At 38.9% G+C, this 230,686-nt stretch carries 217 protein-coding genes, 1 other RNA gene, 4 pseudogenes and 2 riboswitches (2 of these 224 only partly in view); of the genes and pseudogenes, 60 read left to right on the top strand and 162 right to left on the bottom strand.

Translation table 11 applies throughout. From position 1 onward, the window contains the following. The 3 genes from NV349_RS07905 to NV349_RS07895 form a co-directional block, all read right to left on the bottom strand. Nucleotides 1–903, bottom strand: partial view of an acyl-CoA dehydrogenase family protein gene (locus tag NV349_RS07905; protein WP_271912876.1) — the 5' portion only. The gene continues 672 nt to the left of window position 1, outside the view; 903 of the gene's 1,575 nt are visible here — the first part of the coding sequence; it begins with the start codon at nucleotides 901–903; the stop codon falls past the left edge of the window. 271 nt (nucleotides 904–1,174) lie between these two features. Next, entirely contained in the window at nucleotides 1,175–1,984 is an 810-nt protein-coding gene (locus NV349_RS07900; protein WP_036118276.1) for a sulfurtransferase, read from the bottom strand. Nucleotides 1,985–1,994: 10 nt separating this feature from the next. Then, the gene (locus tag NV349_RS07895; protein ID WP_271912875.1) at nucleotides 1,995–5,606 is read right to left on the bottom strand and encodes a dynamin family protein; all 3,612 of its coding nucleotides are present in this window, start codon (nucleotides 5,604–5,606) and stop codon (nucleotides 1,995–1,997) included. A 401-nt stretch (nucleotides 5,607–6,007) separates the two neighbouring features. Here NV349_RS07895 and NV349_RS07890 point away from each other — a divergent pair, with 401 nt between their 5' ends. The 6 genes from NV349_RS07890 (at nucleotide 6,008) to NV349_RS07865 (ending at nucleotide 10,181) form a co-directional block, all read left to right on the top strand. Further along, nucleotides 6,008–6,292, top strand: coding sequence for a DUF4183 domain-containing protein (locus NV349_RS07890; protein ID WP_230593753.1), 285 nt, complete (start codon nucleotides 6,008–6,010; stop codon nucleotides 6,290–6,292). Between the two features lie 24 nt (nucleotides 6,293–6,316). Then, the gene (locus NV349_RS07885) at nucleotides 6,317–6,637 is read left to right on the top strand and encodes a DUF4183 domain-containing protein (protein WP_036118284.1); all 321 of its coding nucleotides are present in this window, start codon (nucleotides 6,317–6,319) and stop codon (nucleotides 6,635–6,637) included. 635 nt (nucleotides 6,638–7,272) lie between these two features. Next, on the top strand, nucleotides 7,273–7,893 hold the full coding sequence (gene ytaF / locus NV349_RS07880) for a sporulation membrane protein YtaF (RefSeq protein ID WP_036118287.1): 621 nt from the start codon (nucleotides 7,273–7,275) through the stop codon (nucleotides 7,891–7,893). Nucleotides 7,894–7,992: 99 nt separating this feature from the next. Next, nucleotides 7,993–8,640 (top strand): helix-turn-helix domain-containing protein, encoded by a 648-nt coding sequence (locus NV349_RS07875; protein WP_036118291.1) that lies wholly within the window; start codon nucleotides 7,993–7,995, stop codon nucleotides 8,638–8,640. Nucleotides 8,641–8,659: 19 nt separating this feature from the next. After that, nucleotides 8,660–9,619 carry an LCP family protein gene (locus NV349_RS07870; protein WP_036118294.1) on the top strand — a complete coding sequence of 320 codons (960 nt, stop codon included), beginning with the start codon at nucleotides 8,660–8,662 and terminating at the stop codon, nucleotides 9,617–9,619. 7 nt (nucleotides 9,620–9,626) lie between these two features. Continuing rightward, nucleotides 9,627–10,181 (top strand): phosphatase PAP2 family protein, encoded by a 555-nt coding sequence (locus NV349_RS07865; protein WP_141902978.1) that lies wholly within the window; start codon nucleotides 9,627–9,629, stop codon nucleotides 10,179–10,181. Between the two features lie 148 nt (nucleotides 10,182–10,329). Here the strand turns inward: NV349_RS07865 and NV349_RS07860 are convergent, their stop codons facing one another. Genes NV349_RS07860 through pcp form a run of 4 tightly spaced genes read right to left on the bottom strand, consistent with a single transcriptional unit; the run spans nucleotide 10,330 to nucleotide 13,221 of the window. Then, complete coding sequence (locus tag NV349_RS07860; protein WP_036118299.1) at nucleotides 10,330–11,061, bottom strand: 5-oxoprolinase subunit PxpA; 732 nt, start codon at nucleotides 11,059–11,061, stop codon at nucleotides 10,330–10,332. Continuing rightward, entirely contained in the window at nucleotides 11,052–11,924 is an 873-nt protein-coding gene (locus NV349_RS07855; RefSeq protein WP_141902976.1) for a 5-oxoprolinase subunit C family protein, read from the bottom strand. The genes NV349_RS07860 and NV349_RS07855 overlap by 10 nt, the downstream gene beginning before the upstream one ends. Before the next feature lie 3 nt (nucleotides 11,925–11,927). Continuing rightward, entirely contained in the window at nucleotides 11,928–12,623 is a 696-nt protein-coding gene (pxpB, locus tag NV349_RS07850) for a 5-oxoprolinase subunit PxpB (protein WP_036118314.1), read from the bottom strand. Then, a complete protein-coding gene (gene pcp / locus NV349_RS07845) occupies nucleotides 12,607–13,221 on the bottom strand; it encodes a pyroglutamyl-peptidase I (protein ID WP_271912870.1) in 615 nt (204 codons plus the stop codon). The genes pxpB and pcp overlap by 17 nt, the downstream gene beginning before the upstream one ends. A 418-nt stretch (nucleotides 13,222–13,639) precedes the next feature. On the opposite strand from pcp, the gene NV349_RS07840 reads away from it, so the two are divergent. The 4 genes from NV349_RS07840 to NV349_RS07825 all read left to right on the top strand — a co-directional run bounded on the left by NV349_RS07840 (nucleotide 13,640) and on the right by NV349_RS07825 (nucleotide 16,688). Continuing rightward, a complete protein-coding gene (locus NV349_RS07840) occupies nucleotides 13,640–14,098 on the top strand; it encodes a chemotaxis protein CheX (protein ID WP_036118321.1) in 459 nt (152 codons plus the stop codon). A gap of 300 nt (nucleotides 14,099–14,398) precedes the next feature. Next, nucleotides 14,399–14,524: a hypothetical protein gene (locus NV349_RS07835; protein WP_255358839.1), complete on the top strand. Its 126-nt coding sequence runs from the start codon at nucleotides 14,399–14,401 to the stop codon at nucleotides 14,522–14,524. Between the two features lie 24 nt (nucleotides 14,525–14,548). After that, a complete protein-coding gene (locus NV349_RS07830; protein ID WP_036118325.1) occupies nucleotides 14,549–15,040 on the top strand; it encodes a cupredoxin domain-containing protein in 492 nt (163 codons plus the stop codon). Continuing rightward, entirely contained in the window at nucleotides 15,027–16,688 is a 1,662-nt protein-coding gene (locus NV349_RS07825) for a b(o/a)3-type cytochrome-c oxidase subunit 1 (RefSeq protein WP_058845107.1), read from the top strand. Before NV349_RS07830 ends, NV349_RS07825 begins: the two co-directional genes overlap by 14 nt. Nucleotides 16,689–16,741: 53 nt before the next feature. On the opposite strand, the gene NV349_RS07820 is transcribed toward NV349_RS07825, so the two are convergent. From NV349_RS07820 to NV349_RS07675, 30 genes are all read right to left on the bottom strand, one after another. Continuing rightward, nucleotides 16,742–18,238, bottom strand: a complete 1,497-nt coding sequence (locus NV349_RS07820; protein ID WP_271912865.1) for a carboxypeptidase M32 — start codon at nucleotides 18,236–18,238, stop codon at nucleotides 16,742–16,744. Nucleotides 18,239–18,313: 75 nt separating this feature from the next. Further along, nucleotides 18,314–19,408, bottom strand: a complete 1,095-nt coding sequence (locus NV349_RS07815) for a helix-turn-helix transcriptional regulator (protein ID WP_271912863.1) — start codon at nucleotides 19,406–19,408, stop codon at nucleotides 18,314–18,316. A 260-nt stretch (nucleotides 19,409–19,668) separates the two neighbouring features. Next, a complete protein-coding gene (mdh, locus tag NV349_RS07810; protein ID WP_058845099.1) occupies nucleotides 19,669–20,616 on the bottom strand; it encodes a malate dehydrogenase in 948 nt (315 codons plus the stop codon). Then, nucleotides 20,616–20,984, bottom strand: coding sequence for a BMC domain-containing protein (locus NV349_RS07805; protein WP_058845098.1), 369 nt, complete (start codon nucleotides 20,982–20,984; stop codon nucleotides 20,616–20,618). The genes mdh and NV349_RS07805 overlap by 1 nt, the downstream gene beginning before the upstream one ends. Further along, nucleotides 20,977–21,261, bottom strand: coding sequence for a EutN/CcmL family microcompartment protein (locus NV349_RS07800; protein ID WP_036118365.1), 285 nt, complete (start codon nucleotides 21,259–21,261; stop codon nucleotides 20,977–20,979). Before NV349_RS07800 ends, NV349_RS07805 begins: the two co-directional genes overlap by 8 nt. A gap of 36 nt (nucleotides 21,262–21,297) precedes the next feature. After that, nucleotides 21,298–22,167, bottom strand: coding sequence for a phosphate propanoyltransferase (locus NV349_RS07795; RefSeq protein WP_058845097.1), 870 nt, complete (start codon nucleotides 22,165–22,167; stop codon nucleotides 21,298–21,300). A gap of 12 nt (nucleotides 22,168–22,179) precedes the next feature. Beyond that, a complete protein-coding gene (locus tag NV349_RS07790; RefSeq protein ID WP_051891578.1) occupies nucleotides 22,180–22,770 on the bottom strand; it encodes a phosphate propanoyltransferase in 591 nt (196 codons plus the stop codon). 202 nt (nucleotides 22,771–22,972) lie between these two features. Beyond that, nucleotides 22,973–23,251, bottom strand: coding sequence for a BMC domain-containing protein (locus NV349_RS07785; RefSeq protein WP_004269321.1), 279 nt, complete (start codon nucleotides 23,249–23,251; stop codon nucleotides 22,973–22,975). A 16-nt stretch (nucleotides 23,252–23,267) separates the two neighbouring features. Further along, complete coding sequence (locus NV349_RS07780) at nucleotides 23,268–24,758, bottom strand: aldehyde dehydrogenase family protein (RefSeq protein ID WP_271912860.1); 1,491 nt, start codon at nucleotides 24,756–24,758, stop codon at nucleotides 23,268–23,270. Between the two features lie 15 nt (nucleotides 24,759–24,773). Then, nucleotides 24,774–25,424 carry an ethanolamine utilization microcompartment protein EutL gene (gene eutL, locus NV349_RS07775; protein WP_036118375.1) on the bottom strand — a complete coding sequence of 217 codons (651 nt, stop codon included), beginning with the start codon at nucleotides 25,422–25,424 and terminating at the stop codon, nucleotides 24,774–24,776. Between the two features lie 11 nt (nucleotides 25,425–25,435). Then, a complete protein-coding gene (gene eutC, locus NV349_RS07770; RefSeq protein WP_271912857.1) occupies nucleotides 25,436–26,446 on the bottom strand; it encodes an ethanolamine ammonia-lyase subunit EutC in 1,011 nt (336 codons plus the stop codon). A 9-nt stretch (nucleotides 26,447–26,455) separates the two neighbouring features. Next, complete coding sequence (locus NV349_RS07765; protein WP_051891580.1) at nucleotides 26,456–27,826, bottom strand: ethanolamine ammonia-lyase subunit EutB; 1,371 nt, start codon at nucleotides 27,824–27,826, stop codon at nucleotides 26,456–26,458. Nucleotides 27,827–27,831: 5 nt separating this feature from the next. Further along, nucleotides 27,832–29,253 (bottom strand): ethanolamine ammonia-lyase reactivating factor EutA, encoded by a 1,422-nt coding sequence (locus tag NV349_RS07760; protein WP_036118394.1) that lies wholly within the window; start codon nucleotides 29,251–29,253, stop codon nucleotides 27,832–27,834. A 17-nt stretch (nucleotides 29,254–29,270) separates the two neighbouring features. Continuing rightward, nucleotides 29,271–29,771, bottom strand: coding sequence for a EutP/PduV family microcompartment system protein (locus NV349_RS07755; protein WP_036118397.1), 501 nt, complete (start codon nucleotides 29,769–29,771; stop codon nucleotides 29,271–29,273). Between the two features lie 10 nt (nucleotides 29,772–29,781). Further along, nucleotides 29,782–30,123: an ethanolamine utilization microcompartment protein EutS gene (gene eutS / locus NV349_RS07750; RefSeq protein ID WP_036118401.1), complete on the bottom strand. Its 342-nt coding sequence runs from the start codon at nucleotides 30,121–30,123 to the stop codon at nucleotides 29,782–29,784. Nucleotides 30,124–30,149: 26 nt separating this feature from the next. Continuing rightward, nucleotides 30,150–31,394 (bottom strand): ethanolamine utilization protein EutH, encoded by a 1,245-nt coding sequence (gene eutH, locus NV349_RS07745; protein ID WP_036118404.1) that lies wholly within the window; start codon nucleotides 31,392–31,394, stop codon nucleotides 30,150–30,152. A gap of 83 nt (nucleotides 31,395–31,477) precedes the next feature. After that, a complete protein-coding gene (locus NV349_RS07740) occupies nucleotides 31,478–32,056 on the bottom strand; it encodes an ANTAR domain-containing response regulator (protein ID WP_036118407.1) in 579 nt (192 codons plus the stop codon). Then, nucleotides 32,049–33,509: a sensor histidine kinase gene (locus NV349_RS07735; protein ID WP_051891581.1), complete on the bottom strand. Its 1,461-nt coding sequence runs from the start codon at nucleotides 33,507–33,509 to the stop codon at nucleotides 32,049–32,051. Before NV349_RS07735 ends, NV349_RS07740 begins: the two co-directional genes overlap by 8 nt. 227 nt (nucleotides 33,510–33,736) lie before the next feature. Then, on the bottom strand, nucleotides 33,737–35,644 hold the full coding sequence (locus NV349_RS07730) for an ATP-dependent DNA helicase (protein WP_089933170.1): 1,908 nt from the start codon (nucleotides 35,642–35,644) through the stop codon (nucleotides 33,737–33,739). A gap of 85 nt (nucleotides 35,645–35,729) precedes the next feature. Next, entirely contained in the window at nucleotides 35,730–36,866 is a 1,137-nt protein-coding gene (locus NV349_RS07725; protein ID WP_036118413.1) for a THUMP domain-containing class I SAM-dependent RNA methyltransferase, read from the bottom strand. Between the two features lie 3 nt (nucleotides 36,867–36,869). After that, nucleotides 36,870–38,615 carry a putative bifunctional diguanylate cyclase/phosphodiesterase gene (locus NV349_RS07720; protein ID WP_036118414.1) on the bottom strand — a complete coding sequence of 582 codons (1,746 nt, stop codon included), beginning with the start codon at nucleotides 38,613–38,615 and terminating at the stop codon, nucleotides 36,870–36,872. 404 nt (nucleotides 38,616–39,019) lie between these two features. Further along, nucleotides 39,020–39,399, bottom strand: an RNA gene (gene rnpB, locus NV349_RS07715) — RNase P RNA component class B. 61 nt (nucleotides 39,400–39,460) lie between these two features. Continuing rightward, a complete protein-coding gene (gene gpsB / locus NV349_RS07710; protein ID WP_036118417.1) occupies nucleotides 39,461–39,757 on the bottom strand; it encodes a cell division regulator GpsB in 297 nt (98 codons plus the stop codon). A 121-nt stretch (nucleotides 39,758–39,878) separates the two neighbouring features. Beyond that, a complete protein-coding gene (locus NV349_RS07705) occupies nucleotides 39,879–41,129 on the bottom strand; it encodes a ribonuclease H-like domain-containing protein (RefSeq protein WP_271912852.1) in 1,251 nt (416 codons plus the stop codon). Between the two features lie 209 nt (nucleotides 41,130–41,338). Then, a complete protein-coding gene (locus NV349_RS07700) occupies nucleotides 41,339–42,397 on the bottom strand; it encodes a serine hydrolase domain-containing protein (protein ID WP_271912851.1) in 1,059 nt (352 codons plus the stop codon). A gap of 29 nt (nucleotides 42,398–42,426) precedes the next feature. Beyond that, nucleotides 42,427–43,395 carry an ABC transporter substrate-binding protein gene (locus NV349_RS07695; protein WP_271912849.1) on the bottom strand — a complete coding sequence of 323 codons (969 nt, stop codon included), beginning with the start codon at nucleotides 43,393–43,395 and terminating at the stop codon, nucleotides 42,427–42,429. Between the two features lie 98 nt (nucleotides 43,396–43,493). Beyond that, nucleotides 43,494–44,933, bottom strand: a complete 1,440-nt coding sequence (locus NV349_RS07690; RefSeq protein ID WP_271912847.1) for a helix-turn-helix domain-containing protein — start codon at nucleotides 44,931–44,933, stop codon at nucleotides 43,494–43,496. A gap of 258 nt (nucleotides 44,934–45,191) precedes the next feature. Continuing rightward, the gene (locus tag NV349_RS07685) at nucleotides 45,192–47,456 is read right to left on the bottom strand and encodes a DEAD/DEAH box helicase (RefSeq protein ID WP_271912845.1); all 2,265 of its coding nucleotides are present in this window, start codon (nucleotides 47,454–47,456) and stop codon (nucleotides 45,192–45,194) included. Then, the gene (locus NV349_RS07680; protein ID WP_230593757.1) at nucleotides 47,431–47,808 is read right to left on the bottom strand and encodes a YppE family protein; all 378 of its coding nucleotides are present in this window, start codon (nucleotides 47,806–47,808) and stop codon (nucleotides 47,431–47,433) included. The genes NV349_RS07685 and NV349_RS07680 overlap by 26 nt, the downstream gene beginning before the upstream one ends. 216 nt (nucleotides 47,809–48,024) lie before the next feature. After that, nucleotides 48,025–48,219: a hypothetical protein gene (locus tag NV349_RS07675; RefSeq protein ID WP_036118439.1), complete on the bottom strand. Its 195-nt coding sequence runs from the start codon at nucleotides 48,217–48,219 to the stop codon at nucleotides 48,025–48,027. A 378-nt stretch (nucleotides 48,220–48,597) separates the two neighbouring features. Here NV349_RS07675 and recU point away from each other — a divergent pair, with 378 nt between their 5' ends. Together recU and NV349_RS07665 are read left to right on the top strand one after the other, a co-directional pair. Beyond that, nucleotides 48,598–49,242 (top strand): Holliday junction resolvase RecU, encoded by a 645-nt coding sequence (recU, locus tag NV349_RS07670; protein ID WP_058845086.1) that lies wholly within the window; start codon nucleotides 48,598–48,600, stop codon nucleotides 49,240–49,242. A gap of 2 nt (nucleotides 49,243–49,244) precedes the next feature. Continuing rightward, the gene (locus NV349_RS07665; RefSeq protein ID WP_089933188.1) at nucleotides 49,245–51,893 is read left to right on the top strand and encodes a penicillin-binding protein 1A; all 2,649 of its coding nucleotides are present in this window, start codon (nucleotides 49,245–49,247) and stop codon (nucleotides 51,891–51,893) included. 285 nt (nucleotides 51,894–52,178) lie between these two features. Here the strand turns inward: NV349_RS07665 and NV349_RS07660 are convergent, their stop codons facing one another. The 7 genes from NV349_RS07660 to NV349_RS07630 all read right to left on the bottom strand — a co-directional run bounded on the left by NV349_RS07660 (nucleotide 52,179) and on the right by NV349_RS07630 (nucleotide 58,689). Continuing rightward, complete coding sequence (locus NV349_RS07660) at nucleotides 52,179–52,493, bottom strand: YpoC family protein (protein WP_036118455.1); 315 nt, start codon at nucleotides 52,491–52,493, stop codon at nucleotides 52,179–52,181. Beyond that, the gene (nth, locus tag NV349_RS07655) at nucleotides 52,490–53,152 is read right to left on the bottom strand and encodes an endonuclease III (RefSeq protein ID WP_036118459.1); all 663 of its coding nucleotides are present in this window, start codon (nucleotides 53,150–53,152) and stop codon (nucleotides 52,490–52,492) included. The genes NV349_RS07660 and nth overlap by 4 nt, the downstream gene beginning before the upstream one ends. A gap of 13 nt (nucleotides 53,153–53,165) precedes the next feature. Beyond that, nucleotides 53,166–53,897: a DnaD domain-containing protein gene (locus NV349_RS07650; RefSeq protein WP_058845084.1), complete on the bottom strand. Its 732-nt coding sequence runs from the start codon at nucleotides 53,895–53,897 to the stop codon at nucleotides 53,166–53,168. Between the two features lie 76 nt (nucleotides 53,898–53,973). Then, nucleotides 53,974–55,269 (bottom strand): asparagine--tRNA ligase, encoded by a 1,296-nt coding sequence (gene asnS / locus NV349_RS07645; protein ID WP_249646049.1) that lies wholly within the window; start codon nucleotides 55,267–55,269, stop codon nucleotides 53,974–53,976. Nucleotides 55,270–55,297: 28 nt separating this feature from the next. Then, nucleotides 55,298–56,491 (bottom strand): pyridoxal phosphate-dependent aminotransferase, encoded by a 1,194-nt coding sequence (locus NV349_RS07640; RefSeq protein ID WP_036118468.1) that lies wholly within the window; start codon nucleotides 56,489–56,491, stop codon nucleotides 55,298–55,300. Nucleotides 56,492–56,507: 16 nt separating this feature from the next. Further along, nucleotides 56,508–56,990: a cell wall elongation regulator TseB-like domain-containing protein gene (locus NV349_RS07635; RefSeq protein WP_036118471.1), complete on the bottom strand. Its 483-nt coding sequence runs from the start codon at nucleotides 56,988–56,990 to the stop codon at nucleotides 56,508–56,510. Nucleotides 56,991–57,264: 274 nt separating this feature from the next. Then, a complete protein-coding gene (locus NV349_RS07630; RefSeq protein ID WP_271912839.1) occupies nucleotides 57,265–58,689 on the bottom strand; it encodes a tetratricopeptide repeat-containing diguanylate cyclase in 1,425 nt (474 codons plus the stop codon). A gap of 312 nt (nucleotides 58,690–59,001) precedes the next feature. Between NV349_RS07630 and NV349_RS07625 the strand changes: the two genes are divergently transcribed. Further along, a complete protein-coding gene (locus tag NV349_RS07625) occupies nucleotides 59,002–60,837 on the top strand; it encodes a multicopper oxidase family protein (protein ID WP_271913558.1) in 1,836 nt (611 codons plus the stop codon). A 52-nt stretch (nucleotides 60,838–60,889) separates the two neighbouring features. On the opposite strand, the gene NV349_RS07620 is transcribed toward NV349_RS07625, so the two are convergent. Continuing rightward, nucleotides 60,890–62,140, bottom strand: coding sequence for an MFS transporter (locus tag NV349_RS07620; protein ID WP_101966311.1), 1,251 nt, complete (start codon nucleotides 62,138–62,140; stop codon nucleotides 60,890–60,892). Nucleotides 62,141–62,338: 198 nt separating this feature from the next. Continuing rightward, a complete protein-coding gene (locus NV349_RS07615) occupies nucleotides 62,339–63,217 on the bottom strand; it encodes a LysR family transcriptional regulator (RefSeq protein ID WP_271912838.1) in 879 nt (292 codons plus the stop codon). Between the two features lie 125 nt (nucleotides 63,218–63,342). Between NV349_RS07615 and NV349_RS07610 the strand changes: the two genes are divergently transcribed. From NV349_RS07610 to NV349_RS07595, 4 genes are all read left to right on the top strand, one after another. Further along, entirely contained in the window at nucleotides 63,343–64,527 is a 1,185-nt protein-coding gene (locus NV349_RS07610) for an MFS transporter (RefSeq protein ID WP_271912837.1), read from the top strand. Between the two features lie 389 nt (nucleotides 64,528–64,916). Continuing rightward, complete coding sequence (locus tag NV349_RS07605) at nucleotides 64,917–66,674, top strand: ABC transporter ATP-binding protein (protein ID WP_058845078.1); 1,758 nt, start codon at nucleotides 64,917–64,919, stop codon at nucleotides 66,672–66,674. Between the two features lie 14 nt (nucleotides 66,675–66,688). Beyond that, nucleotides 66,689–67,366: a response regulator transcription factor gene (locus tag NV349_RS07600; RefSeq protein WP_036118499.1), complete on the top strand. Its 678-nt coding sequence runs from the start codon at nucleotides 66,689–66,691 to the stop codon at nucleotides 67,364–67,366. Further along, nucleotides 67,363–68,436, top strand: coding sequence for a sensor histidine kinase (locus NV349_RS07595; protein ID WP_271912836.1), 1,074 nt, complete (start codon nucleotides 67,363–67,365; stop codon nucleotides 68,434–68,436). Before NV349_RS07600 ends, NV349_RS07595 begins: the two co-directional genes overlap by 4 nt. 26 nt (nucleotides 68,437–68,462) lie before the next feature. Here the strand turns inward: NV349_RS07595 and NV349_RS07590 are convergent, their stop codons facing one another. Beyond that, nucleotides 68,463–69,050, bottom strand: coding sequence for an NAD(P)H-dependent oxidoreductase (locus NV349_RS07590; protein ID WP_036118504.1), 588 nt, complete (start codon nucleotides 69,048–69,050; stop codon nucleotides 68,463–68,465). 120 nt (nucleotides 69,051–69,170) lie between these two features. On the opposite strand from NV349_RS07590, the gene NV349_RS07585 reads away from it, so the two are divergent. After that, nucleotides 69,171–69,608, top strand: coding sequence for a MarR family winged helix-turn-helix transcriptional regulator (locus tag NV349_RS07585; protein WP_036118507.1), 438 nt, complete (start codon nucleotides 69,171–69,173; stop codon nucleotides 69,606–69,608). A 446-nt stretch (nucleotides 69,609–70,054) separates the two neighbouring features. Next, complete coding sequence (locus NV349_RS07580; RefSeq protein WP_089933212.1) at nucleotides 70,055–70,861, top strand: YqcI/YcgG family protein; 807 nt, start codon at nucleotides 70,055–70,057, stop codon at nucleotides 70,859–70,861. Here the strand turns inward: NV349_RS07580 and NV349_RS07575 are convergent. The 4 genes from NV349_RS07575 to NV349_RS07560 all read right to left on the bottom strand — a co-directional run bounded on the left by NV349_RS07575 (nucleotide 70,808) and on the right by NV349_RS07560 (nucleotide 74,834). After that, nucleotides 70,808–72,121 (bottom strand): amino acid permease, encoded by a 1,314-nt coding sequence (locus NV349_RS07575; protein ID WP_036118515.1) that lies wholly within the window; start codon nucleotides 72,119–72,121, stop codon nucleotides 70,808–70,810. The two genes, NV349_RS07580 and NV349_RS07575, sit on opposite strands and share 54 nt — an antisense overlap. Before the next feature lie 16 nt (nucleotides 72,122–72,137). Further along, nucleotides 72,138–73,073, bottom strand: coding sequence for an arginine deiminase family protein (locus NV349_RS07570; protein WP_036118518.1), 936 nt, complete (start codon nucleotides 73,071–73,073; stop codon nucleotides 72,138–72,140). A 495-nt stretch (nucleotides 73,074–73,568) separates the two neighbouring features. After that, nucleotides 73,569–74,597, bottom strand: a complete 1,029-nt coding sequence (splB, locus tag NV349_RS07565; protein ID WP_271912833.1) for a spore photoproduct lyase — start codon at nucleotides 74,595–74,597, stop codon at nucleotides 73,569–73,571. Nucleotides 74,598–74,609: 12 nt separating this feature from the next. Then, on the bottom strand, nucleotides 74,610–74,834 hold the full coding sequence (locus NV349_RS07560) for a transcriptional regulator SplA domain-containing protein (RefSeq protein WP_036118524.1): 225 nt from the start codon (nucleotides 74,832–74,834) through the stop codon (nucleotides 74,610–74,612). A 177-nt stretch (nucleotides 74,835–75,011) separates the two neighbouring features. On the opposite strand from NV349_RS07560, the gene NV349_RS07555 reads away from it, so the two are divergent. From NV349_RS07555 to NV349_RS07545, 3 genes are all read left to right on the top strand, one after another. Further along, nucleotides 75,012–76,400 (top strand): TldD/PmbA family protein, encoded by a 1,389-nt coding sequence (locus NV349_RS07555; RefSeq protein ID WP_249646046.1) that lies wholly within the window; start codon nucleotides 75,012–75,014, stop codon nucleotides 76,398–76,400. Between the two features lie 3 nt (nucleotides 76,401–76,403). Then, nucleotides 76,404–77,747 carry a TldD/PmbA family protein gene (locus tag NV349_RS07550; RefSeq protein WP_271912832.1) on the top strand — a complete coding sequence of 448 codons (1,344 nt, stop codon included), beginning with the start codon at nucleotides 76,404–76,406 and terminating at the stop codon, nucleotides 77,745–77,747. A 415-nt stretch (nucleotides 77,748–78,162) separates the two neighbouring features. Further along, entirely contained in the window at nucleotides 78,163–81,273 is a 3,111-nt protein-coding gene (locus NV349_RS07545; RefSeq protein WP_442916425.1) for a copper amine oxidase N-terminal domain-containing protein, read from the top strand. Between the two features lie 543 nt (nucleotides 81,274–81,816). Here the strand turns inward: NV349_RS07545 and NV349_RS07540 are convergent. The 10 genes and pseudogenes from NV349_RS07540 to ribE all read right to left on the bottom strand — a co-directional run bounded on the left by NV349_RS07540 (nucleotide 81,817) and on the right by ribE (nucleotide 90,067). Beyond that, nucleotides 81,817–82,326, bottom strand: coding sequence for a QueT transporter family protein (locus NV349_RS07540; protein ID WP_058845069.1), 510 nt, complete (start codon nucleotides 82,324–82,326; stop codon nucleotides 81,817–81,819). Between the two features lie 150 nt (nucleotides 82,327–82,476). Further along, entirely contained in the window at nucleotides 82,477–83,232 is a 756-nt protein-coding gene (locus tag NV349_RS07535; RefSeq protein WP_271912830.1) for a 3-oxoacyl-ACP reductase, read from the bottom strand. A gap of 54 nt (nucleotides 83,233–83,286) precedes the next feature. Next, the gene (locus NV349_RS07530; RefSeq protein ID WP_036118538.1) at nucleotides 83,287–83,511 is read right to left on the bottom strand and encodes a DUF2829 domain-containing protein; all 225 of its coding nucleotides are present in this window, start codon (nucleotides 83,509–83,511) and stop codon (nucleotides 83,287–83,289) included. 70 nt (nucleotides 83,512–83,581) lie between these two features. Beyond that, on the bottom strand, nucleotides 83,582–84,427 hold the full coding sequence (locus NV349_RS07525) for a GNAT family N-acetyltransferase (RefSeq protein ID WP_036118541.1): 846 nt from the start codon (nucleotides 84,425–84,427) through the stop codon (nucleotides 83,582–83,584). Nucleotides 84,428–84,440: 13 nt separating this feature from the next. Beyond that, nucleotides 84,441–84,989 (bottom strand): histidine phosphatase family protein, encoded by a 549-nt coding sequence (locus NV349_RS07520; protein WP_058845066.1) that lies wholly within the window; start codon nucleotides 84,987–84,989, stop codon nucleotides 84,441–84,443. Nucleotides 84,990–85,085: 96 nt separating this feature from the next. Further along, a complete protein-coding gene (locus NV349_RS07515; RefSeq protein WP_036118547.1) occupies nucleotides 85,086–86,393 on the bottom strand; it encodes an ATP-binding protein in 1,308 nt (435 codons plus the stop codon). Nucleotides 86,394–86,714: 321 nt separating this feature from the next. Next, entirely contained in the window at nucleotides 86,715–88,157 is a 1,443-nt protein-coding gene (locus NV349_RS07510; RefSeq protein ID WP_080717029.1) for a spore germination protein, read from the bottom strand. Between the two features lie 134 nt (nucleotides 88,158–88,291). After that, complete coding sequence (gene ribH, locus NV349_RS07505) at nucleotides 88,292–88,759, bottom strand: 6,7-dimethyl-8-ribityllumazine synthase (RefSeq protein WP_036118550.1); 468 nt, start codon at nucleotides 88,757–88,759, stop codon at nucleotides 88,292–88,294. Between the two features lie 18 nt (nucleotides 88,760–88,777). Beyond that, a pseudogene (gene ribB / locus NV349_RS07500) lies at nucleotides 88,778–89,404 on the bottom strand (3,4-dihydroxy-2-butanone-4-phosphate synthase); the annotation flags it as partial. A 24-nt stretch (nucleotides 89,405–89,428) separates the two neighbouring features. Further along, nucleotides 89,429–90,067 (bottom strand): riboflavin synthase, encoded by a 639-nt coding sequence (gene ribE, locus NV349_RS07495; RefSeq protein ID WP_271912826.1) that lies wholly within the window; start codon nucleotides 90,065–90,067, stop codon nucleotides 89,429–89,431. A gap of 229 nt (nucleotides 90,068–90,296) precedes the next feature. Beyond that, nucleotides 90,297–90,422: riboswitch (FMN riboswitch) on the bottom strand. 115 nt (nucleotides 90,423–90,537) lie between these two features. Further along, nucleotides 90,538–90,663: riboswitch (FMN riboswitch) on the bottom strand. 415 nt (nucleotides 90,664–91,078) lie between these two features. On the opposite strand from ribE, the gene NV349_RS07490 reads away from it, so the two are divergent. The 4 genes from NV349_RS07490 to NV349_RS07475 all read left to right on the top strand — a co-directional run bounded on the left by NV349_RS07490 (nucleotide 91,079) and on the right by NV349_RS07475 (nucleotide 95,867). Next, nucleotides 91,079–92,149, top strand: a complete 1,071-nt coding sequence (locus NV349_RS07490; RefSeq protein WP_180957774.1) for a YibE/F family protein — start codon at nucleotides 91,079–91,081, stop codon at nucleotides 92,147–92,149. Beyond that, entirely contained in the window at nucleotides 92,146–92,922 is a 777-nt protein-coding gene (locus NV349_RS07485; protein WP_271912825.1) for a YibE/F family protein, read from the top strand. The genes NV349_RS07490 and NV349_RS07485 overlap by 4 nt, the downstream gene beginning before the upstream one ends. Nucleotides 92,923–93,284: 362 nt before the next feature. Beyond that, nucleotides 93,285–94,676 carry a DHA2 family efflux MFS transporter permease subunit gene (locus tag NV349_RS07480; RefSeq protein ID WP_271912823.1) on the top strand — a complete coding sequence of 464 codons (1,392 nt, stop codon included), beginning with the start codon at nucleotides 93,285–93,287 and terminating at the stop codon, nucleotides 94,674–94,676. Between the two features lie 573 nt (nucleotides 94,677–95,249). Beyond that, the gene (locus NV349_RS07475) at nucleotides 95,250–95,867 is read left to right on the top strand and encodes an HAD-IA family hydrolase (RefSeq protein WP_058844609.1); all 618 of its coding nucleotides are present in this window, start codon (nucleotides 95,250–95,252) and stop codon (nucleotides 95,865–95,867) included. 53 nt (nucleotides 95,868–95,920) lie between these two features. Here NV349_RS07475 and NV349_RS07470 read toward each other — a convergent pair whose 3' ends face one another. Continuing rightward, nucleotides 95,921–96,745 carry a methyl-accepting chemotaxis protein gene (locus NV349_RS07470; RefSeq protein ID WP_058844608.1) on the bottom strand — a complete coding sequence of 275 codons (825 nt, stop codon included), beginning with the start codon at nucleotides 96,743–96,745 and terminating at the stop codon, nucleotides 95,921–95,923. Nucleotides 96,746–96,847: 102 nt separating this feature from the next. Next, on the bottom strand, nucleotides 96,848–97,831 hold the full coding sequence (locus NV349_RS07465) for a VanW family protein (protein WP_271912821.1): 984 nt from the start codon (nucleotides 97,829–97,831) through the stop codon (nucleotides 96,848–96,850). Nucleotides 97,832–98,252: 421 nt separating this feature from the next. Here NV349_RS07465 and NV349_RS07460 point away from each other — a divergent pair, with 421 nt between their 5' ends. Continuing rightward, nucleotides 98,253–99,209 carry a TRM11 family SAM-dependent methyltransferase gene (locus NV349_RS07460; protein ID WP_442916423.1) on the top strand — a complete coding sequence of 319 codons (957 nt, stop codon included), beginning with the start codon at nucleotides 98,253–98,255 and terminating at the stop codon, nucleotides 99,207–99,209. Nucleotides 99,210–99,592: 383 nt separating this feature from the next. Here NV349_RS07460 and safA read toward each other — a convergent pair. Together safA and NV349_RS07450 are read right to left on the bottom strand one after the other, a co-directional pair. Next, nucleotides 99,593–100,201 (bottom strand): annotated as a pseudogene (safA, locus tag NV349_RS07455) (SafA/ExsA family spore coat assembly protein). Nucleotides 100,202–100,432: 231 nt separating this feature from the next. Further along, on the bottom strand, nucleotides 100,433–101,059 hold the full coding sequence (locus NV349_RS07450) for a transmembrane-type terpene cyclase (RefSeq protein ID WP_271912819.1): 627 nt from the start codon (nucleotides 101,057–101,059) through the stop codon (nucleotides 100,433–100,435). A 162-nt stretch (nucleotides 101,060–101,221) separates the two neighbouring features. Here NV349_RS07450 and pgeF point away from each other — a divergent pair, with 162 nt between their 5' ends. Continuing rightward, entirely contained in the window at nucleotides 101,222–101,986 is a 765-nt protein-coding gene (gene pgeF / locus NV349_RS07445) for a peptidoglycan editing factor PgeF (RefSeq protein ID WP_271912818.1), read from the top strand. 35 nt (nucleotides 101,987–102,021) lie between these two features. Here the strand turns inward: pgeF and NV349_RS07440 are convergent, their stop codons facing one another. The 4 genes from NV349_RS07440 to NV349_RS07425 form a co-directional block, all read right to left on the bottom strand. Next, a complete protein-coding gene (locus NV349_RS07440; protein ID WP_036118653.1) occupies nucleotides 102,022–103,131 on the bottom strand; it encodes a Ger(x)C family spore germination protein in 1,110 nt (369 codons plus the stop codon). Beyond that, complete coding sequence (locus NV349_RS07435; protein ID WP_271912817.1) at nucleotides 103,128–104,216, bottom strand: GerAB/ArcD/ProY family transporter; 1,089 nt, start codon at nucleotides 104,214–104,216, stop codon at nucleotides 103,128–103,130. The genes NV349_RS07440 and NV349_RS07435 overlap by 4 nt, the downstream gene beginning before the upstream one ends. A 25-nt stretch (nucleotides 104,217–104,241) precedes the next feature. Beyond that, nucleotides 104,242–105,636, bottom strand: coding sequence for a spore germination protein (locus tag NV349_RS07430; RefSeq protein ID WP_051891586.1), 1,395 nt, complete (start codon nucleotides 105,634–105,636; stop codon nucleotides 104,242–104,244). A 151-nt stretch (nucleotides 105,637–105,787) separates the two neighbouring features. After that, nucleotides 105,788–107,161 carry an amino acid permease gene (locus NV349_RS07425; RefSeq protein WP_036118664.1) on the bottom strand — a complete coding sequence of 458 codons (1,374 nt, stop codon included), beginning with the start codon at nucleotides 107,159–107,161 and terminating at the stop codon, nucleotides 105,788–105,790. 1,082 nt (nucleotides 107,162–108,243) lie between these two features. Here NV349_RS07425 and NV349_RS07420 point away from each other — a divergent pair. Next, nucleotides 108,244–109,413, top strand: coding sequence for an FtsW/RodA/SpoVE family cell cycle protein (locus tag NV349_RS07420; protein ID WP_271912815.1), 1,170 nt, complete (start codon nucleotides 108,244–108,246; stop codon nucleotides 109,411–109,413). Between the two features lie 30 nt (nucleotides 109,414–109,443). Here the strand turns inward: NV349_RS07420 and NV349_RS07415 are convergent. The 7 genes and pseudogenes from NV349_RS07415 to NV349_RS07385 all read right to left on the bottom strand — a co-directional run. Continuing rightward, a pseudogene (locus NV349_RS07415) lies at nucleotides 109,444–109,557 on the bottom strand (IS200/IS605 family transposase); the annotation flags it as partial. Nucleotides 109,558–109,761: 204 nt separating this feature from the next. Beyond that, a complete protein-coding gene (locus NV349_RS07410) occupies nucleotides 109,762–109,971 on the bottom strand; it encodes a hypothetical protein (protein WP_016995612.1) in 210 nt (69 codons plus the stop codon). Between the two features lie 45 nt (nucleotides 109,972–110,016). Further along, complete coding sequence (locus NV349_RS07405; RefSeq protein ID WP_036118680.1) at nucleotides 110,017–111,534, bottom strand: NCS1 family transporter; 1,518 nt, start codon at nucleotides 111,532–111,534, stop codon at nucleotides 110,017–110,019. Between the two features lie 138 nt (nucleotides 111,535–111,672). After that, nucleotides 111,673–112,935, bottom strand: a complete 1,263-nt coding sequence (gene preA, locus NV349_RS07400) for an NAD-dependent dihydropyrimidine dehydrogenase subunit PreA (protein WP_036118683.1) — start codon at nucleotides 112,933–112,935, stop codon at nucleotides 111,673–111,675. A 352-nt stretch (nucleotides 112,936–113,287) separates the two neighbouring features. Next, the gene (locus NV349_RS07395; RefSeq protein WP_089933262.1) at nucleotides 113,288–114,655 is read right to left on the bottom strand and encodes an NAD(P)-dependent oxidoreductase; all 1,368 of its coding nucleotides are present in this window, start codon (nucleotides 114,653–114,655) and stop codon (nucleotides 113,288–113,290) included. A 99-nt stretch (nucleotides 114,656–114,754) separates the two neighbouring features. Beyond that, entirely contained in the window at nucleotides 114,755–116,158 is a 1,404-nt protein-coding gene (hydA, locus tag NV349_RS07390; protein ID WP_271912813.1) for a dihydropyrimidinase, read from the bottom strand. Nucleotides 116,159–116,202: 44 nt separating this feature from the next. After that, a complete protein-coding gene (locus tag NV349_RS07385) occupies nucleotides 116,203–117,447 on the bottom strand; it encodes a Zn-dependent hydrolase (RefSeq protein ID WP_271912812.1) in 1,245 nt (414 codons plus the stop codon). A 140-nt stretch (nucleotides 117,448–117,587) separates the two neighbouring features. Between NV349_RS07385 and NV349_RS07380 the strand changes: the two genes are divergently transcribed. Then, nucleotides 117,588–118,757, top strand: coding sequence for a PucR family transcriptional regulator (locus NV349_RS07380; RefSeq protein ID WP_036118693.1), 1,170 nt, complete (start codon nucleotides 117,588–117,590; stop codon nucleotides 118,755–118,757). Nucleotides 118,758–118,876: 119 nt separating this feature from the next. On the opposite strand, the gene NV349_RS07375 is transcribed toward NV349_RS07380, so the two are convergent. Further along, complete coding sequence (locus tag NV349_RS07375) at nucleotides 118,877–119,092, bottom strand: hypothetical protein (protein WP_036118696.1); 216 nt, start codon at nucleotides 119,090–119,092, stop codon at nucleotides 118,877–118,879. A 36-nt stretch (nucleotides 119,093–119,128) separates the two neighbouring features. Between NV349_RS07375 and NV349_RS07370 the strand changes: the two genes are divergently transcribed. Together NV349_RS07370 and NV349_RS07365 are read left to right on the top strand one after the other, a co-directional pair. Then, complete coding sequence (locus tag NV349_RS07370) at nucleotides 119,129–120,490, top strand: aspartate aminotransferase family protein (protein WP_271912810.1); 1,362 nt, start codon at nucleotides 119,129–119,131, stop codon at nucleotides 120,488–120,490. 13 nt (nucleotides 120,491–120,503) lie between these two features. Next, on the top strand, nucleotides 120,504–122,024 hold the full coding sequence (locus tag NV349_RS07365) for a CoA-acylating methylmalonate-semialdehyde dehydrogenase (protein WP_271912808.1): 1,521 nt from the start codon (nucleotides 120,504–120,506) through the stop codon (nucleotides 122,022–122,024). Between the two features lie 107 nt (nucleotides 122,025–122,131). Here the strand turns inward: NV349_RS07365 and NV349_RS07360 are convergent, their stop codons facing one another. The 11 genes from NV349_RS07360 to panB form a co-directional block, all read right to left on the bottom strand. Continuing rightward, a complete protein-coding gene (locus NV349_RS07360; protein ID WP_036125191.1) occupies nucleotides 122,132–122,461 on the bottom strand; it encodes a DUF378 domain-containing protein in 330 nt (109 codons plus the stop codon). 198 nt (nucleotides 122,462–122,659) lie between these two features. Then, complete coding sequence (locus NV349_RS07355) at nucleotides 122,660–123,145, bottom strand: methylated-DNA--[protein]-cysteine S-methyltransferase (RefSeq protein ID WP_271912806.1); 486 nt, start codon at nucleotides 123,143–123,145, stop codon at nucleotides 122,660–122,662. Continuing rightward, nucleotides 123,132–124,046: a DNA-3-methyladenine glycosylase family protein gene (locus tag NV349_RS07350; RefSeq protein WP_271912803.1), complete on the bottom strand. Its 915-nt coding sequence runs from the start codon at nucleotides 124,044–124,046 to the stop codon at nucleotides 123,132–123,134. Before NV349_RS07350 ends, NV349_RS07355 begins: the two co-directional genes overlap by 14 nt. 14 nt (nucleotides 124,047–124,060) lie before the next feature. Next, entirely contained in the window at nucleotides 124,061–124,618 is a 558-nt protein-coding gene (locus NV349_RS07345) for a bifunctional transcriptional activator/DNA repair enzyme AdaA (protein ID WP_036125187.1), read from the bottom strand. A gap of 25 nt (nucleotides 124,619–124,643) precedes the next feature. Then, the gene (locus NV349_RS07340; protein WP_036125184.1) at nucleotides 124,644–125,411 is read right to left on the bottom strand and encodes an isocitrate lyase/PEP mutase family protein; all 768 of its coding nucleotides are present in this window, start codon (nucleotides 125,409–125,411) and stop codon (nucleotides 124,644–124,646) included. Between the two features lie 174 nt (nucleotides 125,412–125,585). Next, entirely contained in the window at nucleotides 125,586–125,708 is a 123-nt protein-coding gene (locus NV349_RS07335) for a hypothetical protein (RefSeq protein ID WP_271912799.1), read from the bottom strand. A gap of 168 nt (nucleotides 125,709–125,876) precedes the next feature. Further along, entirely contained in the window at nucleotides 125,877–128,648 is a 2,772-nt protein-coding gene (gene dinG / locus NV349_RS07330; RefSeq protein WP_271912797.1) for an ATP-dependent DNA helicase DinG, read from the bottom strand. A gap of 180 nt (nucleotides 128,649–128,828) precedes the next feature. Then, on the bottom strand, nucleotides 128,829–130,934 hold the full coding sequence (locus NV349_RS07325; protein ID WP_271912795.1) for a 5'-nucleotidase C-terminal domain-containing protein: 2,106 nt from the start codon (nucleotides 130,932–130,934) through the stop codon (nucleotides 128,829–128,831). A 264-nt stretch (nucleotides 130,935–131,198) separates the two neighbouring features. Continuing rightward, complete coding sequence (gene panD / locus NV349_RS07320) at nucleotides 131,199–131,582, bottom strand: aspartate 1-decarboxylase (protein WP_036124512.1); 384 nt, start codon at nucleotides 131,580–131,582, stop codon at nucleotides 131,199–131,201. Between the two features lie 2 nt (nucleotides 131,583–131,584). Continuing rightward, nucleotides 131,585–132,439 carry a pantoate--beta-alanine ligase gene (gene panC / locus NV349_RS07315; protein ID WP_036124514.1) on the bottom strand — a complete coding sequence of 285 codons (855 nt, stop codon included), beginning with the start codon at nucleotides 132,437–132,439 and terminating at the stop codon, nucleotides 131,585–131,587. Then, nucleotides 132,436–133,275: a 3-methyl-2-oxobutanoate hydroxymethyltransferase gene (panB, locus tag NV349_RS07310; RefSeq protein ID WP_271912793.1), complete on the bottom strand. Its 840-nt coding sequence runs from the start codon at nucleotides 133,273–133,275 to the stop codon at nucleotides 132,436–132,438. Before panB ends, panC begins: the two co-directional genes overlap by 4 nt. Before the next feature lie 428 nt (nucleotides 133,276–133,703). Between panB and NV349_RS07305 the strand changes: the two genes are divergently transcribed. From NV349_RS07305 to NV349_RS07295, 3 genes are read left to right on the top strand one after another with little or no spacing between them, the layout of a single operon-like run. Beyond that, entirely contained in the window at nucleotides 133,704–134,024 is a 321-nt protein-coding gene (locus NV349_RS07305; RefSeq protein WP_036124518.1) for a PadR family transcriptional regulator, read from the top strand. Continuing rightward, a complete protein-coding gene (locus tag NV349_RS07300; protein ID WP_036124520.1) occupies nucleotides 134,017–134,619 on the top strand; it encodes a DUF1700 domain-containing protein in 603 nt (200 codons plus the stop codon). The genes NV349_RS07305 and NV349_RS07300 overlap by 8 nt, the downstream gene beginning before the upstream one ends. Then, on the top strand, nucleotides 134,620–135,456 hold the full coding sequence (locus NV349_RS07295) for a DUF4097 family beta strand repeat-containing protein (RefSeq protein WP_271912790.1): 837 nt from the start codon (nucleotides 134,620–134,622) through the stop codon (nucleotides 135,454–135,456). It begins immediately after the preceding gene. A gap of 46 nt (nucleotides 135,457–135,502) precedes the next feature. Here NV349_RS07295 and NV349_RS07290 read toward each other — a convergent pair whose 3' ends face one another. From NV349_RS07290 to NV349_RS07265, 6 genes are all read right to left on the bottom strand, one after another. Beyond that, a complete protein-coding gene (locus NV349_RS07290) occupies nucleotides 135,503–136,486 on the bottom strand; it encodes a biotin--[acetyl-CoA-carboxylase] ligase (protein ID WP_036124524.1) in 984 nt (327 codons plus the stop codon). 165 nt (nucleotides 136,487–136,651) lie between these two features. Further along, a complete protein-coding gene (locus NV349_RS07285) occupies nucleotides 136,652–137,821 on the bottom strand; it encodes a CCA tRNA nucleotidyltransferase (RefSeq protein ID WP_036124526.1) in 1,170 nt (389 codons plus the stop codon). Beyond that, complete coding sequence (bshA, locus tag NV349_RS07280) at nucleotides 137,808–138,953, bottom strand: N-acetyl-alpha-D-glucosaminyl L-malate synthase BshA (RefSeq protein ID WP_101966333.1); 1,146 nt, start codon at nucleotides 138,951–138,953, stop codon at nucleotides 137,808–137,810. The genes NV349_RS07285 and bshA overlap by 14 nt, the downstream gene beginning before the upstream one ends. A 33-nt stretch (nucleotides 138,954–138,986) precedes the next feature. Further along, a complete protein-coding gene (gene mgsA, locus NV349_RS07275) occupies nucleotides 138,987–139,391 on the bottom strand; it encodes a methylglyoxal synthase (protein WP_036124530.1) in 405 nt (134 codons plus the stop codon). Nucleotides 139,392–139,410: 19 nt separating this feature from the next. Continuing rightward, a complete protein-coding gene (dapB, locus tag NV349_RS07270) occupies nucleotides 139,411–140,208 on the bottom strand; it encodes a 4-hydroxy-tetrahydrodipicolinate reductase (protein ID WP_058844256.1) in 798 nt (265 codons plus the stop codon). Next, nucleotides 140,208–140,543, bottom strand: a complete 336-nt coding sequence (locus tag NV349_RS07265; protein WP_036124534.1) for a nucleotide pyrophosphohydrolase — start codon at nucleotides 140,541–140,543, stop codon at nucleotides 140,208–140,210. Before NV349_RS07265 ends, dapB begins: the two co-directional genes overlap by 1 nt. Before the next feature lie 115 nt (nucleotides 140,544–140,658). Here NV349_RS07265 and NV349_RS07260 point away from each other — a divergent pair, with 115 nt between their 5' ends. Continuing rightward, nucleotides 140,659–141,528 (top strand): YitT family protein, encoded by an 870-nt coding sequence (locus tag NV349_RS07260; protein WP_004232676.1) that lies wholly within the window; start codon nucleotides 140,659–140,661, stop codon nucleotides 141,526–141,528. Between the two features lie 55 nt (nucleotides 141,529–141,583). Here the strand turns inward: NV349_RS07260 and NV349_RS07255 are convergent, their stop codons facing one another. The 40 genes and pseudogenes from NV349_RS07255 to prsW form a co-directional block, all read right to left on the bottom strand. Continuing rightward, nucleotides 141,584–142,258 (bottom strand): zinc metallopeptidase, encoded by a 675-nt coding sequence (locus NV349_RS07255; RefSeq protein ID WP_058844265.1) that lies wholly within the window; start codon nucleotides 142,256–142,258, stop codon nucleotides 141,584–141,586. 60 nt (nucleotides 142,259–142,318) lie between these two features. Next, nucleotides 142,319–142,915: a lipoprotein heptaprenylglyceryl N-acetyltransferase LhaT gene (locus NV349_RS07250; RefSeq protein WP_249646082.1), complete on the bottom strand. Its 597-nt coding sequence runs from the start codon at nucleotides 142,913–142,915 to the stop codon at nucleotides 142,319–142,321. Between the two features lie 317 nt (nucleotides 142,916–143,232). Then, complete coding sequence (locus NV349_RS07245; RefSeq protein ID WP_036123182.1) at nucleotides 143,233–144,006, bottom strand: menaquinol-cytochrome c reductase cytochrome b/c subunit; 774 nt, start codon at nucleotides 144,004–144,006, stop codon at nucleotides 143,233–143,235. A 41-nt stretch (nucleotides 144,007–144,047) separates the two neighbouring features. Beyond that, complete coding sequence (gene qcrB / locus NV349_RS07240; protein ID WP_036123184.1) at nucleotides 144,048–144,722, bottom strand: menaquinol-cytochrome c reductase cytochrome b subunit; 675 nt, start codon at nucleotides 144,720–144,722, stop codon at nucleotides 144,048–144,050. Between the two features lie 19 nt (nucleotides 144,723–144,741). Next, nucleotides 144,742–145,248 carry a QcrA and Rieske domain-containing protein gene (locus NV349_RS07235; RefSeq protein ID WP_036123187.1) on the bottom strand — a complete coding sequence of 169 codons (507 nt, stop codon included), beginning with the start codon at nucleotides 145,246–145,248 and terminating at the stop codon, nucleotides 144,742–144,744. 154 nt (nucleotides 145,249–145,402) lie between these two features. Further along, on the bottom strand, nucleotides 145,403–145,852 hold the full coding sequence (locus NV349_RS07230) for a YpiF family protein (protein ID WP_036123190.1): 450 nt from the start codon (nucleotides 145,850–145,852) through the stop codon (nucleotides 145,403–145,405). 145 nt (nucleotides 145,853–145,997) lie between these two features. Further along, nucleotides 145,998–146,555: a ReoY family proteolytic degradation factor gene (locus tag NV349_RS07225; RefSeq protein WP_271912781.1), complete on the bottom strand. Its 558-nt coding sequence runs from the start codon at nucleotides 146,553–146,555 to the stop codon at nucleotides 145,998–146,000. Between the two features lie 14 nt (nucleotides 146,556–146,569). Further along, nucleotides 146,570–147,838, bottom strand: coding sequence for a tetratricopeptide repeat protein (locus tag NV349_RS07220; RefSeq protein ID WP_080717083.1), 1,269 nt, complete (start codon nucleotides 147,836–147,838; stop codon nucleotides 146,570–146,572). A gap of 95 nt (nucleotides 147,839–147,933) precedes the next feature. Then, nucleotides 147,934–149,220, bottom strand: a complete 1,287-nt coding sequence (gene aroA, locus NV349_RS07215; protein ID WP_249646081.1) for a 3-phosphoshikimate 1-carboxyvinyltransferase — start codon at nucleotides 149,218–149,220, stop codon at nucleotides 147,934–147,936. Between the two features lie 59 nt (nucleotides 149,221–149,279). Beyond that, a complete protein-coding gene (locus NV349_RS07210) occupies nucleotides 149,280–150,377 on the bottom strand; it encodes a prephenate dehydrogenase (RefSeq protein ID WP_249646080.1) in 1,098 nt (365 codons plus the stop codon). Further along, complete coding sequence (hisC, locus tag NV349_RS07205; RefSeq protein ID WP_058844252.1) at nucleotides 150,374–151,474, bottom strand: histidinol-phosphate transaminase; 1,101 nt, start codon at nucleotides 151,472–151,474, stop codon at nucleotides 150,374–150,376. Before hisC ends, NV349_RS07210 begins: the two co-directional genes overlap by 4 nt. Before the next feature lie 18 nt (nucleotides 151,475–151,492). Next, nucleotides 151,493–151,861 carry a chorismate mutase gene (aroH, locus tag NV349_RS07200; protein ID WP_036123206.1) on the bottom strand — a complete coding sequence of 123 codons (369 nt, stop codon included), beginning with the start codon at nucleotides 151,859–151,861 and terminating at the stop codon, nucleotides 151,493–151,495. After that, on the bottom strand, nucleotides 151,858–152,949 hold the full coding sequence (gene aroB, locus NV349_RS07195; RefSeq protein ID WP_249646078.1) for a 3-dehydroquinate synthase: 1,092 nt from the start codon (nucleotides 152,947–152,949) through the stop codon (nucleotides 151,858–151,860). Before aroB ends, aroH begins: the two co-directional genes overlap by 4 nt. 3 nt (nucleotides 152,950–152,952) lie before the next feature. Then, complete coding sequence (gene aroC, locus NV349_RS07190) at nucleotides 152,953–154,134, bottom strand: chorismate synthase (RefSeq protein ID WP_036123213.1); 1,182 nt, start codon at nucleotides 154,132–154,134, stop codon at nucleotides 152,953–152,955. Nucleotides 154,135–154,541: 407 nt separating this feature from the next. Further along, nucleotides 154,542–155,315: a CheR family methyltransferase gene (locus tag NV349_RS07185; protein ID WP_036123217.1), complete on the bottom strand. Its 774-nt coding sequence runs from the start codon at nucleotides 155,313–155,315 to the stop codon at nucleotides 154,542–154,544. An 84-nt stretch (nucleotides 155,316–155,399) separates the two neighbouring features. Then, nucleotides 155,400–155,630: a hypothetical protein gene (locus tag NV349_RS07180; RefSeq protein ID WP_016994411.1), complete on the bottom strand. Its 231-nt coding sequence runs from the start codon at nucleotides 155,628–155,630 to the stop codon at nucleotides 155,400–155,402. Between the two features lie 191 nt (nucleotides 155,631–155,821). Further along, nucleotides 155,822–157,447 carry a long-chain fatty acid--CoA ligase gene (locus NV349_RS07175; RefSeq protein WP_271912778.1) on the bottom strand — a complete coding sequence of 542 codons (1,626 nt, stop codon included), beginning with the start codon at nucleotides 157,445–157,447 and terminating at the stop codon, nucleotides 155,822–155,824. A gap of 88 nt (nucleotides 157,448–157,535) precedes the next feature. Beyond that, nucleotides 157,536–158,303, bottom strand: coding sequence for a 3-hydroxyacyl-CoA dehydrogenase (locus tag NV349_RS07170; RefSeq protein WP_036123227.1), 768 nt, complete (start codon nucleotides 158,301–158,303; stop codon nucleotides 157,536–157,538). A 14-nt stretch (nucleotides 158,304–158,317) separates the two neighbouring features. Beyond that, nucleotides 158,318–159,466, bottom strand: coding sequence for a thiolase family protein (locus tag NV349_RS07165; protein ID WP_036123230.1), 1,149 nt, complete (start codon nucleotides 159,464–159,466; stop codon nucleotides 158,318–158,320). 242 nt (nucleotides 159,467–159,708) lie between these two features. Then, a pseudogene (locus NV349_RS07160) lies at nucleotides 159,709–159,834 on the bottom strand (nucleoside-diphosphate kinase); the annotation flags it as partial. A 150-nt stretch (nucleotides 159,835–159,984) separates the two neighbouring features. Continuing rightward, complete coding sequence (locus NV349_RS07155; protein ID WP_058844247.1) at nucleotides 159,985–160,731, bottom strand: hypothetical protein; 747 nt, start codon at nucleotides 160,729–160,731, stop codon at nucleotides 159,985–159,987. Further along, nucleotides 160,724–161,134, bottom strand: a complete 411-nt coding sequence (locus NV349_RS07150; RefSeq protein ID WP_271912774.1) for a hypothetical protein — start codon at nucleotides 161,132–161,134, stop codon at nucleotides 160,724–160,726. The genes NV349_RS07155 and NV349_RS07150 overlap by 8 nt, the downstream gene beginning before the upstream one ends. Nucleotides 161,135–161,250: 116 nt before the next feature. Further along, complete coding sequence (gene ndk, locus NV349_RS07145; protein WP_141904065.1) at nucleotides 161,251–161,667, bottom strand: nucleoside-diphosphate kinase; 417 nt, start codon at nucleotides 161,665–161,667, stop codon at nucleotides 161,251–161,253. A gap of 86 nt (nucleotides 161,668–161,753) precedes the next feature. Next, nucleotides 161,754–162,728, bottom strand: a complete 975-nt coding sequence (gene hepT, locus NV349_RS07140) for a heptaprenyl diphosphate synthase component II (protein ID WP_036126761.1) — start codon at nucleotides 162,726–162,728, stop codon at nucleotides 161,754–161,756. Nucleotides 162,729–162,747: 19 nt separating this feature from the next. Continuing rightward, entirely contained in the window at nucleotides 162,748–163,452 is a 705-nt protein-coding gene (locus tag NV349_RS07135) for a demethylmenaquinone methyltransferase (protein WP_036126763.1), read from the bottom strand. 15 nt (nucleotides 163,453–163,467) lie between these two features. Further along, nucleotides 163,468–164,235, bottom strand: a complete 768-nt coding sequence (locus NV349_RS07130) for a heptaprenyl diphosphate synthase component 1 (RefSeq protein WP_036126766.1) — start codon at nucleotides 164,233–164,235, stop codon at nucleotides 163,468–163,470. Nucleotides 164,236–164,495: 260 nt separating this feature from the next. Next, entirely contained in the window at nucleotides 164,496–164,714 is a 219-nt protein-coding gene (gene mtrB / locus NV349_RS07125) for a trp RNA-binding attenuation protein MtrB (protein WP_004232621.1), read from the bottom strand. Nucleotides 164,715–164,776: 62 nt separating this feature from the next. Next, nucleotides 164,777–165,346, bottom strand: a complete 570-nt coding sequence (gene folE, locus NV349_RS07120; RefSeq protein ID WP_036126769.1) for a GTP cyclohydrolase I FolE — start codon at nucleotides 165,344–165,346, stop codon at nucleotides 164,777–164,779. A gap of 220 nt (nucleotides 165,347–165,566) precedes the next feature. Then, a complete protein-coding gene (locus NV349_RS07115) occupies nucleotides 165,567–165,839 on the bottom strand; it encodes an HU family DNA-binding protein (protein WP_004232618.1) in 273 nt (90 codons plus the stop codon). Between the two features lie 199 nt (nucleotides 165,840–166,038). Then, the gene (gene spoIVA, locus NV349_RS07110) at nucleotides 166,039–167,517 is read right to left on the bottom strand and encodes a stage IV sporulation protein A (RefSeq protein ID WP_036126772.1); all 1,479 of its coding nucleotides are present in this window, start codon (nucleotides 167,515–167,517) and stop codon (nucleotides 166,039–166,041) included. A 93-nt stretch (nucleotides 167,518–167,610) separates the two neighbouring features. Further along, on the bottom strand, nucleotides 167,611–168,393 hold the full coding sequence (locus tag NV349_RS07105; protein WP_058844244.1) for a YphF family lipoprotein: 783 nt from the start codon (nucleotides 168,391–168,393) through the stop codon (nucleotides 167,611–167,613). 24 nt (nucleotides 168,394–168,417) lie between these two features. Continuing rightward, the gene (locus tag NV349_RS07100) at nucleotides 168,418–168,630 is read right to left on the bottom strand and encodes a DUF2768 domain-containing protein (protein ID WP_008180416.1); all 213 of its coding nucleotides are present in this window, start codon (nucleotides 168,628–168,630) and stop codon (nucleotides 168,418–168,420) included. 224 nt (nucleotides 168,631–168,854) lie between these two features. Beyond that, nucleotides 168,855–169,871 carry an NAD(P)H-dependent glycerol-3-phosphate dehydrogenase gene (locus tag NV349_RS07095; protein WP_058844243.1) on the bottom strand — a complete coding sequence of 339 codons (1,017 nt, stop codon included), beginning with the start codon at nucleotides 169,869–169,871 and terminating at the stop codon, nucleotides 168,855–168,857. A 108-nt stretch (nucleotides 169,872–169,979) separates the two neighbouring features. Continuing rightward, on the bottom strand, nucleotides 169,980–171,290 hold the full coding sequence (der, locus tag NV349_RS07090) for a ribosome biogenesis GTPase Der (protein ID WP_036126778.1): 1,311 nt from the start codon (nucleotides 171,288–171,290) through the stop codon (nucleotides 169,980–169,982). Between the two features lie 890 nt (nucleotides 171,291–172,180). Continuing rightward, the gene (rpsA, locus tag NV349_RS07085; RefSeq protein WP_141904063.1) at nucleotides 172,181–173,317 is read right to left on the bottom strand and encodes a 30S ribosomal protein S1; all 1,137 of its coding nucleotides are present in this window, start codon (nucleotides 173,315–173,317) and stop codon (nucleotides 172,181–172,183) included. A 102-nt stretch (nucleotides 173,318–173,419) separates the two neighbouring features. After that, nucleotides 173,420–174,094, bottom strand: a complete 675-nt coding sequence (gene cmk, locus NV349_RS07080) for a (d)CMP kinase (RefSeq protein WP_036126782.1) — start codon at nucleotides 174,092–174,094, stop codon at nucleotides 173,420–173,422. A gap of 96 nt (nucleotides 174,095–174,190) precedes the next feature. Next, complete coding sequence (locus tag NV349_RS07075; protein ID WP_271912757.1) at nucleotides 174,191–174,850, bottom strand: flagellar brake protein; 660 nt, start codon at nucleotides 174,848–174,850, stop codon at nucleotides 174,191–174,193. Nucleotides 174,851–174,936: 86 nt separating this feature from the next. Next, the gene (locus NV349_RS07070) at nucleotides 174,937–176,220 is read right to left on the bottom strand and encodes a PepSY1/2 domain-containing protein (protein ID WP_036126787.1); all 1,284 of its coding nucleotides are present in this window, start codon (nucleotides 176,218–176,220) and stop codon (nucleotides 174,937–174,939) included. A 15-nt stretch (nucleotides 176,221–176,235) separates the two neighbouring features. Then, the gene (sleB, locus tag NV349_RS07065) at nucleotides 176,236–177,045 is read right to left on the bottom strand and encodes a spore cortex-lytic enzyme (protein ID WP_036126789.1); all 810 of its coding nucleotides are present in this window, start codon (nucleotides 177,043–177,045) and stop codon (nucleotides 176,236–176,238) included. Between the two features lie 98 nt (nucleotides 177,046–177,143). Further along, complete coding sequence (gene prsW, locus NV349_RS07060) at nucleotides 177,144–177,818, bottom strand: glutamic-type intramembrane protease PrsW (RefSeq protein WP_036126792.1); 675 nt, start codon at nucleotides 177,816–177,818, stop codon at nucleotides 177,144–177,146. 85 nt (nucleotides 177,819–177,903) lie between these two features. Here prsW and NV349_RS07055 point away from each other — a divergent pair, with 85 nt between their 5' ends. Next, nucleotides 177,904–178,872, top strand: a complete 969-nt coding sequence (locus NV349_RS07055; RefSeq protein WP_036126794.1) for an asparaginase — start codon at nucleotides 177,904–177,906, stop codon at nucleotides 178,870–178,872. Nucleotides 178,873–178,885: 13 nt separating this feature from the next. Here NV349_RS07055 and NV349_RS07050 read toward each other — a convergent pair whose 3' ends face one another. The 7 genes from NV349_RS07050 to NV349_RS07020 all read right to left on the bottom strand — a co-directional run bounded on the left by NV349_RS07050 (nucleotide 178,886) and on the right by NV349_RS07020 (nucleotide 186,322). Continuing rightward, nucleotides 178,886–180,442 (bottom strand): aminotransferase class V-fold PLP-dependent enzyme, encoded by a 1,557-nt coding sequence (locus tag NV349_RS07050; RefSeq protein WP_271912754.1) that lies wholly within the window; start codon nucleotides 180,440–180,442, stop codon nucleotides 178,886–178,888. 4 nt (nucleotides 180,443–180,446) lie between these two features. Continuing rightward, nucleotides 180,447–181,007 carry a glycerol-3-phosphate acyltransferase gene (locus tag NV349_RS07045; RefSeq protein WP_058844237.1) on the bottom strand — a complete coding sequence of 187 codons (561 nt, stop codon included), beginning with the start codon at nucleotides 181,005–181,007 and terminating at the stop codon, nucleotides 180,447–180,449. Nucleotides 181,008–181,065: 58 nt separating this feature from the next. Then, on the bottom strand, nucleotides 181,066–182,031 hold the full coding sequence (locus tag NV349_RS07040) for a YpdA family putative bacillithiol disulfide reductase (protein ID WP_036126799.1): 966 nt from the start codon (nucleotides 182,029–182,031) through the stop codon (nucleotides 181,066–181,068). A gap of 113 nt (nucleotides 182,032–182,144) precedes the next feature. Further along, on the bottom strand, nucleotides 182,145–182,900 hold the full coding sequence (locus NV349_RS07035; RefSeq protein ID WP_036126801.1) for a metallophosphoesterase: 756 nt from the start codon (nucleotides 182,898–182,900) through the stop codon (nucleotides 182,145–182,147). A gap of 144 nt (nucleotides 182,901–183,044) precedes the next feature. Further along, a complete protein-coding gene (locus NV349_RS07030) occupies nucleotides 183,045–183,761 on the bottom strand; it encodes a LysM peptidoglycan-binding domain-containing protein (protein WP_036126804.1) in 717 nt (238 codons plus the stop codon). A gap of 86 nt (nucleotides 183,762–183,847) precedes the next feature. Next, the gene (locus tag NV349_RS07025; protein WP_058844236.1) at nucleotides 183,848–185,290 is read right to left on the bottom strand and encodes a RecQ family ATP-dependent DNA helicase; all 1,443 of its coding nucleotides are present in this window, start codon (nucleotides 185,288–185,290) and stop codon (nucleotides 183,848–183,850) included. Next, nucleotides 185,291–186,322 (bottom strand): YpbB family protein, encoded by a 1,032-nt coding sequence (locus NV349_RS07020; RefSeq protein WP_271912749.1) that lies wholly within the window; start codon nucleotides 186,320–186,322, stop codon nucleotides 185,291–185,293. A 106-nt stretch (nucleotides 186,323–186,428) separates the two neighbouring features. Between NV349_RS07020 and NV349_RS07015 the strand changes: the two genes are divergently transcribed. The 3 genes from NV349_RS07015 (at nucleotide 186,429) to NV349_RS07005 (ending at nucleotide 188,347) form a co-directional block, all read left to right on the top strand. Further along, complete coding sequence (locus NV349_RS07015; protein ID WP_004232564.1) at nucleotides 186,429–186,677, top strand: ferredoxin; 249 nt, start codon at nucleotides 186,429–186,431, stop codon at nucleotides 186,675–186,677. Between the two features lie 128 nt (nucleotides 186,678–186,805). After that, nucleotides 186,806–187,399 (top strand): hypothetical protein, encoded by a 594-nt coding sequence (locus NV349_RS07010; protein ID WP_271912737.1) that lies wholly within the window; start codon nucleotides 186,806–186,808, stop codon nucleotides 187,397–187,399. 165 nt (nucleotides 187,400–187,564) lie between these two features. Beyond that, nucleotides 187,565–188,347 (top strand): enoyl-ACP reductase FabI, encoded by a 783-nt coding sequence (locus tag NV349_RS07005; protein WP_080717138.1) that lies wholly within the window; start codon nucleotides 187,565–187,567, stop codon nucleotides 188,345–188,347. Nucleotides 188,348–188,526: 179 nt separating this feature from the next. On the opposite strand, the gene NV349_RS07000 is transcribed toward NV349_RS07005, so the two are convergent. Continuing rightward, nucleotides 188,527–189,255, bottom strand: a complete 729-nt coding sequence (locus tag NV349_RS07000; RefSeq protein ID WP_271912735.1) for a sulfite exporter TauE/SafE family protein — start codon at nucleotides 189,253–189,255, stop codon at nucleotides 188,527–188,529. A gap of 24 nt (nucleotides 189,256–189,279) precedes the next feature. Continuing rightward, complete coding sequence (locus NV349_RS06995) at nucleotides 189,280–190,485, bottom strand: MFS transporter (protein ID WP_058844232.1); 1,206 nt, start codon at nucleotides 190,483–190,485, stop codon at nucleotides 189,280–189,282. 300 nt (nucleotides 190,486–190,785) lie between these two features. Here NV349_RS06995 and NV349_RS06990 point away from each other — a divergent pair, with 300 nt between their 5' ends. Together NV349_RS06990 and NV349_RS06985 are read left to right on the top strand one after the other, a co-directional pair. After that, the gene (locus NV349_RS06990) at nucleotides 190,786–191,610 is read left to right on the top strand and encodes a methyl-accepting chemotaxis protein (protein ID WP_036126881.1); all 825 of its coding nucleotides are present in this window, start codon (nucleotides 190,786–190,788) and stop codon (nucleotides 191,608–191,610) included. 16 nt (nucleotides 191,611–191,626) lie between these two features. Next, nucleotides 191,627–192,172, top strand: a complete 546-nt coding sequence (locus tag NV349_RS06985) for a GNAT family N-acetyltransferase (RefSeq protein WP_271912732.1) — start codon at nucleotides 191,627–191,629, stop codon at nucleotides 192,170–192,172. A 610-nt stretch (nucleotides 192,173–192,782) separates the two neighbouring features. On the opposite strand, the gene NV349_RS06980 is transcribed toward NV349_RS06985, so the two are convergent. Then, the gene (locus tag NV349_RS06980) at nucleotides 192,783–195,554 is read right to left on the bottom strand and encodes an S-layer homology domain-containing protein (protein WP_271912730.1); all 2,772 of its coding nucleotides are present in this window, start codon (nucleotides 195,552–195,554) and stop codon (nucleotides 192,783–192,785) included. Nucleotides 195,555–195,965: 411 nt separating this feature from the next. Between NV349_RS06980 and NV349_RS06975 the strand changes: the two genes are divergently transcribed. Next, nucleotides 195,966–196,847, top strand: coding sequence for a tyrosine-type recombinase/integrase (locus NV349_RS06975; RefSeq protein WP_271912728.1), 882 nt, complete (start codon nucleotides 195,966–195,968; stop codon nucleotides 196,845–196,847). 501 nt (nucleotides 196,848–197,348) lie between these two features. On the opposite strand, the gene NV349_RS06970 is transcribed toward NV349_RS06975, so the two are convergent. Next, nucleotides 197,349–198,902, bottom strand: coding sequence for a flotillin lipid rafts scaffold protein FloT (locus NV349_RS06970; protein ID WP_058844285.1), 1,554 nt, complete (start codon nucleotides 198,900–198,902; stop codon nucleotides 197,349–197,351). A gap of 15 nt (nucleotides 198,903–198,917) precedes the next feature. Continuing rightward, nucleotides 198,918–199,448 carry an NfeD family membrane protein gene (locus tag NV349_RS06965; RefSeq protein WP_082673732.1) on the bottom strand — a complete coding sequence of 177 codons (531 nt, stop codon included), beginning with the start codon at nucleotides 199,446–199,448 and terminating at the stop codon, nucleotides 198,918–198,920. Nucleotides 199,449–199,659: 211 nt separating this feature from the next. On the opposite strand from NV349_RS06965, the gene NV349_RS06960 reads away from it, so the two are divergent. Beyond that, nucleotides 199,660–199,887, top strand: coding sequence for a hypothetical protein (locus NV349_RS06960; protein ID WP_058844283.1), 228 nt, complete (start codon nucleotides 199,660–199,662; stop codon nucleotides 199,885–199,887). Between the two features lie 109 nt (nucleotides 199,888–199,996). Further along, complete coding sequence (locus tag NV349_RS06955) at nucleotides 199,997–200,368, top strand: hypothetical protein (RefSeq protein WP_036126979.1); 372 nt, start codon at nucleotides 199,997–199,999, stop codon at nucleotides 200,366–200,368. 162 nt (nucleotides 200,369–200,530) lie between these two features. Here the strand turns inward: NV349_RS06955 and NV349_RS06950 are convergent, their stop codons facing one another. From NV349_RS06950 to NV349_RS06930, 5 genes are all read right to left on the bottom strand, one after another. Next, nucleotides 200,531–201,265 (bottom strand): hypothetical protein, encoded by a 735-nt coding sequence (locus NV349_RS06950; protein ID WP_036126981.1) that lies wholly within the window; start codon nucleotides 201,263–201,265, stop codon nucleotides 200,531–200,533. Between the two features lie 172 nt (nucleotides 201,266–201,437). Next, nucleotides 201,438–202,244, bottom strand: coding sequence for a phosphonate ABC transporter, permease protein PhnE (gene phnE / locus NV349_RS06945; RefSeq protein ID WP_036126983.1), 807 nt, complete (start codon nucleotides 202,242–202,244; stop codon nucleotides 201,438–201,440). A gap of 10 nt (nucleotides 202,245–202,254) precedes the next feature. Continuing rightward, nucleotides 202,255–203,070, bottom strand: coding sequence for a phosphonate ABC transporter, permease protein PhnE (phnE, locus tag NV349_RS06940; RefSeq protein WP_271912723.1), 816 nt, complete (start codon nucleotides 203,068–203,070; stop codon nucleotides 202,255–202,257). Next, entirely contained in the window at nucleotides 203,027–203,830 is an 804-nt protein-coding gene (phnC, locus tag NV349_RS06935; protein WP_036126991.1) for a phosphonate ABC transporter ATP-binding protein, read from the bottom strand. Before phnC ends, phnE (NV349_RS06940) begins: the two co-directional genes overlap by 44 nt. 106 nt (nucleotides 203,831–203,936) lie before the next feature. Further along, on the bottom strand, nucleotides 203,937–205,010 hold the full coding sequence (locus tag NV349_RS06930; RefSeq protein WP_271912722.1) for a phosphate/phosphite/phosphonate ABC transporter substrate-binding protein: 1,074 nt from the start codon (nucleotides 205,008–205,010) through the stop codon (nucleotides 203,937–203,939). 182 nt (nucleotides 205,011–205,192) lie between these two features. On the opposite strand from NV349_RS06930, the gene NV349_RS06925 reads away from it, so the two are divergent. Further along, entirely contained in the window at nucleotides 205,193–206,755 is a 1,563-nt protein-coding gene (locus NV349_RS06925; RefSeq protein WP_271912720.1) for a bifunctional metallophosphatase/5'-nucleotidase, read from the top strand. A gap of 61 nt (nucleotides 206,756–206,816) precedes the next feature. Here NV349_RS06925 and NV349_RS06920 read toward each other — a convergent pair whose 3' ends face one another. The 3 genes from NV349_RS06920 to NV349_RS06910 all read right to left on the bottom strand — a co-directional run bounded on the left by NV349_RS06920 (nucleotide 206,817) and on the right by NV349_RS06910 (nucleotide 209,645). Then, entirely contained in the window at nucleotides 206,817–207,608 is a 792-nt protein-coding gene (locus tag NV349_RS06920) for a GNAT family N-acetyltransferase (protein ID WP_271912718.1), read from the bottom strand. Beyond that, on the bottom strand, nucleotides 207,601–209,400 hold the full coding sequence (gene abc-f, locus NV349_RS06915) for a ribosomal protection-like ABC-F family protein (protein WP_271912717.1): 1,800 nt from the start codon (nucleotides 209,398–209,400) through the stop codon (nucleotides 207,601–207,603). The genes NV349_RS06920 and abc-f overlap by 8 nt, the downstream gene beginning before the upstream one ends. 104 nt (nucleotides 209,401–209,504) lie before the next feature. Beyond that, entirely contained in the window at nucleotides 209,505–209,645 is a 141-nt protein-coding gene (locus NV349_RS06910) for an RAxF-45 family protein (RefSeq protein WP_004232534.1), read from the bottom strand. Nucleotides 209,646–209,875: 230 nt separating this feature from the next. Here NV349_RS06910 and NV349_RS06905 point away from each other — a divergent pair, with 230 nt between their 5' ends. Beyond that, the gene (locus NV349_RS06905; RefSeq protein ID WP_271912715.1) at nucleotides 209,876–211,570 is read left to right on the top strand and encodes a methyl-accepting chemotaxis protein; all 1,695 of its coding nucleotides are present in this window, start codon (nucleotides 209,876–209,878) and stop codon (nucleotides 211,568–211,570) included. Between the two features lie 40 nt (nucleotides 211,571–211,610). Here NV349_RS06905 and NV349_RS06900 read toward each other — a convergent pair whose 3' ends face one another. Next, on the bottom strand, nucleotides 211,611–212,639 hold the full coding sequence (locus tag NV349_RS06900; RefSeq protein ID WP_271912713.1) for an AbrB family transcriptional regulator: 1,029 nt from the start codon (nucleotides 212,637–212,639) through the stop codon (nucleotides 211,611–211,613). A gap of 200 nt (nucleotides 212,640–212,839) precedes the next feature. Here NV349_RS06900 and NV349_RS06895 point away from each other — a divergent pair, with 200 nt between their 5' ends. The 6 genes from NV349_RS06895 to NV349_RS06870 all read left to right on the top strand — a co-directional run bounded on the left by NV349_RS06895 (nucleotide 212,840) and on the right by NV349_RS06870 (nucleotide 216,748). Beyond that, the gene (locus tag NV349_RS06895) at nucleotides 212,840–213,289 is read left to right on the top strand and encodes a LytTR family DNA-binding domain-containing protein (RefSeq protein WP_058844274.1); all 450 of its coding nucleotides are present in this window, start codon (nucleotides 212,840–212,842) and stop codon (nucleotides 213,287–213,289) included. 1 nt (nucleotide 213,290) lies between these two features. Next, complete coding sequence (locus NV349_RS06890; protein WP_271912711.1) at nucleotides 213,291–213,695, top strand: DUF3021 domain-containing protein; 405 nt, start codon at nucleotides 213,291–213,293, stop codon at nucleotides 213,693–213,695. Nucleotides 213,696–213,700: 5 nt separating this feature from the next. After that, nucleotides 213,701–214,621: an ABC transporter ATP-binding protein gene (locus NV349_RS06885; RefSeq protein WP_271912709.1), complete on the top strand. Its 921-nt coding sequence runs from the start codon at nucleotides 213,701–213,703 to the stop codon at nucleotides 214,619–214,621. Further along, nucleotides 214,621–215,496 (top strand): ABC transporter permease, encoded by an 876-nt coding sequence (locus NV349_RS06880; protein WP_271912707.1) that lies wholly within the window; start codon nucleotides 214,621–214,623, stop codon nucleotides 215,494–215,496. The genes NV349_RS06885 and NV349_RS06880 overlap by 1 nt, the downstream gene beginning before the upstream one ends. Before the next feature lie 134 nt (nucleotides 215,497–215,630). Continuing rightward, nucleotides 215,631–216,386 (top strand): DUF2087 domain-containing protein, encoded by a 756-nt coding sequence (locus NV349_RS06875; protein ID WP_036127011.1) that lies wholly within the window; start codon nucleotides 215,631–215,633, stop codon nucleotides 216,384–216,386. A gap of 17 nt (nucleotides 216,387–216,403) precedes the next feature. Continuing rightward, nucleotides 216,404–216,748 (top strand): GIY-YIG nuclease family protein, encoded by a 345-nt coding sequence (locus tag NV349_RS06870; RefSeq protein WP_058844272.1) that lies wholly within the window; start codon nucleotides 216,404–216,406, stop codon nucleotides 216,746–216,748. A 65-nt stretch (nucleotides 216,749–216,813) separates the two neighbouring features. Here NV349_RS06870 and NV349_RS06865 read toward each other — a convergent pair whose 3' ends face one another. The 6 genes from NV349_RS06865 to NV349_RS06840 all read right to left on the bottom strand — a co-directional run bounded on the left by NV349_RS06865 (nucleotide 216,814) and on the right by NV349_RS06840 (nucleotide 221,861). Next, entirely contained in the window at nucleotides 216,814–217,359 is a 546-nt protein-coding gene (locus tag NV349_RS06865; RefSeq protein WP_271912705.1) for a hypothetical protein, read from the bottom strand. Nucleotides 217,360–217,417: 58 nt separating this feature from the next. Continuing rightward, complete coding sequence (locus NV349_RS06860) at nucleotides 217,418–217,792, bottom strand: MmcQ/YjbR family DNA-binding protein (RefSeq protein ID WP_036127016.1); 375 nt, start codon at nucleotides 217,790–217,792, stop codon at nucleotides 217,418–217,420. Between the two features lie 86 nt (nucleotides 217,793–217,878). Further along, nucleotides 217,879–218,694 carry a YitT family protein gene (locus NV349_RS06855; protein WP_036127018.1) on the bottom strand — a complete coding sequence of 272 codons (816 nt, stop codon included), beginning with the start codon at nucleotides 218,692–218,694 and terminating at the stop codon, nucleotides 217,879–217,881. Between the two features lie 87 nt (nucleotides 218,695–218,781). Further along, nucleotides 218,782–220,080 (bottom strand): M48 family metallopeptidase, encoded by a 1,299-nt coding sequence (locus tag NV349_RS06850; protein WP_308302772.1) that lies wholly within the window; start codon nucleotides 220,078–220,080, stop codon nucleotides 218,782–218,784. Between the two features lie 191 nt (nucleotides 220,081–220,271). Beyond that, entirely contained in the window at nucleotides 220,272–220,409 is a 138-nt protein-coding gene (locus tag NV349_RS06845) for a hypothetical protein (protein ID WP_271912702.1), read from the bottom strand. Between the two features lie 255 nt (nucleotides 220,410–220,664). Next, the gene (locus tag NV349_RS06840; RefSeq protein ID WP_271912700.1) at nucleotides 220,665–221,861 is read right to left on the bottom strand and encodes a hypothetical protein; all 1,197 of its coding nucleotides are present in this window, start codon (nucleotides 221,859–221,861) and stop codon (nucleotides 220,665–220,667) included. Nucleotides 221,862–222,422: 561 nt separating this feature from the next. Here NV349_RS06840 and NV349_RS06835 point away from each other — a divergent pair. From NV349_RS06835 to NV349_RS06810, 6 genes are all read left to right on the top strand, one after another. Next, on the top strand, nucleotides 222,423–222,647 hold the full coding sequence (locus NV349_RS06835) for a hypothetical protein (RefSeq protein WP_271912699.1): 225 nt from the start codon (nucleotides 222,423–222,425) through the stop codon (nucleotides 222,645–222,647). 61 nt (nucleotides 222,648–222,708) lie between these two features. After that, nucleotides 222,709–223,167 (top strand): PTS sugar transporter subunit IIA, encoded by a 459-nt coding sequence (locus tag NV349_RS06830; protein ID WP_271912697.1) that lies wholly within the window; start codon nucleotides 222,709–222,711, stop codon nucleotides 223,165–223,167. Further along, nucleotides 223,164–223,427 (top strand): PTS sugar transporter subunit IIB, encoded by a 264-nt coding sequence (locus NV349_RS06825; RefSeq protein WP_271912696.1) that lies wholly within the window; start codon nucleotides 223,164–223,166, stop codon nucleotides 223,425–223,427. Before NV349_RS06830 ends, NV349_RS06825 begins: the two co-directional genes overlap by 4 nt. Nucleotides 223,428–223,460: 33 nt before the next feature. Continuing rightward, on the top strand, nucleotides 223,461–224,729 hold the full coding sequence (locus NV349_RS06820; protein WP_036127027.1) for a PTS ascorbate transporter subunit IIC: 1,269 nt from the start codon (nucleotides 223,461–223,463) through the stop codon (nucleotides 224,727–224,729). An 800-nt stretch (nucleotides 224,730–225,529) separates the two neighbouring features. Further along, a complete protein-coding gene (locus NV349_RS06815; protein ID WP_141903991.1) occupies nucleotides 225,530–226,516 on the top strand; it encodes a BMP family lipoprotein in 987 nt (328 codons plus the stop codon). After that, entirely contained in the window at nucleotides 226,513–228,174 is a 1,662-nt protein-coding gene (locus NV349_RS06810; RefSeq protein WP_036117349.1) for a methyl-accepting chemotaxis protein, read from the top strand. The genes NV349_RS06815 and NV349_RS06810 overlap by 4 nt, the downstream gene beginning before the upstream one ends. A gap of 589 nt (nucleotides 228,175–228,763) precedes the next feature. Here NV349_RS06810 and NV349_RS06805 read toward each other — a convergent pair. Next, nucleotides 228,764–229,522 (bottom strand): SDR family NAD(P)-dependent oxidoreductase, encoded by a 759-nt coding sequence (locus NV349_RS06805; protein WP_036127043.1) that lies wholly within the window; start codon nucleotides 229,520–229,522, stop codon nucleotides 228,764–228,766. A 165-nt stretch (nucleotides 229,523–229,687) separates the two neighbouring features. Between NV349_RS06805 and NV349_RS06800 the strand changes: the two genes are divergently transcribed. Continuing rightward, nucleotides 229,688–230,686, top strand: the 5' portion of a protein-coding gene (locus NV349_RS06800) for a helix-turn-helix domain-containing protein (RefSeq protein WP_036127045.1). Its footprint extends 201 nt past the window's final position; the window shows 999 of its 1,200 coding nt (coding positions 1–999); it begins with the start codon at nucleotides 229,688–229,690; its stop codon lies off the right edge, out of view.

Raw genomic sequence — 230,686 nt, 5'->3', positions numbered from 1 at the left:
AATATCCAACCTTGAGCGGGTTAAAACAATACTAACAGCAAGAGCAACACCTCTATTTTGTGGGCCTACGCGATAAGCAATAGCTCCTTGATAATCGATTTCTGCTGATGGTAACTCTGCAGTACCAATTTTCCATTTCAAACGATTGATCACGTGATGATTTCTTTTCTCTTTTTCCTTATCCCCTTGAAGCCAAGTAGGTACAATAAACACCGCAATATCATCAGTGTGCTCGATGCGCGCAGTCACTACAGCATAATCGGCATGCACCGCTGAGCAGAAAAATTTATTGCCAAATAACCGATAATGATCGCCCTCAGGCTTAGCCATTAGTACATTCGCTGGAATGTTTGATCCCCCTTGAATCTCTGACATATACTGTGCACCGATGCCAAAATGTCCCTCATAGCCTTCTGTCACGTGCTCATATATACGCTTTACTTCATCAGGAACCTCCTCCTTGAAATGATCGATTAAAGCAACCAGTCCGTCTGTACATGCTAGTGGACAAGTAATACCAGCTTCTCCATTACCATGTAAAAAAAAGCGCTTAATGATCCCTTCATTTTTCAACTGTTCCTTAGAAAATAGACCCTGTCCAAATATGTCTTTCTCCATTTGTTGCATCTGGTTTGAACGAATAATGCGATCAATGCGCTCATTATATGCATTGTAATGTCTTATTTTAGGCTGATTTTCCGGACGTGCACTTTCAGCAGCTATTGCACGCCAGTCCGATGATAGTTTTTTCACAAAAGGCTCCAGTCTCGGCAGCATCTCATCCCATGTTTCATGACAAAACTGTTGCAAAACTTGTAATAAAAAAGGATTATCTAAATCATTCATAGCATCTCTTTTGTCAATAAATTCTCGAAAACTATATGTTTTTTCTCCAACATGCATCAATACACACTCCTTTTCTAAATTTTAAGAATATTTTAGCATCTTAAATTTAAAAAGTAAACAGTGTTTATTTTTAATTCTCTAGGTACGTTTTTCTATTTTAATCGTGCTATCTGATACTTCGAGCAGTCTATCCACTACTTTTTTTGTTCTATCCATCACTTTGCACGTTCTATCCACTACTTTTTCTGTTCTATCCATCAATTTATGCTTTCTATCCACTTCTCTAAGCGCTAAAAAAACGCCCACCGAAGTGAGCGTTTCAATTTATTTATTCATTTGTGCCTTTTTCCACATCATACGCGGTAATCCAATCACTGAAGCTGCCTACATATAATTGGATGTTTTCATAGCCTTCATCTGCTAGCACTGCATATAACGGTGAGGCTGTCACGCCGCTACCACAGTAGACGACAATCTGCTCATCAGGCGTAACTTTTTGGCGTAATGCGTCGTTCGCTTTTAATTGGCCGTCTGTCTTTAATTGCTCCCAGTCAAAGTTTTTTGCGGTTGGAATATGGCCTGCTACCTTATCCAGTGGTTCCATTTCGCCACGATAACGTTCAGCTGCACGTGCATCGAGCAAGGTTGCTTGTACTTCGCCGTCTACTATTGCCTTTACCGCTTGGCGTGGCGCATATAGTTCATCCTTCCAATCAAATTCTATGATCGTTGGGGGATATTTTATAATATCCTTGGTGAACGGAATTTTTGCCTCTAGCGCAGGGGCACCGCCATTGACAATCACTACATTTGGGAAACCAGCGTATGTCAGCATCCACCAGGCGCGCGGAGCGAACGGGGCTGCTCCCTGGTCGTAGACAACAATTTGATCTTCATAGCGTAAACCTAATTCTTGAAATACGGAAGTCAACTTTTCTTTGCTCGGCATCGGGTGACGGCCGTCCTTACTGTCCATATCGGATAACTGTTGTTCTAAATCAATATAAATAGCACCAGTTGCATGTCCTTCTTCAAATGCTTTTTTTCCAGCTTCTTTGTCCTGAAGATCGAAGCGAGCATCGATAAAACGGACGCCATCAAACTGTATTTCATCCACTGATTTGAATACTCTTCCCATATAAATCACCTCATGCGTATTGTAATTGTGCGTAAATTGCTTTCCAAGAAGCTAAACGGCTCTCTTCTTGTAAGGCAAGTCTTTCTGTCTCAATTTGTTCAAGCGCTTGATGATAAATATATAAACGTAATTTTTCGGCTTCCTCTGCAATAAACGTAATGGCCCATGTCATAAGAAAAACTTTCTGTGCATCTAAATAATCTTGTGCATCTGGTTTTGTTACAGCTTCCAGCGCCTCGCTCAACTTTATTTTTTCATTCTTCTCAAAGAAAGCTTTTTGATTGCGGAAGTGAGATTTTACGCTAGTATATTTTGAAATATCTGTGAATGGCCCTTCAAAATCCAGTAAATTTGGCTCTGAAGATTCAAAGTTTAGGAACGAGAAGCTTCTATTCAACTCTTTCAGCTCACGCACCTCATCTTTGAAGCGTTGCTGCATTTTCTTGCTTATGAACTGTGATAAACGGAAGTTTGTGACACGCATTTCTTGTGTAAAATCAAAACGCAAGCTTTGCATCACTTCCTTCAGTGCATGCTCCAATGCTTGCTGTGCTGGCATCGCAGCAAATGTCGAAGGATTATAACCTTCCTTAAAGAACTCAGGATAACGATAATAGACACGTTGGAGAACATAATACAGGAGCTCATCAAGCTCTTGCTTTGTTTCACTCTCTAGCATGCTTGTATTGAGCACGCTGAACTTCGATTGGATATGTTGTTCAAGTGTTGTTAATTCCTCTAAACGCTCATCTTTACGTTTTAAGTTTTCCTCCGTTTGTGCGATTAAATCGGCTAAACGTTGCTCTGTTTTATCGACTTCTTCTGCAAGAGCCTGTACTGCTAAGGCACTTAATTCATCATTTAAAAATGTATGGAAGTCGCTTTCGAATGGTGGCATGCCAGATGTTAAATCAGCACCTTCTACTTTTTCTTTTAATGCTAAAAGACTGGATACCCCATACAGTCGTGGGAAACGAATGCCAAAACGTTGTAACTCTGAACGAACATAGCCTTTTACGTCTTCCTGTTCTTCTTCTGTTGTTGCTAAATCAATGGCATTTACAATAAAGAACATTTTATCAAGTTCAAATGCATCCTTGACACGACCAAGCTGAATTAAAAACTCACGGTCAGCTTTAGCAAAGGCATGGTTATAGTACGTAATAAATAGGATGGCATCAGCATTACGAATATATTCAAAGGCTACACCTGTATGACGAGCATTAATCGAGTCCGCTCCTGGTGTGTCAACAAGTGTCACACCCATGCGTGTCAATGGGCTATCGTAATAGAAATCAATATTATCAACAAAGCATGATTTGTTTTCTTGCGCCACAAATTTTTCAAATTCTTCACGGCCTACACGAATGATCGTACCAAGCTCAGATTTAAATGTTGGATAGCCTTCCTTATAGGCACGAATAAATGACTTATGAACATTTAAACGTTCATCCGTTAACTGAACGGCAAGCCCTTCATCAGCACGATTATAGGCTTCCTCCAACGAAGCTACAGACAAGCCAATTGCCGCATACGAGCCTTGAATATCCTCTAGCATTTGCTCGGCTGTTTTAAGCTGTACATCGGCCGTTTCATGTGGATGCTCTGGTGTTACTGGACGAATTTTATTGATGGCTGCTGTTGTTGGGTTCGGTGATACAGGTAACACCTTTGCACCCATTAAGGCATTGGAGAAGGATGATTTCCCTGCACTAAATGCGCCAAACAAAGCAATCGTAAAATCTTTTTTCTGTAAACGTTCCACTTTATTTTCAAGGTAATGGGCAACTTCTGCAAAGCCTTGAACCTCTTTGACTGCATTGGCTGTATGCAGTGCGCGATTAATCACACCATCGATTGGAAGAGTCGTTGCACTGATGGCTTGCTGCGTTTCCTCTTGTTCGATGACCTGCTCTTTTGGCTTCAGCATGGACTCATCAAACAAACGTATATCGGCTAAATCTTGCTTAAATGACTGTGCCCAATTGGCTAGCTGCTGATTCGCAACTTTACGGATTTCATTGCTCGCTTGATGCATAATGCTTGCACTATATTGCTGATAGCCTTCGATTTCAAGCACTGCCTTAATTGCATCCACTTTGTCTTGCATACCCGCCATTTTTAATTTTGATGGTGCAGCCGTTTCTGTTGCCACAGCTTCAAGCGTTGTTGCTTGCGCATTTTTCCAGCTATCTGTTTCCTGAATAAAGTAGCGCTTCGTTGCCTCCGCGACACGGTTGGCGAAGTTTAACACAGCATCACCTGTTAACAGGGCACCAGTTTGAACTTGCTGCTCAATCAATGAAAAAGGTAAGTCAAATACATAGGCATCAATGGCGGAAGCACGCTCTTCATTTAATGCACCTACATCTTTTAATGCTTTTTTCATAAGTCCTTTTAAATGCCCAGTAATTTGTGCATGAACGACGTTCTGATAGGCACTATATGCATCCTCTTTACGACGGTTACGCTCTTCCTCTGTTTTTTTCTTCGCTGTAAAGAGTCCCCCTACTTTAAAGCCCTCCTGCACACTTTCTAAATAAAGGCGGAGGCGATCACGTACATCAGCTGGCATGATGGCTGCATTGGCTAGTAGTTCCTTCCGTTGCTCCTCAAATGTTTCATTCCATGCCTCTACTGAGAATAATTCAACTTGACGATTTAATTTATTGTATTGCTCCAAAATATCTTGATGGTGTGCCCAGTCGTCCGCACTTAAAATTTCTTCATCAATAGTTAAACGATCCTGTCTTTCTTCCATTAAATAATGGTCATGCTCACTTTGCAGTAAACGCAATGTATTCGTTGCCGTTTGTACAAGCTGCTCCTGCCAATCATTCATACTGTCCATCACGATGTTCTTTACGACCTCAAAATCATTATGTGGATGTTCAGGCTCTCTCAATGATGTGAAAAATACACCCTTCGGCACAACGCCCCATGCGGCAAAGGATTGATGAACCGTTGCTTTAAAGTCTTCAAAGCTCAATTCATTATCTTTATGCTTATCAATCATATTGACAATTAAATAAACGTTTGGATTGTATTTCATTAATTGCTTTGTAAATTGGAAATTCAGTTCCGACTGCACATGGTTATAATCCATTGTATAAAATACGATATCTGCAATATGGAGCGCCGATTCCGTTGACATACGGTGTGCATCATCTGTGGAGTCTACTCCTGGCGTATCCATGACAGTAACGCCTAGTGGTAGTGTAGAGGCACTGTGCCCAATTTCGATTTGTGACACTAAATCCCCATTCTTACTAAGCTCTTTTACTGTTTTAAAATCATAGCCTGCCTCAAATTTCACAGGCTTTTCATTGTGCATATAGACAATTGCAAAATCTTCCTCTGATTTATGCACTTTTACGATATTCGCACTTGTTGGAATTGGACTAGATGCCAGTAAGTTTTCACCAGACAGCGCATTAATCATACTCGACTTCCCAGCAGAGAAATGACCCGCAAAGCCAATCACATACTCTTTTTGCTGAATTTTTCGAGCAAAAAGAGAGGTTTTATCCATGCGTTCTGTATCACCATTATGCTGATAGATTATGTATTGCAAAGAAGCTTGCTTTAATAGCTCCTCCAATTGTTGTTCAAAATCTTTCATGAAACCAGTTACCCCTTTTTCGTTAATTATTCATAATTAGTATTCTACCTTATTCAACTAGCAAAGTATAACACTAATTTACGGTAAAAAGCATGTATGCCAACGTTTCTATCCTAATAAGTCCCATCATAAAATCTTGATGATCCGAAATAATCTTCCTCAAATGATAGATGGTCAACTAGTTCTCTTGCTATTTTCTTCATATTTTATAGTAAATGTATTCGGGGCAAAGGTTATTTTTTAAGAATGGAGTGTGATCGCACATGCTGAATCCTAAGTCTCATCGAATCATAGAAAAAAGTTGTCCGTGTCACTGTGAGGATCGATTTTTCTGGCCCCGTATCAAAGCAACAAACGGCACGCCCATCGTCCCTCCTCCTATCGTTCCAGAGGGCACTATTTTGCCGATTATCCACCGCTATTTTTATATCGTCACAGCCGATCTTGATCTAACAAATGGGGTCACGCTGCCAGCGACTCTCTTCTGGAATGATAATGCTGACAATATTACAGAGTTTACCCTCTTCTCGCCAAACGGTTACGTCAATCTTTATATTAATGCGGTGATGCAAGAAGGTGGCATTTACACCATAACACCAGCCGCCTTAACAATCGTACCCTACAATGCCACTTTGTATCGAGGCACACCCATTATCATTGAATCGCTTGGCTTTATGACAAATTAATATCCAAGAAAGGAGGTGAATCATATGGCACTTTCCATTATTAATATTCATGTCAATGTCACAGGTACATCTACACGATTTTTTAACGTTTTAGCTGCACCTCTTGCCATTACAGATGGTACTACAGTCGCTGCTACAACTTTTTTAGATGATAGCGGTACAGCGGCAACTGCATTTCCAGTAGTTACAAACGGCTACTATAATTTATATATCAATGGCGTTCTACAGGAGGGTGATGCTTATACAGTTTCTGCAACTGAAGTTACATTCAACACTGTTACAGCATCACTTTCTGCTGGTACACCAATTGTGCTTGAAGCAGTTGAATTAGTCACAACTACCTAACCTAACTAAAATAGATGCCCTAAACTCTCTTAGGGCATCTATTTTACAATTGTAGTAGCTCTCTGAGCGCTTACAATAGTCTAGCTCATGACGCCTATCTCCATGAATACATAGAGTTTAAGCAGCCACTTTTATTTTTTAGATTGCACAGACAGGCTTCACCATGAAATAAAGACCCTAAAGGGCGTAAATCGGTGGTACTTTCCATTATCAATAGTCATGTTAATGTAACAGGTACTTCTGCTCTGTCCATTGATTCACAGAAATCTAAGTCACTTGAAGAAAAAATTTACAGGCAATAGACTTCAAACCAATACTTCTAACAAAATGAAAACTGTTCGGAAAATTGTACAAGGCAGTAGTCTGGATTCCCCTGTTAAAATAAGTAAAAAAATAATGAAAACCGAAAGCTCCGATTCTTTGTCTATTAGGCTTGGATTGGGTCTTTTTTTATTCCAAAATCGAAGGACACTTAATTAATACATTGTAAGTACATGAAACAAAACAATGGTGCTCAATAATGGACGAGTTTTTTTAAGTGGCATAACCGTTGCTTTTTTGTCAACAATTTTAGGAAAACAGGCACCAATTGTCAACATAAATAATATGATATAAAAAAATAAGGGGTGTAAGCTGTGACTTGGTTAATCATTTTAGCTTTTACGCTTTCATCAAGTATAGATAATTTAGGCGTAGGGCTCTCTTACGGGATTCGAAAGATACATGTTAGTTTTGGGAAAAATTTATTAATAGCAATTATATGCTTTGTTATGAGTATGGGAGGCATTACGTTTGGGGTTTGGCTCTCGACTATTCTTCCAGGTATGCTTCCTGTAATCTTTGGAGCCTTATTGTTATTTATCATTGGAATTCGCATCATTCTTTTAGCTAAACCACGTAAAAATGAACCTTCAAAAGAGGCGTTACAGCCCAAAAATGGGCAAAGTATTTTTAAAAACCCTGAGGAAGCTGATTTTAATAAGTCTGATGAAATCGGCTGGGGAGAATCTATACTTCTTGGTATTGCATTATCAGCAAATGCACTTACAAATGGTGTGGGCGCTGGCCTACTCGGACTTTCACCTGTTGTCATTTCGTTAACAGCTGCAATCGGGAGCTTTATTACTGTTTGGGCAGGAGTCAAATTAGGAAGTAAGGTCGCTGATGTTCAGGTTAGTTCATTTACTATAGGGCAATTTGGCACAGTAATTAGTGGTTTGTTGATGTTACTGCTTGCTTTTGCAGCATTTTATTAATATTGTGTTGACATTTTGTCAACACAATATTACACTTCTGTACAACGGTAATTTTCCATTAGACAATCATTAAGGAACTAACAGAAGGGAGAATCGAATATGGCAGAAAATAGAGAAAGTACTACTCTAGGTTTATTGTTGAAAGAATTACTAAAAGAACGCTCATTATCCATGCGGAAGTTTAGTGAACTTACAGGGGTCGATACAGCTACGATTTCACGGATTATCAATAATAAACGAAAGGCAACACCTCAACATTTAGAAAAATTCGCTGAATGTCTTGGTATTCCTTTCATTAATCTTGTTGAAGCTGCAGGGTATCCTATCGAACAGAGACATGAAGAGTCTCAATCAGATATTCATACTTCTGTTGATGCAATACAGACTTTTCTTAAGGCTTCTAATGTTTATGACAATCAATTTTCAGTGCAAGATGTTGAAAAAAAATTAGACGATTATGGATTATTTGCTCAAACAGAAGAAGGAAAAAATACAATTCATAAGAGTTTTAACGAAAAGATTCAGAGTGTAGGTAGCGTTGGACCATTTATTAGCAAGTTGAAAGAGTTATATGAAAAATTTACAACAAATAAGGGTACACTATTTGAATTAACAATAATTGGAAGTACATTATTGTATTTTATTATTCCAGTGGATGTCATTCCGGATTATCTATTTCCTATTGGTTATTTGGACGATGCGATAGCTGTACAACTTACTGCAAAAGGTTTGTTAAAAAATAACTGATAGGTGGATTAATTAATTTATGAAACATAGTAAAACGAGCCGTAGATGGCTAAGAAATTCGTTTTTAGCATTTGCATTAATCATCTCAATAGGGATTGTTTATTGGATATATCAGTACAATAGTGGATTGGCTATGGCAGAAGACGATATCAATAAAGAAGATGAAGAGACTTTTGAGCCTTTCAAAGGTGTAGACCCGCAATTTGGTGAGATTAATGTGCTATTGATAGGCAGTGACTCTAGAGGAGACGAAGGTAGATCTGATGCTTTAATGATTGCACACTATAATCAAACTACGAATAATGTAAAAATCGTTTCGATTATGAGAGATACGTATGTTGACATCCCAGATTACGGGATGAATAAAATAAACGCTGCATTTGCTTTTGGAGGCCCAGAACTTGTAAGGAAATCAATTAAGCAGAATTTTGATATTGATGTCAATTACTACGCTATCGTTGATTTTGAAGGATTCCCCAAAATTGTGGATCTTCTAGCACCAAATGGGATTGAAGTTGATATCCCTTATGAAATGTCATATGGAATTGGTATGACATTATTTCCTGGAGAACAAACTTTACACGGTGACCAGTTATTAGCTTATGTACGATTCCGCCACGATCGTTTAAGTGATTTCGGGCGAGTTGAACGCCAACAGGAAGTTATGACAAAGGTCAAAGAACAAATTAGCTTTCAAAGTTTAATAAATTTACCAAAAATACTTGGTGTTGCTGAGGCATATATCGATACTAATATTGACAATAAAACCATTCTTGCAATTGGGAAAGGTTTAATAGATGGGAAATCTAATGGTGTGGATACTTTACGAATTCCTGTCGCCAGTTCTTTTGACAACAAACATGTAAATGTAGGCGCAGTGCTAGATATTGATTTGGAAAAGAACAAAAGTGCATTAGAAGAGTTTTTATCATCAGAGGACAATGTACAAGTGACTAAATTAGAAGGAGTTTCATCTTAGAGAGAATATGAATATAGATTATCAACTTTTCAAACTACTAAACCAGTTTGCAGGAAAATATCCGATTTTAGATCAACTTGTCCTCTTGTTTTCAAAATATGGGCCCATTCTATTTGGACTGGTATTTATATGGCTATGGTTTTCAAAATCCCAAAATCAGCAGGAAAATAGAAAAATAGTATTATATGCATTAACGATTGTTATTCTTACACTTGGTATAGATAAAATTATAGAAATGGCGTATTTTCGACCTCGCCCATTTGTCAATCATAGCGTAACATTATTACTCGAAAAATCAAATCTGGACCCTTCATTTCCAAGTAATCATGCTGCTGGTTCATTTGCCCTGGCATTCGCTTTGTTTTGGAAACGAAGAAAAATGGGCACTGTACTCATCCTGCTGGCCTGCTTAATGGCCATTTCAAGAATTTTTATCGGTGTGCACTACTTTCTAGATGTGTTAGCAGGCGCATGTATTGGATTAGGGGTAACTTACATAGTTATGTTACTAGGTCGTCTTTTTGAATCTACCTTGCTACGCAAGAAAATATATGCAAAGTAAGAGGTCTTTAGATTTAAAAAGTTCGCAATGGATGTGAACTTTTATATGCCCCAACCATCATTGCGTAAAAAAACCTCGCTGCAATTATTGTGTTTGAAGCTGCATAATATGGATGCCCTAAACTCTCCTTAGGGCATCCATTTTACTATTATAGTTGCTGTCTGAGCGCGGCAATTTTTTTTGCATAGTCTAGCGCACGGGGGCCATCTCCATGAATACATAGAGTTTGAGCAGCGACTTTTATTTTTTTAGATTGCACAGACAAGACTTCATTGGCCGTTAAAATACCTTTTACATGTATCAGCATTTCTTGCTCTGTTTGTATTAAGGCATTAGGCTCCTGTCTATCCACTAAAGTGCCATCATCGTTATAACGTCGATCCGAAAAAACTTCCTCATATACTTGAAGCCCCTTGCCTCTTGCAATCTCTACGATTTGGCTACCAGATAAACAATATAAAATAAGCTGTGGATTAAGATCATAGACTGCATCGACGACAGCTGACGCTTTTTCCCGATCATTTACGCATTGATTATAGAGTGCGCCATGTGGCTTAATATGATGGAGCATGCCTTTTTCAATTTGAACGAAGGCTTGTAATGCGCCAATCTGATAGACCATCATATCATAAATTTCTGCTGCGCTAAATGCCATGTTTCGACGACCAAAGCCCTCTCGATCAGGATAGCCTGGATGTGCACCAATATGAACATTTTTACGAATGGCACTGCGAACAGTTTGATGCATCAACGTATGATGCCCTGCATGATAGCCGCATGCTATATTAATGGATGTGACATAGTCCAATATTTCTTCCTCTTTTCCTGTTAGAAAAGCATCATCATATTCAGCTAAATCACAGTTAATATCTATTGGCATCCTCTTACCTCCAGTGCAAATCGTATCGTGTTAAACATACGCATTTGAGCTACTTTATGTAAATCGTCTTCATGTACCGTCGCAATAATAGGATAACCCCCTACCGTTTGGGCATCGGCCATTAAAATGATAGGATGACCGCTTGGCGGCACTTGAATGGTGCCGAACTGGGTCGCCTCTGACAAAATATCTTGCATTTCTTGCAGCTGTAAAACAGTTCCCTTTACGTAATAGCCCATGCGATTACCACCAATAAATTGAAAAGCATTTTGTAAAAAATGGTGTTGACTCTCTTCCCTAAATAAATGAAAATGAGGGCCTTTCAGCACTCTAACTGAAATAGCACGATCAAAAGTTGGACGATATGGCGCATAAAGACCTCGATTATAATGGAATGGCGCTGAGTCTTGCCCATACAAAATGCTACCTTTTGTGATGTTTGTTCCTAGTTGACCAAGTGACAGGTTTGAGCGACTACCAAGCTTAACTTGTGAAGTAAACCCGCCAAGAGGTGTCAAATAAACAATCGCGCCTTGATTCACATGTTTAATCACCAACTGATCGCCATTCATTAAGTGGAATGTTTTCCACATCTCTATCGGTGTATTATTGACCAAGCATGTACAATGTCCACCTGTTAATACATAGACTCCATCTGCCAATGCCTCAAATTCAAAGCCACCCACAAACATTTCAAAGGATGTTTGGTCATGAGGATTTTCTAAGATTAGCTGTGCTGCTTGAAACGATACTTTGTCCATCGGTCCAGATAACGGAATACCAAATGCCCGATAGCCAAATCTACCTTGGTCCTGTAGGCTACCATAGACACCTTGTTTAGTGACGAGCAGAAGTGGCTTCAATCGCTACACTCCTTTGCTTTTCATTTCCCAAAACTGTTGTTTAGTTATTTCATAAAATTGAACTTCATCGCCAAGAGCCAATAAAAATGGCTCTTGGCGATCAACATTAAATAAATCTAGAGGAGTTTTCCCGATAATATTCCAGCCACCTGGTGACTCAACAGGGTAGATGCCTGTTTGCCTACCGCCTATACCAACAGAACTAGCTGAAACAGTAGCTCGTGGCTTCTTTAAGCGTGGTACACACAACTTAGTATCTAATTCACCTAAATAAGGAAAACCTGGTAAAAAGCCCATAACATAAACATAATAGCTTTTCGATAAGTGTAATGTTTTAAAGTCTTCAAATGATAAACCTGTATAGTTCATGACTCGCTGCTTATCTAAGGCAAATTCCTCATCATAGCAAACGGGTATTCTTAAAATTTTCTTCGTTCCTTCTGCCATTGCTGTGAGAGTTTGCATCTCTAGCCAATGCCCTCTCAATGAATCGATATCTAGAGGCTGTTTGACATAGGCTGTAACTGTATGATAGCTTGCAACACTTTCGACGAGATTATGCTGTAGCTGCTGTTTCAGAAACCGATTAAATGCTTGGACTGCCTGAAAGTTGGCGTGGGAGATTTCCTCCTTGAATGCAAAGCGAATAGTATGTTGGCTAATCCACATCGCATGAGGAAATTCAATGATTGGTTGCACGTATGCTCTCCTCAATACAAAGCTTTACCGCAGCTATTAAATCTCGGATATGCCAGCCAGGAATTTTGCCATGTTGGATGGCCAGGTCAAATGATGCCGGAATATGAATAAAGCCAGCACGAACCCCTTCGTGTTGCTGTGCATAAACAAGTCCTTCATACATAATATTATTGCATAAGTACGTACCTGCAGTATTTGAAATTTCTGCTGGATACCCCGCTGCCTGTATGCGATTCACCATATTGCGAATCGGTAAATTCGTTAAATAAGCATCCGCTCCATCCTTATCAATGCTTTCATCGACCGGCGTGTAGCCATTATTATCAGGCTCACCATCTTTCACATTAATGGCAATGCGCTCTGGCGTTATTTTAAAACGCCCTCCTGCTAATCCTAAAGAAATAATAATTTGTGGCTTTACTTCCTCTATATACTGCTTTAATTGTTCCGCCGATTGCTGAAAATCTACAGAAAGAATTCGTCCAACAATGCGATAGTCTCCTATTGTTTCTCCATCTAAATTTTCGACAATTTGCATCGTTGGATTTATTTTATAATGAAGGAATGGCTCAAACCCCGTTACTAATAGTTTTGTCATGTTAGTCACCTGATTTCTTTATGTATAACCCTAAAGGATTGGCTTTATTTTACAACAATTTTCTGAAAAAATAAATATTTCTCTTCATTTGGGCAAGTAAAAAGAGTATGAAGCGCTGATGCTCCATACTCTTTTGGCTGTAATTATTTCAAATGTGCAGTCGCCTGTTTCATGACGTATTTCCCAACACCAATATAGATCACTACAGCTGCTCCAATCAATACGAATGTCATTGCTAACCGCTCCTTTTCATATAAATTATGTATTTTTTTATTAGGCTTTCAGACCATCTCATTGAATTTGAAAATCATTCTCATTATTATATTATAAATTTCACGTTAATTCGTCAAGACATACTTTCATCTTACCCTTTTTACATGGTAAGATGTAGAAAAGTCGGAAAAAGGATGCGGTAATGATGAGTAATTCGAAGTACTTTCAAACTATTTTAAACGGGACTATTCACGCTTTAAAATCCATTCTTCCTATGGATATAGAAGTAAAGTCGCCTAGTATTATTTCTGAACCCTTTCAACAGCAGCAAATGGGCGTATTAATTGGTTTAATTGGAGATGTAAAGGGTCGCGTTATCATTGATTCATCCCCCGATGTGTTTAGCGGGATTGGGAGTACCATGTTCGGTATGCCACTGGAGGGAGAAATGCTAGAATCCTTTACTGGAGAATTTGGTAACATGATTGCAGGAAATTTATGTACAACTGTTGGGCAAGAAAGCTTAGAAATTGATATCACTCCGCCAACCGTGATGGTGGGCAATACAAAGTTATACGGCTTTGAAAAAGCATTTGTTCTCCCAGTTTCGGTTCCAAGCATTGGTGCATTAACAGTTCTATTAACCATCGAGGAAGAAGGATAAAAAACTAGAATGGATCATTGTATGCAAAAGCCTACAGCCTTCATGTATAGGTAGAAAAAACGGGAAGGAATGTGCAAGTCTTTCTCCATCTATTGTTTTTATTAAAATTAAGCAAAATATAATAAGATAACAAGCTCTCTCAATGACTTTTGAGATGGCTTGTTTTTTTCTTTTTTTAATTCTTCACACTTTCTTCACATAATACGTGTAGAAGTGTGATTTTTTTCACATCAAAATGATATGGATTTTTATATGATGACAGTAAGAAACACAACAATAAAAAGCGTAGGAGGGGCAAAAATGGCAAACAACAAAAAGAAGTCAGATGAAAATTTAAAAGGTTCACTCTATGCAGTTTTTGGAGTTGGTATTATCATCATTTTACTTTGGGTGTACTGCTTCGATTTGTTCATTGGAAGATTTTAATATATAAAGAAGGGACAGAAACATATGCACATACATAAGTATGAGAAGTATTGGCTTGTGTTCGGAGTTGCTACTTTAGTTGCATTCCTGATCATTCTCGGTATCGGGGCATTTCATCAAGGCTCCCATCCGAACAATGGTAAAAAAACACTAGATTACGAGAAAGTGAAAGAGACAGCACCTTTTGATAATCCAGGAGTCCATAAGGTTGAGGGAAAAGATTGGGATTATGAAGTGGTAGTAGTAGCTTCTGCATTCAATTATAATCCTCCACAAATTGAGGTACCACTTGGTGCAAAGGTGAAATTCATCGCAACAAGCGAAGATGTTATGCACGGTTTTGAGGTGGCAGGTACGAATATCAACATGATGCTTGAGCCTGGTTATATTTCGGAATACGTAACAGAAGTTAACAAAGTAGGCGAGTTTTTAATCGTATGTAATGAGTATTGTGGTACAGGACATACGATGATGCACTCTATGCTAAAGGTGGTGGATTCAAATGAGTCACACTAATTCGATGACAAAAGTAGATCGTCGCGATGCAAAGCTAGCAATGGCACATATTTATGTGGCATTCATCTCATTGCTATTAGGTGGTCTTGCAGGTTTATTACAAGTATTTGTGCGTTCTGGTCAATTTACATTACCAGCAGGCATTGGCTATTATCAAGTTTTAACAGTACACGGTGTATTACTTGGTCTTATTTTAACTACATTCTTTATTTACGGCTTCCAAATTGCTAGTGTAAGTCGTACATCTGGTACATTCACTGCTAGTCAACGTAGACTTGGCTGGATCGGTTTTTGGTTAATGACAATTGGTACAGCTGCTTCAGCAACCATGGTTTTATTGAATAAAGCAACTGTACTTTATACATTCTATGCACCTCTAAAGGCACACTGGATTTTCTATTTAGGCCTTACATTAGTCGTGGTTGGTTCTTGGGTTGGCGGCGCAGGTCAAATTTTACGTTATGTACAGTGGCGCAAAGAAAATAAAGGTAGCGGACAACGCAGCCCATTATTATCGTTTATGGTAGTTGTCAATAATTTAATGTGGTTCGTGGCAACACTTGGTGTAGCAGCTTCTGTATTAATTCAACTGTTACCATGGTCATTAGGTTTAATTGAACGTGTCGATGTTGCATTATCCCGTACCCTCTTCTGGTATTTCGGGCATGCACTTGTATACTTCTGGCTATTACCTGCCTACATGGTTTGGTACGTGATTATCCCAAAAGTAATTGGCGGAAAAATTTTCTCCGATTCTTTAGCAAGACTTTCGTTCATGCTGTTCTTACTCTTCTCTATTCCTGTTGGGATTCACCATCAGTTAACAGAGCCTGGTATTGATGGTACATGGAAGTTCATTCAAGTTGTATTAACGTTCGCTGTAATTGTCCCATCTCTTATGACAGCCTTCTCGATGTTTGCCATGTTCGAGTTACGTGGTCGTGAATTAGGTGGTAAAGGGCTGTTCGGATGGTTTAAAAAATTACCATGGAAAGATGCTCGTTTCTTCGTTCCATTTATCGGTATGGTGGCATTTATTCCTGGTGGTGCAGGTGGTATTGTCAATGCCTCCTATCAAATGAACCAATTAATCCATAATACCATTTGGGTTACAGGGCATTTCCATTTAACAATTGCTACAGCTGTTGTTTTAACTTACTTCGGTGCGGCCTTCTGGTTAATTCCACATTTAACAGGTCGTACATTGACGAAATCATTAAATAATCTTAGTAATTTCGCTGGTATCTTATGGGCTACTGGTATGACGATTATGTCTTCTGCGATGCATATTGCTGGTCTTATCGGTGCACCTCGTCGCTCAGATTACTCAGAATATGGTGGTGCTTCACAGGCCTATGATTGGATTCCTTATCAAATCGCACAAGCTGTAGGCGGAACGATTCTCTTTATCGCGATTCTAGTCATTATGTATATCGTCGTGAAATTAGCTTGGTTTGCACCTAAAGGTGAAGAAGAATTCCCTATTGGTGATGTACATGAGCTTAGCGGCCCAACACCAGCTATTTTAGAAAACTTCAAAGTATGGCTTGTTATTTTAGTAGCGTTAATTTTATTCGCTTACACAGTGCCAATTATCGATATTATTTCGAACTCACCGGCTGGCTCCAAAGGCTATCAATTGTGGTAAGCATTTAGACATAAAAAGCGATTTCTCAGAAACGAGAAATCGCTTTTTTTATATTATAGTTGATAGAGCTTCCTATATTTATCTTGTAAATAGTCTGCTAAGTATTTAGCATTTAAGCCTTCCCCTGTCGCTTCTTTAAGTAATTCGAATGGCTTTTTCAATGCTCCATATTGATGAACTTTCTCAGTTAGCCACTCTCGAATTGGTAGTAGCTCTCCCTTTTCTAGTAGCGCATCAAAGTTTGGAATATCCTTATCCATCGCATGCTTCCACTGTGCTGCATAAACCATACCTAAAGCATAGGATGGGAAATAGCCAAACATGCCCCCTGACCAGTGCATATCTTGTAGCACACCTTGAGCATCTGACTCAGGACGAATGCCTAAATATTCCTCATATTTATCATTCCAAACTTGTGGTAGATCCTTCGCCTGTAAATCCCCATTGAACAAATCACGTTCAATTTCATAGCGAATCATGATATGTAAAGGATACGTTAGTTCATCTGCTTCAATACGAATAAAGGATGGTTCGACCATATTGATGGCACGTAAAAAATCGCCTAATGCAACATCGCCAAATTGTGCTGGTGAGAAATGCTGAAGACGCTCGTAGTTATGCTCCCAGAACTTTTCATTTCTGCCGACAAAGTTTTCATAAAATAATGATTGAGATTCATGAATACCCATTGAAGTACCAGTAGCCAATGGCAGACCTGCAAGCTTTTCATCAATGTTTTGCTCATACATCGCATGACCACACTCATGAATTGTGCCAAAAATAGCAGAACGGAAGTCATTTTCATCATATTTAGTGGTAATCCGAGCATCTCCATAGTTTAAGCCAATCATGAATGGGTGCACACTTTCATCCAAGCGCCCTGCATCAAAATCATAACCAAGCTGGGCAAGCAATTCTAACGATAATTCACGCTGTGCTTCACGTGGGAAATGCTTAAATAACATGCTTGTATCTGGTTTATTCGATGAATTGGCAATTTTTTGGACCAGTTCCACAATGGATGTGCGTAGGTCACCAAATACTTGATCTAAAACATCAGTCGTCATATCTGGTTCATATAAATCGAGTAATGTATTGTAAGGAGATCCATTTTTAATTCCCCAATAGTGAATGAATTTTTTCTGCCATTGAATGATTTCCTCTAAATATGGAAGGAATAATGCAAAATTATTACTTGCCTTCGCTTCTTCCCAAGCAGTTTCAGACTTCGATTGAAGAATGACGTATTTTTTATACTCGTCAGCTGGAATTTTTTTGTTTTGATCATAATTCTTTCTTACTTCTTCCACTAAACGCAATGTTACATAGTCAAGATTAGCTTTTTGTGACTCTAAAGCTACTAAAAGCTCCCCCAATTCTTCACTTGTTTGCATATCAAATAAAGAAGCAGATAATGTACCGATTACCTCTGAACGTTGTGCTAAACCTTTTTTCGGTGCACCCGTACGCATATCCCAATAAACGACATTGAGTGCTTCCTCATAATGCTGCATTTTCTTCACATAGTCTGTAAATTGTTGAACTGTCATGCATTCATCCTCCTTTTACATTATAAGTTTATCATATTTTCGAAAATTTTGTATATTGTGGACTTTTTAGTATTTTTATTCAGAATATTCGTCTTTTACTTTCTCTATTATTTTTAAATATTGACTATCTCCTAACCCATAGTGAGGGAAGAGAGAAAATAATTGCTTCATTAAATCCCCTAGCGGCTGCTCAAGATGCTTTTTTATATACGTCGTAATATCATTTTCTTCCTGTAAATAGTTAAAATATAATTGAATGCCCTGATACATGACGGGTAAAAGTGTAGCCTTCGGAAAACGATGGTGCATGAAAACTTCTTGATAGACCTCTAGATAGCCTCCTAACTCCAGCTCTGTTTCCTCCACATCATAGGTCGTTTCCTTGACCATATGGAAATAGACCTTGCCTTGATATCCTTGTTGTTCGAGAAAAGCAAGCATGGTCAATAAATTCATCTGACAAAACATATCATCCCCAAACCATAACACAATGCATTGATAGCCTTTTGTCCATAGAGGCTTCAAAGGATTCAATGTCATTTGCTCGTATGCCTGTAATGACACTTGATGCCCAGCCGCTCGGATTTGATTGAATTCCTCGCTGAAAATCGGGCTAGCAGTCGGATTCGTACACATGGCTTCATTGAAAGGTACATAATCACTATTTCCCATTAATTGATGTTTTGCAAATTCTTCATACATCATCTGACCATTTAATACATTCAAAGTCTCTTGATCAAATTGCTCAAAAATCTTTTCTTGTAATTCCTTAATTTTCAATTTTTGAGAAATGTCCATTATAAACCAGCCTCTTTCATCATTTAAATTTAACTTCACAAATGTTTGCATAGGCTGAGGAGACCTCCTATAATCATACGGGCTTATGCCAAAGACCCTTTTAAATGCTCTTGAAAAGGATTCCTGAGATGAAAAACCATAGCAGAAAGCAATATCAATAATTTTCTCCTCTGTCTCTTTTAATACCAAGGATGCAAGATAGATTTTTCGTAATGACATATATTTTTTAATCGTCATCCCCGTCATCTGATGAAATTTGAAAGAACAATAATAAGGAGAATAGCCCATCTCCTTCCCTAATTGCTCTAACGAAAACCCTTCTAAGAGATGACCTTCAATGCAATCAATCATCTCCTGTACGATGTTGTTCATCCACATCCCTCCTACTTTGATTATAGTAGAAGGCATCATTGTTTTTATGATATAAGTTGTGAATGTGCAATAAAAAAACTGTAGCAAACTTTTGAGCTTGCTACAGTTTATCCTCTTACAAATAAGAGCTTTATATATTATTAGGGGGATTTTAACTAGCTTTCAAGTCATGTTCGGTTTCCAATCAAACATTAATTAAGAGCAATAAGAAAGAAAGTTGGGGATACTTTCTTTCTATCAAAGAACAGAGTCTGTTTACCCTATTCAATGTTTTGGCAAATAGCAATCACTTGCTTCACAGCCTCAGCTGAATGCTGGAGAGCTGCTTGTTCTTCAGTTGTTAGGTGCAATTCAATCACAGATTCAATCCCATTGCCACCTAAAATAGTTGGTACACCTAAAAACAGATCGTTGTAGCCATACTCTCCTTCTAATAGGGCAATAGAGGGGATAATTTTCCGTTGATCTTTCATAATAATTTCTACCATTTGTGCACACGCTGCTGCTGGTGCATAGTAGGCACTACCATTGCCTAGCAATCCGACAATCTCACCGCCGCCCTTACGTGTACGTTCAACGATTTGTTGTAGTCGATCCTGGGGAATTAGCTTTTCTAATGGAATGCCTCCTGCATAGGAATAGCGAATTAATGGCACCATTTCATCACCATGTCCACCTAACACAAAGCCTGATACATCCTCTGGAGCAATTTGTAGCTCTTGTGCAACAAATGTATTGAAACGGGCTGTATCTAATACACCAGACTGACCGATAATCCGATTTTTGGCAAAGCCTGTTTCCTTATGACACACATAGGTCATGGCATCAACCGGATTACTTAACACAAGGACAATACTGTTGGGTGCATAGTGTTTAATCTGTCTTGACACTTGTTGAATGATTTTTGCATTTGTTGTGACTAAATCATCGCGGCTCATCCCTGGTTTACGAGGGATACCTGCTGTAATGACCACAATATCAGCACCAGCAATATCTTCGTAATGACTTGTCCCTTTAATCGACACATTGAATTTTTCGATAGGGCCTGTTTGTAGTAAATCCAATGCTTTCCCTTTTGTCGGGTTCTCCGCTTCTGGAATATCTACTAGCACCACATCGCCTAATTCTTTCTGTGCTAAAAATAAACTTAATGTAGCACCTGTATGACCTGCACCAATCACAGCAATTTTATTTTTACGAAATGCCATTATGCGTCACCTCTATTATCTGTCGGTGATGTTGTGTCTGCTGTTTTTTTAGCACGTGTTGATGCTGTTGTAGTGGCAGGCTTTTTCTTTGGTGCCTCTGGTCCTTTAATCATTTGGAATACTTCTTCATCAGGTCTCGGAATGACGTGAGCACCTAATAATTCACCAACACGCATGGCAGCAGCCTTACCAGCTTCCACTGCTGCTTGTACAGAACCTACGTCGCCCTTTACGACTATCGTCACAATACCACCATCGACGAATTCTTGTTTAACGATTGTCACATCTGACGCTTTAATCATCGCATCAGCCGCTTCATATGAACCAACTAATCCTTTGGTCTCAATCATACCAATTGCACTACTCATTGTCCTCACCTCTCATCACTTCAGTAGAATCAATAATACCAATGACCACTGCATCGATTGGTAACGGATTTTCTTTCATAATATAGCGTGATGACCCACCGCTTGTAATGAGTACATCATCACCAATACCCGCACCAATACGATCAGCTGCCACCATTTCTGTGCGAATCGGCTGTTGATTGGAGTCAATTGGTTGAATGATGAGTAGCTTTAAACCATTCAGCCCTTCCTCCTTGCGTGTTGCCCATACACTGCCTATCACTCTTCCCATTTGCATGAACTTCACCCTCTTTATGCGACACAGATTTTCTTATTACTCCGAACGGATTGTTAATGTTTTATTTAACTCTCGTAATTTATCATAAGCCAGTGCTGTCACAATCGTTTTCTTCGGGACCACAATTTCTTGTGCATCGATATCTAGCACTTCTATTTGTGAAAGTAGCTTTTTGTCATAATGATAGACAGATGGTTGCGCTACTTTCTGTATAGCTGGTGACTGTTCTTTCTCAGGTATGGCTGGCTCGCTTACTTGATGATGGATCATTTCAGCAAACGTTCCTTGTTGAATGAACCCTGCATTTGCTTCATCTGTATCAATATGCATTTCTAATCGATAACGCTCTGATACGCGGACGATCACATTCGATAAAATAATGGGGCGAATACCCCCTACCTTGATTTGTACAGACTGTCCATCTACTACATTGAATCTCGCACTATCCGCAGGGGACATATGGATATGTGCCTGTGCTACAATGAGTCCTTCATTTAACACAACACTCCCCTTTGGACCAATCAATGTAACAGGGCTAGAGCCTTGAATATCACCCGAAACTCTTAACGGGGGCTTCAATCCTATTTTCATTGCATCTGTCCAGCTTACTTCCACTTGAGACAAGGAGCGAGCTGGGCCCAGAATACGAACTCGCTCAATCGATCCTTTGGGACCAGCGATGACAACGGTTTCCTCCGCAGCAAATTGTCCTGGCTGTGAAAGCTCAAACTTTGGTGTAAGCTCATAATTCTCACCAAAAAGTTGCTCCACCTCTGCTTGTGCAAGATGGACATGGCGAGCGGATACGCCAACGGGAATTTTACCGTCATGTGGAGAGGAAGATTGATTTTTTAAAACTTGTTGCAGAACTTCTTCCACAATTTTTTGCACTAAATTTTCTTGCATCTTGCCTCCTCCTTACGATGATACTTTTACTAATCTACCTTGTGCTTGTTGTTCGATAAAGCCTGCATTTGCTTCATCTGTATCAATGTGCATCTCTAAACTAAAGTCATTTGAAACACGTACAACGACACCACGGAAAGTGACAGGTCGATCACTGATGACTTCCACTGAAACCAATTCATTATTGTGTACTTCCAATTCTTTGGCATCTTGTTCTGTCATATGGATGTGTGCCTGTGCAATAATGACCCCCTGCTGTATCTCCAACACTTTGTCTTGATAAAGTATTTTAATGCCTGCCGAGTTTTCAATATTTCCTGATTGCCTTAAAGGAGGGGTAACCCCAAGCTTCATCGCATCTGTGCGGCTGACTTCCACTTGGGTTGCTGGTCTTACAGGTCCAAGGACACGGACATTATGAATAATGCCCTTTGGCCCTTCGATTGAGACACGCTCCTTGGCAGCAAATTGCCCTGGCTGTGATAAGTCAAAATCCTTTGTTAACGTTGCATTTGGACCAAAAAGTGCTTGTAAATCCGCTTCACTAAGATGGATATGACGAGCCGAAATGGCCACTGGAAATGTTTTTGTCGCTGTTATCACGTTAGCCACCTCTATATTTCATAAATTGTTTTGACTTGGACAAGATAAGAGCTTTCCTACGGTTAGGTCAGCTCTCATGCTGATCCATTACGTCTTGGCATAATGGCTTCTTATCCAGTACGTGTTTTGTAAATGGAAGCTATATTGGCATTTATCTCACACCATCTATAGCAATAAGCGTCTCCTACTGAAAGAAGATAAATTATGCTTCTGCTTTTGGTAAAATCATTTCTAATTCGTGGTGTGGACGTGGGATTACATGCACAGATAATAGTTCTCCTACACGTTGTGCTGCTGCTGCACCTGCATCTGTTGCTGCTTTCACCGCACCCACATCTCCGCGTACAAGAACTGTCACGATACCGCCACCAACATGTACTTTGCCTACTAAATTAACACTTGCTGCCTTTACCATTGCGTCCGCTGCTTCAATTGCTCCTACTAAACCTTTTGTTTCTACCATTCCTAATGCTGTACTCATTTGTCATTCCTCCAAATTATTTATTTTGTAATGTGATTTGTTTTAATACTTGATCGACAATTTGCTGAACCATTGTCGTATCTAAAGAAGGTTCTTGTGCTACAACCGACTCGACAACGGACAGTACTTCAAATTCTGGTTTTGGCACTTCAACATCTTTAATACCGTACGCCATACGTTTAATATTTAATAGATGTCTTGCTGTTATATTATCTGACGTAATATTGCCGCCAAATGTACCGCAGCCTAATGTAAAGGATGGGGCTAGCCCCGTTGTGCCACCTACTGCACCGATAGATGATAATGTATTGACCACAATGCGTGATACTGGTAATTCAACGGAGAATTGCTCTGCTAATGCTGCATTTTCTGTGTGAATAGAGCATGTGTGTCCGCGTCCACCAATATTTAACAGGTCAATCATGACTTGCTTTGCTTCTGTACTGTTTTCTACTACATAAAGGGCAAAGATTGGTGACAATTTTTCAAGAGCAAACGGAATATTTTTACCGATCATCGTTTCCAATCCAACGAGTACTTTTGTATCGTCTGGTACCGTAATGCCAACAGAATCTGCTAAGCAAGTAGCTGATTTGCCGACAATCTGTGGATTTACTTTTCCAGGAACAGGCGAAATCAATTTCTCCATTTTGGCCTTTTCTTCAGCATTTAATAAATAAGCACCATTTTTCTTTAATTCTGTCTGCACTTGCTCTGCAATTGCCTTATCCACAATAATGGCTTGCTCTGTTGCACAGATTGTGCCATTATCGAACGATTTGCTTTGCACTAATTGACGTACAGATTTTTGAAGATTAGCCGATTTTTCGATGTAAGCTGGTACATTCCCTGGCCCTACACCATAAGCAGGTTTGCCAGAGCTATACGCTGCCTTCACCAATGCACCGCCACCAGTCGCTAAAATTAAATGAATGTCAGGATGCTTCATTAGCTGCTGTGTTGCCTCCATAGAAGACATCGTTAAACATTGTAGTAAACCTTCTGGTGCACCTGCTTTTTCAGCAGCTACTCGACAAATATCTAAAGCCTCTTTCGTACATTTCACGGCATATGGATGTGGACTAAGTACTAAGCCATTTCTTGTTTTTAAAGAAATAAGTGTTTTAAAGATGGCTGTAGAGGTTGGATTGGTCGTTGGCACTATACCTGCGATGACGCCAAAAGGACTAGCGATTTCGGCTACTTTTTTCATGCGGTCATAGCCCACAATGCCAACCGTTTTTAAGTCTTTGATATCCTCATAGACATCTCTTGAAGCCACTTCATTTTTCATCTTTTTATGGTTGGGAATACCCATCCCTGTTTCTTGCACCGCCATTTTTGCTAAACGGTCTGCTTCCTTAAAGGCAGCATCCGCAACAGCCTTCACAATGTTGTCTACTTGTTGCTGTGAAAATTGCATGTAGGCAGCCTGTGCTGTATTAGCATGTTTTACAGCATCTCTCATTTCCTGAATCGCTAATAAGTCTTTGTCTAATGTGGCCATAAAGCCGCCTCCTTTCTAGATCACTGGATTTCTAGCTACATTTTCAATAGCTTCTCTGAAAGCATTTGCCGCAGCCTCACATGACGATTGACTACCACTTAATAAGCCGCCACCAAAATTGGTTTCAGACGGAGGGCCAAAGAAAACCTTTAACTCCACATCTGCCGCTTTTAATGCTGCATCTAATCCAATCATTGCCTCTAATGGCGGTGCGATTAAATAAGCAAGTGGTGTGCCAACCTTTACATCTGCAAGCTCGGCAAGATACGTACCACAGCTTGCCACGGTATGGGCAAACAGGGCGTGATTGTCATTATGATTAATGGCTTCAAAGTACGTATCAAATTCAATTTTTTGTTGAATGGCATCAAGTCCACTACGAATTTCATCAGGTGAGCTTCCCGCAATGATGCCAATTACTTCACCTGACAATGGGCCAGATGCATGAGCCGCTCCCGCATAAAAACTCTTCGCATAGACAACATCGACATCTGCCTTTTTTGTTGCCTCGTCTAAGGCAACATAACCCACATCGTCGATTGTCAGTGTGACAAGTCCAATGCTGTGTTGATATGGCTTCAAATCTAACTGCTCTGCTAGTTCACTGTTCACTCTTGGAATGGTTTGCATCGCTAAAATTTGCGCCATAATTTTTTGAGGATTCATGGTTCAGCCCCCTAACCTTCTTTTGCGACAAGCTCTACACCACTTGCCTGATAATGCAAGATTTTTTCTACAATGGTTCCTAGATAAGCACCTGCTTCTAATGGTGGGATACCACCTTTATGGATATTTGATATCACCATACGCTCCGCTTCCACTGTACCGATTCTTGGCTTGTAGCATAGATACGCACTCATCGATTCAGCAGATACAAGCCCTGGACGTTCACCAATGAGATAAACAATCACTTCTGCCTGTAGCAGCTCACCAATTTCATCCATTAAAGCAACACGCCCTTTATCAATATAGAAAGTTGTGCCGATATCAATATTTAAATTGCTAAGACTTTGCTGAAGGGCTAAGTACACATCTTGCACATTTTCCTCAATCGCACTAGCACTTAAGCCATTCGAAATAATAATCTGTACTTTTGGTTGCGGCTTACATTTTTGCTGAATTAACGCTTTTGATTCGTCTGATAGACGACGACCTAAGTCAGGTCTTGTAATGTATTCCTCTTTATCCTTGACTTTCGTTGTGACCTGAAAGACATCAAGCTTTTGTAAAAGACCCTCGGACACTTCACCATACACGGCATCCACTGCAGCAGCATGATCGAGTCGGAATTTTAACCAAGTTTTTGTTTTTGGTCTTGTCCCCGCTCTTCCAACGCCAATTCGAGCAGGTGTATGTTTTTTAGCGGCTTGTACACTATCCGTTAACGTATCTGCCTCAAACTGAAAAGGCTTAATCGACACAGCTACATTGATGGGTTGTTCGAAAGTAGCAGTAGGAGCTACCGTCGCCTGCTGTGGAGCTCCATGCTGATACAGCTGAATTAATGGCTCCTGCGATGTTGCTCTTGATGTTGTTGTTTCTGTTGCCTGATGTGCTGCTGTATCATAAAACGTAATAAGAGGTTGTTCTGTTGGAGTAGCTACCGTTTCAGGCACTTGGCTCTCGGTGCTTTTCTCCATCTTTTCCATAACAAGCTGTGTAATCATAGAGACTAATTGATCATTCACTGGACTCACCTACCTTTCAAAAATGGATAAATCGCCAGCTCTTGCTGAAAGTCGACCATTTTCATAAATGCCCATTTTCTCTAACCATGCTAAATATTCTGGTGCTGGTTTTTTACCAAATGTTTGGAGTAATGTAGCCACATCATGGAAGCTCATTGATTGATAGTTGAGCATAACATCATCTCCCATCGGCGCAGCAATAATAAAGTTAACGCCAGCTGCTGTTAGTAGCACACTTAAATCTTCAACATCATTTTGGTCCGCCTTAATATGGTTGGTATAACAAATATCTACACCCATTGGAATACCGTGCATTTTGCCCATGAAATGATCTTCTAGACCTGCTCGAATAACCTGTTTATTATTGTATAAATACTCTGGACCGATAAAGCCCACTACTGTGTTCACAATGTAAGGATTAAAATGTCTTGCAAATCCATAATTGCGAGATTCGAGTGTTACTTGGTCAATGTCCATATGAGCCTCTGCCGATAGCTCTGAGCCTTGGCCCGTTTCAAAGTAGAATAAATTTGGGCCAGTACCCGTTCCTTGCTTTTTAATGAGCTCCTCTGCTTCTCTTATTAAATCCGCAGAAATACCGAACGAACGGTTGGCAATTTCCGTCCCAGCAATACTTTGGAAAATCATATCTGCTGGTGCGCCTTGCTTAATTGCTTTCATCTGTGTTGTGATATGAGCTAGGACACAGTTTTGTGTAGGGATGGACCAGTCATTGATAAATTCTTTTGTAGCCGTAAGTACCTTTTTGACACTTTCAACTGAATCATCTACAGGATTAATACCGATAACAGCATCTCCAATACCATAAGACAGTCCTTCTTTTAGTGAGGCGATGATGCCATCAATATTGTCTGTTGGATGGTTTGGCTGTAGGCGAGAGGACAGTGTCCCTTTTTGCCCAATGGTAATATTACACGTTGACAGTATTTCTACTTTATTGGCTGCATGAACAAGATCTAGATTTGACATGAGCTTTGTGACAGCAGCAATAATTTCTGAATTCATCCCTTTGCTTAATCGCTTTAATTCACGATCCCCTGTGTCATTCGATAAAATATATTCACGCAGCTGCTCGATGCTCCAGTTTTTGATTTCTCCATAGATTTGCTCATTAATATCGCCCTCAATAATGCGTGAAACCTCATCATTTTCCTGCGGCACTAATGGATTTTCTCGGATATCTTTGACTAAAAGCTCACTTAATACAGCTTTAGCTGCGATTCGTTGTTGAACCGTCTCAGCTGCAATACCAGCTAGCCGATCGCCTGATTTTTCTTCATTGGCCTTAGCCATTACATCTTTTAATGATTTAAAATTATATTTTTCTCCACCAAATATCACCGATAGATTCACATTCATCCTCCTTACTTTGAGTGGAAGGCAAGGGTCTTCACCACAACAGGAACAACGCCAGATGGCAGAGCCTCTCCAATGTCGATATAATCGCCCGTCTCCACTTTAATTTGATCGATGCAAATAATTGGTACTGTCGCATGAATGGCTTGTATGGTCTGTCCAATAATCTTTGCGTAATCTGATTGAATGACTATGATAATTGGTATGTCCTTGGAACATCTTGTCGCCAAATGTTGCAAAATAGCCTGGCACAATGCATGTACATCCTGAAAGCTTAAATACGGCAATTCGCTAAAATAGAGTGCGAAAGGCGAACGATTATCCTGGATGGAAAATAAATCATCTGCTCGTTCTACGGCTGTCTTCACCGTAGTATTAAAATCTTTCGCTGACTCCATATGGCAGTTGAAAACAGGTACATTTTTTAGTGGTAACACCTCGGCATCTACCTGAATGGTTGCCCCGCTAATTTCAGTTGTTTGTGTACCTGCTCCAGTGACTGTTGCACGTGCTGTTTCTTCTGGTCGTAGCCATAAAAACGATTGTAGTTGCTCATGTTGTATAAGCATTTTCGCTAATTTTTCGCCTATATCATCATATTGGCGCTGAGTACATTCATTTTCATAAATACAGGAAGCTACACCACCAGAAAAGACGATGGCATCCACTGGTTTATGCCAGTTCGGTAAATGCCCTAGTAATAATGGATGCTCTCCATCGGTACACTGTCCACTAAGAATCATGGCAAGTGTTCCAACCATTTCGTCAATACATTGTGAAACACGAGCATCATCGGCCGCATCACCGACAGCTAACGGATTAGCCCATTGTTCCATTAGTCGCATGAGTGGCGGAGAAATTGATTGAACCCTCCCATCCTTAAATTCAATCAATCTACCACCAACATGTAAGGTACATGTACCAATAACTTCTCCAAACTGCATCACAGCAATATTGGCAGTTCCTCCGCCAATATCAATATTGGCAATCACCTTAGCTGAATTCTTTGATTGCTGTAGGGTACCAGCCCCTTTAGCAGCAATGATGGCCTCTAAATCAGGACCAGCGGTAGCAACTAAAAAATGACCTGCACCATCGGCAATGGTATGGACAACCTCGCTTGCATTTTCCTTCGTGGCCGATTCGCCTGTAATAATAATGGCACCTGTTGAAATGTCAGTTGGTGCGATTTGTGCTAATTGATATTGCTGAAAAATAAATTCTTCAATTTTTTTCATATCGATGATGTCTCGATTGATAAAAGGTGTTTTAATGATTGGACTTTGATGTAACACCGTTTTCTCAATAATTTCAATCCTTGGCACATGTGTCACACCAGCCACATTCTTTAACAGAAAACTACTGACCACCATTTTGGTAGTACTTGTCCCAATATCAATGCCTGCACTAAATATTTTTTCAGTTTTCACCCTATACCTCCCTCTCGCTACTGTGAGCAATACATGAGATACGGACTATCGCGATCCTTGACGAATTGACGAATTTCTTCCTGTGTCGTAAGTTGAATCAATGGTTCAATCAACTCGATGCCTAACTTTTGCCAGGAAGAGGTTTTCACGATGGGCCCATGTGTCATCACATTTTTTAATAAGGCTATAGCCCTTTCCATATTGGCATTAGGGGCATCTATCTTGGTAATAACACCAATCTGTATTTTAGGAATCCCTAAGCTAAATTGCGGAGGGAACACACTTCTTGCAGAGGTGGCATCCTGCAAGTAAATGACATGGGTTACTTCCAATGATGTTGCCATAATATTCCTGTAATACATTGGATTTTCAACATATTCACCTGGTGTATCAACAATCCAGTCATCATAAACGAGTGCTTGTGTTTTATTGGCACTGCTTTCTTTACCCAACAAAGTATTCATCAATGTTGACTTTCCTGCCTGCACACCGCCTATTATCATTACTCGATTTTTCATATGACACATCCTATGATTTTGTTATTTTTGATGGTGTATAACCTAATACCTCAGATAAAAAACGATTAATTTCTAACATCGCCATTTCCACCTCTGATACACTACCAACAATAACGAGACTACCTGTAAAACGATCTAAAAATCCTAGTCTGACATTGGCAGCCTTTGTCGCTAAATCTCCTGCGATAATCACCGTTTCACTTGGGGTACACGTCATAATGCCCAGTGCGCCCGATTCTTGGATACCCAGCTTTTGAAACATATCGGGATCAGGATTGGCTATAAGGTGACTCAATGTTAGCTGTTTACCCGGCACAAACTCCTGAATAAATCTTTTTTTCTCTTCACTCACACGTCATCACCTCACTTTTTAATCAATTAAGATTTTTGATCTGTTAAATATTCGCCTTCTTTAATAATGCCTGCCTTGCGATCCTCAATTTCCAGCCTTAATGCAGTTGGTACAGAAAGCTTATAAGCAAAAATAATCGCAATAACACCGGCTAAAAACTTCCCAGCGATTACAGGTAAAATAATGGTTGGCTGGAAGTTAGCTGTGAATGATAAGTGATCGCCTAATAAAAAGGCCGAACATACACCAAACGCGATGTTAATTACTTTATCCTTCGGTGGCATATGGCGAATCAGTGTAAACATCGCCAAAATATTAGCAATTGTTGCTAAAATCCCCGCACTTCCTACAGATGATAAACCCAATTTTTTACCAGCCGCTTCAAGTGGTTTGGAAGCATATTTTCGAATTAAATACACCATTGGGAACGCACCCGCTAGCATAATTCCAATATAACCAGCTGTTTCTAATGCCCGGAATTGGTCGATTTCATCAGCCATGATTGGATCGAAGCCCCACGCACCAAATATCTTTGTAAAAATACCTGTAAAAATCTCTACAATCGAGAACACTAACACTAATTTAATCCCCGCATCCATCACGCGTCCGAATATCATGAAGCCTGCAATCATACCGTTCGGAATAAGCTTTAAGCCTAGTGCGATTAAAATAACGAAAATGAATAACGGTAGTAAATTAATTAATATTTGTAAAACAGAAATGGCAAACACATAGGTAGGTGCCTCTGTTGTACTAATAACTTCACGTACTTCTGTGTTAAATAGCACGATCATGATCGAAGAAATAAATGCACCAATCGGAATTGTTAATACGCCAGCCATAATACCTAGCGCCATATATTTATGATCACGCTTATCTAACATCGCAAGACCCATTGGAATTGAGAATACAATGGTAGCACCTGACATAAAGCCAACAACAAGAGCCATTACCCATCCCTCATAAGACTCCTTTAACGCATTGGCTAATTGGTAACCACCCATGTCCGAGGCTAAAATCGTCGTCGCTGCAATCGCAGGATCTGCACCAATTAACTCAAAAATCGGACTAATAAAATGACTAATAAACCATGTTAAGTAAGGTATAGCTGCCATGATCCCTGCTGCTGGGACAAAAATATGCCCAACGGTATGAATCCCATTCATAAATTCTTTCCCAATCCCATACTCAGCATCTCGGATAGCCCCGATTGCCCCTAAAACAGCACAAATCATAATAATATAAACGATAATCGTTCCTATCATTGCCATCTTACTCATCACCCCTTTTTCATTATTAAATTTATATAAAAAAAGGCACTTTAAAGAAGAAATCTCTTTAAAGCGCCTTTGCTTCAACTATTGACTTGTAAGGTGTTTATAATTTGCTGTGCAATGTGTACCATTTCCTGTTGTGTTTGCATGCTTTCATTGCGAATCTTACGGTAAGCCTCGTCCTCACTAATGTTTTCAGCCTGCATGAGCAAACCCTTTGCTCGTTCAATGATTTTTCGTTTTTCCAATTGTGTTTGCTTATGTAAGATCTCGCCATTGAGTCGGTTAAATTTATCAATTTGATGAAAAGCAACCTCTAACACAGGCAACACATTTTTCTCAGAAAACGGTTTCATGACATAGCCTAATATATTGTCTTGCTTCATGTATAGCAACAATTCTTTTTCACTGTATGCCGAGATGAAAAGAACGGGTATACCAAGCTGTTGTTCAATAATTTTACTTGCCTTCAACCCATCAAGTTTAGGCATTTTAATGTCCATTAAGATTAATTGCGGTTTATGTAAAAAGGCTAATTCAATGGCTGTTTCCCCATTACTCGCCTGTGCTACTACTTCGTAGCCATTGTCTTCTAACATAAACTTCAAATCAATCGCAATCAGTGATTCATCTTCGACAATCATAACTTTCCTAGTCATTTACGATAAATACCTCCTCACTTACAGGAAACTGAATTTGAGTATGTGTACCTTCTTCACTAGGGATAATTGAAAATGAGCCAGCTAAATCATACTCTACAAGCCTTGTGATAATCTCCATCCCAAAAGATGCCTTCACCTCTTGCATTCCAACGCCGTTGTCAGAAATATGGAGTGAAATAGTAGACTCTTCCTGAATGAATTGAATATCAATGGTTCCTTCATCACGACCGATAAAAGCATACTTTAATGCATTTTGCAGGAGCTCGCAAATAATGAGTGCGAGAGATACCGCTTTTTTTGAATGACAGAATAGCTGCAAATTATCATGTTGAAAGGCTAGTTGAATAGTTGCTGTATTGGACGTATCAATCATTTTATGACCAATTTTTTTAGCTAACGCGATAACATCTACTTTTTCTTCAGCGTTATCTTCATTTTCTAAAATAAGCTCATAAACAGATGAAATACTATATATTCGATTTAATGCCTCTTGAAAAGCACTTGCATTCGCAGCAGACCGATCATTGCGCATTTGCAGGCGTAATAAGCTTGTCACTGTCTGAAGATTATTTTTCACGCGGTGGTGAATTTCTCGTATCGCAAAGGTTTTCATCATTAACTCATTTTCTTTCAGCTTAAGCTCTGTTAGATCATGAATAATGAGTAGAGTGACCTTCTCGTTTTGACTGCGAATCGGAATTTTCTTTACAATAAAGGATTTACGATCAATTGTAATTTCTAAGAAAAAGACATCATCGCCTTTATCATAGACTTCTTGTAAAAAAGGTAAAATTTTATCCAATGCAACATTGTCAAAGTTCTCTAATCCCGATAGCTCAGAAATAAAATGATAGCCAGCAGGATTGCTATAAATCACTTTATTTTCATGATTGGTGAGAATTATGGACTCTACAAGTAAATCAGAAACAACGGGTATCGGTTGCGGATTCGGTTCTACAATATGCTCAATTAAAGCAAAAGGCATATTTTGAAAATCATCTTTCGGTGTCGTTTGCATCTTCACCATTTTTTCCTGAATCAACACAGCAATCACTTGCTGTTGCTCATTAAAAATAGGCATCACATTTTGCTCTACCGTAATCCCTTCCTGCGTAATCGCTCTGGAAATAGAAGATTTTTCTTGATGTTTGAATGCAGCAAATACAGCTGGTTCAAAACTTTCAAATACGAATTTTCCGATAACTGATTTTTCATATAAACCAATTTCCTTTTTCGGGAATGCCTCTGCCACAACAATTGCATGCGGTAAATTTTCCAGCAGGCAATCTATGAACATATAACAATCAGTCAACTCAGCATAATACGTTAGCGTAGCTTCAATTTCTATTAACTTGTCAATATCCGTTGCCGATAGATTTGTATATTTTCTACACAATGATTGAATGTTCGACAGGTTTAAGCCCCCTATCAAGGAATAGTCAGCAAGCAATTTGACTATTCTTAAAAATTCTTGTCATTATTATAAACCTTTTGTGAAATTATTTTCAATACAAAAAATATTTTCTTTCACCAAATTTCGTTGCATTACAAAGAACTATATAGCTTAAAAGAGAAATATTCAACAGTTTTTTAAACCACCACATTATATCCATACCCATAATGTTATTTTAATATATTAAAAAAGCGAGCTTACCTTTATGGCAAACTCGCTTCTTTCTATTTTATTTCTGGTACAACCGCTACTATATTTTCAAAGGCTGCACGTTGTTTTTGTTCTTCTTCATTTAATAAAATATGAATATCTCCATGGTCATTAGATGTACGGATTAAGCGACCCATCCCTTGCTGCAAGCGTAGTTGCATGAAAGGTAGTTCCACTTCTTCAAATGGATTTTCAGCAAACGTACGTTTCGCATCAAATAATGGATCCTGTGGAGGAAATGGTAAATCATAAATAATCACACGTGTTAAGGCTTCCTCAGGTAAATCTAAGCCTTCCCATAAATGATAGGAGCATAATGTTTTAATAGTCCCCTGCTGGAAATCTCGAACAATGGCGGATAGCTCTCGATCTCCTTCAAATGCTACATACATACGCTCCATAATCGGCAATTCTGCCTTAAAATTTAGCATGGCTTGCTTTGATTTAAATAAAATCAATGTTTGCTCGCCATCACGCAGCAATTGCTGAACACGCGCTGTTTTGTCACGTTGCGTAAGCTCATGTAAATAAATTTTCATCACTTCTTCATAGTCGAATGGAGAAGGCACAGAAAATGATTGGTAATCGCGAATACCTAAACTGTAGGCAATGTAAGAAAAGTCTTTATTGACCGATAATGTGGCAGAAGAAAAGACGATTGGAAGCTTTTTAGAGAATAATTTTTCTGCTAAAACTTCTGTGATTAAACGAGGCATAATGACAAGCGTTTCCTCGCCATCTGTTTCCTCTAACCAATCCACCGCATCTCCCTGTGCTATGAAAATACGTAAGGAAGCCTCATATTGTTCTAAGTATTCTTCCGCCATATTTAACTCATATTCAGGAATCATATACATTTCTGATTCAAAGACGAATTCTTCCATCAAAACTTCCACATCATTTATTAGCTGCTTCCCATAATCAAGTAATGCTTTCGATTTGTTTATACGTTTACGATCCTCATTTGAAGCAACGATATCATCACGAAGCTGATCAAAAAATAGCTCATGATCATCCTGTAATTTTTCCATCGCATACAGTGTACGCTCGCGTACGCCATCTACCATCAATCGCTCTAATAATTGTACGATGGTAGTTGCCTGAACTTTATATGTCATTGCCTTTTGCGCAGCATATTCCAATAAATGCCCTTCATCTAACACAATCATCGATACCTCTGGCAGTAAAGCAAGCTGACCTTCACGCTCACGAGATTCCTTTGTAGCCAAATGCTCCATTAAAAAATCCTGAGAACAAATGACAAGATCTGTTGATTTACGATAATGGGAGCGATGCAACGTTTGCCCACAGCGATTACGCAGCTCACAAACAGAACATTGCATAATGGCATTGTAATTCACTTTTTGCCAATCCTCATCACTAACCGTTGGATAGTCACTACGTTCTCCATATGGCTGTAAAGCAATCATAGAGCCTTGTGCATAGACACCATCAGGGATGGAAAAGGCAATATCATCAATCCATTCATCAGTCTCCACTTTTTCTGCTTCCTCAAAGCGTTTTAAGCATAAATATTGGTCTCTCGATTTTGCAAGACGAACATCTATATCGAGCCCTAACGTTTTTTGGAGTTTATAAATATCGCCCCCCTCTTTCACGAGTTGGTCGATTAATGTTTCATCTGCACAAGCAATTAGCGCAGGCTTCCCTGTGTAGCGTGCATAAGAGATGGCTGGTAATAAATAAGCGATTGTTTTCCCAGTTCCTACGCCTGCCTCTGCAAAGAGGATATTTTTTTCTTTCAGTGCTTGCTCTATTTGATAAGCCATAAAAATTTGCTCATCACGGCATTCAAAGCCTTTTTCAGGTAATTCATCATAAAGGACATCGCCCATCCAATCACCTAATGATTCAAAAAATGAACGGTCCTTTGATAATGCAAATGGTAAAGATTTACGCAATTGATGTTCCCCCTCTAACTATCTGGTGCTATTATACGCGACGAAACGGAAGATAAGAAAAGATCTTATCTTCCGTTACTATTCGTTAATCTCTTTTAGACTTTTGACCCCAGAACTGATAATAATTTGTTTCAATAAAACCATTAAATAATTTTCGTTTCTTCGTCGCTTGGCGTCCATATAATTCTTCAAAATTTTTCATGGAGGATAGCATATACACAGACCAAGATGGATAGTTTTTCATGACTTTCCCGACATCACGGATTACCTGCTCCACGACTTCTACATCACCAATACGTTCTCCATATGGTGGGTTCCCAATCATGACACCATCCGTTAACTGTGTTGTAAAATCGCGTGCTTGCATTTGCTTAAACGTGATTAACTCACCAAAGCCCGCTTCTATTGCGTTTTCTTGTGCAATGCTGACCATACGATGGTCAATATCAGAACCAATAATTTCTAATGGCTGATCATAATTGGCTAAACTTTCCGCTTCATCACGGACTTGATCCCAGATGGCCGCTTTCATCCAAGGCCAATCCTCAGAAATAAATTCACGGTTATACCCTGGTGCAATATTTTGTCCAAACATTGCCGCTTCAAGTGTAATAGTACCAGAGCCACAGAATGGGTCAACGAACGGACGATTTGGATTCCACTTCGAAATTTGCACAAGTGCCGCCGCTAACGTTTCCTTTAACGGTGCCTCCCCTTGTGCCTGACGATAGCCACGCTTATGTAAGCCTGCGCCAGATGTATCAATAGTCAGTGTCGCCACATCTTTTAAAATCGAAACCTCAATTTTGTAAGTCGCACCCGATTCATCTAAAAAGCCAAGTCGTTTATAATGCTGTTTCATTCGTTCAACGATTGCTTTTTTGGTAATTGCTTGGCAATCTGGTACACTAAATAATTTCGATTTTACAGATTTCCCTGAAACCGGAAAAGCCGCATCCACAGGTAAATATTTTTCCCATGGTAATGCTTTGACACTTTCGAATAATTGCTCAAAAGATTTTGCTGGGAATTGTCCAACGACTATCTTGACACGATCCGCTACACGCAACCATAAATTGGTGCGTGCGATAGCCGTTTCATCGCCCTCAAAATATACTTTGCCATTTTCAACAGTTGTTTCATAGCCAAGAGCTTTTACTTCTTGGGCCACAATAGACTCTAAGCCCATTGCTGACGTAGCTACTAATTGATAGTTTGCCATAACTTATTTCCTTCCTTGATGCTCAATTTCCCAAAACTCCATAAACTCAATGAGATCGTTTAATGGTAATGGTTTGCTGTAATAATAGCCCTGGATAATATCACAGTTCATTTTACGTAGTATATCCACTTGTTGTGCCTGTTCTACACCCTCAGCAACAACTTTCATTTTTAGGCGATGGGACATTTGAATAATCGCATCTACAACTGCCTGTTTTTCATCGAGTGAGCCAATATGCTGAATAAAGCTTCGATCAATTTTTAAACAATCTAATGGAAAGCGAACTAAATAGCTTAGGGATGAATAGCCTGTCCCAAAATCGTCGATTGAGATTTTAAAGCCTAATTGTTTCAAACGAACCAATTTACTAACCGTCTCGTTCGCACTGTTCATCACCGTTCGCTCCGTCACTTCTATTTCAAAATTATTAGCTGGCATATTATAGCGCTCTAATATGGCTTGTATCGATTCTAAAAAATTCTGCTGTTTAAAGTGTATACTCGATATATTAATGGCAACAGGTATTTTCCAACCCTGTTGCTGCATTTGAATAACTGCCTCACATGCTTTTTCAATAATAAGCTCACTTAACGGAATGATTAAACCCGTATCCTCCGCATAGGAAATAAACTCCGCAGGTGACACAAAGCCTAACCTCTCGCTATTCCAGCGAGCCAGTGCCTCTAAGCCTTGAATTTGCTCATCTTCCATCGAAATCTTCGGCTGAAAATGCAGCTCAAATTCACGGTTTTCTATAGCTTTTCTTAGCTCTGAATCTAGCAATAAAACGCGCTGTGCGTCTGTTTGTAGTTCATCAAAATAAAAGGAATAGCCGTTTAATTCATTCTTTTTGGAATAGGTCATTGCTCGATCTGCACAATTGATGAGTTGTTCTGTATTTTTACCATCTACTGGATAAACACTAATACCCACACTTGTCGACATAAAAACTTCCTGACCGTTAATCATCATTGGTTGTTCGATACAACTAATAATTTGATCAGCAAATTTTGCAGCCTCTTTCACATTTTTCACATTGGTTAAAGTAATGACGAATTCATCGCCACCATATCTAGCAATAATGTCTTTGTTTTTTAGTAGCTGTTTTAGACGATTTGCTACTTCTTTCAAAATTAAATCTCCAACAGCATGGCCTAATGTATCATTAATTTGCTTAAATCGATCCAAATCTAAGAAATAGATCGCATGCTGCACTGAATGAGAAATAGCAGAAGTCGATTCTAAGAGATTATCCATTCTTTCAATATAGGCAAAACGATTGGATACATCTGTTAATGAATCCGTAAGCAAACGCTTTTCTAATTCGTTTTCTACTATTTTTCTTTCAGACAAATCTGTGAAAATACCACAGTAATTTGTAACCTCACCCTCATCGTTGGTTACACAAACAATTGTTAACCATTCAGGATATACGTCTCCAGTTTTACGACGATTCCATATCTCACCTTGCCAAATGCCTTCTTGTCGTATCTGTTCCCACATCTCTAAATAGAATGGCAACTCATGTACACCTGATTGTAATACGGCTGGCGTTTTTCCAACCACCTCATCACGTGTATAGCCTGTAACAAATTCAAAGGCAGGATTGACCATTACTATCTTTTTGAATTCATCTGTAATCATGATACCTTCAGATACATTTTCGAAGATTTTAAGTATTAAGGTAGTCGGATATTTAGAAATCAGCTTTAGTTTATCCATACTTTCCCAATTGTTTACTCCGTTCATGTTTCCGCTCCATCCTATCTCTCTATACTCCCCCTCAAAGGGCATTTATGTCAGGTTAACCGGTATGTAATCCATTCCGCCTCAGCTAATTGTGTCCAGATATTCTCGAACTTACATGTTCTGCAAATTACTAAAATCTGCGCCATTCGCCAGAGGCTTTATCTTGATCAACGGGTGTTTAGACACCCGATAAAATATGCCATCAAGAGCAATACATCACGTGGATGCGATAGCCGTTTTCAGATGTTATGACTTAGAAGCGGTAGCGATATATTCGCCATTTTCAAACGTATCGCGCATACCAAGACTTGATTAACAAGGTTACTTTTTCCTCATGAACTCAAAATAAAAGCTCTCCACCGAATTGGAGAGCGTTTGATATTTCGTAGATAAGCATCAAAAAATTCCATAAGCCATGTTTTGTTCCTGAGTACTCAAACAGCTTGCGCCTCGTACGATCAGGTGGTAACCATCTATCTACAGAGCATACTCTGTCCCTCTATCCGTTCAATTCCTTCAAGAGAGTGCCCCTACCATAATTTGGGTTTCTCACTCGTGGGGTTTACCTCGTTCCACCTTGCATGTTTCCAAGCAAGCTTCGTCACTGTGGCACTTTCAGGAAGTGTCAACCATATCCTAGGACTTAGGTTTTCCTTCCGCCGTCAGCTTGAACAGCTGCCTTACCTTATTTTTTCAGTAAGCACGAACACTACGGACATCTCAGAACCGTGTGAGCATGGACTTTCCTCTACGACGTCTAGCGCCGCAGCGATTACCAGAATTTCATGATGATACGAAAGATTATACTAGAGTTTTATGTTAAATACAATATAATTAATAAAAAATTATTCGTATAGCTTGCTGCCAAATACATGCTTTTCCAAATTAGAAAGACGTTTTAAAATATCAAAATTAGTTGTACCAGCAGCTGCTGATGCAACTGGTTGTCTCTTTGGGGTACTATCAATTTCTTCTTTTAACTGTCTATTTTCTTCACGTAGTTGGGCCACCGCTTTTTCAAACGTTTCATAATCTTGAATAATTTCATCAAGAAAAGAATCTACTTCTTCTACATTGTAGCCTTTAAAGTTCTTTTTAAATTCCTTTTCAAGGATCATTTTTGACGTTAATTTAATGTCCATTCACATCGCCCTTCCTCACACTACATACACGAATACATTATAGCATACTTCATCACATTATATCGTCTGAAAACACCAATTGTAAGGCTAAACTTGTCGTTTCTTGCGCTTCCCCAGGAAATTATTTCTTATTTCCTAATCTGTGTAATCGCTTTTCCCACGAAATTTCCCATTTTTGTTTTTGTTCTATTCTCCATTGCTCATGATTTTGAATAAGACGTATGCCTTCTTGCGTATAATAAAGGGCCTGGTCATAGTCTTTCATTTGATGCTCATAAAGTATGGCTAACTGCTCAAGGGCATGTAACTTTGTCCTTGGTTCAACAAAATGGAGAGAGGCTACAAATGAGTCAATAGCTTCATTATAACGTTTTCCCTTTTTATGCTGTAACGCTAAATAATATTGAGCATTCCCCGCTTCTAGTGCATCAAATTGCATTGTCACCTTTTCTAAAACCCTTACGCTTTGTGTGCTTTCTTTTAAATCGCCATACCATTTCCCAATATTGGTGAAGGTTTTTGCTGATTCCTCATGGTCCTCTTCAAACAATAATTGCGTTGAATGACTATAAAGTGTGATGAGGGACAGTAAATCCCACTCATTATGAAGCAGCACCTTCATAAGAGCGTCAGGTATGCCACTTTTCACAGCATCTAAATAAATAATTGGTGCAAGATGGCCTGGAATATCTCCTATACGAGAAAAACCAAGTTTCTCTTCCTCCACAGATTTTAATTTTAAGCGCTCCATATCATTTTTCCATAAACGCTTCGAACTATGCAACAAATCAATCTGTCGCTGCGCTCGTAATTTTGGTAATGTTTTTTGATGGAGCGTCCATCTCGTTTCAAGTTGCGGCCAATCAAAGCTTTTCCCATTGTAGGTAATCACAGTCGCTGATTTTTGCCAAAGCTTTGATTCAAACAAGAAAGCTGCCTCATGTGCAGGATCTGCAAGAATATATTGAGTCAATTTAAAACATTCTTCGTCTACCTCTAAAAACCCAAGCAAAAAAATATGCGTACCAACACCTTTTAAGCCCGTCGTTTCCGTATCAAAAAATAATACAGGCTCCTGTAAATCAAGTGCATAAGGATGGTCAAACTCGGCACCCTGCCATTTTTTCAAGGCATCAAAGAATGACTGTAGCTGATAATGACCATGCTGATAAGAAAACGGATACTGCACATGGCGCTTAAACACAATCCCAAAATCATTTTCTACAACCGTAAGCCCCGCCTTTTCCCAGCGCTCGGTATAGCTCGGCTTAGTTGGCTTTTGATAAGCTGGTTCTTCTACCTTTTGTTGAGCTGCTGTTGGTTTTTTACCAAGCATTTTTTTCATTTGTAGTATTTTATTTTCGTAAGACATGCATTTCACTCATTTTCTGCTTATAGTATAAGACTCTCTTGCAAGATTACCATGATTGTTAGACTCATTCAAAGTCATTTCGTCTAGTTTTTCACACTGACGAGCAGAAGTTAACCTAAAACTATCACGACCTATAGCATACTATCCACAGAATTAAGATAAAAAAACTCAATGGAAAAAGTCCCACTGAGTTTCTATCTGTATCACATTCAATGAAATATATATGTTTCAATTTGCTGTAACCAATCTGATACGCTTTCATGCAGGTTATCTTCTGTATGGTATTCTACATTATTGAGGATAATAATGGTGTAATCAGTCTCTATATAACAGCATAACATCGTGGTATAACCTGGCCAACCACCACTATGGAATACCTTTTTCCCTGTTTTTGGTGATTGATCAATGAACCAACCAAAGCCACATGGTGTCTTTTGACCATCCTTTGTCACAATTGAGGACAGAGCCAATTCAAGAGATGATGCACAAAGCAAATCCCCCCTTTTTAGTGCTCTATCCAACGAAAGTAAGTCCATTATGGTTGAATGAATCATTCCATCCCCTTGGATTCCGTCTAAATAGTTCACAAACTCATAACCTGGAAGGTCGTCAGGCAAGGAGATTAATGCACTATTCTCATCACGGATATAGCCAAAAGCAAAATCCTCAACATCTTCAGGATAATACCTGCGATTCATGACCCTTGTTCGTTGCATTGCTGACGGTTTAAATATATGCTGTAACATGAACATGGCATAGGACATATCTGATACTTTTTCAATTATCATTGCCAGGCAAACATAACCTGTATTACTATATTGATACTTTTCACCTGAGTCAAAATAGAGCGGTGGTCTATGTTCCGTTAGTAAACGTAGTACATCTCTATTCGTCGCAATACAATGATGATCCCAGTGGCTTTCGAATAATTCCATATAATCTGGCAATCCAGATGTATGTGTTAATGCATGTCGTAAAGTAATGGTTTCGTATGGAAATGAGGGAATCCATTTCTTGATAGCGTCATCATAATTAAGTTTCCCTTGTTCCTCGAGAATCATAATGCCCATGGCTGTCATAGGCTTCGTTACTGAAGCTAACTCAAATAAGGAATTTTCGGAAAGCTTCTTGCCACTATGGTAATTTGATAAGCCAAAAGTACCTATATAAATAGGTTTACCTTCCTTCGCTACTAAAATATTGCCTGAGAAAAGCCCTTGTTCAAATTTTGACATAAATAGTTGATTAAGTTCCTCTGATAATTTCACACAATCGCTCCTTATCACCTTTACGTATTTTAGTTACTTAATGCTTCCATAGTTGCTTCTAAAATACGAATTCGACCATTCAATGTCCCTCCACCCATTACCAATGGATCTACGGCATTAATAAAAACTTGATTGCTTTCGACTGCCTTTAATCCTTTCCAAACTGGGCTTTGTTGAAGCTCCTCAAGTATACTTCCATCCATATCATTTTCATAAAGATCATACTGAATAAAAATATAATCTGGATTGGCTTGATAGAGGCCCTCCAAAGTAATAACGGTTTGCTGATTCACCTTGTTAATAGCTTCTGGCACAGGGAGATTCAATTCACCGTATAGTACATCATTGAGAAATACGTCTTTAGGGTAAATCATCATTTCGCCACCTCGAATACGTATGGCTACTATATCCTTGTCTTGGAATGAATCGAGATAATGGATAGCATTTTGCTTATCCTGATGGTATTTATCAATAAGTGTTTTTGCTTTTTCAGCCTTTCCAGTAATCTCAGCTAGCATTTCAAGATTCTCCTGCCAATCTGGTCCATAATGAGAAGTTGGAATTACTGGTGCGATTTTCTCTAACTGTTCTAAAACTTTTGGATCTTCCATATCTGTACTGATAATTAAATCTGGTGCAAGTTGCAAAACGTACTCCAAACTGTCCCCACTCGTTGTTAATAAAGGAATTGTATTCGCCGTAACGTCGCCAAAAAAACTGGGGAATGGCTCCTCATCACTACCAATTGCACTTGCTGCATAGGGTTCTATGCCCAAAATCACAGCATCCTCAATGGATTCAAAGGCATTTAAAAAGAGAATTTTCTCTGGTTTTACTGGAACGCTGTAATGATTATTTAAATAAGTAATTTTTGTTGTCTGTTCTTCACTTTCCTTTTTTTGCAAGACAGATGATGTTGATTCTTCTTTATCTTTTGTACATGCAGATAAAGTTAAAGTTAATACTATGATGCTTAAAATGACCATAGTTTTTTTCATCAAGAACGCCTCCTTTTACGCTAATCTCAATTGAGAATGAAAACTATTATCAATAATAAACAAGCGTTCTTTTGGCGTCCATGTAGAAAAGGCGGATTTTATAATGAACTATCTGCGGTTAACAATTGCATGACTTCTTTTACAATCAGTAAATGTGGCAACGGAGCATAGTCGCGCCATGGAAAATGAGTAAGTGTATAGACGGAATCATTTCGCACTGATTTCAATTCAAGCCACAGCTCATCTGATTGAAGCTCGTCCCATTTCATCATCGATTCTTCGTCTTCATAAACAAGTACCATGATGAAATCTGGATTCATTTCAGATAATTGCCCAATTGTAATAGGTTCTTGTGTGTCAGAGATCATCACATTTAGTCCTAGGTCCTCCAGCAAAACTTCTTGAATACTTCTATCCTGATACAGATAGCATTCATCCCCTCTCACTAACAAAAATAACATACTTCGCTCATGGCAAATGTACGCTAAGCTAGCAACCGCCTCTTGTACAGTTTGTTCGTATTCTATAAGCCATTTCCTTGCTTCGATCTCTGCATCTAGGATTTTTGCAACCTCTAGCAACTGTTCACGCCATGATAAACTGCTCCACGCAAGTCGATAAACATGGCCTCTCTTTTGTAATATCGTCAACTGCTCATCCGTCACATTATCTAAGCAAAATATATAATCATATTGCAGATTTTCTTGTAGAAGTAACGCGATATTTTCATTTAAAACGGCTGGCGTTCTGCCCACAGCTAGCTGAATAGGTACATGATTGCCAAAAGTCTTATAGTAATGAAATCGCCATGTTGGATGGAGCGGTGCTGCAATGGGGATATAATGTAGTGGTGCAAGCAAGCCAAAAAAAGAACTATCTAAAACAGCGATGTTTTTTCTACGACTTTTCATAAATAGAGAGGGAGACATACCCATTTGTTGTTTGAATCGACGACTGAAGTAAAACTCGTCTTTATACCCAACCTCACTTGCAATTTCTCGAAGGGTTTTACCTCCTTTTATTAAAAGCCATTTAGACGCTTCCATTCTTATATTCATTAAATACTGGATGGCACTAATACCAAACTGTTTTCGAAATAGTTCCATATAATATTTTGCACTTATATTCATCATTTGGGCTAAATCTTTCACTTGAATAGCTTCTTGAAAATGATACTCCATATGTTGTTTTGTTTTTTCTAACATATGTTGCAAGTCTCTATTAGAGGTTTTCCGATGCTGAGTGATGGTATGTAAAAGCAAGTAAAAATGTGCTTGGCTTAATAAAATGTCCTCTTTGATAGGACTCTCAACCAATGCCATTAGACTGTTACAAAGACGGATGATTTCTTCTGTTTGTTCAAGATTTATCTCTTCTCCTCTATCAGTCTTCGCCTCCATCTGTGGGAGAGCATTAAAGGTAATAAGGTAAACGGTAGTTAACTTCTCTAAATCCACCTTTAAGATAAGCTCGCTCTGAGCAGGGCAAAGGTAGACACTATCTTTAAGCAGCCTGTGTTGGTGATTTCCAAAAGCCAAATTAGCTTTCCCCTTTGTGGTAAACAGTAAGCAATGGCTCTCAAGTCTTTGTTGATAATGCCGTTTCGTCTTGCTTGATAAAATTTTAATATCAAGAAAATGAAAAAGAAAATGTGTCATTTGGTCGAATAGCAAATCGACTTCCTCCTTCCCACAAGCGTAGTAGGTAACCCTCGTTTTAACAAATAAGATGATACTATTTATAAAATATAAAAGGGCTTGAGGAACGAACTTGCTTATTCCCTAAGCCCTTTTTATTTAATTTAACATTCGAAGAAGATCTATCACTCTTTTCTTCCCTTGCTCTAAACTATCTTGCGCCCCAATACAAGACGGACAACCTGATTCACAAGGACAGCTCGATACATGTTGTAGCGTTTTGTTTAACAGTTCTTCCCATAGTGCAAATACTCTCTCACTTAAACCGATCCCACCTGGATACTTATCATAAACAAAGAACGTTGGTAACTCATTGTGTGATGCCTTTACTTGCGGCACAACTGCTACATCACTACTATCACACTGGATAAAAATCGGGATAAAAGCGTTCATCGCATAAGCAGCTCCTACCATAGCATCCGTTAATTCTGCCTCTGACCATTGAGACACCCTATTGAACGAAAGCCACGAAGCACTTGTATGCATTTCATCTGGCGGGAGGTGGATAGGCCCTGAACCGATATTGTCATGTGTGCCGAAGCGGATTTTCTTAAAGATCGTTGCTTGTGCGACTAAGCCAACATCGCCAAAGCTAATTGTACCGCCTCCATAGGGACGGCTACGATCCTCCTCTAGCACCTTCATTTCGACTGCTAGATTGGCATCTGTATAGTAATCCACATCTACTTCACGTACAAAGGCTTTTTTTTCTTCCCAATCGAGCTTCTCCACTTGAAATTGAATACCTTGGTGTAGGTAAATGGCTTCTTCATGTAAAAGGGTCATGGCACTATGACGATCCATTTCTCCAATCACCTTTGTCTGTGCAGGGACGGACAGATCAATTATGACCACATTTTCCTGTGACGCAGAACGCAGGCTAATATCATGCGCAGGGAAACGATCACTCATCCAATGCCATTTGTCACTCGTCTTAAAGACAACCCCTTCCTCCGCCAAGTAATCCAACAATTCCTGTATGTCATATTCTCCATACGAATCGCCTATTGAAAAGGGTAGCTCGAAGGCAGCACATTTCAAATGATCCATTAAAATCAACATATTTTCTGGATAGATACGCGCTTCCTCTGGCGTACTACCAAGCAAAAACAAAGGATGATTGACCACATACTGATCCAATGCAGAAGATTGTGCAACATATATAATCAATGCCTCATCCTGACGTCTTCCCGCACGTCCTGCTTGCTGCCAAGCACTCGCAATATTTCCCGGGTAACCTGTCATAATACAAGCTTGTAATTGACCGATATCAACACCTAGTTCTAATGCATTGGTGCTAACCACTGTTTGAATCGTACCCTCACGCAAGCCTTTTTCGATGACACGTCGCTCAGAGGGCAAGTATCCACCTCGATAGCCACGCACAGATTCATCGAGTAGCTTATCGCGAGTGAGCTCCTTTAAGTATGTGACAATCATCTCGACTCGTACTCGACTTTTGGCAAAAATGATGGATTGAATGCCAGCTATGTACAACCTTTTGGCTAAATCACTAACCTCTAACACGGCACTTCTACGCACCCCAAATGTTTTATGAATAATTGGTGGATTATAAAAAAGGAAGGTTTTTTTGCCAACAGGTGCGCCTGAATCAGCAATTAGTGCATGTGATTCATTCGTCAGAAGCTCAGCAAGTTCTTTCGGGTTTTTAATGGTAGCTGATGTACAAATAAACACCGGCTTACTACCATAAAACTCACAAATACGCTTTAGTCTTCGAATAACGTGGGCAACATGCGAACCAAATACCCCTTTATATGTATGCAATTCATCAATAACGATATACTGCAAATTTTCAAAGAGTGAGACCCATTTAGTATGATGTGGCAAAATTCCGGAATGCAGCATATCGGGGTTCGTCATAACGATATGCCCTGCCTTTCGAACTTTTTGGCGAATGCCTGGCGCCGTATCTCCATCATACGTATAACTTAAAATTTCCTCGCCACTTTGCTCAATGAGTTCATTTAAATCATTTTTTTGATCCTGTGCTAATGCCTTTGTTGGAAATAAATAAATGGCCCGCGCATTTTTATCTTCTATTATTTTTTGCAGCACTGGTAGATGATAGCAATAGGATTTACCCGAAGCAGTTGGCGTAACCGCTGTAAAAGATGTACCATGCTGCGCCAAATCAAAGGCTTCTCGCTGGTGTGTATATAGTTGCTCGATACCCCTTGCCTGTAGTGCTTTCACTAGGGATGAGTGTAAATTTCCTGGGAAAGGTGCATATTTGGCTGGTCGACTTTCTAGTGTTTGCCAATGTAAAATACGCTCTTTTAATTCTTCATCGTATCTCCATTCCTGTAAAAGCTCACTAATCGTTCGTTTCTTCGATAGCATTCGATTCCTCCTCCTTTAGTAATCGTTCAAAGGTTTTTAAAGTATAGGAGGTAGAATGGGTCGCATCTAAAAAACGTTTTTTACTAGTTTCTTTATAAAAAGATTGCACAACAAATTGCTCCATCGATTCTACCACTGAAGCAATTTGCTGCGTATGCATATATTTCGGTTTATTTTTTTGAATCCATGTATTGGCCTCTTGCTGCCATTCCTTCAATAGTTGATGAATTTCATCAGCGTGTGGTTTCACCTCTTGGAAAAAATCAGGTGTCCGATCTTCCTCACGCATTTGCCAGAATCGTAAAACACATTGTTCACATTCATCTATTAATTGGGATGTTTGCTGAATCACTAACAATTTTGCACCTCATCTCTCATCAATTACGCATAAGCAAATATATTTCGTAGTCACTGCATATACATGGTGAGTATATTTTGTCCAACAAAGCAACTATGGAAATATCACGCTCTTGATCTTTATTCACCGCTATTTCATGGTAAATAATGTATCAATTTTAATGCTATTGTGTTAGTTCAATTGCTTATGAGATAAGTGTACCAAAGTCTATCATTTTTCACTACTAATAGGCGAACAAGCATTCTTTACTTGCCAGTTCTTTTCTGCTAAGCTTACTTTCTGGCTAACCGCTTGAAGCTGCATAAAAAAGTGCAAACTATGTGCATTGTTTTCCAGGGACACTCTCGTGAAAAGTAATTGATTGACCAGATCTAACTGCGCAACTAATTGTTCTAACTTGTTCAATATAACGCCTCCTTTGCTTTACTTTAGTATTCCTCGTATGTATAGAATTACCTTCAAGCGTGACAAAATAAGCGTAAGTTAGCTGAAAGAAGAAGATTTTCGATAAATTTTTAAAAATGAACCTTCAACCTAAAAAAACGTCTTCTATGAAAGATCTGAAAGGGACATATTTTCAGCCAATTCATGACTAAAATTAATCAGTTATTTTGACGATTCGAGTAAAATAGAAGCTAGTGATTTTTCGACGTAATTTGTTTCTACTTCCCATCTGTTCTCTACGATTCTATTAGCAATAACATGACTGATGGAGGTAGAGAATAGCCGCTAAAACATGGTAAACTAGTGTATAGAAAAGCAGTATGATAAAGGGTGAGTTGAATGACAATTCGTTATCCAAACGGAAAATTGTATACGCCGAATGTGTCTGTACAGAAAACAGAGAAAAAAAGGAATAGCAAAGATTTGTCTTTTAGTAATCGTGGCAAGACTCTAGAAGATGAAATTAATGAAGCAAACGACTATTATATAAAAAGGCGACTTGCTATCATTCATAAGAAACCTGTTCCTGTGCAAATCGTCAAAGTAGAGTACCCTTCACGAAGTGCTGCTGTTATTCGTGAAGCATATTTTCGAACACCCTCTACAACCGACTACAATGGTGTTTGGAATGGGCATTATATAGATTTTGATGCAAAGGAAACGGCTTCCAAAACGAGCTTCCCCTTAAAAAATATTCATGAGCATCAAATGATCCATATGCAGCAAGTGACGGAACAAAATGGTATGGCTTTTATTATCGTTCGCTTTTCTGCCTTTGAACGATATTTTATTGTGCCCTACGAAGTTTTACAAAAGGCCTGGCAAGCAATGGAGAATGGCGATCGTAAATCGATACCCTTTTCAACGATTGAAGAAGAGGCATATGAAATTCCTACAAGTTATTATCCACGTATCGATTACTTACCCATTATCCAACAATGGATCGATGCAACATGCTTCAGGTCTGAAAGTGAGGAGAAATAAGAATGACTGAACGTCGTCGAACACGTGGAGAGCACCAAAAAGCTCTCGCTGAAAAAAATAAAAAAGGTAAGAAAAAAACAACATCATCTTCACCTGCTAAGACGTGGTTTAAACGTATTTTCTTAACACTCTTAGCAATCGGTGTGGCGGGCTTCATTGGAGGCGCTGGATTGTTTGCCTACTATGCAAGCACAGCTCCAGAGCTTGATGAAGAATTATTAAAGGACCCTGTTTCTTCAGAGTTCTACGATAAAAACGGTGAACTATTTGCTACAATCGGTGCTGAAAACCGTAAATATATAAAGTATGAAGATATACCTGAAGATATGGTCAATGCTATTCTCGCAACGGAAGATGTGCGCTTTTTTGAGCACCACGGCATGGACTTTTATCGTCTAGGCGGTGCTATTTTGGCAAACTTCCGTGATGGCTTTGGTGCACAAGGTGCGTCTACCCTGACACAGCAAGTTGTCAAAAACTCATTTTTACAAAACGAGAAAAAACTAAAGCGTAAGGCACAAGAAGCTTGGCTAGCCTTCCAACTAGAACGTAAGTATTCAAAAGAAGAGATTTTTGAAATGTACTTCAATAAAATGCTCATGTCGGGTCGTATTTACGGGTTCGGAACAGCAGCACAATATTTCTATGGTAAAGAATTAAAAGATTTAACATTAGATGAAGAAGCATTATTAGCAGGATTAGTCCAACGACCAAATGCTTATAATCCATTAAAAAACCCTGAGCTTGCGAAAAAACGTCGTAATACGGTTTTAGGCTTAATGCATCAACATGGAAAAATTACAAAAGCTGAGATGGAAGAAGCAAAACAAATGGAAGTCCAATCAGGTCTAGCGGATGATGCAACACGTCAATCATTTGCAGGTTCGAAATATGATGCCTTCCTCGATATTGTGATCAATGAATTAGAAAATAATGGTGATGGAACAGCGATGGCAGAAGGAATTAAAGTTTATACAACACTTGATCCGAATGCCCAACAAGTTGTAGAAAACGTAATGAACGACGACAGTAATTTCCCTACTGAAGAAATTCAGTCAGGTGTAGCTGTCATCGATACAAAGACTGGTGCCATTCAAGCCGTTGGTGGTGGTCGTCATTACGGTGCTGAGCGTGGTTTCAACTATGCAGATGACCTAACAAAAAATCAACCTGGTTCCACAATGAAACCATTAGTTGACTACGGTCCAGCAATTGAATATTTAAAATGGTCTACAGGTCAAACACTTGTCGATGAACCAATGAACTATACAAATTCAAAACAAACAATCACGAACTGGGATGGCAGATATATGGGGGCCATGACGGCACGTAAAGCGTTATATGCATCACGTAACGTACCAGCTGTCAAAGCATTACAAGAGGTTGGTACTGACAAAGCAAAAGAATTTGTAGGGCGTTTAGGAATTGAAACGGAAAATCTATATGAGTCAGATGCGATTGGTGGAGGTGCCATTACAATCTCCCCTATCCAAATGGCTGCTTCCTATGCTGCTTTCGGCAATAACGGGGTCTATACAGATCCACATGCCATTACAAAAATCGTCTACCGTGACGGTAAAACATCTAAAAATTACACACCTGAGCCTAAAGTGGCTATGAGCGATTACACAGCTTATATGGTGACAGATATGCTACGTGATGTCGTTGGCAATAAACCAGATGCATCTGGTACTGCTGCCAATGTACCTGGCTTAGATATCGCAGGTAAAACAGGTACAACCAACTACTCAGCAGAAGATTTTAGCAAATATAATCTACCAAATACAAGTGTACCAGACTCATGGTTTGCGGGTTACACAACAAACTACTCCATTGCTATCTGGAGTGGTTATGAAAAACACTTTGATCCAATTACAACGTGGGAAGAACGTCGATTACCACAAAATTTATTTAAATCAATTATGCAAGATATTTCATCAAATGTTGAAAATACAAGCTTTAAAAAGCCAAATACCGTTGTAGAAGCAACGATTGAAGTCGGCTCTAAACCACTTAAATTAGCAAGTGATTATACACCTAGCGAACTACGTCAAACAGAACTATTCGTTCGTGGTACTGAACCAACAGAGGTGTCGAGTGTGTACGAGGCTCCAGAATTATCTACACCTTACAATGTATCAGCAAGCCTAGATTTAGGAGCACAGTCTATTAATATCTCTTGGGAACATGATGCGATCCTAGATCCAAAAACAGATGAACCATTACCAACTTCATTTGAAGTAACTGCCAAACGTGATGGCGGAGAATCAATAACGCTTGGTACAACAGACAGCAAAGGCTTAACTGTTGGCAACACGCTTGAAGATGGTAATTACACAATCTCTGTCGTAGCCATTGTAGATGGCACACGCAGTGAACCTGGCACAACTACCTTCCAAATCACAAGTACGCCTGAGGAAGATTTAGAAACAGAAGACCCAGATGAGCCAGAAATCGATTTACCAACAGATCCTGGTCAAGAAGACAATGACAACGGGAATGACGACAATGGCAATAACAACAATAATAATGGTAATGGGCAAGGTAATAACGGTAACGGTAGCAACAGTGGTAACAATGATGGCAATCAACAGCCAACCCCTCCTACCGAACCAACCAACCCAATAGAAGAAGACCAAAGCTCAGAATAAACACAAAGCCGAGAAGCAGCAATTTGCTTCTCGGCTTTTTAAATTCGTTCTTAACACTTTGTTAGTGCTCTATCGATCAATTCTGGCGCTCTATCCATCACTTTGCTCATTCTATCCGCTACTTTTGGCATTTTATCCATCACTTCTTGCACTTTATCCGCTACTTGGCACTCTATCCATCACTCTGCTTGCTCTATCCACCAATTTTCTCATTCTATCCGCTACTTTTGACTTTCTATCCACCACTTCTTGCACTTTATCCGCATCTTGGTGCTCTATCGACTCCTAGCTTTTGCTAGCTTGAATTCGCAATCGAGCTGTGCGCTTTTTGGTTTCTTTGAATAATTCATCTAGCTGACGGTAGCATGCATATTGGCCTGGCTTGGCTTTAATAAAGGAAAGTCTTTCAACACCATTGATCGGTAGCACCTCATCGCCTGCTGCCTGTACAAGTTGTTCAAATAGCTCGATGGCTTGTTCCATTAGCCCTTTAGCTGTACCGTTTCTCGCATCGTGGGCTGTATGGATCGCTGCTTGCAAGGTTGACCATTGAGCAAACCATGCATCTACTTTATCTTTTGCGATAGCCTCATTGTTCACGCTTCCTTCACCAAGCCTTTCTTTAAGCGTTTTTGACCTTCACGACAATCAGCGAGTAAAGGGCAGGCATGACACCCAGGATTTTGTGCCTTGCAATGATAACGTCCAAAGAAAATTAACTGGTGATGTGTTTTCGACCATTTGTCCATAGGTGTTTTTTTCATAATCGTTTCTTCTACTTCAAGCACCGAATCTTTCCATCGACAGAGCCCTAGCCGTTTTGAAACTCGCTCCACATGCGTATCCACTGCAAGTGCTGGAATATCAAAGGCAACGGAAAGCACGACATTGGCTGTTTTTCGCCCTACGCCTGGTAATGTCACAAGTGCTTCACGTGTTGCAGGTATTTCACCACCATACTCAGTGAGCAATCGTTGACATAATGCCTGAATGTTCTTTGCCTTATTACGATAAAGACCGATAGAACGAATATCCTGCTGTAACTCCTCTAAGGATACCGCTAAATAATCTTCTGGCGTTTTATATTTTTGAAATAATGTTTTCGTTACTTTATTGACTAACACATCTGTACATTGTGCGGATAATAATGTAGCAATCGTCAGCTCAAAGGCATTGTCATGCACGAGCTCACAATGTGCATCTGGAAACATTCGATCCATCTCTTCTAGACAATGCTCCCACTGTTTTTTTGTTAACAAACCAGATGCCCCCCTATTCTCTTTCCTCTAACCAATTATAAAATGGTACTTTATTCGTTGGTTGCGTTGTTTCTTGTTGAGCTGTCCGCCCTGGTGCTCTGTTAAATGTCTGTTTCTCACGGAACTGCTCGCTTTGCTTTTGTGCGGCTTGTGGTGTCGTAATATTTTTCTTTTTCCACTCTAATAAAATGCGATCAATATAACGAATACTCAGTTTCCCAGCAAAGACAGCCTCCTTTAGTGCTTCCTTAATGAGTGCTGGACTATGCTTGTCCTCATCAAGCCAACATCCTATTTTTTCAAGCTCTAAAGGAGATAAAAGACGCCCCATTTCCTCTTCAAATAGACGGAATAGCTCGCCTTCTTCTTGTCGAAGTGTCACTGCCGTTTTTTGCTGCTCTTTCATATCCATCATCTGCACAATGCGCTCCCATAGTGGGTACACGGAATATTTTTCATATAGCTTGCCTCCCGCATCAACATCGCGTGAAATTTCAAGAAAACCTTTTTGCATTAAGCGTTGTAAACGTGATGTGATGTCATGGTCAGACATTGTGAGGCGATTTTTGAGATCATTAGGTGTTGGGAAATCATTCCCTTCCATATGAAAGGCTAATAAGTGCATGACAATGAGTGCCTCTTCATCTTCCATATTTAACTCCTTATAAAACTGAAAAAAAAGCTGAGGAATGGGAATCATTCTCTGCTCAGTCCATGTACGGAGTCGATGATTATTTACGTTCATGTTTCTCCAGACTCCTTCTTTAGTAAGTAGAAAAGCCGCGTAGATATTTCACTACGCGACTTTTAAATTGATTAGCTTATGGATATAAGCGGTTCAGTAAACGTGGGAATGGAATCGTTTCACGGATATGCTCTGTGCCAGAAATCCATGCTACAGTTCGCTCTAATCCAAGACCAAAGCCTGAATGTGGGACAGAACCATGTTTGCGAAGCTCTAAATACCATGCATAAGCATCTAATGATAGATTATGCTCTTCCAAACGTGATTTTAATAATTCATAGTCATGAATACGCTCAGAACCACCAATAATTTCACCGTAACCCTCTGGTGCGATTAAATCAGCACATAAGACAACATCATCACGCTCTGGATGTGGTTGCATATAGAATGGTTTAATGCCTACTGGGTAACAAGTAATAAATACTGGTTTGTCAAATGAATTCGCAATAGCTGTTTCATGTGGCGCACCAAAATCATCGCCCCATTCGATATCGTCGAAGCCTTGTTCATGTAAAAGCTTGATCGCATCATCATACGAAATACGAGGGAATGGCGCTTTGATGTTTTCAAGTGTCGATGTATCACGGCCAAGTCGCTCTAATTCTAATTTGCAGTTTGCCAGTACGGATTGTACGATGTGCGCTACATATTGCTCTTGTACTTCTAAGTTTTCTTCAAATTCTACAAATGCCATCTCAGGCTCAATCATCCAAAACTCGATTAGGTGACGACGTGTTTTAGATTTTTCAGCACGGAAAGTTGGACCGAATGAGAATACTTTTCCTAACGCCATTGCAGCCGCTTCCATGTAAAGCTGACCAGATTGAGATAGATAAGCATCTTCATCAAAATATTTTGTATGGAATAGCTCTGAAGTACCTTCAGGTGCAGATCCTGTTAAAATTGGTGGGTCCATTTTTGTAAAACCATTATTGTTGAAAAATTCATATGTGGCACGAATAATTTCGTTACGGATTTTCATTATGGCATGCTGTTTACGAGAGCGTAGCCATAAATGACGGTTATCCATTAAAAATTCAGGACCATGTTCTTTTGGTGTAATTGGGAAATCTGTTGCTGCATGTAGTACCTCAATACCTGTTACAGCAAGCTCACAGCCAAAGCTTGAGCGTTCGTCAGCTTTCACTTCGCCCGTAACGTACATAGACGTTTCTTGCGTCATTCCTTTTGCCGTAGCAAAAATTTCTTCGCCTACTTCTTCTTTCACGACAACGCCCTGTACAAAGCCAGAACCATCACGTAGCTGTAAGAACGCGATTTTTCCGCTTGAACGTTTGTTAGCTAACCAAACGCCAATTTTGACTGTTTCACCGATATGCTGTGGCATATCTTTAATCATAATTTTTTTCATAGAAATCCTCCAAAGTCGACTAGAGGGATTAGTCTTGCCATTTTGATTTTACAAATGCATCAATACGACGGACTGCCTCTTCTAATAATTCTAAAGATGTAGCATAGGATAATCGCATTGTAGTTGGTGCACCAAAGCCAGAGCCTGGGATCACTGCTACGTTTGCTTCTGTTAAAATATCCGCAGCGAATGTATCTACTGAATCATAGCCAGTGTGGGCCATAGCTTCTGCTACGTCTGGTAATAAGTAGAATGCACCCTGTGGTTTTAAGACATGGAAGCCAGGAATTGCACTTAACTGTGGATAAATTTTTTCAAGACGAGATTCAAATGCTTGACGCATTTCTTCTACTGCATCCTGAGGACCATTATACGCCTCCACAGTTGCATATTGTGCTGTTGTTGTCGCATTAGATGTTGAGTGTGATGCAAGGTCAGTCATTGCTTTAACTATGTCTGCGTCACCTGCAGCATACCCAATACGCCAGCCTGTCATAGAGTGAGATTTTGCCACACCATTTACAACGATTGTACGTGCTTTCACTGCATCAGAAAGTTGTGCAATTGAAAAATGCTCAATACCATTGTATACAAGCTTTTCATAAATTTCATCTGACACGATTAAAATATCTTTTTCTTCTGCAACAGCTGCAAGCTCTGCTAGCTCCTCACGAGAATAAATCATGCCTGATGGGTTGCTAGGTGAATTGATAATAACGGCTTTCGTTTTATCTGTCACAGCTGCTCTTAGTTGATCCGCTGTAATTTTATAGCTTTGTTCACGTGTACCTTCAACATATACAGGTACGCCACCAGCTAATTTCACTTGTTCTGGATAAGACACCCAATAAGGAATTGGAATGATAACCTCATCGCCCTCGTTTAAAATAACTTGGAATAGCGTATATAAAATATGCTTTGCCCCTACGCCGACAATGACTTCATTTGATTGATAGGCAAGATTATTATCGCGTTGAAGCTTATCAATAATAGCTTTTTTCAAAACTGGAAGTCCGCCAGCAGGTGTATATTTTGTTAATCCTTTTTCCATTGAATCAATGGCTGCATTTAAAATATTTTGAGGTGTGTTAAAGTCTGGTTCACCAGCCCCAAGACCAATAACATCAATACCTTGCTCTTTCAATGCTTTTGCTTTCGCAGTAATAGCTAATGTTGAAGATGGTGTTAAAGTTTTTACACGTGTTGCTAATAAATTTTTCATCCGGGATCTACTCCTCTTATAAATTCGTAATGCGCTTCCACCAGTCGCCATCCTTAAACATGATATAGACATAGTTGAGCTGATCATGGTTGTTTAGATAGGTAATCTCCCAAACAGCGCCAGGTTCCTCATAACCTAATTTCATGTGGAGGACTTTTTGTACATTTCCTTCATTTTTAAAAACCGATAATGCTTGCTTTTCCGTAATACCATCTTCTAATAACACTTCCTGAATGGAATCCTCATCTAGATTCGTTGGAACAAAGACAGCTTTTTTATCACCGTATTCGTCTACCCCGAACACAGTAACATACGAATGTTTGCCATTATATGTGTAGGACTCCGAGACAATTGCGAGGGCTTTGGCATCGAGTGCCAACTGTTCAGCCTTCTCTTCAATTGAACGGAACGGAGCCTCGGCTTTCCAGAGTACTAAAATGCTAATGACAAGTGACAATGAAACAATAAAGACAGAAATGAAAATTAACCAGTTTTTCATCTATTCACCTTATGTTTCCTATCGAGCTGTTTTGGCATAACACATAGCTGAAGCTTGTGTATGTCTATCACTGTATAACCATTCATTTTGCTTTCCATTTTGTCAACCTGCTTTCTTTCCTCATACCACAACATTATACAACAATTTTGTACTGTCGTGTTTCCTAATTTCATATATTGTACGTTGCTAGAATAACGTTTTCAAATGATTGGTATAGCAAATTTAATTCCATTGAAAAATTCCTATTCAACCAAGTAAATAGGAATGCGTAAATTTATGATAGTTCGCACAGAACATAGCTGGCACGGCCATTATCTTTCGCTTCGTACAAACAGCTATCTGCTCGCTCAAATAACTCTTTATACTGATAATTTTGCTGATTGTTGACACAAGCACCCATACTCACCTTTAACGGATAGCTTTGATGCTCTTGTTCTAGCTTTAAAGTGAGTAAATAAGCATGCGTGTTGTTGACAAGTGTTTTGATATAGTCCTTTTGTTGATGCTTGATACAAAGGATAAATTCATCTCCGCCATACCGAATAATTTTCACATCTTCCTTATGTAAAAAGTTCTTCAAGCCCTTGGCTAAAAGCTGTAAAGCCATATCCCCAAACAGATGACCATGCATATCATTAAACAATTTAAAATGATCAATATCTAGTACCGTAATACACACATATGATTGCGTCATTTCGGCTATGTTTAACCATTCATGTAGCTCATGATCCAAAAAATGACGATTTAACACGCCCGTTAATGGATCATAATGGGCTTTTTTCTCAAGCTTCTCCTTTTGACGCTTAAATTCCAAATTCATGACTTGCTGTAGTAAATTCGCAACACTCATTTTTTCTGTAAGATCAATATATTCACGCTGTACATCAAAAATTTCATCCCGCCAATTCAATTGATACAATACATCTAACAGTAAACGCATGACTTTTTTCGTTGTCGGTTTATCCCCGTAGGATTTAGCAAGCTCTACAGCCTTTTTATAATAGGGGACGGCTTCTTCAAGCTTTTGCTGCTTTTCATATAAAAAGCCATAGCCAAACAACGCAGCTACTTTTTCGCGTTTATGCTGATGAATAATGTCAGAGGATAACGTGCTGTCCAGCAAGGCCTTCCCCGTTTTAAAATCCCCTTCTAAAATATAAACATCTGCTAAATTATTATTAATACGAATATCATGTAATTTTGCAAGATCGGGCATTGTCTTAGATAAGGACTGATTATATGTTCTAGCTAAAAGCCCTGCTTGAAGTGCTTCCTTCGTACAGCCCTTCTCCACCTCTAAATAACATAAATTATTATGACACCGAACAAGCATGATGGCGTCCTGCAACTCTTGTGCATAGGCGATCGATTTCTTCGTCATCTCTACTGTTTTTTCACGTATGCCTACCAAGTCATAGATTAAAGACATGATTAAATGATAATGCATTAAATCTTTGCTAGAACCATATTTTTGACAAATCGCCTCATAATCATGCATAAGACTGACCATGCTTAAGGTGTCACCTAAAGAATGGTGAACTAGTATTTTTTGATAGTACAAATCCAATACATATGCATAATTTTCGCTCTCTAATGCGACTAAAAGACCTTGATCCGCTAGTTTTAATGCTTCCGTTAAAAACCCCTTCGTGCGCATTTCCATAATCGTTTTATTTAACTCTTCTAATGTTAATTTCACCGTTTCACCACTTCTCCAAGCCCTATACACTTTGTGCTTTCTCAATTATAAGGTATATTTATTCACTCCGTCCGCCCTTTTCATTAGATAACCAACTATTTCCTGCATTTCAAAATCTCTTACTAGGTCCAACCATCTTTTTCTTGCGCTACACCTTCAAAATGAATCATCGCTTTCCATTCATAGTTGTCGTTAAATTTTTATGCCTTCACACACTTTTCTCCATCATTGTCCCCGTTACCTATTGTTTTTACCCATATGATGAAATAATTAGCCATTTTAAGTATTGAAAAAGGACGTGATGTTGTGAGTATGCAAATTAACCCTTCTGATCCAGCAACTATTCCAAAATTTGTAGATGAACTTCCAAAACCAATGATAGCTAAACCCAAATATAGTAGAGGGCAACAAAAAAATGATTATTATGAATTAGTCATGATGGAAGGCGAGCACCGTTTTCATAAGCATTTCCCCAAAACATACATTTGGGGCTATAACGGGCTTTATCCAGGACCAACCATTGAAGCTACTAAAGACAAAACCATTTACGTGAAATATAAAAATCAGCTACCCTTACAGCACTTTTTACCCGTAGATTTTACACTTCATGCCGCCAACGATTCTCAAGAGGTAAGAACCGTCACTCACTTACATGGCGCCAATGTGGATTGGGAGAGTGATGGTCATCCAGAAGCATGGTACACAAGAGACTATCGGCATACTGGGCCAAAATTTAATAAGGAAATACATGAATATACAAATCATCAGCCTGGCACTACCATGTGGTATCATGACCATGCAATGGCCTTAACACGTTTAAATGTCTATGCAGGATTAGCAGGCTTTTATTTACTGAGAGACGCACTTGAGGAACGCGCTAATTTACCATGTGGAGACTACGAATATCCGGTTTTAATACAAGATAAATCCTTTAATGAGGATGGCTCGTTGTTTTATCCTGATGAACCACCATTCCCAGTCCCCGTTCACCCCTCCATTACACCTGGTTTTGTTGGTAATACAATCGTAGTGAACGGAAAATTATGGCCTTACTTAGATGTAGAGCCACGTAAATATAGATTTCGTTTTCTTAATGGTTCCAATCGGAGGGGCTATGTTATCAGCCTGTCAAATGGTCAGCCAATGTTTCAAATTGGTACAGATGGCGGTTTCTTATCCGCCCCCCAACTGATCCAATCTGTCGAGTTGTTGCCAGCAGAACGTACAGATGTGATTATCGATTTTTCAAACTGTGCGGGACAGGAAATCACCTTAATCAATGCGGATACAGATTTCAGTAATGAACACACAAATGTCATTATGCAGTTTAGAGTCACAGTACCTTTAAAATGTGAAGATACAAGTGATATTCCTGAAAGGCTAGCCGTTACGATGGATCTCCATACACACCATGCACATATTGAAAGACAACTGCCCTTGACAGCTACAACTGATGAATTTGGACGCCCCATGTTATTATTAAATGACCGTATGTACCATGACCCAGCAACAGAAAAACCATCTTTAGATAGTGTGGAAATATGGAATTTTATTAATGCTACACCTTTTCTTCACCCTATTCACTTACATCTCATTCAATTTAAAATTTTGGAGCGAAGACCCTTTAATCTGGAACTTTATCAAAATGAAGGCATTATAGAATTCACAGGGCCACCTGAGGAGCCACGTGACTATGAGCGAGGCTGGAAGGATACAGTGAAAGCTGATGCAGGTAAGGTAACGAAAATTATTATGCATTGGAAAGATCATATTGGTCATTATATGTGGCATTGTCACTTCCTTGAGCACGAGGACCATGATATGATGCGGCCAATCCTCGTCATGAAAGACGTCCATGCAGTCCAGCAGCCACATGCTGCCATCGAACATCCAGCACAACATCAAGAAGCGACTGCTACAACAAATCCTACTGAAACTACCAGTACTACACATCATAACGAGTCTCCAGCACCGCTATTAAACGCCATAGCACAGGAGGAAGAGAGTGCGGCTCCTACGAGTGAAAAGGAATCGCTGGCTGTCCATGTAGGCAATAATGCACAGTTTAGGCCACCACTTCTCTTCCCATTCTTGCCTACGCAGGCTCCTACTAACAGGCAGAGGCGTCATAGAGCGAGAAGATTTTAAGCTTTACAAAGAAAACTACCATTAAAAAGGTGGTTTTCTTTGTTATAACAAATCATTTAGTCTCAAATCGCCATACTCTGTTCGTTATGAACGCTAACAATAGTACACATACAGCTATCATGAGAACAGGTATATAAATCCTACCTTGAAAGACCTCGAACAACATACCATACCCTATTTGCCCAAGTGGAGCCATACATTGTGATACTGCCATCATAATTGCCATGACCTTCCCTAATTTATCATTTGGTGTTTGCTTTTGGACAAGGGTCATCACGTAAATGGAAATGATCGTCATCATCATCGCAATCACAACGGCACACCCAATAAAGATGCCGTATGAAGGATAATAGCCTACTAGTAACATTCGAGGCAACACAGCCATCGCCATAGGAATGACTAATAATGCCGACAGCAACACCCAAATGTAGAGGTTGTGAATACGAAGCTTTTGTGCAAAATAGCCCATCGTTAATGCTCCTAAAATGGTTGCCAAATCAATGATACCCATACCTATTCCATATAATGCATCACTACTTTCCATTGTGACGCGAAGGATAATCGGTACGCCCACAACAAAAAGCGGTGTCAATAATAAATTCAATAAAGCAGCTAGTAGCGTGCATTTTAAAATAAATGTTTGCTTCACGACATAGGTAAAGCCTTCTTTCATATCCTTCATTAATATTTGCACCAAATGCCCATCGTAGTCTCGCTTTATAAAGGGAATCGTCATAAACATTTCTACAATAGCTGTAAAGAAGAATAAAAAACCACTTACAATGACCAGCATTTTTAGGCCGAGCACACCATATAAAATTCCCCCTAGTACAGGTGCAGTCACACCTGCCAAAGCCTGCACTCCGTTGACAATGCCATTGGCTTGTTCTAGTTTCTGTTCACTAACCAATATAGGGATACTAGCCATTACGGCTGGTGTATACATTGCACTGACAAGTGATAACAGCACCATAACAAACCCTATCGATAACACGGAATGATTGTCTGTCAGTAACACGAAAAAGAAAATAAAGACAATAGCACTACTGATAAAATCAAATAGGACCATTAAATTACGTCGATTGAATCGATCTGCTATAGCACCACCAAATGGCGTAAGTAAAATAGGTAGGCATGAAATAGCAAAAAGCAAAGCGAAAAGATCTGCGCGTCCTGTCATATCTAACACAAAAAGTGACAAAGCAAATCTTAAAAGTGCAGAGCCCAAAATAGAAATAATTTGCCCAACTACCATTATAAAAAAATCTTTCGAATAGCCCTTTTCTGTTATTGTTATTTCCATTTAATGACCACCTCTTCAATTTATTAGACCGACTGTCGGTCATTATTTATGTAAAAAAAGTGTAGGCACAAGTGAAACTTTACACGCTTCATATCTTGCCCTACATAAATTAGACTGACTGTCGGTTTATAAATAGTATATGTAATCTCACCAAAAAAAGGAACTTTATTTGGCAATTTATCTTCTTAACCGTTTGCTTCAAGCCTTGAAATATTCTTTAATTTGTTTAATAAATGCTGTTGTTGCTTGGCTGACATAGCGATCTACTCGGTAAATGATAGACAAGCTACGGCTAGGTGCTCCATCTGAAATACGTATACTACACAAAGTAGGATCATTTATTTGTTGGATTAGATGGTATGGTTGCACTGTCGCACCAATATTGGCACGAACAAGATTCATAATCGACGTGACAGAGCTTGTTTCAAGAATAGAATGAAGCTGAAAACCATGTTTTTTTACAGCCTCCTCTACAATCTCTCTGCCAAAGAAGCCTTCTGGATACATCACCATAGGCAGGCCTTTCAATTCAGCAATGGTGATAGCGGTTTGATTCGCCAATGGGTGCTCCTGTGAAACGGTCAGTACATACTCCTCTCTACGTAAAGGAATGATTACCAAACGATCATCTGGCTCCACATTCGTCCCAATGCCAATATCCACTTCATTTTCAAGAACCTGCCGCATAATATCAATAGAAGCCAGTATCTTCAGTTTTACTTTCGGAAATTTTTGATGAAAGTCAATGACAAGCTGTGTAATCCGATAATCTAAATCAGATGGCATAATGCCAACACTTATTTGTCCTCTTTGCAGCTCCTGTAAATCATTGATAGCATCTTTAACATTTTGTAATGTTGTGAGCATTTCCGTAGCATAGCTAAATAATAGAGAGCCAGCCTCTGTTGCAACAATCTTTTTTCCAATCCGATCAAACAATGGCATACCTAACTCGTCCTCAAGCACGCGTATTTGCTGACTTAATGTTGGCTGAGAAATGCCAAGTTTCTCAGCAGCTTTTGTAAAATGTAACTCCTCACAGACTGCCATAAAATAGTGTAAATGACGTATTTCCACACCGATCACACCCAATCATAGTTTTTATCTATTATTGTAATAGTAATAATAGTATTGTTCAATCATCTTGGTTGGTATAGACTTCAATTTGAACTTACTATGAATTGTATCGGAGTTGAAATAACATGAATGCAAAGCAAACAATTATACCCATTATCGCTATTATTTTAGCTTCATTTAATTTACGTCCTGTGATTACTTCGGTCTCACCTTTGTTAGGCACCATCCGCGAATCTTTACATATGAGTGCGGCTACTGCAAGTTTATTAACATCTTTAGCTGTGCTATGTATGGGCTTGTTTGCTCCTTTTGCGATACAACTAGCCAATCGTTGGAGCATTGAGAGAGCCATTGCTTACTCCCTTATTCTTATTGGACTTGCAACAGCTGCAAGATTTTTTGCTTATTCTGCCTGGGTGATGCTAGTTACGGCTTTTTTATCAGGCATTGGTATTGCTATAGCGGGTCCTTTATTATCGGGCTATATTAAGGAGAAGTTTTCGAATCCGTCTCGTGTAATCGGTCTTTACTCGTTAGCACTTGTTGTAGGCGCTGGACTTGGTTCAGGGCTTTCCATCCCATTGAGCAATCTCTTTCATTCATGGCAAGCTTCTGCCGCTTCATGGGCTATACTTGCCCTGATTGCTTTAGTCTTTTGGTGGAAACCAGTCGAACAAAAATCAGGCGCTGCTAAACCATCTAGTGCTGGTATAAATGTGAAGCACATGCTAACGAATCAAAAGGCTTGGCTTTTAACAGGCTTTTTTGGTTTAATGGCCTTCATGTTTTATACCATAATGGCTTGGTTACCACCAATCGCTGAAAATATGGGCTACAGCAAACACGATGCTGGCATGATGCTGACACTATTAACCGTCGCCCAAATGCCTGCCACGTTTTTAGTGCCTATCTTAAATAATCGTTTTCAGCATCGAGCTGTATGGCTAATCAGCAGTTCATCATTAGAATTAATTGGGTTATTGATGCTACTGTTTTCTTATAATCCTTGGTTAAGTAGTATGTTGATTGGCATTGGTGCAGGTGGGCTATTCTCATTAGGATTAACATTACCTATCGATGAGGCCAAGGATATGAGCGAGGCAAGCTTCCTGGCAGCCATGACACAATCAGTTGGTTTCGTATTCGCTGCCCTGGGTCCATTTTTTGTTGGTCTAGTACGAGACTTCACAGGCAATTTTTCAGTTGCGATTATTGGCATGATTATCATCGTTCTAGCTATGGTCCTGATTCAACTAAAAATTGGCAATCAGAATCAACCTCATATCCATATGAAAAAGACGACTTCCTAGCAAGGTAGGTCGTCTTTTTATTTTTGAATCGTTTGTTGGCCTTCATTAAATGGGTACCTCTGCAATTCATATTGCATCTACATAAATATGAAAATTAGCGAAACCGCCAAGGAAATGTTGATTTATCGTATCGAATAGATTAAAGAAATTTTATAAACTGATTTAAAAAGCTATGAGGAACTTTTACAAATTCAACTAAAGCTTAGAACCTATCACTTGCTTGGGAAGTCTTGCTACCATGATGAATTCGCAGACTAATAGCAAAAGATGATGGTGACATCACCTTTTTTAATGACGATTCATTTCATATTCAGTTCATAATCGCATGCTATAGTAAAGCCATAGAAACGAAAAACATTGTTTTCGAACAATGAAGGAGGCTTATTTCTTTGCAAGAGACATCAAAAGATACGACAAAACAAAAAGATTGGCGACGCTTTATACAATTAATAAAACGGGCTGAGCCGCCGATTTGGCTACTCGTCATCGCTTTAGTGATGAGTTTAGCGACAACGGGTGTAGGTTTTATTGTTCCATTATTTACAAAACAATTAGTGGATGGCTTTTCTTTAGAATCACTTAATTATTGGCAAATCATTGTGCTAGGTATTGCCTTTATCGCACAAGCTGTTGCGAGTGGCTTATCTATTTACTATTTAAATCGAGTTGGTCATCATGTTGTAGCAAAATTACGCGATCAATTATGGAGAAAACTGCTACACTTACCAATCCCCTATTATGATGAACATGATACAGGGGAAACCTTGAGCCGTGTTACAAATGACACAGCTGTTGTGAAAGAACTGATTACAGAGCATTTAGCAAATTGTTTATCTGGTGTTATTTCGATTATTGGTTCGATCATCATTCTGTTATTTTTAGATTGGAAAATGACGTTAGTGATGCTGATTGCTGTACCACTGGCAATGGTCATTTTAATGTTGCTTGGTCGACGCATGTTTGTCATTTCAAAAGGTATGCAAGATGAGACAGCGAAATTTACGTCTGTATTGAATCAAGTTTTACCCGAAACACGTCTAGTCAAGGCTTCCAATGCTGAACAAATTGAATATGCGCGTGGAAAAAAAGGTATTTCTAATCTCTTTACATTTGGCTTAAAAGAAGCAAAAATCCATGCATTGATTTCACCGCTTATTTCATTTGTGCTGATGTCTGTGCTTGTAGCTATTATTGGCTATGGTGGTGTCCGTGTTTCCTCTGGGGAGCTGACGGCTGGCGATATGGTGGCATTTATTTTATATTTAATCCAAATCATTATGCCAATGACGCAATTGACAATGTTCTTTACTCAACTGCAAAAAGCAATGGGTGCAACAGAACGTATTAGTGCATTGCTTGAACATGAAGAGGAACATATTGAAGAAGGCTTAACAGTTGAAAAAGTAAATCAACCCATTTATGTTAAAAATGTCGATTTCTCTTATGGGGAAGAACCTATTTTATCTGATATAAACTTCACGATTGAACCAGGCAAAGTAACAGCCATCGTCGGGCCAAGTGGTGGTGGTAAAACAACTACATTTTCACTGTTAGAAAGATATTATCAGCCGACGAGCGGTAGTATTACGCTAGGAGATATACCAATAGAAACATTCTCACTCCATTCTTGGCGCAGTCAAATTGGCTATGTGGCGCAGGAAAGTGCCCTATTATCAGGAACGATTCGAGAAAATATTTGCTATGGTATTGAGCGAGATGTGCAAGATGATGAGCTAGAAAAGGTAGCCAAAATGGCCTATGCCGATCAATTTATTAACGAGCTGCCAGATAAGTTTGACACAGAAGTTGGAGAACGAGGCATTAAGCTTTCAGGAGGACAGCGTCAACGTATCTCTATTGCAAGAGCGCTTTTACGTAATCCACAAATATTAATGTTAGATGAAGCAACATCGAGTTTAGATAGTAAGTCAGAAATTTATGTACAAAAAGCATTAGACAACTTAATGGAAGGTCGCACAACATTGGTTATTGCGCACCGTCTATCAACAGTAGTAGATGCCGATCAAATACTATTTATTGAGAAAGGGCATATTACAGGATGTGGTACACACGAAACGCTCTTTGAAACACATGCTATGTACCGTGAGTTTGCGATGCAACAATTACGTATTAAAGAGGATGAATAAAGGGGTTTGTTGAGATGACAAAACTATTAGTGGTGGATGATGATGCACATATTCGAGAATTAGTAAAAGTCTTTCTACAAAATGAAGGCTTAGAGGTGATTGAGGCTATGGACGGTGTGGATGCACTGTCCCAATTAGCCACTGAAAAAGTGGATATGGTCATAATGGATATTATGATGCCCAATATGGATGGCTGGGCATTATGTGAGGAAATACGTTCATTTGATACAGACCTCCCTATCCTGATGCTGACAGCGAAGGGCGAAACTTCTCAAAAGGTCAAAGGCTTTCATTTAGGGACAGATGATTATCTCGTGAAGCCATTCGAGCCAGCCGAGCTAATCGTGCGTGTAAAATCGATTTTAAAAAGATATCGCATTTCTCTCTCTCAGGTTGTCGAAGCAGGTAACGTCAAACTCAATCGCCATACACATGAAGTAGATATGAATGGACAGACTATTCTACTTCGCTTAAAGGAGTTCGAGCTTTTATTTACCCTAGCCAGCTATGTTGGTAAAACCTTTTCAAGAGAACAATTAATTGAAGAAATATGGGGCTATGACTATGAGGGAGATGAGCGAACAGTCGATGTTCATATTAAAAGAATACGCGAGCGTTTCCCACAAGAGCTGAGTGGCTTTGTCATTCGCACTATTCGTGGTCTTGGCTATCGTTTGGAATTAATGTCATGAGAAAACGAAGATTCCTTGTAAGATTGGCAATGGTCTTTTGCCTGTTCCTTATTGCCAATACTGTATTTGCTTTTATTGCCTATCACGCAACCACTTGGCTGTATGCTCGATTAGGGACAGAGCCCCATGGTTTCTGGCTACAATTAGGCACGGTAATTGGTGTATTTGTACTCTTTGCCTGTTCTGCAGCAATTATCTTTTTAATTGGACTGAACCGACAACGTAACTACTGGGATAAAATCGTTGATGCATTAAGTCGCATGGCAAAAGGTGATTTTGATGTCCAGTTAGACTTGAAAGCAGATGAAAAAGACCAATTTGGGCAATTAATCCATGGCATCAATCATATGGCCGTTGAATTAGGTGAACTTGAAAGAATGCGTCAAGAGTTCATTTCAAATGTCTCTCATGAAATTCAGTCACCTTTAACGTCTATTAATGGCTTTGCGAAGGCACTTAAAAATATTAATTTGCCCGAAGAAAAGCGTCAGCATTATTTAGACATTATTGAATTGGAAAGTAATCGTTTATCAAAAATCAGTGATAATTTACTCAAACTAACATCCTTAGAATCACATCACCATCCCTTTGAACCTAAAAATTATCGGCTTGATAAACAATTACGCACTGTTGTCCTAGCTCTTGAACCGAATTGGCTAGCCAAACAGCTTGACTTTGACCTCCATCTTGACAATATAAGCATCACAGCAGATGAGGATTTAATGAATCAAGTCTGGATGAATTTGCTAACGAATAGCATTAAATTTACACCTGCTAAAGGGACCATCACATTGTCTATGAAGAAGCAATTAGATTCGATCACTGTCATTATTCAAGATTCTGGCATTGGTCTAACAGAAGAACAACAAATGCATATTTTTGAAAGGTTTTATAAGGCTGATCAATCACGAACATCGGCTAATGGTGGCAGTGGCTTAGGATTAGCCATTGTCAAAAAAATTATTGATATGCACCATGGAACTATTGCTGTGGAGAGCAAGCTCGCTGAATTTACAAGCTTTTTGGTTACAGTGCCCACCGATAGTACATCAGCTCGTGCAAACGACTAAAAGCGGTCTGCACGAGTTATTTTTAACTAGTAAGCAACTTTTCTAAAATAGTGATATACTTTATCCAATTTTTGCTGCTGTTTCCCCTTTTTACTTTCCATATTTCCAAACTCAAAAAACTTTACTTTTTTCATCCCAACAAACTTAAACAATGCTCTCTTCATTAAAATTTTATGCGCATTATTCAACCATAAAAACGGATAATTGGTTGGTCCCTTCATCGTCGACACACAAACAACCGACTTCCCTTTTAAAAGTCCCTCTGGAAATAACCCCTTTGTATCCCGATAAGCAAAGTTAGCTGCAAACAATTGATCAATATAACCCAACAACATTGCTGGCGGTCTTCCCCACCAGATCGGATAAACAAATACAAGCTGATCCGCCCAGGAAAGCTGTTGTCGATATTTTTCCAATTTCGGATCCTGATACATATCACGACGTCGTTTATGCTCATGGAAAATTAAACGTGGATCAAATTCCTCTTCATATAAATCTAGTATCTGTATTTCTTCGATGGCAGGATTCTCTTGACAACCTTTTAATACTTCCTGTAAAAAAGCATAATTTAAACTTTTATGATTTGGATATGTATAAATAATTAACGTTTTCATCATGTGCCCTCCAATTACTTATCATTTGATAACAAAATAATAAACCATTCCTTTTTAGTTGTCAAATGATAATTGTTTTAGGACAAGTTATTTGTTATCTTGTCAGTAGAGGTGATCCCATTGAATAAAAGTACTTTATTTCATCAGTTTGTATCATTCACAGCCACGATCCATCAAGTGACACATGATCTCACACAAAATGTAACCACAGCTAATATCACACCGCTTCACTATAAAATTCTTGAATATATTAAAGTAAGCCAACCTGTCACACCAACCGAAATCAGTGAATGTCAGCACATGTCCTTACCGAATACAAGCCGTGAATTACGAAAACTACAAGAACGCCAATTAATTGAAAAATTTAGCGACACGGAGGATCGAAGAAAGCAATATGTACGCCTGTCACCCGAAGGTGAAAAAATGATGGCAGAGGCATTCGCCTGTATTGAGGAACGCTTTTTAGCGCTTATTCAGCATGCCACATCGGATGATTTAAAGGACATCCAGCATGCCCTAACCATCCTTGAGCAAAAGGTCTTTCAACAAAAAGACTAAGCCTCGATTGTGTGTTAGCGGCTTGAATCACTCTTTCTGAGGTTAGAGTCGCTCTTAACGTTGATTTAAGCGCTCTCTTGGCTCATACTGCCCATTCTTTGACTCAAAGCGCTCACCCTGGACTCAACACCGCTCATCCCTTTACTCGAGGCGCTCTCTTTTGGCTCAATTCCACTCATATCTTTGCTCGAAGTGCTCTCTTTTGCTTCAAAATCGTTCTTTCCTTTGCCCGAAGCGCTCGCAACAGCCCAAACCTCTGCAAAAAACGATGTTTTTTAGCTATTTCCTTAATCAAAGCAATCCCTTAACTAAAAATTGATTATTGATGATTTACCTTAAATCTTTAAAAATCTCCTTAAAAAGAACATCCTTGCACACTGCACAGAGTCGTAACCCATTTGCTTTTTCTTTAATAGAATAAATGTGAGTAAAAGGAGGAGTTTCCAGTGGAAGTAGTCGTGTTTGATCGGAAGTGGATTGAGGAACATTTGGAGACATTGCCGTTGTGGCAACAGTCAGCCTATACTGACTTTGCTGCCACAATTGCCGATGAAGGGAATACGTTTCCTTGTGTACCAGCCAGAATGGGGTTTTTATCGAACCATTTACGCTATAGCTTTATAGGGGATCCACGGGAGGAGCAATCGATTCAGATGTTAGCTGAATGCTTAAAGGAATATGGGAACACAGCAAGATCTTTTGGAAAATATACAACGCTCACGGTGTTCTTTCATACCCCTCATGATATGCTTGATAGCTATAAGGTGGCGGATTACCAGCAATTATTTTGGTCCATTTTAAACAATTTAACCAATATGGATGAGTTGGATTGGCCTGAGGCAATACCGACAAATCCAGACCATCATGAATGGGAGTTTTGCTTTAATGGAGAACCCTATTTTATTTCTTGTGCAACACCAGCTCATCAATTGCGGAAGAGTCGTCACTTTTCTACTTTGCTAATGGCTATTCAGCCACGTTGGATATTTGACGATATAAACGACGCTACTGCATTTGGACGAAAAATCAAAAAACTTATCCGCCAGCGCATCGCAGAATATGACGAGATTCCAGGGCATCCAGATTTAAAATGGTATGGTCAAGAGGATAGCTATGAATGGAAGCAATATTTTTTAAGTGATGACAATCATAGTCCATCCGAATGCCCTTTTTTACGGATGTCACAGGAAAATAGGACATTACGCAATGTTTTTTTGCCTTTTCACAACGATCCAGGTCGCCACACCGATTAGGACAATAAAGAGCAGGCTCACGCAAAAACCGAGTCTGCTCGTTTTTTCGCCTAAAGTACCAGACACGGTTACAGCAATAAGCAACATGCCAAGACTGTTCTTAATTTGCTCCCACCTCGATAGCTCCATTAGCTTTCTATATGTTATTAAAATAAAGAGCCAATTATAGATCAACATTAAACCTGCTGCCGTTATCAAATATTCAAAGATTTTTTCTGGCATCAAAAAACCAATGACAATCGTAATTACTAAGCCACTTGTTAAAAATAAAAAGGCAGGAAAAGGAATTTTCATCTTCCCCTTTTTTGCTAAGATGGCAGGCGCATCATGATCCTCGGCAAGTGTAGTGAGAATGGTTATGACCGCGTAAAGCGAAGCAACCATGGTTGAAAAACCAGCAATGATTAAAACACCGTTAAAAATATCTGCCACAAAAGGGATATGATAACCTTGAAGCGCTGTAATAAAAGGACTTTCATCTATCGAAAAGTCTTTCCAGGAAACAAGTGCCAACGCAAGCGCAATAGCCATGATAAAAATAATAGTAATGACAATGAGCATAATTCTCCCTGCTTTTGGCGCCTCTTTTGGATTTTTTAAATCGATGACCATTAAACCCATCACCTCAATTCCACCATAGGCATAAAATGCATAGAGCAGGCCAAGCCAAATTCCTTTGATTCCTTGTGAGAAAAATCCTTCATAATTTGACTGTAATGATTCAATTGGAGCTGATTGTGTAGCTCTTATGATGATGATGATCGCTACGATAATAAACATGACAATCGCAGCGGCTTTTAATGCCCCGAAAATATTTTGAAAGTTTTCAAAGCCCTTCATGCCAGTAAGAATGACGACTAAGCCAAGGACAGCATAAATCGATGCAGCAACCCAGAGTGGCAACGCTGGGAACCAAAACTTCGTAAATATACCGAGTGCCATCAGCTGGCTACCCATGATTAATAGCTCGGAAATTAAGTACACCCAGCCATTACTAAATCCTGCCCATCGCCCAAAAGCCTGCTTGGCATAAGTACGGAAGGAGCCTTTATCAGGGTTTTCCACAGACATTTTGACAAGTGCCTCATACACAATATACGTACATATAGCTGCTAACAAAAAAGGAATGAGTACAGCCGGTCCACTTTTATGGATGGCCATACTTGTCCCAAGAAAAAAGCCTGTTCCCAGTGTACAACCGATACCGAGAAGCGAAAGTTGCCACCAAGACAACCTTCCTTTATTTGAAGTAGAAGTCATGTTTATCAGTCCTTCGTTACGTTCTTACCAATGGCAATGTCATACAACGAATGCCACCGCCACCCTTTTCAAGCTCTGTGACGTCGACTTCAAGCACGTTCTTTTTCTTTAGAAGTGGATGCGCCAAGAATTGTTGTTTCGTCGCCTGCTTGCTAATCAATAGTGTTTCTGGATTAAGGTTGATGAAATTAATATCTGGTATTGTCTTATAGGTGTCACGCCAGTAAACATCAAAACCATGACGCTTTAAAAATGGCTCAATCATGTCGAAACGGCTGCTTTGTGCTGTCAATACCTGTACAGGAAAAAGGCGCACAAAGCTTTTAGCGATGACCAAATTAACGTTCACAACATTACAATTCATATCTAAATGCAGTGTGTCATTACTTTTCGGTAAATCAATAACGGCAATTTCCGAAAATCCCTCTTGAAAAATGCTTTCTTTTATCTTGTCGATGGCCTCTAATGTCGTTCTCATTCCGAGATTAATGAGCACAGCATCCTTGTTTAAAATCAACAGATCACCACACTCAAATGAATGAAGTGCTTGCGACTGTGCCGTAAATTGTTGAGGAAACCATTTCTCTAAAAGGGCATGGGCTAGAGGATATTCTGGTCTCCTTAATGAGCTCCCAGCCCTTCCAGGTAAAAGTCGATTACCAATGACACAGGCAAGATCACGCACAAAATAACGATTTATAAGCTGTTCACTTAACAATTGCTGCTCATGGGCTAGCTCATTTGCATAATCTAGAACCTTTACTCCAGCGTTTTCTAAAATTGTTTTGAGTGCTAGGAAATTGTCCATCGCCTTATTATGGTTGACTGTATCACTCCATCCAACCTGCTCCGCTATTGTGCTATCTGTTACATCTACTATCGAAGGTGCACAAAGCATCACAACCTTCAGTTCGTCATATTCAGACCAACAATTTACTTGAAATGAATCCATCCAGTACTCTCCCCTTCTTATTCAATCTCTGTTAGCGTTACCATTGACATTTAGATTATACAAACACAATAAATAAGAAGGATTTTCTAAATAAATATAGAGGGCATCAACCAATCTTTTTTACTTAGTTCCGTTATCATCATGTTAAATAGTGAAAACGTAGTGTTATGGCAAGAGAGATATAATGGTGGTTGGGGCTTCCAGGTGACTTGATGGAATTAGTGGATAGCTTAACAAAGGAGAGAGACCAGAAGAAACAGGACTAGCCAGCACAGATTTACAGTTAATCTTAATTTTTTCTGGACCTGATTACTATCTAATGGCGATGAACTTTACTCTGTAACTGCCGTTTAGTTTACAAGAATACTACAGATGATTTAGTCATTAATTACCGTGAATCAGAGACAATGTGGTATTTTTTCATTATTGGATTTATCAGATGATTTAACATACACAAATAATAAGTTAGAGAGAACACATTGTTCCCTCTTATTGTCATGTGAAATATTCTAATTTTGCTTGAGGGAAAAATTTTTGCATATAGCCATACAAGTGTTCCTTTATATCTTCCTCTTCTTCTTTTTGATAAATATATTTACCAATCCCATATTTCCCCCATTTATACCTTCTCACTGTTTCGTCAAGTTCTAGCTTCGTCATGGGATAATTTTTTTCAATTACGCGTTTGGCAGGCTTTGTAAAACGATGTTGAATAAACTCAAATGTGATGTCGTCACGTACATCCTTTGGCAATTCCGCATCCAAACGCTCAAACATCTCATAGTAGCCCTCCTGCCAGCCCTCATGAAGATAGATTGGGGCAACAATAAATCCAAGCGGATATCCAGCCCTTGCCACTTTCCCCGCAGCCTCTATACGCTTCACTAATGGTGATGTTCCTGGCTCAAAATGTTTAATGACATAATCGGCATTGACGCTAAAGCGGAACCTCGTTTTACCATTATGTTTGGCATCCAATAGGTGATCCACATGATGGAACTTCGTCACAAATCGTAATTGGCCTAACTCACTTTGTCCAAAATGTTCAATAGCGCGCTTCAACGTATGTGTTAAATGATCAATCCCTACAATATCTGAAGTACAGGATGCCTCAAAGCGTGTGATATCAGGAGCTCGTTCTGCCATATAAAGATCTGCTTGCTCTAAAATTTCATCAACATTCACATACGTACGAATATAAGGTTTGCTGCCCATTGTTGTTTGTAAATAACAATAATGACAATGCCCCATGCAGCCTGTTGCAAACGGAATCGCATACTCTGCTGAGGGCTTAGATGTATCAAACTTTAACGTTTTTCGAATACCTACTACTAATGTCGATTTCGCTACTCGATACTTTTGAAAATCATTGTCGCCAGGAAGATTTCTCACTTGATTGTGCGAAGTCGTATAGCGAATTTCAATCCCCTTTTGTTCAAATTTTTCTTTTAGCTCCTGACCTAATGGATACTGGAGCGCATCAGGCTCAAAATAGACAAGCTGAGGGATAAACGGTTTGATCATAGTAGCCCTCCCTCAATGAAAATACTGATGATAGGCTTGCTCAGCCGCCATCTCGCTTGAAAAAATTAACATATCATTTGAAATTGGATAATATGTTTCAAATAAAAATAGAGCCAGCTCCTCTGGTTGCTCTGGATGATAAACTACTGCGGCTTCCTGTATATTCGCTACATCCTGAATATGAGGATTCCGATAAAAAATATAAACGATATCACCGACATTATATGGTTGTTGCATTTCTTCACCTTCCTCTTTCTTTCCGTTAGTGTGGTGAAATGGTTAGAGAAATATGTCATAAAAAAATTTTTTAAGTACTATACATAATTTTATGTGACCATAACTTCAAATCTGAGAAAATAATATAATACAGAATTTTTTAACTATTTGGTACAATCAAGAAAAGGAGGAAGATATATGATTAAACAATCCATTATTGAAAATGTACTTGAAGCCGCGCTAGCAACTGGTGGGGATTTTTCTGAAATTTTTATTGAAGATAAATATGTAAATGACTTTGTCTTACAAAGTGGCAAGATTGAACAAAGTATTTCTGGGCGTGATTTTGGAATCGGCATCCGTATTTTTTCAGGACTTCAAAGCATCTATACTTACACCAATGATTTTTCTGAGGAAGGTTTACTAGCAGCAGCAGAACGTGCAGCCCTAGCTATCAAAGGTGGTGGATCGGGTACCATTCACCCTCTTCACAAAGAAATCATCACGCCTATTCATCAAATTCTCCACATGCCTCATACAGTGGAGCACACAAGAAAAACAGCGGTCATGCGACAAGCAGACGCTATTGCAAGACATTATGATCCTCGGATTCACCAAGTAAAAGTTCGATATCTTGATGAGCAACAAAACGTCCTGATCGCAAATTCAGAGGGTAAATTTGTAGAGGATACGCGAGTTCACAGTAGACTTAGTATGCAAGCGACGGCTACAGAAGGGACTGAAGTACAAACAGGATTCTATGGCCCAGGTGCACATGCAGGCTTTGAATTTATTGAAAAGCTAGACCTTAACCATTATGCAGGAGAAGCTGCACGTATCGCTGTCACAATGCTTCACGCAGATGAATGTCCAAGCGGTAAATTCCCTGTCATTATTGATAATGAATTTGGTGGTGTCATTTTCCATGAGGCTTGTGGACATGGCTTAGAAGCAACTGCTGTTGCCAAAAACAATTCGGTCTTCGCCAATCGTATCGGTGAAAGAGTCGCTCCTGAAATTGTTACATATATCGATGATGGCACACTACCGAACGAGTGGGGCTCTCTAAATATTGATGATGAAGGAGAAAAAACAAGGAAGAATGTTTTAATTGAAAATGGTATTTTAAAGGGCTACTTAATCGATAAATTTAATGCTCGACGCATGAATGCTCAGCCCACAGGCTCTTCTCGTCGACAATCCTATCGATTTAATCCTACATCGCGGATGACAAATACGTATATCGCACCAGGCACATCGACACCAGCCGATATTATCTCATCGACAGAGTATGGTATATATGCAAAATATATGGGAGGTGGACAAGTTTCCCCTGCTACTGGCGATTATAATTTTGCGGTAATGGAGGCCTATATCATCAAAGACGGAAAAATTGAACGCCCTGTACGTGGCGCGACACTCATAGGCAATGGCGCAAAAACATTGCAGCTTGTTGATCGAGTAGGTAATAATCTCGCCCATGGAGCAGGTATGTGTGGTTCACTTAGCGGGAGCCTTCCTGTCAATGTAGGTCAGCCAATGATACGCGTAAGTGAAATAACAGTTGGTGGAACGAAGGGGGAATAATTGATGAACATTGCTAAATTTCAAGAAAAACTATTAGACAAGGCGCTAGAAACCGGCTTTATAGAAGCTGAGGTTTATTATGAACAAAATAAATCTATTGGATGCACGCTCTACAAGGGCGAGATTGATAGCTACGAAACATCTGAAGACGGAGGTCTAAGTCTACGAGGACTTTACAACGGAAAAGTGGGCTATTCCTATACGGAAAAGTTAGACGATGATTCGATTTCCTTTTTAATCAATAGCGCCAAAGCAAATGCAAACATACTTGATGAGGATGAGGGCATAGCTATTTTTGATGGTAGCTCTGAATACCCATCTTATGAATATTACAATGAAGAATTAGAGACTATCGGAATTCCAGAAAAAATAGAGCTTCTTCGTTCCATCGAAGAAAAGATTCGTGCATACGATTCACGCATCATTGCTCTTGATTATTGTTTACTGCAAGAATATACAGCTGAACGTTCATTAGTAAATAGTAAAAATCTTGACTTATCACATAAAGAGAACGGCTTAGTGATTTTCCTCTCCACAGTTGTAAAGGAGGGTGAAGAAATGAAAACAGGCCGTTATTTGAAAATGACACGTGATTTCCATTCTCTTCATGTTGATGATATTGCAAAAGAAGCAGCTGAGGAAGCCCTTGCCAATTTAGGTGAAAAATCGATTCCAGGTGGAAAATATCCAATCGTTTTCCGCTCTGATGCATCAGCCTCTTTATTAGACACTTTTATGCCAATACTATCAGCTGAAAATGCTCAAAAAGATCAATCTCTATTAAAAGGAAAAGTCGGACAAAAAGTGGCATCAGAAGCAGTTACATTGCTGAGTACGCCATTCCATCCTGCCGCATTGTCTGGAGCAAACTTTGATGGTGAAGGTATTGCAACAAAAGAGCAGGAAATTATTTTAGAGGGTACACTCCAAACACTTTTGCATAACAGGAAAACAGCTAAAAAGGATAACTGTGAAACAACAGGGCATGCCCATAAAGATTCTTACAAAGGAACGTTAACGATTGCGCCCCAAATTTTATATATTTCAACTGGCGAGAAATCTCTTGATGAGTTAATTCACTCGGTTAGTAACGGGGTATTTATTACTGAATTATCTGGGCTTCACTCTGGTACGAATACGGTTACAGGTGATTTTTCAGTCGCTGCAAAAGGGTTTCATATTCAAAATGGAAAAATTGCCTCCCCTGTTAAGCAAATGACAATAGCCGGAAATTTTTTCGAGTTCTTAAAAGATATCAAAGAAACTAGCTCTGAGCTTTACTTCCTGCCAAAAGGCTATGGCTCCTCTTCGCTACTTGTCAAGGAACTTTCAGTGACAGTGGAATAAAAACTAAAAAGTAAACACTTCTATAGTTCAAGCCATAGTATATGATATTTCTTGGCAATTCTTTTATCTATAGTCACGTCAAACACCTCTGATTCAGTTGACAAAATGAAACTGATGATAGAATCCACAACCTTTAGTGGAAACGACTATGGGCAAGGGAGTTGCTTCCTTTGTTTCGTAAAGACTCTAAGTATAATCCTCGTTATTAACCGATCCTCCTGCACCGAATAGTTGGGTACCTCCCCTCAAAATTCTCAATCTTTGTTACGGTAAGTGAATCAGAAAATAGCATCGATATAGCCTAAAATGGTTAAATTTTCTTTACGAGGTAAAAGGATGAAACTTTTAGCCCTTTGATACGTTAAATTAATTGTCATGCTGCGTCAGTCATATGGCATGAAGAAGGGTGGAATTTATGAAAAAAATATGGACTTTATTTTTCGCAGCAATGCTTATTGTACCGCTATTGCTGCAACCGGCAACCGCACAAGCGGCAAAAGCCATCACAATTACTGTGGACGGGGTTCAATTGAAGACCGATCAACCGCCAGCGATGATTCAAGGGCGTGTTATGCTGCCACTTAGAGCAATCTTTGAGGCATTAGGTGCCAGTGTAAATTGGGATTCAAAGAATCAAACGGTAACAGGGTATAAAGAAGATACAACAGTAGTGCTCAAGATGAAATCGAAGGTAGCTACTATTAATGGCAAGTCAGTTACGCTTGATGTACCAGCACAAATTTTAAGAGGCAGAACAATGGTACCAGTCCGCTTCGTTAGTGAAGCGCTTGGTCAGGATGTTGACTGGAACTCAGTAAATCAGACCGTAACGATTCAATCTGACACTCCAAGCAATCCAAACATTCCAGGCAATATCAGTATTGCTCCTGCGAGCCATGTATCCGTTCGCGATGTTAATGATCAGGGAGATGGACGTGACATGGAGGTTAGCTTTTCCAGATCGTCTACAGAATCATACGTCGATCATTATCGCATTATGGTTGTGAAGGCTTCAAAAAGCTTTAATTTAGCATCTGCCTTGAAAGTCTCCCCTTCTAATTATACAGTGGTAACTACTTCAAGTTCGAACCGTACCATCAATTTATCGCAGAATTCACGAGATGTGGATGGAGACTACATTAGAAATGATCAGCCTTATGTGGTTCGTATACTTGCTGTTGGGAAAGGTTCTTATTCTAGCGTTTTATCGACTTCTTCTCCGAAGATGACCTTAACCAATTTGTCTTCTGTTACAGAGGTAACAAATGTAAAGATTAACGATATTAACGATTTTGGCGATGGACGCGATGTCTCAGTTAGCTTCACTCGTCCGCAGAATGATAACAATATTTCCAATTATCGTGTGTTTATCGTAAAAACCAAGGATGCTAGCAATTTTAGTCTTACTACTGCGAATAATTTATCAAGCAGCTACTATACAACAGTGAATAAATCGGGAAGTAACGGCGTAGGAACTTTGTCTTCCTCAGCACGTGATACCTCTGGTGAGTTCATTAGAAATAACGTACCTTATACAGCGGTCGTTCTGTCTGTAAGTAATACGAATTCAGTAGGCAATAAACTGTCGTCTGCCTCATCATCAGTAACACTTAGTCAAAATACAATGTCTACTCCGATTATTACACAAGTGAGTGATGTCAATGACTTTGGGGATGGTCGAGACCTGAGAGTTAGCTTCAATAATGTGTCCAATGAATCTACTATCAACGCTTACCGAATTTTTGTTGTAAGAGCTAACAACTATTCGAACTTTACATTGACGAAGGCGAACAGTTTATCTAACACTTATTACACACAAGTGAACAAGACAGGCTACAATATTACGCAGGTGCTCTCTTCAGGGGCAAGAGATACTGATGGTTATCCCATTCAGAATGGAGTTAGCTATCGTGTATTCGTTATGGCTGTAGCAAATAACTCAGCGAATAACGTGTTGTCTTCAGCCTCCAATACGATTACGCTATTTAGCAGCAATGCGGGTGCAGTATCGAATCTCAATGCAAGCGATGTAAGTGATTATGGCAACGGGCGTGACCTCTTTGTTTCTTTCAATAAGGCTGTAGACGAGTCAATTATTAGTCACTATCGGATTCTAGTTGTACCTACAGCTTATTACAATAACTTCAGTCTGACGGAAGCAAATAATGTATCCAGCAACAATTACACGACTGTCTACAAATCTGGAAAGTCCACATATGAGCAGGCGTTAGCTGAAAATACTCGGGATGTGCGCGGTAATACGATCAAAGAAGGTACTAGCTACCGTATCTATGTTTTAACTGTAGCGAATGGAATAGGAAGCAATGCACTATCTGCACCGACGTCTACGATTACGCTAAATAAGAATTTTAATGTGCAAGCTGTAACCAATCTGAATGTGGCGGATATAGCTGATAATGGAGATGGGCGTGATGTGCAAGTAACGTTCACGAAGCCCTCTAATGAAGCAAATGTCAATCATTATCGAATTCTAATCGTACCTACAGCTTATTACAGCAGCTTTAATCTTTCACAAGCCAATAGTAGCAATTATTACATTACAGAAAGCAAAGGTGGGAATATAGCTGCAACTAGAACGTTGGATGGAGTTAGGGATGTGCGCGGTAATTTTATTACGGAAGGAACTAGCTATCGTGTCTATGTACTAACTGTAGCCAATGGAAATACTCCGAATACTTATGCCCTATCCTCTGCTTCGCCTGTGATTACACTTAGTAAAAGTAAAGCTGTTCAGGCGGTAAGTAATATTAATGTAAGCGATATTGGGGACTATGGAGATGGTCGAGATTTACAAATATCATTCTCGAAGCCTTCTGATGAATCCAATATAGGTAATTACCGTATTCTTGTCGTACCCGCATCAAAAGCAAATGGCTTTGATGTGAACGCAGCTCTTAAAGTCACTGATTTTACAGATATAAATAAAGGCCAATATAGTATGAGTTTGGGAACTGGTAGTAAAGATACGGATGGAAAACTTATAACAAATGGCCAAGAATATCGCGTGTATATATTGTCCATAGGTAATGGAAATTCCAAGGCAATGTATAACTTATCGTTCGCATCTTCTGCTATTACTTTAGTGGATCATTCAGCACCTGTAGCGGTGGAGAATGTGAAACTGAGTGTTCAAGGGGACAAAAATAAATATTCCGATATTAAAATTAGCTTCGATGTCAAAAACGGACAAAACGTAACGGAGTATAGAGTGTTTATGTTACCTAAAGATGCAGCAGATGGTTTCAAAGAAAGTAATGCAATGAATAATGATAATAGTACTAGAATTTATCAAAATGGGCTCTCCAATGTAAGTCAAGATCTAAGCATAGAATTGGATGCATTTGGTAACCCACTCACTTCCTCCACAGAATACGTTGCTAAGGTTTTAGCTGTGGTAAATGGAAATTATATACTATCAAACTCGTCTATTAATTCGGTGCAGCTTCTGGCAAAACCTGATAATATCAATGTTGAGCCGTCTCAAGACACTCCAATTAATCAATAGGACAAAGAATTTCTTTATAGTAGGGACTCCCAATGCTTCTTTATGGATCATCGGGAGTCCTTTCTTGTTGTGTGCTGCGCAATACATTGTCTCTAGACCCTCCCACAAGTGATTGGTCTGACAAGCATAGATAGCAATCAAGTAGTTGTGAAAAACATTTAGTAATATGTAAAATGCGCTTATCCTCTTAAGGATCATAGAAATAAGGCAATTGTGCTCTAGCAGTTGGATATGTTGTTTGGCATAAGTAGCTTGGAAGTGACCTAAAATCGGCTTATAAGGAGTTAGCTATTGGTTTGCGATTTGGGATGCCTTGTTGCTATCTGGCTATTGGCCGTGAGGAAATAAATAAAAGCCCGGATTTTGTTCTGAAAAATGCTAGACAGAATCCGGGCAAAGAGGCTTTTTTGATATTCAGTGAAAAATACTATATTAAGTAGCTAAAGCGGTAGTTTGAACGGATAACTCAGCCGAAGTGTTAGAGTTATTCTAAACTTGATACTCTCACCCTTACGATGATAATGTCTTTTTTATTCATCGAATTTATTTAGATAAATCAATTTTTTTATTTAATAAGTAAATAGTCAGTCCACCAACAGTCATAGACAATAATTCCCCAACGCCCACTGTGAACCAGGTCGCCCAAAATGGTAGATCGTAAAGGATAGTTAATTGACCAGCCACCGTAAACATGGAGACAGCAAAAATCAAAGCAGTAACAACCATTTTTGCAATGTCATTTGTCATATGTTTTGTGACGCTTCTACAAAGTAATAAGACAAGAAAGGTCGCAATTCCACCGATTGGCACATCTAAAATCCATGTTGGTGACATGAAGTTTGCAAGTATGACGCCAATCGTCACCGCTACCACATAGCGCTTATTGTACAGTGCCAGATAATTAAACATTTCTGACAAACGTAGCTGAACAGCGCCAAAGCTAATGACTGACAACAAAACCGTTACAGCGACGTAAAGGGCTGCAACAAGTGCCGTTTTTGTAAGTTCACTTACAGAAACACGGCTAGAATCTTTTACAATAGATGTATTCAATTTTATTCTCCTTTGTAAAATAGCTAGTTGCTATTTTAGTAATAACTACGACCAAAGGAAGAGAGCTTCACGCCCTATCTGAAGTGCCGTAGTGCAAGCCGTTTTTGCTTACCTGCGTATTATAGCAGAAGAATATCGAATTGAACAATGCTATTTTGTCAGCCAACCACCATCAATCGGCATCACTGCCCCATGAATATAATCGGCAGCCGAGCTTGCTAAAAATAAAGTCAAATTCGCCACTTCATAAGGCTGTGCCCATCGACCTGCTGGCGTTTCTTCAGCTACCCATTTAGCCATTTCCCCGTCCCCTTCAAAATCAGCCTTATTCATCGGTGTTTGGATGGCTCCAGGCGCAATCGCATTCGCACGAATACCCGCTCGACAATAATCTAAGTCTAGCTGCTTCGTATAACCGACAATGGCATGCTTAGAAGCTGTGTAGGCTGCACCACCACCACCAGCAACAAGTCCAGCAATCGACGCCATATTGACGATTGTACCAGTGCCACGTTCTACCATATGTGGTAAAATCATGTTCGTCACAAAAAACGTGCCCTTCACATTCGTGTTCATAATTTTATCCCACAGCGCTTCGTCTGTATCCAAAGTTTTCGCAAAACCATCTAAAATCCCAACAGTATTACATAAAATATCAATTTGCCCAAATAGTGAAATAGCTTCTTTGTACGACTGCTCCACATCTTGTTGGCTACTTACAGAGCCAACCTTATAGGCAAAACGATCAGGATATTGCTGCTGTAACTGTATTAACCCCTGCTCCTCTACATCCAATCCAAAAACAGTTGCTCCATTTTCTAAAAATGCAATAACTTGAGCATGTCCAATGCCTGAAGCGGCCCCCGTAATAAAAACCGTCTTTTCTCTATATTCATCAAACTTCATATTGTGTCTCCTTACAGAAAGAAGTCATCTCACTAGAAGAGATGACTTCACTCATTACGATTCTACGATTATCCAATCTTCCGCTAATAGATCACATACTGTAGGTGTGAACATTGTATAGCCCTCACCACGAACGTTAATTAAAAAATAAGGATTCAATGTCTCACCATCATGCTGGCTTTGACCAACCAGCTTCACATATAGCTCAGCACCACCCCAGCCATTGCGAATTACTTTTTCTCCTGCTTTTAAGCGTGGTAATACTTCTTCAAAAGTCATCTCATTCATCCTTTATTTCCATTCTTTATCGCATTAGTATACTGGATTTTTAGGAGGTTGGCAACCATGCCTAGAATCTCCTTGTCATCTGTACCTGCTCTGTTGTCACCTTAAGCCCATTCTTTAATAAATAGCTTGTTGCTGGATTGCTTGCTAAAAAGTTCACTGTCGTTATCTGAACTTTATGTGTTGTGACGCTGGCTAAAAATTGCGGTATTAAATCTATATGACTTTCTGCTAGGATCACCAATTGATAGAGTAGAATACGCTCCATCTCACCGCTGTCATTCCACACGGTTTTGTATAGCATATAGCCTAGGGCTTCATTGTTGTCATTATAGAAAACCTTGGCTTCCCCCTGCTTCACACTCTGCCAGCCACACTGCCAAGGAACATCTTCCTGATAAAAAGAGAGATATGCTAGCTGCTCAGGGCGAATGGTTGCAACGTGAATGGCGGCTGTAGGCTCTACGTTCGCTCCATATTCGCCACTTAAAAATAATAATGAAGAAGCAACCTCATAGCCATATTTTTCATACAAAGCAATAGCTACCTGATTTTCTTTAATTGCCTCCAGCGTAGCGATTTCTACATGTTCTCGTTTATAGATAGCTAAGGTTTCCTCCATTAATAAGCGTGAGACGCCTTTACCACGATAGGCTGGGGAAATACCTGTACCACCGTTCCAAGCTGTTTTCTTGCCATTTATGATACGGAAACCGTTCATAACAACTGCAATCGGTTCATCTTGGTCAAAAATGACAATGGAATGTTTAGGAGACAGCCCCTCCCCAGCCAGTCGATGTAAAAACATTTCGGCCGTCATATGGATATCCACAAAATAGCCTTCGAAGCCTTTGTTCCATGCTTTCAATACTTCCTCTAATGTGCATTGTTCAACTGTTTTGACCTTCATATTTTCCCTCTTCTCAAATGGAATCTAATGTCGCTAAATCTTCTAAGGTTAGTTTTTTCACGATATCATACCCACGCCCTGGACCTTTAGGCTTGATGACAACCGTCCCCATATTCGAAAGGATGCCAAGGCCCACGTCTCTCGGAAAGCTATGACCAATCATTACATTATTCATGCCTTGTGATGGTTTTATTTCCAGCTTGGATGTCAGTGTCGTTAAAATGCTAGTTTGCTCAGCACTGGTAAGATTGCCACCTAACATGAAGATCTCAAACAAAAAAGGGTCAATTTGTACACCGTTAGTTGGAAATGCAAGTAGAGCCGTTTCCTTTGTTCGACAGAACGGACTTGCTGTAATGGGCGAAAGGATGGGAATTTGCCAATAACGCAGCATTTGACCATAGTAAACAGCCTCCCTACGACCATGCTCTGATAGGTTTCTTTGATAGCGGCAACTGTGAAACGTGCCATATGCCTGATCTACACCAACTGTGGCCGTTCCATGCCTTGCATATAAATGAAGCCCACCCTTTCTCAATAACGTCAGGAGATCCTTTTCCATTTTTTTCATCCCCTTCATCATAACACTTTCTATTTTGTAATGTATGTCTAACAAATAGAAAAAAGCTCCCTACAATTTGTAGGAAGCTATTTTCAGTTATTTAATGGGAATATGGACAATAGCAGTTGTTTCTAAATGTTTCGATGAGTCGATTGAAATATGACCATTGTATTTATGGACAATTTCTTTCACAATAAATAACCCTTGTCCTCTTATGCGACCCTGCTCATGCCTTTTCGTTGAAAACCCTTGCTTAAATATGTGGTCAGCATCCACAATATTTGGCCCTGTATTAGTAATTTTAAATTCATACTGTACTTCATCAGCTGTACAGCAAATCATAATTTTACGTTGTCCTTCAGGTAATTCAACCGCAGCATCAATGGCATTATCAATTAAATTGGATAGAATCTTGATTAAATCTGTCGTTTTAATCTTATTAAAGTCATTTTGAGAAATGGTAAAGTCCATATCAATATTATGATTTTGAGCGGTTAATTTTTTCGTTTGTAATAAGATGGACAGACCTGGGTGGTCAATATTTAATTTTAAAGACTTAATCGCTTGAACTTCTTTAGATAGTGAAGACAAATATTGTTTTGCTTGCTCTGTTTTTTCTAATTGTAAAAGACCATGTAACACTTGAATATGATTAGTGAAATCATGACGTAATGATGATACCGAAGTAATCAAAGTTTTAATTTCTGCTTGATATGTGTCCTCTGTAGCGCCGACTTCTTTCGCTACCTCTTTTTGATACCATCGTTGTAAAAATAAAAAAGAACCAATGACAATTAAAATAAATACACCATTAAAAATAAAAATAAATAAATTGTCTTCAATGACTTTTCCCTTAATGCCATTTAATGTGTCTGCGCTGATATCAATGCCTAGATACCCAATAATTTTACCATTCTCATCTTTGATAGGTGTACCAACCGATAAATAAGAACCATGTACAGAATCATGAATCACCTCTGTAACATAGGTTTCACCTTTGTAGGCTTTTGCCACTTGCTTTGCTGGGACAGTACAAACCTCTCCTATATCAAAGCCTTTTTTCAGTTCATTTGGCAGCCCCATAATCATCGCACTTGATACTTCTGGATTATCCACCTTCAACGTATAAACAAACAATGCACCTAGTTTTACTCTGGCATCATTTAAATAGCTTCTTACTTCCCAATAATAATCATTCTTCTGTGGATTCTTCAAAAACTGCTGATAAGCAGCTGTATCAATAGAAGAAGCAATGGAGTTGGCAGCCTCTAAGCTTTGATTGGCAATTGACTCTTCAACGGTCTTTTTAATTTTCACATAGGATGTAATGATGTTTAAACTTGTAAACAAACATAATAAAAGCGTTGATAGAATTAATATTAGTTTTATTTTTCGATTTTTCATATAAAACGGGACTTCCTCACCTATAAATATTCTGGAATATCATTATATAATAATTAACTCTATTTTTTGTTTGTAAAGTGAACATTTCTTGATTATCCTACAGAAATGAAAACAGAAAATCCATTTTACTTGAACTCTACTAAAATTACACACCGTAACCAATAGTTTAATAATCCTTTACAAGAAAGTAAACTAAAAAGGTAACTAATAACATTTTATGTCTCATTTCCTATCCTATAAGCTAATGTAATACCTTCCTAAAGCAAAAGTCACAAAAAGATCAGGTACCTACTACAATACCTGATCTTCAATGAAATTTGTTTATTTTTTATTCGAAGTACGTGTTCGATCCTGTGGCTTTAAAAAGGAAGGTCGTCTACTGTAGCCCTTTGATGAAAGTCTTAATAATGATTTTTTTAGATTTTCCTTCTTCAAATGTGCACTAAAATTTAAATAGGGTACACCTAGCACACGCATATTCGCTGCGTATAAGATGATGAAAAATACTGCAATAAAAAAACCAAATAATCCAAAAAAGGCAGAGGCTATAATAATGATTAGTCGAAAAATACTCATGGCTGTTACAAATGATTGGTTAACCAATGTAAAAGCCGCAATACTCGAAATTGCAATGACAACAATCATTGAAGGGCTCGTAACGCCAGCTTTTATCGCTGCATCTCCGATAATTAAACCTCCCACAACACTAATTGATCCACTAATTGCACTCGGAAGACGTAAGTTGGCTTCACGAAACAATTCAAACATAAATAGCATCATTAGTATTTCAAGAATCGTTGGGAATGGCAGTCCCGTTCTCGACTCAACAACTGTTGCTAGAAGAAGAAAAGGAAGTTGTTCTTGATGATACGTCGTCAGCGCAAGCCAAAAGCCTGGTGTTAGCATACTAATTAATATCCCAACAATACGAAGCAATCTTTCCATTGAACTGACAATGACAGGAAAATCATTATCCTCACCCGATTTAAAGAGCAACATTATATTCGTAGGTGTGATCAATGCGTAGGAAACACCATCAATCATTATTAGTATTCTTCCCCTAATTAATGCCTGCATAGCAAAATCCGGTCTCCCGGTATAATCATGCCTGGGCAGTACTTTGGCTGTTTGTTCAATTGCTTCCATCAATAAATCACCATTGACAACAATATCCGTATCAATCTTTTGTAATTGTAGACGGATTTGTTCTAGCATATTTAAATTCACAATGTCATCCATATAGAGTACCGCTACAGTGGTTTTGGAACGTCTCCCAATTTCTAATGTTTCTACACTAAAAGAATTAGTGGGCAAACGCTTTCTTAATAAAGCAATATTAATAAAAACATCTTCTATAAAGTCATCTCTTGGCCCTTTGACCACTAATTCTAGCGATGTTTCTCCGGGCTCTCGATTCGGTTTTTTAGAAATATCACTAGAAAATAGTAATTGATTTTCTTCAAAATACAATAATACATGCCCTTTATAGACTCTTGTTATGGCATCCTCTTGCGTTAAAACCTTTTGTAAATAGGGAATGTGTAAATGCTGGTCGATTTGTTCCTCTAACATGTCATCAGCGACATCACTTAATAAGGATTGGACTCGCTGAACAACTACCGTCTGAAGTATTTGTTCGTTGATCATTGCATCACAAGTTATCAAATGTACTGTATATTGCTGAAATTTATATTGTTGAAAAATCACATCAGCAGAGCGTTGAAATAGTGATTTCAACATTTTCAAATTGATCATTTGTTCCATTGATGAAATACTTCTCATCTCCTACTGAGCCAGCTCCAGATTAGTACATTTATGAAAAACGATTACCTTCAATAAATACACTTAAGCATATTTTTCCCATGGATGTGCAAAATATTCAAAGAAACATTTGGTCATTATCCAATCATTTTCTTTAGATTAGCCATCTCAATGGCAGACATGGCAGCATCGTATCCTTTATTACCAGATTTTGTACCAGCACGTTCAATCGCCTGCTCAATATTTTCCGTCGTCACAATACCGAAAATAACAGGGACATTGGTTGATAACGATACATTGGCAATACCTTTTGCTGACTCATTACAAACATAATCATAGTGTGTTGTAGAGCCGCGAATAACCGTACCTAAACCAATAATGGCATCATAGTTCTTTGTTTCTGCTAGTTGTTTCGCAATAAAAGGAACTTCAAAAGCTCCTGGAACCCAAGCAACATCAATAGACGCTTCATCAACACCATGTCGTGTTAAGCCGTCCATTGCACCGTCCAATAATTTGCTTGTGATGAATTCATTAAATCGACCTACCACAACTGCAATTTTTAAACCCGTTCCAATTAATTGTGCTTCAAATGTTTGACCCATTGTTCTTTCTCCTTTTTAAATAGAAATTTTATTTTCAGTTGTCAGCAATTGACTGCGGTATGCTACAAGTGCCTCTATTGATATCATTTTCAAGTCATGCTGTGCTGCGTACTTTATCAATTCCTCAAAGCGTAGCATATGACCATCATCGCCCATGATCTCGCAAATAACACCCACTGGCACACTATGACAAAGTTTTGCCAAATCGACAGTCGCCTCCGTATGCCCTCTTCGCTCTAAAACACCATTATCCTTCGCAATGAGCGGAAAAACATGACCAGGTCGACGAAACTCAATCGGCTTCGCTTGCTTTTCAATCATTTTTTGTATCGTAAATGCTCGTTCATACGCACTAATTCCTGTCGTTGTATCCTCATGGTCGATACTTACGGTAAACGCTGTTTGGTGATTATCCGTATTGTGCTGAACCATCGGATGTAAATCTAGCTGTTGTGCAAGCTGCTGTGAAATCGGTGTACAAATTAATCCTCTACCATAGGTTGCCATAAAGTTTATAGTTGCTGGTGTCATGAATTCAGCGAGTGCCAGAAGATCTCCTTCATTTTCCCGATCCTCGTCATCAACCACTACAATCATTTTGCCTTGCTTTAAATCCTCAATGGCCTCTTCAATTGCATATAGCACTTTTGTCATCTCCTCGTTCAGTTGTTAAAAACCATGTTGTGCTAAGTAATCTCTCGTAATGGTTGGTGTTGCTTGCCCTTTTTTCAGTTGCTGTAAAATATATTTACCAACTAAATCTGTTTCGATATTCACAATCGCTCCAGCCTTCTTCATGCCTAATACGGTTTCTTTGTACGTATGGGGAATTAGTGAAATCGTGACACTGTTCGTGTCAACATGGAAAAGGGTTAAGCTTGTGCCATCAATCGTAATAGAACCCTTCGGAATGCAAAATTTGGTTAGTTCCTCTGACAATTCGATATCGATATAGACTGCGTTGGCTACTGGACGTTTGCGCAAAATTTTACCGACCCCATCCACATGCCCAGCAACAAAATGACCGCCAAATCGCCCATTAGCAGGCATGGCACGCTCTAAATTCACGGAATCCCCTACCACGAGCTGCTGTAAATTGGTTGCGTTGACTGTTTCAGGCATCACATCCATCGTAAGCGTCTGTTCCGTAAAATATGTCACCGTTAAACAAACACCATTAACCGCGATACTGTCTCCAAGCTTGACATCTTCTGCTATCTTGGCTGATTGAACTGTTATTTTCATACTGTCCCTATCGCTTTGCATGGCTTTTAAAATGCCAATATCCTCTACAAGCCCTGTAAACATTCCATCACCTACTTTTCATTGATTTAGGCTTCTATCCTTCACTTTTGAAGTCTTATCCATCAGTTTCGAAGGTCTATCCGTCACTTCTCTAGTTTTATCCGTCTCCTCCTTCTCCTTCTCTAGCTATCGATAAAAAACAAAAACCCCTTTCAGCAAAGGGGTTTGGGAGTATAAGACATCAACAAATAAGCCTAATTGAAAACTATTTTTTCCATAGACTGTCATCTCATTTGTTCTTCTCCCATCCAGACTATAACTGTCGGTTTTGGATTTGCACCAAATCAGCTTGCGCTCACGGACTTTGAATTACTTCATCACCGCCGATTGGGAATTTCACCCTACCCCGAAGAACATCTTCTATTCGATTGGCACTAAATAAAAAACTTCCCAACAAGCTTGTGGGAAGTAGTGTAATAAATGCATAGGAAAATAAACCTTCTAAATTACAATCAATTTAAAAAGCTCGCATTTTTACCCTTCTCCCATCCAGACTATAACTGTCGGTTTTGGATTTGCACCAAATCAGCTTGCGCTCACGGACTTTGAATTACTTCATCACCGCCGATCGGGAATTTCACCCTACCCTGAAGGATTTTTTATTTAGCTAATCTTACGATAACACTATTTTATTCTATTATCCATCCCTCTTTTTAAAAATTTTTCAAAAAGAATTATAGCAGATCAACAATGCATCCAGGTTTTTCGCGTTTGTGACGTCCGCCTGAGGCATTGAGCAACATGCAATGTTATTGCCACAGGAGACGGCGTTTTTTGATGGTGTTATCAGGTGTTTAATCACTCGCCGCAAGGGAGTCTTCAGCTTAATATAACAATGACTTGATAAATGTAAACGAAATCATTAAACTGATAACATTTAAACTGTGCATGGAACTTCCCTTTCACTAAAACGTTCCTTTACAAGTGACAATTCAGTCCAGCACTTTGGAGGTCATTTACTTGCTATTTTTTAAAAACATCCCATTGAAGCAAGGTATTTTCTATGCCTTATTAATGCTCTGCTGCGTGCTTTCGATTGTGTTCGTTCATCATAATGAATCATTTTATGATCGACCGATTGCTGAGGTGATAAAAGCTGATGTAGCAGAATCAGAACCAATGACAGATATGTATGATAATGATGATTATTTATTTACACAGCATATTACAGCCGTGATACAAAATGGACCACATAAAGGGCAATCCATCCATTTGACGAATGACTATTCCGCCTCTGGAGCTTTCGATCAAGAATACCGTGTGGGCAATGAAATCTTTGTCTCCATAGATAATCACGCATCACAGTCAGGGCTAACTGGGACCATTCTCGATTTAAAACGAGATCAAACCCTTCTCATGATTGCGTGGATTTTTATTTTTGTCTTACTCCTTATAGGAAAAAGACAAGGCTTGTTTTCCATTATTAGTTTAATTGTCAATGCATTGATTTTATCATTCGCGTTAGATTTATATGTGAAACATGGTAACCTGAGCTTGTTAGTCATCAGTGGTATTTGCGCTCTTCTATTTACGATCATTTCGTTGTTACTGATTAGCGGCTTGAACACGAAAACGTATGCAGCTATTGTGTCTACACTTTTAGGAACCGTTATGGCACTCATCATTAGCTCTGTCGTGATGTGGTTAACTGGTGAAAACGGTCTTCGCTATGAAGAAATGCAATTTTTAACACGCCCCTATCGTACAGTCTTTATGGCTGGCTTATTTATTGGCTCACTTGGGGCTGTCATGGATGTCTCTATTACGATGGCTTCTTCAATCTTTGCTTTATATGAACAAGACCCTACTATTTCTGTGAAGGCACTTAAATCTTCAGGGCATGAAATCGGGAAAGATATTATGGGCACCATTACGAGTATTTTGTTCTTTGCCTACCTTTGTGGCTCCATACCGATGGTTATTCTCTATTTGAAAAATTCTTCTACTTTAGGACTCACGCTGTCCTTGAATCTTTCTTTAGAATTAGCTCGCGCCTTAGCAGGTGGTATTGGGGTTGTCCTCACGATTCCGATCAGTCAGTATACTGCTCTATTTTTCATTAATCGAAAGAGGGTTCAAGAATGAATGTAATTGTGTTATTAGCTTTTATTTTATGTCTATTGATGGTCGCAATTGGCGGGAAGCAAGGTGTACGTTCGTTTCTTTCTTTATTCCTAAATTTCGGTGTGCTCTTTGTGACGATCTTTTTAATGACCAACCCTAAAAATAGCCCCATCATCTTAACGTTCGTTGCCTGTACAATTATTAGTTGTATTAGCCTTTTCTATATCAATAAAACAAACAGTAAAACCATTACAGCATTTATCTCCACTATGGTGACGATTGTTGTCTTACTTCTTTTTATTACATTTGTAACGAAAAAGTTGATGATTCAAGGATTTGGTGAAGAAACAACAGAAGAAATAAGCATCTTTTCCCTTTATATTGGTGTTGATTTTGTGCAGATTGGTGCCTCCGTCATTATTATGAGTACGATTGGAGCAATTATGGATGTCGCTATTTCCATTGCTACTTCCATGCATGAGATTTTTTATCGTAACCCTTCGATTAGTAGAAAGAAATTATTTACATCCGGCTTAAATATCGGGAGAGATATTTTAGGAACCGATACGAATACGTTATTCTTCGCTTTCTTTGGTGGCTATTTAAGCTTATTAATATGGTTCAAAGATCTCTCCTATTCGATTGGTGAAATCGTCAACTCCAAGGTTTTTAGTGCTGAAATGACGACTATTTTTTGTGCTGGCATCGGTATTGCACTGATTATTCCGATCGCCTCCTCCGTCAATGCCTATTACTTAATTCGAACACGTGAAAAAACCGAAAAGCTCTCATAAAAGAGTTCAGACCTATCACTCGTTTGTGAGAGGTCTGGACAAATCTCCTCCTCTCCTTCAAAAAATGAATGCTATCTCAAAAAAATGTGTCTAAATGATGAAATCGTATAGTAATCGCTCAAATTAGTACTTACATTTGAGAATTTTTTTTTGCTATAGTAAAAAACAGAGCAGTTAGTATCGCGGAGGTGTACTAGCTAAAAGGAATCATGATCGCTGATAATCGACATCACGATTATATCTTCATAGACTTTTTTATAATGCAGAACATGAAATAGTAGAAGCATCGCAACTTTATTTTTCCGAATATTCTGTTTTTATACATTCTATGAAAGTTGAACATTTTTGAAGGAGTTTTTACAGTGAATAAGGAAATAAAAACAGGTCCAATTATGGCTGCTCTCTTAGTAGCCGGCTTTGTAGGGCTATTTAGTGAGACAGCATTAAATATTGCACTAGGGGAACTTAGCCAACTTTTCAGCGTGGATGCCACAACTATCCAATGGCTAGCAACAGGCTATTTTCTCACATTAGGCATTTTAGTACCTGTTACAGGCATTTTAATGCAAAAATTTACCACTCGCCAAATGTTTATAATCTCTTTACTCTTTTCCATAATTGGTACCATACTTGCCGCTGTTGCACCAATCTTTGCTGTCTTACTTATAGCACGTGTTATTCAAGCTGCAGGTTTAGCGATTATATTACCATTAACGCAAAATGTGATTTTCACGATTTTTCCAGCTAATAAACGTGGTAGTGCTATGGGGATGATGGGTCTCGTCATTTTAGCAGGACCCGCTTTCGGCCCGACATTAGCAGGGATGATTTTAGACACGCTATCCTGGCACTGGATATTTTGGGTTACTGTCCCCTTCTTATTATTCTCGATCATTTTTGGTTTTATCTTTATTCCCAATGTGAATGAAAGAAAGCAGCTTGCTATAGATATATGGTCTATTATCTTATCTACGATTGGCTTTGGTGGCATCGTCTATGGTGTAAGTAGCGGTGGAGAATTGGGTTGGACAAGCATCAACGTACTTAGCACCATTTTACTAGGTGTAATTGCCTTATGTTTATTTGTGTTGCGTCAATCAAAAATGGACCATCCTATGTTAAATTTGAGAGCTTTCCAGTATCCAATGTTCGTATTGGGTCTTCTGATGAATATGATTACCTTCTTCAATATGCTGTCTATGCTAGTGGTGCTCCCGATGTATATGCAAACGGCACTTTTGGTATCGGCCTTTGTAACAGGTTTAATGATGCTTCCTGGTAGTCTACTAAACTGCCTATTAGCACCAACCATCGGTAAATACTTCGATAAATACGGACCACGTGCAATCATTACCCCCGGAACCATACTTGTTGTGATTGGCTATGGACTTTATGCTTTAAATGGTACCGAAACAGCTACTTGGGCATTAGTGTTAACACATATCATCATGATGCTTGGGGTTGGTATGGTATTAGCCTCTGTCCAAACGAATACGCTCAATGCTTTGCCAAGACAATATTTTCCTGATGGTATTGCGATTACACAAACCTCTCAACAAGTATCAGGTGCCATAGGCATTGCTGTAATGGTCTCGTTGTTCTCAGCTAAGCAGCAGCAATTCTTAACTGACAGTACAACTAATGCTCAAGAGGCGGCGGCTTCAGGCTCTGCATTTGTCTTTACAATCAGTTTTGCTCTGGCAATCATCAATGTCATACTCTCTTTCTTTTTGAAAAAAACTCAATCATTTTAGTATAGAAGGGAGGTGTCTCGAAGGAATTTTAAGGCACCTCCTTTTGTTATGTCATTTCCGTTGCAATCGCAGTATTTTCTGATAATATTTACCATAAGATGTTTACGTACGCTCAAAATAGTTGTTGTTTCATGATGCACTACACTAGGTCGCCCATCCTATGTAATATCTTTAAACATCAATTACGCCTTTGACGTAATTGCCGCTGATTCTGCATTTTCGCGCAGATCAACTTTGCGCCCCGTTTTTTCGAGCTGATGAGTAGATCGTTAACCTCAGACCATCACGTCCTGTAACAGTTAACTGACTTGCATCGTGCAGGTCAACTTCAAAATCAGTGACTTCCGCCGAGGCTTCGGGTTAACATGATGATGAATTACTCAGATATGGCACAAGATGTGGCGTTCTTAGCCTGAGTTCAGCTTTTTTAGTGGGCATTTGAACACCCATTGGAGAAAACAACACAAGTATTTTTCTTTCTCTATAGTACTGCTTCACTTTTGGTACAAAAAACACTTGCTGAATTAAGATAAAACGTCAATTACAACGAGATGGAAAAGGAGAAAATTAGCAATGAAGCATATTATCTTTGATTTTGATGGAACACTGGCAGATTCAACCGCAGTGTTTGCATCAGCATGGAATACATTAGCGCAAAAATATAAATTTAAAGGCATCGAATTAAAGGAAATTGATACACTGAAAAAATTATCGATTTCTGAACGCAGTAAATTATTTGATTTCCCAATGTATAAATTGCCCATGATTTTACCGCAATTTTATAAATTGTATCGTCAATCATTAAATGATGTTCATCTTTTTGATGGAATGAAGGAAGTCCTGATGGAAATTGATAAGAGAGGCTATAAAATCATTATTATTTCCTCTAATTCTAAGGAAAATATTTTAGCATTTCTTAAAATGAACGGTATTCACTGTGTAGCAGATGTTCTTTGCTCCAATCGAATTTTTGGCAAGGATAAAGTGATGAAAAAGTTTTTAAAGGACTCAAATGTCAACTCAGCTGACGTGTTATATATTGGGGATGAACAAAGGGATATCGTGGCTTGTAAGAAAGCAGGTGTCCCGATTGTATGGGTAGAATGGGGCTATGATGCCATAGAGGTCGTGCAAAACGAAAATCCTGAATATAAGGTCGCTACACCACAGGAAATTTTAGAGATTATTTAATTATGGGGAAGGATAATAGCATGTTACCTGTCTATTATCCTTTTTTTATATTATTATCCTTTCATCTCACTAATCTGCATGAGCTTTTCTGCCGTGCTATTAACCCCTTTATAGGCATCTGTTAATTCATGCATACTCGCAGCAAATTGCTGTGTAAACGCAGAAATTTGATTTGCTGACGCATTGACTTGATCGATGGATTGTTTAATATTTTCTAGTTGCACTGTAATGCTATCAGCACTTTCTGTACTGCTTTGGGACATTTTTTGTATTTCTGAAGCAACCACGGCAAAGCCACGACCATGCTCACCTGAACGTGCTGCTTCAATGGATGCATTCAAGCCGAGAATTTTGGATTTCATAGCCAAATCCTTTACTAAATTCACAATGTCATTAATCTGCTTAATATCACTTGCCATCGATTCCGAGAAGTTCGATAATTCCTCTAAACGATTGGACACATCCATACTGGAAGTAGCTAATCCTTCATTGGTAGTCGTCATTTCTTCAACAGCACTTGAAAGCTCAGTTGCCAACAAGCGCATACTATCCATTTTTTCATTGGAAATAATGGCACTTACTACACCAATTACCTGACCTCCGTCAAAAATAGGCTGTGCAGAGGCAATGTATGCCATGCCAAACCCTTCCGCCCCGCGCTCTTCTTTCACAAAGCGGCCTGAGCTTAAGGCTATTTCCGTTGCAGTCCCTCGATATTTATGTACTGGTTCACCAACCCCTACTTTTAAATCAACACGTTTCCCCGGTTTATAGGCAAGAACTTTCTCTCTATCTGCCACGATGACACAAGCATCCTCTGGATAAGTTGCTTGGTATAAATCAATCGAATCAATCGCTGCCTGTAGTTTTGGATGCATTGTCTTCCCCCTTCTCCCAAAGCTTTTGTAAAATATCTCAATTTAACTATATCATGTCACTTAAAAAAAGACACCACCGTCCAGTGGTGTCTTGTCATGCCATTATGACTTTGTCAATTTTTCTACATATTTCGCTGCCGTTCTGATTTCAATTGTTAGAAAATCATTGCCATAGGTAGCCTTTATTAAAAATGGTACATCATTCGTGTTTTGGAACCTAAAGTCTAAACTGCCGTAGGAAACAGTAGCATCTCTTCCTTTAGGTACATACCCCACATCTAAGGAATGGTGATGACGTTCCACATAGTTAATTGGAATTTGATCGACAGCATTAAACAGGGTTGAAGACGTTTGACAGATTCCACCGCCAATCCCCATGACTACCTTCTTATTAATAATTTCCGGTGCAGGTTGATAGCCATTCGCTTCATCCCTCGGACCCACAATCGTATTAAAAGAAAAATAATCACCACTACCTACAATGACATTATTGATTGCCCTAGCCGACAGCTCGATGTTTTTATTTCTTCCACTATCTGTGCTATTGAAATATGTCGTATAGGATGCAACAACGACATCCTCTAATAAAGGAAGATCCTCTAAATAATAGCCACTTTCTGTTACATAGAGCGGCATTTCCACTTGACCACCCGTCGTTGAAGCCTCTAGAATTCGCTCTACTAATTCGCTTTCTTTTAAAATAGTTTGCGGTCTTCCTTTGATTACTTGCCCTTCTTCTCCCAATCGATCGAGCACCATTCGTTGATCATAGCCAGTCATTGTGTCTGTTCCTCTCGCCAATTCCTTTGCTAATTGTTCTAGCTGCTGGTAATAAGCTTGCGGATCTGTGTCAAAGCCAAATTCCTTAGGAGAGATTGTTTGAACCATCTGCTGTGTTACGGGATCAATAACCTCTACAATAGGCTCAATTGGGTGCTCTTGTTCATACGTAACAGACTGCTGAGCTTCTTCATGTTGTTGAATTTCTTGTTCTAGCTTGTTATCGTTTGCCGCTTTGTCCTGACAACATCCTACTAGCCCAAGCGTACAGATAATGCCGCATATAGCCAGCCACTTCTTTCTCAACCATGAACACCTACCTCTATCTTCATACTACAGAGACATCTTATTCGTAGATTGCTCATAGTGTGTTGTTTTTTGATGATTTTTATTTGTCAATACTGCAAAAACACACTATATGAAGACCACTATTACCTGTGAAATTTTATGATTGAATAAACCTTTAGACGATAGAGGATTGTAAGTACTATTTGGTGCAGCTATTTTCTCTTCGCTATCTTAATTTAGATAAGATTATTCCGCATGAATCATTTATACAGCCTAAAAACATTATTTCTCAAAGAAATAAAATGGCAAATAAGGCTAAAGTTTAGTAGAATGATTCTTTAGATTAAAATAAATGACTAAATTTTGTTTTATATTAAAACACTACTTATAACTACATTTCCCATAAATAAAATCTGGAATTTAAAGGAAGAAAAATAAATTGACTAATGATTTAAAAATACGTGATAAGTATATCTACACTTATATTCATCATATTGATGAATATGATTTATGTAGAATGGAGATGCGCTCATTTTTTGGAAAAGATTCTGACTCAAACTATTTAATTAGCGATGTTAAAATTGATCCAAGCCGTAGCCCATTTATTGAAGAGAGACTTGAGATATTATATGAAGAGAATGATTTAGACGTATTAAAGGATCGTCTTAAGCATTTCAATGTAGGAGAAAACACTTACAAAGTAATTAGTTTAAATAAAATGGTCATAAATACTACTAATAAGATAAACCATGCAGAGCGTCGTAAAATTGAAAGAGAAATTGGATTGTCGATTAACGGAGAACCAGATTTAGACAATCCAGAAATTATCTTGGGGATTATTACGTTAGACGGTCGTTGGTATTTTGGCAACTATACAAAAAGTGAACCCATTTGGCTTAAACATAAACAGAAGCCACACAATTATTCAACCGCATTGAGCACAAGAGTTGCTCGTGCTATTACTAATATTGCAGTTCCACATATAGAAAATGTACGTGCTATCGATCCCTGTTGTGGAATAGGAACTGTCATAATAGAGGGACTTTCAATGGGAATTGATATTGAAGGTCGAGACATTAATTATCATGTATGTCAGGGTTCCAGAAGTAATATCACTTATTTCGGACTAGAAGGTAAAATTACACTAGGACCGATTTCAGAGGTAACGGAGCACTATGATGTAGCGATTGTTGATTTACCATATAACTTATTTACTCACGCATCAAGGGAAGAACAAAGTGAGATACTAAAGCACGCTCGACGAATTTCAGATAAAATTATTATTGCCACAATTGATACGATTGATAACTTAATTGAAGAAGCTGGATTCGAGATAGTTGACCGATGTATTGCTAAAAAACAGTCTTTTTTACGTCAAATTATTTTATGTAAATGAGAAACACCTATATGGTGAAGGACAATAAAATAATGTTAACCCTGTCCTAATTTTAGAACAGGGTTAATATATTGTTGTGCAACTTTTAATATAGAATCTTAACTGAAAACCCTCGTCCATTCTAATTTATAGAGAAATCATCGGAATTTTAATTACTAACTTTCAGCCGTATCGCATGAAAAGTTATTTCTACCAATTAGCACGCCCTATTGTCGATAAGCAAGATGAATTCCCGTGAAGAAAGGAAATTACTCGCGAAGCAACAGAAATGACGTTCAAAGTTTACGTAAAAAAGAGCATCTATTAGCTATCAAATGAGCCAGTAGATGCTCTATCATTTTTAACTCTTGTAAAAAAGCTCAAGTACAGAACAGTGTCCTATTTTATTTTTGAATAAACATTTGTGTCCAATAATGACCATCCTGCACATAGCCTACACCGATATGGGTATAGCTTTTATTGAGAATATTGGCACGATGTCCTGCACTGTTCATCCAAGCTGTTACAACTTCTTGAGCTGAGCGTTGACCTTTTGCAATATTTTCACCAGCAGCTTTGTACGTAATACCAAAGTTTTTCATCATGGTAAAAGGTGTACCATATGTTGGGCTTGTATGGTCAAAGTACTGTTTATCATGCATATCTTGAGATTTATATTTGGCTACTCGGGATAGCTCCCAATTTTCCTGTAATGCTGGCAGACCTGCTTTGGCGCGTTCTGCATTAACAAGTTTAACAACCTATTGCTCAACCGTGGCCTGTTCCTTTACAGGGATATTGATTTTTTGCCCAGGGGAAATTTGATTCGGATTGGCAAGCTGTGGATTGGCATCTATTAATTCTTGTACGCCTGTCTCAGTTTTCAACGCTATTTTCCAAAGTGTGTCACCAGATGTCACTGTATAGGATTCGGCTGCCATTGCCGCTGCTGGTACTAATAATGAAGCTGCGATTACTGAAGAGAGTGTTGCTTTTTTTATTTTTTTGAACATGTTCATCATCCTTCCTGTTTGCTCTACTATTATCGTAAATAGTTTCAGAGCCATAATCATCACAAAATATTTGGAAGGATTTTTACAATTGTATGACATCGACACAACACAAACGAACAAAACCCTTTATTACGCTATTTTTCATCATATGCTTTGTCATCAAGTTGCAATCTTTTTGTAATTGGCATACATTACTAATACATTCAGCTATTTAAAATGACTCAAAATAGCCTATTTTGCTAATTGTTTACGTTTTAATCGATAAATTAGTAGAATATAGAGCCCATCATAAAAGAGCGTTGCCATGGAAATAATGGTAATCAATGGCGTACGGAAGTAGAGATAAAAGCCAACCGCAGCAAACAATGTACCTACCATTTTACAGACGGCAATTCCCATTGATTGACCGGCTAAGTTCCCTCTTTGCAACAATAAAGCGATAAATAACCCTGACATCATAAGATTTTGGAAAAATGCTGTGTACTTCCCTTCAAAATCCTGAAACTCATAGACGATGCCAAAAATCATCAACATGCTGAAAAGAAACGTAACCAAAAAGGAGCCATACAATATTTTTTTAGTAAGTATCCTACGATATTCACTTGGCGCATAGCGTAAAAACTGCGTTAAAATAAAGATATCCAATACAAGCCAAATGAGTGTAATGTATCGTTGGAGATCATTTTGTGGGTAAATAAAAGCAAAGATAAACTCCCATGAAATATTGGCACAAATAGCGGCCATAGGCATTCCATATTTTTTATCTTGCCACCCTTTATAAATCACGAGTATGTATGTAATTATCCAAAACAGACCCATTCCTAATTGGCAAATTAATAATAGGTTTAGTTCAGTCAATGTTCGCTCTCTCCCCTATATAGCATTCCTCCTACTATATGTGAGGAAAACGATTCATTATGTCTAAAAGTTTAATAGAAGGGTAAAGGGGTAGCTAAATATCAAATAGATGCAACCTATACATTCCATAAGTAATCTTATATAGTAAAACGAGGTGATTGAATGAAAACAAAAATTTATGTGGATAATGAACAATTTATCGCTGGGACTACCTTGAAAGATGACATGGAACTAGAGCAAAACAATATGGCTTTGCATATTTGTGATAATGTTCAAGCTATCATCGACAATCGGCAGCATTTAGCCGCTACGTTGAACTGTGATTTGCAGCATTTTATTTGCACCGAGCAAACACATAGTGCGAACTTTCATAAAGTCACATTAGCTGATAAAGGGCGAGGTGCTGAGCAAATCGATACAGCAGTTAAAAATACCGATGCCCTTTATACCATAGAGCCGAATTTATTATTATGTAGTTTTACGGCTGATTGCGTTCCCGTTATTTTTTATAATGCTGTGAACGGACTAGTTGGCGTTATTCATTCAGGTTGGCAAGGAACTGTCAAAGAAATAACGCCCAAATTGTTTGAGCATCTGATGAATGAAGAACAATGTCGACCAGAGGATTTTCATGTCCAAATTGGTATGGCGCTGAGTCAGCAAAAGTTTGAGGTGGACGCAGATGTCTACGAAAAGTTTCACAGCCTTGGTTATGCGGAAGACTTTATGTACTACAATGCAGAAACGAATAAATATCATATTGATAATCAGCAAACAGTAAAAAAACAATGTGAGCTTGCTGGTATTCCAGCTGACAAAATTCAAATTGATGAAACTTGTACGTTCCTTAGCCCAAATGGCTTTTCCTACCGTCAGGACAAACAGGCAGGAAGACATTTAAGCTTTATTATGCGGAAAACATCCTAATTGCAAAGGCCAATTCTTGACGAATTGGCCTCCATTTATTTTAATGTACCTGTACTAATAATGGACGTTTCTACATGGACTTTAACGTCTAATTTACTAATAAGCGCCCTCGTTTTTTTCGTCGTCCATTTCCCATGATAGTACATTCTAAATTCCTCACTTAAGCCAGCTGGGTCCACCTCTGCTTTATTTAATCGCTCTAAAAAATCACCAATATCCTGTTCAAGCTGTTTATTCACATCTTTTTCTAAATTACTAATGCTTTCAACTGTAAACAAATGAGATTCTCTTTTACCCTTATACTCGCTTAATGTACCCTTGATTGTTAAGAAAATCGTTAATTTTGGTGAATTCACGTTTTGATTACTCTCTTTTTTTACACTGCTCTCAATTAAATCAATCATGAGTTTCTCTTCCCCATGCCCTGCGTTTAAGTCCAAGTGTAACGGAGCAAGATTTTTCCGTCCATTCAAAGCTTGAATCACCAGTGCTTCCTCTGGTTTAATCAGTTCATGCATATGATTTCCTTTGAAAATTGCAACACCTTCCACCTCTAATTTATCTCCTCGCTTTTCAATATAAGGTAAAATGGTATCAATTACTGGATTCGTAATTGTATACATAAAATCATGGATATTGGTGTTTGGATTAAAGGCTGTATTAATACTAGGTTCTAATAGATCATTTAAATAAAAGTTAATATTAGGTTTATCAGGATAATCTCCCTTTAGAATAGCTTCTGCGTTATCTTTTACAACAGCGATGAGCACTTTATTTCCCACCTCTGCATTGCGATATAAATGCTGAATAATCTTTCTGACATTTCCTTTTCGTGCAAAATCCTCATTGACTAATACCACACGTAATTGATTGAAAACAATCTTTTTATCTGATTGTTTTTCTATTTTGACTATGCCACTGGACACTAGATCTGTCGTAATGGAAAAATTTTGCGTATCCTGCTCTGCCTCTGGAGAGTATTGAGGAATAGCCACTGTAAGCCTCATCTCATTTTCATCAATGTAATCAAATGCCATCGAATCAACCATGCCAATATCCTCTAATGGCACTTTTAGTTCTTTTCGAGAACAGCCCACAAGTAAAATTAAAACAATCAAACTGAGTATACATAGACGTGTTTTCATACTTGCACCTGCTTTTTCCTAAATAAGTAGATCATGATTAAAAATAGTGGCCAAATAATTAAGATATACCCTATATAGTTACTTGCCATAAATAATTTATCCTGAACCTCTCGCGAAACAGGCATTTTAATAATGACAAAAATCAGACAGGTAATCATATATAAGTAATAATTCTTCTTTTTTTTAGGTAACGGAAATAATGCATGGGCACCTTGTTTCGCACACCATACATAAGCAGTCATAGAAGTTAAAATCAGAAATACCCAAAGTGTAATGCCAATAATATCAATACGCTTTATAAAGGTAAATTCCCCTGCTTTAAATAAATTCAACACCGAAAACTCTACATTTTTCAATTGCCATTCCGAATAATACATCACACTAATAAGCGTTGTGATAAAACATAAAAAAACACTAATCCAAACGCCTAATAAGGAATGACGAAAAGCCTTCTTTTTATCAATGATAAAAGGAAAATAAAATACAATTAATTCATATCCAAGAAATGAAAAATAGCCTTGCTTGAATGCTGCATAAAACTCTTTAGTCGTAAAATTAAAGAGAGGAAGAAGATGACTTACACTCCCTTTTTCAATCGCCCACCGTGTAAAATAGAACATCCAAATCGTAATAAAAAATGTCATGATACAAAATCTTGCAATTGATTTTATACCGCCGTTTACGATGTAAATAAGCAAAAGTAAAAAGCAAAGTACAGGTAATGTAATCGTTTGTTCCTGTAACGCTGTACTTTGTATTAAATGCATATAGTTACTTATAATCCCTGCACTAAAAACAATACATTGTATAATGATGAAAAAATTGATGGTTTTCCCGATATATTTTCCTAAAAGTATTTCGTTCATCTTAAATAAATCATCATTAGGAAATTTTGAACACAGCCATACCATTGCAAACAGTGTAAGAGTTGCTATCAGACCATATAAAAGTGGCATAAATGTTTGAGAATATCCCATAGAACTTAATTTTTGAGGTAGTGAAAGGATACCCGTACCAAGCATTACACTTTGAGCTAAAAAAATGACATGATAGCGATTTAATACTTTGCCTTTCGTTGTACTCAAAGTTGACCACCTCATTCTTCTAGTTCTATTTTTTCTGTGCTTTTGAAAGACCTGATTTACTTTTTAGGTATTTAGTTGGAAATCGGATGACACCATCCAATAAATCGCTTGGCTTTCTAGGAATAGCGGGTGTCATATAATGCGTTCCTAACGATTTTAAACTTAATAAATGATGAATTAACCAAGCAAAGGCGAGCATCTGGCCAAATAAGCCAAAGAGTCCTGCTGATAAGATAAAAATATAGCGCACAAAACGGCTAGTATTACTCATTAAGAAAATCGGCGGTAGGAACGATAATAAGGCCGATGTCGCGACTAGCACGATGAGAATATTACTGAGTAACCCCGCTTCTACAGCAGCAGTCCCAATGACAATACCTCCTACGATACCAATTGTTTGACCGACTTTGGCAGGCATTCGAGAACCCGCTTCTCGTAACACTTCAATAATCAGCTCGATAAATAGCACTTCAATCAGCGGTGGAAATGGTACTTTACTCCTCGACTCTTGAAGATTTAATAATAATTCATAGGGCAATATTTCTGGATGAAAGGTTAGAGCTGATATATACATGGGGGTAATCATAATTGTTAGGAAAAAACCAAAAAAGCGTAACATCCTTAGTAAAGTTGCCGTTGTCCATCGGTTGTAATAATCTTCAATCGACACAAACATTTCAAAAAAAGACGTAGGACAAACAATTGCTAACTGACTATTATCCATAAAAACGACGATTCTACCATCTAGAAGATAACGGCAAATACTATCTGGACGAACTGTCATATAATATTGCGGAAAGGGTGATAACGGATTATCCTCAATTAATTGCTTCAGCACAGATATATCCGTAAATAATGGATAATCTACTTGATCTATCCGATTTCTTAAATCCTCTAAATTTTTATGACTCACAATATTATCCATATACATAATCGAGATTTTAATATTGGCTTCAGACCCGACAACACGGTTTTCGTTTTTAAGCATAGCGCTTTGTATGCGTCTTCTCACCAATGAAATATTTGTTTCTAATGATTCTGTAAATGCATCCTGTGGACCGATTACTGTGGACTCCGTTTCAGTATCTGTAATGGCCCTTGTCGGTGCACTATACGTATCCACGCTTAACAACGCATTCGTTTCATGAAAAAAAAGGAGGGTTTGCCCAGCATTCAATTTTTTAACGGCTCCCTGGACATCCTTTGGGTCCACATATTGAGCGATTTGATGAATTTGTTTTAAATTATTAGCCAACGGAATCGTCACCATGGTTTGTAAGGTCATTTTTTCAATGAGCGAGGAGAAATAAATGACCGTGACATCTCCCTCTTCTGTCGCCACCATTTTCAGTTTTACATCATCGATTTCGTTGATTTCCTGCGTCAATTTAGCTACAATTTGTTCCGGTATCTCGTTCATTTCATTCAACCCCTTTAATTCCGATGAATACCAGTCATTGTCATTCATTTTTTAGTAGTTTGGCTTTTATCCGTTCATTTATGTAAAAATTGTGCTAGCAAAAATAGACAGAAAAAAGGATGCATCTCACGTTGAGATACATCCCTCTAGCTTATTCTATAGAATCTTTACTGTAGCGGTTTTTGCCAATCCCAAACACATAGTAGCTAATTGTTACGAGGATTAGGAAAATAATACCGACAATTAATGATATACGTGTATCATCATTAATCCACATACCAACTAATACCATGATTAAAAAGATAATCGTTACATAGTTTGTAATGGGTGCGAAAGGCATTTTGAAAGGATGCTTAGCCAGTTGCATACCCTTCTCTTTTCTAAAGCGAATTTGACTGATTAAAATAATAAACCATGGAATCATTCCTGGTAAAACACTCGCACTATATATATAAACAAATAAATTTTCAGGAGCAATATAGCTTAGGATGACACCAATGAATAACCCGACTAACACACCTGCTGTTCCAAATAAAGGTACGCCATTCCTTGAAAGCTTGGCGAAAAATTTTGGTGCTTGTCCATTCATCGCAAGAGTATATAACATACGTCCAGCGCTATAAATCCCACTGTTACAGCCTGACATAGCTGCTGTGATTACAACAAAATTAATGATACCTGCGGCAGCTGTAATACCTACTTTAGCAAATGTCGCCACAAATGGACTACCTATTGTCCCAAGTTCATCCCAAGGATACACCGTCACAATGACAAAGATCGCACCGATATAGAAAATTAAAATACGCCAAATGATACTTTGAATGGCATTAGTAATCGTTTTTTGTGGATTTTTTGCTTCTCCAGCCGTAATCCCGATAAGCTCTACCCCTTGATATGCAGCAACAACTAAAGATAAGGCAAAGAAGAAGCCTGTCCAGCCACCTGTAAAGAAGCCACCGTGACTCCACAAATTAGATAAACCAATTGCAATACCATCATTGCCAAAGCCAAAGAAGATCAGCCCTACACCTGCTACAATCATTAAAATGATCGTGACAATTTTAATCATCGCAAACCAAAATTCAAATTCCCCAAATGATTTGACAGAAATAAAGTTCGCCAAACCTAAAATAATCATCGCAATAAGACCTGGTATCCACGCTGGTAATTCTGGATACCAGTATTGCATATACGTTCCGACTGCTATAATTTCAGACATCCCAACAATAACCCATTGGAACCAGTTACTCCACGCTGTTAAATACCCCGCTAAAGGATGGATATATTTATAGCCAAACGTTGCAAAAGAGCCTGTACTCGGCTCCATATAAAGCATCTCACCCATTGCCCTCATAATGAAAAAAATAAAAATACCTGCAATACCATAGGCAAGGAGTACAGAAGGTCCCGTCCATTGAATTGCACTGGCCGAGCCCATAAATAGCCCTACACCAATCGTACCGCCAAGTGCAATCATTTGGATATGACGTGCTTCTAATCCTCGTTTTAATTCCTTATTGGCCACTCGTTAACGCCTCTTTTCTGATGTTCTCTCTACGTTGAATACCTTTAAAATCATAATCAATTTTTCTAAAAAAGACAAATGTATTTTTAGGAAAAACAAAAAATAATGATATTTTGATAGATTTAGCTCATACCGCTCTTTCATTTTATAACTTTACTAAATAACGCAAAGGAGTCTCCACTAGGTTAGTAGAGACTTCTCATGTTGTTGAAAAAAGATGATGTCAACGGCAGAAAAAGCAACTTTGCAAGGTGAGAGGTTGATTTCCGTTCCGTCAGCGCCCTTTCCAGGGGGCGTCCGATGAGCCGCTTCACTCACTTACGCTCGCTCCAGGGTCTCATCTGTGACGCTAAATCCCCTAGGAGTGACGCTGGCTCCACTCCAATCAACCCTTCTGCAAAGTGCCTTTACTTTTTTCATAGTAATATAGCGATTAAATAGCCCATTATTTTTAGAGGGAATAAGCTCTTATTTTCAATATGGAGAAGTGATGCGTGACAACACCTCTTCATAAAAAGTAGTGAACACCTTCACTTTATTTGAAAATTTCGCTAAAAAGGTAACACTTTTGTGGGCTGGAGTGGAAGGCTACTTGACTCCCGTGGGATAGCGAGACAGGCGAGCCTCTAAACGGAGCGGTAGCGGAGGAAGCGGCTCGGCGCTCGCCCACAGGAAAGCAAGTAGCCTGCAACGGAAATCCATTTCTCCCTTTCAATTGACTGTTTTGTTTTTCCACACTAAGAGAAGTCTCCACTAGGTTAGTAGAGACTTCTTTTAACGCTTAATTTGATTAATAGGCTAGTATAACTTTTCCCTAAATTATCAACATTAAAAATACCTAATAATCCATTCGATAGTACAAGTAGCTTGTCTTTCCCATATGTATCAAAAAACAGTTATCCATATATCACCAATAATTAAAGTATATAGCTAGAAATCACTTGTTCTATTTTTGTGGAAATTGGATGAATAGTTAAGCAAAATAATCTGAAGTCAAATTTATTACCCCGTTATGTCGCAACCTTCCATAGTTACCAATCGTTATCGTTAATAGTTGCTTCTAACAAAGGGGAGATATTTGAATGTTACATTTCAATAAATTGGATAAAAGTTTAGTAATTAGCTTGATGCTACTAGGTATGATTAGTTGTCTCTTTGTCCATTCCAGTAGTACGGTGTTCGAACAGTATTCAAGCTCATTTATTATAAAGCAGTTTATTTATTACATAATCGGATTTTTAACTATGTATGGGATAGCCATACTTGATATTGAACAGCTTAAAAAAATTGGCTGGCCGTTTTATTGGATAATGGTGTTATTAACATTTAGCTTATTCATTGCACCTGAAAGTATAGCTAGAACTATAAACGAGGCGAAGCGCTGGTACCAAATTCCTTTGCTAGGATCATTTCAGCCGTCAGAGTTTTTAAAGTTCGCCTTTTTAATCGTTGTCAGCAAGGTTATCGTCGCACATCGAGAGAAATACGAACGTCCTACCTTTTTCACGGATATGAGGCTTCTCTTCATAATTGCTATTATATCTCTTCCACCGATGCTCGCCGTTTACAAGCAACCTGATACAGGCATGGTCATGCTTTATATGTCGATGATTTTACCAATGATTTTCTTTTCAGGTATACAAAGAAAATTGCTTGTCATCTTTACAGCCGTCCCTCTATCAATTATTAGTGTTGTGGTACTTTTATATATAAAATCCCACGATTTTTTTACAGATAAAATTTTAAATAAATTATCAGGGCATCAAATTTCTCGAATTCATGGTTGGTTACAGCCATATGAATATCCAGATTCTTCTTATCAAACGAGGCAGGGGTTTTTAGCAATTGGTACAGGTGAGTTTACTGGGAAAGGATACATGAACAATAATGTTTATGTCGTGGAGAAACATACTGATTTTATTTTTGCGAATATTGCCGAAGAGCTAGGCTTTATTGGAGGATCATTTATAATTGCACTTTTATTTTTTGTTATTTACCGTATTGTTGTTATTACAGTACAAGCAAGAGACCCATTTATGACACTGATGGGTGCAGGAATTTCTAGCTTATTGGCCTTCCAAATTACCCAAAATATTGGTATGACCATTGGGCTTCTACCAGTAACTGGTATGACACTGCCATTTTTAAGCTATGGTGGAAGTTCACTAATATCAAATTTTATGCTAATGGGTATTGTGATGATTATCTACAAATCTTATAGCGGCTATATGTTTAAAGCAACAAAAGAATAAGTAATGAAATGTATAAGCTTTTAGTATTACTGCTTCTAGCAGGAGTAGCTTTCTTATGCTTACCATCTGGCGTAAAACTTTACCTATATCTGCTTTGATTTGCCCATAAATAATCTGTCTTCTATACTGGGGAGCAAAGACGATTTAATACTTACAATTCCATGTTGTGTGCTAAACTTTTATAATCCATTTGGATTTCCTTTCGTACGAAGTTGATTGACCAGACCTCATTGTACGAAAGGGTTTTTTTCTTGTCTATAGCTAGAAGCTCTTTGGAACCCTCGCATCGTTTCAAAAGATACAAAAAACTCTATTCCCATCTCATTGAAAGGAATAGAGTGTAGGTCATTATTGTAATAATGTTTGTTCTTGTAATTTTGCAGAGAAGTATTTACGTGCATCCGCTGTCAGAATTTGCAACAATGTCACTTCTTCCTGACGAGCAAATTCTACAAACATCCCACTTAAATTTTCGTAGACATATTTGATTTTAAAGCCACTATCTAAATAATGATCTACTTTTTGGATTTCCTCTGTGCTTTGTTGGAATTCAGACATGTCATCACCTCACCTTCTTTTGAAAATGTCTTGATGTAGTCTATCTTACTCGGCGCCCTTCATTTCTAACAGAGGATCTGGTTGCTCCACAAGTTCTTCCTCCTCTAGGGCCGACGTTGGAGCAGATGCTGGTTGCCCAAATAGTTCATCCAAATTATGCCCGACTGTAATGCCTAAATATTTGGCATCACTCGGGTCTTCTAGCTCCGCCTGTGGATACTTTTTAAACCACCAATACTTCGCTAATACATAATATACAGCCGCTCCAACAACAAATCCTACTAAAGAGGAATAAGTTGCAAAAATATTCGCGACCGCTCCCCCAATGACCCAGGCAATTAACCCGGCCATATTAAAGCCCTTATAATATTTAAATTGCCCATCTAACTCATAAAGCTCTTTAACATGAACACGGCGTTTACGAATTAGGTAATAATCAGCAAATAAAATACCTACAATGGCCGTTAAAATACCGCCAATTATTAATAGGACATTGACCATCACATCAAATAGGCTCCAAGGCTGTGCAATAATACCAATAATTCCTGCAATGACAACCCCTACCCAAAACGGTACTTTAGGACCGCCAATATTAGAGAAAATCGTCGCAGCTGGCACAACATTGGCAGAGGTATTAGTCGACCATTGCGCTAACACAATCATCAACAATAAAATACCTAAAATAAAGCCGCTTGCACTTTGTTGTAGGGCGTTGATCGGATCAGCCGATGCAACAGCCATATAACAAACTGCTCCAATTGCGACAATGAATGTATTGGTAATTGGCATAACAATTAATGAGCCAACAAGCTGTGTTTTATTACGTTTAAACCAATTTCGCTCATTTTTAGGTGCCTTAAAGAAACGAGATAGGGAAGGCATATCGGCTGCGAGTGTTGCCCAAAAGCCCATATTTGCCATCACGACTACCATAAAAGCGGTAAAAGCAGCAATGCCTGTTGTTGGGGTTTCCACCCACGTCCAAATATTTTTTCCTTGTGACGTTGCACTATCTGCTAATGTGTAGTACATCCAACAAGAAATTAAAATAATGACAGGTGCTGCTAAATCAGCAAAGCGCTCAATGGATTTAATCCCTAGGGATGTATTAAAAAGTTGAAGAGCAGCAAATACAAGGAAACAGATAAACCAATTATTAAAGCCAAACATTAAATTTAAAATACCATTTATCGCTAAAGCACCGAAATACGTATTAAGACCAAACCAACAAGCAGCTGTGACACCACGTACAAGGGAAGGTATATGTGTACCGAATGTGCCAAAAGGTGCACGCATATAGACTGGGAATGATAGCCCATGCTCAATTCCTATATCACCAATTAACGTCATAAAGACACCGATTAAACAAGAGCCTACCAATGTTGCTACAATAACCATTGGTAGTGATAAGTTCATAATGGCTGAGCCACCAATGGCAAAAGCCGCTAGAACAATCGCCATGCCAATCCAAATCACTGCAAAACCAAATGTTCCAATATTTCTTTGTTGATGTGTCACTGGAAGTAAATCTGGGGATTTCAAATAATTCCCTTCACGTTCCATCCTACTTCTCTCCTTTTTCTCTAATTTCCGTGACAACCTACTTGAAGTTATGCCTTCCTCCACCAAATGCTGAAGGAAGGTGGAATTTCGATTTTAATCATCTTTTATCTTATATTCAGTATTGAGCTAAAGAGGCCATTATTTTGACAGACTGCTCAGAAGGGCTTGACGTTCATTCCATGTCATTGGCGGAATCGTTGATGGACGTTCTACCATTGTAATGGCACCGTCGACAGGACAAACAATGGAGCATAGGTTACAGCCGACACAGTCTTCCTCACGAACCTTTAGCATTGGACGATCACCCTCTGTATAGAGATCAATACATTGATGGGAAGTATCCTCGCACGCAATATGGCACTTATTACAATTGATACAAACATCATTATTAATTTCTGCAACAATTTTATAATTTAAATCCAAATCACCCCAGCTTGAATATCTTTGCACAGAGCGACCTACTAAATCCATGACCGAAGCTAGGCCTTTATCATCTAAATAATTATTCAGTCCATCAATCATATCCTCCACAATACTAAAACCATGATGCATCGCTGCTGTACATACTTGGACGCCTGTGGCACCCATTAAAATAAACTCTGCTGCATCTTGCCAGTTCGAGATACCACCAATGCCCGAAATCGGTACATTGACTAATGGATTACGGGCACATTCTGCAACCATATTGAGGGCAATCGGTTTAACTGCTGGACCACAATAGCCACCATGTGCCCCTTTGCCAGCTACATTAGGTACTGTATTCCACGAATCTAAATCGACACCTGCTAAACTATTAATCGTATTAATCATACTAACTGCATCTGCTCCACCTCTTGTCGCTGCCTCCGCCGTTACAGTAATATCTGTAATGTTTGGTGTTAGCTTCACAATAACAGGTGTACGCGCTGCTTCCTTTACCCAGTACGTTTGTTTTTCCACCAACTCAGGGACTTGACCAGAGGCAGAACCCATGCCTCGTTCTGCCATCCCATGTGGACAACCAAAGTTAAGCTCAAGACCATCAACCCCCACATCTTCTACGCGTTTCACAATTTCATGCCACTTTTCCTGCTTTGGCTCTACCATTAACGAGGCAATAATCGCATGATTCGGAAATCTCTTTTTCGTCTCATATATTTCTTGTAAATTTACTTCTAATGGTCGATCTGTAATTAACTCAATATTGTTGAAACCTGCGACACGTTGACCATTAAAACTAACTGCTGCAAAACGAGAGGACACATTTAAAATTGGTTCCCCCAATGTTTTCCAAACAGCACCACCCCAGCCTGCTTCAAATGCACGCTGTACTTGATAACCTGAATTCGTTGGTGGTGCGGATGCTAGCCAAAATGGATTAGGTGATTTGATACCCGCTAAATTAATGCGTAAGTCAGCCATATAAGTTCCCCCTCTATCCCTTATTAACAAGCTATTTTGTACCGAAAGCATAGCATCAGGTATAAGCTGTAAGACCCCGACTTCAGAATGTAAAGGTATGCCCAAATATTCAAATGCTGAATCAACAGCCTGTAAAAACCCGATTGGTGAAACGAACAATCCGTGGAGGATGAAAAACCTCCACGGATTGAAGGTTCACTTTATCCCGTATTAACAGGCTGTAAGTCCACTACTTCCCAATGTAAAGTAATGCTAAAGTATTCAAATGAAGGATCAACAGCCTGTAAAAACCCGATTGGTGAAACTAACAATCCGTGGAGGATGAAAAACCTCCACGGATTGAAGGTTCACTTTATGCAATCTCACTTGGTTTTCTTAAACGTTCATGAATCTTGTATGCTGCATCTTTTCCTTGTTGTACAGCGGTCACCACCATCGCTTCCCCCTGTCCATTACCAAAGACAACATCTCCACAAGCAAATACTTTGTCATGAGACGTTTGCATTGTCGTTTCATCAATATCGACAACCCCATTTGTATGGGCTAAACCAAAGGCTTCAATTAACGATACAAAACGCGTTTGTCCAATGGCTTTAATCACCGCATCCACTTCGATGATAAAATTGGAGCCTTCAACTTCTTCTGGTCGTTGTCTCCCATCAGCACCAGCCTCACCAAGCTTCATTTTCACACATTCAATGCCTGTCACCTTGCCCGCTTCATTGCCAATAATTTTCTTCGGTGCAGTTAGCCATTTAAATTCCACGCCATCCTGCTTAGCAAATTCATATTCAAATTTGTACGCTGTCATTTCTTTTTGCGTTCTTCTGTACAGAATTTGCACATTGTCAGCACCTAAGCGCACTGCACTTGTAGCACCATCAATGGCTGTATTTCCTGCTCCAATCACAGCTACTCGTTTTCCTACAATATCATTTGTAAGCGGTCCCATTTTTGTTTTTCGCACAAAGTCAATGGCATCATGTACACCTTCTAGTTCTTCACCTTTAATGCCCAGATTCGGCACAGCCCCCATACCGACAGCTAATATCACACTGTCATATTGCGCCAAAATTTCAGCTGCTGTAATATCCACACCTACAGCTGTATTGGTTTGAATGTCCACACCGAGCTGTTCAATTTGGTCCACTTCCCAATCTACAACTTCATTTGGTAAACGGAACGCTACAATGCCATAGCTACCTAAACCTCCAGCCTTTGCCTCCGCCTCATAAATCGTTACATGATAGCCTAAGCGGCTGAGTTCACGTGCTGCCGATAAACCAGCAGGGCCTGCTCCAATAATGGCTACTTTCTGTCCATTATGCTGGCCTGGTTGGAATAGCTGGGCATTTGTTTCCATTGCCCAATCCGTTGCATAACGCTGTAACTCACCAATTTTAATTGGCTTTGTTGAAGAATTTAAGACACACGCCCCTTCACATAGTTCTTCTGTTGGACAAACCCTCGCACAGCTTGCACCAATAGGATTTGCTTCTAATATAGTCGTAGCAGAACCCTTCATATTACCAGATGCAATTTTTTTTATGAAATTCGGGATTTGAATACTTGTTGGACAGGCTTTAATACATGGAGCGTCATAGCAATATAGACAACGATTGGCTTCCTCAATAGCCTCATTCTTTGTCATCTTTCCTTTTAATTCCATGAAATTACGTCTAAGCTGTATGGTCATCGCGTTTTCTTGAATCGGAACCATTTCCACATCCCCCTCATGTGAGCATTTTTTCCGTGAATCAATTACTAAACCGATTGTTTTGTTCTCCAGTCAAAACAATCGGTCGTCTACTGAAGGAAGCTAAATATTTAACGCTTCCGCAACTACTGTTCTTAATGGACGTTTAATGTATTGTCCACTGCCAAGTATGCCTACAAATTCTTTATTTTTAATGACATATTTCCCTCGGACTAGGACACTAACAGGCTCCCCTGTCACTTCCCAGCCTTCATATGGGTTATAGTCAACATTCATATGATGCGTTTTAGCCGAAATTTGGCGTTTTGCCTCTGGGTCAAAAATAACGATATCCGCATCAGAACCAATCGCAATCGTTCCTTTTTGCGGGAATAAGCCAAATATTTTTGCCGCACTAGTAGAAATCATATCCACAAATTCATGGATTGAAATTCTCCCCTTTGCTACACCCTCCGAATATAAAATACTGAATCGATCTTCAATGAATGGCCCGCCATTTGGAATTTTCGAGAAATCATTTAAGCCTAGCTGCTTTTTGCCCTTAAAGCTAAAGGAGCATTGATCTGAGCCAATGGTCTGAAGCTGTTTCGCCTTTAATGCATGCCATAAATGCTCTTGATGATACTTCGGACGAAGTGGTGGCGACCATACATATTTGGCTCCCTCAAAGCCTGGCTGTGCTAAGGCTGATTGATCGAGTGTTAAATATGGCGGACAAGTTTCACCATAGACGTCATAGCCTTTTTCACGAGCAGCAATAATTTCATCCACTGCTTCTTTACATGTCACATGCACCACATAGAGCTTTGCTCCAGCAATATGGGCTAATTCGATGGCACGCTTTGTTGCCTCTCCCTCTAATTCGGCTGGACGAGTCAGTGCATGATAAATGGGTTCCTTATGACCAGCACGTCGAGCTTCTTCTACCAGCTCATCAATAACAGAGCCATTCTCACAATGTACCATCACCACAGCACCAAGATCTTTAGCGATTTTAAAGGCTTTAAATAAAGTACGATCTGTTGCTTGGAATTCTTTTGCATACGCCATAAAGACTTTTACAGAGGTAATGCCCTCTTGCTCCAGTAGCTTAGGTAATTCAGCTTCCGTTTCAGGTGTTAAGTCGCCAATCATTAGGTGGAAACCATAATCAATAGCTGACTTTCCTTTAGCCTTGTCATGCCATTTCTCCACCGCTGTAGACAATTTTTCTTCCCCAGCTGTTAAACAGAAATCTAAAATAGTAGTTGTCCCACCATAGGCCGCTGCAATTGTACCTGATTTCCAATCATCATCTGTCACCGTATTATTGAATGGCATATCTAAATGCGTATGGGGATCAATGCCACCAGGTAATACGTACTTACCTGTTGCATCAATTATTTCAGCATTAGCATCCGTTAAATTTTGTCCAATCTGAACAATTTTACCGTTATCAATTAAAATATCTGCCTCAAATACGTCAGCAGCAGTTGCAACTCGTCCACCTTTAATGATTTTTTTCATTGTGCCCCTCACCCTTCATCACAAAATTAGAGAATCCTTGATGTTTAATGCAGTGTATATGTCTCGCCCAGACTAAACTTTGTTTGTAGCGTTAACACCGTTTCTAGTAGAATATCTGCTCCCTTTGCACAATCCTCAAAGGTTGTTTCCTCTTCTTCACAATGACTCTTGCCTTCGATACTTGGGACAAAAATCATCGCGGAAGGAACCATACTTGCCATATACTGTGCATCATGACCAGCGCCGCTAAACATACGATGAGCTGAGTAACCAAAGCTTTGACATGCTCTTTCTACTTCATTGCAAATGGCGCTATCGAAATGCACGGTATCTCTTCCCCATAGCTTGACAGGCTGAATATGGCATCCGCCTGCTGTCTCTGGAAGTGCATGGAGAATATCCTCAACCAATTGCATGACCTCTGGCTTTTGGTGACGGGAATCAATGGTAAATGTCACCTTATTCGGGATGACTGTATGAATATTTGGAGAAACATGCATACGACCAAAGGTAAACACAAGCTGTTTATCCACCTTGCCTAATTGCTCATGGAGCTCTGTCATGATCGTCGATGCAACAATCATCGGATCTTTGCGCATTGACATTGGCGTTGTCCCTGCGTGATTCGATTGCCCCGTAATGGTGATTTCGTAGCAGACCATGCCTAGTACACCTTCAACAACACCAATCTCACGTTGTTTTGTCTCTAATACTGGCCCTTGCTCAATATGCAATTCAATATAAGCCAGTGCTTCTTTTAGACGATTGATCTGCTCTCCTTCATAGCCACTTGCTTGTAATGCTTCTTGAAAGCGAATGCCATTTTTATCTGTGGATTGCAGCATTTTTTCTTTATCAAACTTCGAGGTGATGACCCCTGAACTCATCATGGCTGGATCAAAACGTGCCCCCTCTTCGTTCGTGAAATTGACAATCATGAGTGGAATATCCACTTCAATGTCATTTTCCTTTATTGTTCGAATGGCCTCGATAGCTGTTAGTACGCCTAACACGCCATCAAATCTCCCACCTTTTTCAACAGAATCTAGATGGGAACCCATAACGATGGGCGGCACATTCTTTTTCCCAGGAAGCGTGGCATAAATATTCCCCATATCATCTACCTGAATGTTCATACCTAACGCCTCACAACACTTACAAAAATAGTTTCTTGCTAAAACGTCCTCATCCGAAAGAGACAAACGTGTGACACCACCATTGTCAGTGGCTCCAAATTGACTAAATTGTTCAATTAACTCTTGCAATCGTCTACTATTACATTTATACATATGCAAGTCCTCTCTTTCACAGTAGTTATTAAACATTCTAAAATAAATAAAACTTGTGAGATATGGATAGTAAACTAAAAAAATATGTGCAACTGCACATCATATATGGTAAGTTATGTTCATAATTAAGGGGGGTAAATATGGGGACGATTCGTAAAATTGTAGAGGGTGTTCAATTCCCAATGCTCACATTAGTCGCTGGACATAGTGGTACGTATCGCAGAGTTACTGGTATTAACGTTGTGGAGAGCAGTGATTTAATCATGTTTTGTAGACCTAATGAATTAGTCGTCACAACAGGCATTCATTTAGATGCACAAGCAGCTTCCTTAGAACAGCTTGTCAAACAAGCCTACACCAAAAAAGTAGCTGGCTTTATCATTAATACAGGGCCTTTCATTCCTGATATTCCTGAAGCCGTCATCTCTTTCGCTAATCAACATGATTTCCCTATTTTTCAAATGCCATGGAATTATCGTATTGCCGATCTATTAAAAACTACTTTTCAATTTATTGCCAACCATCATCAAGAGCTCTCCATCGAAGAAAAGGTACTTTTCAATCTACTATTTCACTACAAACAAAACGCTAACACGATGAAAGATCAACTAGCACAGCTAGGATTTCCCCACGGGAGAGAATTAGCGATCATTACTTGCACAACCATTGGCACCCAAGCCTCTATTGACCGTTATGAGGTGATGATGCAATTCGCTTTTCAAAATCGCTATCAACGCTTCTTAAAATTAAAGCATAAAAATCACCTCATTTTTCTAATTGATAAAGCTCAAATCATAACACCGAATGTACCCTTCTCAAAAGTCGTGGAAGAAATCTATGAAAAAATCACCTTAAAAAACGGTTTCTTAGATATTATTATCGGAAAAGGGAACTATTATAAAGAGCTAGAAAATGCTCGTAAAAGCTATGATGAGTCATTAACTGTCATTCATTTAGCACAGCTTCATAACAACCGTTACTTATACAAATATCAAGAAATTGGTGCCTATAAAATACTTATGGCTGTGCAAAATCAGCCCTTGATGAAGTCTTTCAGTCAGGATATTTTAGGACAGCTTTATCGCTATGATGAATTGCACAACACAGATTACGTTCCTTTTTTACGCATATTTGTTGAGGAAAATGGCAGTACAAGTAGGATTAGTGAACGTCAATTTATTCATCGTAATACGGTTCTTTATAAAATAAAGAAAATCGAAATGCTATTGGACATGGACTTAAGTAATCCCTTTACGAAAACTAACCTGTATATTGCTTTTTTAATTGAGGATGTTTTAACACATCAGTAGATTACTTAATTATCTGATTTTTAAATCTTTTTACTTCTGCTATTTTTTCAAAAAAACTCGGCTACAAAATTTGCGACATCCTCCTGAGATTGTGAGGCAACATGATATTGGTCACACCGTCATTGCCACAGAACGTGGTGTTTTTTGACGGTGTTCTTTTCTTTCAGCGATTGATTGAACACCCACTGCAAACACTCATCTCCCTCAGTGTAGGAGGAAATCTTCAGTTCAATCAAGATAAATACCCCTTCTAAAACACTTAAGGCATACATATAAAGTACAAATGGGGTCAACTGTGCATTTTCGTTGTCCACATCTGATACAAACATATGCATGCTATTCAACCACCTATACAGAGGGAGTGAAGCTTCGTGACTAATGTAACAAGCCCAAATTGGCAAGTGAAAGATGAACAATTTGTTTGGCACTCTATGAAGCCATACAATCCGAATGCAACGATGATTGTCCAATCGTCTAAAGGAGCATGGATTACCGACATTGAAGGAAAACGCTATTTAGATGCTATGGCTGGTTTATGGTGTGTGAATGTTGGCTATGGACGAGAGGACATTGCCAAAGTTGCCTATGAGCAATTGCTTGAAAATACGTATACACCATTATCTGTAGGGCATATCCCTGCCATTAAATTAAGCGAAAAAATTAGTGAGCTTTTAGAAGATGATTATGTCGTCTTTTTCTCCAATAGTGGCTCTGAAGCAAATGAGGCTGCCTTCAAAATCGCTAGACAATATCATCAACAAAAAGGTCATGCCAATCGAACGAAAATTATCTCTCGTTATCGTGCCTATCATGGGAGCTCAATGGGTGCTTTGGCAGCTACTGGACAAGCTCAGCGAAAATATAAATATGAGCCACTGGCACCTGGTTTTCTTCATGTCACACCGCCTGACACGTATCGTGCAAATGAAGACCATATTAAAAGTAAGGACCCTTGTGCATTACCATCCGTTCAAGCGATTGATCATCTTATGACATGGGAAATGTCCGATTCCATTGCAGCTATCATTATGGAGCCGATCATCACTGGTGGTGGCGTGCTTATGCCCCATGACCATTACTTACAAGGGGTCAAAACTATTTGTGAAAAGCATGGTGCATTGCTTATTGTCGATGAAGTAATTTGTGGTTTTGGACGTACTGGCAAAGCTTTTGGATTTCAAAATTACGGCATCCAGCCTGATATTGTGACAATGGCGAAAGGCTTAACAAGTGCTTATATGCCTCTGTCAGCTACAGCTGTTCGCCGTGAAATTTATGAGGCTTTTGCAGGGAGTGAGGAATATGACTTTTTCCGCCATGTCAACACATTCGGTGGATCACCAGCGGCATGTGCCGTAGCACTAAAAAATATTGAAATAATGGAGCGGGAAGATTTATTTGCCCAGTCCGCTTCGCTAGGAGCAACACTTCTGGCTACCTTACAGGAGCAATTAAAGGAACATCCATATGTTGGGGATATTCGTGGGAAAGGCTTATTGATTGGCGTTGAGCTTGTTCAAGATAAAGACAGCAAAACACCACTCGATGTTACGCTTGTAAACAAAGTGATTGCGCAATGTAAGGAACTCGGATTAATCATTGGGAAAAATGGTGTAACCGTTGCAGGTTTCAATAATGTATTGACATTATCTCCGCCACTGATTATCTCCTCAGATGAGAAAGATTTTATTATTGAAAAATTTGTGCAGGCATTACAATCTATTAAACTGTAGGAGGAATGGCTAGATGGTAACGAATACTGACATAAAAGAGCTAGGTCATTTTATCAATGGACAAACGATTTTAGGGAAAAGTGGCCAGTTATCAGATGTTTACAACCCAAGTACTGGCACTGTCATCGCTCGTGTTCCTTTAGCAACAACAGCGGAGGTGCAGGAAGCGATTACTGCTGCCAAAGCTGCCTTCCCAGCTTGGCGTGCTTTATCTATTGGGAAACGAGCAGAAATCGTCCTAAAGTTTCGCCAACTATTAACAGAAAATATGGATGAGTTAATCGATATGATCTGTACTGAAAGTGGCAAAACAATGGAGGATGCAAAAGGCGAAATTACACGAGGTTTAGAGTCAGTAGATTTAGCTATTAATGCCCCACATCTACTAAAAGGTGAATATTCCGTTAATGTAGGTGGTCATATCAATGCCTATTCGATGAAAGTACCATTAGGCGTAGTGGCGGCTATCTCGCCATTTAATTTCCCTGCCATGGTTCCACTAGCCATTACAAGCATGGCGATAGCCGTAGGAAATTGTGTGATTTTAAAGCCATCAGAGCGTGTTCCTTGCTCCGCTCTATTTTTATCAGAGCTATGGAAAGAAGCTGGTTTACCAGATGGTGTCTGGACTGTCATTAATGGCGATAAAGAGGCTGTCAATGAGCTGTTATGCAACCCAGCCATTGAAGCAATTTCCTTTGTCGGCTCTACACCCGTCGCAGAAGCTATTTATGCCACAGCCTCTAAACATGGGAAACGTGTGACAGCGTTAGGTGGTGGTAAAAATAATATGGTGGTTATGCCAGATGCTGACTTAGAGCACGTTGCCAATGCCTTTCTAGGTGCTGCCTTTGGAGCTGCCTCTCAGCGTTGTATGGCGATTTCAACTATTATTCCTGTAGGTGAGGATACAGCCAATAAATTAGTCAGTATTCTTGCTGATAAAATTGCCAAATTAAAAGTGGGTCCGTATACAGACTCCGAAGTCGATTTTGGACCAGTTATTACACAGCAGTCCAAGGATGCCATTATTGGTTTTATCGATCGTAGCGTGGAAGAAGGTGCTACAATTGTCTGTGATGGAAGAAATCCTAATATCGCCAAGCAATCGAATGGTTTCTACTTGGGTCCTACCCTACTCGATCACGTAAAGCCTGGGATGGAAATTTATGAGCAAGAAGTATTTGGACCTGCACGGAATATTGTTCGAGTAGCTACATTGGATGAGGCAATTGCTCTTATTAATGCCCATGAATTAGGGAATGGTGTGACAATCTTTACAAACAATGGTGCGGCTGCTCGGAAATTTACCACTGAAATTGAAGTTGGAATGGTAGGTGTCAACGTGCCCATTCCTATTCCAGTAGGCTATCACAATTTCGGTGGCTGGAAACGTTCAAGATTCGGTGAAGGGCATATGTTTGGCCCTGACCAAGTACGTTTCTTCACAAAAACGAAAACCATATCAGAAAGATGGGTGGAACAAGGAAATGATGTAACCTCATCCTTTGCTTTTCCGAGTAATCAAGACTAATCACTAAAATAAACATTCGTGTTGCTTCTTAAAGGAGCCATGCGAATGTTTTTGCTCTATTAAAAAAACTGACGAACCAAATTGGGTCACCAGTTTTTGCAGATTGATTAGTCGTTCTCTTTTTTCTCCACTTTTTTCACTTCTGTCTTTGTTACTTCAGTGAAATCCGCTTCCTCCCCAGCCTCCATGCCATAGCTAGGATTTCTGTCCATACGAGTGAATGTATCTACATCATCCTCGTCTTCAAATCGCTTCACAAGAATTGGTATGGTGATTAGACCCGCAAGTCCAACAAGGGCATATATCCATCGAGATAAGACCGCAGTTTGTCCACCAAACAAATAAGCAACTAAATCAAATCTAAAGAATCCAATGAGTCCCCAGTTGATTGCACCTATAATGACTAATACTAAGGCAATTCTATAAAGCACGCTCATGCGTACACCTCCTTTATCGTCTTTACTCCAAGCTGAATTTTTAGCAGGGAGATGTCATAAGAAGCGATAAAATGACAAAGACTAGTCATTAAAACCGCCATTTTGACGGTCTTATTTTTTGCAATAACTACTTTTTTATACAGCATGGAATTGCAGTGATGCTATTATCACAAAGAAAGGTACGACGATGAACGAACATTACTTGGATGGATTTTTATAGGTTTGCTCATGCTGAAGTAGCCATTCTTTGCGCCACATCCCGCCACCATACCCTGTCAACGTTCCATTGGAGCCAATAATTCGATGGCAAGGAACAACAATGCTTATATTATTTTTGCCATTGGCACTACCGACAGCTCTTACAGCTTTTTCATTGTTAATGGCCATTGCAATATCTTTATAAGAAGCTGTTTCACCATAGCCTATACTAGGTAAGGCATGCCAAACTGCTTGCTGAAAATCAGTACCTTTAAAGGTGTAGGGAAATGAAAATGCATGACGTTCACCAATAAAATACTCATGCAATTGCTTAGCACATGTTAGTAGCACTTGAGGAGTATCTCGTTGAGGGACATTGACAATCTCCCCTCGCTCTGCAAAATTAATCCCATCAATAGCTGTTTCACTACCTTCGATTTCAATAATTCCAATGGGCGATTTGTAATCTAATTTATACCGTTTCATATAGTGACCTCCATAAATAAAAGGTGGCATAAGCTTGCCAGCCTTGCCAATGTTTCGCATAGTGATGAATTTCCTCAAGCGTTGGTTTTCGCTCTAATGCTAATTGTGTTTTTATTGCATTATGCAATCCAACATCTGCAATAGGGAAAGCAGATGGCTCTTGTAAACATTTCATCAACACATAGTCGGCTGTCCATGCACCAATGCCTCGAATAGCCATTAAACTTTGTTTCATGTCCTCGTAGCCGTCTTTTTGACGCAATAAACCTTTTGTCAATTGACCATTTGCTATACTTTTCGCAATATCAATAATGTACTCTGATTTCCTCAATGTAAATTGAAGGCTTCTCAAGTCCTCTACCTGAATGGCTGCTATTTTTTCTGGTGTCGGAAAGAGCCAGTAGCTTTGTCCCTTAAAGTGAACATGCTCTCCAAAATGTTCTACAAATCGTTTTTTTAACGTATAAGCGAATGTTAAATTGATTTGTTGTCCAATAATAGCCCACACCAGTGCTTCAAATAAATCAGGAATTCCGATTAAACGTAATCCACTATATTTTTTCGTAAGTGAACATAAGATGGGATCCTGTTCAGCCATCTGGTAATAGTCCTGCAAGTTCCTGTTTAAATCAAACCACTCTGTTATATATTGTACGATGATTGCTCGTTCATGGACAGCTGGCTGATTCATCAGAAAGGATACTTTTATTTTATTGTCTTGCTCGGTGACGGTACATAAAATAAGCCGTTCATTTATCTTTAATAATTTGAAGAGTGTGTCCTTTTTTATATGATGCAAATTTTCTTGATTGGAGCGCTTTAAGAACAGCAAACATTCCATATAATTGAATTCTTTTGGTGGTTCGATGACTACATAACAATCGGCATTTATCCAATTCATAATAGGTCTCCTTTCTATGAAAGGTGTCGATATTGTGTAGGTGAACAATTTTTCAACCGTCGAAAAACTTTATAAAAATTGGATGGACTTTGAAATCCTACTTCATAGCAAATTTCTAAATTTGTAGCATCTGTATGCTTTAATAAGTGGGCAGCTTTATCAATTCTTATTTTTTCTAGATATGTTCTGGGAGTCTCTTCTGTTTCTTGTTTAAATAATCGTTCAAGATGAAATGGACTGATGCCGACATGCGCCGCCATATCCTGTAATGTCAGCTTTTGTTTATACTCGTTGATGATAAATGCTGTAATATTTTTAATCAATTGGGTATGTGGTGAATGTTCGATTTCAGGCTGACAACGTTTACATGCACGATACCCGGCTGCTTCTACTTCTTGAATATCTTCATAAAATTCAACATTCACCTTTTTCGGTTTTCTTGATTTACAGGAAGGACGGCAATATATTTTAGTGGTTTTAACTGCCGTATAAAATAGCCCATCATAGGTTTGATCACATGCTATGATTTTTTCCCACTTTTCCTCAAAGGATAAATTGATTGGATTGTCCACGAATGAACCACCTCGATTTCATAGATTACACATATAAAGAAGAAGTATCTTGGTCTTTTACTAATTGTGCAGCATGCTGTGATAAATAGGCAATGATTTTATCTGAAAGTGCATTGCCAAAGCTCAAACGCCTTACCCCTAATTCTTTTAATAGTTGGCAATTTGTTAATCCTGGTAAAGAAAGAAGATTGATGGGTGCATCCACATTGCTTGTGATAGCACTTATTTCATTGACATCTATTAAGCCTGGGATAAAGACCCCACTTGCTCCGCTCTCGCTATAAGCTTGTGCTCTCATCATGGTTTCCTCGAACGGATGCATTAGCAGCAAATACGTATCTGTTCTTGCATTAATAAAGAAATCTTTATAGCCATGATTATCTAGCCTTGCCCTCATATTTGCTAGCAGGTGACAGTGTTTTGTTATATTTCTTAATCCAGTTTGCTTTTTAAAGGAATCCTCGATGTTAATTCCTGCTACTCCAACATCTGCTGTTCTTAACACATTGTCGATAATACTTTGTTCATCATGACCATACCCCGCTTCAATATCCGCAGATACGGGGATGTTCACCTGCTCTGCAATAGCTTGAATAATATTTAGATGGTGTTGAAAGTCTATCCATTCACCGTCAGCATAGCCTAATGAATTCGCTATACCCCAGCTAGTTGTGCCAATCGCCTGAAAACCTGCTTTTTCTAATGCTAATGCCGATAATACATCCCAAGCATTTCCTAAAAACAACAGCTCTTGTGCACAATGTAAATCATTGAATTCCTGAATTTTTGACATAGCGAAAGCCTCCATACTGTTTGATTGACCTCATATTATCAGGAATTCTCCACTTATTTCGTCCTCAATCTTGCTATTATGGTCTTGTTGGACGCAATAGGAGCATACAAAAAAGACGTCCAAAACAATCGCTTTGTCCTGACGTCTTTTCATGTTATTTCAAATCAAACTACATTAAGTAAGCACCTGTTCCTTTGCATGCTTACGCTGGAAGGCAATCTCTTGTCGTTTTTCTTTCGTTACACGTTGCCAAATGACCACTGTAATAAACCCAATAATGGCTAAGATGTTCAACAAGCAACGGAAATCGTCATGAACTATATTACTGAGATTGTTCGAAACGCCAACCTTTTTTTATGTGTAAAATAAAAATAAGCAACAGTGATTATGATAGCAAAATAATATTATCAAACCCCTCAATACAATAGTAAAACCCCTTCTAGCTTATGCTAAAAGGGGTTACTGTTATTTTTGCCAATGATTTAGTTCTTTTAACAATTCGGGTAGCTGTAATTTCCTTACGTCGATGGGCGGTAATGCCTTAATAAACTCTTTTCCATAGGACTTACTAGTAATACGACGATCTAGTACAATGAACGCACCTTTATCTTGTGAAGAACGAATTAATCGACCAAAGCCTTGCTTAAAGCGCATAATGGCCTCTGGTAAGGAAAGCTCTGTAAAGGAATTACGGCCTTGAGCTGTTAGATGCTTTGCTCTCGCTTTAAAGACGGGCTCTTCTGGTGAAGAAAATGGTAGGCGTACGACAATGACAGAGGCAAGGGCATCCCCTGGCACATCCACACCCTCCCAAAAGCTATTTGTGCCAAAAAGCACGGCATGGCTAAATTTTTGGAATGATTTTAAAATGCGCATACGGCTACCGCCTGTCACACCTTGTGCAAAAAGCATATAGTCATCTAAAAGCTCACTATCTTGAATAAGCTCGACCGTTTTTCGTAGCATATCCTGTGCCGTAAAGAGCACAAAGCAACGCCCCTCTGTCATACGAACTGTCCGTGTAATAGCATGGGCAACAGCCTCAATGTATTCTTCTTGGCTGACATGCTGAATATCTGGCATATCAGTTACAATAAATGCCTTAGCGCCCGCATAATAGGCTGGTGGTGCTTGTAGTTTCATAACTTTGACTTCATTTGAGATGCCTAGCTGACGTGTAATAAAACGTTCATTGCCAGGTACCGTTAATGTACCTGATGTCCAAACAATACTTGCTTGCTGACGTAGAGGTGCTAACACTTGTTCAATAATTGGTGTGACATTGACGGGCTTTTTAAAGACATGGAGACTGCCTGGAACACTTCGTACATCAAATTCTAACCAAACAGAATTGCCGTCCTGCGGGGAGAGAAAAATATCTTCCCATTCTGCAATTTTTATTTTCACTTCTCGAATCCAATACTGCCATTCAGACAATACAAAAAGGTCATTTTTATCTAATTGCTCGATATTATTTTCGAAAGCCTGCGTAATTCCACTAGCTAGATCCAACCATTGCTGTGTCAGTTTACTGACTAGTGCAAATGGCTCTTTCGCCAATGAAACATCCTCTAAAAACAAGGTACATTTACTACCAGTTTGCTTCCCTTTAACTTGCTGTTGCATTTTTTGAATCGCTTGCTGAATTGTTTCATCAAATGTTCGTTGTAGACGGATAAATTGTGCATCCAGTCGCTGTAAATTTTGCATAGCTACTCGCTGTTTTTTCTTTGCTGCCTGGCAAAACTGTTGAAATAAAGCACTGTCCTCCATCGTGCCGATTTGGCCGAAAATATACTTCCATTGTGTATAGGAGAAGACAACCTCATCTTGCTGCATTGCTGCCTGAATAAATTGATGTGCCTCATCCATAATCCAGCCATCAATTTGTGTAAAGAGCGGTGTTTGACGCACTAAATCGCTCAATACCATGGCATGATTCGTCACAATACAGTCCGCAACAGTGCTATTCTTTAACGCTCGTTCATAGAAATCAAAGCCCTTTGAAGGCTTGTCACTCGGTATTTTGCGGATTTTCTCTAAAAACAGTTGGCCGCCACCAGAAACATTGAGCTCACTTAACACACCTGTCTCTGTTTTTGTCAGCCAAACAAGTATTTGTAAAATAGTAAATGTATCATCATAGGATTCATCAGCATGGGCCATACATTGCTCAAAGCGTTCCAGATCAATGTAATGTTGCATTCCCTTTAGCACACATAAATTCACTTTTGTCCCAAGAATTTTTTCAATCTTAGGTAGCTCTTCCTCTACAAGCTGTTCCTGTAGATGAGAAGTATAGGTGCTAATGGCTATCTTTTTATGGACAGCTCGTGCATACAAAATCGCAGGAAGTAAATAGCCAGCGGTTTTGCCAATACCTGTAGAAGCTTCAATCACACACTCTTTTTGTTCATGTAATGCCTGCCAAATCGTGTCCATCATCTCAAATTGTGCAGGTCTTACCTCAAAATTTGGGAGTGCCTTTGCCATGAATGCCTTTTTTTCATCCACCGTTTGCGGATAGTCCATCGTTTGTGATTCATTCTCATGCTGATTACGACCATTACAAATGGCAAAATTGCGGTAATAATGCACATTTTCATGACCTGTCAGATGCTGACGTTTAATTTGTAATGCCTCGAAAAAAAGCTGAGCAATATTTGATTTCATGCGAAATGAACGCTTGTGCATCTGCTCTAGCGTTAGCTGTGGGAGATTTAACAGCTCCTTCCAGCAATATTTGAATAGCTCTGCCGTAGCAAGAGCATCGTCGTCTGCTCGATGTGCATTGGCTAGCTCGATATTTAAATCTGCTGCTAAATCCCCTAGCTTAAAGCTGAGGGACATCGGAAACAAAATTTTAGCTAGCTCCACCGTATCCATTTTTTTACCCTGCCACTTCAATAGTCCGGCACGTTTAAATTCTGCTTGTAAAAAGGATAAGTCAAAATCTGCATTATGTGCGACAAACACACAATCAGTTAAGAGTTCATATATGTAATCCGCATGTGCCTCAAATGGTAAGGCATCCTTAACATCTTCATCCGTGATATGCGTTAAATCTTGAATGAAAGATGGAATGGTTTTTCCTGGATTAATGAACTTCGTATAGGTACGCTCAATTTCCCAATCTTTCATAATAACAATCGCGATTTGAATCATCCGGTCTCCATTTGCTGGTGAATGACCAGTTGTCTCCAAATCTACAATTGCATATTTTTGACTTTCCATCATACATCTCAACTCACAGTTCACATTAGATAAGTTGAATTTTATCATAGATTTGTCTTTACGGCATCCTTTCTCCTCCTTCGGTGAGCCACTTCATCCATACAAAAAACGCAACCTTAGAGGAAGCCCCTAAGGTTGCGTAAAAGAAAATACGATTACCTGTTTACCTAATCAATCAGAAGTTTATTGTTTTTTAGCTAGGTCAACAATACGACCTTCTGTTGTTGTTTTCACTTCTTTTAGGGATAGTAATTGCTCTTGAAGGTTTTCCCAGTCAGACAAGCCTAAATCTGTAACACGACCTTCTTCATATGCTTTCGCAAACATATCAAAGCCATCTCCACCTTTAGCCGTGTATGCATTCGTTGCTACTGTATACCGTTTATCATCCTGCAACGGAACGTACTTACCTGTCGCTTTGTCGAAGTACTCCACAGATACAACACGTGAGCCTGCTTCTTTCGATGAATCATATTGTAATTTTGCCCCAGCGATGTGCAGGAAGCCACCATTTTCATTCGGTACATTTTTCAATGATACTTCAAACGCAGCTTTTAGCTCAGCACCAGTTGCGTCCATTAATGCTAATGTATTACCAAATGGTAAGACTGTAATAACCTGACCAACAGTAATATTACCTGCTGGAATTGCTTCTCGGATACCTCCTCCGTTTTGCAATGCCATTACAACTGTTTTATCTGTAAATTTTTGTGCTTTTGCTAACATACCATCAGTAATAATATTACCTAGAGCTGTTTCATTGCTACGCACACTTTCAAAACTAGTTTCACTTGAACGAGGGTTGGCTAATGCTTCTTTCAGTGTTACACCAATTTCTTTGTTGTTCACTTCATCTACTTTTGCTTTATACGGTGCAAGCAGCTTCACTAATTTCTTATCTTCCGCTACTTTACCAAGGTCAATTAATTCACCTTTATACTTTGTGACAACACCATCTCCATCAAATGTTACATCGAGTGTACCTAAATATTTTACATACTCATTTGCTTGTACAATTAATGTAGCATCTTTTGCTTCGCCAACCGTGTTTGTGTCAACTACAAATGGTTCCTCTAATTTTGTATGATCATGACCACCAACAATGACATCAATGCCTGGTACGTTTTGTGCTAGTAAAATATCATTATCCACATTAGGGTTATCGTTATAACCGATATGTGTTAAAGCGATAATTTTGTTGACGCCCATTCCTTCAAAGGCAGCCACTGCTTTTTCCGCTTCCTCGATATAGTTTGTAAATTTCACTTTGTTTGGAGAAGCAATATCTTTCGTTTCTTCTGTCGTTAAGCCGAAAATACCTACTTTTTCTCCATTGATTTCTTTCACGATACCTGAATAAATTTTACCGTTTTCAGGCTCACTTGAAATTAAATCTGTAAATAAACCAGTGAATTTGTCATCTGCTGAGAAATCTGTATTGGCATCCACAAATGGGAATTTAGCACCTTTAATAAAGTCTACTAGTGCTTGATGGCCTTCAGGTGATGAACCTAAATCAAATTCGTGGTTACCAAATACCATGGCGTCAAAGCCGATTTCATTTAATAATGCTAAGTCTGCTTGTCCATGGAATTCGTTAAAGTATAGTGTACCGCTAAATGCATCACCAGCATGTAATGTTAGAACATTCTCCTTTGCTGCACGTTGCTCCTTTACAGCTGTTGCTAATTTAGGTAGTTCATTTGCACGAGCGTGTGTATCATTTACATGTAAAATTGATAAAGTAAATCCATCTTCTGGCGTTGATTTTGTTAGGGCTTCTGCAATCACAGTTGCTAGCTGTCCACGTGTAACATTTTCGCTAGCCGCATGGTTTTTTACACTTTCTAGCTCTGGTAATGTTGGAATAGACGACAAGATTTTTGCTAAATCACCATGTGTAATTGTTTGGTTTGGACGGAATGTTTTGTCCCCATAGCCTGAAATAACTTTTAGCTCTACAAGCGCTGCAATGGAACCATAATATGGATTGGATGCACCAATATCCGTAAAGTTAGGATTCTCAACATCTTTCGTATCCAGCTTTAAGGCACCTGCAATCATTTTAGCAGCCTGTCCACGTGTGACATTTGTATCAGGTTTAAATGTACCATCTGGGTATCCGCTAATAATCCCCGCTGCATAAAGAGTAGCGATGCCATCAAAGTCTGCATGACTTTCTTTTACATCTGAAAAAGGACTTGCTGCCGATACTGGTGCTACTGCTACCGCTGTTACAGCTAACGCTGCGGCAGTTGCTGTTAAAAATTTGTTACGTTTATTTTCCATTACAAATGATACCTCCACTAGTAAAATGATGTACTAACAACTAAATTCTACATAAATATGACACAAAATACTAGAACATTCGAATTTTTTTACAAAATTATAATCTTAAAACTAGTTTAATAATAAGAAAAGAAAAATTTTTCCAAAACTTTTGTAATGGATACGAATACAGAAAAAAGGAGGATCGGCTATACTTTGCCATCCTCCTATCTAATATCAAATTATAAATTGCTGCGTCCATCTTAATGAATGCTACTCACTTCACTACATCACTGTTGCTTCTGGCTCATGTGCAATCATTTCTTTAATAGTATTGCCCTCTCCCATAATGGCCACTGTTGGTTTATGCTCTTTGGCTTCATGATTATCCACATAGACATAGGAAATAATGATCACAATATCACCACGTTGCACAAGTCGCGCTGCTGCACCATTCACACAAATTACGCCTGAACCTCGTTCACCAGCAATGATATATGTTTCAAAACGAGCACCATTATTATTATTCACGACATGTACTTTTTCATTTGCTAGCATACCTACTGCATCTAAAATATCTTCATCAATTGTTATGGAGCCGACGTAATTTAAATCCGCCTGTGTCACTGTTGCACGGTGGATTTTACTATTCATCATCATACGTAACATATTTACAGTCCTTCTTTCACAGTAAAGATACAATTATCGATTAAGCGTGTTTTACCTATATAGACAGCTGCTGCCAACAGAGCTTGCTGTGTCGTAGCAGTCACGGGTGTTAAATCTGGGTAAGCTAATATTTGGATATAGTCAATCTGACCATGCGTTCGTGCATGAATATGAGCTTTTGCTTTAGCCAGTGCACGCACAGCATCACCATTCGCTAGAAAGCTATCACGTGCCAATTGTAATGCTTCATAGATGGCTGGGGCCTCCTGTCGCTCTGTCTCACTTAAATAGACATTGCGAGAAGATTTCGCTAAACCGTCTTCCTCACGGACAATTGGGACAACACGTATTTCTAATGGGAAATTAAAATCACGTACCATCGTTGCAATAATGGCAACTTGCTGTGCATCCTTTTGTCCAAAATAAGCCCGAGTTGGTTGTGCTAAGTGAAATAATTTCGAGACAATCTGTAACACGCCATCAAAATGGCCTGGACGACTCGCACCACAAAGAATGGTTGCTTGCTCACCAGCCTGTATACGGATGCCACCATCGTGGGGATACATTTCTTCCACACTTGGTGCAAACATAATATCAACACCAACAGACTGTGCCAATGCAGTATCTCTAGGTAAATCACGAGGATAGCTTTCAAAATCTTCATTTGGTCCAAATTGTGTTGGGTTGACGAATATACTCATAACGACTACATCATTTTCAGCACGAGCTGTTTGTGCCAATGTTAAATGACCTTCATGTAAATAGCCCATCGTCGGAACAAGTCCAATGGTTTGATGAGCCTGCTTGGCTGCGTTTATTTCTTCAGCTAATGCTTGTATGGTAGTTACGACTCTCATGCTTGGACGCCCCCATATAACTTATCTAATGCTTCTTCTTTCATCGTAAAGAAATGCTTTGGTGCAGGGAAAGTACCTGCTTTCACAGCTTCAACATAGCGAACCATGCCAGCGCTTGCTTCTTTGCCCATATCGGCAAATTGTTGAACAAACTTCGGCACATGATGTGAGCCGTAGCTTAACATGTCATGATACACCAGCACTTGTCCATCAGCTTCTACTCCTGCACCAATGCCAATGGTCGGAATCATTAAACTAGCGGAGACAACCTCAGTCAGCTGGTGAGGGATACATTCTAATACGACTGCACAAGCACCCGCTTCTTCGCATTGTTTTGCTTCTTCAATTAACGTGGCAGCCTGTTCAGCCGTTTTTCCTTGTACTTTATAACCGCCTAGCACCCCTGCTGACTGTGGCAATAAACCTAAATGAGCAACGACAGGAATACCAGCTGATGTTAATTTACGAATGACAGCAATAACCTCACCCGCTCCCTCTACCTTTAAGGCATCAGCCCCAGTTTGTTGCATCATCGCAATGGCTGTTGTTAATGTTTCATTGACATCGCCATGATAAGAACCGAATGGCATATCCACGACCATAAACGTATCCTTTGCTCCACGTCGAACCGCTTTAGCATGATGAATCATATCCGCTACAGTCACTGGCATTGTAGAATCATAGCCAAGCACGACCATTCCAAGTGAATCACCGACCAGTATCATATCGACACCAGCGTCTTCAGCGAATGTAGCAGCCGGATAATCATAGGCCGTCACCATTACGATTTTTTCGCCTGCTGCTTTCATCTTTAAAAAATCTGTCGTCGTTTTCATGTTGTAGTCCTCCTTTTTTAAGGGAAGAAAACAGAAAAACCCCTCTGTGCCGAAAAAGGACAGAAGGGTAGTGTTTCGTTCATTGGAAAAACCTCATCAAGAGGCAATAGCTTACAAAAAGAAAGCTATTTGAACGTATCGTTTTCTTCCGTCCCTGTCTAAAAAGATCAAGGCAGATATTGGTTAATATGGGATCTTGCGCTTTTGAAGGTGCCGTTCACAATGGATACTGCCCTTCAGCTCATACTATAACAGATTCTCCTACTAATCTTCAAATATTATTTTTTTACAATATCATCGTTTAACGACATTGGTAAAATTTATCTTTTATTAGAATTGACAATTAATGCTATACGTCATATACTATCCACATACTATACGTCATATAATATAAAATGAAGTATAGGTACTATATGTGAGGTGGAGAGATGACATTTCAGCTTGGTTCAGCTTTACTTGATGCTTGTGTATTGGCTATCGTCGATAAAGAGGACGCCTATGGCTATTCTTTAACACAGCAAGTACAATCGGTCATGGAGATTTCGGAGTCTACACTGTACCCAGTATTACGCCGCTTACAAAAAGCACATTACTTAACAACATACGATCAGCCCTATCAAGGTAGAAATAGACGCTATTATCAAATTACAGAGCAAGGACGTATACGATTATTAGAGCTATTAAAAGAATGGCAAGTGTATAAGGAAAAGGTTGATTGTGTACTTTTAGGAGGGAATTTAGATGGATAGAGCAAGCTATTTGAAACAGCTACGAGGAAAATTACGTCGGCTTCCTGCGCATGAGTTAGATGCTGCACTTACTTATTATGAAGAATACTTTGCGGAAGCTGGAGAGGAAAATGAGCAACAGGTCATGTCGCAACTTGGCTCCCCTTCTCATGTCGCCTCACAAATATTAGCTGATTTCGCACTAAAGGATTTGGAAACCTCCTCAGCCAAATCAACGAAAAAGAATATGTCAGCCATTTGGCTCATTATTCTAGCCATATTGTCTGCGCCACTTTCACTGCCATTACTGGCAACAGCTATTGCACTTATTTTTTCATTCGGCGCAGTCATCGTCAGCTTGATCCTGGCTATTATCGCGACAGTCATTAGTATTTTTGCTGGTGGCATCGTAGCCCTTATTTCAGGCTTCTTGATTTTAACAGAGCATTGGCCTACTGCACTGCTCTTTATGGGTGCGGGATTGGTTGTAACGGGCTTAGGTGTCCTACTCTTTCCTTTTGTCACACGTTTTATTAAGAAAACGGTTCTTGTTTCTGTTGAAGCATTAGGAAGACTATTCCACAAAATAACGAAAAAACGGAAAGGGGGCTTCTAAATGACATCTAAAAATACCCTTATCGCCATGACAATGATTGCATTAGGTATTTTACTTGCATTGGTTGGTTATTTTTCGGGCGGTCGCTGGCTTATTTTCAAAGATGCCGACGGTCTTCACGTCCCAAGCCATACAAATCTAGTGAGTCAATCACATGAGTTAGATACGTTTACAAGTATTAATATAGTGAATGACTATGGAGATATTGAAATTATTGCGAGAGATAACGACTATAGATTAGAGACACAGGTCTTTGAGCAGCAAGACGTAACCTATCATATAGACAATGGTGTTTTAACGATTGAAACAAAGGCGAAGAAAAGGGATGGTTTTCAATTTGGCTTTAATAACTTTTCTTCTCCCTCTATCAAGCTCTATGTCCCGAAAGATACAAAAGTAGAGTCAGTTGTAATAGACAGTGATTTTGGTGATACAGCTGTTCGTGGATTACATTATGAGGAGCTTCAACTCATGCAAGATTACGGAGATATTACCTTCACTAACACGACTGGTGACAAAACAGAGATTACACAGTCCTTTGGTGATTTGACGCTCCAACAATATGCTAGTAACGGCATTAGCATTGAAAGTGAGCATGGTGACATCACTATAGATGGTACATTAAATGGTCAATCCACCATTTCTTCTAGCTTTGGCGATATGACACTTCACTTACAAAACAAACAAAGTGATTTAGGCTATGACTTAAAAACTAGTTTCGGTGATATTACGATGGATGGTGAAGAACAAAGTGGCAAGGTGACGCAAGTAACTAATGGTGACCATCAACTGCATGTTTCCTTATCACATGGTGATTTAGATGTATCACTGAAGTAAAGTTGAATTCAAGAAGCTGCAAGAAAAATTCCTTGCAGCTTCTTTTCTATAATATTTTAATGTCCCCTGCATAAATCGTTCGGATTATCCCATTGTCCTGAGTAAGCTGTAAAACGCCATCATCTGTAATTCCACTAGCAATCCCTTCAAAACGTTCACGTAATGTCTTCACCTCTATACGTTGACCAATTGTACAGGATAATTGCTGCCATAGCGTTTTGATACTCGCGAAGCCCTCTTTCACATATAACTCTGTAAATTGTTCTAAATAGTGCAAGATAGATGCCACAAGGGCTGCGCGGTTGATTTCTTCTCCAGCCTCTAATCGTAATGAAGTAGCTATATCTGCTATATCAGGTGAAAAATCAGCTGCTGCTTGGTTCGCATTTATGCCAATCCCAACAAGTAAAGCTTGCACAAGATCAGCCTCTGCCTGCATCTCCGTTAAAATACCTGTACATTTTTTGCCATTAATTAATAAATCGTTGGGCCATTTAATGGCTGGTTCTACATGCTTATATAATGTTTTGATAGCCATTGTAACTGCTACTGCCACCACAAGTGTATAGGAGGATGCCTGTTGGGGGGTAACATCAGGTCGTACAATAATGGTCATCCAAATCCCAGTACCATGTGCAGATTCCCAAGGACGCGCCATACGGCCACGCCCCGCTGTTTGTTCCTCACCAATAATGATCGTACCGTGTGGGGCTCCTTCTTGAGCTAGCTTATGCGCAATCGTTTGTGTAGAATCTACCACATCATAATAATGGATTTCACGTCCAAAATGCGCTGTCTTTAAAAAGAGCTCAATTTGGGTTGGATTCAAGCTATTAGGTACACCCGTCAATACATACCCCTTTTTCTTGATGGTTTCAAATGTATACCCTTCCTCCTGCAATGTCTGCATATGCTTCCAGACAGCCGTCCGAGAGACACCCAAAGAATCTGCTAATTCCTGACCTGAAACTGCTTCACCATCAGCAGCCAGTATTCTTTTTAAAATTTCGTCTTTCATGGAAATTGTCATCTTCACATCAATCCTTTAGTCAACTATGCTATTTTTTATGTAACCTATTTTGTCTTTATCATACTGTAAATCAGTCTAAATGACCACCAAAGATAAAAGCCGTCCCATGTTTCTGAGACGGCTGCTTGTTGTATATTGTGTTAGCCATAAGTCAGCCCCGCTTTCCTAGAAATAGTGCTGCTCTAGCCAGTTTTTAATCTGTTGTCGATCATTTTGGAGTTCATGATGAATAATAGCGCTCAACATGTCCTCCAATGCATCTTTTAGCCATGGTCCACCCTTTTTTCCAGACCATTTTAATAAATCCGCCCCATTCACCACTAAATCTTGCTTTTGCTGAATGGGCAGCATTGCCTGTAATTCTCGAATAGACAGCTGTGGTAGCGCTGCGTCCAATTGGCGAAGCCGTGCAAAATATTGGGCAGCCTCTAACTCTTGTGCTGTGTACATAAAATAATGGGTATTTGTCCATCCCTCTTTTAACGCTTCATATGCGCTCAAAACCGATTTGACAAACGCCATTTCTTTATTAGATAGGCGGTAATCTCTCACTATCTCTCGCCAATCTGTCCCTTGCAGTAAGGCAAAATAAGCCCAGCCCAAGAGCTTGTCCTCTGTATGAAAGCCACGCCAATACTCAGCCTGAAAGTCACCTGGTAAATAGGCAGCCAAACCACTTTCCTCTAATTTTTGAATACCACCAAAAACTGCTTGTCCTACCCATAGCTTATCGAGCTCTGCTTTGATCCGTTCCCTTGCGATAAAAGCAATATCAGATGCTCTAGTTTGAATCGCAGACATTGTATCTGCTGCTATGGCAAAATCAAGCTGTGCTGAAAAGCGTACCGCTCGCAGCATGCGTAAAGCGTCTTCTGAAAAACGTTGTTGTGCATCTCCTACTGCTCGAATCATATGCTTTTCAATATCTTGGTAACCACCGTAATAATCCACATAAGAGCCATCAAGACGCATTGCAATGGCATTCATCGTAAAGTCTCGACGTTGTAAATCTTCTTGCAGTGAACGTACAAATTGTACTTTTTCTGGACGACGGTGATCCGTGTATTCCCCGTCTGTCCGATAGGTAGTCACTTCAACAGGTCCAGCGGGTACGATAACAAGTACCGTCCCATGCTGAATCCCAATATCTACAGTTCGTGGAAATACCGATTTCACTTCTTCAGGCAAGGCATTTGTAGCAACATCTACATCATGAGCTGGGCGATTAAGTAAAGTATCCCTTACAGCGCCACCCACAATAACTGCCTCATAGCCAGCCTGTTCTAGTTGTTCAATGACTGAATAGGCTGCCTGCCATTCTTTATTGTTTTGCATGATTTCTTTCCGCAACCTTCTCATACATTTTTTCATATTGTTCAACAATTTTAGATGAGTGGAATTTGTTATCTACTGCACGGATGGCCGCTTCCCGGAAACGCAATAATAGCTCTTCATCCTGCAGTAAATGGGTCGCATACGCTGCAACTGCATCTGTGTCCCCTAATTCCACAATATAGCCATCTACACCATGTTCAATAACTTCTGGTATACCGCCTACATTTGACCCAATACAAGGTACGCCACAAGCCATTGCTTCTAATAAAACCAGTCCAAACGATTCCTGCTGTGAAAGTAGTAGTTTCATATCGCTAATCGCATATAATTCTGCTAAATTTTCCTGTTTCCCTAAAAATAAAACATCCTTCATATACAGACTTTCCTTTACTTGATCCATGACACGATGCTTTTCTGGACCATCTCCTACCAATAAGAGTTTCGCCTTCATATTAGCCCGAATTTTCATAAAGGCATCTATAATATCCGGAAGATTCTTAATTTTACGGAAGTTTGACACATGAATAAGCACTTTTTCATCTTCTTGAATACCAAATTGCTCTTTTAAATTTCCTGAATTACGAGGATAGTACTCACGCTCATCCACAAAGTTATAAATCGTTTCAATTGGTTTTACTGTATCAATCAATTCATAGGTTTGTTCTTTTAATGCATGTGACACCGTTGTCACAATATCAGATTTATCAATTCCATACTTAATGGCTTGTGACAACGTAGAATCTTGCCCAAGCACCGATATATCTGTGCCATGAAGGGTTGTGACGATGCCAACATCTCGACCACTCATTTCACGTGCTAATACCGCACATACCGCATGTGGGATGGCATAATGCACATGCAACACATCCAACTCTTCATCCTTAATGACGTCTGCCATTTTACTCGCTAATGCAATATCGTATGGAGAATATTGAAACACTGAATAATTATTAACTTCGACTTCATGGAAAAAGACGGTTGGATAAATTTTATTCAATCGAAATGGTACGCTTGAGGTGATGAAATGAATTTCATGTCCTCTTTCTGCAAGCATTTTGCCTAATTCTGTTGCAATGACACCAGAGCCACCAACTGTAGGATAACAGGTAATGCCGATTTTTAGCTTTTTCATTCGATGATCATCCTTTCTAAATCACGTCTTTTATTAGTTACGTCTTTCTTGTATCAGTCTCCAATCCACAAAGCCCTCTTGTAGGCCTTTTAATAATATTTCTGCTGTTCCCATATTTGTTGCCAGTGGCACTTGGTAAACATCACAAAGACGGATAAGTGCAGAAACATCTGGCTCATGTGGTTGTGCTGTTAATGGATCACGGAAAAAAATAACCATGTCCATATCGTTATTGGCAATCATAGCACCAATTTGTTGGTCGCCACCAAGCGGCCCCGAACGAAAACGTGTGACTTCTAAACCAGTAGCTTCAATGACACGTTGTCCCGTTGTTCCAGTAGCATATAGCGTATGTTCAAGTAAAATATCTTTGTAAGCAATAGCAAACTGTACTAAATTGTCTTTTTTACGATCATGTGCAATCAATGCGATTTTCATATAGCTTCCATCCCAATCTTTAGATGATGTTTTCTAAACCATAAACAAGCTGATCCATTTTCATAACCTCTTCTATGCAAAATGCAACGCCTGACATGAAGGAGTTTCGGTTTAATGAATCATGGCGAATCGTCAGTAGCTGCCCATCTCCTCCAAATAATACTTGCTGGTGTGCCACTAAACCAGGTAAACGAACGGAGTGAATGCGCATGCCATCAAAGTCTCCACCTCTTGCACCTTTAATGGTTTCCTTTTCCTCTGGGTGTCCTTGAGTCTTTTGCATACGGGCCTCTTGTATTAGCTGTGCTGTTTTTAACGCTGTCCCAGATGGTGCATCGAGCTTTTGATCATGGTGCATTTCAATAACCTCTACATCTGGTAAGTATTTGGCCGCTTCTTTTGCAAATTTCATCATTAGGATAGCGCCAATCGCAAAGTTTGGTGCAATAATGCAACCCAACTCTTTTTCTTTGGCCATGGCTGATAATTCTTCTAGTTGTGTATCTGTAAATCCTGTTGTACCAATTACAGGTCGTACATTTAAATTCAATGCTTCCTTAGTATGCTTATAGACTGCATGTGGGTTGGTTAAATCTACTAATACATCTGGTGCAGTGACTTCTACAAGGTCATGCATTTCAGTAAATATAGGTACCGTATAGCTTGCTGGAAACATGTCTAAATCAGCTAATGTTTTTCCTACTTCCTTATAATCTAGTACAGCTACTAATTCCATTTTGTCATGTTTCATGACCGTATGTACAGCCTCAGCCCCCATTTTTCCTCTTGCACCCGCAATGGCTACACGAATCGACATCATTCTTCATCCTTTCTAGTCCAACGATCCTTATCTCTAGTTTCAAATTTATGTATGACGCGTAAAAGTGCTTCATCTAGTTTAATACCTTGTGCATTTGCAAAACATACTAGTACAAAGAGAAAATCTCCTAGCTCTTCTTCAATGCTATTTGTGTCCTCTGTGCTTTTTTTCTTTTTTTGGCCATATACATCCTGAACCTCACGTGACAGTTCACCTAATTCTTCTGTTAAACGCGCAAGTAGCTCAAATGGTGGGAAATAGCCTTCTTTAAATTGTCCTATATAATCATCAACACGCTGTTGCAATGCTTGCATTGTTAATTGATCTGTCATTATCATCACGCTCCTATTTACCATCCTATAAAATTTACACCATTGTTGTCAAAACCAATAAAATGTCAGATAATAGATAACATTACTTCATTTGTTTGGAACTACAGGAGGTCAAATGCTAAAACAGATTAAAATTCGTAATATTATCGCAATTATGCTCGGAGCCGCCGTTTTTAGCTTCGGCTTTGTTCACTTCAACATCCAAAATCAGCTGGGTGAAGGTGGGCTAAGTGGGATTACACTCATACTGTACTTTACATTAGGATGGGACCCCGCCTTAATGAACCTATTATTAAATATTCCCATGTTTATCATAGGTTATCGATTGCTTGGAAAGAAATCATTTGTCTATACACTTGTCGGCACTTTATCTGTCTCTCTTTTTCTAAAGATTTTTCAAAAATACCAATTTACCATTCATTTAGAGGATGACATGTTACTTGTGGCACTTTTTGCTGGTGTCTTCGTCGGACTTGGACTTGGTATTGTTTTTCGCTTTGGCGGCACTACAGGTGGAGTCGATATTTTGGCTCGGCTTGGTCATAAATATTTTGGCTGGAGTATGGGGAAAACTATGTTTGTCTTCGATGCCATTGTCATCATCCTTTCGTGGCTAACGTTCTTAGATGCTCGATCGATGATGTATACACTAGTTGCTGTATTTGTAGGTGCTCGTGTTATTGACTTTGTCCAAGAAGGTGCCTACGCTGCACGTGGTGCTCTTATTATATCTGAAAAGTCTGGTGCAATTGCTGAAACGATCGCGCTACGAATGGAGCGAGGGATAACGATCTTAGAAGGTCATGGTCATTTTACCAAACAGCCTAAAGAAGTGATCTATTGTGTCATTGGCCGCAATGAAGTTGTACGATTAAAATCAATTGTGCATGAAGTCGACCCGCACGCCTTTGTTTCCATTATAGAAGTACGAGATGTGGCTGGGGAAGGCTTCACCTTAGACGATCAAAAGCAGCCACTGCATTAAGCATACGAAGATAAAAAACTTGCTATAGTGGTGTACCACTATAACAAGTTTTTTCTTAGTCGTCGCTACGCATATTTGTAAAAATTAACACTAAACGTAATAACTCAAGTACGGCTACTGCTGCCGCCGCTACATATGTTAGCGCTGCTGCACTTAACACTTTTCGTGCCGGACGTTCTTCTTCATTTGTAACAATACCTAATGAATTCATTTGAACTAAGGCACGCTTTGAAGCATCGAATTCCACTGGCAGTGTCACTAATTGGAAAACAACACCTGCTGCTAATAATATGATACCTAACAGCAAGAAATTCGTACTACTTGCAAAAATACCAATCATTACAAAAATCCAAGACATATTAGACGAAATATTTGCTACGGGAACGAGCTTACTACGTAATGTAAGCATAGAATAAGCTTCTTTATGTTGGATGGCGTGACCTACCTCATGGGCAGCAACCGCAGCACCTGCAACACTCGCTTCATAAAAGTTACTTTCTGATAAAGCAACTGTTTTTGTTGCCGGATTATAATGATCAGACAACACACCTTGCGTTGGCACAACTCGTACATCATATAAGCCGTTCGCATCTAAAATCGCACGCGCTACCTCTGCACCAGTCTGCCCCTTCATTGTACGTTGTTTTGCAAACTTCTTATACGTCCCCTTTACCTTCATCTGTGCATAAAGTGGGAGCAGCATAATAATGGCAAAATAAACAATATACATGCTAGTTGACAATTTTCTAACCCCTTTCTACCTCAATACTATAATTCTATAATTTATACCTTAATTCGGCAAATATTTGCGCTGCCTAATTGAGAAAATCGCAAGAAAAATACACGCAATGGATAACCAAAACGTAAAGTAACCAATATAGCTTGTGTATTGAGCTAAATCTCGATACATAGGCATTTGACCAAACACATAGTCAATGACATCATTATGCAATGTCCACACTGCTGCTATAGCTACATGCCAATAAGTGAAGACATACTTCTTCAAATAAAGTATAGCTTGGACTGCCATAGCAAAATGCGATCCAACTAACATCCAGCCCTGCCAGCCAATGGTACCAGTTTCAATCAATGTCCAAATATTCATAACATCTGCCCAAAGACCATACTTCACCAATGTAACGAGAGCGAGCACCTCCATTAGTGGCCAGCTTTTTCCTATAATCCATGCTATCAGCACAAAACAGAAGAATAGGCTAGCTGTCGGGCTATCAGGAACAAAAATATAAAAAATCGGCTTGGTAATAGCCAGCTGCCAACCGTACCAATAATAGCCGTAAATTGTCCCTAATAGATTAATAATGAGCAGTGCTAATAAGAATGATTTATGGGTCAGAAGATACCAAATATTTGCTCTTGTTAGTTGCATGAAGTCAACTCCTTCCGTTCTTAAAAAACATTCGTTATGTATTGTTCTGAAATCCTAGAGCAATCCCTCTACATTTCAATTGTTCCTCACCATCAATATGTGTTAGTTTGTTGATTTAATGCGCTTATTTGTCCCATTAATTTTGCCGCTGATGCTTCACTTTCGATACAACTAATACTTGCTGAATCCAGACAAAATAATATTTTTCGACATTTTTCGCTAAAAATTCTTATACCAGGGAACCTTTTAACTTGGCTCTCAGTCCCAATAGTATAACAAGGTAGAAAAAAAGAGCCAGTTCCCTGACTCTTTTACTATTACTCTGCTTTTAAACTTTCGATGAATTCAGCAAGTTTTTGAAGATCTTCATCTGAACCTGTCCATAATCCTGGTGGCATTTTACCGCTCTCAGTACCGTTATGAGCAATGTCCTTAATTTGATCAGCAGTTAAACCTGTGTTCATTAGAGTAGGCGCTCCAGCTCCACCTTCTAAACCTTCACCGTGACATGTAATACATGCTGAACCAGCGTAAACTTTATAACCTTCTGATTCTTTATCGAACTCAACTGTTTCTACAATCGCACCCATAGCTTTTTGAGCTTCCCAGTCGTGGTTAACAACTGACTCCCAAGTTAGGTAGAACATAGCAGCTAAAGTTAATAACATGAACGCTGTTGGTAATGGACGTTTAGATGGACGACGTTCTGGACCCTTGTCTAAAAATGGCATTAATAATAGCGCTCCAAATGCAAGACCTGGAATTACAATAGCTCCGATTACATTGTATGGACCAGAAGCAAATGAGTATTTTAAAAGTTGATACATAAATAAGAAGTACCAGTCCGGTAGCGGTGTATATGCTCTAGTTGGATCTGCCGGCCCTTCAAGTGGTGACGGGTGAGCGACAGTTAATAATAAGTATCCAATTAAAAATACAGCACCTACCATCCATTCCTTCAGTAAGAAGTTCGGCCAGAAAGCTTCCGTCTTACCTGGATATTCGGAATAATCCTTTGGAACATTCGGCATTCTGTGATTCGCTTTAATACGAGAATCGCCGACAAATTTCATTCCTTTTCCGCGATGCATAGTGTCCCCTCCTTTTAAAGATCATCGAACCGTCAAGACAATTACAACGGTCCTGAAATTCCTTGACGACGAATCATGATAAAGTGCGCTGCAAGTAACCCAAACAATACTGCAGGTAAGAAGAATACATGAATCGCAAAGAATCGAGTTAACGTTTGAGCACCAAGAATCGTAGTGTCACCCGCTAATAATATTTTAATCATCCCACCGATAAACGGTACAGATGCAGCAATTTCGATACCTACTTTAGTAGCGAATAATGCTTTCATATCCCATGGTAATAAGTATCCTGTAAAGCCAAGACCCATCATTACACCAAAAATACCTACACCAACCATCCAGTTTAACTCACGAGGTTTTTTATAAGAACCTGTGAAGAATACACGAAGTGTATGTAAGAACATCATTACGATAACTAATGAAGCTCCCCAGTGGTGCATACCGCGTACGATTTCACCAAATGCTACTTCGTTTTGTAAATAATAAACTGATTTCCAGGCATTCACAACGTCTGGTACATAGTACATTGTTAGGAACATACCAGATAGAATTTGAATTACTGTGATGAAGAATGTTAATCCACCAAAGCAATAAACGAATGCTGAAAAATGATGTGCAGGGTTAACGTGCTCTGGCACTTCGTGGTCGGCAATATCACGCCAAATCGGTGTAATATCTAGGCGTTCATCGACCCAATCATAAATTTTATTTAGCACTGTTGTCGTACCCCCTTACTTATTTAACTAGAGTATTTGCTTTTGCTGGACCAATCATTAAATAGCCATCTTTTTCTTGTACTTCAAATTCATCCAACGGACCTAGAGGCGGTGTACCTGCAACGTTTTTCCCGTTTTTCTCGTAACGACCTGCGTGACATGGGCAGAAGAATTGATCTGGGTGTCCAGAATCTCCACTCCAATCAACCATACATCCTAAATGCTTACAAACAGGTGATAGAGCAATGATTTGATCGCCATTTTTATAAACCCACGCTACGTTTGTAACATTCGATTTGTACCATGCATCCACTTGCTCGAATGAAAAGTCAACTTTGACAGGCTCTTCAGTGAGGTCAGCGATTTTATGCTCTGTTTCTACAAAATCTCCACCATCATGCTTTTGTAACACTGGATCAATTGCAAAGCGAAGCATCGGCATTAACATACCTGCCGCCATAAATCCACCTACACCAGTAAGAGTATAACTTAGAAATTGACGACGTGAAACTCGATTATTACTCATTATTTTCCCCCCTCTAACTTAAAGGTCAGTCCAACGGACATACTTTTACAAATAGTAATACTAGGACATATATATGATATATCAAGTCCATAGCTTGGTCAATATAGCATTCTGTGGAAAGCTGGAGAATGTGAACATTTATTGAAACTAATTGTTAAATCTGTGCCCATTTAGTCGAAAGCATTGGAATCACCTGGCGTAATTGATCTTCTAAAATAGATTTTTTCACACTTGCATCCATGCTCTCTAACGGAATAGCTGGTAACCAAACTATATTGACTTTCTCTTCACTCTTTGTCCAATAGTGGTCACAAGTAATGAAGAACACATGCTTAAATCCAGCATTATGTAATTGTGCTTCTAATTGCTGTGGAAATTCATCGTTTTTTAAATTTGTCATATAAGAAAATGGTGGCATAACTAATAAACGGCCTTTGAACTGTTGCTCTATAAACGAAGTTAAAGACATAACAAAATCTACTTCGGCACCACTCTGTTTCATTTTTTCAGAAGAGAGATCGATGGATACAAGTGGAACAATAGCGGTATCAATGAAATCCTTCTGTGCCAGAAACGATGTCACATCGTTTGCATTAAAATACATTCAACAAACCTCCTTTTATCGCAAAATAAAAATGCCCTTATCCACTCTAAAATAGGATACCCAATTAAAAGTGAAAACAATCATTCATTCACTAGTAATGTTACCATATTGAAGTGGATAAAGGACATTCAATTTTTACCTATGATTAACGTAAATTAGCCGTTCCCTTTAATGCTTGTAACAAATTAGACAATTCATAAAAGCGTTCTTCATCTCCCTGGTCGAGGGCTTCATCAATTTGTGCGAGTAATTTTTCTTCTTGGAATACGAGTAAGCTATTGGAAAGCAGCTCTTCTGCCAGTAAACGATCTTTTTCACTGACTAGCAGTGTTTCTGGCATATAAGGGTTTTCTTCGAGAACTGCTAAGTATTGTGCACTTGGTGGTATATTTGGAAAATTCAATTGTATATACATATCTTCTTGTTCATGTAAGCGTAAATCATGGAAAGACTTCTCAGCATCTGCTGTCATCACATTGCCTTTGTAGAAACGAAAAGGTACACCTGTTGAGTCTACTGTCGACATCACCATCGCTCTAGGACAATAGTGAGCTTCTTCCACAAATCGGATTCTTTTTAGTAAGTCATCATTGCTTAATAAATAATTTAAAATCCATACACACTCACGACGTTTCAATTGATAATTTTTTAAAAACCATCGAACAAATGCTTTTTTATCAACAACTGATACAGAAGCAGTCATACCCACTCCCTCCTTTACTCAAATTCTAAGGCTTCTAACTTCTCTTGCCACTCTGGTTCACCCGGTTGAATGTTGATTAATTGTCCAAGAACCTCTTTTGCCTCTGAACGTTTTCCTTCCTCTAATAAGAAGTAAACATATTTTTCTAAAAATGTTGCGTCTTCCTTAAAATCATTATATGCCAAACGGTAAAATTCGTATGCACGGTCGTACAATTCTAAATTTTCATATGCCTCTGCTGCAAATGGATATAATGTGCTCCATTCAAAATCATTTTGCTGTAGCGTTTCAAATAATTCGATAACATCCTCATGACGCTCCTGTTGTCCCAACACAGAAATAAGGGCTAATACCGCCTCCATGTACTCAGGATCCAACGCTATAGCTTCTCGCAGATGTTGCTCCGCTTCTTCTGGCAAACCATTTTTCAACGCCATTTTACCAGCAAATAAATACAATGATTTATCATATTCATCGCGTTTTAGCCCCTCTTGAATGGCCCCATAAGCTTTTTTATTATCCTCTGTCATAGCATAGCTTTCCGCAAGCAATAAATAGGCTGAGAAGTAATCCGGATCTAATTCTTTCAATTCCTCTAGTTGTTTAATAGCCATCTCGTACTTTTGTGATTGGAAAGCGGAATAAGCCGCTCCAAATAAAATATCTGGCTTTACCTCATCCTCAAGGGCCTTGACATAATAATCAAAAGCCGTTTCATAGGCAGCCCCTGCACGATACACCTCTGCCAATCGTTCAACAAGTTGAATACCTGCAAATTCATTTTGCTGCTCATATAAGTCTTCGTACAACCTTGCAGCTTCTAAAAAACGACCTGTTTCAAATAAAAGTTCTGCTTTAGCAAAATGTAATAACGGCTCGTCAGGTAAAATCGCTAATGCTTCATTTATACGTTTTTCTGCAACCTCAAATAACCCCTGCATTTGATAATAATCGGCTAGAACTAATAAGGCTTGCGGATATTCTGGTGATGCTTCTTCGATTTCTAATAATAAATCCAATGCTTCATCTTCATCACCAAGCTCCATTAATACATTTGCACGATCTATTTTTAACTGTGCCTCTTCTGGGAATAAAAATTGTAAATGCTCCAGCACACGGTCAGCTTCTTTCATGTACCCATACTGCATAAAAATCTCAGCGAGTGCATAAATCTCCTCAGGTAGCTCCTTCGTTAAAAATGATTCTAGTAGCTGATCTATTAATGCTAAGTCCCCTTGTTCAAGTGCTTGCATCATTTCAGTCATCGCATTGTTCACAGTCATTCACCTATTCTTTCATTGATACCTTTATGCTACAAAACATTTACCATTGAAACAAGAAAAAACTCCCCAAAAGCTGGAGAGTCTATCTTGAATTGTTATTTCACTGCCTCAATATGTTCAAAGAACGATGGGTAGGATACAGCAATGCATTGTGCATCATCTAATGTTACGGCTCCATCCGAAATTAGAGCTGCAACAGCCCCCATCATACCAATTCGATGATCGCCGTATGTGCGAAGACTTGCACCTTTTAATGGTGTTGGTCCATTAATGATCATTCCATCTTCTGTTGCTTCTATTTGTGCACCTAGCTTTTTCAATTCAGTTACAACCGCCGTGATGCGATCCGTTTCCTTCACTTTTAGCTCCTCAGCATCTTTAATGATTGTTTGACCATGTGCTTGCGTAGCGAGTAAGGCAAGGATCGGAATTTCATCAATTAAACGAGGAATAATGTCCCCCTCAATTGTTGTGCCTGTTAAAGTAGATGTGGCCATTTGAATGGTTGCTGTAGGTTCAGCTTGATTATCCTCATTCGGTGTCACGGTCATTGTTGCGCCCATTTTTTCAAGTACCTCGACAATGCCATCACGCGTTGGGTTAATACCAACATTATTTAATGTTACGTGACTATGCTCACAAATGGCTCCTGCCACTAAGAAGAAGGCTGCCGAGGAAATATCCCCTGGAACAGCAACATGTGTCCCGCTGAGAGACTGTCCGCCTTCAATGGAGACAACGCCATTGTCTACTTCTACCTGTGCACCAAATTGTCGCAGCATTCGCTCTGTGTGATCTCTTGAAACTTCCATTTCTCTAACAATCGTTGTTCCTTCAGCACGCAAGCCTGCTAGTAAAATAGCAGATTTCACTTGTGCACTTGCTACAGGCATCTTGTAATCGATGGCCTGTAGTTTTGTACCTTGTATAGCAAGGGGTGTGTACTGCCCGTCAGCACGCCCTGTAATATGAGCACCCATTTGACGCAGTGGGTCTATCACACGTCGCATTGGTCGTTTGCCGATAGATGCATCTCCCGTCATCACGGAATGAACCGAAGAACCAGCTAAAATACCCAACATTAAGCGTGTTGTTGTGCCAGAGTTACCCGTATACAACACGTCTGTTGGCTCCTGCCAGCCATCCATGCCAGGACTATGAATCGTTACATTAGTTCCTTCGACCTCAATTTGAACGCCAAGCTTCTGGAAGCAATCGATTGTACTTAAACAATCTTCCCCTAGTAAAAAGCCCTCTACTGTCGTTGTCCCGCTAGCAATGGCTCCAAACATGACAGAACGATGGGATACAGATTTATCGCCTGGAATGGTTAAAGTGCCCTGTAAAGAAGGCTTATTGTATTGCAAAATTTTTTCACTCATAAACTTTCTTCCCTTCAATATGAAGATAGAAAGCGCCGAAATACCGACGCTTTCTTATGCTATGAAATATACGTTTCGAAATTTGCTCGTTGTTGGATACATGACGCAGCACGTTCGCGATCATTTTCGCTTTGGAAGCTAATAACGAGAATACCGAAAACATCTTCACGTGATTCAACGATTCGTAGATTCGTAATACTGATCGCTTCATCCGCTAACAAGCCCGTCACTTCTGAAATAACGCCTGGATAGTCAGGAACATCAACATATAAGTCAAATGGCGTATACATGGCCCCTGCACTAATCGGCAATTCATCTCTCAGCTCTTTGGCAACAGAAAAATAGTTTTCAATAGCCTGTGAAGAACCATCCGTCAGCAGTTCCTTAATGCGAGTCATTTCTTTTTCCCAGCCTTCTAACTGAGTAAGTAGCTCCTCACGATTTTGTAGCGTAATATCTCGCCATAAAACGGGGTTCGAGGAAGCAATTCGTGTAACATCACGAAAACCGCCTGCTGCAAGCGAGCGTGTCATCGGGTATTCTCCATTTTCCTCACCTAATTGATGGACCAGTGAGGCTGCGATAACATGTGGAAAATGACTCACCACAGCTGTCATATGGTCATGTTCACTCGCAGATACACTGACTACTTTTGCATGTGTAAATTTTAGCAAACTTTCAAGCTTAGCCATATGAACGATTTCTTCTCCAGCAAGCGGCGTCAGCATATAATACGCATTTTCAAAAAGATGCGCCTTTGCAGCCAACACACCACTTTTATGAGAACCTGCCATTGGATGTCCACCAATGAATGTAATGCCAAGCTCACGTAATTCGCTGGCCTTTTGCATAATTAATTTTTTTGTACTCCCAGTATCTGTTATAATGACTTTATTTTTTAATGGCCATGATTTTAATTGCTCCATCCACACAAGTGTTGCATTAACAGGTGTACCAAAGATAATGATATCGACATCTGCCGCAACAGCCTGCGGATCTGTAACAATCTCATGCACAATATTTAATGTTTTTGCATGCTCACGTGTTTGTGTATCCATATCATAGCCAATAATTTTTGTTTCGGGTGCTTTTTGCAAAGCAAGGGCAATCGAACCGCCGATTAAGCCTAGCCCAATAACGAGTACTTTGCGTGTCATGCAAATACTCCTTGCTGTGTTAATACTTCGTCAAGCTGGCTAAGTAATGCTGCATTTTGTGCCTCTGTACCAATTGTGACACGGATAAACCCTTGTAATCCTAGAGCATTGCCACTGCGGACAATAAAGCCTCTTTTCATCAGCTCTTGGAAGACAACATCACTATCAGCTTGAGTATCAAAGAAAATAAAGTTCGTATCAGATGGGAAGTATTTTAAATTATGCTTTTCACAGAATTCTACATATTGCTTTTTGCCGTTTTCATTGGCTTCACGACATGCTTCAATGTAAGCTTGATCGCTGAGTGCAATAGCTGCCACAGCTTGACTTAAGATTGTATTATTAAATGGTGCGCGAACAGGATCAAGCTTAGCAATAACGCCAGCTTGCCCAATCGCATAGCCAACACGGAATGAAGCTAGTCCATAGGCTTTAGAAAATGTACGTAATAAAAGTACATTCGGATATTCATCAATGATTGGTAACGTATCCTTATGGCCAGGATGTGTTACATATTCAATGTAAGCTTCATCCAACACGACAAGGACATCGCTTGGTACTTTTGCAAGAAAAGCACGTAATGCCGTATCAGGTATGACAACTCCTGTAGGATTATTTGGACTACATACCCAAACAATCGATGTTTGGTCATCAATTGCAGCTGCCATGCTATCTAAATCGTGGGCACCTTCAACACAAGGAATTTTTCGTACCTCAGCACCTTCAATTTCAGCGTTGTGCCAGTATTGAGAGAAGGAAGGATCCGCCATAATCGTATTTACTCCTGGATACAACAGTGCACGCGTAATAATAGCAATAATGTCATCAGAGCCGTTGCCAAAAAGAAGCTGTGTTTCCTTGACACCTAGATGATCCGCAACAGCTGTACGTAAATTTTGTGCATAGCCATCTGGATAAAGGGCATGATTCACTGCATTATTTTGTAAATAAGCTGTTACCTTAGGTGAGCACCCAAACGGATTTTCATTCGATGCCAATTTAATGACTTCCTTTAAGCCGTATTCACGTTGTACTTCTTCAATTGGTTTCCCTGGCTTATATGCTTGCATACCGTCCAATTGTTGTTTCCACTTCATCTAAAACATCTCCTCTACTTATTTAGCCTGCGCCAAATCTGGTCTTAATTTCACTGCATCGTTGAGATACAAGTGCTTTACATCTTTTTGGGCTACCTCTACGTTCGCATGAATTAATACACGAATACATAAAGGTAAAGCGTTCGGCACATCCATTTCATGTGTACACATAACAGGGACATATTGCCAGCCGTCCATCAAGCGTACTGCACGGGCAGGAAATGCAGAGGTAATATCTGGCGTTGTAGAAATAAGGATTGATGCAATATCATCGATCTCCACATGATTTGCTGCCACAACCTCACGCACTAATCTTGCTGTCTCATCCCATACAAGCTCTGGCCTGTCCGATTCAATTGTTATTGCTCCTCTAAGTCCACGAATCATACAAGCACCTCCGCTAATAACTGTCTATATTCGGCATCTACTTCTCTGCATTCTTCTAAATCAACGGCTCTCACAAAAGGTTTACCTATCTCTTCCAAAAGAACGAACTGTAAAATGCCATATTCCACTTTTTTATCTTTCATTAAATAACTAGTTAACTGTTCAAATGAATAATCATTCACAGGCTCAAATGGATAGCCATTTTTCACTGCGAACTGTAAAAATGTCTTGGTGAACGCTCGCTCCAGCTTTCCGTAACGCTCGCTTAACAATAGGCTATAGACCAACCCCATCATTACGGCTTCTCCATGTGCTACTTTGCCATAACCAGCTGCCGCCTCAATGGCATGTCCATATGTATGGCCTAAGTTTAAAAATTTCCGAACGGACTGCTCTGTTTCATCCTGAGCTACGATTTGAGCTTTCACTTCAATTCCTTTTTTCAGCTGCTTGGCCAGTTCATTTTGATTAAAATGAATCACTGAATCAGCTGTCATTAATTCCTCTAACCAAATAGAATCAGAAATCATCGCATGTTTAATTAACTCTGCTGTTCCTGAACGCACTTCACGTTCGGATAAGCTTTCGGTAAGAGCCGTATCGTAAATAACACCTTCAGGCTGATAAAATGCACCAATCATATTCTTTCCTAACGGATGATTAATAGCTGTTTTACCACCAACTGCAGAATCATGGGCTAAAATGGTCGTTGGAATTTGAATAAAAGGAATTCCACGCATATAGGTTGCCGCAACGAAGCCTGTTAAATCGCCGACAGCTCCACCCCCAAAAGCAAAAACAAATGATTTTCGCGAGCATTTTTGTTCCAATAAAAATGTTTGAGCAGCATTGTATTGTTCAAAGGTTTTACAAGCTTCACCACCAGGTAAAATAAAAACCTCAAAATCATATGGGAAATTTGCCTTGAAATAATCTCCCTGTGCAGCCCAAACATTGCTATCTGTAAATACGATCAGCTTATCTGCTTTTTGAAGTTTATCTGCAAATGCTTGAACAGCTTCAGTTAGAAATTGATGACCGAGAACAACTTCATACTGATGCGATTTTGTTGCAACTGGTACACGCATAAATCAGAACCCCTTTGTATATTGACGATGCTCGTCAATTTGAGCTTGTAATTGAGGTAGTTGATCACTATGAAATTGCTCCAAAATAGCATTCGCTATTTCCCAGGCAATAACATGTTCTGCAACTACAGATGCTGCGGGTACTGCACAGCTATCAGAGCGCTCAACGCTTGCTTTAAATGGCTCTTTTGTTTCGATATCCACACTTTGTAATGGTTTGTATAATGTAGGAATTGGTTTCATGACACCACGTACGACAATCGGCATTCCTGTTGACATACCGCCCTCTAAGCCACCGAGTCGATTCGTTGCTCGTGTGTAGCCCTCTTCTTCAGACCAAATAATTTCATCATGCACTTCAGAGCCTTTACGTCGTGCCATTTCAAAACCTAGACCAAATTCTACACCTTTGAATGCATTGATCGATAGCATGGCTGCTGCTAGTTTCGCATCAAGCTTACGATCATAATGCACATAAGAGCCGACACCTGCTGGCATACCTTCGACAATGACTTCTACAACACCACCGATAGAATCTCCAGCTTTTTTCGCCTCATCAATAGCCTCTACCATTTTGGCAGACGCTACAGGGTCAGCACAGTAACAAGGATCTGCTTCGACAATAGCACGAATTTCTTCTGTTGTTTTTCCTTCTAGTACAGATGTATCTGCCTTAATTCCTACGATTTCAGTCACATGTGCAACAATGGAAATGCCTAATTCATTGAGTAAAGCTTTTGCCACAGAGCCGACTGCTACACGCACAGTTGTTTCACGTGCAGAAGAACGCTCTAATACATTGCGTAAATCACGGTGACCATATTTCATGCCCCCAACTAAATCCGCATGACCTGGACGAGGTCGTGAAATTTGACGCTTAATATCTTCAGGATTAATATCATCTGCTAATGGCTCAGCACCCATAATTTTAGTCCAGTGCTTCCAGTCATCATTTGTTACAACTAGTGCGACAGGAGAGCCAAGTGTTTGACCATGTCGAACACCAGCAACAATCTCTACTGTATCTGTTTCGATTTGCATGCGGCGCCCCCGTCCATGACCTCCTTGGCGTCGTTTTAAATCATGATTAATTTTTTCTGCTGTAATGGGTAAGAGTGACGGTAAACCCTCAATAATTGTCGTTAATTGAGGTCCGTGTGACTCTCCTGCTGTTAAGTAACGCATAAACACTTTCTCCCTTCAACTCGCTAAAGTATGTATTTTTCACTATAACATATATTCTTTAAAAAAACAGTCCTTTTACAAATGTCTTTTCAGTACACCCCATTTCCATCGTTCTAAATGCGAATATTCTGAACGACGTCTATAAAGGAAATCGGTGTACTACTGAAATGGCGTGCTGAATTGTATCCATTACGCTACAGCATAATTGCCGCTGACGTTTCGCCTTCGATACAACATGCATTTGACAAAGTACTCGTTGCACTACTAAAGTGAAGTGCTAAATTTTATAAAAAATACGCCTTTGCTTATGATAAGCGAAAAGCGTATGAAATATCTATGTTTAATACTTGCTTACTATATGTACAAGACTATTTTGGTCATTTGTACAAAGCTTTTCATCCATATTATTAGCTATTTTTCCGATAGAAGAACGTGTCCTCTACATCAAATTCATAACGTGCTGGATTAAAAATTTGCTCTGTTGAGCCAACAAATAAAATACCATCTTTGCGCAGGGCTTTACTAAAATTATTATAAATTTGATCTTTTGCATCTTCTGTGAAATAGATCATGACATTGCGACAAACAATTAAATCATAATGGCTGTCGTAGGAATCATTCAGTAAATTATGTTTCTTAAAGGTTACACAACGCTTAATTTCATCCTTCACTCGATAGTAGGAGCCCTCTTGTTCAAAATACTTTGCTTTAATGTCACTTGGCACCTCTGCTAAAGAACGTTCAGGATAAACACCTAATTTCGCTTTTTGTATGACATTCTCATCTAAATCAGTAGCAATAATTTGAATTTGAGATAAAGGCACCAATTGAGATAATACCATTACTAAAGAATATGGCTCTTCTCCTGTTGAACAAGCAGCACTCCAAATTTTTAAACGCTTATTTGTTTGTAATAGCTTCGGCAAGATTTTCTTTTGTAATACTTCCCAACGCTTTCCATTGCGATAAAATTCAGAAACATTAATCGTCATACGATCTAAAAATTCATTCATTAAATCACGATCTTGTTCAAGTGCCTTTAGAAAGTCTACAAAATTACGATAGCCCTTTTTCTCATAAAGAGAGGTTAATCGTCTTTTCATTTGCGCTTCTTTATATAACGCTAAATCTATTCCTGTTTTGCGCTTAATACCTTCTATAAATTGTTCATAATCAGACATATGGTCATCTTCCCCTCTAGCGTCGTATTTCCATTATAGCGGAAAAGTCCCAATCCTGAAATAGTCTTTCTTGGGTAAGCCAATCTACTTGCTTGCATTTTGTTTTTCTTCTAATAGTAACACTTTCGACTGTTCTAATTCTAGGCGCATTTTTTCTGTTTCTATCGTATACGTTTCCAATCTAAGCTTTTCTAACTCTACTTCTTTCTCAACAGCCTTCAGTTTAATTTTTTGTTGTCTTGTGCGAGCGTCTGTAAAAATCCCAGCTAATGAAATAATGACGCCTCCAATAATCGCTACAATGGCAATTGACAATCCATCCACATCCTTTCGTTACTAAGATTATACGGCAAAATGGAAAAAATAGTTTCATTTTTCAGGAATTTATCTTCTTCTAATACAATATTTTTTGCATTAGTCAGTAGTTGTTCAGATGCACTGATATATAATAAATTTCGCACAAAAAATGAAGGTAGTTTTTCACTACCTTCATGCTAACCATTGTATTAAACTTGTACGCGATACGCCTTTAAATCTTCTCGTAATTTGGCCTTTAGGAATTTACCTACTGACGTTTTCGGTACCTCTTCAATGAAGACGATATCATCAGGAATCCACGTTTTATGGAATTGCTTCTGTAAACTCTCTAGTAGCTCTGCCTTGGTAATCGATTCTTTAAATTCAGGCTTCGCTACCACACATGCTAATGGTCGCTCCAACCATTTTTCATGCGGAATAGCAATAACAGCAGCCTCAAATACTTTTGGATGGGACATCAATGCATTTTCAAGCTCTACAGAAGAAATCCATTCGCCACCACTCTTAATTAAATCCTTTGTACGATCGGTAATTTTTATATAGCCATCTGCTGTCATCACCGCGATGTCGCCTGTATAGAGCCAACCATCTTTAAAGGCTTCATCTGTGCGCTCATCATGATAGTACTCATTAGCAATCCACGGACCTCGAATCGTTAGTTCTCCCATCGTTTTGCCATCCCATGGCACTTCACCATGTTCATTGACTACCCGTGTTTCAATTAGAGGCATGGTCATACCTTGCGTAATTCGAACATGCATTTTCTCATCAGCTGTGTAGTCTTGCATATGGGTTAAATAGGTGGAGAGACTTACGAGCGGTGATGTCTCGGTCATACCATAGCCTGTCATGTAAGGGATATTGAGTTCTTGTTCAAAGCCTCGAATTAGGCCAATTGGTGAGGCAGATCCCCCACAAACAATTAATCGCATCGATGATAAATCACGCGGATTTTGACGTTGCTCCTGTAAAACCCCTAGCCATATCGTAGGTACTCCTGCCGTCAACGTTACTTTATATACGTCAAATAACTCAAGTAAAAGCTGTGGTGTAAACATCGGACCTGGTAAGACCTGTGTAGCACCAAATGCGACACTGGCAAAAGGTAATCCCCATGCATTAGCATGGAACATTGGGACAACTGGTAACACTACATCCGATTCACAAATAGCAATACTATCAGCAAGGCCAGCCGTTAAACTATGCAGAACGATGCTACGATGAGTATAAACAACTCCCTTGGGCATGCCTGTCGTTGCACTTGTATAGCACATGCCAGCAGGTGTATTTTCATCTAAATCTTCTGGGAATACGAAATGTTCATTGGCCTCAGCGAGCAAAGCCTCATAAGAAAGAGCATTTGGGATGGGGATAGATTCGACTGCAACAGCATCTCCCATAATGATAAAATGTTTTACCGTTTTCAGCTGTGACAAGATTGGTGCAATAAGTGGTACTAGATTATCATCAATTAGTAATATTTCATCCTCTGCATGATTGATGACATAAGCAATGTGCTCAGGTGCTAACCGAATATTAATCATATGCAGTACTGCTCCTGCACATGGGACTGCAAAATAGGCTTCCAAATGTCGATGGTGATTCCAAGCAAATGTGCCTACCTTCATACCTCGCTCCATTCCAAGCTTGGTAAGTGCATCCGCTAATCGGCGCGTTCGTTTAACATATTCTTTATACGTAAACTCATGAATAGTTGTCGCACTTGTTCTAGAATAAATTTTCTTCGAATGAAAAAATCGTTCTGCGCGATTCAAAAAACTTGTTAATAATAAAGGTGTGTCCATCATATGCATTATACCGCGTCCCTTCATACATCAAATTTTGAAACGACCAAGACTACTAGCTGCGACAAACCACTTCAAAAATTAAATATTGTTGTTGTTACTTAGGCTGCATACGGATCGCACCATCCAGACGAATGACCTCACCATTTAACAAACCATTATGGATAATACTTTCAACTAAAAGGGCATACTCCGAAGGTTTTCCAAGCCGCTTAGGGAATGGTGTCATTTGAGCAAGAGCTGTTCTTGCAGGCTCAGGTAACGAAGCAAACATCGGTGTTTCAATTAAACCTGGCGCGATGGTCATCACACGTACACCGATCTCCGCAAGTTCTCGTGCAATTGGCAATGTCATCGCTGCCACTCCACCCTTTGACGCACTATAAGCTGCTTGTCCAATTTGACCATCAAATGCAGCCACAGACGCAGTATTAATAATAACACCTCTCTGCCCATCCTCATTCGACTCATTGTGCTGCATTTTCTCCGCGACTAGACGGATGACATTAAATGTACCAATTAAATTAACAGTGATCACTTTTTCAAATAAAGCAAGGGCATGTACGCCTCGCTTCGAAATCACTTTACTCGCATCAGCAATGCCAGCACAATTCACCGCTACATTAATCTTGCCAAATGCTGCAATGGCCTGCTCAAGACCTGTTGCCACGTCCTCCTCCTTCGTAACATCCACTCGTGCATAGATGACATTTTGCCCTAATTCCTCTACTAGAGCTTGTCCACGTTCATCATTGACATCAAAAACAACCGCTTTGCCACCTCGTTCAACAAGGTGACGGACAGTTGCCTCCCCTAAACCTGAAGCACCACCCGTTACTACCGCTACCACTTCATGATGTTTCATCAAACATATCCCCCTTACATTTTTTCGATGATCGTGGCATTTGCCATCCCCATTCCCTCACAGATTGCCAGTAAGCCGTAACGATAATTTTCTCGCTCCATGCGATATAACATAGTCGTTAACAATTTTGTACCAGTTGCCCCTAATGGATGCCCTAATGCAATCGCTCCCCCATCAGGATTGAGCTTCTTCGGATCTCCACCCATGTCCTGTAGCCATGCGAGCGGTACTGGTGCAAAGGCTTCATTTACCTCATATGTGTCGATATCCTCTATGTTGAGACCTGATCGTTCTAGCGCTTTTCTCGTAGCTTCGATTGGCCCTGTTAACATTAATGTTGGATCAGAGCCTACGACCACTCTTGCCACAATTTTAGCAAGTGGCTGAATACCAAGTTCCTGGGCTTTATCCAAGGACATCACCACTACCGCTGATGCCCCATCACTCATCTGACTTGCATTGCCAGCAGTAATAACGCCATCCTCTTGAAAAACAGTTTTTAGCCCATTTAAAATATCGACAGTTGTTTCTGCACGAGGACCTTCATCAACAGTAAATGTTGTCACTGATCCATCCTCCTGTGGAACTCGAATAGGTAGTATTTCATCTTTGAAATGACCTGCTTCAATGGCTGCGATTGCTCGTTGATGGCTTTGATAAGCATAGCTATTGAGCTGTTCTTTTGATAAAGACCATTGTGAGGCGATTTTCTCCGCTGATAATCCTTGATGGATAATATCATAATTCTCCTGTAAGCGTTTGCCAGCATGTGCATTTTGCATATTTGAGCCCATCTGTACCCTTGACATACTTTCCACGCCACCAGCAATGACAATATCCATATCCCCCGCTAGAATGGCCTGTGCTGCAAAATGGACGGCCTGTTGGCTAGAGCCACATTGACGATCAATGGTTACCCCTGGCACACTATCTGGAAAGCCAGCCATCAATAAAGCTGTCCGTGCAATATTCCCCCCTTGTTCAGCTGTTTGCGTTACACAGCCTAATATGACATCATCCACTTGTTCCTTGCCAATCCCTGCTCGCCTTACAGCCTCCTGTAACACATCTGCTGCTAAATCATCCGCTCGAACTTGACTTAATGCTCCCTTACTACGCCCTACAGCAGTTCGCACAGCTGCTACGATTACCACTTCTCTCATATCCATAACCCCTTTTCCTTGTCATCCCTCACAGTTTATTGACAGGCCTATCAATCTATTCCTAACTTAATTATCAGAATATTACATCTTTAATTGTACAGGAGGAAAAAGCTTTTAACAATTCTATATCTATCTAGAAATAGATAATTTCTCTATTGCCATACTATCTATCCTTACTTTTTAGGCAATAAAAAAAGCAATCCCAAGTAAATTGAGACTGCCTAATCTATTCTATTCGCAAATTAAACTAAATCTTCACCGAAGAATAAGCCAATTTCACGCTCTGCAGAAGCAAGAGAGTCTGAACCGTGGATGATGTTGTGAGAAACAGTTGTTGCGTAGTCACCACGGATTGTACCTGGGTTACTACCAAGAAAATAGTCTATAACTATTGTCTCTGAAATCACTAATATCATGGGTTCTCTGAAATAAACGAAAAAAACTAAATTAGAACTAAGTTTTTTTACCTTCTATTTTCGATTATAAATGAAGTAGATAAGGAAGGTTGTTACACCTTCTTAGTAACTTGTTGAAATTGACGTTAATATTCCATCCTCAATATATAAATACTGATGGTTTGGATAAACCCACTGCTCACTTACACCATTTATATTCTCAGTTTTATTGATTTTTGTTGGTCTACCCCACGTAGTTTTATCTATTATATCCTGCTTAGTCATTCCAATAATTGGTTCACCCATATAAATACCATTTGCTTTATTATATATTTCCATCCATTTTTCTCTACTCATATGCCTATACACTATTTCTATAATTGTATCTGCCATCATTCCATTATAATAATCAGGATGTACTAAACTAGCAACATCTTGTATTTCCCTTTGATCTCCACTAGATAATAGAGGTGTAAAAGATTCACCTACCGATTCTTTTGCTGCATTCCATGTAGTTATTCTCATTTTTGCAAAAGTAAGTAATATATTAAATTCTTCATCCTCTGTATCAACCCCTTGCGAAAGTTTATATGCTTCAATAAATCCTTCATAAGAGTCTGATGAATGCGCACTAGAAATTTTGTTTTTGATTTCTCTTATTAATTCAGTATCCTCCTCTACTACTTCGTTATTAATTTCAGCATCTTCTAAGTTTTCCTCAAATTCCTCATACTCTAATTCTTTACCCTTACTTACATTAGATTCATCATTCGCACTGTCAATCTGATATTCGTTATAAACAAAATATCCAATGACACCTATAGTGACTAATAAAACACAAATAAGTATTGATGCAATTTTGTTATTCATGTGATTTACCCCTTCTTTTTATATGTATTAACAATATTCTACCAAAAGTCGTCATGGAAAAGAAACGCAAATAAAAAAAGAAGGAATTCCCATATTGATAAATTTTTTCATTGTTGATTTCATGGAGAAATTCAACTTTAGTAACTTCAACAAATCGCTTAAAATTATAGTTGTAACTATCAATTGTCCTTGGTCTTAATCCGTTTAGTCGCCATTGTTGATTTAAAATTTGTATGGCATGTTTAATGGTTATATTTCTGTTGTCCAATTCATCAAACGTATCCATTTTAACTATTGAGTTATTGATTTTTGTCACCATTTCTTTCTTTGGTTCTTTTTCAGTTTTGATAGTCAATAAGCTTAAATCAATGTTTGTGTTAACTTTATTGAATGATTTTGACAAATAAAAAACCCCCTAACATTTTTTGTTAGAAGGTAAAAGTTACATCGGAAAAATAGATGATTTTTTTATTGAGTTCTATTCGTAGTTATTTTCGCTACGCTTCTTAGATTCGCAAATTAAACTAAATCTTCACCGAAGAATAAAGCGATTTCGCGCTCTGCAGAAGCAAGAGAGTCAGAACCGTGGATGATGTTGTGAGAAACAGTTGTTGCATAGTCACCACGGATTGTACCTGGGTTAGATTCTTCAGGTTTAGTTGCACCCATCATTGTACGAGCAAGCTTGATTACGTTCTCGCCTTCCCATACCATAGCGAATACAGGACCAGAAGTGATGAAATCAACTAATTCACCAAAGAATGGACGCTCAGCATGCTCAGCATAGTGCTTTTCTGCTAATTCTTTAGGAATTACCATTAATTTAGCACCTTTCATTACAAAACCGCGACGTTCGAAACGGTCAACGATGTCTCCAATTACTTGACGTTCAACGCCGTCAGGCTTAACCATTAAAAAAGTTTGTTCAATTGCCATGTTTAAAACACTCCTTAAATTCGTCTAACAGGTTTTACACCTACCGATAAATATTAACAAAAAATGAGCCTTTATACAACAAAAAGCTAGAATTTGCGCTTACCCATGAACAATGCTACATCACGCAGTTTTTTCTTTACGGGATGTTTTGGTAAAGCATCAATTTCCTGTAAGGCCTTTTTCAAATATTTATCACTCATACGATTAGCTTGCTCAATTGCATGAGATTTACGCACATATTGCAACATATTTTGACGTTCCGGTTCTGTTAATGTGCCTGCAAATACTTTGACTAAGTATGGCTGCATCTCTGGCTCATCTTTCAGCAATAGAATCGGTAATGTAATATTGCCCTGCAATAAATCACTACCTGCAGGCTTCCCTAGCTCCTTATCTGTTGCCATGATATCTAACACATCATCGATAATTTGGAAGCTCATGCCTACAAAGTAGCCGAAGCGTTTTAAATGTCGCACTGTTTTAGCATCAACACCTGCCGCTACAGCCCCTAGCTCACAGCTTGAGGAAATAAGTAATGCTGTTTTGCGTTTGATTCTTCTAAAATAATCTTTTAAGCCTTGATCTAATCTAAATTTATCTTCAATTTGAATGACTTCACCGTTACAAATCTCTACCATGGTACGGGCTAAAATTTGATGAACAAGCGGGTCTTCCAGCTTTGTAATATATTCTAGTGCACGTGCAAAAATAAAATCGCCCGTGTACATTGCTACTCTGTTATTCCATTGTGATTTGACAGTCGGGCGTCCTCTTCGCATATTGGAATCATCAATGACATCATCATGCACAAGTGATGCCATATGAATGAGTTCTAAAGGCACTGCTACATCCTTCATCTTCTCAATGTCATAATCGCCAAATTTTGCACCTAGTAACACAAAAATTGGTCGTATCCGTTTGCCACCAGCTTGTAATAAATGGAGAGAAGCATCGTTGATCAAATATGAAGACGAGTCCACCGCTTTTTCTAACTCTCGTTCAATGATATCGATATCTGATTTCAAATCGGAATAGAGTAGTTTTAACTTCATCTTTTCCACGTGTGAAAACCTTCCCCCATTAACGTACCTTTTTAAAGCCCATATGCATTGCCGCAGCCCCGCCACTGTATGCTTTGTACGTTACTTTTTCTAATCCTGCCTGCTCAAACAATGCCGCTAACTTCTTCATACCTGGGAAATCATTCGCAGATTCCTGAAGCCAAGAATATTCCTTATAGCTTTTCGCAAATATTTTACCAAATATCGGCATTATATATTTAAAATAAAAACGGAACAGTTGACGATAACCAGGAATTTCAGATTGAGATGTTTCTAAACATACCACCATACCACCTGGTTTTACGACACGATGCATTTCCTTCAAGACTTGTAAATAATCAGGTACATTGCGAAGACCAAAGCCAATCGTCACATAATCAAACGTATCATCTGGAAAAGGTAACTCCATCGCGTTTCCATGAATTAGTTCTATTTGCGGGTATGACTGCACCTTTTGTTCGCCAACTTTCAGCATGTTTTGACTAAAGTCGAGACCTTTAACTTCTCCACTTTCACCTACTGCTTCTGCCAAAGCGATTGTCCAGTCTGCCGTGCCACAGCATACATCCAGCGCTTTTGTTCCAGGTTTTACAGCCATATGCTTCATCGTATCGTTACGCCAGCCAACATGCATCTGGAAACTAATTACACCATTCATTTTGTCGTAGTTGTCCGAAATACTCTCAAATACTTCGTGAACGTGTTCTTCTTTCGTTTTAGCCATTTTGAAAAACCTCTCTTATCCGTTAGTAGAAGCAATGGATGCCTCTACGTGTGCATGTAAAGCTTGTTTGATATCACTTTGTAAAAAAGTTGAATGATTGATGATCTGTGATAGCTCTGTTTTTAAATGCACAATTTTTTCCTGGATGACGCTATTAAAGGTTGCGCCATTTTGTCTGACACTTGCTTCAAGTGCCTTACCCATTAAAGACATTTGCCCACGCTGATAAGCCGCCCATTCTCTTTCTAAACGCAAGATTAATAAGCTTTTTTCTATAAGCGGTATATAGTCACTGAAAGAATAAAGACCGAAAAATTGAGCAATTAATCCCGCTTCAATATTACACAACGACGCATACCATTGCTCGATTGTTCGTTGCTCTGCTTCATACACTTTAATCTGGTGTTCACAACGAGCCACTATACCTTGTGACAAATTTCGGATCAATGCGACATTTCCTGACATCGCTAATATTTCATAATAACGACCACTATAAAAATCTCCAGCTAAAACGGTAAGCTGCTGTTCTTTTGATGTTGCATCTATTTCTTTTATATGATCGTGAGCCGCTAATGCTGCGTATACAATGCCAACAGTAATTGCAGCCTCTTGTTGCTCTTGTTGCCACTCTTCACCATTCAAAAAAGGGATTAACAAATAAAACAATTGATTTTCATCTATCACAGGAACTCCTGTGTATTTTTGCAAAGTTCTATGACGAACATCCATGAAAATCTCTGTTTTTAACTGTGCAATTGAATTTTGAATGTATGTTGCATTCATAGACCTTACTCCATTTCACTTTCAGATACGCTAGTCTTATCTAAGACTTAACGCTTGCTTACTGAGTCATTATAGCATATGCAACGATGTGGAATAAAAAAAATTTGCTTTCTTCATAGGACAGGCAGTAAAGCATTCCCATTATTTGATGCGGGAATACTAACTGCCCAGAAACCTCTTACTCAGTTTTTCACAATGATTGTTTTTCTATGTGCCTGTCATACTTAAAACAGGGCAAAACCTATCGAAAGAACTCTTTATTATTTTTTTGCTTCGCTATTGATCACACCATGTGCTGTATGAATTTGTGCTTTACCACGTATTTTCATGGCAGATGTGTGTTCTGTAAATTGAGCAATCATTACTTCGCCGGCATCTAGCTTTTCTGAATGATGGAATTTTGTATCTGTTCCACGAGTTAAACCAATGACATGGACACCATCTTCTTCTGCTTGAATAACAATATAATCTTGTGACATCTTTGTACACTCCTTAAATCCGACAAATTCTTAGTACATCATAACATAATTAGACATGCAATTTAAGACATTTGAATAAATGACAGTACTTCTCTTCGTTTCACTTCATCTTCTTCGTAAATACCACGAGCAACAGATGTTACCGTTTTGGAACCCGGTTTTTTTAGTCCTCGCATTGTCATGCACATATGCTCAGCCTCAATGACCACATAAACGCCTTTTGGTGCAAGCATCTCCATAATTGTTTCCGCTACTGAAGAGGTAATACGCTCTTGCAATTGCGGTCTGCGGGCAATCGTTTCCACTGCTCGTCCAAGTTTACTAAGGCCAGCTACAACGCCGTCATTTGGTATGTATGCGACATGTGCTTTGCCATAGAAAGGTACTAGATGATGCTCACACATCGAATAAAAAGGAATATCTTTGACAAGCACTAATTCTTCATGATCCTCATGAAACACCGTTTTAAAATAATCTTTTGCATCCTCATGCAAGCCGCTAAACATCTCAGCATACATTTTTGCTACACGTTTTGGTGTATCCAATAAACCTTCGCGATTTACGTCTTCACCTACCGCCTCTAAAATCATTTTTACTGCTTCTTCTATTTTTAATAAATCAATATTCGACATCCGAAAAACCCTCCTGCGTATCAAAACATTACACATTTCCCTATGCATCGTAGCACATCCAAAAGGGAAGCGCAAAATGACTTACCTGATTCATTAGAAATTCATTTCTAGCTCAGCAAATTCCCGTATTAATGTTATGTAAAATGAATTTTAACGTTAAAAAGAGCAGCCTTCATGTTCGTTAACATGAAGACTGCTCTATGTAACTACTAGACGTGTATTATTTTACCGCGTCTTTAAGCGCTTTACCTGGTTTGAAAGCAGGCACCTTGCTAGCAGCGATTTCGATTTCTTTACCAGTTTGTGGGTTACGACCTTTACGAGCCGCACGTTCACGTACTTCAAAGTTACCAAAACCAATTAATTGTACTTTGTCACCCTTTGCAAGAGCATCTTGAATTGTATCAAATACAGCTTCAACTGCTTTAGAAGCGTCTTTTTTAGAAAGACCTGCAGCTTCAGCAACAGAGTTTACTAATTCTGTTTTATTCACACCATTCACCTCCTCTCAAAGGGTCATGAACCAATTCTGTAAAAAGAGTAACACATAGAAAACCGCTACGCAACTGTATTCATACATGATTATAACCAAAAAATCAGTTTTTCACCCAAAAAACAAAAATAAAAGGACTTTTCGCATAAAAACGAAAAGCCCTTCACCTATTTTTCGTACTTTTTTTTGATTTTTATCACTATAAAATAAATGTCACTAAACCTCGATCACCTTCGTTGACCATACGTTCAATCGTTTGACGCATACGTTTTTTAGCAGTAGATGGAACTGCATCCATTTTATAGCGTATTCCTTCTTTTAATACTTCGTGTAGTGGCGTTCCAAAAAGCTGTGTATTCCATAATGCATCACGATCATGTAAATAAGCATGATTTAAATCTTTTAGCAGTTGCTGACTATGGAATTCCGAACCGATTAACGGTGCAAACTCAGATTCCATATCTACACGGATAATATGGTAAGATGGCGCCTTTGCTTTCATTCGTACACCAAAGAAATTATTTTGCTTAATGAGCTCTGGTGCTGTTGGCTCAAATTCTTGCATCATCGGCAATGTCACACCATAACCTGACGTATCAGCATCATGAATCGCACTTTTGAAGCGTTTTTGGGCTTCTTTTGCCTCTGCCGCCTCTTTAATAAAGAGCAGCCAATCCTTTTTCGTTTCAATCGGCTCTTCTAGCCATTCATTACAAACCGATTTGTACAATTCGCCCTGTAGGGATACACGAATTACCGCCGTTCCCACACCAGCATCTACATGAACGACTTCACTTTGATCGATAAAATCAATGGCTTTAAAGGCATCTGACGCCTGTTGCACATCCCGAATTTTCATTACAGAAGAGAGTACTTCCTCCATGGAATCAATCAAGGCAACATTTAATGGGTGTGTAGCATCTAAAACGTCCAGCCAATCTGGTTTTTCCACCTCAATTGTACGGATAGGAAACTCAAATAACGCCTCTTGTAAAATATATTGAATATCCGTTTCCCTCATTTGGTCAATCGCCATGGCAATAACAGGCACATTGTAACGTTCAAACAATTCATTGCGAAGCTGAACCGTTTCCTCTCTCGCTGGCATTTGGCAATTCAGAAGGATGACAAAAGGCTTGCCGATTTCTTTTAACTGTTCAACAATTTCCTCTTCTGCCTTCTCTGCGGCACGGCGACTGATTCCGTTAACGGTACCATCAGTCGTAACAACAATACCGATATTCGCATGGTCACGAATCACCTTATCTGTGCCAATTTTAGCGGCTTCCTGAAATGGAATTGGCTCTGTATGCCAAGGCGTATGAACATATTTAGGACCGTTTTCATCTTCATAGCCCTTTGTCCCATCAATAATATAACCAACACAATCTGCTAAACGAATTTGGAATGGCATCTCATCTTCGCCGACCACAATACGGGTTGCTTGAGCAGGCACAAACTTCGGCTCAGCAGTCATAATGACAGGCCCCGGAGAACTTTGTGGCAACTCATCTTGTGCTCGCATTCTTTCTGTTTCATCCACAATATTTGGTAACACGACTGATTCCATTACCTTTTTTACAAATGTTGATTTACCTACACGTACTGGACCGACAACACCAATATAAACATCGCCATTTGTGCGCTCTGCAATTTCTCTAAATACTGCTTCACTCAAGGTTTCTGCCTCCTTTATCTACGCTTTTTCACTATATGCAAGCTTGTAGACAAATATGAAAAAGCCCCTCACAAATGTAAGGAGCTTTGTTTCTTATTCTTCTTTTTTCTCAGCGGCTTCTGCCTCTTGTTTTTGTCGTTCTTTCGCCTTTTGGACATCTACACTATACGTTTCCATATCATAAATTGGCTCACCATTATCATCCACTGTATAGGGAACAGAATAAGCAGGCACTACAGGATATTTGTCGACAAGTAACTGACGAATATCATCACCAGGTTTGACATCAGGCTTGTCTTCTTTTAAAAGTTGTCCTAAATCCACAGAATAATCCACATGCAATTCACCGTCACCTGTCATAAAGAGCGGTAATTCGACGCCAGAATAAGGACTTTTCACTGTCACATCTGTTTTATAGCCCAAATCTTTATAATTAATTTGATAAACATTATCGGACATTGAACCTTTGATTGGCAAATACTGTGTAGATAGTTTACGAATACCTATTTCACGTATACGCTCAGCCGCATTTAAATCTACTAATTTGACCGTCGCTTGATCTTCAGGATCCCAAATAATATATTGATATATACCGCCTTTTTCATAGGCATTACCAGGAATTGTCGTCAAATACTTCGGCATAAGCTTTTCAAAGTCGATTAAGTATTTGATATAAATGTCTGTATCAAGTTCACTATTTTTAATTGGTACTAGCCCACCAGTTGCTTCGCGGTATTCATTCACGGCACGTTGAACTGCAGCTAACTGGTCGACATCAGGTGTGACCTTTGCCCTTTTTTCGTCTTCTGGGTACGCACACCCTACTAACAGTATGGCAGTTGCAAATACCAACAGAAAAGCACTTAGTTTTTTCATGTTACTGAACACCTCATTAATTTTTTATGCTGGCCATGTGGCAACTATTAGTACCATTAAAAATGTGCCAAGTCCAAACAGTATGTATGCACATAAATTTACGATTGTTCGTAAAAATACATTTGAAATCTTATTCCGAGCTAAATAAATTAAGCCGACTGATATTATCATAAAGCCTATACAATAAAACGACACCCACATTACATCCAGTGCAGGCATATGAGCTAACGGGCCCATTTCAAATAACCACCTTTCGTTCAATGTCAAGAAACAATCAAAGTATATTATACTATGTGCCTTCGCTAAAAAGAAATAGTTGTCCCATAACTATCAAGAAATGGACAACTCTTTTACAGTGCTTGCACTATTCAACTAATAGCACACAATAAGGCGTCTCAACAGATTCGTTGAGACACCTTATTTATGTCCGTTTTATGACAGATTTAATCAAAAAATTAATATTAATGCTTCATATCATCTATTTCTCGTTTTTTCATACGCATCATTAATGCGTCAACCGCCACTTTCGGTTCAACATCATTAAATAGAACACTATAAAGCTCTGTGGAAATCGGCATAGCCACACCATACTTTTCTGCTAATTGATAGGCTGCCTTTGTGGTACGTACACCTTCTACAACCATGCCCATTTGATCTAACACTTCTTGTAGCTTCATCCCTTGCCCTAGCATATTCCCAGCTCGCCAGTTTCGGGAGTGAACGCTTGTACAGGTTACAATTAAATCTCCCATGCCTGTAAGCCCTGAGAAGGTAAATGGATTACCGCCCATTTTTACACCTAAACGTGTAATCTCCGCAAGTCCTCGTGTAATAAGTGCTGCTTTCGCGTTATCACCATAATTCAAGCCATCTGTAATACCTGCAGCTAATGCAATGACATTTTTCAGTGCCCCACCAATTTCTACACCGATCACATCATCGTTTGTGTAAACACGGAAAAATTGATTCATAAATAAATCCTGAACTTTTTCAGCAGCGTCTATGTTAGCACAAGCAGCAGTAACCGTTGTCGGGTGGTGCAGCACAACTTCCTCGGCATGACTTGGTCCGGAAAGAACGACAATTTCTTCCACATTTTCAGCTGGCAAACTTTCCGCTAAAATTTCAGAAATTCGTTTTAATGAATCTGGCTCAATCCCTTTAGAAACATGGACAAATAACACTTTTCTAGCTAGTTTAGCCGTTAATTTCTCACAAACTTCTCGAATAGCTTTCGTAGGAACAGCCACAACAATAGTCTCTGCATGCGTAGCTGCCATTGCTATATCACTCGTCGCATGTAAATTTGCAGGCAGAACGGTCTCTGGTAAATATTTTTTATTCGTATGCAGATGGTTGATTTCTTCTGCCTGATTAGCTCTATGTGTCCATACAAGCGTATCATGTCCATTTTCCGCTAGTACCATCGCCAGTGCAGTACCCCATGAGCCTGCCCCTAACACACAAACTTTTTCCATAAAAAATCCTCCCTTTGTTGGGTTGTCTATAATAATTTCTGTTCTTGTAAAAAGACGCCACCCAACAAATATGTCGGGTTGGCGTATTGTATGTGTATAGCTAGTACCTTAAGCACGAGCACGTGTAATTAAACGAATTGGTGTTCCTTCAAAGTCAAATGTTTCACGAATTCGATTTTCTAAGAAACGTTCGTATGAAAAATGCATCAGCTCAGGCTCATTCACGAACACAACAAATGTCGGTGGCTTAATCGCAACCTGAGTAGCATAGTAAATACGTAAACGACGACCTTTATCCGTCGGCGCAGGATTACGTGCCACGGAATCCTCAATCACTTCATTTAAGATAGAAGACTGAATACGCATCGCATGATTTTCACTTACACGTTGAATAATCGGTAAAATTTGATGCACACGCTGTTTTGTATTAGCCGATACAAAAATAATCGGGGCATAATCTAAAAATAGGAAATGCTCACGAATTTGCTGTGTAAAGACATTCATCGTTTTTTCGTCTTTTTCAATGGCATCCCATTTATTCACTACGATCACAACAGCTTTTCCAGCCTCATGTGCATAGCCTGCAATTTTTTTATCCTGCTCCTGAATACCCTCTTCTGCATTCATTACCACTAAAACAACGTCTGAGCGTTCAATGGCACGTAGCGCACGTAAAACCGAGTATTTCTCAGTGGTTTCATAGATTTTCCCTTTTTTACGCATGCCGGCTGTATCAATAATGACATATTCCTGATCGTCATACTCATATGGCGTATCAATAGCATCACGTGTTGTCCCCGCAATATTACTAACGATAACGCGTTCTTGCCCTAAGAAAGCATTTACTAATGAAGATTTCCCAACATTCGGACGACCAATTAAAGAGAATTTAATCACATCATCTCCATATTGTTCTTCATCTTCTTTCGGGAAATGCTTTGCACATTCGTCTAATAAATCCCCTAAACCTAAGCCATGCGAACCAGAAATCGGCCAAGGCTCTCCGAAGCCAAGTGCATAAAAATCATAAATCATTTCACGCATATCAGGATTATCAATTTTATTGACTGCTAATACGACTGGTTTTTTTGTTTTGTATAAAATTTTAGCAACTTGCTCATCTGCTGCCGTTACCCCTTCACGACCATTAGTCATAAAAATAATAACGTCCGCTTCATCAATGGCGATTTCAGCTTGTTGACGAATTTGCTCTAAAAACGGCTCGTCTCCAATTTCAATCCCACCTGTATCAATAATATTAAAATCGTGTGTTAACCACTCTGCCGAACTATAAATACGATCACGCGTTACGCCTGGGATATCCTCCACAATCGAAACACGCTCTCCAACGATACGATTAAAAATCGTCGACTTACCTACGTTCGGACGACCTACGATGGCTACTACTGGTTTCGTCATCTGTACTTCATCCTTCCAACTTCTTGTCTTTCGCTATTATACACGAAAAATGCCATTATATCATATCATATCCATAATGTAGAACGCTATGTATGGCAATAACGAGACGTTTGATGAATTTTATTTGATTCTATCCTCTGATTTTTGAGTTTTATCTTGCGATTTGAAGATTCTATCCTACGCTTTAAGCATTAGCCTTCGATTCGAGGGTTCTATCCTACGCTTTAAGCGTTAGCCTTCGATTCGAGGGTTCTATCCATCGCTTTATGTACTAGCCTTCGATTCGAGGGTTCTATCCATCGCTTTTTCAGTTCTATCCTTCCATTTAAAGATTCTATCCACCTCTTTATAAGTTCTATCCTTCTATCTGAAGTTTTTATCCGCCTCTTTATGAGTTAGCCTTCGATTTGAGCATTCTCTCCACCGCTTTTTCTATTCTATCCCTCGATTTGAAAATTCTATCCATCACTTTATGTACTAGCCTTTGATTCGAGGGTTCTATCCACCGCTTTTTCTGTTCTATCCTTCCATTTAAAGATTCTATCCAACACTTTTTCTGTTCTATCCTTCAATTTGAAGTTTTTATCCGCCACTTTATGAGTTAGCCTTCGATTTGAGGGTTCTATCCACTGCTTTTTCAATTCTATCCCTCGATTTGAAAATTCTATCCATCACTTTATGTACTAGCCTTTGATTCGAGGGTTCTATCCAACGCTTTTTCAGTTCTATCCTTCCATTTAAAGATTCTATCCACCTCTTTATAAGTTCTATCCTTCTATCTGAAGTTTTTATCCACCACTTTATATGCTAGTCTTCGATTTGAGAATTCTATCCGCATCGTCAACATAAAAAAGCGAGGATACTTTTATGCATCCTCGCTCCATACATTATTATTTAAAGTTTTTTAGTTGATCGCCAATCACATCGCCAAATGAGAAACCTGTGTTTTCTTCAGGTAATTCATAGTCGATCACTTCTTCTGCTTCGGGATTTTCCAGTAATTCTTTAATGCTTAGCGCTAAGCGGCCTTCTTCAGCATTGACATCAAGCACTTTTACTTGTACTTCTTGTCCCTCTTTTAACGCTTCATGTGGCGTATTAATATGCTTATGTGCGATTTGTGAAATATGCACTAAGCCTTCCACACCTGGGAATACTTCCACAAATGCACCAAATGAAGTAAGACGCTTCACTCGACCATCTAAAATAGTGCCTTTCGCTGCACGTTCTTCGATACTTGACCAAGGTCCTGGCATCGTTTCTTTGATGGATAATGAAATACGTTCATTTTCTGGGTCCACTGACAGAACTTTTACTTTAACGTCTTGTCCTTCAGCTAAAACCTCGCTCACATCACTCACATGCTCATGTGACACTTGTGAAATGTGTACAAGGCCATCAATACCGCCAAGGTCGATAAATGCGCCAAATGATGCTAAACGCTGTACTTTACCATCTAATACCTCGCCAGCTTTAATTTGATTGATGACATTTTTCTTTTGAGAAGCTTTTTCCGCTTCTACTACTGCACGGTGTGATAAGATAAGGCGATTTTTGTCCTTATCCAGCTCAACAATTTTGAAGCTTAATGTTTTGCCTTTATAGCCTTCAAAATCATCAACAAAGTAGTCTTCTACAAGGGATGCTGGTACAAAGCCACGTACACCTAAATCTACGACAAGACCACCTTTAACAATATCCTTTACTTCCGCTTCGAAAATTTCCTCTGCGGCAAATTGCTGCTCAAGTGTATCCCATGCTTTTAAAGCATCAACTTTACGTTTTGATAAGACAAAGTTCTCTTCTTCAACCTTTGTAATCATCAACTCTAATTCATCCCCTACAGAGATGACATCAGAAGCTTTCTCAATGTGTAAGCTTGATAATTCACTAATCGGTACAATTCCATCAAACGGTGCACCTGGAATTGACACAGATACTGCCTTTTCATCAACTTGCGCTGCAATACCTTTGACGATATCACCTTCGTTAAACGTTTGTTCTGCATAGTTCATTTCTTCAGACATATGTAACCCTCCTTCGCATCTTCCCTTACTATTTTATTCGATATTGAAGACAAAGACAAAAATAAATCCTTTAAATTCTAAAAATGTCTGAAATTTTAGGATTTATAGCATTTTTTCTTCTGCTAATTTTAAAATAGCTTGTGCTGCATCATCAATGGATAATGCTGTCGTATCTAAAAATAGGGCATCTTCCGCTTGAATCAGTGGCGATGCTTCACGCTCACTATCTTTTTTATCACGGAGCGCAATTTCTTCTTGAAGTTTTTCAAGAGAGGAGTCAATTCCTCTTTTTTGATTATCAATCAATCGACGTCTAGCACGTTCTTCTACTGTTGCAGACATAAAAATCTTGAGCTCTGCATGTTTTAATACATGTGTCGCAATATCACGACCGTCCATGACCACTCCACCATTAGCTGCCAGCTTTTGCTGTTGCGCAACCAATAGCTCACGAACTTTCGCATGGGCAGCAACTTGAGAAACGGATGAAGTGACTTCATTTGAGCGTATTTCCGCTGTCACATCGTGACCATCTAAAAAGACTAGCTGTCCTTGTTGGGATGGTTTCAATTCGATTGTGCTAGCCGCTAGCATCTCTGCTAATTTTGCTTCATCATTTAAATGTATGTTTTGTTGCATCGCTTTATACGTAACTGCTCGATACATTGCACCTGTGTCAATATAAGTAAATCCAAGTGCTTCTGCAACAATTTTCGCGATTGTACTTTTACCAGCACCAGCCGGTCCGTCTATCGCAATTTGAATGTTTTTTTTCATATTCTTCCCTACTTTCTATCGCTTTTTATTGTACCATATAACCTAAAAAAAGCCCTCTGCTAGGAGAGGGCTAAATAAAAATATTCATCATGAACATTAAACATTAAATGGATTCAATTCCTTACGACGATTGACTAATTGACGCTCAAAGCAAAAACGCACAATATGCTGTTGGTCGACGTCATCTGTATCCGTTAGCTGGATTGTCGCAATGCGTTTACCCTCTTTTTCAAAAATGCGCACGACGGTAGCTTCTGTAATAACGTATTTGACTTCTCCATTAGTAAACGGCAATGCGATCGTTAATTTTACCTCATCATCATCTTTGAAAGCTACTGTTTCCTTCAAGATGATTGCCAAGCCTCCTGCGCTAATATCTGCTGACACAAGTTGATATTTATGATCCTTGAATTGGACCGCTACATCCACTGGTGTTTCCACTCGGACATATTCTCGTCGTTGAATTTTTATAAATTCCTCCGGCTTTGGACAATGCAACATAATCATCGGTATATTACCTGCTTTACGACCAATGACCTCTGTTTTAAAAGCAAAGGAATGTTTATCTTCGGTTCGAAAAGTCGCTCTAAATTCTGAGCCATCTATTAAAAACGCCGTTTTCTTCGTTGCCGTATTAACTGGATAGTCGATATAAAGAATATTGTCTTGCTGCTCTACCACTTTACATTGGAATTTCTCCACACGCTCGGTATAAGTAGGTTCAAGTTGTAATTGTGTACCAATTTTTATTTCCATGAGCATCTCCCCGTACGAAAATTATAGTTTAATTATCTCATGAGATGTTTATTTTGGCTATAAAAATTGGTAGTATTTTCTTATTACTAAGTGAGATATTCTACTTTTAATACGTTGTGATTTTCCGCATCAATAACGATTCGGAATGTTTCTTGTGTATTTCCGTCACGTAATGCAATGACCTCATAGCAAAGACGTTGTTCAAATTGTCCATTGTCTGTATAAATATTTTTTACTTCTTGTACTTGAATATCGTCCTGGAAGAACGTTTTCCAATCAATAGGCTTAGCGGTTTGCGGTTTGATATTCTCTTCTTGAATATATTCCATCGCATTAGCACCTAATAGCTCACCTGTATCTTTCGCTAATTTTAATTGCACACCGTCAGCATAAATTAACGCATTATCGCCTGGATTTACACGGGCAAATGTCACATGCCATGCTTGGTGGTTTTCACGTGATTCCACATAGGCTACATCCTTCATGCCTAATTTCTTAACATAATCTTGTGCCTTTTTAAGAACTTCTTCTTGTGATAGCTTAGCTTCATCAACAGGTCGTTCTACTAAATAGGATAATAAATGGCCACCCTTTTCTGTTAAATCAACATACCCTAGACGTATCCCTTGGTGGAATTGGATATGATAGAAAGGATATGGTGCTGTATCACTACTTTTTGTGACAGTGAATGTAGCATCTTTAATGACTGGGAATAAATATTTCACTTTCTCTAGTGCTTCTTTTTCGGTAATAACAGCATCCTGCAATGCCTTTAACTCAATTTTTTTCTGCCAATCAGATTCAGATAAAGTTAATGGGAAATCCTTTTCACCATAGCCTTTTAACGTATCTTTCACAGTATCAAATTGTGTATTTGGATTTTTATTATCTACTTGCTGTAGCCAAATATCCATTTTTCCATCATGCTTATAAAAATCAACGGTTGCAGCTGTCCATTCATCAGAAAGAGACTGTAAATTGGTTGACACCTGTGGCATCTTTTCACGCCAAGCATCATAATCACCTGTTTTGGCTGTTCTTTTAGCTTCATCGCCAAGTCGCCCTAAGTAATTCATCCATTGATTCGATAATTCTTGTCCAATAGGAATATTTGCAATAGAAGAACGAACTTCTGAGCTTAAACGCCAAACTGAGTCTAGCTCATTGTGAATCGCCTGCTCGTCTTGAAACAAGAGGGATTGCGATACTGAACGCTGAAGATGGGACAGTTTTTCAGAAGCATCTGTTAACTTATCTGTATACTGTGCGAGCACGGTACGTTGTAAATCTTCTTTATCTCCATGTAAATTAATACTATATGCTCCTAATCCAATGACAGCGATTGTTAAGACCACGAGCCAAGTTTTCATCTATGTTCCTCCTTCCTATGAACAGAAAATATGCTCTCCTATTTGTTTAATTTGTGGGCGTGACCAAATCCATTTACTTGTTGCTGTTTTAGGATTGAAATAATACAATGCATTTTCAGATGGGTCCCAGCCGTTCATAGCATCAATAACAGCTTCTTTTGCACGTTCATTTGGTTCTAGCCAAATTTGACCATCTGCTACTGCTGTAAACGCTAACGGTTGGAAGATAATACCTGAAATAGTATTCGGGAAATCTGGGCTTTCCAAGCGGTTCAAAATAACGGCCGCTACTGCTACTTGCCCCTCATAAGGTTCTCCCCTAGCTTCTCCATAAACGGCATTGGCTATTAATTGTAAATCTCGTTCCGTATATTTTGGTGGAACCTGTGTCTGTGTACCATTCTTATTGCTACTTCCACTGCTATTACCACCGCCAGTGCCTTTTTTCACTTGTTGATCAAGTGGCTTACCACCATAGTAAGTAAATTGATTTCCTGCATTCAATTGTGCCTTAACCCATTTTTCATCATAATCAGAATTGCCTGCTAATGCTTTTTTTGTCTTAGTGCCGGCAATTCCGTCTACTGGCAAACCATAATTCTCTTGGAAATTACGCAAAGCCCAGTATGTGTTATAGCCAAATTTGCCATCAATTTTACTCTTATAAAAACCTAAGTATTGTAGCCTAGCCTGTAATTCAATAACATCATCTCCATAGGCACCACGAGTAATTTGCTGATCGCTAAATGCATTGGCATCATTTTGAGGAATCGCAATTATACTAATTCCTAATATCAAAGCAAAAAGTATGCTTACTAAACGCACTTTTATCACTCCTTTTTTTTATAGCTTGAAACAAAAGGAGTAATTTATACATGCTAAAACAGAAATAAAGCGTAGAAATCTTTGACGATTTCTACGCTTTAAATTTTCTTTTGCATATGGAGATGTTGTACCAGATGGTAATGAGCAAGTTTTACTTTGCGCAAGCCAAACCACCATAAAAACAACATAAAAGGTATCATTAAATAAACCCAGTGACCTTTGAATGATAATATTGTATTGTATAGAATGTGAAGTACAACTGGTGCACAGAGCGCCATAGCAATCATTTCTTTCGTCTTAACAAGCTTTGAAAACTTAGCCCGTCCATAATAATAGCCCATTACGACACCAAACAATGCATGGCTCGATACTGGTAATAAGGCTCGCATGAATGCCGTGTCCAAGCCAAAGGACAGTAAATAGAGAACATTTTCAATCGTAGCAAAACCAAGTGATATGCTGGCACCATATAATATACCATCGTATGGGTCATCAAATTCTACATGATTATAGATTGCAATTAATAGCACAAACCATTTAAAAAACTCTTCAATGACACTAGAAAAAAGAACGTCTTGAAGATAAAGATATCGAAAAACCCCTTCCTCTGTTAATACATACTGTAAAAACATGATTGGGAACGTTAAGAATGCACCGTATAAAAACGTTTGTAGTAAAGTTCTTCTTGGCTCCGTAGCCATCTGATTGCGCAAATAGAAATAACTAAAAAGCGCTAGACCGGGAGCAATGGCAGCAGATAATAAAATGATCATGATGCCGGCTCCTTTCAACAATTAGACTGCTATTATTATACCATGTAATGACAAAAAAACTTTTTAAAAGGAGATTTTATTTTTTATGAAAAAAACAATTTTATTAATTCATACTGGCGGCACAATCTCCATGGCTATGAGTGCTGAAGGAGCAGTCATGCCGAATGAAGAAAATCCCCTTATGAAGGAAAGTAATAAACTAGCTTCACTTGCAAGCATCATCGAAATAGAAGCTTTTAACCTTCCTTCTCCACATATCACACCGAAGGAAATGCTACAATTGCGCAACGTGATTATGGAGCAAATGACAGCACAGCCAATCGATGGTGTTGTCATCACACATGGTACGGATACTTTAGAAGAAACTGCCTATTTCTTAGAACTAACAACGAACTTAGACATCCCCATTGTACTGACAGGTGCCATGCGCTCTTCTAACGAACTAGGGGCAGATGGCATTTATAATTTAGTGGAAGCAGTCCGAGTAGCTGTCGATGAAGAAGCACGTAATAAAGGGGTACTTGTTGTCATGAATGATGAGGTTCATCTTGCTGTTAACACAACTAAAACAAGCACGAGCTCAGTGAATACTTTCCAATCTCCACAGTATGGGCCGATTGGATTAATTACAAAATCACGTATCCTATTCCATCATGCACCCATTCGTCGACAATATGTAGATGTTAACAATTTATCCAAGCGCGTGGCGATGTTAAAAGTGTATGCTGGAATGGAGGAAGATTTACTAGATATCGTGCTTGCATGCAAATATGATGGCGTCGTACTGGAAGGACTAGGTCAAGGGAATGTCCCTCCATCTGTAGTAAAAGGAATTGAAAGCCTCTTACAGCGAGACATTCCAGTAGTGCTCGTATCCCGCTGCTTCAATGGGATTGCAGAGGGTGTTTATGGCTACATTGGTGGAGGGAAAATGCTGGAAGACTTAGGTGCAATTTTCGCCACAGGTATTAATGGCCAAAAGGCACGCTTAAAATTGTTAATAGGTCTAAACACTACAGGCACGCCTATTAACTTAAAGGACTTTTTCCTGTAAAGGCAATATATTTTTAGCTGGTACTTTGCTCTGCCGCTATCACTTGTTCATAGTAGTACAATATTTCACGAAGACGAGCTAAGGCTTCGTCGAAATCTGGTTGTATTACGGAAAATTGAATGAATCCCCTTTGTTGTAAATAATGACTTTCACCATGAACCAATAGCCCATTTAATGCTAGATCAATGGGTAGGTTAGAATAAGCACTTGGCAATCGAACAGTTACAAGCATTGGATAGTGGACTGTTCGGTATTGATATTGCATGATGGGAAGCTGCAGCAGTGCCTGAAAGCGTTGCTGCAGCTGCTCATAGCGTGCTGGATAGGCTTGTAATGCCACCTCAACATTACCCAATAACATTGCAGGTAGTGTAAATGGTATGGCACCTTGCTGATAATTTGCTAAATCAAGATAAGCAGGTAATGTAGCAGCTGGTGGTACAAGGGATTGTGAAAACACAAATGCTAGCCCGCTTAACGCACCGATGGCTTTGCCACTCACTGCTGTAGCCAAATAACAGTCTTGTAAAGAAAATGGCATGGCACCAAACGTACTGATACTATCTATACATAGCTTTACATGGTATTGCTTAGCTAGCTCACTCAAATGCTCTAAATCATTACAAGTCCCTGTGGAAGTCTCACCATGCACTGCTAGCATCCACTGATAAGCCCCCGTTTCAAGCAGTGACGCCACCTCATCTCCATCAAACGCTGTCCCCCAGTCTTTCTCCACTACATCAAACGATAATGACCAGCGAGTAGCTTGCTTCCGTAAACGTTCGCCAAATTCACCATTTGTTAAAATAAGCCCTTTCCCTAATTGTTGCACCTTTAATTGGGCCAGCATCACTTCATTTGCCAATGTTCCCGTACCAACGATTACACCAATATAATTGGCATTCGATAAATGCAGTAGCTTTTTTTGCACTCGTTCATAAAGTGCATAAAATGGTAACGATCGGTGCGATAAATCTGAATAATCACTCATCTCCAATTGCTTCACAGGCCCTGGATAAAATGTAAACTGTTCCGTCGCTAGTCTATGTTGTAATGATTGTTCAAATTCATGTCTTGTTAGCACCATCGGTAAAAATATTGCATCTTTTGCTCCTACAGCTGGTGCAAATTGTTTAAAGCCCATCTGCTTATACAGCTTTTCTTCTCTTGTTGTCCCTGAAATTACTGCTGCTGTATAGCCTTTTTCGTAGGCAAAGGTAGTTAAAGCTTGTGTAAGTTTCAATAGTACCCGCCCCGTTCGATAACCCTTTTTCACTGAAAGTAATCGAATTTCGCAAGGTTTCACACAATTTTCTTTAGGTAAATATCCCTCAATCTCGCCAATTTTTTCATCAATCGAGAACGGTCGTTGATCTCTAAACGCGACCATTCCAATTAATTCTGTTTCCTTATACACAACGACATATGTATTCTCCTGATGAAATCGATCAACTTTTATTCTTGTCGAATTCGCTTCATGCTGTGGAATCTCTTCAACAAATGTTTCATAATTCAATCGAGCGATAGCCTCAAACTCGGCATTTGTTTGGGCAATTTTACACCAATACATCTCTTCACTTCCTCCTTTTTAACGATTCCTGAATATTAGACATATGCTTGATGAGCATGCACATGATTGCTATAATGAGCAGTCCATATGGCTCTAATTTCCCCGCCTGAATAATAGCCCCTATATAGAAAATAAAGCCTCCAACCATACTAAGTGTCAAACTTCGTGTAAAGACAAGTGAAAGCATGGTACCAATAATCATCCATAAAAATAGGCTCGGTGATAAGGCGATTCCAACACCGATAAAAGTAGCCACACCTTTTCCGCCATTAAATTTCAACCAGATAGGAAATAAATGTCCGGCTATCACCCATGCAGCTCCACCAATCATGACCCATTCTTCTAATTGCCACAAATACCCTAACCAAACGACTAGTACTCCTTTCAGTGCATCACCAAGAAAAGTCCAAACAAAAGCCGCTTTTCCAATAACACTTCCCGCATTACGTGCGCCCAAGTTTTTACTACGCTCTGCCTGCAAATTGACACCATACACCTTACCAACGAAATAAGCTGTCATGAAGTTTCCCATTAAATAGCTAAGGGCCCAGTACAACCCAATCAATGTGATTCCTCCTTACTAAAAAGGCTGTATAAGCTAGATGCCTATACAGCCTCGGTCATTATTTTTTTCTTTGCTCAATAATTCGAGCAATACATTCACCATGGAAACGCCCATTTTCGATAAAAATTTCATTGGCATTATTCCCTGCTGCAATAACTCCCGCAATGAATAAGCCCTCGACATTAGTTTCCATCGTTTCTGGCGTAACAAAAGGACGCCCTGTTTCTTCATCAATCTCAACGCCCATCGCTTTGACAAAAGTGTGATCTGGATGGTAGCCAGTCATAGCAAAAACGAAATCATTTTTTACTACTTGCTCTTGCCCAGCTACTTCTAAAACCACTTCATGCTCACGAATTTCTAGCACATTCGTATTAAAACGCATGTCAACTTCTCCCGTTTTGACTACCCCTTCAAATTCAGGTAAGACCCACGGTTTGATGCTTGAAGAATATTCACTACCACGATAGACAACTGTTACACGAGCGCCTGCTTTATTTAATTCCAACGCAGCATCTATAGCTGAATTTTTGCCACCAATAACAAGTACATCCGTATCAAAAAATTCATGTCCCTCTTTAAAGTAATGGAATACTTTGGGTAACTGTTCACCCTTAATATTTATATAATTCGGGTGATCGTAATAGCCCGTTGCAATTACTACATACGGCGTTTCATACGTATCTTTATCAGATGTGACAGTGAACACATCGTTATTTTTCACAACACTTTGCACTTTTTCAAAGCGATTTACTTGTATATTTTTCAAGCGGACAACCTCTCGATAGTAAACAAGTGCTTGGTTTCGTTTTGGTTTACGGCCTTCAATAATAAAAGGTACGTCACCAATAGCTAAACGTTCACTTGTACTGAAAAAAGTTTGATGTGTAGGATAGTGATAGATGGCATTCACGATATTGCCCTTTTCGATCACAATAGGTTGTAATCCAATATTTTGCAAAGCTATTGCTGCTGCTAAGCCACATGGGCCACCTCCAACAATAATTGCATCTGCTTGCTGCATTTCTTGACACTCCAATCGAATTTGAACAGCATTAGTTGCTGCTTCATGCTTTCACATAATTATAGAATAGACGATACCTTTTTATTATACGCCTTCTCACAAGAATTGGTTGGTTATTTACTCGAAATATCAATGTCAATAATATGACATTGAGGTTTTGCGCCAAGTCGAAAAGGCACTAATGTCGTGCCATAGCCATTACTTACTAAGGTCATGACACCATCACGCTGTCGATAGGAACCGTTGGGATGAACACCATAAGGACCGAATCGAATCTGCCCCCCATGTAAATGTCCCCCCATCATTAAATCTGCTCGGAACTTTGCTCGAACTTTGGCAAAAACACCTGGGTTATGTGCAATGAAAACAACTAAATCCTGCTCTCCTACCTTTTCAAAGGCCTTTTCAAAGCTATATTCTTTCACTGTTGTATCTTCAATTGCACTTAACCAAAAACGATTTTTTACAGGAAGTAGCACAGCATCATTGACAATGATTTGAACCTGATAGGCCTGTAAAATGTCCTTTAGCCTTTCTTCTCCAATTTCTCTGTCATTATTGCCCCACACAAAATAGATTGGTGCGATAGACTTTAATAAAGTCAAATTTTCATGAATCCGTTCAATAGGTGTGCGGCTATCTGCAAAGTCACCACCAATAATCACAGCATCAAAATGTCCCTCTAATTGTGCAATCATTTTTTTATTTATTTTACGTAAATGTACATCTGAAATAAAAAATAATCGTACCTGTTCCTGTTCACCGTGTAATGAAAGCTGGTGATGTAATACATTATTTTCATGCGCTACCTTCCACATATAAAGTAGAAAGGCGATGACAACTAAAAGAAATAGCCCTATATATAGCATTTCCTCACTTCTCCTTACGACAGCAAAAAGGCGATTCATTTCTTAAGAAGAATCGCCTTTTCGCTAAATCAGACGTACGTTTTGGTGTGAACGTTTGTCTGTTATTTTATACTAGAAAAACTATATAACCATTAAAAAATCTTATTAAGGTAGCCTAATTACTTGCCCAACCCTGACCGTATTTGAAGACATACCATTGAAAGCACGAATTTTAGCTAATGTCGCCTCACTACCATCGCCATAATGATTCAATGCGATTCGGTATAAGTTCTCATTCGCTTTGACAGTATGTGTAGTGGCTTTAGCATTTTGTTTCGCTTCTTCGGCTTTTTTCGCCTCTTCTGCTTTTCTTGCTGCCTCTGCCTGTTGTTGTGCTATTCTAGCTTCTTCGGCTTTTTTCGCTTCCTCAGCTTTTTTTGCTTCTTCAGCTTTTTTCGCTTCTTCCGCAGCCTTTTGTTCAGCTGCTAATTTGTCTGCATCTTTTTGAGATTGCTCCTGTGCTTTTTTATCTCCTTGATCGTCTTGTCCCTTACCTTTATCTTTCTCTTTATCAGATGCAGATGACTCGGAAGGATCTAATTCGACGACCTGTTCTGCTGTATCTTTTTCAGCTTGTTCAATCGTTTTTCCTGGCTCATAAAATTTCCAAAAATAAATAAGAATTGTTAATGGAATTAGGATAAAAATAACAAACAAAATCGTCATTAACGGTGTTTTCCGTCTTGTATTTTTTGGCTTTTTATTTTTATTGCCATTTTTATTCATTCTGGAAACTCTTGATAAGGATTGCTGTTCATTTTGTTCATCTTCAAATGATTGACGATGTTCTTCTATTTTATCGCGATAATCTTCTTTATTCATTCGCCTTTCCCCCAACCTTACTACGCTTTCTATCATGTCTATTATGACGAATTTTACGAAAAAAGTAAATGACCGTCAGTTTTAGTCTAAATACCCATTAAAAGTTGCTGCAATCGACTTTCCCACGAAACCATTTCAATTTTCTTATCTTCTTGTAAGCGTGTTTTCTTGATTTCATCATAATGGATTCCACAATTTTCACAACAGTTTTCCGGCTTTTTCTGCAATTTTTGCCCAAAATACCCGACTAAATGTTCACGAATACAGTCTTTTGTCTGAATGATTTTTAGCATTTCGTTCACCGCACTGTATTTCTCTAGGGCTAAATGATTTAATCGAGCCTTCACTTGTTCACTAGATTCTTGTTGCACCCAATAATCCAGCACACGAAAAGCTGTCTCGCTCAGCTCACCATTTTTCAGCATCTGTGTTGGCTGTATTTGCTGGGAAAGCAGCTCCTGATAGCGATCAACATGGTGTGGTGTCGGCAAATCACCTGTCACAACAAATTTCGCTAGCTCTTCATCCCCTTCACTATACAGCAAAATGGCAAGTGCAGACTGACCATCACGCCCTGCACGACCTATTTCCTGCATATAATTCGCTATGTTGGCAGGCATCGATTCATGTATAACCTGACGTATATTAAGTTTATTGATGCCCATACCAAAAGCATTCGTGGCGACTATCCAATCCAGTTCACCATCTATAAACTGCTGCTGAATAAACTGACGGTCTTCTGCTCCATAGCCTGCATGGTATGCTGCGGTGCGAATACCTGCTTGTAAAAGGGCTTCACTATATTGCTGCGCACGTTTGCGTGAAGATACATACAAAATACCTGGCCCTGCTGTTTCTTTAATATGCTGCATGAGCCACCTAGCTTTATCAGCCTTATCCTCTACTACTATACGACCTAAATGAATATTTGCACGGTCAACATTATACATAAATTCAAATGGCGCCTTGAGTGATAGGGTCTCACGTATATCTCGAACAACCTTATCCGTTGCTGTGGCGGATAGCGCCAATATTGGCGGGCGATTTCCCCTCGAAAACCATTCACCAATTCGTAAATAATCCGGTCGAAAATCAAAGCCCCATTGTGATATACAGTGCGCTTCATCCACTACGATTAAGCCAAGCTTCATTTGCGCTAATTTCTCTTGTACCTGCTGCTGTAATAACATTTCTGGTGAGGTAAAGATAAACCGATACTGCTCTAGATAATGTAGTACATAGCGTTTTTCTGTTTGGGATAAAAAAGAATTTAAAGCGATCACTCTCTTTTCTCCAAAACGCTTCAGCTCTTCTACCTGATCCTGCATTAATGAAAGCAATGGTGACACAATTAAGACAGGCTTTTCTAATATATAGGCTGGAAGCTGGTAGCAGAGTGATTTCCCCATTCCTGTCGGCAATAAGGCAATAACGTCTTGCTCTTGCAGCAAAGCTTCAATGACTTCTTTCTGCCCTGGTCGAAATGATGAATAACCAAAATGCTTGTGCAATAATTGTTCAAGTTCCATTTAAACTTCTCCTTTCGCAAGGACAAGCCTTAATTGAAAATAACTCATGTCCTCTAATGCTTCATGTAATATTTTCAATTTTTTTGTTTGATATTGCTTGGATACCTGCCAAACTTTTTGTGCTTCTTCATATGAGACGAATGGTCCAATAGAAAAGTTCGGTTCATACATGGCTAATTCTACAAAATGATCCTCAATTGTACTTTGTTTTAATTTTCGCTTTTGTACAATTTCCTCCATTGAATAGCCTTGCTCATATAACTGTGCTGTTTGCTGGGCAGAATCAGTTAATAAAATTGTCACTTTTAACCCTTCAGCCACTCGACCAAGCAGTGGGTAATCATTTAATTTTTGTTGCACTTCATTTAATAATATATGTAGTGTTTCTATAAATGCTAATTGACTATCTAACACGTTCTCCTTCCGTTCAAATGCAAGCTGTTGCCAAGTCCAGCCTGGTAATCGATAACCACTGAGGCGGTAAAGAACAAGCTGTTTGTTGGCATCTGAAACAGGGATCGTTTGGAGTACATTTGTACATTCTACCACTAATTGTTGCTGCAAATGACCCTCCTTGTAATGATGCTCCTGTAAAAAAGAGCGCACCCATGCTTGAATTACTGGATCCCTACTGATTGGTAAAAAAGAACGAACTGTTGCAGTTTGATGTGACAAGCTTTGGACAAGGAGAGAAAGCCTTGCATAAAAAACATGCTCATTCCCTCGATAATGCCAACCATCAAAGAAAAAGGTCGGTGTTTGCTGTGCACGCTGCAATCCTAGCTTTTCCATGTAAAAATGACCGGATTCCTGCACGTTTAACCAACTATATTGCATAAATAAGGTAACCGCCTCGTCAAATGTGGCACGAGGTAGTTTCGGCAACAGACCAAAATATGGATGCAACTGAAAAAGGCCAATATCTTGAATTGTCTGGCCTGAACGCTTTCCTCTTAGGACATGATAGGCTGCCGAAATTGTCCGCTCCTTATGGAGTTTTTGAAAGATTTGCAATAAAATTTGATGAAACATTGACGCAAATTCCTCCAATTTAATAGTATTTAAGTTGAAATGTAAGATAAACATCTTTAAAATGAGTATGAAGCTTTGTAGGAACATCGTTAAAGGAGAGAAAAAAATGGCTAAATACACAATAGTTGATAAAGATACATGCATCGCCTGTGGCGCATGTGGAGCCGCAGCGCCAGACATTTATGATTATGATGATGAAGGGATTGCCTTCGTTATTTTAGATGATAACATGGGAACTGCTGAAGTACCAGAAGATCTATTAGAAGATATGCAAGATGCTTTTGAAGGTTGTCCAACAGACTCCATCAAAGTAGCCGACGAAACTTTCGATGGCGATTCATTAAAATTCGAATAGTCTTCAAGTAAATGTATACCCTAAAAGGCATCCTACTTTGGGTGCCTTCTTATGTGTATTAAATATTTGCATCAAGAGATAATCATATGGTCTATTGCTATACATACCAATCTATTGGAGGAATGATAATGTTTAAGCAGCTACAAGTTGAACATAGTTTATTTCTTATTAATCAAGACCATATGAATTTATTTAAAAATCTTGCTGCTAAATGGCAACCAGTTTTTCCAGATGTTTGTGCTAAATGTTTGAATACACTAGATTCATGGGCCATCGTGTTAAATAACTGGGTTTTCTTAAAATCTCAGTTCACCGATGAACTCATTCTCAATCCTTCTAAAGCAATTAACTATTCCATCAATACATTTTTAATAGACGAGCTCAAAAAGATTCAAATAATTCAAAAAACAAAAGAATTTGAGAATGATGATTTACAGTATTTTGTCGCTTTCCAATTAGCAAATGCAATAGACCTGTGGGTGTACAATACGCTTGAAAAAAGCTCTGAAGCTGATTTATTACTCCCTCAACACTTAAAACCATATTTTCTCGCTCATTTAGAGGATGATTTTCAAACAGACAATGCTATATTCCACCGAGATCAAACAAGAGCAATCAAAATACTAGCTCAAGTCATTCGCTCACAAAATAGCTTTAGAATCACCGTCAGCAGTGCTGTTAATCGAGCAGTATATCTGTATGAACAGCATGGTAACAAATAAAATAGGACTATCTTTAATTCGTCTCTCATAAGAAAGAGATGAATTTTTTTTGCTTATGAAACGACTTCTCTTTTCATCTTGTTATTGCAACGATATTTTATGTATGATAAGATTTTAGTAGTTGGTACTAATAACAGATATTATCTCGCAAAGGAGTTCTTTATAATGATGGATAATTTATTACAATTAAAAGATAAAAACATTGTAGTTATGGGTGTAGCAAATGATCGTAGTATTGCTTGGGGCATTGCGAAACGCTTATTTGACGTAGGTGCAAATGTTATTTTCACCTATCGACAAGAACGCTCATTAAAGAAATTACAAAAGCAATTAGACACAATTGGCCATTCTGATTCACTCATCGTGCAATGCGATGTAAATAGTGATGACAGTACAAAAGCGGCTTTCGATGAAATCGGCTCAAAGGTTGGCGTTATTCATGGTATTGTGCATTCAGTAGCTTTTGCCCACGCCGAAGACTTACACAACCGCTTCCTTGAAACAACTCGTGAAGGCTATGCATTTGCACAAGATACAAGTGCTTATTCACTTATTTCAACAGCAAAAGCGGCTCATCCGTATATGACAGAAGGTGGCTCTATTGTCACGATGAGTTACTTAGGGGCTGAACGTGTGCTTGATGGCTATAATGTTATGGGTGTAGCAAAAGCTGCATTAGAGGCTTCCATGCGCTATCTTGCTGCTGATATTGGTCAGGATAATATTCGTGTCAATGCCATTTCAGCTGGAGCTATTCGTACACTTGCTGCAAAAGGTGTACCTTCTTTTAATACCATTTTACACAAAATTGAAGAAACAGCTCCATTAAAACGGAATGTTCAACAAGACGAAGTAGCCGATATGACGATTGTTATGCTATCTCACCTATCACGTGGTGTAACTGGTGAAACAATTTACATCGACGCTGGCTACAATATTATGGGTTAACTATATAGCGAGACAGGCAAGCCTCTGAGCGGTAGCGTAGGAAGTAGCTCAGCGCTCGCCCACAGGAAAGCAAGTAGCCTCCAACGGAAATCCTTTTTCACCTTTCACAAAAATGCTATGGATGGTTTTGTTTCTCAACACTATGAGAATGGAAGATAAATATTCTCTTCCATTCTTTTTTATAGCATCGTCCATATAGTTTGTATCAATAAAATCATACCTGCTGCTATTAAAAGAAGATAAATTAATGATTTAAATAGCTTTTGATTGAGCCTAGTAAACAAGATTTGTCCTAAAATAAGGCCGATGAAAACAATAGGCAAGGCATACAGACTATAAATCCAAACCAGTTTACTTGTGCCCTCAACAGTGACTTGAGATAGTAAACTAATAAGATAGATAAAAATATAATAGGCTAGTGAAATAGCTCTAATGGTTTCCTTATTTCGATGGGTGCTCGCAAAATACAGCAACAATGGCGGCCCTGCCATACCAATACTTGTTGTAAACATTCCTGAGATTAAACCAACGCCATAATCTCTACCACTTGTTTGTTGAATGGAGAGATTTTTCATCAAGAGAAACGTAAGACCTATTAAGAGGATGGCGATAATAAGTTTAAATGTCGTGACATCGACTAAGGCAAATAAAATACTGCCAAAAGGAGCGCCCACAACACTACCAATTATTATCTTCTTCAGCAAAGCGACATCAATATCATGCCTCACCTTCCAAATGAGAGAACATGAAATAACAAGGGACAGTACGATATTTATTTGCATTGCCTCTTGCGGAGAAAAAAGCAACAGTAAAAAAGGGGTGGCCATGATAGAAAAACCAAACCCCGTACTTGTTTGCAAAATGGAAGCTGTTAGTATAATAAAAAAGTACAAAAGTAATTCCTGCAAAACGACACCTCACATCATTTAGTACTATAGAGTGGTTATTGCATGTTGCTTAGCAATTAATTCCTTCAATAAGAAAGATAACACGCAAGCAATTAGTAAAAATAGAGCAATCATGGCGATCACACCTACCCAGCCATACTTCATCCAAAAAACACCACCTACTGTCCCGCCAACACTCGAACCAACATAATAAAAAAATAAATAAAGGGATGATGCTTGCGCTTTATCATGTGTTGCCCGTCTACTCACCCAGCCACTCGCGATAGAATGAGCTGCAAAAAAGCCAAAGGTAAACACCGTAATGCCGATAATTTTTAAAGTAAGGAGCCCATTAAGTGTTACTATGGCTCCTGCCAACATAATGGCAATGGCTAGTAATAACATTTGTTGGCGTCCGTAACGATCGGCTAGGCTACCAAACCATGCTGAACTAAATGTCCCTACTAGGTATATGACAAATATCCAGCCTACAATGGTCGCGCTCAAATTATAGGGAGGGGCCATTAATTGAAAGCCAATATAGTTATAAAGTGTGACAAAGCTTCCCATTAGAACAAATCCTATACCATATAGACACAACATAGAAGGGTCCTTCAGATGTTGCAACAGCGTTTTAGTTAATGCTTTTAATTGTAAAGGACGTGGGCTAAAATGCTTGGAGCTTGGCAGCATCCAGACAAACAACACACTGACAAAAAGGCTAATTCCTCCTAGCACCATCATCCCTATATGCCAGTTATAATGGTCCGTTAATGTCCCGATAATGACTCGTCCACTAAGCCCTCCCACAGAATTACCACTAATGTATAAGCCCATGGCAACACCTAAGCTTGCTGGTTCCATTTCCTCCCCCAAATAAGCCATGGCAATTGCCGGTAAACCTGCAAAAACGATGCCTTGTAGCACACGCAATCCTAAAATTATTTCAAAGTTAGGTGAAAAAGCTAGTGCCACTGTCAATACAGAGGCTGCAAAAATAGAAATCGTCATCAATGATTTTCTTCCCCATGCCTCAGATAAAGAACTAACAATAATTAAACTCACTGCTAAGGCAAAGGTAGTGACAGAAAGAGATAAACTTGCTACAGCTGGCGAGACGTGAAACACATCTGCAAATGTCGGTAGTAATGGCTGCGTTATATAGAGATTTGCAAAAGTAATAAAGCCTGCCAAAAATAAGGCCCAGTTTGCTTTATGAAACGCTCTCGTGCCTTTTTGTATATATTCCATGACTCTCTCTCCTTCAGCTCTTCAACATACTACTATTATTCTAATACAATATTTCGTAAAACACACGATCCCTCCGTCAAATAATAGACAAATTCATCACCATTTTCACCCGGAAAAAGCAAATTTTAATTGACATTCAAAACACGCCAACTCTCTTTTTAAAAGCTATTTATAAAAAGGAATTTACTATTTTGACTTGGCAAATATTATGCTACAGTAAAGGTAATCATCTAGAACCATTGTCACAATGAATACAGATGACACAACCATTTTTCATTGACTAGACTTGGAGGAATTTTTATGAAAATTATTGAAGCTTTAGCCCTTGCAGCACCTTATATTCACCTTGCATTAAAGCAAGAAGCCATTGTAGCTGTTATTGAAAAGGATAGTGAAACAGTCATCAAGTATTTAGCGGGGAAACGTGTAGATTCAGGCTATCATGATGGACAAAAAGTAAATGCTAATGACCAAAATGTTTACATTGCCTTTAACGGACAAAATGCAGATGTGGTTATACCAAAGGATGTTTACGGCGTAGCAATCAATGCTTTTTCATTCCCCATTCGTGAAAATGGTCAAGTAGTAGGTGCCTTAGCATTTGGCCTACCAATAGATAATGAGCTTAAACTCGAAGATTATATGAGTACTATGGATAATATCGTCAATAGCCTACAAGATAAAGTCCACACAATCGCTTCCCATTCAGAGGAATTAGCGGCTACTAGTGAGGAAATAAATAAGCAGGCACAGCATGCCCTAGAAGATTCAGAAAAAACCAATGCCGTAACGGATTTAATCAAAAGCATTTCCCGCCAAACCAATTTACTTGGTTTAAATGCATCCATAGAGGCTGCTCGCGCTGGACAGCATGGTGCTGGCTTTAATATTGTGGCACAGGAAGTTCGAAAATTGTCCTTTGAGACATCTAGTGCTACCGAAAATATAGAATCTTCCTTACGTAATATTAATAGAAATCTTGAAAACTTAAAGCAAAATATGGGACAAATCAATGATGCAACGAATGAGCAAGCACAGCTTGTACAGGATTTTAGCGAAATCATTGAAGAGCTGACTGTACTAAGCCGCGAAATGAAGGGCTTTATGCACGATGCATTAAAATAATTGGGAGGTGCACAAGATGCAAATAACCATTGACCAAGATCTATCTTTACGTACAATCACCTTGGAGGATGCAGAAAAGGTTTTTGCCTTAACAGATGCCTCTAGAGAGTATCTAAAAGAATGGCTACCATGGTTGGATTACACGAAGGAAGTGGCAGACACGAAAGCTTATATTGAGGGCTGTATTAAAGGACATGAATCAAAAAGTAGTCTCTCCCTCGTTATTCTTTTTAACCATGAAATCGTCGGCATAGCTGGCTTTAATGCCATTAATCCGAATAATAACATTGGTACGATCGGCTATTGGCTAAGTGAAGGTGCTCAGGGACATGGCATTATGACAAAAACGGTAAAAGCTCTCTTACAATATGCCTTTGAAACATTGCAGCTGCATAAAGTGGAAATTCGTGTTGCTGAAACCAATCACAAAAGCCGTGCAATACCCGAACGACTTGGCCTAATAAAAGAAGGTACGATTCGCTCAGCAGAATGGCTCTATGACCATTATGTGGATCATGTTGCATACGGCATGCTTGTAAGTGAATGGCAGCAACAAAAATAAAAGTAGCGTCCTGATGAATCAATTTGAGACTGCCCCAATATAAGACAGGGATCAAAAAGCATTATCCAATCAGTTGTCGGTACTAAATCGGCGACTGGTTGTTTAGTGTCGCTTGTATTCGGATATCATTATCAAAATTTATATAGTCTTTGACAGTTTGTTTGACGATTGCCGTCATAGTACGCTTTCAATTGTCTATATAGAACGTTTCAGATTTTAATGCAGAAGAAACGATTCAATAGGGTATTATCAGCAGATGATAATTTCCCCCATTTCTCTATAACCTTCTTTGCCGTTTAAATAGCGTAAAACGGCTCCTAATTTTTCCTCAGCAGTAAATTTATCCATAGAAAAACTGCACCTCTAATTGTTAGAGTGGATCTAACAATTCGGCGCAGTTCACTTTCGAATATGAGAATCAGCCAGATCAATTTCCCCTAATCGAACTCTTGTTGCATACCTATCACCAGTTTATTTATCTATGCTTTTAACAATTCAACGGAAGAACGATCATTATATCAAATTTAAGGTCTCCTCCGCTGATTTTGTTTTTTCTTTCGGCACATAGATCGAAACATGCAGAGTAAAATAATAGAAAATAATTACTTTACTATTTCCACAGCTCATAGCCGTTTTCCTTACGTGTGTAGGTATGCTCTGTAGACGCTTCTATGATGTGGCAATATGCCCAATGTGTTTTATTTAAATCCTTGTATTGCGGCGCGTCCGATGGAATATCGTTAAGTTCGATTTTGCGGTTTAACATGGTGTTTACAATTTTCACAACTTCCGCGCGGGTGATTGAACTTGCTGGTCTAAAGCTGCCGTCAGGATAGCCATTAATCCAACCCTTAGTATACGCGCTGTCAATATACTCTGCCGCCCAATGATTGATTGGCACATCATTGAACGAAGTGTTTTCGCTTGTTAACAGGTTATCAAATCTTGAGGCTATGGCTGCAAATTCCGCTCTTGTGATTGTCTGTCTAGGTTTGAACGTGCCATCCCCATACCCTTTCAGTATACCTTGACTTGCAAGGTAATTGACCGACTGTTCATACCATGTGCCGCCACCGACATCGCTGAACTTTCCACTTACAGCCGTATTCTTATTTTCGTCTTTTATCAGTCTGAAAAATATTGCTGCTGCTTCCGCTCTTGTGATTGAGCTTTCTGGCTTTACGTTGCCGTCAGGGTAGCCATTGATATACTTGATATGCTCACCGGTTTCAAGCTCAGGGATAGCGACTGTGTTCTTGTTATAGTAGAATACAACCTTGTTTTCACCTGATTTGATCGTTATCGTTTCCGTCCTTTTACTGCCTGCATCCAATTGATAACTCTCAATAGCCGGGGCGTTTATAGTTACTGTGCTGCCAACTGTAATACTTGAACTTTTACTATAAATAATTTCCCCGGTTTGCTTGTCTATGCCTTGAACTAGTAATGTTGCCGTAGGTGTACCACTGCCATCGCCACTGCCACTGCCATTACCGCTACCACTACCACCTTTACTTATCCATTTTGCGTATAACGTAATGTTGTCGGTAACAGTATCTATAGCAAAGTCCCATGCATTGGTTAGGGAATCTTCTTTATACCAACCGCTGAATGTATAGCCACTTTTGGTCGGTAACGTTGGCTCGGTTATAAGGCTACCTAGGGGTATATCCGTTTTTTCTGCCACTACAGAACCACCGTTGGAATTAAAGGTTACCGTATAAAGTGACTTTGTCAAATATTTAAATTCTACACCTGCAATACTGCTTACCGCTTCAGTAGCAGTACTCATATGATAACCTGCTGGGTAGATTACAAGGGATTCATCATTAAAAATACTGCCTCCGTTTCCCCAAAAACGCGCTACCCCCTTATTAGTAATTAAAGCAGGCTCCAAAATTAACGGATTGGCTAGTTTGATAGCTACAAGGCTTGCACCACCTGTTGTTTGGGCGTAAAAAACGCCTCCCGATATAGTGCCGATTTTTGCAGGAGAAGTGCTGCTTGATGTAGTTGAATTGATTGCATAGAACCCACCAGTGAAAATGCCGCCTGAAATCAAGTTTACTGTGGTTTCGTTTAGAAAAGCTTCCCCAGATGCGCTAACGGTGGTAAATTTGCCCCCACTGATGAGCTTGATAATAGCATTTGGATTATTCGACGCATAGTTCCAAAGGGCAAGAGAATCTCCAGTGATTTCTGTGCCACTGCCGATTTCATTAATCGTGCCAACATTCAGAAGACCGATGTTCGTTGAAGTGATAACGGCATTGTTAATGGTACCAATAGTACCGCCAATATCATTTTGGAGGCCAGATTGTCCACCTGAAAAAGTTCCTCCGCTTATCGTGTTAATATAAGCGCCGGCCTCGATCAGCAGAACACCTATCTCTCCGTCGAAAGTTCCGCCTGATATTTCATCGATACCTGACGGATAGTCCAATGCTACAATGTCAACTCCTCTTCCTTCTTTATTAGTAGTAAGTCCAGTATACGCACAAATAAATCTCCCACCGCTGATTTCCCCAATTTTTCCACCTCGAATTAGGCGAAGAGCGGAAATCTCATGTTCCGCAAAAAAATCACCGTTGGAAATCTCACCAATTTGTGCCTTACCGTCCACCTGAACATTTGCCCACCTATCTGGAGCAGCAGCCAAATTTTTGAAAGTGCCACCCGAAATTAGATTGACTTTTGTACCTTCGTCATACATATATAACGAGTGCATTTTACCAATGATAGTTCCGCCACTGATTTCCTCCAGTGTAGCACCATTCGTCATCGAAATGGCGATTGATCCGGAAGATTCCAAATGTCCGCCAGTTATTTTTCCGGACGCCTTCGGATCGTATAAATCCAGTACCATATTCCCAGTGCCAGTTGCTAAAAGCTTTGCTCCGTTGTTTACTACAATATTGCCATTTGCAACAGATATAAGTGTTCTCTGAGAACCCGTAAGCGTAAGTACTTCAGTATCCGAGCCTCCACCCAAAGTCAAATCAAAGCCATTCTGGACCCAAAAACTAGCATTAATACCCAATGTAATTTTGGAATTTCCTCCACTAGCTATTAGCGTAATATCTTTCATAATTGAAATTGTCGTTGACATCGTTATATCTTCTGTTACAGCAATCGTATCATTGTTCTGGGCTGCATTTATCGCTCCCTGCAGCGTGGCATAGGTTGCGCCATCCGCTCTAGGAGCAGTATCGTTGGAAACTGTACTGGGTGATACAAACAGGGTAACTTCGCTATCCGCATTTGCCGACAACATAAACTGTGGCATGAGTGAAAAAAACATTGTCAGAAATAACAGCAGTGAAATCATTCGCTTATTGGCTATTCCTTTTACAGTACCCGTTATTCTTTTAAAATAATTCATTTTTTAATTACCTCCAATTTGTTACTAACTTCCTTCTGGACAACTTTAAATTTGGATTAGTATTACTTTTGTGATGTATTCTGTTAACAAAAAGATCGCATAAGTATGTGTTAATATGCTTCTCCCCCCCAGCCGAACCAGTTCCTTTGCCTACATATCTTTTTATTTGAGTTGCGATAAATATAATTATCGCAACTAAAAAGTTTTATAAAAACCCTTAAGAAGGAGCTTTGCAAGCTTTGAATTATTTCGATTTGTTCAAATAATGAAATAATTGTAGGGTTTACTATGCCCATTATAGTTTATTATAAAACTAGTAGTTGCGATAATTATATTTATCGCAACTATGTTGTAAATTGTAATACTTGCTGATATACTCTTGTCAAAGTCAAAAAGGAGTATATTATTTTTATGTTATTAAACAAGCTAAAGGGTGGTTTGCCTAAATTCATTAAACATTTAACATACAATGAATACGCAAAAAATAGTATCAGAAGCTATCAAAAAGATATTTTGAAATTGATTGATTTTTTAGAGGGAAAAGATGGGAAACTGCAAAAGGAATATTTAATAGAGTATAAAAAATCAATGGAAATAAGGCTGAAACCTTCAAGCGTCAACCGCAGCATTGCGGCGGTCAACAAATTTTTAAAATTTATGGAGATGGATGATCTCACCCTAAAGGCTCTGAGAATTCAAGAACAGACCACCGCTCAACATGAGCTTACCCAAAAGGAATTTGACAAGTTGATTGAAAGCGCCTTCACGAATAAAAAGACGAAAACTGCGATGATTATGCTAACGCTTGCCTACACAGGAATACGCATAGGGGAACTGCAGTTTATCACCGTTGAGGCTATCAAGAGCGGTAAGGTTCTTATTAACAATAAAGGAACTGTACGCACGATTGTCATACATAAGGATTTACAAGGTCATTTATCCTTATATTGCAAGGAAAAAAATGTGAAAAGCGGTATTGTTTTTACGGGCAGTAAAGGCAGCCCTATTAGCCGTTCCTATATTGCACGTGCAATGAAAGAAGTAGCAGAGCAATGCGGAGTTGATCCAGCAATGGTTTTCCCCCATAATCTGCGGCACTACTTCGCCCGAAGCTTTTTAGACTGCGGCAATCCACTGTCGGATTTAGCGGATATTTTAGGACATAAAAGCATTGACACCACAAGACGTTATTTGAAAACCAGTGCCGAAACGAAACAAAAGCAGTTGGCAAAGCTGAAAATCATCCCGAACTGGCAAAAAAATTACGGGTTTCCTCAGAAAAAAATAATGTGACAACTATGTAAAACTAAATATGAAACGTAATTAGCGCAATTTGAAAGGATTGGGCTTTTTTGCATAAAAATGTGGGTGTGGTGCTCCCAGTCAAGTAGACAGTGAAAATAAAAAATTCTTTATGAGTGTTGATCCTTAAATTCTATTAAATTTTCTTGGTAGCATTCATTGTTGTAAAACGAAATATTTGTCTCAATGTTATTTCTTTAGAGTAGGTTTCTATTGGTTTAATTGCTCAGACCCCTTCTTCAAAATAAAGATCATTATTTTGCCAATCTTTTTTGTATCTTGGTGTACATCTAAATTTTTTGCTACTTCATTTAATGTGTAATGCTCCTCCTGCTAGAATGATATAATGGCTAACTGTTTCTTCAGTGAAAGAATATTTTGTCATAAAAAAATCCCCATTAGATAAACAGATTTTATTTTTTAATCTGTCTACCTAATAGGGAACCTATCACAATTGGAAATGCCATTTTTCTTTGGGTAAATATATTTTTATTAGGATTGTTCTACAGTTTCTTTTGTTTCTACTGCTTCAACAGGTGCTTGCTTTTTTTCCAAACCTAGGGCAATTTGCTCTAATTCTGGACGCAAAGTGTGCTTACCAGCATAGCTTTCGATCAGTTCCTTCACATCGATACCAGAAGTTTCTTTTAATGTTTCTTGTAGTGTAGACATTAAATTAGTTGCATAAGACGTAACCTTATTTGCTCCACTGCCTTCGCCACCACCAGTATCGACCACTGTAATTTTATCGATATTACCAAGAGGACTCGCAAGCTCTTTTGCATATTCTGGCATCATACGCACTACCATATCCAGCACAGCTGCTTGACCATAGTATTCAAAGGCTTCGGCAATTTTACGTTTAGCCTCAGCTTCTGCAAGACCTCGTAGTCGAATAATATCTGCTTCTGTCTCACCTTGCGCTCTTTCGGCATCTGCTTTAGCAAGACCATCCAAACGAATTTTCTCCGCCTCTGCTTTCGCTAACGATTCAATCCGATATTTTTCCGCATCAGCCTGCGCAAGCTCTCGCATTTTTTCGGCAGCGGCATTTTGTTCCACTGCATAACGATCCGCATCAGCCTTTTTCTTCACTTCAGAGTCATATTGCTTCTCACGACGTAAAATCTCTTTTTCTTCTAATTCAATTTGCTTTTGACGCTCAATAATGCGAATTTGCATTTCTTGCTCCGTAACTTCCTGCTTAGCACGAGCTGTTTCAAGCTCATAGGCTTGGTCAGCACGGGCTTTTGCAATATCCTGCTCACGACGGAACTCAGCTACCTTTAATTGATTTTCCTTTTCCGCTTCCGCAATTTCTGTCGCACGTTCTAGCTCTGCCTTTTGTGCTTCCTTAGAGGCTTCTGCACGTTTGATACGCGTTTCTTTCTCTGCATCTGCCGTCGCAATATCTGCATCTCGTTTTACCTGTGCAATTCTTGGTTTACCAAGTGAATCTAAATAGCCATTTTTATCTCGTACATCTTTGATCGTGAAGGATACGATCACAAGACCCATCTTAGCTAAATCCTGAGAAGCAACACGTTGAACTTCCTGTGAGAATTTATCACGGTTTTTGTAAATCTCCTCCACCGTCATGGAGCCTAAAATTGAACGTAAATGGCCTTCTAAAACCTCGCGTGCTTCCGCTTCACGCTCCGTTTTTTGCTTTCCTAAAAACTGCTCTGCTGCTGTTGCAATTTCAGAAATGGAGCCGCCAATTTTAATAATGGCTGTACCATCAGCCATAACAGGTACACCTTGTTCTGTATAAACTTCAGGCGTTGTTACCTCTAGTTTACTAGATAGTAAACTTAATGGCTGTGCTTGCTGGAAAATAGGGAATACAAATGTACCGCCCCCACGAATTATTTTAATGCGATTCCCCGACTCATCTTTATGTACATTTTTTGAGCCGAGATAGCTACCTGTCACAATCAGTGCTTCATCAGGACCCGCCGTACGATACTTTGTCACATATAAGCCGACTAGGGCGATTAATACAAATGCTACAATTCCTAAAACAATTAAAATATCGGTTGACATAGATAGATCTCTCCTTTATACAAATTTTTTCTCATACGTTCTGACAAAAAGTGTACCATCCTTCACATCTACAACAAGCACGGTCTCATCATAGTCAATGGCTTCATTATCATAGCCTGTTGCCCGTTTCGAAATCATACCACTTGTCGTTTCGATAACAACCTCACCAAAACCATTTACAGGAATTGGTACAATGACTTTTCCCAATTGCCCCCCTAGTGATTCCTCCGTATAAGCCAATGAAACATCAGCTGATCGCAGCGGAACAAGGACGAATAAATAAAACAAAGTACTTAAAATAACGCCGATGATACATGCAGCAATAATGTTCCAAACGCTAGAGAACCAGGCTAGTTTTTCTAAAATAAATCCTGCTGCTGACATCAACGTAATGAAAGATAGAATGACACTCGGATTAAAAATGGGCAGTCCTTCACCAATACCTTCGACAGCATCACCAAAAAACATAACGAGTATTGTGGCAAGACCAGCAAAAATCAAAACAACCAAAAAGATCTGTTCGAGTGAATAGCCAAATAGCGTCAAGTTGCTCACCCCTTTCATCATATTACCTACTATACGGATATACCCCTGGAAAAGTTTCGAAATTTTTCGCATTTTTCAAACAAAAATGGAGCAAGTCACCAGTTTCTTTAAATTCAGGGCAGTAAAAGTAAGAATCGCCTGCATGGACAATTTTTTAAGAGCTCTTAAAGTTGTCCAAAATACTATCTTAGCTAATAAAGGAGAACTAACAATGTCACAATATACAGAATTACTCAGTAAAATAAAAGAGCTTGAGGAGGCTTTAAAAACAAAGCAAGCTATTGTCCCTGCTCGAAAAGCCTCAAACATGCATAATGCTGCGTGGGAGTGGTTAAGAAATAAAGGTATTACAGATGGCACTCATCCTCAAAATTTCTTAACACGTGAGCAATTTGCGACAATGCTAAAAAGATATCATGATTCTTTCAATAAAAATTAATATTTCCTACCCCATACATAATTTTCGCTTCAATATATCATAATTTCATTTCTCTCTAACTGAACCATGTTACAATAGAAAAGAATTTTGGCAACTAAGGAGATATGGCATGAAACTTTCAACGATCTTAAATTTTTTAATTCTAGTATTTTTCACATTATTATTCGTGAATGATTTTTTCCCTGACACAACGATTGCAGCAGTCTTAACTAAAAAAATCATTCTTCTTCTATTAGTCGTGTTAGTTATCATACAGCTAGCTATCGATAAAGGTAGATATAAAAAATTGTCCAAAAAAGCCTATATTGGTTTGACGCTGTATACAGTTGGTTTATGGATTGTTTTAACACTGCTTGGTGGCCAGTCGCAAATCGGTTTATCGTTTACTAGCCCTCTTTTCTATATCATTGTCGTATTGCTTGTACTTGATTTACTGCGTATTTCACGCCAAACCAAACGCGATCAAAATGAGGAAAAGTAAAGCAAGAGTGGTGCTATCCGTCACTTCTATGGCTTAATCCAGCATTTTCTCATTTCTATCCTTCATATCAAAGGTTCTATCCGTCACTTTGGCGTTTCTATCCGTCTACAGCATAAAAAGCATGTCTATCGACTGGCACTCCAATCGGTAGACATGCTTTTCTTATGATTCTAGGACATTTAAAATTTCATCCAGTTCATTCACAGCTAGATCTAAGCGTTCCTTCGCCTCGATATTTTGCTGTTTTAAGTGATTAAACTCTAGTAAATTTTTCTCATGCTTTAATTTGATAGAAGATAAACGTTCAATGCGGGCTTCTACCTTTTCTATTGCTTGCTCACAGACTGTTGTCCAGAGCTTTTCTGATTGCTGCATTTCAGTCGTTGATGGGTTGTGTTGACGCATAATTCGGGCATAGACCATTTCAATTTGTTCAATTAATTCCGAATAGAAATGGCGCTCAACACGTGTTGTTTGGAATGTTGGATGCTCCACATCTTTTGCATAAGGGGTAATTTGACGCAATAGCTTTCCAGCATTTTCTCCAAATGCATGCGATAAATTCAAGACATTCATTAATTGTAATAATAAACGAATTTCTTCTAGATTAATAAGTTGTGAATCGATGCTTTCTTTTAACTTTAATGATTCCATATAACGTCGATCAAAATGTTCAATTTCGCCGTTGCGTTGCTCTACTAAATGTACACTTGCATTGTCTTTTAAGCTTTTAATATAGCGTATGGCATGGTTTTTCAGCTCTTCTTTTGACAGCAAGCTAACATTGTCTTGTTGTGGTTTTCCTCGTTGAACATACGCAAATGCATCCATTTTTTTGGGCCATTGTGCTGCTTGGGTTTCTTCTGAGACATTATAGCGTATATAAATTCCGTGCATTTTATATCCTCCAAGTCCATTAAACAAGTATCTCTAAAGACAATAAATCGAATACGACATTTTTTCAAGTAAAAAACTTTTAATAATTGAAAATCCTTCTTTTTAACAATAAATGAAAAACCCTGAATAGTCGATACTATTCAGGATTTTACTAGTTTTCATCAATTCATACTTACCCTTTGACAAGCTTCGTACGTATGCGATTCGAAACATACTCCACGAGTAAAATAAGCAGGACAAGTCCCAATAAAATGGACCCTACCTCAGACCATTTATATGCGTTCATCGCAAAAATTAATGGCGCACCGATTCCACCTGCTCCAACTAAGCCGAGTACGGTTGCATCTCGTAAATTCATATCAAAACGATAGATCACAATGGATAAAAATAATGCTGTTAGCTGTGGCCAAATACCGTAACGTATTTTTTCCAGCAACGTACAACCAATTGCCTCCATTGACTCTAGAATACTTTTATCTAAGTCCTCAATAACATCAACATAGAGCTTTGACAGCATTCCGATAGAAGTTAATGACATCGTCAGTACACCAGCAAATGGACCAGGGCCTGTTACTCTGATGAACATAAGACCATAGACAATGGCAGGAATCGTACGAATGATTATTAACAGTAAACGGACAACAAAAGCAATAGGCTTTGGCACAATGTTAGAAGCCGACAAAAAGGCTAAAGGGATGGCTAGCAATGCGCCGACAATGGTTCCAAGAAATGCTATGGCCATCGTTTCGATTAATAAATAAGGTACACCTGCTGTTGTCGTATTGACTAATAATGACCAATCGGGATTCAGCAATCCTACAAATATATTTTTAGCGATTTTTATCCCATTTACTGATATATTCTCAAAATGAATCGTTGTTATAGACCAAATAAATAAAAGACAAACGATCACAATTATCATGATGTATGACATGCGTCGATTTGATTGTAACTGTAATTGTTTTCCGATTGCATTCATAACATCACCTCTACATTAATTTTTTACGGAAATATTCGCTCGTTGTTTCAATGATAAAAACAGTACCAACAAGCATTAAAAGAATCATGCCCACATTCTCGTAGCTTCTCCAGCCTAAACTTTCATTGAGCAGCAGGCCGATTCCCCCTGCACCGACGTATCCTAAAATAGACGCATAACGAACATTCCCTTCAAAGCAAAACAATGATGTCGACAAGTAGTTAGGAAGGATTTGTGGCAGGATGGCAAAACGAAAGGCTTGAATGGTCGTTAGCCCCATCGACTGCATGGCCTCGTAGGCTTCCATATTAGCGTTTTCTATTTGCTCATATAATAGCTTTCCAACATATGCAATGGTAAATAGGAAAATGGCTACTGTGCCAGCCATCGTTCCAAGCCCAAAAATAAATGTCGCAATAAGTGCAATAATCAGTGTCGGTAAAGTTCGAAGTAGGCTTAAAATAAACTTACTTACCAGCGCAATTCCTCTATGCTTGGTTATATTGGTCGCTGAAAGAACGGCTATTGGTAAGGCACATATAGCCCCCGCAATAGAGCCAAATAACGACATTTTAATCGTATCGAAGAGCGGCTGCCATAGCTTTGATAAGTAGGCCCAATTCGGTGGAATCATCTGTTGTAGGATGACAAAAAATTGTTGAATTCGGTTCACTAAAATTTCTAAGCTAAAGCCTGTAATACGAATGGCAAGCACAGTTAATACGAATAGAATAAGCCACACGATTGGCTTGAATGACCGTTTTCCCAGCACTTCTTTGCCATTAGGCAATACTATTTTTTTCGGTGATAGCAGCTTCCATCGCATGGTTCGTTACGCCTCTTTCCTGATTCGTATTGTGATAGATGAACGCAAGCGTTTCCTCGTTGATTTCATCGGCTTGTCCATCAAAGACAATTTCACCACCACGTACACCAATAACACGTGTTGCGTAAGCTAATGCCAAATCAACATGATGAATGTTAATCAAAATGGTCATGTTTAGCTCTTGGTTAATCCGTTTAAAGTCCTCCATAACTTGCTTTGCTGTTACAGGGTCTAACGATGCAACAGGCTCGTCAGCTAAAATGATTTGAGGATTTTGAGCAAGCGTACGAGCTAAAGCAACACGCTGTTGCTGTCCACCCGATAACTGATCGACACGTACATAGGCCTTATCTAAAATACCAACCTGATCAAGTGCCATTAATGCTTTACGCTTTTCCTCTTTCGTAAAAATGCCTAAAATTTTTCGCCAGGCAGGCATAGTCGGTACAAAGGAAACCAACACATTTTGCAAAACTGATACACGAGTAACAAGGTTAAAAGATTGAAAAATCATGCCAATATTACGGCGTAGATGGCGAATACCCTTGCCCTTGAGTCGATGCACATTCACATCATTAACATGCAATGTTCCCCCCGTAATATCATGCATTTTATTAATACAGCGCAACAGTGTTGATTTTCCTGCACCCGATAAACCGATGATAGCCACAAATTCACCTTGCTCAATTTGAAGATTAATTTGCTGTAAGGCAAGATAACCATTTGGATAACGTTTTTCTACTTCCTTAAACTCAATCATTGTACCGCTCCATTTCTAAAAAAGAATCTCACCGAATGAATGAAAGAAGAATCTGCTTTCTGCGGGATAACCGCAAGCCACAGATTCTTCACCTTCAAGACTGACTTTAGTTCGAACCTAGATTTTGCACTAATTTCTGTGCTTTACGCTCATTGTCATAGTCACTATCCTTTGCAGCCTGATAGCCTTCATGGCTATAGATAGCAATCACTTCTTTCCCTTTTTCAGTGTTGCCAATATTTATGAATGCCTGTTGAACTGCCTCTTTCAACTCTGCTGTCATAACCTTTGAGTTTTTACTCACACTAATCGTGTCATTATAAATAGCGGGCATAACACCAATCAAATCTGTCTCCTCCCAAATGGAAGCAGAGCGGGCAAATTCGCCTTGCCAGCTTTCTTCATAATCGCGACGTGCATCTGCATATGTGACCAAAACATCCGTTTGACCTGCTGCTAAACGGGCAAAGGCACTCCCATAAGAATCCGCCTGAACAACCTTCGTTAAATCAGGAATTGTTTTATCAAAATTCTCATGTAACCATAATGTTGGATAAATATAGCCCGCTGGTGAAGAAGAGGACATGACGTTCCAAGTAGCATCATTTAAATCTTCAAACGTTAATTTTTCACCGTTATTGACTTTCGCTGCTAATGCTTTCCCTTTTTCAGATGGCCCTGCCACCAAAATGGCTCTATAAGAAGTGGCCTGTGTTGTTGTCGGAGCAGTTGGCTTGTTTTTATTCCAATCAATTGGATGATCAGAGTCATTATTTAAGCCTGCACGTGTAGCTGTTAAAATGACTTCTGCACCATCATCATAGAGCACATAAGTTCCCCCAGGAATTAAGCCAATATCGGTCGTACCTGCAGATAAGGCTTCACCCACTGCTTCAAAATTTGTTCCTACTGTAATATCGATCTCACCTACATCAAAGCCTAATTTTGCGAGCTCGTCCTTCAGCAACCCCTTTAAAGGTTCTGTTGCTGTAATAATTTCATCTGGATTACGTGAAGGCACAAAGCCAATCGTTAATTTGTCTACTGATTCATTGCCACTCGCCTCAGTAGACGTCTCTACAGTTTTATCAGCACTTGATGTACTAGTAACTTCATTTCCACATGCCATCAAGAACACAGAAAGCATGCACATTAACGTCAAAAGTAGTAATTTCTTCAAAGTGTTATCCTCCCCATTTTTGAAATGCTTCCTCAGTATATACAGTTAATATTTTCCTAGTGTTAAAAAAGAGTAAATCTATGTATCTAATTCGTAAAATAGTATTTTGATATTGTAAATACGCTATTTTCCTGGCTATTACTTTATATACTGTGGATATACTACTAATCGGAGGATCACTTATGACGATAAAAACCATACAAATACTTGCAACTAGCGATATTCACGGCTATATTATGCCAACTACTTTCCGAAACAATCATAATGAAGCAATTGGCTTAGCAAAGCTAGCAACCATCATCGAGGAAAAACGGCTTGAAATGCCTACCCTCTTAATTGATAATGGTGACTTTATTCAGGGAAGTCCCATGACTTTTTATCACCAGAAATTCCAAACACAAGAACCGAATCCATTGATTCAAGTTGCCAATGAGCTTCAATATGATGCCATGGTATTCGGCAATCACGAATTTAATTATGGTCAAGAGACGTTACAATCTATTAGGAGCCAATCCAATTTTCCATGGCTAGGAGCAAATATCGTTACAGAGGATGGCAAGCCATTTACGAAGCCTTATATACTAAAAGAAGTAGATGGTGTTCGATTGGCTATTTTAGGTGTGACCACGCATTTTGTAACAAAATGGGAAGAACCGCTCCATATCCAAGGCCTTCACTTTGAGGATGCCTTTTCGAGTGCTAGCTACTGGGCAAAATGGATTCGTGCTAATGAACAAATTGATGTTCTCATTCTTTGCTATCACGGGGGATTTGAGCGAAATCTTGAAACGGGAGAATTGCTTGAAGCAGAGGATGGTGAAAATCAAGGGTACCGCATGTGCGCAGAAATTGATGAAGTCGACATTATTATTTCTGGTCATCAACATCGTGAGATTTGCACAACTATTATGGGAAAATCCGTTGTTCAACCTAGTACTAAAGGAGTTTGTCTCGGTAGCATTCAACTCGAAATCGAGATGGATGACCAGCATACGATCCAAACGATTTCTCATACACCATCTCTTATTTATAGCGCTGAAAGTACAATACCTAATGCAGCTGTTTGTCAGCTTATCTCTCCTATATTTGAAAAAACCGAAGCCTGGTTAGATGAAACGATTGGTGTGATCCAAGGAGATTTACAAATCGAAGATCCGTTTCTAGCACGCATTCAAGAGCATCCTTATATAGAGTTTATCAATCGCATTCAAATGGCGACATCCGGAACTTCTATTTCTTGTACGGCTCTTTTCCATGATGAACGAGGTGGCTTAAAGCAAGCTGTCACCATGCGTGATATTGTTACAAACTACATCTATGCCAATACATTAAAGGTACTTCGATTAACCGGACAGGACATCTTGCTGGCCCTTGAACAATCTGCTAGTTATTTTACGGTCGAGGCAGGACAATTAAAAGTGGCAGAGCCATTTCTTTATCCTAAGGCACAGCCCTATAATTATGATATGTGGGAGGGTATCGAATACATCTTTGACATATCCAAACCGATTGGTGAACGTGTGACAAAACTTTTGTACAATGGCAAGGCTATCCAAATGGATGCGGAATTTGATGTCGTAATGAGCAGCTATCGTGCTACAGGAGCAGGGAATTTTGACTTTTTAAGAAATTGCCCCGTTGTAAAAGAAATACAAATTGATATGACCGAAATAATGGCTGATTATATTTTAAAGCATCCCTTCATCAAAGTAACTTGTAATCAAAATTGGCAAGTACAGTTCTAAATAAAAATGCCAAATTCCTTGTAAGCACTACAGGAATTTGGCAATCTTTATGTGTATCTATTTAAGCCTGTTGGCGAATGTCTTGAATGCTCTTCCCCTCAGTAAACGCATGAATTGATGCAATGGAGCCCACCGATTTAAAATTTGCCTTGTCATAGACGTTGGCAACCTGTTCACTAATCGGTAATATCCAAAGATCCTCTAATGCCTGTTTCACTGACTGCTGTTGGATATGTTGCAGCATATAGCCGATTAAACCTCGACCACGATAGTTTTCAGTTGTTGCAACACTTTCGATCCTTCCTTGATTTCCTGACACAAAAATATTTGCCGAGCAGCACGCCACCCCATCTAGTCTTAATAGATAATACGTAAAATGTGACGAATGATAGGTTTGCTCAAATGCCTTTTTTATTAATGAAGGCTCTCCAAATGCAGCAATGCTCATTTCTACTGCTAATGCTTCCTCCATATTTGCATCCGTTACACGCTCAATTTGAATGGCAGGATTAGGTGGAAGTATCGCATATTCACCGTTCCAGTATTGAATTTCGTTGACAAAATGCTCATATTGAAAGCCATGTGATTCTAATGCTTTCATACATAACTGATTTTCTTCAAGATTATATAAATAAATCCGTGGAATCAGAGATTTTGATTGATAGAACGCTTTGATAGCTTGTAAAAACGCATCTGGCTGTTCAATCTTTCTCCAAATCTGTGCATGATTTGCATCATAATAGGTTGGAATAGACTGATTGTAAAATAAGACCCCCTCCTTACAAATCTCCACTTCACTGAAACTCTTCACATACTCTCTATCTAGCTGCATAATGCGTTCTAAATTAAACATGCTCTGCGCCCCCCTCTAACCATCTTTCATATAAATGTTCTAATTGTATTTCAAGCTTCTGCCGTTGTTCTTTAGCAAGCGATGGTTGTTGTAGTTTTATCTCTAATTTTTCAATTTGTTGTTCAATCAGTAGTTCTTTTTTAGGTGGCTGTGTTTTATTTGCTGGTTGTTTTTCAATCGTTTTCTTTGTGAATTCCTGTCTTTTTTGTTTAGCCCACTCATAATCTCCCTCAAAAACCTGAATTGTTTGATTATCTATCCATGCTGTTTTCGCGAAAATTTTCTGTAAGAAATAGCGGTCATGGGACACACCAATGATTGTGCCTTCAAAGGATTCTAGTGTCTCTTCCAAAACTTCTCTTGCTTCAATATCTAAATGGTTGGTCGGTTCATCTAGGATTAGTACATTAATATCCTCATGCATTAGTTGTGCCAAACGTAGACGCATTTTTTCTCCACCACTTAAGTCCTTCACTTTTTTAAAGACATCATAGCCATAGAATAAAAATCGTGCGAGAATATGCCGGGCTTCAGCCTCTGACACTGCAACATTTTCACGAAAGGCATCAATTAATCGGATAGAAGGATTTTGATGTTCAAATTGCTGTGAGAGATAGCCAAATTTCACATTGCTACCAACATAACAGATTCCACGCTTCGGAACGATTTCCCCTAGCATCATTTTTAATAACGTTGACTTCCCACTACCATTGTTCCCAACAATCGCCAATCTTTCCCCAAAATAAACAGCGAGGTTGCTGTCCTTCAATAAAGGTTTATCATATCCATGATGAACCCCTTCTAATAGCACTACCTCTTTGCCACTACGCTCAGCCATTGTTAGCGCTAAATCCATTTTCTTTTTGGTGATTGGCTTCTTTACTCGCTCGATACGTGCCAGTGCTTTTTCCATACTCTTAGCACGTCTATGCATAGACGCATTTGGCGGGTTCGCTTCATTCGCCCACTGCTTTAAACGTTTAATCGTTTCTTGCATTTTTTTAATTTTCTTTTGTTGCTCCTCATAATTTGCAAACTGTTGTTCAACCTTTGCTTCTTTTTGTGCTATAAAAGCATCATAATCGCCGTTATACGTAAAAGCCTCTCCATCCTCAATTTCGATAATCTTTTGCGCTACTTGATTCATAAAATGCCGGTCATGAGAGACGACAATGACAATGCCCTCAAAGTTTCGTACATAGTTTTCAAGCCACTCAATTGCCTGCATATCAAGATGGTTCGTTGGTTCATCTAATAACAAAATAGAAGGCTTTTTCAATAAAATTTGCCCAAGCATTACCTTTGTTTTTTCTCCGCCACTTAAACTGTTAAACGGTTGTTCTAGCATATCCGTAATACCTAGTCCATTTGCGATCATGGCTAACTGGGTGTCTACTTCATAGCCCCCCAGCAACATAAACTGCTCCTGCACTCGCCCGTATTGCAATAATATTTTATCCGTTACCGTTGACTGCATTTCTTGCTCAAGTGCTGTCATTCTTGCTTTCATTGCATAAATATCCGAAAATGCCTCCTCCAGCACTTCTTTCACAGCATGTTGTGGATAGTGGGGAATTTGATGTAAATAGCCAATCGTTGCTTCCTTACTTTTAATAATTCGCCCCTTTTCAGGTATTTCTACACCTGCAAGTAGCTGTAGGAGAGTCGTTTTACCACTGCCGTTCACACCGACAATCGCCACATGCTCGCCACTATTTACCTCTAGCTGTAAATTTTCGAATACTATATTGCCACCCATAATTTTTTGTAGTTGTTCAGCTTTCATTTGCATCGTTTTTTCCTCCAATGAAACGTGCGAAAACATCTTTAGAACACAAAAAAGACTGCTCCTTAACAAGCAGTCTTCTTCTCATATAAATGTGTGAAAAAGAATGGTTAATTCGCTACGTTTGTTATTTGATTTTGCTTAAAAATGGACAGACCTATCCCGTTGTTCGCAAAATCGAAAGTAATCACACGTGCAAAATACATAGCTGTATCCACTTTTACACATGTTTTCGTAGCGTTTTTATTCATTCCTTTTCACCTCCGTTCATAATAGTTATAGGTATCATAACATTAGTCAGATTATTTGGAAAGGAAAAAATTCACTAATCATTAAATTTTATAAATATACAAATAGACATTCTAGTTATATACTAATATAAAATAGAAATTATTTACCAATTAATTTCAATATTTAGGTTATTGGTAATGGTTTTTCATGCATGTTTTATGATGTAGCTAAAAATGTGGAGGGACATTTAATGAAAAAGCTAGGAATGCAAAGTAAAATGAGCTTATTAATTGTAGTTATCATTGGGTTTGTGCTAATTGCCATCGGTCTCATGAATACAAGCGAAATGAGAAAAACTTTAGAAAATGAGTACCAAACAAGGCTCAATCAAATTTTAGATGTAAGTATACATAATCTTGATCAAACACACCCAGGTGATTGGCAAATAAAAAACGGGGAACTGCACAAAGGAAACGTCAACATCGCAAAGGAAACAACACTTATTGATACATTAGGAGAATTATCACAGGCTGCGATTACGATTTTTTCTGGAGAAACACGTATTAACACAAATATTGTCATTGACGGTCAACGTGCTATTGGCACAACTGTCGATCCAAAAGTAGCGGACACAGTTTTAACAACAGGGAAAATATATTCTGGTACAGCTGAAGTTGTGGGCAAACCCTACTTTACAAAATATAAACCCATAAAAACTAAAAATGGAGAAATTATTGGCATGATTTTCGCTGGCGTACCTTCTTCTGACATTGATGTAGTAGCTCAAAAAATGTTGCTAAAAACGGGCATTATAGCTGTGATTTCTGCTATCATTGCTGTGCTTGCGGGCATGCTCTTCGTACGAGGTATTGTCAAACCTTTGAAACAATTAAATCACCAGCTAGAAACAATTTCAGCTGGGAAAGGCGATTTAACTCAGCAAATTGTGGTGAACTCGCAAGATGAAATTGGCCAAGTCGCAAAATCCTTTAATGCCATGCTTACCACCTTACGAAGCATGATGCAACAAGTAGATGAAACGGCCAATCAGGTATCCGCATCCTCTTTGGAATTGTCTGCCACTGCGGGATCAACTACGGCAACGACAGAAAAATTAACAGCTAATATGCAAGAATTAGCGAGTGGTGCGAGTACACAAAAGCATAGTGCTCATGAGAATGCTGAAGCAATGCAAGATATTGCTGGAGGGATTCAGCTCGTTACGGAAACAAATGGTGAAGTATCCTCCTATGCATCCGATGCTTGGGATACAGCTAAACATGGAGAAGAAGCGGCACAAGATATGCAGCTTCAAATGCGCAGGATGTCAGAGGCTGTTCAAGAAAGTGCTAATTCCATTGCAGCCCTTGACACACATGCTAATAAAATTGATGAAATTGTGGAAGTCATTCATGCGATTGCTGAGCAAACGAATTTACTAGCACTCAATGCATCCATTGAAGCAGCACGCGCTGGTGAACATGGCAAAGGCTTTGCTGTCGTTGCAGAAGAGGTTCGTAAACTTGCGGAACAATCCAAAACTTCTGCAGCAGAAATTACAGACACAATCCATACTATGCAACAGCTTTCTAAGGAAGCCCGCGTTCACATGCAGCAAAGTAAGCAAGAAGCCACAACAAGTGCCGAGGTGGTTCACACGACAAGTAAAGCCTTTGAAGAAATTACAACCAAAGTGTCGCTTGTAACGAATAAGATTCAAGAGGTTTCAGGAATTGCAGAGGAGTTATATGCAAGAATTGAACAAGCCAATGCTTCCACACAAATTATGGCCGAAATTGCCATAGATGCTCGTGAGCAATCAAAAGTCGTTACTCAGATTGCGGAAACCAATCTATTATCAATGGATGATATTAATGATGCTGCGTCACAGCTAACGAGAAACGCTGAAACATTACAGGATTTGATTCATCAATTTAAATATTAAATAAAAGAAAAACATGAGGGTTTAGTGTACTACTATCCCCTCATGTTTTCACTTTTTTCACAAACATTTTTACCACGGGCACAAGGAAGATCGAGACCACTAGTACACGGAATAGCTGAAAAGCCATCACGATTGCCACGTTTGCATGTACAGAAGCGGCGATAATTCCCATTTGATCAAGTCCCCCAGGTACAATGCTTAAAAAGCCTGTCCTAAAGTCGAGACTGTACAACACTGTCATCACAAATGTTAGACCATAAGCTGCTCCGATAAAAATACCTGCTGAGACAAATGCATAAAAAATATGCTTCTTCGATAAATGGAGATCCTCTTTTTTCAACAATAAGCCGATATAAATTCCTAGCATGAGTTGAGCAATATGCAGTAATGATAATGGTAGCTTGGGTACCTCTACCCCTGCCATATTAATACCCATTAGTAAAAACACTGGTCCAAGCATATAGCCTGTTGGAATTTTTAACTTTTGAGCTAGCCACCCTGCTACACCACATACCACAAGTATACCAACAAGATTAAATGTATACATTCCATCAATCATAGAACTGCTACTACCAGCGCCTGCTACCATTAAAGGAACAAAGCCGACGATTAAAAGGACACGAAGGATTTGAAAGAACGTAATAACTACCATATCCATCTCCTCTTGTTCTTCAGCAAATGCCACAACCTGTGACATGCCACCAGGGACACAGCACGTCAAGGCAGTCGCAAAATCCAAATCGGTGCGCTTTGCTACAAGAAAACTAACAGCGAAAAATAGCAAAATAAATAATATATTTAAAATGACCATGCTCCCTAAAAAAAGCTTAATATCCTGAACAGCCTCTGGTGTAAAAGCATAACCAATGGAGTACCCCGCTACGATTAAACCAATATTACGAAAAGAATGATGCCATTTCAATTGTACGTTGGTTGACAGCTGCACGATGAGCACCGCTGTAATCGCACCTAGCAACCAAGGCATCGGTATATGTAAAAATTGAAAAATCACAGCACCTATTAAACCAATGCATAATGTGATGAACATATGCTTATCAAAAACAAACATGGTAGCAACCCCTTCAACTCGATAAGCCTATTATGACGTTTAAGCATCTTTTTTTCTACCGGGCCGACTTGTGAACTGTATCGCTTAAAAAGAACCCGTTATCTATAAAATAAAACCTCTTATCGAAGATTTTATCCTTGTTAAAATTTTCTATGCTACATTAGTAATACCTGATTCAGTGTTTTAAAAGGAGGCCTCCTATGAAAATTCATTTAACCATCAATCATGAACTTGAAGAAACAGAGGTTCATATTCATGCCAACGAATATAATGAGCAAATTGAAAGATTGATGAAACAGCTTCAAGCATCCCAAACGACGATGCTAGACGGGTATTTCCAACAAGAAATTCATCTATTAAAAATTTCTGATATTTATTCCATTTACGCGGAGGGTGCCAAAGTATTTTTACAAACGGATGAGCAAGAGTTTGAGTCAAAGCGAAAATTATATGAGCTAGAGGCACAGCTAGCCAAAGATTTTGTACGCGTGAGCAAATCTACACTTGTCAATATCCATAAAATCGCCTCTATTCAAATGGGCAAAATCGGCACTACACAACTATTACTCGAAAATGAAGTAGCCATTCATGTCAGTCGAAAATACTTAAAAGAATTAAAGCGACATTTAGGTATTGGGAGGGATCTATAGCATGAAGTATTTACGCATGATGATTATTGGACTACTCATTTCCCTTAGCTCTTCTTACATCTTAGTCACATTAAGCGTCCTTTCAAACAATGCGGTTATGTCAGGAGCAGAATTACTGGAGGAGATTATCATTGCTACCCTTCTTGGTATTGCGATTGGACTATTTTCCGCCATTTTTGATATCGAGCCAATACCTTTTACGATTCAGCTACTTTTACATTTAATAGCTGTCACAGCATGTGTATTAACGGCAGGCTACTTCGGGAATTGGTTTGAGCATTCAGGTGTGACATATGTGTTGCTATCGGAAGCCATCATTTATTCCATTGTTTGGTGTATTATATATGTTTTTCAAATAAGGGATATTGAAAAAATGAATCGAGAAATTCAAAAAAGAAAGGATTAACAAAGATGACCATTGCAATAGAAGTTGAGAATTTATGTAAACACTATGGCGAACAGCAAGCTGTCAAAGGCATTTCTTTTACAGTTGAACAAGGCACTCTATTTGCTTTTTTAGGGGCAAATGGTGCTGGTAAATCTACTACCATTGAAATACTTTGTACATTATTAAAAAAATCAAGCGGTCAAGTAACCATCAATGGTTTCACTCTTGACGCAAGCAATGATAATGGGGATATTCGCAAATCCATCGGTGTCGTTTTCCAGCAAAGTATATTAGATGAACGATTAACTGTGCGCGAAAATATCCTGCATCGTGGTCAAACATATGGTTTATCAAAAACACAGCTCACAGAAAATTATCAATTTGTCTCCACCTATTTGCATTTAGATGATATTGAAAAGCAAAAATACGGAACATTATCTGGTGGACAAAAAAGACGAGCAGATATCGCTCGTGCACTTATTCATCGCCCTAGTATTTTATTTCTAGATGAGCCTACAACGGGTTTAGATCCACAAACACGACAATTCGTTTGGCAGGCTATCAAGCAGCTTCAACAGGAAACTAATATGACCGTTTTTTTAACAACTCATTATATGGAGGAAGCAGCAGTAGCCCATCAAGTCCTTGTCTTAAAGCAAGGGACAATTGTCGCGCAGGGTACACCCGATGCGCTGAAAACAAAATATGCCTATGATTCAATGGCTCTCGTTTTTCACAATCCATTGAAAGGTGTAAGGTGGCTAGAGGAAAATGCGCTCTCTTATACAGAGAAACAAGGGATATATACTATTCGTTTATCCTCTACTCTACATGCGCTGACCCTATTAAAACAAGCAGAGAAACTCATTGCTTCCTTTGAGGTCATTAAAGGATCGATGGATGATGTCTTTCTTCATATTATGGCAGAGGAGGAGATCGCGTAGTGGAAACATTAATTAGTCTAGTTCAGCGGAATAATAAAGTATTTAGAAGAGATAAAACGCAGGTATTCTTCTCCCTACTATCAGTCATTATTGTCATTGTGCTGTACGCTGTCTTTCTCCAAAAAATGCAGGTAGATGCCATTGAACGACTAACAGAAGCAACACCAGAATTAATGACGATGGTCAATGAATGGCTTGTAGCAGGATTACTGTCCATGATTGCTGTTTCTACTACACTCGGTGCATATGGCATTGCCGTTAAGGATCAGGAGTCAAAAGCACAAGCAGATTTTTTAACAGCTCCCCTTTCCCGTTCAACGATTCAGCTAAGCTATGTCATCAATGCGTTTATCATCGGAAGTATTTTTTCCTTTATCGCACTCATCGGCTGTGAAATCTTTCTTGTAGCAACAGGTGGTAAGCTCCTAAGCTTTGGGGATTTTGTTCATGTACTCGGCATTTTGTTTTTATCTGTCCTGCTAGCAAGTGTCTTTAATTTATTTCTGTCATTATTTGTGTCCACGCAAAATGCTTTTTCAACACTCGGCACAATCGTCGGGACAGTACTCGGCTTTTTATGTGGTGTCTATGTACCTCTTGGTGCTCTACCAGGCTTTGCTCAAAATTTAATCATGTATTTCCCCATTAGTCATACAACATTACTGTTACGCAATGCATTTATGGATAGCTCTATTGGCGATGTTTTTGAAGGTGTGCCTGCTTCCTATGTGGAAGACTATAAAATCAATTATGGTATTGTCTATGAGCTTCATGGAAAAATACTCAGCACTTCGACTAGCCTCATCATTATCGTTTGTACAATCGTCATACTTGCGCTAGCATCTATGATGTTATTTAAAAGAAAATATAAATAAATTTTAGCTAACAGATTTACACATCGTTTAGGAAACGATGTGTTTTTTATTGCATTTAAACAAACAATTTGTTATTTTAAATATAAATTAATAAACAAAAATAAATATTGTTTGTATTTATGGAGGATTCCCCTATGGATGTAAATGAACTATTTTGGCAAGCTCCTATCGATGACCTCAAAAAGGGTTATACCAATGAGGGAACACATTTCACCTGCCTTCTGTGCGGTGAAAAAGTAGAGAAAGGAATCATTTATCCTTATGAAGGCTTATTGTATGAAGCCGAAAAAATGATGCAGCAGCATATGACAATGACACATCAATCTGTTTTTCATTATTTAAACGGTCTCAATAAAAAAATGACAGGCTTAACAGAACATCAAAGCCATATTTTACGCTTATTTTATGAAGGTAGATCAGATCAGGAAATAAAAGAGGAATTAGAGATTGGTAGTGCCACGACCATTCGCCATCATCGTTTTGCTTTAAAGGAAAAGGAACGCCAAGCCAAAACATTGTTGGTCATGATGGAATTATTGAAGGAACAAGATCGAAAGGAGGAACCATTTGTGTCTATTCATAAAACAGCTACAATGGTTGACGATCGCTATAATGTCACTCTCTCAGAAGAACAGCAATTATTGGCGAAATTATTTCCACATGGTGTTGGCAAGGAGCTAGTTCGTTTTCCTAAGCGTGAAAAACAAAAAATTATAGTACTTCGTGCCATTACAATGCTTTTTGACAAAGAAAAACAATATACAGAAAAAGAATTAAATGAAATCATCAAACCGATGTATGAAGACTACGTTCATATACGTCGCTACTTAATTGAATACGGTTTTCTGGACCGCAAAGCTGACGGTAGCGCTTACTGGGTTAAAAAATAAGAAGGCAGGTTTTTGAAATGGATCATAAAAAAGAGTTAAAAGAGATGTATAAGGACATGAAAATTGAAGCGGGCGTTTTTACGATGACTAATACAGAAACTGGGAAAGTGTTTGTGGGGAGCTTTAATAATTTAAAACGTTTAAATGGTTTTCAGTTTATGCTCAAAACGAATACACATACGAATAAGGAGCTTCAAGCGGACTACAATTCATTTGGTCAAGATGCTTTTGAGGTGAAAATCGTTGAATATTTAAAGAAAAAAGAAGATGGCTATTTCGATGCCAAAAAAGAGCTTGAAAAGCTAGAGCAAAAATGGCTCGACACGCTAAATCCTTATGGTGAGCGTGGGTATAATTCTTAGGATTTATCCAATAGATAGCTGTGGGATCAAGCAAATGAAAATTTAACAGTTCCCTCAGCTATTTTTTATTCATCCACACGATTCCATCTTAAATTATCAGCATCATCATAGCCATAATAATAGATTGGGCGATCGTGCTTATCATAAGCAACAGCTTCTAATAAATCAATTTGCTGCGCATAAGGTATATAAAACGAAACTAGTTTACTATGTTCAATGGATTTTTTGATAATTCCTTGCTTTGAGTTAATTGTTATATAGGAAACATTTTCATCATGAGATAATACAACAAACAAAGTTCCTTCATGATGCAAACGATAGCTCATGCCTCCTATTGTCTCTAAGGAATCATTCGTGGAGGAGATACCTGTAGCATAAACCCTTTTATATAGAAATACGTTTTTTTGTACCAAAACAGTTTGATAGATTTCTTTTTTATCACGCTTAAACAAATAAAAAATATCGTGTCCTTCTTGAATCTTTTCAACAATCTTATACTCAGGTGTCATAAAAAAATTGGCTTTTACAGCGCTTAATGCAGTTAAACGATAGCCTCCTAACAATAATAAAGCGCTCAAAGTGACTATTGCTAATAACAAGAATTTTCTCATCTATTTTCTCCACCCTATAGCATTTTCAGTTGGATTGAGACAGTTTAACTTTCTTTGTTTATTTTGTCACTTCTAACAACTGAATTTCTTGCTGTACTTTTTTCGTTAATTTACTGAAAACAAGCTCATACGAATGCTTAATAAGATTCTCTACCAAATCCATTGGGACATCTTCAGCATCCATATAAATGGAGTTCCAATGCGTTTTATTCATATAGTAGCCAGGTATAATACTGACAAAGGATTCTCGTAATTCCTCTGCTCGTGCAGGTTCGCATTTTAACGTTAATACAGGCTTACCTGTAGCATTTCCCCCAATCATGGCATACATTTTCCCACCAATATGATAGCGGTCTGCTTGCCATTCCTCCTTATAGTCATAAATCGTTCCCTGTAGTTGTAGACAATGAGCATGAATCATTTCTTTTTCCATCTATTTCTTCCCCTTTCGACACAAAATAAAACACACGTTCGATTATGGTTAGTATAACCTAAAACGTGTGTAGGGACTAGCCTTATTTAGTTCGTACTTCGATCAAACATGCCCATAACCTCTGTTGTCTGTAGGATATTCACAAACGACTTTGGATCGGTTTCCTTAATCGTACTTTTTACATCCGCGAGTTGATAACGCGTAATGACAGTGATTAACACTTTTCGTCCTTCACCAGAGTAGGCTCCCTTCGCATCGATAATCGTTACACCACGATGAAGTTTTTGCAACAGCTGCTGCTTGACTTCTTCCCCTTTACTCGTAATAATCATCAACGTTAATTTAATATGGCTTGTATGAATCGTATCTACCACTTTTCCTGTTGCATAAATGGAAACAAGCGTTAATAATGCCGCGTCCCAGCTAAAGACAAAGCCAGAAGCTGCCACTACAACACCATTCATAGCAGCAATTAATGTACCGAGTGGAAAATCTCGTTTACGACTTAGTAGCATGGCAATAATATCAAAGCCCCCAGAGGAGCCTGCTGCACGAAAAATCATACCCATCGCAAAGCCTACAATAACTCCTCCAAATAGGGATGCAAGGATAGGATCTTGTGTTGCCTTGTGAATTGGAATAACATATAAACTCACTGACAAAACGGCTACAGAAAGAATCGTATAGCTGATAAATCGCTTACCAAGCTTCATCACACCTAAAATCAGTAAAGGCAAATTAAGCAGTAAATTTAATACCCCTGTATTCCAAGGGGTAATAATGCCAAGCATGATGGCGATACCACTCAATCCACCACTCAAGATTTCATGGGGAATTAATAAATAATTATAGGCAAAGGCCACTAAAATGGAAGAAAGAGTAATTATAATCACATTACGCATAATGATATCCCCTATCAATCAACGACCAAATTTTGATATATCTTTCTCATAGATTACCCAATTTCTGCTGATGAAAAACCTATATTCCTACTTTTTCTTCTGTTCTTCCTTTAAAGGGGCAGTCTGTTTGTGATCACCTGTATCGGCCACCTTATAAATACGCTCTAGCATCGGCGGATGTGTATAGCGGAACCATTTAACAAGAAGCGGAGGGTTGACCTCACTTAATCCTGAAATCGTTAGTTTTTGAAAAGCTGTTACGGCCGCTTCACGATCATTCATGAGGTTAATTGCATACTGATCTGCTCTTGTCTCCTGATATCTTGAGATGAAGTTCGACACTGGATTAGAGGCAAATAACAATATAGAGGTAATGAGCAAAAATAATGGATATGAGCTAATGCTGCCAACTTTATTGATTTTCAGTACCTGTCCATAGCGTCCAACCAAACGTCGCATAACCTTCGCTGTAAACCATAACCCCACCAACGTAAGCAATAAATAACCTGCAATGCCAAAATAAATATGCTTTTCTACATAATGGCCCATCTCATGTGCCATGATAAATAAAATTTCATTGTCCGTCAGTCTATTTAATGTGGTATCCCACAGTACAATTCTCGAATTGCTACCAATCCCTGTCACATAAGCATTTAAGGAGTTGGTCTTTTGTGCCATATTGACCTCATAAACATGCTCTGCTGGTATATTCGCCTGCTCAGCAATTGAGAGTATCTTCGTTTCCAGCTCTTTATTTTTTAACGGATAAAAATCATTGTACAAAGGATCAATGACAACTGGCTGGATGAACATCACAAAGATTGTAAAAGGGATGGTTAATAGCCAAGCGTAAAGCCACCACCTTTTCTCGCTCTTTTTAATGAGCCAATAAATAACCGTCACAATGATGAAGCTCATCCCAAAGTTCACCCAAAAATCAATAACACCATCTTTCATCCAAGACGCAAATGCTTGCGTACTGATGCCATAGCTTTTGCTGAGGTAATAGCGATAATAATCAAGCGGGAATAAAACAATATAGAGCAATAGGGATAGCAGGAATAGGTAGCCTGCATTTTGCAATAGCTTCCACTTCGTTTGGGAGGTCGTCACTTTTTCAAAATAACGGGAGATGCCCAATAATAAAATCAAAAAGTAAATAAGCCATTCCAAAGGAGTCGCTACAAAGAATAAAAAATTCCGTATTTTTGAATATTCACCACTTAAAAAAAGCTCCTTACCAGACATAAACATTACTGGATCTGCCACCGTTCCTTGTAAGGCACTAGGTATTTTTCCTCCGCCGCTATGGAATATATACCAGTACATACAAAGCACGTAAACACCGAATAATAGTAGCGTAACAATGCCCATTTTCTTCGCTATGTTAATTCCCCCTCATATCATCCAAAGTTCGTCCTATAGTAAGTGTAAGCCAAAATATCAAAGTTAGAACAACATAGACCTACTTTTTTAATATCTCTGTTCACAAAGGAAAAATTCGCCTCAATTCTATCAATGAGCATACAAAATCTTTCTCATTGTTTCAAAATGCTGCGAATTTATTATGTTCTTACTTATTTATTCATGACAAATGCGGTTTTTCCACGCTGATCTATACTTAAGTAGCCTGCAGATAATAGCTGCTCATACCATTGCTTTTCGATAACAGCCACTTGGTTGGCATTATCTGCTTTTGTAGAAAGCTCCACCATAATGTCTCCTTTGTACGCTTCTTGCTCTAGAAAGCTTCTTTATAAGTTATGGCATTAGCAAATCCATATTCTACTACCTGAGCTAACGTATTTTTATACCATGCTTCTGAATGCCAATTTACAATTTCTTTGCCGAATTTTCGAGAATCAATTTTTGGGCAACACTCGCATCAACCGTATCGTAAGAGACAAAAGTATGATAGGCTCCCTTCGTACTCCCTGCTACCATACCCCAAGCAAAAAGAGGAGAGGCAATTATTTTATAAATATAATCGTATTATTTTCTTTAATATAATCTACTGTTGGATGAGGGCTTTCCATTGAAGCAACTTCTTTGTTATGAATTAAATCATAAACAATCCATTTCATATTAAAACTATTAGTTGGATTTTCAAAGAAAACAATCCATTCTTTGTTTCCATAATAGAAATAACTTGAATTTCCTACTGTATATAACTCCTTATTATTACTGGCATCATATAATACTTGTGTATGTTCGCTTTCTTTTACTCCATATAAATCATCATTAAAGAAATAGATGACATCATACTTCCCATCAATAATTCTTTCTAGATAATTTTCACTGAATGGATTAAACATTTTCAAAATATATGTTTCATCTCTAAGATTATGTTTATACCAATAAACACATTCGTTTTTATTATTTTCCAATACAAAGCTTTCACTATTATCACATTGATCTACTATACAAGTCTCTGAAATTGGCAAATCATTTTTTATTTGTTCTATAAATAAATTATAGTCAATGATTACAATGCTCTCAGTAAAATTTGAATTTTCCTTTTCCCTATGATTCCATGCATTTTTTTTATTACTGTAGGATAATGAGCCAGTTGTAAAATAAACGAATTTTTTATTTTTTTTATCAATTACTTTTATGTTATTAACATTTAAAAAGGTATCATCCTGTCCTATTTTTTCAGGTATTGAGTAATACTTATTTTCTAAAAAATCTACGAGAATACAATTTGAGTGCCTAGTAAATTTTTGCGATTCTATCTGTGGTACACATACAACTAAATATCTTTCTCCCAAGCCATACAGCTCTGTTTCAGATAAAGAAGAATTCTCAGGATTGGAACTATTATCCTCTATTTTTAATGTTATTGAATCTTTTAAAATTAGGTTTTTGCAATCAATTTGGTTTAATATTAAATTTGCAGTTTTTCCTTCCCACATCAATCTGCTGCAATAAAAATATTCATTATAAAAAGAATTACTTGATAACTGAAATCCATTCGGAATTAGCAATTGATCAACTTGATTAAGTTGATAATTATAGCGAACAATACCTTCATAATAACCAGTTAAATAGCTCCAACTTTCACTTATATCTCTACTCATAATATACATATTATATGGCTCTACTTTTGATTGTGTCGTAATAAGTTGACGATTTTCAAATCCTTCTAAAATAACTGTTTGCACCATATTATATCCTCCTCTTAATTACCATAAAATCACTCTTCACTATTCAAAAATAGTAACATAAAAATAGATCTCTTCTCGATATAGCTGTCTTCATACTGAAGGGACAAATAAAATCAAAACACCTTTCGTTGGCAGGAGAAGGCGTATATCACGATATGTTTTGGGGCAAGTGGCTTACCTGCTCATATTTTTATGCCAAATTTAATTCATCAAGTTTCAACAGCTTACCAGATATCCGCATTTCATTAGACATAAAAACAGCACCTGAAATTGAAAAAAAAGAGCACTTCAAGAATTAGATTTCGGGCTTATCATAGAGACCCAACAGGAAAATCCCTTCCTGCATTACGAAACAATTGGGGAAGATGCACTTGTTTTGGCATTTAGCCCTTCACACAAACTAGCGACTAAATAGGACAGCACCAAAGAAGATATTCTTAAAAATAAGCTTTTATTGCATACCTCTTCTAGCTCCACTAATCACTTCATTGAGAAGTGGATGGACTCTTTCCAGCCTTCTACTTATACGATTGAGCTGGATTCTGTGAGCATCATAAAAAAATGCTGACCTTTGGAAAAAACGTGGCTTTTCTATCTATTGCCTTAATAGAAGAGGAGTTAACATCGGGTGTACTGATGAAGAAGGATTTAGATGATGTGACGCTTCACAGAAAGATTCAGTTGATTTATCCGAAAACGCGTTTAGATCATACCCTTGATGAATTTGTCAAAACGTCGGTTTACGATGTAGCAAAGCAATTAAAAATGTCCCCTGTTATGACATAATTCCACAGGTAGTCGTAATAACATGGAATGGGAGCATATTTTTAAGAAAGGAGGGTTGTCCTTGCTAACTAGGCTTCTGACAAAGGATTGTATACAGCTTGCAAACTTTGTCCATTCGTGGCAAGAAGCGATTCATTTAGCTGCAAGACCATTAGTACAGCAAAATAAAATTGAGCAACGCTATGTCGAAGCCATGATTCAATCTATTGAGCAATATGGCTCCTACATCGTCATTACACCAAAAGTGGCCATTCCCCATGCACGGCCATCTGATGGTGTTCATGAGCTTGCCATGAGTTTGCTCCGGTTACAACAGCCTGTTTTTTTTAACCCTAATCAGCCTGTTTACTTACTAATTGTGTTAGCTGCCATCGACAATACGTCACATCTACAGGCGTTAGCTGATTTGGCAGCAGTATTACAAGACCCTGACCAGATTGAAGGCCTGATTGCCTGTCAGCATGCAGACATGATTTGTGAAAAAATCAAACAATATACGACAAAGGAGTCACCAGGATGAAAATTTTAGTCGTGTGTGGAAATGGTTTAGGTAGTAGCTTGATTTTAGAATGGAATGTAAAAAAGGCATTAGAGGCATTGGGTATAAATGCTGAGGTAACCCATACAGACTTAGCATCTGCAAAGGCGGAGAAAGCAGATATTTATTTAGGGGCAGCAGACATTGTGAATGAATTAGCGAAAGACAATGGAACCATTGTGAGCATCGTCAATATGATGAGTATTGTGGAAATAAAAGGAAAACTAGAACCTTTGCTTTAAGTACGGAAAATTTGGATAGGATGAGGTGTTGATATGTTGGATGTTATCATGCATGACATTTTAGGAACACCAGCTATACTAGTCGGCCTATTCGCTTTTATTGGTTTACTCATTCAAAAAAAATCTAGCTCCACTGTTCTTTCAGGTACATTCAAAACAATTATGGGCTTTGTCATTCTTGGTGCTGGTGCCACTGTCTTGATTGGCTCGTTAGACCATTTTAGTAAAATGTTTGATCATGCCTTTCAAGTACAGGGAGTCATTCCCAACAACGAGGCCATCGTGGCAGCTGCTCAGACTAATTTTGGTACAGCTACAGCATTGATAATGGTATTTGGTATGATAATGAATCTATTATTTGCGCGATTTACGCCATTAAAGTATATCTTTTTAACTGGGCATCATACATTATTTATGGCTTGTTTAATCGCGGCTTCATTGTCAGTTGGTGGAATGAGTGGTACACCTCTTATTATCGTAGGGTCTATCATTCTTGGTCTTTGTATGGTAGTGTTCCCTGCCATTTTACAACCCACTGTTCGGCAAATAACAGGTAGTGATGATTTTGCTGTAGGTCACTTCGGCAGTGTTGGCTACTATGTTTCTGCAAAAATTGGTAAGCTCTTTGGTAATAAAACGAAATCAACTGAGGACATACAGGTTCCAAAATCATTAGGCTTTTTACGAGATACCTCTGTCGCTATTTCTTTAACAATGAGCGTATTCTTTGTCATTGTTGCCCTTTTCGCAGGCCCCTCCTATATTGAGGCACAATTATCAGCTGGCTCTAATTTTATTATTTTCGCTATTATGCAAGCGATCACATTCGCTGCAGGTGTCTATATTATTTTGGCGGGTGTCCGTATGTTAATTGCTGAAATTATTCCAGCCTTTAAAGGCATTGCTGATAAGCTTGTCCCAAACACAAAACCAGCACTAGATTGCCCAACTATTTTCCCCTTTGCACCAAACGCTGTCATCATTGGTTTCATCTTTAGTTTTTTAGCAGGACTTGTCTCTATGTTTATCCTCCCCTTCATTGGTTTAAAAGTGATTGTTCCTGGCCTCGTTCCCCATTTCTTCACGGGAGCTGCAGCTGGCGTCTTTGGCAATGCTACAGGCGGCAGAATCGGTGCCATGTCTGGGGCCTTTGCTAATGGTCTATTAATTAGCTTTATTCCAGCCATACTCCTAATCTTTATGGGCGACATCGGCTATGAAGGCACAACCTTTGGCGATTCAGATTTCGGTGTTATCGGCATTATTATTATTAATCTATTAAAATTATTCGGAGCTGTTTAGAACATATAGTAAAGCCTAACGCTATCTGCGTTAGGCTTTCATAGTGTTGAAAAACAAAACCATCCATAGAATTTATGTGAAAGGTGAAAAAGGATTTCCGTTGCAGGCTACTTGCTTTCCTGTGGGCGAGCGCCGAGCCGCTTCTACCGCTACCACTCCGTTTAGAGGCTCGCCTGTCTCGCTATCCCACGGGAGTCAAGTAGCCTTCCACTCCAATCCATAAAAAAGTGAAGGTATTCACTACTCTTTTGTGGAGGGGTGTTGTCACACATCACTTCTCCAAATTGAAAGTAAGAGGCTATCCTCTCTTATACTATAAATAATGGGCTATTTTGTTCAGGAAAAGACACTTTTGCAGAATGGTTGATTGGAGTGGAACCAGCGTCACTCCTAGGGGATTTAGCGTCACAGAGGAGACCCTGGAGCGAACGCAGTGAGTGAAGCGGCTCATCGGACGCCCCCTGGAAAGGACGCTGGCGGAACGGAAATCAACCCCTCGCCTTGCAAAATTGCTTATTATGCCGTTGACATTACCTTTTTTCAACAACATGAAAGCCTAACGCTATCTGCGTTAGGCTTTATTATTGATTAGGCATACAGAGCTTGCTGTAGAAACCTTCATAAATATATTACTTAATTAGTCATCTAGGTTTATAATATTAACTTATTATGTATATAGAAATGACTATTTATTCTTATGCTCTACATAAAAATTTATTTTCATTGTAGTCTGACATCAGACTAAAAAAAATCACATTTTGCCGATATATAGGCTATAAACAACAGGAGGTACAAACATTTTGAAGAAATTGATGATTACTTTTCTTTTGATGGGTCTATTGCTAACAGGCTGTTCATCCGCACAGACAGAGACATCAACTGAAGGATATAAGATAGGCGTTTTACTATCAGACGCGGGACTAGGCGATGAATCATTTAATGATTCAGCTTTTAAAGGGCTCGAAAAGGCTCGAGATGAGCTTGGCATTTTGTTTGATTACAAAGAGGCTCCTGATGGTAATTATGAGGACAAGCTGAACGAGCTTGTAGCAGAAAAATATGATATCATCATTGGTCTTGGTTTCTCTGTACAGGAAGCACTAGAGAAAACTGCGAAACAATATCCCGACCAACAATTCATATTGATTGATGGGCAATCTGATGTTGACAACATTATTTCGATTACCTTTAAAGAACAAGAAGGCAGTTTTTTAGTTGGTATGGTTGCTGCTATGACAAGCAAGACAGGGAAAATTGGCTTTATTGGTGGTGCAGATGCCCCTGTTATTCATCACTTTGAAAATGGCTTTATCGAAGGAGCTCGTTATGTACAACCAACTATTGACATTATGAGCGAATATGCGGGTACCTTTGATGACACGCAGGCTGGTGCAGCAATAGCAGATCAATATATAAAAAATAACGTTGATTTTATTTATCATGCAGCTGGCTTTACTGGTTTCGGCGCCATTAAAAAGGCCGAGGAAATGGGGATTTATGCAGCGGGTGTTGATATCGATCAATTTTTTGTTGCCGAAAAGACGGTTGTCACATCCATGCTAAAAAATGTGGATCTTGCTGTCTATCAACTTGCTAAAACATTAGTAGAGGACGGAAAAATTACCCAAAAATCGTTTGCATTAGGGCTAGCAGATCAAGGTGTGGGACTAGCTGATATTCGTGTCATTCAACTAACATCAGAGCAACAGGCTGCCATTGAAAAGGCACAAGAAGCCATTATCTCGGGCAAGATAAAAGTTACTGCAGAAAAGGGGAATGGCCAGTGACATTACGTAAAAAATTATTTATGAATACACTCATCCCAATCGTACTGGCTATGGCTATGATTGGCTTTATTATCATTCAAACATTTAATATCCAAACAACCGCACAGGATGACACGAAACTTTTGCTTGCAGTGAAAGAGCTGGAGCAAAGTTTGGTTGTGGCCAGCCAATCATTAAATAATTATACCTATTTAGATAGTGAAGCGAATAAAAATGAAGCACTTGCTATTTTACAAGAAACAAAAAGCAATTTAGAAGCATTGGCTGCTCTCACAAGAATACCTGACCATCAACAGATTATCGACAAAATTTCTGATAAATTTGATGACCTAGAAAAAGCTACAGAAAGCGGCTTTCAAGAAAACAACCGCTCTGAAATAAAAAAGCAATCTATCCGAATTAAAGGTATTTTAAACGATATGCATTTGCTCAAAAAAGAAACGAACGAATGGTATCAAGAGATGATACAAGTGACAAAGCAAAAAATTGGTTTTATTACAACCACTACAATCATCGGCAGTGTGCTATTAATTTTGGCAACGATTATTTATTCCTATGTGGCAGCAAAAAGAATTACCAAACCGATTAATCAGATTGTAGAGTGTGCACAGGGGGCAGCTACAGGAGATTTAACTATAGATACCTCTACACTCTCCTATCAACCAAACAGTCGATACGAGATTGATCAACTATCGGAAAGCTTTTCACAGATGATGAATAATTTGAAAAGTACTGTACAATCCATCGATCATATCGGTAAGGATGTTAACGTATTCACACAAGATGTGACAAGCCATATGAGAAATATTCATGAAAGCAGTAATCAAATTGCCACATCTACTGACGAATTAGCAAAAGGTAGCTATACGATGTCAGAAGATATTCAATCTGTGGCCATCCTTATGAATAATATGACCGACCAATTTAAGGGGGTTATGCAAACAAGTGAGCAATCCGCTAACAATGGTAAACAGGCATTAGAGGCTGTTCAAAATGGTCAGTATTCATTAGAAAAACAATCAACCATTGCAAAAGATATTTCGACGACATCACTTGATATTAAAGAGGCTGTTACGCAATTTTCGCAATTCACTTCAGAAATTGAAGGAGCGGCCAATGCTGTCCACACTATTGCTAGCCAAACAAATCTATTAGCTTTAAACGCTGCCATTGAGGCTGCCCGTGCTGGAGAAGCCGGTAAGGGGTTTGCCATTGTCGCAGAGGAAGTGAAAAAGCTTTCTTCTGAAACGGAGAATGCAACAAATTTAATCACTTCTATGGTCACACATATACAGGATGGCATCTCACATATTCTTACTACGGCTGAGCGAGGATATCAGCTTTCAAATGAACAGTCCCATTCAATGGTAGAAACGGAACAATCATTTGCTGTCATTGCGACACATATCGCAGACATTCATCATGATTTACAAAGCCTTACAAAGGAAATGGTTCAAACGAATGAAATGAGCCAGCAAGTGAATAGTACGATAGAAAATATTTCAGCTATTACAGAAGAAACAGCAGCAGGTACAGAAGAAATTTCAGCTTCGACACAGGATCAGTTACTTGCCTTCCAAAAAATTAGCGCTAAAATTGACGATCTGCAAGGTATGACAGATACATTGATGCATGAGCTGAAAAAATTCACCTTATAATATCTTTACCAAACAAAATCCAGTGAATGAATGTTCACTGGATTTCTTAGTGTTGAAAAACAAAACCACCCATAGAATTTATATGAAAGGTAAAAAAGGATTTCTGTTGTAGGCTACTTGCTTTCCTGTGGGCGAGCGCCGAGCCGCTTCCTCTGCTACCGCTCCGTTTAGAGGCTCGCCTGTCTCGCTATCCCACGGGGGGAAAGTAGCCTTCCACTCCAACCCACAAAAATATTGCCTTTTTTAGCAAAGGTCTTTACTACTCTTTATGGAGGGGTGTTGTCACACATCACTTCTCCACATTGAAAGTAAGAGAGGCTATCCTCTCTTATAATATAAATAATGGGCTATTTTGTTCAGGAAAAGACACTTTTGCAGAATGGTTGATTGGAGTGGATCCAGCGTCACAGAGGAGACCCTGGAACGAACGCAGTAAGTGAAGTGGCTCATCGGACGCCCCCTGGAAAGGACGCTGGTGGAACGGAAATCAACCCCTCGCCTTACAAAATTGCTTATTATGCCGTTGACATTACCTTTTTTCAACAACATGAAATCCAGTGAATAATGTTCACTGGATTTCCTCTTTTTATTATAAAGTTAAGCCGCCATCAACTACCACGATTGAGCCTGTCATATAGCTTGCTTTGTCTGATGCTAGGAAAACAACCATTTCAGCCAGTTCCTCTGGTTTTGCATAGCGTCCCATTCTCATATTTGGAATTTCTTCTGGAATATAGCCACCTGTTTCAAACATAGTTGTTACACTGTTTGTTAATGCTGTCTCTACGCCTCCTGGACAAATTCCGTTGATTCGAATCCCCTTTTTTACATACTCTAAAGAAGCTGCTTTTGTTAAACCTACTACTGCATGCTTACTTGCAGAGTAAACAGCCATACTATGCTCACTACGAATTCCAGCTGTTGAAGCCGTATTAATAATAGAGCCGCTACCTTGTTCTTCCATTACCTTTAAAACATATTTTAAGCCAAGGAATACACCTTTCACATTGATAGCCATAATGCGTTCATACTCTACATCCTCAATCTCTGTTAATGGAGAAATTTTTTGAATAACTCCTGCATTATTGAAAAATATATCAATGCGTCCATAAGTATCAACAGCAACATTTACATATTTTTGAACATCTTCGTTTCTCGAAACATCTGCCTGAACGAAGATACCTTCTCCACCTTGCTTTTTAATCAAGCTTAATGTCTCTTCCCCTGTTGCTTTGTTGAAATCAACGACTACCACTTTTGCACCATTGCTAGCAAGCTTCAAACTGCTGGCTCTTCCAATACCGCTTCCAGCACCTGTTACAACTGCAATTTTATTCAAAAGATCCATCTTCTATTCCTCCCTAACATTTTGAAGTCATTGTCTATTTTATTGCTACTTCTCTCTTTTTTATTGTATTATTTTACACAAAATAGTACTTTCTCATTGTCTATACAATAAAAATTGAAACTGCTTTCATTTTGATAGTATTATTACGAACGGGGGTGCAGAAATGTGAAAATATCCACTATCGATCTTCAATATATAAGTCAACTAATTTCTGAAATACATCATCTCCCTGTCTCTTATATTAATGTAGCGGGAGAAGTAGTTTTTGAATATTCATCAGCAGAATATACCAGTAATCCATCCTATATTTCTCTAAAGGAACAGCTAAAAACATACCCATATCATACGGCTTCAAATAGCTATCCTATTTTTTTCTCTATAGCTGAATGCAATTATTTTTATATTAACTTAACAGTAGACAATCAATATTTAGGGGCGCTTGTAGTTGGGCCGTCCCTTTCACCAGTAATAGAAGACACTATAAAATCAACTATTTATCATGAGCCTGATTTGTTTCCTACTCTCCATTATCAGCAATGCTTAGCCATCAGTTTATTTGTTTATTATTCAATCTACCAAAAAAAAATATCTAAAACAGCTGTGATTCACCACAACCACGCGTTAAAGCCCCTTATTCGTCATGAGGGACATACTGCGCTTGAACTTTCCTATGCAAGAAGAAAAGATAGTGTGCATACAAATCTTTACTATGAAAAAATATTGTTAGACAATGTGAAAAATGGGCGGATGGAGAAATTAAACGAAGTCTTGAACTATTCCATTGTCGGACAAGCACAACTTGGAGTGCTTTCAAAGCACAATCATTTAAGAAGTGTACAATATTTGATGATTACAGGAATTGCACTAATTTGTCGTGCTGCTATTGAAGGTGGATTAAATGAAGAAACAGCCTTTACATTAAGTGATTTTTACATTCAAAAACTTGAGGATCAAAGCAGCTTAATCGACATTCTTTCGTTAATGGAGGAAGCTATTTATGATTTTACACGTCGTGTGTCACAAGCTAAGCAAAACAAATATTCAGCACCCATTACAACCTGCATCCATTCGATCGAAAATCAACTATATAGTGAAATAACACTCAATCAACTTTCAGCAATTTGCCACTTAAGCCCCAATTATCTTTCTTCCTTGTTTAAAAAG

It is taken from the genome of Lysinibacillus sp. OF-1, from assembly GCF_028356935.1.
Classification (GTDB): Bacteria; Bacillota; Bacilli; order Bacillales_A; family Planococcaceae; genus Lysinibacillus; species Lysinibacillus fusiformis_D.
Note: the sequence above shows the minus strand (reverse complement) of the source record. Positions and strands in the feature narration are given on the sequence as shown.

Coding starts and splice junctions, on each gene's coding strand:
- NV349_RS07900 (WP_036118276.1), bottom strand. CDS start 1,984: ATGGGAAGAGTATTCAAATCAGTGGATGAAATACAGTTTGATGGCGTC.
- NV349_RS07895 (WP_271912875.1), bottom strand. CDS start 5,606: ATGAAAGATTTTGAACAACAATTGGAGGAGCTATTAAAGCAAGCTTCT.
- NV349_RS07885 (WP_036118284.1), top strand. CDS start 6,317: ATGGCACTTTCCATTATTAATATTCATGTCAATGTCACAGGTACATCT.
- NV349_RS07875 (WP_036118291.1), top strand. CDS start 7,993: ATGGCAGAAAATAGAGAAAGTACTACTCTAGGTTTATTGTTGAAAGAA.
- NV349_RS07870 (WP_036118294.1), top strand. CDS start 8,660: ATGAAACATAGTAAAACGAGCCGTAGATGGCTAAGAAATTCGTTTTTA.
- NV349_RS07865 (WP_141902978.1), top strand. CDS start 9,627: ATGAATATAGATTATCAACTTTTCAAACTACTAAACCAGTTTGCAGGA.
- NV349_RS07860 (WP_036118299.1), bottom strand. CDS start 11,061: ATGCCAATAGATATTAACTGTGATTTAGCTGAATATGATGATGCTTTT.
- pcp (WP_271912870.1), bottom strand. CDS start 13,221: ATGACAAAACTATTAGTAACGGGGTTTGAGCCATTCCTTCATTATAAA.
- NV349_RS07840 (WP_036118321.1), top strand. CDS start 13,640: ATGAGTAATTCGAAGTACTTTCAAACTATTTTAAACGGGACTATTCAC.
- NV349_RS07835 (WP_255358839.1), top strand. CDS start 14,399: ATGGCAAACAACAAAAAGAAGTCAGATGAAAATTTAAAAGGTTCACTC.
- NV349_RS07830 (WP_036118325.1), top strand. CDS start 14,549: ATGCACATACATAAGTATGAGAAGTATTGGCTTGTGTTCGGAGTTGCT.
- NV349_RS07825 (WP_058845107.1), top strand. CDS start 15,027: ATGAGTCACACTAATTCGATGACAAAAGTAGATCGTCGCGATGCAAAG.
- NV349_RS07820 (WP_271912865.1), bottom strand. CDS start 18,238: ATGACAGTTCAACAATTTACAGACTATGTGAAGAAAATGCAGCATTAT.
- NV349_RS07815 (WP_271912863.1), bottom strand. CDS start 19,408: ATGAACAACATCGTACAGGAGATGATTGATTGCATTGAAGGTCATCTC.
- mdh (WP_058845099.1), bottom strand. CDS start 20,616: ATGGCATTTCGTAAAAATAAAATTGCTGTGATTGGTGCAGGTCATACA.
- NV349_RS07805 (WP_058845098.1), bottom strand. CDS start 20,984: ATGAGTAGTGCAATTGGTATGATTGAGACCAAAGGATTAGTTGGTTCA.
- NV349_RS07800 (WP_036118365.1), bottom strand. CDS start 21,261: ATGCAAATGGGAAGAGTGATAGGCAGTGTATGGGCAACACGCAAGGAG.
- NV349_RS07795 (WP_058845097.1), bottom strand. CDS start 22,167: ATGCAAGAAAATTTAGTGCAAAAAATTGTGGAAGAAGTTCTGCAACAA.
- NV349_RS07785 (WP_004269321.1), bottom strand. CDS start 23,251: ATGAGTACAGCATTAGGAATGGTAGAAACAAAAGGTTTAGTAGGAGCA.
- NV349_RS07780 (WP_271912860.1), bottom strand. CDS start 24,758: ATGGCCACATTAGACAAAGACTTATTAGCGATTCAGGAAATGAGAGAT.
- eutL (WP_036118375.1), bottom strand. CDS start 25,424: ATGAATCCTCAAAAAATTATGGCGCAAATTTTAGCGATGCAAACCATT.
- NV349_RS07765 (WP_051891580.1), bottom strand. CDS start 27,826: ATGAATGTGAATCTATCGGTGATATTTGGTGGAGAAAAATATAATTTT.
- NV349_RS07755 (WP_036118397.1), bottom strand. CDS start 29,771: ATGAAAAATCGAGTAATGATAATAGGCGGTGTGCAGGCAGGAAAGTCA.
- eutH (WP_036118404.1), bottom strand. CDS start 31,394: ATGGCAATGATAGGAACGATTATCGTTTATATTATTATGATTTGTGCT.
- NV349_RS07740 (WP_036118407.1), bottom strand. CDS start 32,056: ATGACTAGGAAAGTTATGATTGTCGAAGATGAATCACTGATTGCGATT.
- NV349_RS07725 (WP_036118413.1), bottom strand. CDS start 36,866: ATGGCAAACTATCAATTAGTAGCTACGTCAGCAATGGGCTTAGAGTCT.
- NV349_RS07720 (WP_036118414.1), bottom strand. CDS start 38,615: ATGAACGGAGTAAACAATTGGGAAAGTATGGATAAACTAAAGCTGATT.
- gpsB (WP_036118417.1), bottom strand. CDS start 39,757: ATGGACATTAAATTAACGTCAAAAATGATCCTTGAAAAGGAATTTAAA.
- NV349_RS07705 (WP_271912852.1), bottom strand. CDS start 41,129: ATGTCTTACGAAAATAAAATACTACAAATGAAAAAAATGCTTGGTAAA.
- NV349_RS07695 (WP_271912849.1), bottom strand. CDS start 43,395: ATGAAAAAAACTATGGTCATTTTAAGCATCATAGTATTAACTTTAACT.
- NV349_RS07685 (WP_271912845.1), bottom strand. CDS start 47,456: ATGCTATCGAAGAAACGAACGATTAGTGAGCTTTTACAGGAATGGAGA.
- recU (WP_058845086.1), top strand. CDS start 48,598: ATGACAATTCGTTATCCAAACGGAAAATTGTATACGCCGAATGTGTCT.
- NV349_RS07665 (WP_089933188.1), top strand. CDS start 49,245: ATGACTGAACGTCGTCGAACACGTGGAGAGCACCAAAAAGCTCTCGCT.
- NV349_RS07650 (WP_058845084.1), bottom strand. CDS start 53,897: ATGAACGTAAATAATCATCGACTCCGTACATGGACTGAGCAGAGAATG.
- asnS (WP_249646049.1), bottom strand. CDS start 55,269: ATGAAAAAAATTATGATTAAAGATATGCCACAGCATATCGGTGAAACA.
- NV349_RS07640 (WP_036118468.1), bottom strand. CDS start 56,491: ATGAAAAATTTATTAGCAACACGTGTAAAAACTTTAACACCATCTTCA.
- NV349_RS07635 (WP_036118471.1), bottom strand. CDS start 56,990: ATGAAAAACTGGTTAATTTTCATTTCTGTCTTTATTGTTTCATTGTCA.
- NV349_RS07625 (WP_271913558.1), top strand. CDS start 59,002: ATGCAAATTAACCCTTCTGATCCAGCAACTATTCCAAAATTTGTAGAT.
- NV349_RS07620 (WP_101966311.1), bottom strand. CDS start 62,140: ATGGAAATAACAATAACAGAAAAGGGCTATTCGAAAGATTTTTTTATA.
- NV349_RS07610 (WP_271912837.1), top strand. CDS start 63,343: ATGAATGCAAAGCAAACAATTATACCCATTATCGCTATTATTTTAGCT.
- NV349_RS07600 (WP_036118499.1), top strand. CDS start 66,689: ATGACAAAACTATTAGTGGTGGATGATGATGCACATATTCGAGAATTA.
- NV349_RS07595 (WP_271912836.1), top strand. CDS start 67,363: ATGAGAAAACGAAGATTCCTTGTAAGATTGGCAATGGTCTTTTGCCTG.
- NV349_RS07590 (WP_036118504.1), bottom strand. CDS start 69,050: ATGAAAACGTTAATTATTTATACATATCCAAATCATAAAAGTTTAAAT.
- NV349_RS07575 (WP_036118515.1), bottom strand. CDS start 72,121: ATGACTTCTACTTCAAATAAAGGAAGGTTGTCTTGGTGGCAACTTTCG.
- NV349_RS07570 (WP_036118518.1), bottom strand. CDS start 73,073: ATGGATTCATTTCAAGTAAATTGTTGGTCTGAATATGACGAACTGAAG.
- splB (WP_271912833.1), bottom strand. CDS start 74,597: ATGATCAAACCGTTTATCCCTCAGCTTGTCTATTTTGAGCCTGATGCG.
- NV349_RS07560 (WP_036118524.1), bottom strand. CDS start 74,834: ATGCAACAACCATATAATGTCGGTGATATCGTTTATATTTTTTATCGG.
- NV349_RS07555 (WP_249646046.1), top strand. CDS start 75,012: ATGATTAAACAATCCATTATTGAAAATGTACTTGAAGCCGCGCTAGCA.
- NV349_RS07550 (WP_271912832.1), top strand. CDS start 76,404: ATGAACATTGCTAAATTTCAAGAAAAACTATTAGACAAGGCGCTAGAA.
- NV349_RS07545 (WP_442916425.1), top strand. CDS start 78,163: ATGAAAAAAATATGGACTTTATTTTTCGCAGCAATGCTTATTGTACCG.
- NV349_RS07535 (WP_271912830.1), bottom strand. CDS start 83,232: ATGAAGTTTGATGAATATAGAGAAAAGACGGTTTTTATTACGGGGGCC.
- NV349_RS07530 (WP_036118538.1), bottom strand. CDS start 83,511: ATGACTTTTGAAGAAGTATTACCACGCTTAAAAGCAGGAGAAAAAGTA.
- NV349_RS07525 (WP_036118541.1), bottom strand. CDS start 84,427: ATGAAGGTCAAAACAGTTGAACAATGCACATTAGAGGAAGTATTGAAA.
- NV349_RS07520 (WP_058845066.1), bottom strand. CDS start 84,989: ATGGAAAAGGATCTCCTGACGTTATTGAGAAAGGGTGGGCTTCATTTA.
- NV349_RS07515 (WP_036118547.1), bottom strand. CDS start 86,393: ATGAAAAATCGAAAAATAAAACTAATATTAATTCTATCAACGCTTTTA.
- NV349_RS07510 (WP_080717029.1), bottom strand. CDS start 88,157: ATGGAACAAATGATCAATTTGAAAATGTTGAAATCACTATTTCAACGC.
- ribH (WP_036118550.1), bottom strand. CDS start 88,759: ATGGGTCAAACATTTGAAGCACAATTAATTGGAACGGGTTTAAAAATT.
- ribE (WP_271912826.1), bottom strand. CDS start 90,067: ATGTTTACAGGGCTTGTAGAGGATATTGGCATTTTAAAAGCCATGCAA.
- NV349_RS07490 (WP_180957774.1), top strand. CDS start 91,079: ATGCTCTGCTGCGTGCTTTCGATTGTGTTCGTTCATCATAATGAATCA.
- NV349_RS07485 (WP_271912825.1), top strand. CDS start 92,146: ATGAATGTAATTGTGTTATTAGCTTTTATTTTATGTCTATTGATGGTC.
- NV349_RS07475 (WP_058844609.1), top strand. CDS start 95,250: ATGAAGCATATTATCTTTGATTTTGATGGAACACTGGCAGATTCAACC.
- NV349_RS07470 (WP_058844608.1), bottom strand. CDS start 96,745: ATGCATCCAAAACTACAGGCAGCGATTGATTCGATTGATTTATACCAA.
- pgeF (WP_271912818.1), top strand. CDS start 101,222: ATGAAAACAAAAATTTATGTGGATAATGAACAATTTATCGCTGGGACT.
- NV349_RS07440 (WP_036118653.1), bottom strand. CDS start 103,131: ATGAAAACACGTCTATGTATACTCAGTTTGATTGTTTTAATTTTACTT.
- NV349_RS07430 (WP_051891586.1), bottom strand. CDS start 105,636: ATGAACGAGATACCGGAACAAATTGTAGCTAAATTGACGCAGGAAATC.
- NV349_RS07420 (WP_271912815.1), top strand. CDS start 108,244: ATGTTACATTTCAATAAATTGGATAAAAGTTTAGTAATTAGCTTGATG.
- NV349_RS07410 (WP_016995612.1), bottom strand. CDS start 109,971: ATGTCTGAATTCCAACAAAGCACAGAGGAAATCCAAAAAGTAGATCAT.
- NV349_RS07405 (WP_036118680.1), bottom strand. CDS start 111,534: ATGGAACGTGAAGGGAATTATTTGAAATCCCCAGATTTACTTCCAGTG.
- preA (WP_036118683.1), bottom strand. CDS start 112,935: ATGGCTGACTTACGCATTAATTTAGCGGGTATCAAATCACCTAATCCA.
- NV349_RS07395 (WP_089933262.1), bottom strand. CDS start 114,655: ATGGTTCCGATTCAAGAAAACGCGATGACCATACAGCTTAGACGTAAT.
- hydA (WP_271912813.1), bottom strand. CDS start 116,158: ATGAAAAAAATCATTAAAGGTGGACGAGTTGCAACTGCTGCTGACGTA.
- NV349_RS07385 (WP_271912812.1), bottom strand. CDS start 117,447: ATGTATAAATGTAATAGTAGACGATTGCAAGAGTTAATTGAACAATTT.
- NV349_RS07380 (WP_036118693.1), top strand. CDS start 117,588: ATGGGGACGATTCGTAAAATTGTAGAGGGTGTTCAATTCCCAATGCTC.
- NV349_RS07375 (WP_036118696.1), bottom strand. CDS start 119,092: ATGCATATGTTTGTATCAGATGTGGACAACGAAAATGCACAGTTGACC.
- NV349_RS07365 (WP_271912808.1), top strand. CDS start 120,504: ATGGTAACGAATACTGACATAAAAGAGCTAGGTCATTTTATCAATGGA.
- NV349_RS07360 (WP_036125191.1), bottom strand. CDS start 122,461: ATGAGCGTGCTTTATAGAATTGCCTTAGTATTAGTCATTATAGGTGCA.
- NV349_RS07355 (WP_271912806.1), bottom strand. CDS start 123,145: ATGAAACGGTATAAATTAGATTACAAATCGCCCATTGGAATTATTGAA.
- NV349_RS07350 (WP_271912803.1), bottom strand. CDS start 124,046: ATGAATTGGATAAATGCCGATTGTTATGTAGTCATCGAACCACCAAAA.
- NV349_RS07340 (WP_036125184.1), bottom strand. CDS start 125,411: ATGTCAAAAATTCAGGAATTCAATGATTTACATTGTGCACAAGAGCTG.
- dinG (WP_271912797.1), bottom strand. CDS start 128,648: ATGATGGAAAGTCAAAAATATGCAATTGTAGATTTGGAGACAACTGGT.
- NV349_RS07325 (WP_271912795.1), bottom strand. CDS start 130,934: ATGGAAAATAAACGTAACAAATTTTTAACAGCAACTGCCGCAGCGTTA.
- panD (WP_036124512.1), bottom strand. CDS start 131,582: ATGTTACGTATGATGATGAATAGTAAAATCCACCGTGCAACAGTGACA.
- panC (WP_036124514.1), bottom strand. CDS start 132,439: ATGAGAGTCGTAACTACCATACAAGCATTAGCTGAAGAAATAAACGCA.
- panB (WP_271912793.1), bottom strand. CDS start 133,275: ATGAAAACGACGACAGATTTTTTAAAGATGAAAGCAGCAGGCGAAAAA.
- NV349_RS07305 (WP_036124518.1), top strand. CDS start 133,704: ATGACATTTCAGCTTGGTTCAGCTTTACTTGATGCTTGTGTATTGGCT.
- NV349_RS07300 (WP_036124520.1), top strand. CDS start 134,017: ATGGATAGAGCAAGCTATTTGAAACAGCTACGAGGAAAATTACGTCGG.
- NV349_RS07295 (WP_271912790.1), top strand. CDS start 134,620: ATGACATCTAAAAATACCCTTATCGCCATGACAATGATTGCATTAGGT.
- NV349_RS07290 (WP_036124524.1), bottom strand. CDS start 136,486: ATGACAATTTCCATGAAAGACGAAATTTTAAAAAGAATACTGGCTGCT.
- NV349_RS07285 (WP_036124526.1), bottom strand. CDS start 137,821: ATGCAAAACAATAAAGAATGGCAGGCAGCCTATTCAGTCATTGAACAA.
- bshA (WP_101966333.1), bottom strand. CDS start 138,953: ATGAAAAAGCTAAAAATCGGCATTACCTGTTATCCTACAGTTGGTGGC.
- mgsA (WP_036124530.1), bottom strand. CDS start 139,391: ATGAAAATCGCATTGATTGCACATGATCGTAAAAAAGACAATTTAGTA.
- dapB (WP_058844256.1), bottom strand. CDS start 140,208: ATGTCGATTCGTGTAGCCATTGCGGGTGCAAGAGGAAAAATGGGGGCT.
- NV349_RS07265 (WP_036124534.1), bottom strand. CDS start 140,543: ATGACAGATCAATTAACAATGCAAGCATTGCAACAGCGTGTTGATGAT.
- NV349_RS07260 (WP_004232676.1), top strand. CDS start 140,659: ATGCTAAAACAGATTAAAATTCGTAATATTATCGCAATTATGCTCGGA.
- NV349_RS07255 (WP_058844265.1), bottom strand. CDS start 142,258: ATGTATATTGTTTATTTTGCCATTATTATGCTGCTCCCACTTTATGCA.
- NV349_RS07250 (WP_249646082.1), bottom strand. CDS start 142,915: ATGCAACTAACAAGAGCAAATATTTGGTATCTTCTGACCCATAAATCA.
- NV349_RS07245 (WP_036123182.1), bottom strand. CDS start 144,006: ATGCATCGCGGAAAAGGAATGAAATTTGTCGGCGATTCTCGTATTAAA.
- NV349_RS07235 (WP_036123187.1), bottom strand. CDS start 145,248: ATGAGTAATAATCGAGTTTCACGTCGTCAATTTCTAAGTTATACTCTT.
- NV349_RS07230 (WP_036123190.1), bottom strand. CDS start 145,852: ATGTATTTTAATGCAAACGATGTGACATCGTTTCTGGCACAGAAGGAT.
- NV349_RS07225 (WP_271912781.1), bottom strand. CDS start 146,555: ATGACTGCTTCTGTATCAGTTGTTGATAAAAAAGCATTTGTTCGATGG.
- NV349_RS07220 (WP_080717083.1), bottom strand. CDS start 147,838: ATGACTGTGAACAATGCGATGACTGAAATGATGCAAGCACTTGAACAA.
- aroA (WP_249646081.1), bottom strand. CDS start 149,220: ATGAGTGAAAAAATTTTGCAATACAATAAGCCTTCTTTACAGGGCACT.
- NV349_RS07210 (WP_249646080.1), bottom strand. CDS start 150,377: ATGACACGCAAAGTACTCGTTATTGGGCTAGGCTTAATCGGCGGTTCG.
- hisC (WP_058844252.1), bottom strand. CDS start 151,474: ATGAAGTGGAAACAACAATTGGACGGTATGCAAGCATATAAGCCAGGG.
- aroH (WP_036123206.1), bottom strand. CDS start 151,861: ATGATTCGTGGACTTAGAGGAGCAATAACAATTGAATCGGACAGGCCA.
- aroB (WP_249646078.1), bottom strand. CDS start 152,949: ATGCGTGTACCAGTTGCAACAAAATCGCATCAGTATGAAGTTGTTCTC.
- aroC (WP_036123213.1), bottom strand. CDS start 154,134: ATGCGTTACTTAACAGCAGGAGAGTCACACGGACCTCAATTAACGACA.
- NV349_RS07185 (WP_036123217.1), bottom strand. CDS start 155,315: ATGTCTGATTATGAACAATTTATAGAAGGTATTAAGCGCAAAACAGGA.
- NV349_RS07175 (WP_271912778.1), bottom strand. CDS start 157,447: ATGCATATGATGGACACACCTTTATTATTAACAAGTTTTTTGAATCGC.
- NV349_RS07170 (WP_036123227.1), bottom strand. CDS start 158,303: ATGAAACATCATGAAGTGGTAGCGGTAGTAACGGGTGGTGCTTCAGGT.
- NV349_RS07165 (WP_036123230.1), bottom strand. CDS start 159,466: ATGAGAGAAGTGGTAATCGTAGCAGCTGTGCGAACTGCTGTAGGGCGT.
- NV349_RS07155 (WP_058844247.1), bottom strand. CDS start 160,731: ATGAATAACAAAATTGCATCAATACTTATTTGTGTTTTATTAGTCACT.
- ndk (WP_141904065.1), bottom strand. CDS start 161,667: ATGGCAATTGAACAAACTTTTTTAATGGTTAAGCCTGACGGCGTTGAA.
- NV349_RS07135 (WP_036126763.1), bottom strand. CDS start 163,452: ATGGCTAAAACGAAAGAAGAACACGTTCACGAAGTATTTGAGAGTATT.
- NV349_RS07130 (WP_036126766.1), bottom strand. CDS start 164,235: ATGAATGCAACATACATTCAAAATTCAATTGCACAGTTAAAAACAGAG.
- mtrB (WP_004232621.1), bottom strand. CDS start 164,714: ATGTCACAAGATTATATTGTTATTCAAGCAGAAGAAGATGGTGTCCAT.
- folE (WP_036126769.1), bottom strand. CDS start 165,346: ATGTCGAATATTGATTTATTAAAAATAGAAGAAGCAGTAAAAATGATT.
- NV349_RS07105 (WP_058844244.1), bottom strand. CDS start 168,393: ATGAAAAAACTAAGTGCTTTTCTGTTGGTATTTGCAACTGCCATACTG.
- NV349_RS07100 (WP_008180416.1), bottom strand. CDS start 168,630: ATGGGCCCGTTAGCTCATATGCCTGCACTGGATGTAATGTGGGTGTCG.
- NV349_RS07095 (WP_058844243.1), bottom strand. CDS start 169,871: ATGGAAAAAGTTTGTGTGTTAGGGGCAGGCTCATGGGGTACTGCACTG.
- der (WP_036126778.1), bottom strand. CDS start 171,290: ATGACGAAACCAGTAGTAGCCATCGTAGGTCGTCCGAACGTAGGTAAG.
- rpsA (WP_141904063.1), bottom strand. CDS start 173,317: ATGTCTGAAGAAATGAACTATGCAGAACAAACGTTTAACGAAGGTGAT.
- cmk (WP_036126782.1), bottom strand. CDS start 174,094: ATGAAAAAAAACATTCAAATTGCGATAGACGGACCGGCTGGTGCTGGT.
- NV349_RS07075 (WP_271912757.1), bottom strand. CDS start 174,850: ATGGAAATAAAAATTGGTACACAATTACAACTTGAACCTACTTATACC.
- NV349_RS07070 (WP_036126787.1), bottom strand. CDS start 176,220: ATGAAAACTTGGCTCGTGGTCTTAACAATCGCTGTCATTGGATTAGGA.
- prsW (WP_036126792.1), bottom strand. CDS start 177,818: ATGATCATTTTATTATCTGCTGCCATTGCTCCCGGTCTAGCGCTTTTT.
- NV349_RS07055 (WP_036126794.1), top strand. CDS start 177,904: ATGAAAAAAACAATTTTATTAATTCATACTGGCGGCACAATCTCCATG.
- NV349_RS07050 (WP_271912754.1), bottom strand. CDS start 180,442: ATGTATTGGTGTAAAATTGCCCAAACAAATGCCGAGTTTGAGGCTATC.
- NV349_RS07040 (WP_036126799.1), bottom strand. CDS start 182,031: ATGCAGCAAGCAGATGCAATTATTGTTGGAGGTGGCCCATGTGGCTTA.
- NV349_RS07035 (WP_036126801.1), bottom strand. CDS start 182,900: ATGCTATATATAGGGCTATTTCTTTTAGTTGTCATCGCCTTTCTACTT.
- NV349_RS07030 (WP_036126804.1), bottom strand. CDS start 183,761: ATGAATAAAGAAGATTATCGCGATAAAATAGAAGAACATCGTCAATCA.
- NV349_RS07025 (WP_058844236.1), bottom strand. CDS start 185,290: ATGGAACTTGAACAATTATTGCACAAGCATTTTGGTTATTCATCATTT.
- NV349_RS07020 (WP_271912749.1), bottom strand. CDS start 186,322: ATGTTTCATCAAATTTTATTGCAAATCTTTCAAAAACTCCATAAGGAG.
- NV349_RS07015 (WP_004232564.1), top strand. CDS start 186,429: ATGGCTAAATACACAATAGTTGATAAAGATACATGCATCGCCTGTGGC.
- NV349_RS07010 (WP_271912737.1), top strand. CDS start 186,806: ATGTTTAAGCAGCTACAAGTTGAACATAGTTTATTTCTTATTAATCAA.
- NV349_RS07005 (WP_080717138.1), top strand. CDS start 187,565: ATGATGGATAATTTATTACAATTAAAAGATAAAAACATTGTAGTTATG.
- NV349_RS06995 (WP_058844232.1), bottom strand. CDS start 190,485: ATGGAATATATACAAAAAGGCACGAGAGCGTTTCATAAAGCAAACTGG.
- NV349_RS06990 (WP_036126881.1), top strand. CDS start 190,786: ATGAAAATTATTGAAGCTTTAGCCCTTGCAGCACCTTATATTCACCTT.
- NV349_RS06985 (WP_271912732.1), top strand. CDS start 191,627: ATGCAAATAACCATTGACCAAGATCTATCTTTACGTACAATCACCTTG.
- NV349_RS06980 (WP_271912730.1), bottom strand. CDS start 195,554: ATGAATTATTTTAAAAGAATAACGGGTACTGTAAAAGGAATAGCCAAT.
- NV349_RS06975 (WP_271912728.1), top strand. CDS start 195,966: ATGTTATTAAACAAGCTAAAGGGTGGTTTGCCTAAATTCATTAAACAT.
- NV349_RS06970 (WP_058844285.1), bottom strand. CDS start 198,902: ATGTCAACCGATATTTTAATTGTTTTAGGAATTGTAGCATTTGTATTA.
- NV349_RS06960 (WP_058844283.1), top strand. CDS start 199,660: ATGTCACAATATACAGAATTACTCAGTAAAATAAAAGAGCTTGAGGAG.
- NV349_RS06955 (WP_036126979.1), top strand. CDS start 199,997: ATGAAACTTTCAACGATCTTAAATTTTTTAATTCTAGTATTTTTCACA.
- NV349_RS06950 (WP_036126981.1), bottom strand. CDS start 201,265: ATGCACGGAATTTATATACGCTATAATGTCTCAGAAGAAACCCAAGCA.
- phnE (WP_036126983.1), bottom strand. CDS start 202,244: ATGAATGCAATCGGAAAACAATTACAGTTACAATCAAATCGACGCATG.
- phnE (WP_271912723.1), bottom strand. CDS start 203,070: ATGCGATGGAAGCTGCTATCACCGAAAAAAATAGTATTGCCTAATGGC.
- phnC (WP_036126991.1), bottom strand. CDS start 203,830: ATGATTGAGTTTAAGGAAGTAGAAAAACGTTATCCAAATGGTTATCTT.
- NV349_RS06925 (WP_271912720.1), top strand. CDS start 205,193: ATGACGATAAAAACCATACAAATACTTGCAACTAGCGATATTCACGGC.
- NV349_RS06920 (WP_271912718.1), bottom strand. CDS start 207,608: ATGTTTAATTTAGAACGCATTATGCAGCTAGATAGAGAGTATGTGAAG.
- abc-f (WP_271912717.1), bottom strand. CDS start 209,400: ATGCAAATGAAAGCTGAACAACTACAAAAAATTATGGGTGGCAATATA.
- NV349_RS06910 (WP_004232534.1), bottom strand. CDS start 209,645: ATGAATAAAAACGCTACGAAAACATGTGTAAAAGTGGATACAGCTATG.
- NV349_RS06905 (WP_271912715.1), top strand. CDS start 209,876: ATGAAAAAGCTAGGAATGCAAAGTAAAATGAGCTTATTAATTGTAGTT.
- NV349_RS06900 (WP_271912713.1), bottom strand. CDS start 212,639: ATGTTTGTTTTTGATAAGCATATGTTCATCACATTATGCATTGGTTTA.
- NV349_RS06895 (WP_058844274.1), top strand. CDS start 212,840: ATGAAAATTCATTTAACCATCAATCATGAACTTGAAGAAACAGAGGTT.
- NV349_RS06890 (WP_271912711.1), top strand. CDS start 213,291: ATGAAGTATTTACGCATGATGATTATTGGACTACTCATTTCCCTTAGC.
- NV349_RS06885 (WP_271912709.1), top strand. CDS start 213,701: ATGACCATTGCAATAGAAGTTGAGAATTTATGTAAACACTATGGCGAA.
- NV349_RS06875 (WP_036127011.1), top strand. CDS start 215,631: ATGGATGTAAATGAACTATTTTGGCAAGCTCCTATCGATGACCTCAAA.
- NV349_RS06870 (WP_058844272.1), top strand. CDS start 216,404: ATGGATCATAAAAAAGAGTTAAAAGAGATGTATAAGGACATGAAAATT.
- NV349_RS06865 (WP_271912705.1), bottom strand. CDS start 217,359: ATGAGAAAATTCTTGTTATTAGCAATAGTCACTTTGAGCGCTTTATTA.
- NV349_RS06860 (WP_036127016.1), bottom strand. CDS start 217,792: ATGGAAAAAGAAATGATTCATGCTCATTGTCTACAACTACAGGGAACG.
- NV349_RS06855 (WP_036127018.1), bottom strand. CDS start 218,694: ATGCGTAATGTGATTATAATTACTCTTTCTTCCATTTTAGTGGCCTTT.
- NV349_RS06845 (WP_271912702.1), bottom strand. CDS start 220,409: ATGGTGGAGCTTTCTACAAAAGCAGATAATGCCAACCAAGTGGCTGTT.
- NV349_RS06840 (WP_271912700.1), bottom strand. CDS start 221,861: ATGGTGCAAACAGTTATTTTAGAAGGATTTGAAAATCGTCAACTTATT.
- NV349_RS06835 (WP_271912699.1), top strand. CDS start 222,423: ATGCTGACCTTTGGAAAAAACGTGGCTTTTCTATCTATTGCCTTAATA.
- NV349_RS06825 (WP_271912696.1), top strand. CDS start 223,164: ATGAAAATTTTAGTCGTGTGTGGAAATGGTTTAGGTAGTAGCTTGATT.
- NV349_RS06820 (WP_036127027.1), top strand. CDS start 223,461: ATGTTGGATGTTATCATGCATGACATTTTAGGAACACCAGCTATACTA.
- NV349_RS06805 (WP_036127043.1), bottom strand. CDS start 229,522: ATGGATCTTTTGAATAAAATTGCAGTTGTAACAGGTGCTGGAAGCGGT.